Raw genomic sequence first — 226,781 nt, 5'->3', positions numbered from 1 at the left:
AAGGTCAAGGTCTGTTCGTTGATCGACGTCGCTGCCTGCACCATGCCCAGCAAAAGACCGACCAGCAGCGCGGGTATCAGAAACGGTGCCGCTGCCAGAGCGGTGATCCACAGGGCCTGCTGTGCGATGCCAATGAAGAAATCTGGATTATCTGTCATGATCTAGGTCGCAAAAGAGCCGGCGAGAGAACCCATGGTCAGCGCCCATCCGTCAATCATCACGAACAGAAGCAGCTTGAAGGGCATGGAAATAATCACGGGAGACAACATCATCATACCGAGGGACATCAACACAGCGGCCACCACGAGATCGATGATAAGGAACGGAAGGAAAACCAGAAATCCGATCTGGAAGGCCGTTTTCAACTCGCTGGTTACAAAAGCGGGCAGCATGATCGAAAAGGGAATATCTTCAGCTGATTCAAAGCCCTTCTTGTTGGACAGTTCCATGAACAGTTTCAGATCGCTCTGACGGGTCTGTTTGGCCATGAAACCGTGCATGATCGTTCCGGATTTTTCGATAGCTTCGGTGAGCCCGATTTCGTCGGCAGAATAAGGAGCGATTGCCTGTTCGTTGATCTGCTCGATCTGCGGCGCCATTACGAACATCGACAGGAATAATGCGAGACCCAGCAGAACCTGGTTGGGCGGCGATTGCTGCAATCCCAGCGCGTGGCGCAGGATCGACAGGACAATGATGATCCGGGTAAAGCTGGTCATCATCAATATGATAGACGGCAGCACCGTCATCAGACCCATGACGATCAGGATCTGCAATGTGGTGCTCAGCGGCTGGCCATCGCCCGAGATATCATCCAGGGCCCGTTCCAGGGCAACAGATGCTCCTGGCGCCGCTTCCTGTGCGAATGCGGGATCCGCGGCACAAGCAGATGCGCAAAACAGGCCGATAGCCAAAGCTAATTTCAGACTATTCCGCATGATGAGTATCTATCTTCTGGATACCGTTGCGGGTCACGGCGAGCAAAATCTTGCGACCGCCAAAATCGACCACTGCCAGTTTGCTCTGCACACCGAGAGGCAGTGTTTCGACGACGTTCAGGACGTTCGAATTCTGACCCACCATCATCTGCGGCTGATATTTTCGATAGAGCCAAAGGCATCCGTAGATGAGCAAGCCCATCAGCGGGAGCATGATGAACAATTTGATGATGTAGAAGGTCATCAGTTGCGCCTTTCCACCCGCGCACGCGTCATGCCGTTCGACACGATCTCCGCAATACGCACACCAAATTTATTCTTGACCGGAACAACCTCTCCGCGAGCGACGAGCGTGCCGTTCACATTGATGTCGATCAATTGGTCGACCTGCCTGTCGAGTTCGACAACAGAACCTTCCTGCAAGTCCATGATTTCGGAAATCGTCATCGACACATTGCCGACTTCGACCGAAAGCCTGACCTTTATGTCGGACAGGAAACGGTAATGGTCCTGCGATGAAGCGCCGTCGATATCGGCGCGGGTCGCGGCGTCCAGCAATTCGCTATCATGAGTCATATCATTCATTATCTGGTCCTATAAAAAATTTTTGATTTTGAAGGCGACGCCGCCATTTTGCTCGCCAATGCTGCCGTGCGCAAAAACCCGGTCTCCGACGATAAGCGGGACATTGTCGGTTGGTGCGACCGGCAAAATATCTCCGACTGCAAGCCGGGACAATTCCGATAACTGCATGGTTGGACGGGCGAGAACGGAACGGACAGGCAAGTAGATCTGTTCGACGGAATCCTTGAGATTGTCCTTCCAGACCGGATCAATCTGGTTCACCTTCTGGAGATGGGGACGGTTTAGCTGCGGTTCGATAGCGATCAGTCCGTCCAGTGTCTGGATGACATCAATCGCTGCGATCCGGTGCCCCGAGAGATGAACGGCCGCCGGGGAGACCAGAACATCTTCGTCTTCCAGCTCCAGTTCGATATCATCTTTGACGTAATGACAGCGATTGTAACGGACGGTCGTTTCAAGAAGCGTTGACCAGGACACAGCGAGGCCATTGGCAATTGCCGCGCCCAGGCGTTCGATCATCGCAATTTCGGATTTTCTCAGCGGCCCTGTGCTTTGCGCCTCGCCATCAAATTGCCCGCCAAAGAAGCAATCAACCGACGCGACCAAGAATGTCCTGGCGATCCGGACCAATATCGGGTTTTCCAAAGCACCCAGCTGAAATTCGAGATAGACACAGGCGCCCTCCTGACCGGAAAGCCAATTCTGGAATTGCAGTTTTTCACTATCGCCAACCTCGACTTTGAGATCACAATCAACAACGTTTGAAAGATGGACTTTCAACGCGGATTCCAGTTTTTTCTCGACCTTTTTATAGGCCAGCAACAAAATGTCGTCCGGACCACCTTTTTTCAGCAGGCTGTGACTGATCGGGGTATCGGTATTTTCGGGCTGGGCGCCACTGGTATCGGCTGCAGATGATTGGGGATTGGTCATGATCTTGCTACTTTCCGAAACGTCTTACTGAACAACAAGATTGGTAAAGTAGACATCCTCAATCCCGCCAAAACCGGTTTTCTCTTCCAGCGTGTCATTGATAGTATCGCGCAATCTTTTCTTCAGCTGGAGCTTGCCTTCGGGCGCCTCAAGTTCGAGCGCATCCTGCTGCCCCAGTTCCATCAGAACCGCCGACCGAATGGCAATTTCGTGATTGGTGACATTCTCGAAAACCCGCTCGTCATAATAGGTGGACACCGCCAGAGACATTTGGGCAAAGCTTTGTGAATTCGAAAGATTCGAGGTAAACGGCTGTTCAATCTGGTGGTAAGTGACCTTGAAATCGCTGCTCGACTGTTTCGGCGTCGCCTTGTTTGCTTCCTTGTCGCTAACGGCCGTGCCGTCCTTCATGATGATCTTTGGCTTGTTAGGATCTTCGGGCTCTTCATGAGCGCCACCGACCATTCCTGCCGCATAGAAACCGCCGGCCGCGCCGCCTCCGCCAAGGACCAAGATCAATACAGTGCCGAGGATTATAGGTTTGAGCTTGCCCTTTTTCTTGGCTTTTGGATTTTCGTCATCTGATTTCGACTCTGACATTTTGACCTCTGGTTTGGTTTGATTTGGGAATGGGAAAATCGGGCTTAGGCGTAACGGCTATTGTCGGATGCAGGATCATCATCGGCGCTGTTGTCGAAGGACGAAGCGACTGGACGACGCGGTGTCGGCCTTGCTTGTTCCCGCGCGTCGCGGTTTTCCTGCTGGCCAAGTTGGCCGCCATCGCTTCTTGCCGACGCGGGCATATTTTCTTTTACATCAACGCGGAGCGTCAGGTCATCGCGTCCCTGGGATTTCAGAATATCCTGAAGCAGCTGACTATGCTGGACAATCATGTCTTTTGCCGCCCGATGTTCGGTCTGGATTTCGATGATTTCCGCGCCGTCGCGAGTGGTGAAAGTAATTTCCATCCGGCCTAGATTGCGCGGATTGAGTTCGAACTTCTTTGGCCCACCGCTCACCGAAATATCCGCGATTTCAGTGGCAAGGCGCTCAGCAATTTGTGGCGAGGACATGTCAAAAGGAACTGGTTTCTGAAGCGTTTCCCGGACCGCCAGTTGGGCGGAAGAATTCGTGACCGGTTGCTGCTCGACCAATTTGTCGAGGCCTTTGTTCGCTGGTTGCGTTTCCAATTTGGCCGCTTCGACTGATTCAGTATCATCGACAACAGATGCCTTTAAATCGATCGGCGCGGCAGGTGCCGCATCACTTGGAGATAAACGGACCCCGAGTTGGTTCGTCCTGGAAAGCGCATTCCTTTGTTCTGCGCTATCGGCAACGAGCGAAAGCACGGCGGACGCTTGTTTACCCGGCTCATGCTGGTTCGACCGATCGCTAAACTGCAGATCTGATCCTTGCGGTTCGATCGATTTTTCTGTTTTTGCGATTAGTGTCGCTTGCTGAGCGATTTCGCTACGCATTGCCCCTTGTTGTCCTTGCAGCTTCAACAGACCTTTTTCGCTGCTTGGGAAAATCTCGGAGGAGACGGATTTTTCATCGATCTGTGTTCCCAACTGGATGCCTTCAATTTTCTGCGCCTGCAGATTGCGAAGTTCTTTTCCGACGGTCACTTCTGCCGATTGCGCGCCGAGAATTTTGTGACCGGCCAATTGGCGATCAGCGACATCCTGCCCCGCAAGACCGGGAGCCATGTTGATTTGCGGACCATCGCCAAGAATGGCTTTTGCTTGCGACGGCAAGAAAGAGTGATCGGTATCTACAGTAGAACCATCCTTTCGGACTTCTTGAGAAACGATCTCCTGACCGATAATTTTGCAGCCAAAGCTCTGGTTGATAAACGGGAGAATATTATTTGTATCCCAATGAGCGGCAACAGTATCGGCTTCCGCGACACCAAGATTTTCGTCATCAAACCGCTCGATTGCCTCGGCACCGCCACCAAATTGAGGCTGTTCCTCCGGTGACCGCAGAAATGATCCAAAATCAGAATGTGAAACCTTGTTTTCCATGCCTAAGGGCTTTGCAGAAAACATGCCAATTATGGAGTGAGCCGCTTCAGACATGATTTTACCAATCATCAGAACGTTCCTTTTTTCTATGATTATCTATGTTATACAGTATGTTGCTAGAAACATCCTGCTGCCGGGCATCTGCTTTGCGGAGGAGAGAAATTTTTGCGTTCAACAGTTTTTCGGTGCCGTCATGGATTGCCTGAGCGGCAAAATTTTGCCGCTCTGCCGCGGCAAGACTTTGCATTGCCGCCTGAACGGAGGCATCGACGAGGTGCGAGGCATCCAATAACCGGTCCGACAATTCCATTTTGGCCGCGAGGAGGCCGGCTGTTACCGCTACCTCGCTCTGGTGAGTTTCAGAATGAAGGTTCCTGATTCTCTGCGCATTATTCTCCACAAGCGCATAATGGCTCCCCGCCTGCATCAAGGCCCGTTCCTTCAAACGCTTTTGCGTGTCGCGGACTTTCAATACGCGTCGCAATCCCTGGACGCGCCTCCTCATGGTGAGAACATATCTGTAAGTTGGGCCACGCTCGTCTGCATATCGACAAGTTCACGCGGCTTTTGTTTGATATATTCGATCAGTCGTGGCCAGTTGGCCAACGCCTCGTCGATATTGGGATCATTGCCGGCCTGATAGGCTCCCATCAGGACCAGATCCCGGTTTTCCTCGTAAACGGACCATAGCCGCCGAAAGTGCAGCTGGACCTCCAGATGTTCGGGTTCGATAATGTCGACCGCAACACGGCTGATTGATTTCCCGATGTCAATCGCCGGAAAAATACCCTGCTCTGCCAACGACCTTGATAAAATGACATGACCGTCAGCAATTGCGCGAGCGCTATCAACCACTGGATCGTCGAGGTCATCGCCATCGGCCAAGACGGTATAAATCGCGGTTATCGATCCACCACTTTCACTGTCATTACCGGCTCGCTCGACCAGTCGCGGGATAAGGGACAGAGCGGAGGGAGGATAACCTTTCATTGTAGGCGGTTCACCTGCAGCCAAACCGATCTCTCTCTGGGCATGCGCCACGCGGGTCAGGCTGTCGAGAACCAGGACCACCGACAGTCCCTTTGATCTGAAATGTTCCGCTATAGCTGTCGCCCGGTACGCCGCTTTCAATCGGGACGATGGTGAATGATCGGCAGGCACGGCAATGGTCACCGTTGGCACGGCATCCTTTTTCTCCCGACGGCGGGTGACGAAATCGTTCACTTCCCGACCACGCTCGCCGATCAAGCCAACAACCACGACGTCGGCAACAACGCCATCCAGTATCTGGTTTATCAACATCGACTTGCCGACGCCCGAGCCCGCAATAATCGCGATGCGTTGCCCCTGCCCGATCGTCAGCAGACCGTTTAGTGCACGAATCCCGATATCAAGCCGCTTGGAAACGCTAGCTCTGCGAAGAACATTGCCTTCTTGCCCGGCCAGGGGAACCGATTCCGTGGTTAAAATGGGGCCCTTGCCGTCAATCGGTTCGCCCATTGGCCCGATCACCCGGCCAAAAAGCGCTTCTCCGACCGCAGCCTGATTGGACTTTACATATGGCAATACGCGGCTGCCGCTGCGCAATGGTGCATCTTGCACCATTGGAATCATCAGCGTTCTCGCACCCTTGAAGCCGACAACTTCGGCGCTGATTTCCCGGCCATCGGTCGCGATGACCCGGCCCGAATAGCCGAGTGGATATGCAAATCCCGTAACCTCCAGCATGCCATTGTCATGGGCGGACAGTTTGCCGACATATCTTGGCTCATTTCCAATATCATCCAGCCGGGCCAGTACGTCACAGACAGCCGACGGAGATTCGGATGGATGTTTGGCGGGCGCAGCATCATCAATCATGGTCAACCTCCGATGATTTGTCGCCAAACTCGTCGATAAGAGTCCGGAGTTCGTCCAGCACGACTTCGGAGCCCTTTTCGATCCAGCCGCCAGAATGACTGAGCTTCACATTTCCGCGCAGCATGGACGGGTCGCCGCGGAGAGCCAATTTGCAAATATCGCCATCGATCAGACCGACATCATCGGGATGCAGAACGAGCGTCACCCCTTTCTGATCCTGGTCGACCGACTCTGCCAGTTGCAGCGCCCAGGCCTTTAGCAGGTCCGGATCCGGGATCGCCAATTCAGCACAACGCCTGAAAAGGGATTCGACAGCCGAGAGGATGAACTTGTAGCTGCCCCGTGACGACAGATCGTTCAACTGGCTTAATGCTTCTGCCAACGCGTCGGTTTGCTGGTTCGCCTTGGCATGTTCGTCTCCGAATGCGGCCTGACCGTCTTCCCATCCCTTTTTATAGGCGACGCTGAATATATCAGCATCCTGATCGTCAGAAGCTCCCGCATTTTCAGACAGGTTTCGACCGGTAAGCCCCGAAAAACTATCATTGTCGGCCGCGGCTCCATCAGTTCCCAGTCCACTTGCCCAGGAAGAAAATTGTCTCTGCGCGCTGGTCGTTCGCCACAACGGGACCACTTCGCCATGACCAGAGCTGTCGACTGAATTATACTCAGACATAATCAGCTCCTGCACCGGCCATGTTTATTTCACCACTGTCGAGCATGGCCTTGGCCACTGCGATAACGGCTTTCTGTGCGGCGACGACTGCATCCATCGGTTGCGGCGGTGCCTCGGCCATATCGTCCTGTATGGTTTCGGCAGCCCGCTTGGACATTGCGCCAAAGATTTTGGCCTTGAGCTCGCTAGAGGCCCCTCTCAATGCAGGGACCAGGATGCTGGAGTCGACTTTCCGGACCACCGAACCGATGTCTTTCTTGGACAGGTTCATGAGATCGCCGAAGACAAATAATTCATCCTCGATCAGCTTCGCGGTGATCTTGTCACGCTTCATCAATTCTTTCAGCAGCGACCGTCCGCGTTCCTTGGGAAGGTTGTTGATAATCGTCGCACTGTCGAGGACACCGCCAACCTGCATCGGCGGAGCGACCTCTTCTTCCAACGGCGTCGTATTTTCCAGGAGCCCGTTGATGTGAGCAAGCGCCTTCGCGCTGACCGGACCGAGCGTAGCCACTCGATAAATCAGATCGGACTGCATCTCTGGCGGTAACAGCTCCAATATTACCGCAGCAATTTCTGGAGTCAGAAACGACATAAGCACGGCAGAAACCTGTGGCGGCTCTTCCGTCATCAGCAAGGCAAGGTCCTTTGCCGGCATCCATTTCAGCTTTTCAGCGATGTTGCTGGGCCGTTTCGGCGCAAAACGATTCATGATCGTCTCTGCACGGGACGTGCCGAGGGCACGGCGGAATACGCGGCTCACTTTTTCATCGGACTTATAGGAAAGCATCGACTGATTCATCGTCAACACAAGAAACCGGTCGAGAGAGCCGTCGATTTGGGTTTCATCGACGTTGGCGACGCTGAACATTGCTTCACCAAGCGCTTCAACTTCGTCGGGTTCGAGCCGTTCCAGTATCTGGGCGGCTTCCTCGTCGTTGAACAAAAGCATCAATATGGCCGCAGTCTGACGGCCGGTGATAAGCTCCAACTGTCCGCTTTGCTCGTTGGAATCCGTATCATCTTTTTCTTTAACATCAGCCATCTGCTTCCTCCAATGCGTCTGATTCCTTGAGCAATTCTTTCACGACCAGAGCCGCGTGATCCGGGTTTTGCTTGACGAAATTCTGGGTAAGAATTGCACGTTCCTGATAGCTTTTTGCCGCGGTTATCATGTCGATGGTCACCGGTGGGCCTAGCGCTCCAGCAGTCTGGTTTTCCAGTGAACCACCGTCTACCGCGCCAGTTTGACTGAAGGTGGCACCGGCATCGATATTTTCCAAAGCGGCTGACTGATCTGGGCTGGGCAGTCGGGCTTTTTCGGACGTCTGCCACCGTTTCAATACCGGGCGACCGATGCCGAAAATGATCAGCAGGGCGACGACGAGCGCAGACAGATTCCGCATCAGCATGCTGAACCAGGATGTTTCGTACCAGTTTTCAGATATTGGATCGTCAGCGACCGCGTTAAACCGGCGCGCGGTGACCGCAATCTGATCCCCTCGGTCGAGACTATAGCCAACAGTACCCTTGATGAGCTTCTCAATCTCCTGGATTTCCTTTGGAGATTTTTTGTTTTTCAACGCCCGGTCGTCAATCGCTACCGCGACAGAAAGCCGTGACACTTGACCTGTCGCCAGGTTGGTAACGGCAACTTCACGGGCCAGTTCGAAATTCCGGCGATATTCTTCACTGGTGCTTCTTGGTTCGGTAGCTTCGGCAGCTTGCTCGACACCGCCTTCAGGCTGATCACCAAACTCTGCAGCTTCGGCTGGTCGATTGGAGAGCGCGCCGGGAATGCCGCCGGCACGTCCGCCAGCTCCGCCAAATTCGTTCGACTTCTGGCCCTGTTCAGAACGCAATACCGAGCCATCGATCGGATAAGTTTCACTCGTCGCCTGCTTTTCGTCAAAATTTACGTCTGCGGTGACTTCGGCAACAAAATTCCCTGGTCCCACGAGCGGCGTAAGCAAGCTGGCCAATGACTGGCGATAACGATCTTCGATTGCCGCCTTCACTTTGAGCTGCGCATCACTTCCGGGGGAAGCTTCGTCGCCACTGCTCGACAAGAGCCTGCCGTTCTGATCAATCACAGATACATTGGACGCTGAAAGCCCCGGTACCGAGCTGGCAACCAGATTGAGGATCGCTTGTGTTTCTTTTTCGTCCAGTCGCGCTGAGCTGGCGAGATGCAATATCACCGATGCGGAAGGTTCATTGCGGTCGCGCAAGAATATGCTGGGCTGTTCGACGGCCAGATGGACCCGTGCCGACAATACGCTGTCGATCGCCTCGATCGAGCGGGCCAAATCCATTTCCCGGGCATTGCGCAGTTTCTCGGACTCGACGGCGCGGCTTGCTCCCATCGGCATGCTCGACATAATAGTGTCACCGCTTGGAGCGGCTCTTGGCAAGCCCTGCCCCGCCAATTCGATCTTGGCTGAATGATAATCTTCCCTGCTAACGGTGAGCGTCCCGGTATCATCATCAACACCATAGGCAATATTGGCGACCTGCAGGGCCTGCATCACCGCCGATTTGTCATTGTCCGGCAAACCGCGGAAAAGATCGCGTTGTGCAGGCTCGCGAAGAACCAGCCACACAGATATCGCGGCCAATACGACTGCCGACAATATTATCAGCGGCATCGCTCGTGCGATAGCGGGTTGCTTGAAAATGGCCAGCAACCCGCCAAACGGCCCACCGGAATTGTCAATGCTGGCAGCAGGCGTTAGCGCCTGGCCGGAAGATGATTGCTCGACCATCTATTATACCGACATATTCATAATGTCTTTGTAAGCCGACAATAGTTTATTGCGGACCTGCAAAGTGGATTCAAAGCCCAAGGAAGCCTTGTGTTTCGCCATCATTACGGCTGCGACGTCATTGCTTTCGCCCATCTGATAGGCCTTGGTTTCCTCTTCAGCGGTTGCTTGAAGCTTATTCACTTCCTGAAGCGCGCTTGTCAGTTGCGTCGAGAAACTGTTCGGCCCCGTGGTTTCTTTGGGCGCAGAAGCTTGTCCTGGCCCGGCGACACCCGCGTTTTTTGCAATGTCTTGCAGCGCGTTATTCTGGTTGAGGATGGCATTGCGAGCCGCCATCAGGCTGTTCATATTGACTGAAGACACTTTCTATCTCCCCTTAAGCGGCTAGCGCGCGCATGTCGGCCATCCGGTAACGCAATGTGCGTTCCGAGATACCGAGCTCTTTTGCAGCGTCACGGCGATTGCCGTTGGTTTTTTCTAATGTCTGGTTGATCGCTTCATATTCGACATTTTTCGAAATCGAGTGCAAATCGCGACCGCGGATGAAACGCGAGGAAGGTTTGCTTGAAATGTCATCCTGCTTTGGTGTCGCGGTCAGCCGCGCTCCGGAAAAGATCAGATCATCGGCTTCAATCCGTTCTCCATCACACATCACGAGCGCGCGCTGGAGGACATTGGACAGTTCCCGTACATTGCCCGGCCATTTATGTTCTTTGAGACGTTGAATGCAGCCACGGGAAAGCGAAATGAATTTTTTGCTCCGCTTTTGGAAACCGATCATCATGAACGCGGCGATGGCGACGATATCGGCGGGCCGGCTGGCAAGAGGGGTAAGCTCGACCGGCATAACATTCAGCCGCCAGTAGAGATCTTCGCGAAACCGCCCTGCTCCGACCTCCAGGGCAAAATCGCGGTTGGCCGCGCAAAATACGCGAACGTCGATTTTCTCGTGGCGTGATGCACCGACCGGAAGAATCTCTCCTTCCTGGAGAACGCGGAGCAGCTTGGATTGGCTTTCTAGTGGCATCTCGGTGATCTCGTCGAGGAAGATCGTGCCACCGTCGGCTTCTTTGAACAAGCCTACTGCAGCGTTATATGCACCGGTGAAGGCTCCCTTCTTATGTCCGAATAATATGGACTCGATCATGGACTCGGTAATTGCTGCACAGTTTACGGTGACAAACGGCTTGTTCGCCCGTTCGCTGTTTTCATGAATGAATCTAGCCATGCCTTCTTTGCCGGTACCGGTTTCGCCGGTGATCATGACATTGGCATCGCTGCGCGCCACACGGGCGGCATATCTATATAGGGCTATTGAATTAGGGTCGGCAAACGCGGGGCCCTTGCCACCACGCATCGATTCAACAATGCAGGACAGACCAAATTCTCTGTCTGCACTACCGAATTCGATACGCAGCGGTTGGCTGAGGGTAGCCGGAACGAAGTGGAATGGCCCGTCGCGGTAAACCACGACCGGATCTTTTGCTCCTCGATGTTCACCTTTGGATGCTTCGCGGGTTGTGTGGGGTAGTTGCGCGGCAGATGGTGAATTGTCGGAGGCCGAGTGAATCGTATCAGCACTCGCTAGCAAATTGACAAGTTCTGGGAACCTAGAGACCAGGCTAGGCTTCAGTTTATCGTTGATCATGGCCATTCCCTCACGTTAGTAAATCGAGCATTCGATCTATTTCCAAGTGCTCGCCAACTACTTTGCAATGGCCGTGCCAGTTTCCTAAACGGCAAAAATCTGCCGATCAGCCGCTCTCGAACCGTCGGAAATCCGTCATTAGTGTCGAAAAGTGGACACTCTCGAAGCGACTTGTCGGAAACCCGACACTTTTGTCGCTTAATTAAAATTATGGTCCGCCGTTAACTCCCTCGAGGCCGCTTCATCTATCGAGGTGACCCGCTAGATGAACCGTATATTTGAACTGTGAAAAGGATAACACCATGACTGTAATCGGAACCAACGTAACCGCGATGCGCGCCAGCTATGCTTCTAACCAGGCTGAAATGGGTCTCGCAAAATCTATCGAACGCCTTTCAACCGGCAGCCGAGTAAACTCTGCGGCTGATGACGCCGCGGGTAATTCGATTGCCACACGTATGACCTCAGAAATCCGTGGACTGAACATGGCTGTCCGCAACTCCAACGACGGTATTTCGCTCGCACAGACCGCTGAAGGCGGCATGAACGAAATCACCAATATGCTGCAACGTATGCGTGAACTGTCTGTACAATCTGCCAACGGCACGCTTGCTGCTGGTGACCGTACCAACCTGCAGACCGAAGTTACCGCCTTGATTGCCCAGATCGGTGATGTTGCATCCCGGACGAGCTTCAACGACGTGGCATTGCTTGACGGCACGAACGCGACCATCAACATTCAGACCGGCAGCGACGCCAGTCAGACCGTTGCAATCACGTTGACCGATGTCGATGCGACCGCTCTGGCCGTTAACGCGCTCGACATCAGCACCGAAGCTGGCGCAACCGCTGCGTTGACCGCTCTCGACACGGCTTTGGATACGGTCACGACCGCACAGGCTTCATTGGGTGCTGACCAGAACCGTCTGCAGACCACTGTTTCCAACCTGTCTGATCGTATTGCCAACATCTCGGAATCGCGTTCACGGATCATGGACGTGGACTTCTCCGCCGAAACGACCGAGCTGGCCAAAAACCAGATCCTGAGCCAGGCTTCGACGGCGATGTTGTCGCAGGCCAATCAGTCGCAGCAGTCGGTACTCAGCCTGCTCCGGTAAAATCGGACTTCACCAAAATACGAAAGCCTTCTCCCCGTCGGGAGGAGGCTTTTTTTTTTGCAATACATGCGGCGATGTGCGGCAAAAAATCTTACGCGCTTCGTTTAGTTGCTGGTCATCGCAGCTTGCAACTTCTCCAATGCTCGCTTCTTGATCTGGCAAATTCGCACAGAAGATACGTCGAGGATCGCTCCAATCTCATCAAGCTGCATTTCCTCGACAAAATAGCAATTGAGCACAAGTTGTTCACGCTCGTTCAATTGCTTCAGATGGGAAGACAGCATTTCTGCCATCTGCGACTTTTCCAATATTTCATGCTGATCGTCTTCCTGATCCGTGAACCAGCTGCTGGAATCGCAATAGACTTCGTCCAGTGAGCCCAGATTAACATCGATCGCCCGGTCTGTATTCTTCCGAAAATCAGCAGGATCCATGTCCATCGCAACCGCCAGTTCAGATTCATTCGGTTCCCGGCCCAGCTCCTGAACCAGTTTGTCCCGATATCGACGCACTTTCTTGTGCCAATCGACCGACGTTCGGCGCAGGTTACAGGTTGACCTCAAATCATCGATCATCGCACCGCGCACACGGACGTAAAGATAGGTGCTGAAACTATGTCCCTGATCGACATATTTCTTGGCAGCCTCGACCATTGCAACCAGCCCGACCTGGATGAGGTCTTCGATTTCCATTTGATCAGGTGCAAAGGATTTTACCTGCCATGCAATTTTCGTGACGAGTGACTGATTTTCCTCGATCAACCTATTCTCGTTTATCTTCATCGCGCTATAGGCTTGTGATGCGCGGTTCTGGGTTTTCAACATATCCTATTCCCGATCATTATCAGTTTTGGTTTGCATCTGTGACAGCCATAGTCTGGCTGGATTGGGGGACGCCGATCTTGGTCAGCACTTCGATGGATTTATCATCCGGTAGTTCCTGGTAAGAAAGTACAGTCAGGTCCGGGAACCGCTGCTTCAGCAGAGCTCCAAGTGGCCTTCGCACGATTGGCGAAGTGATCAACGCCACGTTGCGCGCTTCGAGGGGCAAGACGCGCGCAGCCTCATCGACTGCTTCGATTATTTTCTGTGCCAACTGCGGTTCGATCGGATAATTGGCGTCTTCGCCGACCTTCAGCGCCTTGACCAACAGGTTTTCAAGTTCGGCGTCCAGAGTCACGACCGGCAGCGGGAGGCTGATCGGGACCATGGTTTGCACGATCAGATTGCCAATTTTTTGCCGGATCGCATCGACCATTTGCGGCGTTTCACTGTGCAGGCTGGATGCTTCCAGCATAGCGAGGCAAATTTGCTGGAAGTCTTTTACCGGCACCTTGTCCGCAAGAAGGTCACGACATATCGCAGTGATTGCATATAGCGACAGGGGTTGCGGCGTAAGGCTGTCGACCAGTTGCGGCGAAGATTCCTTGAGGAAGTCGAGCAGCTTCTGTGCCTCGTCCATTCCGAATAGCTGCGCCGCATTGCGCCGAACAACATCGTTAAGATGGGTCGCGATCACGGTCGCGGCGTCTACGACGGTATAGCCTTCAGCAATCGCCTGGGATTTTTTGTCTGCGCTGATCCAGATTGCATCCATTCCGAACGTCGGATCCTTGCAAGGTCGTCCTTCGATCACCGAATCCACATGGCCGTCATCGAGCGCGATAAAATCATTGGGCCAGACACTGTCTTCTCCAAGAACCATGCCGCCCATCATTATCCGGTAGCTATTGGGTTCCAGTGACAGATCGTCCTTGATCCGGACAAGCGGGATAACAAATCCCAGCTCCTTGGAAATCTGGCGGCGAATACCGGTAATCCGCTTCATCAACGGTGCGCCCTTGCGGTCTTCAACCAGCGGAACAAGGCCATATCCGATTTCGATACCAAGGCGCGCCTTTTCGGACACATCCTCCCAGTCAATCTGCTCCGGGTTTTTCTCTTTGACGGGTTCGACAACCGTTTCCACAGGCTTGGGTTTGCGGATCAGATAAAATGCCAGTCCGCCGGCAACCGCCGCTGCGGAAAGCACGATAAAATGCGGCATGCCGGGGAGAACGCCAAGAATAGTCAAAATGACGGCAACCGGAACCCACGCCTGCCCCGAACTGAATTGGCCCGTAACCTGATCGGCCAGATTTTGAGCCGATGAGACCCGCGTCACGATCGCTGCCGCAGCAATCGACAGGACCAAAGCCGGGACCTGTGCAACCAGAGCGTCACCAATCGCGAGCATTGAATAAGTGCTCGCCGCTTCACCAAAAGAAAGTCCGTGGGTTGTCAGGCCCAATATGATACCACCGATGATGTTGACCGCGAGGATAAGGACGCCGGCAACAGCATCGCCTTTCACGAATTTGGAGGCACCATCCATCGAACCGTAAAAGTCCGCTTCCGTTGCGACTTCAGACCGACGGGTCTTCGCTTCTTCGGGAGCAATAAGACCCGCGTTCAAGTCAGCATCAATCGCCATCTGTTTGCCAGGCAAGGCATCCAGCGTAAAACGCGCGGAGACTTCGGAAACCCTACCGGCACCTTTGGTAATCACGATCAGGTTGATGATCATCACGATGCAGAACACGAAGATACCGACCACATAATTGCCGCCGAGTAACAATCCGCCAAAAGCTTCGATAATCTGCCCAGCGGAATCGCCGCCGGCATGCCCCTCCATAAGCACCACCCGGGTAGAGGCGACGTTTAGTCCCAAACGCAGAAGTGTCGCGAAAAGCAAAACCGTCGGAAAGCTTGAAAAATCGAGCGGCTTGGTCGCATTGAGCGCGACCATCAGGATCGCTAGCGAAAGCATGATGTTGGTGATGAAGCCGATATCGAGCAATATTGTCGGCAGTGGCAGCACCATGAAGATGACCAGCAAAAGCGTGGCCATCGGCAGCAGTCCCGCTTTCAGATTGCCGGCAATTTTGTCCAGAGCGAAAATATTCTGTATCATGTTCATTTATAATCCCAGTGAGGCGAGCATCAGATAAGCAACCCGAGCCTGATCATCGAACGGCTTGGACTTTCCCGAATTGCTCTGATCATTGATGTGGTTTTTTGCGATGCGGAGATAATCCGCCGGTTGAACCATTGGTGCCGGCTTTTGCGACTGCGGCAAATTGTTTCCGGCCGTCGGAAAACTATTGCCGTTCCCTGCCGACATGGATGCATCCTCCAGCTTTTGCGCGAAGAGGTTCCGGATATCCTGAAAACTTCTGGCACCGCCCGATTTGTTGTAGAATATCGTACGATTGGATTGCGCGGCATTCGCAAATGAAGGCGCAGCTGGTGCGTGGGGATCAGCGTCCAACGCGTTCAGAAATTTCCCGGCGCCTGCTGGCCCGAGGAAATGCGCGAGATACAAGTCGACCGAAGCCGGTTCCCGTCCGATCCGCTTGGCAAGATAGGCGCCATTATCCTTCGCAAATTCTCCGGCTAGACTGGCCGAAAGCGCGGGGTCGTTTCTTAGTGCAAGAATGCTTGATTTCTGGGCCTGGTCAGCAATGACATATTTACCATCGCGGTTGCGGGTAATCGCATCTTGCGCCCACCCCAGACCATATTCATCGCCTTTTTCGTCAACCAGGCCAAGCCATGTTTGTTCGACAAACTGATAGAGACCGGTAGCAGAAGATGTGCTTGCTTTCGCATCGGGGCGCATTCCGCTTTCGAGCTGCGCCTGCGCCATCAAATATTGAAAATCCACACCCGTCCGCTGCGCGGATTGCGCAATCACGCCCGGCAAACTGCGCCGGTCCTGGCTTTGAGTGATGGATAGATTTGACATGTCTTGCTCGAATTCTCCTTCCAAGGAGAGAAGCAATGATCATGCCAATAGTCAGATTCTCTGAGTATTCACTGGAATATTATCCGGTTCGGGCGCCATTAGCGACCCCGTGCGGCATTGGAATAGGTCGCAGCCTGATTGGCTTGCCATCCGGACAATGCCTGCAGCCGGGACGAACTATGGTCACGCAAGAAGCGAAGGCGGTAAATTGATGCTTGCATCAATTCGTCCACATCAGCCATCAGCGGACGCAAATATCGATCCACGTCGCTCGGTGCCAATGTGCCCAGCGCCGACACAGCCATGCCGAGTTCTTTACTGGCTTTAAAGATCGCTTCGCTGTCATGTCCATCCAATGCGGACACCAAACTATTTTGCGAATTTCGAAACGCTTCTACTTTCTGATTCATTTTTTTGATTCCACGCCAAGCACGCCCGCATCAATCATCTTCGCTGCCAGGTTGTCAGTGTCGACCTGATAGCTGCCTGCAGAGATTTGCTGTTTGATATCCGAAACCTTCTGTGCATCAAATGGCGGCTTTTCCGCAGCCAGCTTTGAAGCCGTCGTCGAGATCGCACTCGGGATCGTAGCTTTCGGGGGCTCCGAGTCCGCCAGAGACTTTACGGCAGCTTCGTTTGGAGTCGGACGATCCAACCGCGTATTAATCGCTGAATAGCTATCAACAGGTTTCATATCACTACATCCTTACAGCGCCACATTGGCAAATTCGAAGTTTCCGTCTCATGTCCGGAAGCACTTCATAACTTCTTTCATATTGATTTACGGCCTGTTGGGGGAAAATTAAGTTCTTCAGCAATTATTTTTTTTAAGGTGTCATTTCCACTTCGCCTGCACCAGATACCCTGGCCATTAATTCCTTGGATTTGCGGTCGGACCGGACCGGAATATAGTCTCCCATTGCACCGCTTTCTTGCGCGATAACGCCATAGCTGATGCTAAAATTGGAACGCCGGATGACAAGAGTAACCGGCTGGTTGCGTTGAACCAACGGTTCTGCGGAACTTCCGCTATCCTGACTATTCCGATTATTGCCAAGCCGGATGGGAACAAATATCCGCCATCCAAGAGTGCGGCAGCTAACCTGCAGCGCGTTCCGGTTTGTCTCGGATATCTCTGCTGCATTTGGACAACGCTTGAGTTTAAGTCTCGGATCTATGGGTGCATGGGCACCACCGGCATCGCCCACACCCGCTCCCAGATAGGCTGCAACCTGTCGGTCCAATAGACTAGTGTCTTCAAACGGTGCCGCAGCACCCATCGAAAATACGGATACTATCGGCAGTAGAAAATGATAATGGGGCATCTCACGGGTTCCTGTTCTGTAATCGAACCAACCATGCATAGATCATACCAGTTTCAAGCTTTATTCCCAACCTCCGCAATCATTCGGTTTCGAGTGAGAGAAAAGTCAAATTCACGCCTTGTTTATCGGCTGGCTTGGAAACCAGTTTGTCGGGAACCTTCAAAACTATCTGCGTTCCGTCCTGTCCCGCCTTTTCAAACGCATCTGCGATAGCCGCTGATCGTGCAGAAACGGTCTCCCATTGGCGCAACCGCGCACCATCTTGTAATTCGGATGCGGCTGCGACTTCAATGATCAGCAATTGCTGCGGCTGATCGACCAGCATTTGCCGGATTTCTGTTTTGGCAAAATCCGTAAGCATAGCATTGCTATCACCAAAAAAATCCTGGGCCGCGTAATCGTAGGAACCGAGCATTGCGGCACCCGGTCCGCTTGCTTCGGACAGTTCTTTCTGTGTCTCGGAATCGGCGATATTTACAAAATGCGTATAGGCAAAGGCACTGAGCAGCATAAGCGCCAGATCAAGAAAGGACAAAGTGGTGCGACCGGCATTCATAAGTCAGGCAACCTTCTTTGCCGGGTTTGCCGGAACAAAATGGACAGGCGCAACTGCAGAGAGTTCATGATTTGCAATTTCGATCGCATGCTCAACAACCTTTGCTCGATAGGCGCTCAGTATTTCAGCCCGCGTATTCAGACGGACATGAATGGGGAATGCCACGATATGGGAAATGAAGAGACCATATAGGCTGGTAAGCAATGTGAAGCTCATCGCCGGCCCCATTTTCAAAGGATCTATACCGGTGGCGAACAGCTGGATAAGACCCGTTATCGTTCCAATGAGGCCGATCGCGGGCGCAATTTCAGCCGCCGAGAACCAAAAGCGGGCAGACATATTCTCTTTGGTTGCTACAGAATGTTCTTCGAGACGGACCCATTCCTCGAAATCTTTCGAATCCTTCGCATTGACCAGATAACCGAGGATACGGAGGACAAACGGATCCTGGCTCCGGACGTTCTCCAGACCAACAAGACCCTGCTCCCGTAATGTGAAATCTATTCTCCGGCACATGTAAGTGGCGTTTTCACCGCTTTCTTCAAAGGGATTTCTGCCGCAATTTGCGAGCGCCGCGAAGGCTCTGACTATGGAGTGACGACCACTCTGAACCCAGGCCATCGCCAAAACGCAGCCAAGGACGACACCAAATAATATCGGATCGAAAAACCGCCAGATGTTCGTCAACAGAATGTCCATAATTCCCAATCCTGAATTGACCGGCAAAAACTTGCCGGTCAGCGGCAGGATTTTGCCGGTCTGGCAAAACCCAAAACAAACCGCATGCAAATATTTGGGGCAACTCCTGAAAAACCGGGACAGTCCAAGCCATTCTTACAAGTTGGCACACCCTTTGCATCGTAGTCCTCGAGTACGCCAATAGCGGTGTATCTCATGAACAAGAACGGTCGTCGGACCGGATTCTTAATACGGGATTAGACAAGATGCCTAGTTTGGATCAGATATTTGCATTGAATGGCGACGCGCTTCAGCTCCGCTCTCAGCGCCTCAATATGCTGGCGTCAAATATCGCAAATGCCTCGACGCCTGGATATAAAGCGAAAGACCTCGATTTTGACCTGGCTATGAAACAGGCGCAAAATGGCGGCTCGCTCAATCAGGCGATGAATGATCACTCCGGTTATCGGGTTCCGCTGCAACCATCGGCGGACGGAAACACGGTGGAACTATCCGTAGAACAAACGCTCTTTGCTGAAAATGCCATTCAGTATCGCACGACCCTGTCCTTCCTGCAGGGGCAAGTGTCTTCAATTCGGCGCGCCTTGAAAGGAGAATGAACATGGGTAGCATGAACGTTTTTGATGTAGCCGGCCGAGCAATGTCTGCTCAGATGGTCCGGCTGAACACCACCGCATCCAATCTCGCCAACGCCCGGACTGACTACGCCAGCGAAGACGAGGCCTTTCGCGCCATGCGTCCGGTTTTCCGCTCGGTGGTCGAAGACAATCTCGCAACGGTCGACGTCGAGCGCATCGTCAAAACCGATGCCGCGCCGCAGAGGCGGCACGATCCGACCAATCCTATCGCGGATGAAGAAGGTTATGTCTGGGAGGCCGCGGTCGACGAGACAGCCGAACTCATCGACATGCTCGAAACCGCCAGAAACTACCAGAATAACGTGCAGGTCCTGCAAACCGCAAAATCTTTAATTCTTGAAACAGTGAGGAACCAATAATGAACATTGCGCCAGAGATTTTCCAGACATCGGCATCAAATATTGCCGGTCTGTCTCAAGCACAGCCGGAAAACGCAACAGGTGACAATAGCCTCGACCAGGATTCCTTTCTGCGCCTCATGACAACCCAGTTGAAATTCCAGGACCCGTTCGATCCGCTCGATAACCAAGCGATGGTGGCCCAGCTGGCTCAGTTCTCCAGCGTGGCCGGCATTTCGGAGATGAAACAGTCACTATCGGATATTGCCTCCATATTGGGAAACAATCGCCTCACCGAAGCCAAAGAATGGATCGGGCATTCGGTTCTGGTGCCCGGCAATATTTCAGTCGCAGGCAAAAATGGTGAGTATGCGGGCGAATTCGAACTGGATCAGGCAACCGATAATCTCTCTATCGATCTGCTCAACGAAGCCGGCGAAATCGTGATGTTTGTTGAACTTGGTCAGCAGGAAGCCGGCCCGGTCGAGTTCAATTTCGACAGCAAGGATGAAGCCGGAAACCCACTTGATCAGGGACGCTTGCGCGTTCGTGTCAATGGTGGGTCGGTGACCAATCTGGCGACGTGGGTGCCGGTAGCCTCGGTGAAAACAACCGACGGCAACGGTCCTCCGATTCTCGTCACCCCTATCGGCAATGTGTTCCCCGCCGAAGCCCTCAAAATCGGATAATTCCAACCATCCGTAATTTATTTCAACACAGGAGAAGATAATATGTCATTCTTTACCTCGCTTAGTGGCCTGAAAGCCGCCCAGACTGATCTGAATGTTATTTCCAATAACGTTGCCAACACAAATTCTACCGGTTTCAAGAAAAGCCGGGCACAATTTGGCGACCTTTTTGCAGCCGCGCCGACCCAACAGACAAAGTCCGTTGCGGGCCAAGGCACGCGACTGAATGGAATAACACAGCAATTTACGCAGGGCACTTTGCAGTCAACCGACAAAACACTGGATTTGGCAATCGCCGGCGACGGTTTTTTCGCCGTGAAAGGCCAGCCCCCACGTCAGGATACGACCTTTACCCGTAACGGCGCGTTTTCGGTGAACAACAATCGCGAGGTCGTTGATACTATTGGCTCGAAAGTGCAATTGCTGCCCGTCGATGCCAATGGTGTTGCCACTAGCACAAACGCCGCCGACATGTTCGACTTTGTCCTGCCGGCTTCCGACCCCGCCGATCCGGCAGCACTTCTGGCTAACATATCGATCAATAACGAAGGCGTTGTTTCAGCGACATTTTCCAATGGCAACCAGATGAATGTTGGCGCCCTTGCCATGGCAAGCTTCTCAGCGATGGAAGGTCTTCGTCCGGTGGGCGACGCCCATTGGCAGTCGACCGGCGATTCCGGTCCGGCACAGATCAACCAGGCAGCCAACGGTCCACTCGGGCAGGTTCGCTCGGGATCTCTGGAACTTGCAAACGTTGATATCACCGAAGAACTGGTTTCGCTGATTTCTGCCCAGCGCAATTTCCAGGCCAATGCCCAGGCTATCGAAACATCCAACACCCTTACCCAGACGATCATAAATCTTCAGATCTAATTTCTGATCAACTGAAGGAATGAACCATGGATAAGCTTGCATATACAACGGTCAACGCGATGAAATCGCTTATGAACCGTCAAACCGCCATCGCGAATAATATGGCCAACTCCGAGACGGTCGGTTTCAAAGCCGATATGGTCTCGGCAAAGGCGCAATATTTGAACGGTCCGGGCCACAATAGCCGGGCGATGTCTGTCGACCGGGATATGCAGGCAAATATGAACGGGGGGGTGATCACCAAGACCGATCGTCCCCTCGACATCGCCCTCGAAGGCGACGCAATGCTCGCGGTCCAAGCCGTCGACGGTAAAGAGGCATATACGAAGCGGGGAGATTTGCAGATCAGTCCCTCGGGCGCGATGCTTACCGGCGATGGCTTCCCCGTCTTGGGCGAAAGCGGGCCGGTCACCCTCCCCCCTTCCGAGCGTGTCGACATCGGCTCCGATGGGACAATTTCCTATGTTCCGGTCGGTGGAGATCCGACCCAGCCACAACAACTGGGCAAGCTGAAACTGGTCAGCGTCACGGGCAGTCAAATATCCAAGGGCGCAGATACTCTATTCCACGTCGCGGATGATGGAACCTTGCCGGTTGACGAGAATGCACGAGTGATTTCGGGAGCTCTGGAAAGTTCGAACGTAAACATGACCAGCGCCCTGGTCGACATGATCGAGACAAGCCGCGCCTGGGAAACCCAGGCCCGGTTGCTCAAAACGGCTGAAGAGCTTGATGATGGCGGCGCAGGAATAATGTCATTGCCGCAATGATAACCGCATGCAGGAGAAGATTAGATGACTAATGCAGCCCTACAAGTTGCGCGCACCGGACTGGATGCGCAGAACACCAAGATGCGTGTGATCGCCAACAACCTGGCGAACGTGAACACGACCGGATTCAAACGCGATCGGGCAGATTTTGCAACGCTCGCATATCAGAATGTCGTAACACCCGGCGCGCCTTCAGACGCACAGAACCGCTATGCCAGCGGCATCCAGTTGGGGACCGGCGTCCGCCTGTCAGGCATCGGCAAAATCGACACCCAGGGTACGTTGCAGAATACCGAGAATGCCATGGATCTGGCGATCGAAGGCCCGGGATATTTCCAGGTTGAAAGACCCGATGGTACAACCGGCTACACCAGAGCGGGCAACTTCAGCCTGACCGCCGAAGGCAATATGGTCACCAGCGACGGCTTGCCGCTGGTTCCCGCCATCCAGGTCCCGCAAGGCGCCACGGCCATAACTATCGGTACCAACGGAACCGTTTCCGCAACCATACCGGGGCAAAGTGAAGCCAGCGAACTTGGACAAATCGAGCTTGCCAATTTCACCAATCCGGCGGGTCTCCTGTCGGTTGGTAACAACATCCTGACCGAAACGGCTGCAAGCGGCGCTCCACAAGTTGGGCAAGGCGGGCAGGAAGGCCTGGGCAATATCCGCCAAGGCGCTCTGGAAGGGTCCAACGTCAATATTGTCGAAGAACTGGTGAACATGATCGAGACGCAGCGCGCTTATGAGGTCAATTCCAAAATGATCTCGGCGACAGACGACATGCTGCAATTCGTGAACCAGCAACTCTAATTTCAACGCAAGAAAGAAACCCATCCATCATGACATATAGAGCGTTTTCGAACCGAAGCCTGCTGATCGGCATGGCACCATTTCTGCTCGTCAGTTGCATGGGGTCCAATTCCAGCATCTCGGCACAGGAGTTTGCGCCGGTTACCGCCGCACCTCCGCCTGAACCAGCCGCCGCCAACGGGGCGATATTTCAGGTGACCTCTGGCTATTCCGCCCTGACAAACGGATCAAGGGCAAGCAGGAAGGGTGATATCATCAGCATATTGCTCGTCGAAAGGACCAGCGCGTCAAAATCCAACAGCGCATCCAAGGACCGCGACGGCGGATTTTCTCTGTCACCGCCGACAACCGGTCTTTTCTCGCTATTTTCACCAAGCGACGTAGCGACAAGCGGATCGCAGAATTTTTCAGGTAGCGGCAGCGCTGGCCAATCCAACAGTCTGCAAGGACAAATTAGCGTAACCGTGGCCGAAAGCTATCCCAACGGGACGATGCTGGTACGGGGTCAGAAACTGACATCGTTGAACCGAGGCGATGAACATACCCAGTTTAGCGGCTTGATCCGCGCCATCGATGTTTCCGCCGACAATACGATCCCGTCGACCAAAGTGGCCGACGCACGAATCATTTATGGCGGAACCGGTGAGATCGCATCGGCGAGCAAACAGGGCTGGTTGCAGAAATTCTTTTCCTTCATCTCGCCATTTTAGCCCCAGGGAATAATCACATGACCCAATCATCAAGAATTTTCCGGTCGATAAGATGGCTAGCGACTTTTTTCGCACTGGTCTCGGCGGCTGTGGTTGTCACCCAGCCGGTGCAGGCTGAACGTATCAAGGATATCGGCACCTTTGCCGGCCTGCGTTCCAACCAGCTCGTTGGCTATGGCGTTGTCGTAGGTCTTGCCGGAACCGGCGACGATAGTCTGGAATATGCAACGGTAGGCCTCAAAGGTGTCGCAAACCGGTTTGGACTGACCTTGCCTCCCGGCGTAAATCCGGCATCGAAAAATGCCGCCGCCGTATTGGTTACGGCAGAAATGCCGGCCTTTGCGAAGCCCGGTCAGCGCCTGGACATAACCGTCTCGGCCATCGGCAAAGCAAAATCGCTGCGGGGTGGCACGTTGATATTGATGCCGCTTTATGGTGCCGACCAGCAGATTTATGCCATGGCTCAAGGCAATCTGGCGGTTGGAGGTTTGGGTGTATCTGCTGCAGATGGCTCGAAGCTCACCGTCAATGTTCCTTCGGTCGGTCGTATTCCCGGCGGCGCTTCAATAGAAAGAACCGTTGCAACCGGTTTTGAAAGCGACCCATTTCTCAGCTTCAACCTGACCGATGCCGACCTGACCACTTCCTTGCGGGTCGCGGATGCCATTAACGAAGCCTTGCAGTCACAGCAGGCGATTGCCGCAGATGCCGTAACCGTCCGGATAGCCGCGCCGCCTGGAGCGCAGGAGCGCGTGATGCTGATGGGCAAGATAGAAAACCTGATCGTCAAGCCGGCCGACGCACCGGCGCGGATAATCGTCAATGCGCGTACCGGGACGGTAGTTATCAACGGCGCGGTTCGCATCGGGCCTGCAGCGGTAAGCCATGGAAAACTCACCGTCCGTGTTGAGGAGAATCCCACGGTAGTGCAACCGGCTCCATTGAGCCGCGGACGGACCGCCGTTGAACAGAATAGTGATATCGCTGTGGACCAACCTACCAACCTTGCTTTTGAAATAGGACGACGTGCATCGCTCGCGGAAATTGTGGAGACTATTAATTCTCTGGGAGTTCCACCGTCTGATTTAACAGCAATATTGGAAGGTTTGAAACAAGCCGGCGCGCTGTCAGCAGAATTGATCATAATATGACCGTAATTACATCCCCATCTCAGACCATATCCCACTCTCTGGGCTCGACTAGTTCTGCCGCTGCCAAACGACAGGATGAAATCCAGTCCATGGCCGCAGATTTTGAGGCGATATTTGTCCGACAAATGTTGAAAACAATGCGGACCTCTTCTCTGGGTGAAGGGCTGTTCGATGGCCAGGGAACCGAGCAGTTCCGAGATATGCAGGATGCGAAAGTCGCCGAATCGATGGCCCAACAGGGCGTATTCGGGATAGCCCAACTGCTCTCTCGCCATGTGGAGAACAAGGATGTCTGACCTACTGAATATCGGACGTGCCGCCCTGAAAGTGAATGCTCGTGCATTGGAAGTCGTTGGGGCAAACGTCGCAAACGCGGAGAATCCCGATTATGTGCGCAAGACGCTCAATATCGGCGACACAGCGGGCTACAGTGCGATCAATCCGCTGTATAGCAACCAAACCGGTCTCGGCGGGGTTCAGGTCAACAGCATGAGCCGGTCCAGCGACCAGTTCCTCGAAGCGGCAACGCGGCAAACCGGGGCGAGCCGTGTCAGCGCCGAGGTTCTTGAACAGTGGCTCAACCAGGGCGAAATTGCGCTTTCCAATAATGATCTCGACGTTGGTGCGCAGCTGACTCAACTATTTGGTACGGCAGAAGAGCTCTCCGCCATTCCGTTTGAACCTGCCCTACGCAATCAGTTCATCGGCGATGTCGAAGCTACTGTTCAAAGATTCAACCAGACGTCACTCAATCTGACTTCGACAATCACACTGATCAACGGCGCTGCTTCCCAGGAAGCCGCGGAGCTGAACAACGCATTGGCCGAACTCGCAGAGGTGAACCAAAAACTGCGTCCGACACAAACGGGCACGGGTCAGCACGCGGCCTTGCTCGATCGCCGCGATGCTGCCTTGACCGTTATAACCGAAAAGCTCGATGTCGAGATCAACTTTGGCAATAACGGTACAGCCGATATTTCCCGCAACGGAACCAGTCTGTTGACGTTCAACGCCGTAAGCCCAGTGAATTTTGTCGCCAATGCGGGTGGAAGTTTCGATATCGATGTCGGCGGAACAATTCAGGCCGCCCCAAATAACGGAACCCTCGGCGGACTGCATCGCGCGCAATCAAAACTGGTCAATGTCAGCAATGATCTGGACAGCCTGGCCGTGCAATTCGCAAATGAAATCAACGGCTGGCAAGCCAATGGTCGGACCGATGCAGGAGCAGCCGGCGCGGCGATCGTAGCGCACGGCGGCACTGCTGCAAGCCTTTCAACGACCGGGTTGTCAGCAGATGCTCTTGCGCTGGCCTCGCCTGCAGGAGTGGCAAACGGCAATATCCTGGCGTTCGTGGACTTGCGCACAGCTACAGGAACCGAACAAGGCTATGAAAAACTAGCCCTCGGTCAAGCGCAATCCCTGCTGACCGCTCGCAGTGAAAGCAAGGCTGCAACGGCGTTTGACGTCGCCACCCGCGAAGCGCGTGACAATATTTCAGTCGTAGATCTCGACCGCGAAGCAGCGGACCTTATCCGCTTGCAACAATCATATGAAGCGGCCGCGCGCGTCATTCAAGTCGCTCGGGAAACGATGCAATCCGTACTGGCGATCTTCTAATTGATCGCCGCAAAGGAACAGACATGGAATCGATCAACCGGAACAGGCCCAATGATGGCATTCAACAGCAATCGCAACTGTCGACGCTTATCGGCAAGCTGCAGGAATCCATCGCGAGTGGCAAAAGCTTCACACGGCCATCAGAGGCGCCTTCCAGTTGGCTGGAGATATCCAGCCTCGGCCGCAAAACCGCCATTGAAGATTCCTGGCTCACCAATATTGGCCGCGCCGGCATCATGGCCCAGCAAGCAGAGTCTTCGCTCGACACGATTGCCAGTGGCGCCATTCGCGCCAAGGAATTGGTCATTCTCGCCAATAACGATACGCTGTCACCAGCCGATCGAGGCGTCATAGCGCTCGAACTGGAAAGCCTTCGCGATCAGTTCAAGCAGATGGTACAAGCCAAGGATAGCTATGGCGGTGACCTGTTCCATTCCGGTGATCCTATCAAAATGAGGATCGATACGAATGTTCTGGTGACGCCGTCACCCAATCTCCAATCCGTTGCACTGTCTATCGAAGTCGATGGCAGCACCAATGATCTTGATACAATCATGGACGATATGATCAACGCCGTCCGGTCGGGCACTAGCGTGGACCGAGCGGCCCAGCTCGACCGAGCTGATTCAGTGATCAAGCACTTTTCCGACCTGCTCGCCAATCAGGGGCTGGTAGTCAATCGACTTGATCAGCAGGAAGACCAATTGCAAAAGTCACAGTTGACATCGACCGAGCGACGGTCGGTGCTCGAAAACACCGACGTTACAGAGGCAATTTCGCGCTTTCAATCCCTGTTGATCAATCTGGAAGCGGCGCAAAGGCTTTATGCCCAGTCCAACAGCACGTCGCTGATCCGACTGATCGGCTAAAGCGGAAGATTCAGAGTTATTAGGCCCTTAACCACTGACCGTTTTTTCCGTTCATCATAACAATGTTTGCTCCTTTCACCGGCTGAAAAGAGCGCAGAGCTCGGAGGCCGGGCACGATGATGGGGAATTGATTTATGTTTGCCGCAATTGGTATAGTTGTTCTGCTCGTCATGGTTTTTGGCGTATTCATGTTGTCGGGCGGGGACATGGGCGTGGTTTTGCATGCTCTGCCAATCGAGATGGGCATCATCGGCGGATCCGCCGTCGGGGCCCTGATTATCGGTAATTCGGGCGCCCAGTTGAAAGCGCTCCTCGGTGGCTTCGGCAAAGTATTCAAAGGCCCTACCTACGTAAAGCAGGACTTCCTTGATTGCATCCTGCTCACTTCCAAACTGACCAAGATTCTCAAGAGCGAAGGCCCGGTAGCGCTGGAGCCACATATCGAGGACCCTCAGTCTTCGCCAATATTCAGTGAATATCCAAAGCTGCTCAAGGACCAGACGCTGGTGCACCTGATCGCGGACAGCCTGCGCCTCGTCGTGGTATCTTCCGGAACGCTCGATCCATATGCTGTCGAAGATGTGATGGATCAAAGTATCAAGACGCATCATCATGAGGCCATTGGTCCTGCTGACAACCTGCAAAACCTAGCCGATGCGTTGCCGGCTCTGGGGATCGTTGCAGCCGTTCTCGGCGTGGTCAAAACCATGGGTGCGATTGACCAGCCTCCAGCCATTCTTGGCGGGATGATCGGTTCCGCCCTGGTCGGAACCTTTCTGGGCGTTCTGCTGGCATATGGTTTTGTCGGACCGATGGCGCTGCGCGCGCGTTCGGTAATCGAAAGCGATGGCACCATCTATCAAGTGGCAAAGCAGATCATCATAGCCAGTCTACACGGTCATCCACAACCGCTGATCATCGAAGCAGCGCGCACCAGTTTGCAACATGCAAACCAGCCCAGCTTTGCTGATGTATTCGATGCGATCAGGGCGCGTTGATCGATGGCAAAGAAAGCTGATGCCGGTTCGAACCAGCCACCAATTATCGTCAAAAAGATCATCATGGAGGAACATGCCGGCCATCATGGCGGTGCCTGGAAAGTGGCCTATGCCGATTTCGTGACTGCGATGATGGCGTTTTTCCTCCTTATGTGGCTTCTAGGGGCCACCGACGAGAAACAGCGCAAGGGACTTGCGGACTATTTTGCCCCGACACTTGTCCAGATGCGCCAGGAAAGCGCGGGATCCGACGGCATATTTGGCGGAGATTCATTGACGGCCGTAGACAATTATCCTCACGGAGCATCGCAAACCGGTACTCAATCGATGACTATTCCCCGCGATGCGACCGGGACCGCGAATGACGAAGGTAAGAACAGTACCAGTGTCAAGAAAATGGACGCCAAGGAATTCGAAAAGAAACTCCGCGAACAGCTGAAGAAAGACCCCGAAAAACTGGCGCTGCTGAAAAACATACGGTTTACAGATACCGCGGAAGGTCTGCGGATCGATCTGATTGACGAGGCCAATTTCAGCATGTTCGCGCTGGCCACCGACAGTCTTAACCCGAAAGCCAAGACGTTGATCGGCGAGGTATCCAAAATTATCGATACTGTCGACAATCTGCTCGTGATCCGCGGCCATACCGACAGCCTGCCATATGCCAGTGGGAAGAACATGAACAACTGGCTACTATCGTCCGCGAGAGCGGAAGCCACACGCCAAGAGATGGTCAGTCAGGGCATCGGCAAGACCCGGATGGCGCGTATCGAAGGTGTCGCGGACACCGAGCCTTATAATCCGGCGGATCGCATGGATGACCGCAATCGGCGCATTTCGATCACAATGAAACGCAATTGACCGGTTACACTACGCGATGCGACTAACCCTAGGAGTCTAGCACTCTATCCATTATGGATGATCGTCACGGCACAGCAAAGCCATGGTTGATGCCAGGCCAGACAAGCAAGAGACCCGGATCAATCCACGCAATCGGCCTGTTTCCATAACGATCGGATGTAATTGACCGGCTGCAAGTCTTCTGACCTCCCACCCGCGTCATCCCCATTATGGATATAATATCGACCTATCTCGCCAAATCGGTTTTGATATGAATTGATCTAGGCGACTTTGGTTTGGATATGTGGCGCAAGAAAGGTTGAAAACTTTCTACCGAGCTGCCCAGCCCCCGCAGGCCGCAGTTTTGGTGAATGCAGTGCACCTGGTATGCGCTCTTCAGGATTGGGTAGGACGATTCATCGTCCTACCCAATTGCATTTGGGGGACAGGCGATTCAAATCGCGGCAGGTTCCATCACCTTATTAAGGGTTGCTACAACGACAATGCGGCCATCCGTGGCAGAGGCCACTTGCGGACTACGAAGTGTGGATCTCCTGCAGGCGATGCCCGACCAAAGGAAATTACCGCGCTCGTCGGTCGACGGATATCGCCTTTATACCGCAGCAACCGATACTCAAACGGATGTGCATGGGGTGGTGATCAGAGTTTGAAGCTCCACAGAGAGCATCACAGAATGAATATTAGCCGTCCGAAGCCCTGCGGTTCTCGAAGTCGTTCGAATATTTACGCACCATGTTCCGGCCTTCTGATTTCGCGTTGTACAGCGCACCATCAGCCTTTCTCAAAAGCGTCTGTTTTGTGTCACCTGGTAAACACTGGGCCATGCCCACGGAGAATGTCACTCTGCCGATAGGTCTCCCGGACCCCACATCCACCAGCGACTTTTTCGACAGTCCAAGCCGACAACTATCGATCGCCTCAAAGACATCGTCAATCGAATCATCCTCAAATAATATGGCAAATTCTTCACCGCCGTAGCGGGAGATATTGCAGCGATTGGTCGACAGTAGAGACAATTGATCAGCGATCATGCGCAATACGCGATCTCCGCAGTCATGCCCGAACGTGTCATTTATGCGCTTGAAATGATCAACATCAACAAATGCCAACCCAAACGGTTGTTGTTCATCCTGTAGCCGTTGAAAGGCAAGGTCGAGATCGCGGTCAAATTTTCTGCGGTTGGGAAGCCGCGTCAACTTGTCATGATCGGCTTCGCTTCGTGCAACTTCAAGTTCCTGTTGAAGTGCTTCAAGCCGTTCATTGGTATGCGAAATCTGCTTCTGGTTTTCACGAGTAGACTCGACCATCAGTGTCGAAAGATCCAGCATCTTTTGAATCGCGCTATCGAGGCTACCTTTTCCACCCCGAATGTTGTCAGCTTGCTCAATCAACTGGTTTTCGTGCCGGATCGCATTCTCGCTGCCGGTGTTGAGCACTTTTGTCGTGTTGCGAATTTGCTCGATCGCTTGCAAGAATATTCTTTCAATCTGCTCATCGATAGATGGATTGAAATATTTTTCATGCAGATCATATGCCGATTGATCATTCATTCGGGAAGCCGAGGCGGTCTCATCCAGCTCGGCTTTAAGCTCGTTCTTGTTTCCGCAGACATATTCCCATGCCAGCTCGAAATTCTTCGCGTTCAATGACAGCTTATATCGTGCCAGAAAATTTGTAATCTCGGCCAGCGGCGAATATTCGCTTTGCTGGTCGGTGCAGACCGGACAGGTTTCCACGTCACGCTTTTCGCGCAAATATGTCTCAAAAAGATTCTTTATATCGAGTTTCACGTCATGCCCTCAGTCTGGGTTTTGGAAGCCGATTGTAGGCATCCAAGGCAGCCACTTTATACGCTTCGGCAAGCGTCGGAAAATTGAAGACATTATCCGACAGATAGTCAATCCCGCCGTGCAGGTTGATGACCGCCTGTCCGATATGGATCAGTTCGGTCGCACCTTCTCCAACGATGTGGACGCCAAGCAGTTTCCGGTCATTGAGATCGAAGATACATTTGAGCATGCCTTTGCAATTGCCAAGAATATGCCCGCGTGACGTCTCCTGAAAGCGCGCAACGCCGATTTCCACCTGATATCCCTGCGCCCGGGCATCGTCCTCTGACAGGCCGATACTGGCAATTTCAGGAATTGAATATATGCCCAATGGGAAGCTATTGGCTCCGTTGGACAGAGGTACACCAAAAGCATGGCAGGCGGCCTGACGCCCCTGCTCCATGGATGTGGATGCCAAGGCCGGAAAGCCGATGATATCGCCGGCCGCATAAATATTCGGTTGGCTCGTTTGCAATGTATCTTTGTCGACCACCAGCCGACCACGATTATCGCATTCTATTCCCACTTTTTCCAGCCCAAGGCCGTCCACCGAACCTAGTCGACCTGCTGTAAACAACAACATTTCAGACCGCAGTTGCCGACCATCATCCAATATGATGGTGGGGTGGTTTTTATCATCCAGCGTGATCTTGTCTATTGTCCGGCCCAATCTGAGACTGATACCTCGTTCCGTCAGTTGATGAACGAAATTCGCGACGATATCGCGATCAATAAATTCCAGTATCTGGTGCCGGGCTTCCACCACCGTGACGGGAATATCCAGTGTCGAGAAAATCGTGGCATATTCGAGACCGATCACACCACCACCAACAACCGTTATGCTTCTGGGCATCGGCAAGTTTGCAGCGACGCTATCGCTGTCGATCACGGTGGTTCCGTTGAACGGGATGCTTTTCGGCCGAAAGGGCTTTGTGCCTACAGCGATCAGGAATTTGTCGGCGGTAACCGAGAAACTTGTCTTCTTGCCTTGTGAATTTTGCTGAATGACCAGCTTGTGCGTGTCGACAAACTTCGCCCTGCCCTTGAGAATTTCCACATTATTTCGGGCGAGCTGATTGTCGATGACCTCGACTTCATCTCCCAATGTGGTCGAAAGTCGGGAGTTGATTGAATCCTGCATCATCTGGACGCCGTTGCGGGGCTGCCGGGACTTGAAATGTTGATCTCGCCACCCGGTAACCGACAGGACCGATTCCCGGATCGTTTTTGATGGCAAGGTACCTGTGTGAACCGAGACACCACCAATTAGTTTTTGATCGTCAACCACGGCCACTGATTTTCCGAGCTTTGAAGCCTGGATTGCGGCCCGGCGTCCCGCCGGCCCTCCTCCAATTATCACAAAGTCATAATCATAATCAGCCATGCTGTGTTCCCTTCACCTTGTGGTTAACGGCGAAGCAAAAAAATCTTAAAGCAAAGGAACATTGTATTTCCAATCTGACGGTTGCGGCAAAAGTGACTCTGCTTGGCAAAACCCGGTTCAGGATCTCGACTTCGGCGGATAATATGACTGTGTCACTTTGGAACAACGTGACACAGCTTGAGAGAAAATCGCATAATGAAATAGTTTAAGTTGAGTTTGTAACCACTTGACAGTAATGCGTGACCGTCAATTATCCGCTCAGCCAAATCTTAGCTTTTACAATCGAGACTCTATACATGATGTCGCTCAATGTTGTTCCAAACGCGCAATGTCGGCTGACATGACAGGTGGGGATATTGTTGTGCATGTGCTGATTGAAAAACTGGAGGGCGCCTTGGATTATCTCGATGAGAATGATTTGGCGGTTCCTGCCATAAAAGTAGAAGAGGCGATCAACGCCCTGAGGCATATTCCGGCGGATGATTCACCGGAAACGGACCACGACTGACAGAATCGCAATACCACCTGGCGTCTGATGCTGCTTCTTTGCCAAAGACTGATGGCTCTCAACATTATTGAATTTCATAAATCAGAAAAACGCAACTCGCATCCATAATACGGATCTCGGGATCACACTTATGCGCATTGACCTGCATCTGCTGATCGCCATCCAGAAAGTCAGATTTCACCGATCCATCCTGCCGGAGCTCGACCCGTTGATGGATTACAGCTTTGGCCTCGGCACTGGCAGATACGTCGCTTTTCGCTCCGGCGGCGTTGCTTCGACCGCCTGGACCGTACAGGCAAATCCCCAGCGAAAGAATAGAAACCATCGACAATCTAAGCGCGGAAACTAGCGCATGTGAACCCAAATATCGTTCGATGGCAACCAACTCCTCTGGGTTTGAAAAAATTCAAAAACTCAGAGTCATTGACGGTCGGAACAAGGCGTTCCTAACCCGCTAATTCAAATTTAATTTGGTCACGCGTCCACCGGTTGCAAGCAATGATGATTGCAAAGAAGCAAGCATTCTATAAGGCGACGGCCAATTGTCTCGATGCCCAAGCTTTTATATCAGTCGCGATTATCTGATTATTCAAGCCGCAGACATTAAGCACACTGGTGAAAATCCCACCCAAAAATTGCCTCAAATCGATTATCGCATAAGGGGAACGATATGCATCATCCCCCTCGGAAGACAAAATCTGCTTGATGTCTCCGAATGACAATATCTTGCATTGCTGGTGCCAACTGTCTTCGGCCTTGAGGGTCAGCAGGGCCGACAATTCCACGAAAAGGAAATGCTTGCTTTGCTCGGACCCGTCGTTGTTTTCGGCCGCCAGAATCACCCTGGACACCCCGGCCAACAGCATTTCTTCAATCTTGATGATTTCCGCGATCGTTCGATCAGGGGTTGATCCTATTTCCAGATATTCGAAAGCCAGTGCCAGAAGCAACAGCTCCCGCCAGGTATAGGAGACACGCTTCCCCTTGCCGGTATTAACGCCGGTCGGAAAACCCAGCCGCTGCATATGCTGAATTCTACCGCGGAAAGCAGTACGGCTGGCATCGGCAATATCATGCTTCTGCGTTAGAATTTCCTGAATTTCTTTATACGTAAATTCCATCGTCATTCCCAAAGCTGAGCAAGATATTCAGACCTGAACATCAAAACTCCATATTGGGTCAGCAAAAGGGCTGTGACAATCAGTTATTCTGAAATTCGCCATCATCGGATCTCAAGTCCAAACATTGTTCGCACCATGAAAATGCGTCCACGGTCAGCTGTAGACACCGAAGTCCCCCGTTGTCATGCGAACGGCACCGTTCCACATATCCTTCCGATTCCAGGATCAACGCCAATCGGGTGACGATTGCAACAGGCTTGCCCAGGTCGCGACCGAGGTCCGTCAGGCGAACACACCGGCTTTCGGTTGCCGCGACATAGGCTTCGAGCATCACTTCCCAAGCAGGGTCGCCAAAGATATCAGATTTCGACAAATACTGATCCCGTTGCCGTTGCTTCCGGAGCTCGAGTTTCGCCAGCTCAGCATATTCTGCTTCCACCTCCAGAGTCATATTATCTTTAACTTTCTAAAGCTGGTCCAGCGATCGTTGGTGATAATAAGATGATCATGCAACCGGATTTCGAGTTCCAAGCACAATGTTTTGATGGAACGGGTAAAGTCTATATCCGATTTGCTCGGTGTGACGTTTCCGCCAGGATGGTTGTGGGCTAAAATAATGCCGCTAGCATCAAGCTCCAACGCGCGCTTCAATATGCTTCGGGGTTGAACAAATATGCGCTGGGGAGAGCCTGCGCCGAACTCCTGCTCGCTCAACAAACGGTTCGAGCTGTCCAGGAACATCACACGCATTATCTCTGTGGTTCTTGAACCCATGCGAGCCTGAAGGTATTCTATAAGACCACGATCGGTTCCCGAAATCAATTTTCGGGGCAATTGATCATGCAAATTGGCAAGCATGAATTTTCCGGTTGCCTTGAGCAGACATGCCACCGCTCCATGCGTGCCCAGAACTCTGAGAAGCGCGGCCTCCGATTCACCCAGCATGCGACCGATAGAACCGAATTCATCGAGCAGTTCGTTCGAAAGTCGGAGGGCTTCGTCCGGTGCAACGACGGCTATGAGCTGCGCCAGGACATATCCGTCCCGATGCTCTTCAGCCTTTTCTGGTGGTAAAATGTGCCTGCCAGAAGCACGATCAACAACGGATAGGAAGAACCTATTTGCATGATCATATAGGCTTTTGGATGGATCGTTACGTCGAGCAGCTTTGCGGTATGAGCCACCAGCGCTATCGTTTGGAGCGAAACTACGCATAGCGGCCACAATCTATTCGCCCGGAGCGCGATCGCGAGGAAAGCGATCCACGCGGCCAAATCAATGACAAGATGTCCAGGATCCAGTTTGGCATATTCGAGCGGGGTAACAATATGAACCGCGGGGTCCAAAACCACCATGCCGATAATGATGCAGGCAACCCAACGTTCTGGCCCCCCTCCCCGATACAGCGCATATGCGCAAATCGCACCGAGGAAGAGGAGGAAAACGAGAGTTCGCATTGTCCGGCTGGAACACCCTGAAGCATTTCAGTCAACCTTTGATCGCTCAGGCGGCCACTGAAACCAATTTACCGTCGCCTGCAGTCGCTTGAGCAGGAGGACAGTTTTCGTGCACGTCCATGCCCGCATATTCCTGGCCGACTTTCAGCAGTTCGCCATGCACGCGCAAGACGTCACTGCTGACATCGACGAGAGCCATCTGCGCTTTTGCCAACCTGCGAACGGCACCTTGCCCTGTCGCCGCAGGAACACCCGTATCCAATCGAGCCCGGATCAACGTAGACATCAGATTGGACACCGAAATCAGCGCTTCGTCAATGGAGGCTTCTGTCAGGGGAACATCCTGCTTGATCTGATCGGACGCAATCTTGATTTGATAAGACATAGTTTTTCCTTCCCGCAAATCGCGGACTCTTGATGTTAAAAAAACGAGAGCCTGAGGGCTGCTTAAGCGGCCAACAAACTAGAAAGAGACTGAGAGACTGACAAACCGATCAACACAATTGCCAAAATTCCGATAGTCAAAACAACTATGATGGCAATCCTTTGACCGGTTCCCAGTGCGCGCCCCGGTTCCTTCTGGATTTGCGACCAAAAGTCCGTCTCATCCGAAATATCAACGTCATAGGTGGTTGGTATTTCTTCGAGCATGACAGAGGTTGATCGCTCGTCCCGGTTCCCTTGTGAACCGAAAACATCATCGGATGGAACACCCACCGGATCGTATAGTATCCGATCATAGGTCCCGGATGCCCGGGCGTAGATCAAAGCAGCTTCATCCCGTGTAGCCGCTCCCAAAACCCTGCGCGCGCCAACCAGACGCTGATCGACCGCCGGCTTGGAGATATCCAGTATCCGGGCGATTTCCTTCGAGGATTTTCGTAGAACAACGAGATGCAGGCATTCCCGCTGCTTCGCCGTAAGTTTTGCCACACGCAATGTTTCTAGCGCGATATCTTCCAAAGTTAATGCCCCATAAATATCCTGTTTACCATAGCTTTGCGATACCACGAACGCAACCGACACCGTGAGTTCGGACGCGATCCGGCTCGGAAGAGCAGACTTAAGTTTGAGCTCAATTTTCCGTTAAGTAAGAATTGCCTATCTCATCAGGGCAATCGTCGAAATAATGATGAGGTGGAACCATCAAGGAATTTCAACTTGACCGACAAAAGCAAAGATCACCAGAGAAGCGCGGTCATTGCCACGCTGGAAGAGGTGTTGGCGGAGCTTGACGAAAAGCGGCATTTCCTCCCCGCCTTAAAAATAGTCGAAGCTTTGGAAGCGCTTGGTACCGAGAAGACGCCGGACTGATCCGAAAACGCGCCGATTGTCAAAGTCGCTGCCGAAACGCTCTGGATTGGCTCGGTCGCGTGGCGATAAATTACAGACATTTATCTGCCCGCGCAAATGGCAGGAATTGCTACAGTTCACGGCGTCAGTTGATTTTATCTCTCAAGATCAGGACGAAACTTGAAGTCGTCTTCGGCATTGAAAAGCCTGTTTTGGGTCCACAATAATATGCTTCATCGCAGCATTACCGCGGTGGACAATGAAAGCAGCAAGGCCGCAGATTTCCATGCAATTGGAAGACATGGAAGCATCTATGAGCCGACCTGGTTGTCTCCGGCAGCAGATGACGAACAATAATCGCTCTCGGTTTCTGCTGGAATACCGCCAACCACAAATCGAAGGACGGTCTCCGAGCAATCCGGCGCAGATTCGCTCTCGGAAACTTCGGTCTGATCGCTCCAGCCGCTTCCGCTGTCGCCAAGGGCTATCGCTGAACTGGCCAGATAGATCGGGAGTAGAATGGCTGCGGTGATGCTCATAGAATGTCTCCTTTGCCGCTGGTGCCGGAGGACATCCTGTCCCCCATGCTTCACGACGTCCGAACGCTCGGCCAACGTCACGCTGGCCAGTGATTTTCCTATGAACGGACAAATTGTGATCAGATTTAGCCCTATTCCGGAAAAAAAGATCCTGAATGCTCCCAAATGCGGCAGATCATGCCAAATTCATGACGGCCATAACAAAATCGCGGCTCCAAATAGCGCAACGCAATTGCGATGCCCTCAGGCTGCCCACTTCAGCACCGCGGTGCGCAAATCGTCGATTGCCAGTGGCTTGGACAAATGCGCTTGCATTCCGGCCTTGATGCAGCGGTCAACATCCTGATCAAACGCATTCGCGGTCAGCGCGACAATGGGTAAAGTGCTTGCGTCGATTCCATGGCCTCGAACCATATATGTTGCCTTGATGCCGTCGACAAAAGGCATCTGCAAATCCATCAGGACCAGATCATATTGCTTCTCCGCAACGTCCGCCCTCCGGATCATCGTGACCGCCTCGGCACCATCGACGGCGAGCTCGTAGTCATAACCGAGCTTTGCAAGCATTTCCCCGATCAGGACCTGATTAACATCATGGTCTTCCGCGACCAGGATGCGTTTCACGTCCTTGGCGTGCTCCGGCCCTGCCGTCAGATTGGTCGGAAGGCGGATGAGGTTGTCGAGTGTTTCTTCCTCGAACCTCTCCACCGGGATCGTTGCCGTGAATTCCGAACCGCGGCCCAGATGGCTTGTCATCCGGATTGACCCGCCCATCAATTCGATAAGCTGTTTGCTGATCGTCAAGCCCAATCCGCTGCCACCATATTTTCGTGCGGTTGAATCATCCTCCTGAATGAACGGTTCGAAAATTGCCTCCTGACGATCTGGAGCAATTCCTCTTCCGGTATCCGCGACCGAAATATGCATGTCAGCACGTCGGCCATCTCCCTGGGCGCGGTCAGTAATTTTCGCCGATATCGTTATATTTCCGGAATCGGTAAATTTGATCGCATTTGCCAAGAGATTCATCACAACCTGACGCAGCCGGAACCCGTCGATCTTCACCAAATGAGGCAGGCTTTCGTCCAGATCGGCCAAAAGTGTGAGATGTTTTTCTTCCGCATTGGGAGAAAACAGCTTCACACAGCTGTTTAGCAAATGACGGACATCCGACGGTTCCGGTGTGATTGCCATCGCCCCGGAATCCACTTTGGAAATATCCAGAATGTCATTGAGCAGAGTCATCATCGAGGACCCGGAATCTGCTATCAGCCGGACATATTTCTGTTGGGTGTCGTTGAGGGTGCCGTCGTCCAGCAATTGGGTGAAGCCGATAACACCGTTCATCGGCGTCCGGATCTCGTGGCTCATATTCGCCAGAAATTTTGACTTGGCGCCAGTCGCCGCTTCGGCAACATTGAGCGCATTGACTATCTCTTTTTCCTTATCCACGAGAATCTGGGTTTTGCTTTTGACTTCGTCTTTTACATAGGCCTCCCGGCGGGCATAAAATATCACGAGCGTCGAAAAAGCCAGCATGAGAGCCAATCCGCCAATCAGGACGAACATAGGCTCTTGCGTTCCCACGCTGCTCTCGAATTCGGCTGTGCTATTCCAGGTCACCGTCCATTGCTGTCCCATGATCGGCAAAGTTTCGGTGACCGAATATTGAGCCGAGCGGAATTCTCCGGACATGGCGCCACTTTCAAAAATCGACCGGGATGGATCTGCAGAATTGCCATCATGGACTGTGATATTGAAATTCTTGCCCTGACTCGCGGTCAGATCCTTCATGAAGCGGGCAGCTACAAACGGCGCGTATATCCATCCGCGAAACGCAGCCCGTCGCTGGGATACGGACGTCAAAGATCGCCCTGGCTGGTAGATTGGTCGTAGTAGCAGGAAGCCGGCACGTTTGGTTTTTTCCTGAACCAGAAATATCCGCTTTGTAATGGTCGCGTTGCCGGTATCTCTTGAATGATATGCAGCCGATCGGCGATTGGTTTCGAAGGCGATATCAAGGCCTACGGCTTCCAGATTGGTCGATACCGGCTCGATGTAGGAGATTGACAGAATTTCGTCCCACTCGGTTCGTGGATGGACCTCGATACCGTCGACACCGCGGGCTGCCATATCTGCCAGATATTCTCGTTCCTGCGATCTCAGGACCGGCTCGATATAGCCGATCCCATTGATACCGGGCAGCGTTTCGTCGATGTTCAAAATGCTGACAAAGGTCCTCCAGTCCTGGATTGTAACCTGATCGGACGCCGCGAATAATGCAGCTCCGCTGTCCAGCGACTGTTTGTAGGAATCAATCCTGTGCGTGAGTGCCTGCTTGCTGTCCTTGGACAGGGTCTTGAAGGCCGCCAGGTTCCTCTCGTAAGTCGCGGTTCTCGTCGAGTTCCATGAAAATAATGTCAGGCCCAGCAGCACAATGGTCCCAAGAAACAGAGTGATGGCCGCTGTCCGGTCGAGAGCGAATAGCCCGCGTCGATCCTCTCCCGGTTCGCTATATTTGGAGATAGCCTTCAAGATCAGAGACCGGCTTGCTGCAAGAATTGTTGGGCGCCCAACAGCGAGGATATCCGGTTGGCCAGATCATGCGGAGAAAACGGTTTCTCCATAAAGTCTGCTGCGCCCGATCGATAAGCGTCGATCATGTCGTTTTTGCCGATCTGGCTGGTTAGAACCAGAACCGGTATTTCCGCTGTTCTGGGATCCCTTTTCAGATTGTGCATAACCTCCGGTCCGGTCAGGCCGGGCATGAGGTTATCGAGAATGACAATTTCCGGAAAAACGCGAAGCGCTGCGGACAATACGCTATATCCGTTGTCCACTACTGTAACCTGATGCCCGCAGGACTCTAGCTTGTGAAAGACCAGGTCCCCGAGCAAGGCATCGTCATCCGCAAACAAGATTTTCGCCACTTCCAGTTCCTTCACATTCAAGTTTCTCGCCAAGCCGGCATGACAGAACAGATACGTCCATTCTGGCCACACCGATGATCACTTGGCCCCGATGATTTAACGGCTCGAGCAGCAACAGATTAACCAATTTATTCGAGAAGCCGTTGGCAATCGCAACGACCTGGCTCGAAAATCCGGAAAATTCAGGATCTTGTTCATATTGATCGACCGCGCAGGCAATCGGATCCCTCATGGCAAAACCGAGCAGGATTCCGGTTCGGGAATGTCAAGCCCGGCGGATTACTCAGCTCACGGCCTGCGATCGCATTGATATTTTATCCTTAACCGGCCGCCAAAATCACCGTCATTCCTATCGGCTCAATTGAAATGTGGTTTTTAAACGAGAACCCAGACAGCGAGAGCCAGAGATGGGGAAGAAGCATGAGCCAGATTAGAGACTTTGATCAGATGCCAGCGCGCCACGAGCTTGGCGGCAAGACCGTAAACGAAGATGCATCCGAGACCAGGGCGCGCCTGCTGTTGGTCGAAGACCACGATGTAAACCAAATTCTAGTCCAGGCCATGACCAGGCGACTGGGATATGAATCCGAACTGGCGGCAGACGGCATCGAGGCAGTCGAGCGAATAGACCAGTCCATTGCCGACAACAATTCGTTCGATCTTGTGCTCATGGATATCCAGATGCCCTTGATGGACGGCTACGAAGCAACGCGAATGATCCGGGCAAGCGGCATATCCGGTGAAATGCTTCCGATAATTGCGCTTACTGCAAACGCATTCGGCGATGATATCAGAAACTGCCTGGCAGCGGGTATGCAGGCTCATATTGCGAAACCGATCGACATCGCCAATCTCGATTCCATTTTGCAGCAGTGGCTGAAGCCGAAATTTGTCGAAGAGAATATTCCGCCGCGGAACGAAGTGCCAAATTGCATGTCCCCCGATCTGATCCGGCGCTATCGCTTGCGCAAGGAAGAAGCCCTCAACAGCGTCGCCAGCCTCTTGAGAAAGGGTGCTTTCACCGGGATGGAAATTCGGGAAGTGTCCGATCAAATGCACAAACTGGCCGGAACTGCTGCGATGTTTGGCGAAGCCAATCTGGGCAAAGAAGCGAGATTGATCGAAGAAGGGCTGAAGCATTGGAAAATTGTCGACCGGCCCCAGAAAATGCAACTCGCTGCCAAGCGTTTTCTCGACGCCGCGTGAAGGGATAGGCAAGCCAAAGGACCGCCCCATCGTGAGCGTCGCGTCTGATGATATATTCGTCTTGCGAGCGATCGCCTTCAATAAGCCGCACACAAGTGCCTGGGGAAACAGTCTTGTGATCCCGAATATCTGAGCTCTTTCACAGGCTCGCTGCTGGAAGAAGGATGCCGGCCGGCAACATGTGGTGATCGTTCATTCAGCTCTATAGCAATTCAAAAACCTCGCCCGCCCATTCCGGTCTGCAGATCAACAGGTCGGGCATATAGGTGTCTTCCTGATTATAGACGAGCGGCGAACCGTCGATGCGCGAGCAATGCAGGCCATAAGCCAGCGCAACCGCCACCGGCGCGCAGCTGTCCCATTCGAACTGGCCGCCCGAATGAAGATATATTTCGGCTTCTCCCCTTACAACAGCCATGGCTTTTGCTCCCGCCGAACCCATCGGCACCAATTGTCCGCCCAACCGACCGGCCACGGACACCGCCTCCGCTGCAGGCCGCGTGCGACTGACAACCAGACGCGGAGGTCCGTCATGAACGGGGAATTTGTCGATCTTGTCGGTACGGAGAACAAGCCCGCCATCCAGCCCCGGCAACGCGACGGCGCCGGTGGTTGCAACGCCATCGATCGCCAGAGCGACATGGACAGCCCAGTCCGGCCGCCCTTCCCCATATTCTCTTGTGCCATCGACCGGATCGACGATCCAGACACGGGATTTTTCCAGCCGTTCTGCGGTGTCCTTGCTTTCTTCGGAAAGCAGGCCGTCCTCGGGCCTTTGCTCGCGCAAGGCGCGGACCAGAAACGCGTTCGCCGCTTCGTCCCCCGCCTTGCCAAGTTCTTTGCCCTCGAACTTGCCGCTTTCGCGTAATTCCAGCAAAATCCGTCCGGCTGATAGCGCGAGTTCGGAGGCGAGATCGGCGTCGGTCATAATATCGCTCATTTCAACGGCATGATCTGGCGGATGATATAATCGGCGGCTTCCGCCGGTGTCATCTCGACGGTATTCACGCGGATTTCCGGGTTTTCCGGGGGCTCGTAGGGGCTGTCGATACCGGTGAAGTTTTTCAGCTGACCGCTGCGGGCTTTCTTGTAAAGCCCCTTCACGTCACGCTCTTCGGCCACAGCGAGTGGCGTATCGACGAAAATCTCGATAAATTCATCCTCGGGCAGCATTTCACGCACCATTTTCCGCTCGGCGCGGAACGGACTGATGAAGGCGGTCAACACGATCAATCCCGCGTCGGTCATCAGCTTTGCCACTTCGCCGACGCGCCGGATATTCTCGATCCGGTCCGCTTCGGTAAAGCCGAGATCCTTGTTGAGACCGTGCCGGACATTGTCGCCGTCGAGCAGGAACGTGTGGCGGTTCATCAGATTGAGGCTTTTTTCCACCTCATTGGCGATGGTCGACTTGCCCGAGCCCGAGAGGCCGGTGAACCACAGGACCCGCGGGGTCTGGTTTTTGAGCAGCCCGTGCTCTTCGCGGGTTATTGTCGTTGCCTGCCAGTGAACGTTGGCGGCGCGGCGCAGGCTGAAATGCAGCATACCGGCGGCAACCGTAGCATTGGTGATCTTGTCGACCAGAATGAAGCCGCCGAGTGCGCGGCTGTCAGCATAAGATTCGAACACGATCGGCTTGTCGGTATGGACTTCGGCAACACCGATGGCGTTGAGCTCCAGCGTCTTGGCAGCAAGCCGCTCCATCGTGTTGATGTTGATCTCATATTTCGGTTCCTGCACCGAGACGCTGACCGTCTGGGTGGCCAGCTTGAGCCAATAGCCGCGGCCCGGTTTGAGCGCTTCACCGCTCATCCAGACGATGGTGGATTCGAACTGGTCGGAAATCTCAGGCGGATCGTCCGCACAAGCAATGACGTCTCCGCGCGAGCAGTCGATTTCGTCATCAAGGAGAATGGTAACCGACTGGCCAGCTACCGCTTCATCGAGTTCGCCATCGAGGGTGACGATACTCTTGACGGTGCTGTTCTTGCCGGACGGGACGATCCGGACCGGATCGCCCTTCTTCACAATACCGGTGGAAATCAGTCCGGAGAAGCCGCGGAAATCGAGATTGGGGCGGTTGACCCATTGCACCGGCATGCGGAACGGTTTCTCCTGCGCAGCATTGGTCGCGATCTCGATATTCTCGAGATGGGCGATCAGCGCACGCCCGCCGTACCAAGGCATATTGGCCGATGGCGCGTCGGTGATATTGTCGCCCCGGAAGCCCGAAATCGGGATCGCGGTGAAGCTTTCTATGCCGATTTCCGCAGCAAATTCGCCATATTCTCTGACGATATTGTCAAATATGTCCTGATCATAATCAACCAGATCCATCTTATTCACGGCCAGAACCAGATTCTTGATGCCGAGCAAATGGGCGAGATAGGAATGACGGCGGGTCTGGACCAGCACGCCTTTGCGCGCATCGATCAGGATGACCGCGGCGTCTGCGGTCGAGGCGCCGGTGACCATATTGCGGGTATATTGTTCGTGGCCCGGGGTATCGGCGACGATGAACTTGCGTTTCTCGGTCGCGAAAAACCGGTAGGCGACGTCAATGGTGATGCCCTGCTCGCGCTCGGCGGCAAGACCGTCCACCAGCAGCGCAAAATCTATCTCCTGCCCCTGCGTGCCCGATTTCCTGCTATCCGCTTCCAGCGCAGCCAGCTGGTCCTCAAAGATCATCTTGCTGTCGTAGAGCAGCCGGCCGATCAGCGTGCTCTTGCCATCGTCGACGCTGCCGCAAGTGATGAACCGGAGCAATTCCTTGTTCTGGTGCTGGGCGAGATAGGCGTCAATATCCTCCCCGATCAGCGCGTCGGTTCTGTAGATCGGGTCTTTTCCGCTGCTATCGGTCATCAGAAATAGCCCTCCTGCTTCTTCTTCTCCATGCCGGCGCCACCTTCGTCCTTGTCGATCACGCGCCCCTGCCTTTCGCTGGTGGTGGTCAGCAGCATTTCCTGCACCACTTCGGCAAGAGTCGAGGCGGTGCTCTCGACCGCTCCGGTCAACGGGAAACATCCCAATGTGCGAAAGCGTACGGACCGGTTGGTGATTTCCGGCTTGTGGCCCATCACCTGTTCCAGCCGTCCGATATCATCGGCCATGAACAGGCTGCCTTCGTGCATGTATGTCGGGCGCATGGCGGCGAAATAAAGCGGCACGATCTCAATATTTTCCGCCATGATATATTGCCAGATGTCCAGCTCGGTCCAGTTGCTGATCGGAAAAACACGGATGCTTTCGCCCTTGGCTTTCCTGGCGTTATAGAGGTTCCACAATTCCGGCCGCTGGTTTTTTGGGTCCCAGCCGTGGCTGGCGGTGCGGAATGAAAAGACACGCTCTTTCGCGCGGCTTTTCTCTTCGTCGCGCCGCGCGCCACCGAAGGCCACATCAAAGCCATGGAGGTCGAGCGCCTGTTTCAGGCCCTCTGTCTTCCACATGTCGGTATGGAGCGGACCGTGATCAAACGGGTTGATGCCGCGTTCTTTCGCTTCCGCATTGTGATGGACGATCAATTCCATACCCGCATCCTCCGCCGCCTTTTCGCGCAGCGCGTACATGTCCTTGAATTTCCAGGTCGTATCGACGTGGAGCAACGGAAATGGGGGAGGAGATGGATAAAAGGCCTTTTTCGCGAGATGCAGCAGAACCGCGCTATCCTTGCCGACGCTGTACATCATCACCGGCTTTTGCGCCTCGGCAACGACTTCGCGCATGATATGAATGGCTTCGGCTTCGAGCCGCTCTAAATGGGTCAGGATACGGGTCACTAGGGGGTCCAGTTCTGTTCGTTCGAATGTGTCATAGGCGCTTTTGAGTCGCATGCAGTTCCCATATGGGATATGCGTGACGAATGTCGGTGATATTGAGCGAAGAACATGACCTGATCGCGGCCCTGCACCGCGGCACGCTCGGCGCGCCGCCATGGGAGAATTTTCTCGCGCAATTGAAACGCAGAACCGCAGCTGACTACGCCAATCTGTTTTTTCAGGGTGACCATGACTGGTTGCAATCCGTCCAGATTCCGGCCGCCAGACCGGGTTCCGATGATATCAACGAAATTTACCAGAAAGACTTCGGAAAGGTCGCGGCGTTGCCGCATTATGCGATGCGGCTCAACCGGGTCTATTCTCTCGACGAATTTCTCGACCCCGATGATCCGCGCCAGAGCCGGTTCAAAGCGCTGTTCCTGCGGGACCCGAATGTGCGCTTCGCCCGCATCATGCGGGTTGCAGAACCCAATGGCGGGCAAATCTGGATTTCGCTGGGCCGCAAGGATAGCAATTTCTCTGCCAGCGACGGCGCATTGCTGGGCGCCCTCGCCAACCATCTGGCGATCGCCGCCGGCACCCATTCAGAGCTGGAGCGGCAGAGGCTGAAAGCGGGCATTTCTGCCGACGCGATCATGCGGCTCAATTTCGGCTGGTTCATGCTCGACGGCTCCGGCCGGATCATCGACATGAGCGAACAGGCGGAAGCGCTCGTGCAGGAGGCACAGACATTGCGCAAATCTCCCGATGGACGGCTGGTAGCCGAACGCGCCGATGCCCAGGGTGTCTTGCGCCAATTTCTGAAAATGCGTCAGGCTGGGGAAAGCGTGGTGCGGACCGTGCATCTGTCGGACGAGCCATGGCTGGATATGCTGCTCACCAATCCACCAGCAGACCTGCCCGGCGCGATTCAGCCCGTGGCCATCGCCTTTGTCCATGGCGAGCGATCCAGCAGCGCCGAGCGCAGCGACCATCTGGCCAATCTTTTCGGCCTCACGATCCAGGAAGCGCGGCTTGCGCTGCATATAAGCCATGGCGTCACGATCAGGGAAGCCGCGACCTTGCTCGGCCTGACCCACGAAACCGCCAGGCTCTATTCAAAACGGATATATGCCAAGACCGGGACGCGCGGTCAGGCCGATCTGGTGCGCCTGATTCTGGCGAGCATCGTCGCGCTGACCTAGGGCGGAGATCAGTTGCGCGTCAAATATGTCAGTTGGCTTGCGAAACGGCCCTGGCATTCGCCGCTATCAAATCGCTATCGATCGGCCCGGCTGGCACGACCCAGCTTCCTCCAACGCACAGGACCTGCGGCAATGCCAGCCAGCCAGCCATCAAATCCTCCGTAATGCCGCCGGTCGGACAGAATTTGCACCCACCAAAGGGACCCGCGAGCGCCTTCAGCGACGCAATGCCCCCCGAAGCCACTGCCGGGAAAAATTTGAAATGCTCGAGCCCGAGATCCAATCCGCGCATGATGTCTCCGGCAGTGGCGATCCCAGGAAGAAATGGTATTCCCCCTGCAATTGCGGCTCGACCCAGTTTATTGGTCAGGCCCGGCGATACGATGAATTCGGCACCCGCAGACATCGCAGCGTCGAGCTGGGTTTCATTCGTCACTGTCCCAGCACCGACGATCGCGCCGTCTACTTGTGCCATTTCTTCAATTGCTTCCAGGGCGGCATCCGTCCGCAAGGTAACTTCCAAAACATTGAGACCGCCAGCGACCAGTGCCCGCGCAATCGGAATGGCGCCCGCAACATTATCGATGACCAGCACCGGTATGACAGGCGCCGTTCGCATGATCCGCTCGATCGGTTTCATCGGTGTTCCTTGATAAAGGCCCCGGCCGCGCCGAACAGGCCGGGTTGGTCATGGAGCAGTTGCCTGACCGGAATTTGCTCCATCAACGATTGGAAGCGCCCCTTCGCTTTGAATCTTTCGCGAAAGCCTGATGATGGCAGGCGATGTCCGATCCGGCTTCCCACGCCGCCAGCAATCACCACAGAACCGGCGCCTTGCGCCAGCGTGATGTCACCGGCAAATGCGCCAAAACACAAACAGAACCGGTCGAATGCGGCGGAAGCGAGACTGTCTTCACCGGACAGAGCCAGCTGCCAGAGAGCCTTGTCATCCATGCGTCTGGTCGCCTGCCCCTCAACCTCGGCGAGCACGTGGTAAATGGTCTGGAGAGCCGGCCCCGAGACCACCCGTTCAACCGAGACACGACCATGTTCGCTGCGCAAATGCTTGAGCAATCGGTCTTCGACATCGTCATGCGGTGCAAAATCGATATGCCCGCCTTCGGTTTCGGTTACCTGATAATCGCCCCCCTGCCGCATCACATGCGCAACACCCATGCCGGTTCCGGGACCCAGAACCGTAATCAATCCTTTTTCATTGAGCGGAATATCGGGTCCGCAAATATGCTTGAAATGCTCATTCTCCAGCAACGCCACGGCATGGCCGACCGCACCGAAATCATTGACCAGACTATAGCGTTCCAGCCTCAGTTTTTCCCTGATCAAGTGGGGACGGATCATCCAGCTGTTGTTGGTCAGGTGCAGCACATCGCCGCCAACCGGTCCAGCCACCGCTATGGCGCCATCGGATGGAAGCTTGCGTCCTACTTCCTCTCCATAAGCCTCCCACGCGATCTGGAGGCTCGCATGATCCGCGCTGTTCATGGTGATCTGGTGATCGAGGCGCGCGATATGACCATCCTCTACGACGGCTATGGCAAATCTGGCGTGTGTACCGCCAATGTCGGCAACCATGATTTCCTGGATCATTAGAGGCCCGCCTCGCTCAACATTGCAGAACCGCCCATTTCAGCCTCGTCACAATGGTGGCGCAGCATTGCAAAAAGCTCGCGCCCTGTGCCGAGCGGTCGCGGCGGTGGCGGAGCCGCAGAGCGACTTTCCCACTCCAGCTCATCCGCCAATATCTCGAGGACTCCCTCTTGCGCGCAAACCCTTATCAAATCGCCGTCCCGTAATTTACCCAGTGGTCCGCCCTTGTACGCTTCGGGAGAGACATGAATGGCCGACGGAATTTTACCGCTGGCGCCCGACATTCTGCCATCCGTGACGAAGGCAACCTTGAAACCCCGGTCCTGCAAAACACCCAGCGGCGAACTCAATTTGTGAAGTTCCGGCATCCCGTTGGCCGCCGGGCCCTGGAACCGGACAACGACCACCACGTCTCTTTCCAGCTCGCCTGCCTTGAAAGCGGCCATAACATCATTTTGATCGTCAAAGACCAGGGCCGGCGCTTCGATGGTCCAACGGGATTGATCAACCGCACTGGTTTTCATCGTTGCCCTGCCGAGATTGCCCTTCAGGAGACGCAGGCCGCCGTCGGGTTTGAACGGGTCGCTAACGGGCTTTAATATGCTCTCGTCCAGGCTGGTTGCAGGGGCAGCCTTGAACGCGAGCCTGTCTTGGGCGATATAGGGCTCCTGCGCGCCGTCCCTGAGCGATGCACCATAGACGGTTTTGATATCGCCGTGCGCGAGTCCGGCATCGACCAGCTCGCGAATGACAAAGGGCATGCCGCCTGCCGCCGCAAAATAGTTCACGTCACCGGCACCATTGGGATAAATGGCGGCGATCAGCGGCACCGCTTTTGAAAGCTCGTCCATATCATCCCAGTCCAGGATGATCCCAGCCGCTCTTGCAATCGCGGGGAGATGCAGGACATGGTTGGTCGAACCGCCGGTCGCGAGCAGACCCACGACCGCGTTGACGATCGCCTTCTCATCAATGCAATGACCCAGTGGTCGATAATCCGTGGCGGAATCTTCGCCGACACCCCATCCGATCTCGGTCACCCGATGCACTGCGGCCCGGGTCAGTTCCTGACGGAGCTTGTTGCCGGGATTGACAAAACTGCTGCCCGGAACATGGAGGCCCATCATCTCCATCATCATCTGGTTGGAGTTGGCGGTGCCGAAAAAGGTGCAGGTCCCGGCGCCGTGATAGCTGGCGCTCTCGGCGTCGAGCAATTCCTGCTTTCCGATCTTGCCTTCCGCAAACAGCTGACGAACGCGTATCTTTTCCTTGTTGGCGAGACCCGAAGGCATCGGCCCCGCCGGAACCAAGATCGTTGGCAGGTGACCGAAACGCAAAGCGCCGATCAGCAGCCCGGGGACAATCTTGTCGCAGATTCCGAGCAGCAGCGCTCCCTCGAACATTCCGTGGCTGAGCGCAATCGCAGTGCTCATCGCGATCACGTCGCGGCTGAACAGCGAAAGCTCCATACTGTCCTGGCCCTGGGTGACGCCGTCGCACATCGCCGGCACGCCACCGGCGATCTGGGCCGTCGCGCCTTTTTCACGCGCGAAAATCTTTATCTGTTCCGGATAGCGCCCATAAGGCTGGTGGGCCGACAGCATGTCATTATAAGCGGTGACCACGCCAATATTCATCGTCTTGCCACCACGAATGGCGGCCTTGTCGTCGCCACTGGCAGCGAAACCATGGGCCAGATTTCCGCAGGACAATGTCGGCCTGTGAACCCCGGCTTCACGCTGCCTGTCGATCAGGTCGAGATAGGCGCTACGCGACGGGCGCGATCGCTCGATGATCCTGCCGGTGACTTTTTCGACTGTCGGGTGCAATGTCATGAGCGGCTCCAAAAGATCGTGATCGGACAGTTCGCTCGCCGGAACAGCCGCGCAACCGGTACGTCCGTATCGCCAGCTATGGCCGCTTCGAGAATGTTTTTCTTGTCGCAGCCGCGCACCACCAGGATGATTTCCCGGGTCGCAGTCAGCGCGGCCATGTTCAGACTGAGCCTCTCAAATGGCGCCTCGACCGGCAACGGATCAGGAACCGTGTGGATGACCGCCGGACTGTCCTGATCATCGCAGGTCATGTTCGGAAAAAGCGAGGCTATATGACCGTCTGCACCCATGCCCAGCCAGACCAGATCAAACGGCGCAACCTGATTTCCGCGAACCAGTGGTTCTATATGCGCAGCTGTAGCGTCAAAGGCCCTGGCGAGCTTGGCCTGGTTGCTGGCGGGGTGCCTGATGGGCACGATCCTGTCGTCGGTCAAACTGATTGTCACCGTTCCCCAGGGCAAGGTCTGACGGGAGAGAATATCGAAAATTGCGATCGGCGTGTTGCCGCCGGGAACCGCGATGCGATGCGGGCCGGGCTGTTCGACAATCTTGGCGACATGGTCCGCCACGCCTAGCGCATCGGTCTTGACCGCCCAGCTGATCGGGGCCGATGCAGATATTTCAGATTGCATATCAGTCATTCCAGCTCACCCCGTCCCGTTCGGTCAGCGCGATCGCGGCAGACGGCCCCCAGCTTCCGGAACCATATGATTTTACGGCCACGTCATTTGCTTCCCAGACCTTGCGGATGGCGTCGATCCAATGCCATTGCGCCTCGACCTCGTCCCTGCGGACGAACAATGTCGGGTCACCCTCAATCAGGTCGATCAACAGCCTTTCGTAAGCGATCCGCTTGCGGGTTTTTGAAAATGCCTGGGTCAGCGAGAGATCAAGCGGGACTTCGCGCAACACGATGCCGTCGCGGTCCAGCCCTGGCTCTTTCGCCATGACCTGAAGCCGGACATATTCTTCGGGTTGCAGACGGATGACCAACCGGTTCGCGTTCAGCCTGGTCCCGCCGCGCGCAAAAATATTGTGCGGCACGCTTTTGAACTGGACAACGATTTCGCTCCGTCGTTCGGCGAGCCGCTTGCCGGTCCGGATGTAGAACGGCACGCCCTGCCAGCGCCAGTTATCGACAAAGACTTTCAGCGCGACAAAGGTTTCCGTCTCCGAACTGTCGCCAAGATTATCCTGATAGGACGAAACCGCCTCGCCCTTGACCGCGCCATTGCCATATTGCCCGCGAACAACATGTTCGGCAATCACCGGGCGCAAGGAACGCAGCACCTTGACCTTCTCGTCGCGAACCGAGGTGGCGTCGAGATTTGCAGGCGGCTCCATTGCGATAAGCCCGACAAGCTGCAGAATATGATTCTGCACCATGTCGCGCAACGCGCCGGTTTTCTCATAAAAGCTGTGACGCCCTTCCAGTCCGACGGTTTCGGCAACCGTAATCTCGATATGGTCGATACCATTTGAATTCCACAATGGCTCGAACATCATGTTGGCGAAACGCAATGCCATCAGATTCTGGACGGTTTCCTTGCCGAGATAATGGTCGATCCTGAAGATCCGTCCCTCGGGAAATGCCTCGGCCACTGCATCGTTGATCGCATTAGAGGATTGCAGATCGTTGCCCAGCGGTTTTTCAAGACCGATGCGGACATTTTCGCCGGTCAGTCCAGCGGACTTCAATCCCGCGATAGTCGCTTCGAACAAGGTTGGTGCGGTCGAGAGGAAGATGGCGAGACCGCCCGAAATGTCACCAATCTTGCTCGCCAGATCGCCGAAACCCTTGGTCGATGACGCATCCAGTTGCTGATAGGAAAGGCGTTTCAGAAAACCGGATATCTGGTCCTTTGTCTGACGATCATCGGGCAGATATTGTTCCAGAGCCGATTCCGCCATGTCGCGGAATTCCCGATCGTCCAGTTCGCTGCGCGCCGTGCCGACGATCTTCACATCGGCGTCGATCAGCTCATCTTCGTGCAGCGCATAGAGCGACGGCAAAAGCATGCGCTTGGACAGATCCCCGGTTGCGCCGAAAAGCAATAATGTCGCCGAACTGTTCATATTCTTTCAACCGGCCCCTGTTTTGACAACAAGACGGACCGTTGCCGCCTTGCTCGAGAAGCCTTCATGACAGCGTTGTCAGGAAAAGGCAATCGCGCAGGTGTAAATTCACGACATGGCAAGGCACATAAAGGGTGAGCATGATCGCTGACAACAACTATTGACAAGGTTGTCATTGATGATTGATGATGGCACAAGGGAGAGAAGATGATGATCAAGCACATGCTTGCCCTCGCGAGTCTGTTGCTGGGCTGCCTGGCTGTTACTGGCGCAGAAGCGAGCGCCGATGAGGAAATCCGACAGCCTGCAGCCCGAGGCGACCATATCGAATCATTGCTGCGCCAGATGACGCTGGAAGAAAAGGTCGGACAGCTGACCCAGGCCGCTGGCGGTCGTTCCAAGAATCTCAATTCCAAACTGACAGCGGAAGAACTGGACCGGGTCCGCGCCGGTCGGGTTGGCTCTTATCTGCATGTTGCCGGAGCGGAGCCTTTGCGCGAATTACAACGCGTTGCGGTGGAGGAAAGCCGGCTGAAAATTCCTTTGCTGTTCGCGATGGATGTGGTCCACGGTTACCGCACGATTTTTCCGGTTCCGCTGGCCATCACCGCCAGCTGGGACCCCGAACAATGGGAAACCACTGCCCGAATTTCGGCCCGGGAGGCTGCGTCGAGCGGCCTTCACTGGACCTTTGCCCCCATGGTGGATATCACCCGCGATCCACGGTGGGGGCGGGTTGTCGAAGGATCCGGCGAAGACCCCTATCTCGGCAGCATCATGGCAGCGGCGCAGGTCCGCGGCTATCAGGGCGAGGATCTGGCCGCAGCTGATACTGTAATGGCAGCAACCAAGCATTTCGGCGCTTATGGCGCGCCAACCGGCGGTCGCGATTATGGCAGCGCGGACATTTCCGAACGCAGCCTGCACGAAACATATCTACCGCCATTCCACGCCGCAATGACCGCCGGAACCGGCAGCTATATGACGGCATTCAACGATATTGCCGGACGACCGACCACCGCCAATGCCGATCTGGTCAATGGCACGCTGAGATCGAAATGGGGTTTTGACGGCATGATCGTCAGCGACTGGAACGCGATCGCGGAACTGATGAATCACGGCATAGCGACCACTCGGAGCGAAGCCGGAGCGCTCGCGATTTCCGCAGGCGTCGACATGGACATGATGAGTCTGGTCTATGCCGACGATCTGCCGGCTGCTGTTGCCAGCAACCCTGTTCTGTTGCAGCATCTCGACAATGCCGTTCGCAACGTGCTCAAAGCCAAGCAGAAGCTGGGACTGTTCGACGATCCTTTCATCTATCACGATACCGCCAAAGAAGCGGCGATGTTGCGCGCGCAAGATCATATCGATGCCGCCCGCCGGGTAGCGGTCCGCTCGATCGTGATGCTGAAAAACGACAATGCCATTCTGCCGCTTGCCGGCACGAAGAAACGGATTGCGGTTATCGGGTCGCTCGCGACGGACAGGCAAAGCCAGCTGGGCTCTTGGCGTGCACGGGGGGATAAAGCCGAAGTCATCAGCTTGCTGGACGGGATCAAGGCAGGCGCCGGTAAAGGCGCCGTCGTCAACCATGCAGCCGGCATCGACGCCGACAATCCCGATGCCCTGAAAGGTGCGGTCGCACTTGCGAATGACAGCGACATCGTCATTCTGGTGACCGGTGAAGATTATGACTTGAGCGGCGAAGCGCGTAGCAGGTCGGATATTTCATTGCCCCGGGATCAGCAAAGACTGGCTGACGCCATATTGGCGGTGGACAAGCCGGTTATCGTCGCACTGGCCGGCGGCCGTCCCCTGGCAGTTCCGGGTCTCGCGGAGAAGGCGGACGCTATCCTTATGACCTGGTTTCTGGGCAACCAGGCCGGTCCGGCGCTGGCCGACGTGATTTTCGGCAAGGCCGCTCCGGGCGGCAAGCTGCCGATCAGCTTTCCGCGCGCGACTGGACAAGTTCCATATTCCTACGGCGAATATCCCTCCGGTCGTCCGGCCGATCCCGACCCGGCAAAGGACACCAACCGATATAGCGACCTGCCGATCACGCCGCTCTATCCCTTCGGCCATGGCCTGAGCTACGGCGATATCGAGCTCAGCAATCTTGAACTGGGTTCGCCGACAATGGATGGCTCGACCCCGATCGAGATATCCGCGACACTGACCAACAACGGCAAGCTTGCAGGCGACGAAACGGTGCAGCTATATTTGCGTGATCGTCACTCCACCATCGCCCAGCCGCAGAAAATTTTGCGCGGGTTCAGGCGGCTGAGCCTCAAGCCTCAGGAGAAAAAGACGGTCAGCTTCACGCCGACCAGCGATCAGCTTGCCTTTTTCGGGCCGGACGGCAAATGGCGCAGCGAAGCGGGAATGTTCGATGTCATGGTGGGAAGCTCTGCCGAAACCATCGTGCTGACCGGTGCGTTCGAGCTGACCGAGACTGTCGAAAGCAAGGTTCCGGCATCGGCAATCGCAACCGGCGTGACGGTTCAATGAGCTTGCGGCGGCGGGAAGTTGTCGGTGGTATCGCCGCCGTCACGATCGCCAGCTGCGTGCCCCGTGATCGCGCGGCCGAAACCAAATCCACTTCATCGCCCGCGGTTGAATCCTTCTCGCCCGATCTCGCCGCTATTGTTGATCCGGCGGCACAGTTGGAGATGCTCGCCACCGGCTTCTCCTGGTCCGAAGGTCCGGTGTGGGATCAAAAGCGCAGCCGCCTCTATTTCTCCGACGTCCCCCAGAATATTGTCTTCATGTGGAGCGAGGAAACGGGTCTGGCGATCTATCTCAAGCCATCGGGCCTGCCGGATGGCGAGGACCCTGCCCCGTTTGACAGCGCCGGCATCAACGGCATGTGGATTGGCAGGGACGGACGGCTGATCGCCGCCAGCCATGGCAAGCGCGCGGTCACCAGGATTGACATTGACAGCAAGGTCGAAACAATTCTCGCGGACAAATATCGGGGCAAACTGCTGAACAGCCCGAACGACCTGATAGAAGACCGGCACGGAAATATCTATTTCACCGACCCGCCCTATGGTCTGAAAGATGGCGACCAGTCGCCGCTGAAGCAGCAAGCGCATAATGGCGTCTATCGACTGGACAAGAAGGGGTCGGTCCGCCTGATCAACGCCAGCCTGACCCGGCCCAATGGCATTGCCCTGTCACCGGACCAGAGCATATTATATGTTGCGCAGTCTGATCCCGGGCATCAAATCATCAAATCCTATGCCATTGGACGAGATGGAAGCATCAACGACGAACGGGTCTTCTTCGACGCGCAAAGCCTGGCTGACGACGCGTCGCCGGGATTGCCGGACGGGATGTGCATAGCGGAGACCGGTCATATATTCGCAACCGGGCCAGGCGGCGTGCTGATCCTTTCGCCCCGCGGTCAGCTTCTCGGACGAATTCTTACAGGAAAGGCTTGCGCCAATTGCGCCTTTGGAGACGATGGGCGAACGCTTTACATGACGGCTAGCGACACTCTGCTGCGCATCCCGCTCAAGATTCGCGGCATCGGATTTCGCTAGATGAAGCCAGTCGCCTGTTCGTGATCCAGGCAGGGTCTGATTCACCCCAAGCCTAAGACATTATCGAAAATGGACCTATTGCGCCGGCAGCGCCGCGGCAGATTCCCGTACGATAACAGAATGATCGAGGAAAATATTATTCTCGGTCTTGTCACCGTTCAACCGACGCGAACTATTGTCGGACAGAAGACTGATCGCTCGCGCGGCGAGGTCGGCCATCGGCTGACGCACGGTGGTCAGCTGCGGACTGATGATCGCGGCGATTGATGTATCGTCAAAGCCGACAATTGACAGTTCGCCGGGCACATCGATATGCCGGCGATAGGCCGCCGCGATCGTGGCTGCCGCCATATCGTCGTTGCTGGCGAAAATGGCGGTCGGCGGCGTTTCCATATCCAGCAGCGACTCTGCACACTGCAGTCCGCTGGCATAATCAAAAAAGCCCTGTCGGATCAAGTTCTCGTCGGGTTCGAGCCCGAATTTGGCCAGCGCCTCGCAATATCCCTGATAGCGTTTGCTGGACGCCCCGTGATCGGGGTGACCGCGAATATAGCCGATCCGGCGATGACCGAGGTTCAAAAGATATTCGGTAATGTCCCGCGCGGCCGCGATATCATCGATATTCACCGACAGACGAGCCGCATCAGGGTCATTCGGGCCGATCAGCACATAGCTGACATTCTGCGATTCCAGCAGAGCGATGACGTCGGGATCATCGCACAGCGGCGGCGTGATGATCAAACCCACCGGCGTCAGATTCTGCAAGATCCGCTTTACGCCCTCGATGCCGTCGGGACATTCGTCAAGCACCAGCTGCATCGAGAGCTCGTGGCATTGCTTGAGCGCCCCGAGGTGAACATTCTCGAGATAGCCGGGACTCGGATTGTTCACGAGAAGACCGACTATCTGTGCAGAGCCGGCCCGCAAGGTACGGGCCGCCTGATTGAGCTTGTAATTGAGCTTTTCGGAGGCCTCGAGGACCGCAACCCGGGTTTCCTCGCGTACGTAAATCTCTTCGTTCAGGACCCGGGAAACGGTTTTCAGCGAAACCCCGGCTTCGCGCGCAACATCAACCATCGTCGATCGGCGTGATGTTTGCGTCATATGTTTCCCTCCAATTTGGTCCGTAGCCCATAGCCCAGTTATCATGCAGCATGTCAACCGCTAGGCCGTGCAGGACAACCTTGTCATAACATAATTTGAGAACAACCTCCCCTGCAATGATTTTCGGTCATTTTGCTGATGAGGATATTGCAGCAGAACGCATCCAGCGGTCGCCGTGAACGCTCGAACGTCGCGCCGGCCGGGATGATCCCGGATGGCCAAACCCGGATGCCGGTTCCGTGACGTTCGTTTCGACCGGGATGACGATCTTTCGAGAAACTCGACGCGAATAATATTGCAATGACAACCTTGTCAGGATATGTTTTCAAAAAACATAATCGGGAGAGAGACATTGGCAACACCAATTCCAAACGCATCGGACAGTCCTGCGTCCGGCAATCATATCAGCGCCGGCGGCAAGACCACTCTGGTGCTGTTGCTCGTTTTCGCGGTCTTCTTCCTGCTGGCGGGTGTAACCAATATCAACGACGCGCTGGTCGCGAAGTTCAAGGCGATGTTCCAGCTTTCCAATTTTGAAGCCAATCTGGTGCAATTCGCCTTCTTCATGAGCTATGCACTATTCTCCATTCCTTCCGGCATGCTCTTGCGAAAAATAGGTTTTATACGAGGGTTCATCCTCGGATTCCTGATTATCGCGGCGGCATCGCTGCTGTTCATTCCGGCGGCCAACAGCGGCGTTTATCTGAATTTTCTGGGAGCATTGTTCCTCATCGGGGGCGGGATTACCTTGCTGCAGGTGGCGATGAACCCGCTGGTGACCACGCTCGGCCCGCCGGAGACCTCGCACAGCCGGCTGACCTTTGCCCAGATGTTCAACTCGCTCGGAGCATTCCTGATCGTGAGCTTTGGCGCACGCTATATATTGGGCGAGAAATCCGACGTTGATCCGACCACCCTGTCGGCACCGGCGCTCGAAGCATTTCGCGTTTCGGAAGCCAGCGTCATTACCGATGTCTATATCGCGGTTGCGGTGGCGATGATCGCGATTGCCGCATTTTTCTTCCTGTTTCGCAATGTCATGGACAAGACCGAAGCGGAAAAAGTCAAAGTCGAAGGCACCTGGAGCCTGCTCGTCAACGACAAGCGCCTGCAATTCGGTGCGCTCTGCATCTTTTTATACGTTGGCGCAGAAGTCACCATCGGCAGCAATCTGGTCACCTATCTCGGCCAGGAGCGGGTGATGAACCTCAGCCATGAATCGGCGGCGGCCCTGCTCGGCTATTATTGGGGCGGCGCGCTGGTTGGCCGTTTTGTCGGCGCCTTTCTCCTGCGTATATTCAAACCCGGCAAGGTGCTGATGACCTTCGCCGCGACCGCTATCGCGCTGATCGCGATATCGTCCTTCAGCAGCGGATCGATTTCGGGATGGACATTGACGCTGGTCGGCTTGTTCAATTCCATCATGTTCCCGACGATTTTCAGCCTCGCAACCGAAGGCATGAAATCGGACAAGGCAGCGCAGGCGTCGGGCATATTGGCCACCGCGATTGTCGGCGGTGCGATACTCCCCGCTGTCTACGGGCTTGTCGCCGATATCACGAGCCTGACGGCGGCCCTGCTCGTTCCGGTGACTTGTTATGTGATCATCGCATCCTACGGCCTTTACGCAGAACGGCAGCGGCAAAAGGCCGGCTGAGCAGCGACAACCGATCGGGAGCAGCCTTGGCTTTGCCAGGACGGAGGCGGTGACCGGTGATCTCGATGCTGATCTTGCCTGCATTCAAGAAGTGCCATTGGGTGGCAATAACGAAATACCAGCCCGTATTTCGACTAGGCTCGGCTCATCACAATCGGACGAGGCCCGGACGGATGCGCATGCTCTGAATGTGTGCTATTTTTACCCGATTTATCCGCAATAGCTGTTTTTGCGCCTAATATCGCGTGACCGCGTCGTACCGAGACAATAAATTATACTACCTGTGATATTTCTGCAAAAAATAAAGATAATCAGTCACTTAAGAACATCTAAATTCCGTATTCGGGAATTTCATCAGCTGAAAATTGAACACCACGGTTCACAAAACACAAATAATCATTATAGAAAGCTTCCATATTGAAGGCCAAACTCGCCGGGGGCATTTTTTTTGGCTTTGCAATGGGTTCGATAGGTTTCACCAGTCGGACGTGTTTTTCCCCAATAGTTGTAACGAAAAAACACCAGAGGTTTATTTGATTTATTTGAAAACGGGCGCATCGCTCGCGGTTATCGCGGCGCTGGGCTGTGCTACGGCACAAGCTCAGGAAACAGACAATCAAACGCAGAAACGGGGCGTGCAGGAAATAGTCGTTACGGCTACCAAACGCACTGCGGATTTGCAGGATGTTCCGGTCGCGGTTCAGGCCCTGGGCTCTGAAACGCTCGACCAATTGGGCGTCGCGGTTTTTGACGATTATCTGCAGCAATTGCCCGGCGTTACCGCTGGCGGCGGCGGACCTGGGCAAAGCACCATCTATATTCGCGGTCTTGCATCGACCACTCCCAATCTGACAACCGCCGGGGTTGCCGGTCTTGCGCCCAATGTCGCACTTTATCTTGACGAGCAGCCGGTATCGCAGCCGGGCCGCAATCTGGACGTTTACGCAGCCGATCTTGAGCGCGTGGAAGTATTGTCCGGGCCGCAAGGCACATTGTTCGGCGCCAGCTCGCAAGCGGGTACAGTACGCCTGATCACGAACAAGCCGGTTCTCGGGCAGTTGCAGGCGAAAGTTAAGTCTGGCCTCGCTTTCACGAAAAGCGGTGATCCGAGCTACAATGTCGAAGCCATGATCAACATTCCGGTTACCGATCGCTTCGCCGTTCGTGCCGTTGGCTATTACGACAACAAGGGCGGCTATATCGACAATGTCGCCGGAACACGTAGCACCATCGAAAGTGCACGCTTCCGTCCCGCTGGAACGGTGCGCGACAATGGCGTCCCCGTGAGTGGATCTCGCGCAGGCTTTCAGGCCGGCGCTGATCTGAGCGGTGTCAATTTCCTATTGGCTGATAACTCGGCGCTGGCGGAAAAGAACTTCAACGATACGCAATATCTCGGGTTCCGGGTAAGCGGTAAATACGAGTTCTCAAACGACTGGAGCCTGACCGTGGCCCATGCCCGTCAGGGGCTGGATTCCGACGGCGTCTTCTTTGAAGATCCGACGCTTGATGACTTGCAGATCGAACGTTTTGAACAGGATGAAATCAAGGATGATTTCAGCAACACCAGCTGGACCCTTGAAGGGCGGATCGGCGCACTGGAACTGGTTTATACCGGCGCATATACCAAGCGTGAAACCAGCCAGCGGGTAGATTATTCGGACTATCTGTTTGTAGGGCAATATCTGCCTTATTATATCTGTGACGGGTCGGTCTCCTATCCGGGCGGCGCTCCATCAGGAACATGTCAGGCACCAAATCTGCTCGTCAATTCCCGCACCGAAACCGAAGTGATGACGCATGAGTTGCGTTTCAATACTCCGGAATATCAACCGTTGCGCCTGACCGCCGGCGGTTTTTACAGCGATCTGGAATTGTCGGAACGTAACGACTTCACCTATCCCGGTAGCACCGCGATCGATCTTTTTGGCGGCTCTTTCCCCGATAATTTTTCGCAACCCGGCGTCTTTAACACCGACAGCGGTGCTTATCCGGCAGGCGTGATCTTCCGCAACGATGTGCGTCGTACCGACAAGCAGTTCGGGATATTCGGTGAGGCCACCTATGACATCTCGGATCAATTCGCGATCACTCTGGGCGCGCGATATTATGATGTGGAAGTCGATCTCGAAGGTAGCGCGAACTCTTCTTTCTGTAATTCAAGCGGCGTTGACGAAAATGCCTTTGGCACGAACATCAGCGACCTTTATGATGGCGACGGCAGCTTTACTTTCATAGGCAGCTGCAACGACGCCTTGCGGCAGACGTTCACCGAGGGCCAAACCGTAGCGGAGATTCAAGCCGCGGGATTGAGTCCGGCGCAAGCGCAGCAAGTGTTCAACTCGCTGAGCGCACCGGACAAGGCAAAGACCGACGGCTTTATCTTCAAGGCCAACCTGACGTGGACACCGACCGAAGACCTGCTGTTTTATGCGACTTATTCGGAAGGCTTCCGTCCTGGTCTGTTGAACCGGCCAGGCGGAGCGCAAAGTCCCGGTGGATTTACCGTTCCCTTCGCGCTGGAAACCGATGACGTCACCAATTACGAGTTCGGTTGGAAAACTTCGCTCTTTGACAACCAGTTGCGGTTCAATGGTAATGCCTTTTTCGTGGATGTGCAGAATTTGCAGACGACGATCTTTGATACGAGCATCACCAATCTGTTTTTCTCGGACAATGCAGCCAATGCAGAAATAAGGGGTATCGAGGCAGACCTTACGGTTGCTCCTTATTCGCTGAGTGGCTTAACGGTAAGCGCGGCTTTCTCCATATTGGATACGGAGATTACCGAGGTACTCACACCGACTGACGATGTTGTAGCCGGACGCAGCCTCGCTTATGCGCCGAGCTTCCAGGGCAATATCCGGGCCCGCTACGAATGGGGTGTCTTCGGGGACTGGACAGCCCATGTTCAGCCGCAGGTTAACTATTCTGCGTCTTCGGCCACCGATATTATCGAGATCAACCGGATAACATTGGATAGCTGGACAACATACGGCTTGTCCGCGGGTCTCAGCGATGACACATGGTCATTGGAGATATTCGGTGACAATTTGACGGATGAACGCGCTGAAATCAGCGGCAATTTTGTCTATGATCGTGCGCGTATCACGGTCAATCGTCCGCTTACTGTCGGCGCACGGGTTTCGTTCTCATATTGAGAATAATCAAATCGAGGGAAAGCCTGCCGACCGGTTGGCTTTCCCTTGCATTGAAGGATAGCAAGACGCGCGCGAATGACTGAACCCGGTCTTGATACAGAAGAACAGCTAAAACAGGCGCGCGCTCATATGTATGAGGGGCGTTTTGATGCTGCGATGCAATCTGCTGCGACTGTCTTGCGGCATGACGCAAAGAATATCGACGCGCTTTATATAAAGGCCGTTTGCGAGCGGTATCTCGGACATGCTGATCAAGCGCTCGAAAGCGTCGAGTTGCTGAAAAGCCTGTCACCGGATTTTGGCCGTGCGTATCAAGAAGAAGGCCATATCTTCAAAGCCATGGGCGACGATGAAAGCGCGCTGGCTGCCTATCGCCGGGCGTGTCAGTGCAATCCGATGCTTGAAGCGAGCTGGAAAGCACAAGGCGACATATTTGATCGCCAAGGTCGCGGCGATGCGGCAAGGGAAGCGCGGGGCCAAGCGCAACGCATAGCCGGCACCCCGAAGCCATTGGTCGCGGTGTCCCATCTCCTCTACGAGGGCAAACTGGTCAAAGCGGAGCATGCCTGCCGCCATTTCCTGCAAACCAATCCCCATAATATCGAAGCGATGCGATTGCTGGCGGATATCGGATCGCGTCTGGGCATATTGGAAGATGCGGATTTCCTGCTCGAAAGCGCGCTGGAATTTGAGCCGGACAATATCCAGGTCCGGATTGATTATATCCAGATACTTCGCAAGCGTCAGAAATTCTCCGAAGCCCTGAAGCAAAGCGAAATATTATATCAGCGTGACCCGGAAAACGCGATTTTCCAATCGCTTTTTGCAATCGAATCCATGCAGACAGGCGACTATGATCGCGCCCTGGACCTGTTTGAGAAGGTCTTGATACAGCTTCCCGACGATCCGGTCACATTGACCTCCAAGGGACACGCGCTGAAGACTTGTGGCCGTCATGACGAGGCCGTCCGGTCCTATCAGAAAGCGTTTGAATCGGATCCCGGCTATGGCGATGCCTATTACGGACTTGCAAATCTCAAGACCTATCGCTTCAGCGATGAAGAGCTCGCCCTGATGGAATTACAGGCACAGGGCAATCGTCTCAGCTATCAGAACCGGATCCATATCTGCTTTGCGCTCGGCAAGGCTTATGAAGACCGCAAGGAATATGACACGTCCTTTGGCTATTATGATCGCGGAAATGAACTGAAGCGCGTGCAGTCGCGCTACGATGCGGATCAGATGACCGCGGAGCTGCAAGCGCAGATCAAGGTCTGCACGCCGGCCCTGTTCGAAAAGCAAGCGGGCAAGGGCCATGAGGCGCCCGATCCGATTTTCATATTGGGCCTGCCGCGTGCCGGATCGACCCTGCTGGAACAGATACTCGCATCGCATAGCCAGATCGACGGGACGCTCGAGCTGCCCAACATATTGTCATTGGCACACCGGCTGCGAAGAGGGAAACAGGCGAGCAATGACTCGCTATATCCCGAAGTTCTGCATGATCTGGATGCCAGCCAGTTGCGCGATATGGGGCGTGACTTTATCGAGAGCACCCGCATCCACCGGCAGGGCGCTCCGTATTTCATTGATAAAATGCCGAATAATTTCCGGCATATCGGCCTGATCAAACTCATATTACCCAATGCGAAAATCATTGATGCACGGCGGGAACCGATGGCGTGCTGTTTTTCCGGTTTCAAGCAGCTGTTCGCCGAAGGGCAGGAATTCACTTACGGCCTGGACGATATAGGCCGCTATTACCGCGACTATGTGCAGTTGATGGCACATTGGGACACGGTATTGCCTGGCGCAGTGTTGCGGGTACAGCATGAAGATGTGCTCGACGACCTCGAAGGGCAAGTCCACCGGATGCTGGAGTATCTGGGCCTTCCGTTCGAGCAGGGCTGCATCGATTTCCACCAGACAGAACGGGCCGTTCGCACGGCCAGTTCGGAACAGGTGCGCCAACCAATCACCAAAACGAGCGTCGATCTTTGGCGCCATTATCAATCGCATTTACAGCCGCTGAAAGATGCGTTGGAAAATACAGCAATGGAGCGTCAAGCGTGAGCGGAACCGAGACAGCAATTACGGACGAAATCGACAGTGGTTACGAGACCGATTATGAAGCGGGTCAGGACAATGTAAATACGTTCGGGCTGGAGATGCACAATCCGGTCTTCTTCGTCAGTGCCTTCCTGATTATCACATTCGTACTCCTGTCCTTGATATACCCGCATATCTCTCAAAAGGGGCTCGAAGCCACCAAAGCCTGGACGCTGCAATATTTCGACTGGTTCTTTGTCATAGCGACCAACTTCGTTTTGCTTTTCTGTGTTGCCCTCGCGGTCTCGCCGTTGGGTAAAATTCGTTTGGGCGGGGCAGATGCCAAGCCGGAGTTCGGGATAGCTTCCTGGATTGCGATGTTGTTTTCGGCCGGTGTCGGAATTGGCATGCTGTTCTACGGTGCCGCCGAGCCGATGGCCTATTATACCGATTGGGGCGGAACACCGCTGAACGTCGAGGCACTGACACCTGAGGCAGAACGTCTGGCGCTGGCTGCCACCGTCTTTCACTGGGGCCTGACCCCTTGGGCGGTCTATGCCGTGATCGGCCTCGCGCTTGCCTTTTTCTTCTTCAACAAAGGGCTGCCGCTAACCATTCGCTCTGCTTTCTATCCGATATTGGGTGAAAGAATATGGGGATGGCCCGGACATTTCATCGACATTCTTGCCGTGATTGCCACCCTGTTCGGTTTGGCGACATCATTGGGTTTCGGCGCGCAGCAAGCAGCGACGGGCATCTCCTTTCTATTCGGCGTCGAGGCGAGCCTGACGTCTCAGCTGTTGCTGATCGTCGTCATTTCCGGCCTTGCGATCATTTCGGTGATGCGCGGCATGGACGGCGGCATAAAATTGCTGAGCAATATAAATATGGTCCTCGCCGCATCGCTGCTCGCCTTTGTTTTTATCGCAGGACCGACGATGGCAATATTCAGCGGCTTTGGGACGGCGATCACAAGCTATGTCGAATATGCCATTCCGTTGAGCAACTGGAACGACCGGGCGGACAGGATCTGGTATCACGGCTGGACCATTTTCTACTGGGCCTGGTGGGTAAGCTGGTCACCCTTTGTCGGCATGTTCATCGCCCGTATTTCCAAAGGCCGCACTATTCGACAGTTTTTGACCGTGGTACTCATAGTGCCGGTGATCGTCGCCATCATATGGTTTACGACATTCGGCGTTACGGCAATCGAGCAAGTCAAGGAAGGCGTCGGCCAATTGCCTGACGGTATAAACGAAGTACCGCTTGTGCTTTTCCAGATGCTCGAGAATATGCCCTTTCCCTTTTTCGCCTCCTGCCTCGCGATTGTCCTGTTGATCATATTTTTTGTGACCTCCTCGGATTCCGGTTCGCTGGTCATTGATGCGATAACCGCCGGCGGCAGAACCGATGCGCCCGTGGCACAGCGTATTTTCTGGGCGGTATTGCAAGGCCTGGTAGCCGCGGCATTATTGGTCGGTGGCGGAGCGGCAGCCCTGGGCACGCTGCAGGCCGGAGCGATCGCAAGCGGCCTGCCGTTCACAGTCGTATTGCTTGTCTGCTGTTACAGTCTGTTCAAGGGCTTGATGTCAGAATATCAACTGTTGAAGGCTGGCAAGGTCGCCGATTGACGACAGATTTGGTCAACCTGGTCCCGTCTCTATCCTCGTTCATGGAGGACATTGGCGCTATGGTCCAAATGCATCGACGAGGGCGCCGCGCTCAGAAAAGCCGGCTGCCGACCGGAACCTCTATATCGGGTTTGAACAGGACCACATGACCGGACGCATCCGGGAATCCCAGCGTGAGAACCTCGGACATGAATTTGCCGATCTGCCGGGGAGCAAAATTGACGACCGCAGCAACTTGCCGATCCAGCAGTTCCTCAAGCCGATAATTTTCGGTGATCTGCGCCGACGACCGCTTTGTTCCGATAGCAGGGCCGAAATCGATCAATAATTTATAAGCCGGCTTTCGCGCTTCCGGAAATGGTTTCACCTCGATAATCCGTCCTACCCGGACATCCACAGAAAGGAATTGTTCGAAGTTGATCAACTCACAGGCGGGCGCGTCAGGGTCGTGATTTACATGCATAACGCATTTTCTAGCATCATGGCTTCGCTACGCCAGCAGTTATTATGGCATTTCAATGATAAATACTGGTGCGCCTAGAAGGAGACTCTTCGAACGCGCTGTTTGACACTCTATCAGAGTGGAATGACCATCTCAAACACATAGACCTGAAAGGAATTGATGGACCGACCCCATGAAGGAGTCGGTAAGAAAGTCCTTTTTGGACGCATCAAGCGCCTCTCCCCCAAAAGAAAAAAAGGAATATCCTAAGCCCCTATCTGTGAGGTTTACCGATGAAGAGCGTGCCGAACTTGAGAGGAAGGCAGGCAATCTCACCCTGAGTGCCTATGTCCGTTCGCAATGCGTCGGCGATGTCGCGCCTCCTCATCGGACAAAAGGTAAGCGGCCTGTAAAAGACGAAGAGGCGCTTGGGCGCGTATTAGGAGCATTGGGTCGTTCGCAGCTTTCCAATAATCTAAATCAGCTCGCGAAAGCTGCTCATAGCGGGACGCTTGGCCTTCAGGAGGATTCGGAAGCAGCAATCCTGAAGGCGGCTTGTGATATAGCTTGTATCCGCCTGACGCTCATCGAAGCCCTGGGCTTACAGGATATTGAGCCATGATATTTGTAGGTAATGAGCGTGGAAACGGACAGAATCTGGCTCGTCATTTGATGAGTTCGGAAAATGAGCATGTCACCCTGCATGAAATATCTGGATTTGCGAGCAATGACCTTGCTGGTGCGTTCAAGGAAGCAGAGGCCATATCCAGAGGTACGAAGTGCCAAAAATTCCTCTATTCTCTCAGTCTCAACCCGCCTTGCAAAGAATCCGTTTCAACAGAAGTCTTTCTCGACACAATTTCGCGCGTCGAGGCAAAGCTTGGACTGGAAGGACAACCCAAAGCCGTGGTTTTTCATGAAAAGGAAAACCGTCGCCATTGCCATGTTGTCTGGAGCCGCATCGATGCAGACGCCATGAAAGCCATCACATTATCGTTTCCAAAACGAAAACTGATGGAATTGTCAAAAGAACTCTATCTTGAACATGGCTGGGACATGCCAAAGGGCTTTCTCCAACCTCTATTCCGCGATCCGAAAAATTTCACGCTGGCTGAATGGCAACAAGCCAAACGTATCGGAGAAAACCCTCGTGAACTGAAAGCAATATTCCAGTCATGCTGGAAGCAGTCGGATAACCTCAAATCTCTTGCGAACTCCCTCCAGGAACATGGGCTGATACTCGCTCAAGGTGACAGACGCGGGTTTGTTGCGACAGATATAAATGGCGAGATCTATGCGCTTGCCAAATGGGTTGGCGTCAAAACCAAGGAAGTGCGGGCAAGGCTTGGCGATCACGAGGCATTACCTTCAATAGGCGATGCCCAGACTCAAATTGCCAAAACGGTAATGCCCGCACTTGAGAAACTTGAACGAAGGCAGGCTGACAAACATACGTCAATGAGCAAACAGCATGAGAAACTGCTGTGGAAGATGGCCGATAGCCATACCAAAGAACGCAAGGCTCTGGTCGCAAGACAGGAAAAGCGGACACTCAAGGAAACTCAGGCGCGTCAAGAACGCTTCAATAAGGGCTTGCGAGGACTTTTTGACCGCATAACCGGAGCATACAGCAAGGTAAAAAGACAGAACGAGATGGAAGCCTTTGACGCTGCCGAGCGTGATCAGAAACAGCGGGATGCCTTGATATTCCGGCAGATGGGCGAAAAACGACAATTGGCGTTACACAGTGCCGAGCTTTTGGAGAAATCACGGAGAGTTCCCTCACGGCTTCAAGCTGATTTGGAAAGGTTGAGAGCGTCCCGAACGAGTAAATCAAATGCTCCAAAAGGCCTAGGGCGCTAAAAATAGCCAGCAACAGATTATGACGTTGTTGTTTTTTGGTCTATTTCTTGATTTTGCTGTTCGCATTTTTGTTATGAGTTGCGGCGGCTATTCTTGGGCCAAACCCATCTTCAAAACCATCCCACAGGAAATCGTAGAGTTGATCGAGTTGGCTCTTCAAACGGAGAACTGATTGGTTGAATTCACGTTGGAGGACTACAAGTCCCTCACGAAATGATAGATCTACATCAATCGTGCGTCCATATCGGTCAGTGCCGGTCATTCTATACATCTTATCATTAAACAGCGAGGCCGTTTTAAACGGCTGGTCATCGTCCGTAAATCCCCCTTCGTTGCCATATGAACAGGCAGCCCGTGTTTCATAAGATTGGACAACAGGTATTGTTGCTCTTTCAAACCTAATAAAAAAACCGTGTTGAATAGGATTAGAGCACAATCCACCACAGATATATGCCTCAATAAGAAAACATCAGTAGCAACCGTCAGCCAGTCATATCTTGATATGGGCATTTCCTTAAATAATAGATACACTCGGACGATAGAAATAGATAAAAGGAGATACTGGAAGCCATTTTGAAAACCGAGATCACTTTCGTCAGATTACCCGAGATCAACCTAAACGAGATCATAGTTCACATGTCCGATTCCCGTGTCGCAGAACACATGCCTCTGCTAACAGGCATTTGGGATAAGGCCTTCTGGCCTGCCCCATTAGGGTGGTCCACCGGCTAAGTTAGAGTTCCGGCGGTTAAGGTCGCCCTGCTGGGCGGCCCGGAGCGTAGCGTAGGGCAGACCAGCAGGGCGAGGCAAGATAGTTTCTGGAGCTGGCGGCTTGTAGCCCAGCGAGCTGTGCGGGCGGAGTGTGTTGTAATGCTGGCGCCAGCATCCAATCAGGATTTCGGCCTCCCTCAGCGTGTAAAATATTTCGCCATTGAGAAGTTCGTCCCTGAGCTTGCCGTTGAAGCTCTCGTTGTAGCCATTTTCCCAAGGGCTGCCCGGTTCGATGTAGAGCGTCTTCACGCCAATCCTGCCGAGCCAGTCGCGCACGGTATGGGAGGTAAACTCCGCGCCATTATCCGATCTTATATGTGCTGGCGGACCATGACGCTGGAACAGATCGGTCAGTACCGCCAGCACATCGTCGCTCTTGAGCTGTCGCTGGACATGGATCGCCAGGCACTCCCGGCTGTGTTCATCGATCACCGTCAGCATCCGGAACGCCTTGCCGTCATGGGTGCGGTCGGCGACGAAGTCGTAGCTCCAGACATGGCCACGATATTGGGGTCGGAGCCGCATGCACGAGCCATCGTTCAGCCATAACCGACCACGTTTCGGTTGCTTCTTCGGAACTTTGAGCCCCTCGCGGCGCCAGATGCGCTCGACCCGCTTCGCGTTAACCGTCCAGCCGTCATTACGCAGCAGGCCGGTAATACGGCGGTAGCCATATCGGCCGTATTGCGAGGCCAGCCGGATGATCTCGGCTGTCAGCGACTTCTCATCAGGCCGCGGTCTCGCCGGCTTCCTCTGGGTCGAACGGTGCTGGCCCGTCACCTTGCAGGCACGACGCTCGGATACTCCGAGCGCCTTACACACATGGTCGACCGCCGAACGGCGCCGCGAGGGGCTCAGTACTTTCCCTCGACAATCTCCTTCAGGATCAAAGCGTCGAGCGTCAGGTTCGACACCGCCTTTCGGAGCCGCTGGTTCTCCTTCTCAAGGTCCTTCAAACGCCGAGCCTGGCTCACCTTCAACCCGCCATATTCACGCCGCCAGCGATAGTAACTCTGCTCCGATATGCTCAACGACCGGCATATCGCACCAACCCTCTCGCCGTGTGCCAGCCGAACCTCGGCTTCTCGCAGCATCCCGATGATCTGCTCCGGTGTATATCTCTTCCGCGCCATTCAAAGCTCCTTTCAAGCCATAAATAGCCGAAATCCTAACTTTCAATATGGACCATTTTTCGGGGGGCAGGCCACTTCACCGCAAAATTTGTTTCCACAAAAGAAGAGCGGTGGAAGCAAGATGGGCTGGGGCATTGGGCCATACTGTCAAATAATCGATATATCGGGTGGGGTGGCTTCCAAAAAGAGGGCAACGAGTGGGATTACGGCTTGGTTCTAAAGCCAGACTCATTTGGACTTGGCATACGTATTTCAAGACTTATGATCGACTTCGCAGTTGCGGATGAACGCATTTTCTCAGTGACTCTTCTTTTACCGCCGTCGCGCAAAAATCTAGGCGCGCTAAAAAGGTTCGGGGTCCAGCTTGCCGGGGAAGTAGAGCATGCAGGAGCCCGGTTTCTCAAATATCGACTTGAGACCGATTGAACTCCTATTACCTAGAACTGCATATTTTACACCTTTATCAGCTTCGCTGAAGGCAAGCAGAACCTCGCAGTCGAACCTTTCAAGGTCAAGCTAATCATGAGGTTCGTGAATTTCAACATTGCCGATCATATAATGTGAGAGATAGCTAAGCCACAGTTTTAAAAACTTTATGGGAGTAAAATGGCAAGACTTGTCACTATCTGCATCGGGCTAAAAAGCAATTGACATTATAATTGACCGGTCTATTATTAATTCAACAGATGCAAGGGAACACATCATGGCTCGGGTGCGAAATCAGGAAAATTATGATGCGGCGCGTACGCGGCTGCTTGATGTTGGTGAAAAGCTTATTCGTCAAAAGAGCTTTGCGGACACAGGTGTAATGGATGTTCTAAAATATGCGGAAATCGCAAAAGGGTCATTCTATCATTATTTTCAGAGTAAAGAGGATTTCGGTATCGAAATTGCGCGCCGATATTCCAAACAGCAAGTTGAATTCGCCCGCCAAGTGTTAAACGATGATGGTAAGCTGCCGATATTGCGACTCAGGGCTTTTTTTGAAGCTGCGGCAGTGGATATGGAAAATCGTAGTTTCTCCCAAGGCTGCCTGATGTGCAACCTTACAAGTGAACTTGCGGATGAGAGTCCGACGTTTCAAGCAGAGCTGAATCAAAATTGGCAGGAGCTTTCCGACGAAATAGCTCAGTGCCTTAAAGATTCAGATCTCACGACGATCAACCTATCTCACCTAAGCACCGCAGAAGCAGCGGATTGGTTGCTCAACGCCTGGAGCGGGGCACTGACACGGATGAAGGCCGCCGGAAATTCGGACCCGCTCGAATTATTTATGAAATCAGTCTTCAAAAACCAAGGAAAAACGAATGAACGCAAATTCCCCAAAAACGATTCTTGTAACCGGCGCGAGCCGGGGTATCGGTTACCTTACGGCAAAAACACTCGCCGCCGGGGGGCATCACGTTTACGCGGCTATGAGAGATAGGGATGGGCCCAACGCCAAAGCTGCTAGCGCTCTCACTGACTACGCCATGCAATCAGGGCTTTCACTTTTGATCATCGACCTCGATGTGACATCTGAAGAAGACTGTCAGCGCGCAATTGCCAAAATTGAGGCGGAGCGCCCTCTCGATGTGCTCGTTAACAATGCCGGTGTCATGCCCGTTGGCGTCACTGAGGCTTATTCCCCACAGGCGACGCAAGCCTGTTTCGATGTGAACATGTTCGGGCTAGCCAAGATGAGCCAAGCGGCCTTGCCTGCCATGCGTCAGCGTCACAGCGGCCTGCTCATTCACTTAAGTTCTGCGGCTGGGCGCTTGGCGATTCCATATTTTGGCATTTATTGCGCGTCGAAATGGGCGATGGAAGCCTATGCCGAGAGTTTGAATTATGAACTGGCGCCCTTTAATATTCAGTCAGTGATTATTGAGCCCAGCGGTCATGCAACGGACTTGGTCAAAACCGCCCCGGCGCCAGATCTTCCAGCCGTTCTACAAGAATATGGTCCCCACAATGAAGGGCGCGAAAAGCTTTTAGGAATGTTTCGCGATCTGTTTGCCCAAGACCAGACAGGCAACGACGCGCAGAATGTGGCTGATAGCATAATGGCCCTCGTCGAGATGGAAGGGCTGCGCCCTATCCGCACGCAAATTGGCGATGATATGGGCGTCTCCGCCATTAACATGGCGACAGCGCCAATCCAGACGAGGCTCATCGAGCAATTGTCACAAGTTTATGCGTTCGAGGAGCAATAAATCATGTCCGACACTCGTCTCTATCTATTTGCGACGATCCGTCCGAAGCCTGAGTTTTTTGAAGTTGCCCGAGCAGCACTGGACGAACTGGTTCCTTTAACTCTGCTCGAACCAGCGTGTCACGTCTTCAGCGTGTTTGTCAGCCGTGACGAGCCTGACACGTTACACCTGTTTGAATGCTTCGAGGACGAATCCGCATTAGCAAGGCACTATGAGGCACCGTATACAGAGGCGGTATTCCAGAATTACGAAAGCTGGCTTACCACTCCCGTCGACGTGCGCAAGTTGAGTGCGTCGTCCGCTACTTCAGCGGGGCAGTTCCGATGATCAAGAATGCACTGATTGTCGGTGCCGGGCATGGCCTCAGCGCCTCGCTCGCCCGTGTGTTCGCAGCGAACGGTATAAGGGTCGCCTTAGCGGCCCGAGATGCAACCAAGCTCGGGCCGCTCTGTGACGAGGTGAATGCCAGCGCATTCGCTTGCGATGTCACTCACGAAGAGAGTGTCAACGCTCTGTTTGCCGCCCTTGATGAGCGGGAAGAGGTCGCAGATCTTGTTGTGTTCAATACCGGTTACTACGCCAGAGGTCCGATCGAGGAGCTTGCGTCCGACACGGTGCGCCAGAGCTTGGAAACCAACGCCTTTGGCGCATTCCTCGTTGCTCAGGCCGCAGCTGTTCGCATGCAGGGCTCTGGCGGCGTTATCCAATTCACAGGTGCGACAGCAGGTGTAAAGGGTTTTGCCAACTCCTCACCGTTCGCTATGGGTAAGTTCGCTTTGCGGGGACTATGTCAAAGCCTCGCGCGCGAATTGGCGCCCCGGAACATTCATATCGTACATTTCGTACTCGACGGCGTCATTTACGAACCGGCCCGCGGCGCGCCCTATGACAACGTTGAAAGATCACTTCACCCAGACAGGATTGCGGAGACCTATCTGGCCGCTGCACGGCAGCACAGGAGCGCTTGGAGCTGGGAAATCGAACTGCGTCCGAGCACCGAGGTTTTCTAAGGTTTCACCCTGTCGGCAAAATAATGAGTCACACTTTTCGTCCGGGCTTCCTCTTTATAAATAGCCCCTCGTCATGAGCGGCACGTAAAAAAGGAGATTAGAAGATGAAAACCCATGACGTTCAATCAGTCGCCATCGCCAGGCCGCATGAAGCCGTGTTCGATTATGTTGCCGACCCGAAAAACCTACCAAAATGGACAAACGCTTTCAAGCGGGCCGACCGAGAGACGGCAGAGCTGGTCACCCCGAATGGCGCTGTTCCCATCCGCCTTGAAACGATTGCGCACAGCGATCAGGGAACCGTTGACTGGAAGATGACCTTCCCGGATGGTTCGGTCGGCGCCGCCTATTCCCGCATAACACCGGACGGCATGGACGCTTCAATATATTCCTTCGTTCTAATGGCGCCACCGGTGCCGCTTGAAGCCCTTGAAGGGGCGCTTGCCGAGCAGATGGGCATCCTTGCTGGAGAGTTGGCTGAGTTGAAGGCGCACTTGGAAGCATGATCAGGTTCGATCCGATCGAAGTTGAAGCGGCGCGGCAGGGAGACCGCGCCGCTTTGGAGGCTGTCATACGTGCAGCCGAGAGGCCCGTATACAACCTTGCCATGCGCATGCTCGCCCATCCCGCAGATGCCGAGGACGCAACCCAGGAGATTCTGATAAAGATCATCACCAATCTTGGGGCACTTCGTGAAATCAATGCGGCCGGTGGATGGGCTATGCGTATTGCTTGCAGGCATCTGGTCAATAGCCGCAAGCGCAGCCGCGTTGAAGCTATGCGTATGAATTTCCAGGGGTTCGCCGAAGATCTCGATAATGGGATGAGTGATTATGCGGAAAGCGAACCAAAGGATGTCGAAACGATACTTGCCATTGAGGAGATTAAGGTCGGCTGCACGCTCGCCATGCTTACCTGCCTGAACCGCACTCTCAGGATCGCATATCTATTAGGAGATGTCTTTGAGCTGACGGATACCGAAGCGGCATCCGTTCTGGAGATCACGCCAGCAACCTATCGCCAGCGTCTGCGACGTGGTCGTGGTGCGGTAAAGAATTTCGTTCTCTCAACCTGCGGAAACGTTTCGGAGAAAGCGGCCTGCCGCTGCGAAAAGCGCGTGGCATCGGCCGAGGCGTTGGGGCGTATCGTTAGGGGACAATCCTTATATGGGCTTGCCAAGGACTCTCAGGGAAAGCTGCTCGAGTTACGTGCCAAAGTGCGGCAGTTGGAAGAAGGACGTCGCGTAGTGGCACTGTTGCGCACCAACCCCGAATTTACATCCAATGTATCTGACTTGGTCCTTTCGACGATCGACTCTGAACGCGGCAGTCCCGAAGTCCAGAGAGGCACTCTTGACTGACGGCAATAGTCCAAAACCAGGTCGACACCGCTTGCCTGCTAAACAGGCGCGTCGGTAATTCACGTGCTTGCCCTCTCTGGATTAGTGGCTCGAACCAAACAAGCATCGCAAAACGACCTCCGCGCTGCAGTCAATTTGAGGCGAGGATCCGATCGCCGTGATGCGCGCCAATTGCATTGACCAACAAAACAAATCTTTATTGGGAGGAAACGATCTCTAATCTTCCGTTTGGAGCTTGCAAGGCAGTGGGTATCATTTAGTCTTCTTCTCGAATGCTGCCCTTGCTTTCAAAAAAGCGGCCTCAATCATCGGTTTGAGCTCCAGCAAAGTCTCTGGTGAAGGATTGAGTACGGATATCCAGCTCATCCAGCCATAGACAGGATGAGGAGATATAACGTCTAGCTCGGTAAAATCCCAAGGGCTAGCTACGGCCTTGCCTTTTGCGGGGCGTGCAGGAGGTGGTCCAAAGCGTTCGAGGAATAGTGGCTTCGCCGTGCCAGTATTGAAGCGGAACACCCCTCCACGAATGAGATCAGAAGCACGGTCATTCTCACCATCCTTCTGCTTTACTGTGGCAAAATAAAACCCGCGCGGCAGCAATCCCTCTGGATTATAGAACAGCGAGGTTTTTCCCCAGGCGTCAATAGCAACCGTTCCTGGAGACCGTTCGGAAAGTGTCTGAATAATGTTTTCAGGTGTGATGCCGTCTTCTTCATAAGGCAATTGTAACTTATAAGCTTGGAATCGCGAGAGTTTTTCTTAGATTTATCTGATCTGCGTTTAGGCAAGTGATCTCGCAAAGTCGGAAAAGCGCTATTTCGGAACGATCTTCTGACGGAAAAAATCGATCGCGACACGAGTCTTTCTAGGAAGGTAGGATCGGCTCGGATAGAGGAGCCAGGCCGCAGATTCGAAGCTTGTCGCAGCCCATTGCTGATCTGGAAAAACGTCAATCAATTCGCCAGAAGCAATTTCGTCCCTCACCAGCCAATCAGCCATAATTCCGATCCCCAGTCCGCAAATAACCGCCTCCTTCAGAGCGAGAGCATTCGAGATCAAAAGCGACGGGCTAATCGGTATCTCCAGCACCTCACCGCCTTTATCTCGGCTCATCCATTGCGATCGAAAACCAGGCAGATCAAAGCTGATAAGCCTATGCCCTTCTAGCTCTGATGGGCCTTTAAGAACTCCACTCTTGTCAACATAATTTGGGCTAGCACAGAGCCGATAGCGCGTATCCATCAGCTTTGTGGCTATCACAGCAATATCGAGAGAAGGTGCTAGCCGGATAGCCAGATCGACCCTCTCTTCGACGAGGTCTACATTTCGGTCATCAAATTTTAGGATCAGGTCAATTTCGGGAAACTGTTCTGAGAATGCCGAAAGATGGGGCACGATGCATGCGTGGCCGAAGGCAACCGACGCACTAATACAAAGCCTGCCCCCAATCGCGCGATCACTATCCCTCATTTTGCCATGGATCGCCTCAAGCTCATCCAACAACGGTGAAATTTTGCCCAGATAGGCTTCACCCGCTTCAGTCAGTGAAATCGTGCGTGTGGTGCGTTGGAGAAGCCTGACGCCGAGTGAGGCCTCTAAAGTGCTGACTGAGCGTGAAATTACAGACGGATCGATATCCAGATGGCGAGCGGCGGCGGCGAAACTCCTTACCCGTGCGACTTCCAAAAAGTGATGAATGTATCTTGTATCCATTAATGTAAATTTTGCATCAATATAATGAAAAAGTCCATGATTATCTGCTTCAATATATAGAATAAAATTGAGGCTTGAAATCAAGAAAGGATCAAGAAATGAAAAACTTACTGCGCGTGGACTCAAGTGCCAGGACCGAAGCTTCACATTCGCGAGCACTCGGCGACTATCTTCTTGAATGCGCACAAGCATACTCGAAAGGCTTGACCGTTCGCACCCGAGACTTGGTCGCAGAGCCAGTCGAGCAAATCCATCAATCGACCATTGCTGGCTTTTACACGCCAGAGGACCAGATGACAGACGAACTGCGGGCAGCCACAGCCCTGTCCGACAAGCTCATCGCTGAAGTTCAATGGGCCGATACGATTCTAATTACGGCACCTATGTACAATTTTTCAGCGCCGTCGGCGCTGAAGGCGTGGATCGATCAGGTTGTGCGGATCAACCGCACTTTCAGCTACGAAGATGGTAAGTTTTCCGGTCTTGTCGGGGTAAATAAGGCGTACGTGTGCTGTGCCTATGGCGCCGGACGGTATGGCGAAGGCGGCGACTTCGCCGCTGCGAATTTTTTAGAACCTTACTTGCGCTTCGTTCTCGAATTTCTTGGGATTGAGCAGGTCAAATTCTTCAGCGCTGAGTTATTAACCGCAGACGAGGCAACCGTTCAAGCTGCCATCGATCGAACCAAGGCGCAGATCGCCGCGGAGTTCAATCCAACCAACTGAAGGGAAACAAATCATGAATGCGATAGAAAACAAATCAATAATCATAACTGGCGCAAGTCAGGGAATCGGCGCAGCAACTGCTCGATATTTGGCAGCATTTGGTGCAACGGTCATTCTTGTCGCGCGCAGCGCGTCAAAGCTTGAGCGTGTCGCCAATGCGATTGCGATTCAGGGAGGCTACGCGGTCACCATCGCAGGCAGTGTCGCTGATTATCAAACGCTCGAGAGCGCAGTGCGTCTGGCTGTTGATCGCACCGGACGTTTGGATGTCCTTGTGAACAACGCAGGGATCATCGATCCCGTCTCGCGTATTGCCGACAGTGATCCCGAAGCGTGGTCACAGGTCGTCGATGTCAATCTTAAAGGAGTCTACAATGGGCTTAGGGCCGCATTGCCTGAGATGATTGCCGCAAAATCGGGCACGATCATCAATATCAGCTCTGGTGCAGCAACTGGCGCCATGGAAGGTTGGAGCCACTATTGTTCGACCAAGGCGGCTGTTCTTTCCCTCACTCGCTGCACACATAAAGAATACGCAGAGCATGGTATTCATTGCGTTGGATTAAGTCCGGGAACGGTCGCCACAGAGATGCAAGGTGTGATCCGTGACAGCGGTATCAATCCTGTAAGCAAACTCGATTGGTCACACCATATTCCGCCTGAATGGGTCGCTCAGGCAATCGCATTTTTAATGAGCCGCGAAGGCGAAGAGTTCGCCGGCGGTGACTTCTCTCTGAAGACAAATGAGGGACGCGCGATAGTCGGCCTGCCGGCTTTGTAGGTCGATGCGTTCAAAAGAGCGCTATCTGTGCGTCTGTAGGACCGAGGATTTGACAGTTTCCGCGCGCCATTCTCACTGTAGAATAACCCTGCCATATTTGCGTGACGATATCTATTAGGAGATGTCTTTGAGCTGACGGATACCGAAGCGGCATCCGTTCTGGAGATCACGCCAGCAACCTATCGCCAGCGTCTGCGACGTGGTCGTGGTGCGGTAAAGAATTTCGTTCTCTCAACCTGCGGAAACGTTTCGGAGAAAGCGGCCTGCCGCTGCGAAAAGCGCGTGGCATCGGCCGAGGCGTTGGGGCGTATCGTTAGGGGACAATCCTTATATGGGCTTGCCAAGGACTCTCAGGGAAAGCTGCTCGAGTTACGTGCCAAAGTGCGGCAGTTGGAAGAAGGACGTCGCGTAGTGGCACTGTTGCGCACCAACCCCGAATTTACATCCAATGTATCTGACTTGGTCCTTTCGATGATCGACTCTGAACGCGGCAGTCCCGAAGTCCAGAGAGGCACTCTTGACTGACGGCAATAGTCCAAAACCAGGTCGACACCGCTTGCCTGATCTCAGGCGGCGAATCTTCTTGAACAAAGTAAAGGCCTTTTACCGTAACCTCAGATACGGCCTTCCATAACCGAACAATATCCCGCCTCGAGTCATTGGTCATGGCTCCCTGCTCGAGGTTCACAAAAGCTTCCGAAAGTCGGTTTGTCGCAGCCATTTGCTGTAGTTGGAAACGATCTGTGAACACTTTCAGGCGCGCCTCCGATGGGAATTTGCCGTGGCCACATCAGTGTTGGGCGTCCGCTTTCTCCTGCTGTTTCAAAGGGCGCCGATATTCCAGCATCTCCTCGTCGGTCAGTCCCCTGATTACCGACCCGGGCAGCACCTACTCAACGAAGGCGTTGTGCTTGAGGATCATGGCTTCACCTTCGGAAGTACGGAATTTTTGGAATGTTTCCCGCGCCCGTTTGGGAAACATGTCCCAGCCTATCAAGGGAGGCGATCGCTTCCATGAACACGATTCCCCTCATGGCACCCGGGAAGGAGAATGCCCAGTCAAACCCCAGAGATGATATCCAATCGTTCGCGATCATTTCAACCGTAACTGCGACACGTCCGCTCTCGTTCCTTCGGCGGACAATTTTGACGCTGTAGGTTGTATCTTTCATAGGTCTAGCTCCGTCCATGGGTCAATGGGTTTCCAAAGGGCAGAGTGACATCTCCCTTTGGTCACAATGATATTGTCTCCATGAAATGGTCTTGGGGTTTTAGGGGAGACAGGAACGCTCACCTGATGATGGTGCAGCTTTCACAAGATGCGAGTGGGTTTCAAGGGTGGCGCGATAGCCCCCTGATCTTCCTGAAAGGATCGATGGGTGCAGGGAGAGCGAAGTCTCCTTGCGAGTGATTGACCGGCGATACGGTCTAATTGGCGTGGGATGGCTCCAACATCTGATATTTCATATCCTTGGATGCCTAAGTCCCGCGCCAACCGCGAGAGGGATGCAACGGGAGAGCGCAGCGTCTCCCTTGCCAAGGTAGTTTTGTAATACAAAACACACCTTGCATTCCTTCATTTAGACAAAACACCGGACTATTTCGGGAGCACATTTTTCCGTCATACCAGCGTGGACTCTATGTACTATATCCACAAACATATCCAGAAAGACCCATTAATCAGCTTCGCGCAAATTCGATCAAATCAGATATGTCGTGAGCATCTGCCTTTTGTAGCGCCGCAACATATGCCTTTCGTGTGGCACTTGGCTCGACCATATTTTTCCTGCCCCAGGTGAAGCGATCACCACCAAGCTGCTTTATCAGAACGTCGGCGGCAAGACGTGCATGTCGTCCGTTGCCATTGGGGAAAGGATGGATTGCGACTAGCCGATGATGAAAACGCACCGCGATTTCATCTGCTGGGTAGGTTTCGTTCGCAATCCAGTAGCGCACATCATCAAGCAAGGTTTTCAGCTCAACGCCAATGCGTACCGGATCAATTCCGATGGTTTTTTCGGTTTGGCGGATATCCCCTGCCCACTTCCACACTTTCCCAAACATTTGTCTGTGAAGCGCCTTTAACGTGCCCTCATCCAGAACATCGCGTTTTCGGGAAAAAGCCCAACGCTCGGCCTCGGCAATATTGATAGCCTCGGCTTCATTGAGTTCACGGCGCAGCGTGATGTAGTTGGGAATCAGTCCCTCCCGCTCGTCGGGGTCGAGCGGTGTGGCTGCGTCATCGTCTCCATCAAATAGCGGGTCGCTCATGTTTCGTTCCACAAACGCCGTGCCTCTTTTTCGATAATCTCATCTATGATGCGGTCCGCTTGTTGCTTGCGGTCGCCCTCATCCATCGCCTGATCTTCAAGGCGCATGGTATGGTCGATAAATTGCAGACGTTCCTTGGCGACAATTTTTGCACGGTCACGCAAGATTTCATCCATCGGTTTGACAGGCACAATCGCATAGACAAACCTGCAATTCATGGCTTCGGCAGCTTCGCGCATAGTTTTGATGGTGACGTTGCCTGTCACCTCAGATTTTTCCAATGCGTTTATGCGCGAGCGAACGACGCCAAGGCGCTTTGCCATTTGCACAGCGCTCATGTTCAAGGCTTCGCGGATGGCTTTTATCCATCCGCGTGGCGGCGTAGCGAGTTCGCTTTCGATTTTACGAAGCGGCGAAAGTCGTCTTTCAAGCTGTTTTCTTGCGTTTTCCATGTTCATAATGTCACCTATGAGTGAACTTAATAAACATAGTATGTCACATATAGATGAACAAATGCAATATATAATGTCACATATCAGTGAACATTATTGGATATGATGCAAGCTACCCCTCAAAAGCTTCGTGTTTTTGATCGGGCGTTAAAGGCGTGGAGCCGCTCATTGAGCAGCTCCAGCATCTTGACCTTCGGATTTTTCTTCAATTGGGAAGAGATAGAAACCGCCACTGATAACCTGTTTCCCAGTCAGCTTGACATAGAGACCTTCGGTCGGGCGAGTGAAGGCAACACCCAATCTTTCGAAGCGGACATTTTCTCCATAACCAACGCGGCTTTTCACAACGTGTGTAGGGCGGTTTTTGGTTTGTGTATTTTCATTAGTGTTAGACATGATCGTCTCCTTTTCAGTTTTGATGTTCGACTGGACCTTCCAGCCGATGAGGAGTCGATGAGCCTGTGCCGTCTTTTGATTTGCCAACATGCAACCCGGTCTGCGTAAGCAGATGGTGCGGGCAGCTTGTTGCAAACCCGAAGGGGTTCTCAGAAGCAGTCAGCTAGAGACAGAAACGAGTGGCAGGAAGGAACAGATGAATATTGCGAAATGGGAGACAGGCAATCTCATGATCACGAATGCCAGACAAAATAAAAGCCCCGCTCGAAACTCGAAGCGGGGCTAGTCAATGTTTGGAACCTTATGCAGCCTTTTTGTTGGGCCGTTCCTCGTCAATAAGTGTCAAATAAGCGACCAGAACATAGAGTTTATCCAAGGTGGTTTTGCGTCCATCCTTAAAGTTTTGAAGATCGCGGGGCGTGATGTTATCGGTATTGATCCGCCTTCCGTCAATCAATCGCACCCTGTCCCCAGCGGCACCGACTTTTTGCTGAATCAATCGACACATTAGGGGCATGCCGTAATCGAGTTCATCTTTGCGCGCTAAAAAGGCGGCAAGGATTTGCCCACGTTCGACGGTGGTAACTTCGTTATTTATCGTTATCGGGTTCATCTGTGTGCTCCTTTCCAGCGTCAATGAATATGAAAGTCGGGTTTTCTAATCTTCTTGCGATGGCTAGTCCGACTTCGGACCTAGCCGATGTAAGTGGTCTTTCCATCGGAACCTCCATTGTATGAGGCGGGCAGGATCACCTGCCCGCTCTCAGATCAGTAACCAGCGTAAAAATTTCCGCTATTGACCATGTTGATCCAGCTAAACAGCTGCCTATCGTAGTACCGATAATTCTCGCTCAATTGTGCGTTTGTCAGGACACTGGAATTATGAGGTGCGCTCATTAGTCTTCTCCGTACTCACAGCGGTTCTGCAAATTTGCCAAACCTCAACTGTCAGTCAGAAAATGACTCATTTTATATTAACCAAACATGAACCATTAATACTTTGTGGTTTATGAATGTCTTCGAGTTTGGAGGGCGCCGGAGGCGCGTGTGACTTCATCAGCAGTAAAAAGGCCGTGTTCAAGCCAACGATCAGTTTCATCTTTCGTCGTCCAGACATTCAAACCTTCGGGCAATGTATCTGTCCGCAAATAATTTATCAGTGCGCCATGAGCACGACGATCATGGATTTGTAATACACGACGCGAAAGGAGATCGCGATCATTCCACTCTCCCCAAACCTCTTGCAAAAACTCTACGATGTTGTCTTTGCGTGGATGATATTTCCGTTCAGGTATGGGCGGTGGGTTCGCTTCATTCTCGAGGAACTGTGCTTTGGAAATAAGCATACGAGCCTGTCGTTCAAACTCTGCTTGAACGTTAGTGTCTGTGCTAATGCTCTTGGCTAACGCAGACAAAGGATCGTCAATGTCACCTTTATCATCTTCCATCCCAGCTTCATCTGGTTGGGGATTGTTTTCATAAGTATCTGTTTTTTCAACTTTTATGTCAAGAATTTGTTTAATTTCAGCTGTTATTGCTTCTGCGGAAAGCATTCGCTTTTTGCTTCGCATCCTGGCGAGGAGACTATCTGGTACACTGGAGGTCAGAGCAGTTTCAAAGTGATGCTCACGAGCGCCAACAATTTCGTTTCCTTGAGCTAGTGATTTCAAACAGGACTTAAGTAGCTGAAAAACTATTGGCTGAAATTCAGATTGATCAATAATTTCACTCGCACATCGCTGAAAATACTCCTCACATAATGTGTAAACCTCTCTATTCTCCTTAGCATTCGAAGAATCCAATTTAGCTTTAAACAAATCTCGGAAGCCTTCAAACTCCTGCATCAGATCGGAAATTTGCTTGAGCGAGAGGCAAAAATTAGGGTGCGCATTTTGGAACTCAAAAATGCTGGCTCTCTCTAGAATCGAAGACAAAGCTTTTTCTAAATAACTATGATTAACTACACCAGACTTGGCCAGTGAATGATGAAGCAAGAACATATTGTTCTTATGAAGTTTGGCCTTCTCTCGTGAGAATGCTTCACGAGCACGAATTACAGAATCATCACCTTTTTTTAAAGTCCGACCTTCATCGATTGATCGTTCAGTCAATCCTTGGGCCACAGCGATCTTATCTAATTCTTCCTCCTTGGTTCCAGTCACAGCGAAGCTTTCATATCAAATATCCGATTTTCCTATATCGTCTTTTACGCTCCACTCACCACTCACGTCAAACACACTCACAGCCAATGGATCGCATCTTACTAGTGCATTGGACAGAAAATTCCTACGGCAACGTGAGACATCCCCTGATGGTTAAACAGGAGATGTCACATGCAAAACCAAACCAAAAAAATTGAACCGATGGCACGGTCTGGCAATTTTAGCCCACCTGCAACGCGTCCACAAATTCAACCCATGCAACCCGTATTCCAGCCTCGGGGCTGGATGCGAACGCTACTGACACTTAGTGCTCCAGGGTTTGTGATCGTAGCTTGCCTAGGCGCCGCGCAGATCGTTGCACCCTATGATTGGAAACCCACTGTCTTAGTGGGTAAGGCAATAGCACAATATGAAGTCACGGTTATTCAGGAAACCCTGATGGATAAGGCTGAGGCAGAAAAACAAATCGCCGAGGCACGCGCCGAAGGCGAACGTGTTGCCGAACTTGCTTTCCAGACAGACCTCAAGGAACTGGAATTTACCTATCAGGAAAAGCTTGTCACCGTACAAACGCAATTGCAAAGCGGTCTTGCAGCCTATCAATCGCTCTATGAACGAGCGAACCTGATCCAGCAGGCAGTGTACCAGATGGAAGGCACCATCCTTCAGCACAAACAGCAGGCCATTCGTAGTTCGCAGGGCGGTAAAGAGCTTGTGGCGAATGTCGCTGATGTTGGCTGCTTCTTTGTACCTGACCTTTGCAAGGTTGGTGATGGCATTCGCGACAAGATGTCGGATGAGCTGGTAGATGCGGGTCGTAGGGGCGCGGGTCAGGTCTCCCGAGACTATCTGCAAGGCATGCCTGATCCTGCTCAATTGCAGTCAGGTATTATGCTCCCGCCCCGCGCAACCTTCCAATAATTCCAACTTCACTCGCCCCGCCTTATGGCGGGGCTTTTTTATCAGGAGAAAGCCTCATGTCATCGCGCAATGGCTCGTATGCTTCCAAAGTTGACAAGATGCCACGAGCCAAGCTCACCACGCCGATTGAACGCGCCAAGGCAGGAAATTCAACACCGAAATCTATATCTGTGAAGGCCGCGCCTTCCCCGACATCGGCAAGGCCCGCATTTGAGGGAAATAAGGCAAAGTCGCTGGCCCAAAAGGCACGCAACGCCAAACAGCAATTTCAGCCATCCCCTGCACGAGCGCCGCAGCCTCGCGGTATGGGTGAAAATAGCGTCAACTGGCAGGCTCATATCAGCCGCGCCAATGCCATGCGCGAACAAGTAGAGGGTCCAAAAAGGCAAGCGGTGAAACCTCCCAAAGACCTAGCCTCAAAAGCAAAAAAGGCAGCGCGGGAATACCGCGCCGCCTCTCCTGATTTGGACAAAGGCCAGTCGCCTAGTCGCTAATCTTTGTCCAAAAGATCTGCGAACATTTCATCATCAAAATAGGGTGTCCGCTTGATCGCGTATGGCCCTTTCCCGCTTACAAAACCCAGCATCAGACCACTTTCTCGCGCAAAGTAGGTCGCGATCTCATCGGGTGTCATCAAGGCCGTTTTCATGATCTGCTCTGATTTTGAGCGCCCTGTGGTAGTGGAATTATTCTCGGTTGTGGATTGCGAGTGCGATTCTTGCTGCGAACCGCCATCTGTTCTGCTGCTTGATTGGCTTTGCGCAGTGGATTGCTGAAACCTGCGGGTAAAGACATCAAAGATGGATTGCCCGCCTTGTATTGTTGCCGTCTGGCTGAGCGGTGCCATGTCCTGAAACGACTGAGAAGAACTATCCGAATAGCTCTGCCCCTCCTGCTGGCTCATTCCATTGGTCTCGCTTGAGCCTTGGGTCACTGATTCAGAACTACCCTTGCTTTCACGAATGACCTCAGTTTCGCCCATACGTTTTGAAAGCCAATCGAGCGTGGTCAGGTCGCTGTTGGCAAAAAACATCATCGTGCCTGCGTTTGCAAGAAAGGTTTCCCAGCTTTCACGGTAATGCTTTTTCATTTGGGTCACGTCCTGGACAATCGGGAAAAGCTTCACGCCATATCCTGCCATCAAGCCCGCTGCCTTCTCCAACATTTCCATGTGACCTAGCGAAGAAAACTCATCGAGGATGAAGAGCACAGGATGACCGTTGGCAGGCTTTTCAAGGCCGATTTCTTCCATGCGGTAGAGCAACATCGAAATGATGAGGCGCAAGAATCGCGCATGGGTTGGAAACATACGTGCAGGCAGGCAAATGTATATCGACATGCCACCTTCAGATGTCTTGATTGCATCTATATCGAAGCTTGTTGCCGAAAATACTTCCCTGATCTTGGGTGTCGAGAGGAAGCGCGTATTGCGCCTTGCTGTGCTGAGAACACCGCCCCTCTCATTATTGCCCATCGCAATCATGCTTTCGGCAGCCCCGATAATAAATTCCCGCACATTGTCATTGATTGCCTCACTGGCGCTCATATGACCCCAAAGTCCGTCAAAGGCGTTCATACCTCATCTTCGATGATCATCGCGTCACGGAAAATGGAGTCACCTTGCGTCAAAAGCTGGCGCACACGCCCGAGATGGCGCGCTTCTTCCTCGGTATCGCAGACATGAAGGATAAGCGCGGTAATCAAATCGCGGGCGCTTTCATCCCAGTGCATATCCTTAGCATTTGCTTTCACGATCATTGCATCTGCAATCATGCCGGCAATATCGATGGCATCGTCGCTTTCGATATCAATCATATCGAGCGGATTGAAACGACCAACAAGCTCGGGGGGCAGACCAGCTTCATCAAAGGGATCAAGTGCGATAACCTGATGCCCAGCCATTTTGGCACGGTGCTGGGCTGTGATGGCAGCGTTTTCGCCTTTGGGATCGATGATAACGGTGCTTCCAGGCCAGAGGCATAGATTGGGAATAATCAGCCCTGTGCCCTTACCACTGCGGTTTGAGGCTGCTGCAAAGAGATGGCGATCATCTTGAACACCAACAGGGTTGCCGTTCAAATCACGTCCAAGCCAGATCATACCAGATTGGTATGGCTGGAGATTGCCTTGCCAGCTTGAAGTTGCGAGCAACTGGTTTTTGCCTCCCAAGTCAATGCCTCGGGGAAAACCAAAGAGTTTTGAATTATCTGTCATGTCTTGTCCTTTCCAAAAAATATGGAGGGACTGGTTGGGAGCTATCTTATGGAAGCTTCAATGCAATGGGCGGGGCAACAGTGGGCTTGGCACTGGAAACAGACGATAAATGCTGATTTCAGCGTTCACGCTCGGGATTTTTGTCAGGCTCTGCCTGCTTCCTGTAATTCTTTGCTGCGCGCCCTGCTTTTCGTTGCAGGGACGTTTTTTTCTGTGACTGGTTTTTTCCGCGTTCGCGCAGGTTGGCGGCGATCAAATCAGCCATAGGCTTGTTCGTGCTGTTGAAGCCGATCATCGAGGCCTTGTTCCATGCCTCGCGATCCTTCGAACCAAGCCGAAACTCAAGACCGTTGCGGTCAGCAAGAACACGCAGCCACATACGTTGAGCACGGCCATTGCCGTCGACAAACGGATGTACAGCATTCATCTCGTTCACATAGTGCGCCGCACGCTTGGCGAACTCTCCCTTGGGCAGCCCTTGAAGGAAGCCCTCTTGCCTGAGCGCTGTGAATTGCTTCTCCATCCATGACGATATTTGCTCAGGCGGAGCAAAAGGGGAAGGCCCTCTTCCGGTCGTGTATTTGCGCTCCTGTCCCGCCCAGGCATAGATGTCGCCAAACAGATGCGCATGAATGGCTTTGAAGCCATCGTAGGTCATTGCCTGACCGGTTGAAGGCAAAGGCGATTGTGCAGCCCTGCGTGTGACCTGGCGTTCGACTTGTTCAAGCGTTTTAGGATTGGAAATGCCTAGCTTGTTGCGCAGTGTCTGTGTGCTGGTATCGAAGATACGTTCAAACTCACGCTGCTCGATTGCGCTGCGCGTGTAGTTCATTCGCTTGAAATTGGGTCATCAGCAGCACCATATTTCTCTCTGAAATAGTTTATGAGCCGTTCCATCTTTTCCTCATCGGAAATATCAAGCTGATCGAGCGCATCATTGAAGGCAATGTCCTCTGGTGCGCTTTGCGCCAGCCCTTCGATATCTGCGTCCACATTTGCCTGCTCACTTCGCCATGCGCGTGCTTCCGGCGTATCGTCGGTTATCATTGAGGGCAGATGTGCAAAAGGGTCGTTTTTTCCGTCTTTGATCATGACAGAATTATAGCTGAAGTCATGGATTTTCGCCACGAAATTTAGCTACATCGGTAGACATATCTTGTGCCTGATATCTCGGTTTCCGAATAATCAAAGCCCAGATCGCGTGCAATGGCATCGATGTCGAGATAGCGTCGAATGCGCTCAGGAATTGAGCCAAACAGACCTTCTTCAACGAAGTGCTCAGCCAGTTCATTCAGCGAGTCCATCTCGTAAATATCGATATCGACTTCACTGATATTGCACGAAGCATCATATCCGCATTCGTCCACAGCGATGATGAACGCCACTTTCTCATGGGCATCAGCCACATCCATAAATGCGATGACCTCGGACAAATTTGCCTGATTAATTCCGTGCGCCTCAGCAAGTTTTGCATCGATAGACTCACCGTCAATAAACTGAATTTCATATTCCTCGACCAATTGGCCGTAGCGGTCACGATTGGTGCTTGAGCGTTCCAGATATTCGTCCACGTCGGTGAAATAAAATCCGGTTGCATCGATGTTATAGGGTTGAGCAAAAAATGTAGTCATGTGCCTCGCCTCCTTTCATGTTTTATTGAGGACGCGAAAAACAAAGGCGGAGGAATGAGGGGGCAAAGTCAGCGTAAGCGAAATGGGCAACACGGTCTGTGAAACAGATGGTGCGGGCAGCCTATTGACTTGCCCCCGCCTCCGCCAAAGTCGCGGACAACACATCAATGAGACAGGAAAAGGCCAGGTCACCGACGAACAACGCTAACCCTGCAAGTGGATAAACCCGCATGAATCCGTCGCTTGGTTTCTTGGAATCACGTATGATTTACAACAATGGCAAAAGACAGGATTGAAATTACGGAAGAGATACGAGCGCATCTGAAAGCCGAGCAAGAGCGCACAGGCGCGGGTATTCAGCGATTGTTTCGTGGCACCAATGACGTTCGCCCTGAAGGTTTAAAATCTTCCTCAATCGTCCATAACTGGCTGAATGGAACACATAAGTCCGCAAGAAAAGAGCACGTTGATTGGGTTGTTGCGGCATATCGGAATTTCGGAACACCAAAAGCGCAATCCTCGCGCATCACCATCACCGATGAATTGAGGGAGCAATTGGTGGCAGAATCCCAACGCACTGGGTTAGGAGCGGTGTCGCTCATGCGTCATGCACGACTTAGCGCTCCTGCAAGCCTCAACCCTACCAAGATTCACACATGGCTGGCCGGAACTACAAAAACCGCAAATCGTGAGGAATGGGAATTCGTGCTCACACTCTACACGCGACTTGCATCGCCACCCTCCATCAAATAGTTAATGATGGGAACAACAGCAAACTGAGGGGCTACACATGAAATATCTTGTTGGAGATGGGAAAACAACAATCGAATTGGTGGATAATTCGGGTGGCCTTCATGGTAGCGCTTACGGAGACAGTGCCGAAATCAAGATGCCGGCAAAGGAAGCGCTCGAGCCTATGGCGCGCTTTGCTGAAGACGCGATTGAAAAGTTCAAGTCAGTCGGCGACCCCGACCAGGTGGAACTGGAGTTTGGCCTTGAGGGAGGAGCGGAAGGGGGATTCTTTGGCTTGGCCAAGGTACATACTAAGGCAACAATCAAGTTGAAGGCGACTTGGAAAAGGAAACCCGCTTAGGTCATAGTCATTTCAAGACCACCAGGTGTGCCAATTTGTACACCGCCTTGAAATTCGCGCTCAATATAATCTGGTAGCCCTTCAAGATCTCCGTCTTGTGCCTCTATGTAGACAATAGGCATAGTCTGATAGCGGCACACCACTTGAAAATGGAAATGATCCGAGATTCCTTTTAGAACAGAATCTGGAAAGGGGTCATGCTCACTACCTCCAACACTTCTAGCAAAAGCATTGGAGCAGATAATTATCAACATATTCTCTTTTAAGGCCCCCATCTTATTTCCTATTTAAACCCTAAATATGTATTAGGGTTTGAGATAATTCAGAGGCCGGAAAAAATTCTTTCAATCAATTCTCCGCACTAATAATTGGCAATACGCCATTTTCATCATTGAGAATTCTAATATAATTTAGCATTCTCGTCCAGCGAGACCGCGAATTCCGTTTTTTCTGTGCTAGGGCGGTGAATATTCCCGCTACAGATGCCGCCGCCATAGAAGTCCCTGTTCTCAATATGATGCGGCCATCCAAGTCCTCACAAGGCATATTGCATCCGCAAATGTGAGCTGTGGGTAAGTCTGAGCCTGTGCCGCCCTTTCCGAAACCAGATTTCGACCACCTGAGGCCTTCTTCGGTCAGAGCGCCAACAGAAAACACTTGCGGCTGATCTGCGGGGAAAGAGGTTTTGCCGGACTGATTGCCAATGGCCGCAACGATCACAACGTCATGTAGCTCGAACATGACAGGCAATTTTGCCATTATACCCGACATGAAAACTGCCGAGTTATCTCTTGGCGACCGACAGATGCCATTCGGCAATAACAGGGTATCAATTTGTTCCATGATCCCCCTACCATTCACAATCTGAGAACGAGGAGACAAAAGAACGTCGAACGCCTCAAGCAAATCGCGAAAATCATATTTCAGCTCATTGCCGTGCCGTGTCATTTCAATACGGATTGAGATGACCTGAGCATCGCAGGCGACGCCGACGGATTTGCCCGCAGCGATAGTTGCAGTCGAGGTCCCATGTCCGATCGTGTCATCGCCATTCATGTAGTCGGGATGCAATTGGCCATCGTGACCCAATTGGATCGACCATTGCTGAATAACACGCCCTTCTAGTTCTCTAGTTGCGGGACTAATCCCGCTGTCGATGATGCAAAGGGTTGCACCCTTACCTGTGCCGAACGTTTTCCGGAGTTTTTCTAGGGCCAGTTGCCATTCGCTATCGCTTGCTTCGGGCGCGGCAATGGTTCCGACATGCTCCGAGGCAGGTGCACCAACCATGGTCCAATTCCATGCTGTGGCCACTCCATCAGGGTCCAACCGCTTTCGGAGCTCTCCCGATGCACCGTAAAACCCGACGATCCCAATCGAAGGCATCACCATAATGCGATGCTCGCCCTCTACATGATGGTGATAGATTCCACGCTCGTCCTGAAACCCATTGGAAAATGGCTCAGTGATGATGTCAGAGGCTGCAAGTTTGTACCCACCTTCGGGCAGCAGGTGGAACACTTTGAGGAAAAGAGCCGAGAGCCACTCCTCGAAGTCCTCACTGCCGTCGTACGCGAACGCGTCAACCGACCACAGTAGCCAGTCTCTCTGCCCCTTATTTCCCCGACGCGCTTTGTTTATTCGCGAAAGGACCTGTCGATTTTGAACGGTTAGGAGGTGGTCCGGCACCTCGAATTCAGCAACGTCTTTACCTTTGCCTCCATCCTCATCGAACCTCCTCCCTGCCAACTGATTGCCTTTTCCCCCAGCCCCTTTTCCCATTCCTTTAACAAGCCCCTCAGAACGCAAACAAATATTGGTAAGCCGAATTCTCTACACAGGCGAAATTGTGACTAGCAAGCTCTAGTTTCATCACCAACATGCCCATACTCATAATAAATTGGTCAAACCAGGCGCACGAGATTGATTTTTATATCAAATTTTATGTAATATTAAGATTCTGTAAAATCAGCTCTGCCATAATTACCTCATCCACGAGAACAAAAGATAAGGGTTGGGATAAGATAATGGTTACAGCAGATTCAGTTAGAGATGCAGGGATTGCAGCGCACTTGGCGGTTGATCCTGCCGTTCTTCCCGAACCCTCCATCTATTTTCAGGATTTCAACTTTGGCGGAACAATGTTTGATGCGTTGTTCGGAAATGCCGAAGCACTTGGCGGTGTTGGAGCTGGAATTTCCGATGTAGCACTTGAAGAGCGCATGGCACTCGAAGCTGAAGACCGCAAAAAAGATGATCCGATGGATGCGAGCCTTATTGCTGAATTAGGCGCTCTACAACGTGAAGAGCTACTAGCAATGACAACGGCAACTTACACAAACGGTCAATTTACAATGTTCGGCATTACGGTGGAAGAGGAAGATTTGAGCACTGCGATCGATGATGCACTCGAAGATTTTGACGCTTATTGTGATCGCCACAACATTCCTGAAGCAGAGCGAGCATCTCACTATACATTCCTGATGGCATTGAGAGCTGCTCCGCCCGAAGAACAAGCAAAAATGATGACAGAGCGCGCACAAAGCAGTCCCGAAGGTGCATCAGAAATGAAAGGCCTAATGGAAGATGCAGAAGAAATTGGTCTAAATCGCACACGCACAGCTGAGGTTACAGTTGGCGAGGTGGCTCAGGCGCGTGAACTCGCAATGGATGCACCCGAGCAAGTGGTCGAAGCCGCAATTAGCGGCACTAGAGTACAACAGGATGCAGTAGCTGTTCAGATTGATAGCAATGAAGTTTGGATCAATGCTCGTGCAGCACAAGGTTACGCAGACAGAGAAATTGATGATCTTGCAGATAGGAGAACTGTTGAAAGCGGTGACGAACTCGCTTCTATTTTTGGCGATGTTGCAAGTGAAGGACAATTTGCTGACGCCAGAGACACGACGCCTGCCACACCGAGAAATGAATTTAATTCTGTCCCAGGTCTAGGCTAGCAACTCTCTGCGGGAAATGGCGGTCATATGCAATTCTTGCCATTCTAACCGTTTCCGGTTGAACCATATCGGCGTTGTTTGAACCGATAATCGCGCCTGTGCCATCAAACACGGGTACCCCCTCAGCATAAACCTGTATGCTCGCAGATGAATTGGTTGGATCAAGGCTTGGTCCAAGAATTAGCGCCAAAGGCACACGCTCGTCACGCAATTGCAGGGCGGCTTGATATGCTTCTCGTTGCAAATCACGATTTCCACTGAATACGACGATAGCAATTTTATCGCGCGATGCTTCCGCAGCACCAGACTGTACAAATCGTATTGAACGATCCGTGTCATTGAATGTTACAAAAGGCGTCTCAACCTCAACAGCAGTTCCCGCTGATGTATTTACATTCGCAGGTATGGGAGCTTCTTGTGCAAAAGTAGCTGTTGGCGTTAAAGCGAAAGCTCCTGCTGCCACTGCTCCGAATATTTTATTCGCTACGTTTCTCATTGGCTTCATGCCCTTTCACGCCACCGACAATAACGACCGTTTTTGTCAAGGCGGATGGACAACGAAACGCAGTGAATCGTATAATTGTTGAAATTATCCAAATATTGTAATAAGATGCGCTACGCGCAGTGCAGGAATGACCTGCCAAGGCGAGAGACAACCAGCCTCGAATATTGACTGTGACAAAAACGGTCGTTTTTGACATTTCAAACCTCTCGCAAACCATCAGAAAACCTGCGCTTTATGATATGGCTCGTATAGGATACGCGCGGGTTTCCACCTGTGAACAAACGCTCGATTTGCAAACTGACGCTTTGAAGGCAGCAAACTGCGATAGGATATTCACTGACAAAGGGATTTCAGCGATTGCCAAATCGCGCCCAGGCTTTGAAAAAGCGTTATCCAGTCTGAGACATGGCGACAGTCTTGTTCTCTGGAAAATGGACAGGGCGTTTCGATCCCTGCGCCATGCGCTTGATGTGCTCGATCATTTCGAGCGCGATGGAATTGATTTTCTGGTTCTGACAGAGGGGATCGACACAACAACGCCTATGGGGCGTTGCTTCTTTCAAATCCGCAACGCGTTCGGCGAACTAGAGCGCAATCTCATTTCGGAACGTACCGTTGCAGGGCTAGCGGCTGCGCGGAAGCGCGGGGTAAAACTTGGTCGTCCCTGCGCTTTGTCAGCCAAGCAGATCCTCGACGCTCGGCGTCGTAAATCTGCGGGAGAGGATATGGCGGTGATTGCTCACCGGCACCATGTAAACGTTCGGACGCTCTATCGGGCAGTGAATGGCCGTTGATCCGCCGAATGAAAACTTCCGATCACATGACTATTTTGGCTTCTGCAAGAAAAATCTGCTAATAATCAGATGAATATTGAAAATTAGTGCGGGGAAAATGTGAAAGAAAACGAATTAAGGGACAGGCTCTTTGAAAAACACAAGGACAACCTTAGCTCTCTATTTGAGGCTTCCAAAACGGTTGCACAAATTGATAATAGTAAATTTCCTCATATATCTGCTCTGTTGAAGCGAAGGACTGAAGCTAAAATCAATAAAATGCTCGAAAACCTTGGTTCTCTTCACCTAGATGGCAAAGAGGTCAGGTTGGTTCGGGACGCGGATTCGACCACTAGAATTGACCTACTTGGCCACATTGCCGACTCTGGCGACCTCACGATAATTGAACTTAAAAAGTCAGACCAAACTGAGCGCCAAGCATTCACAGAGCTTCTCGCCTATGCCAATCATTTTTGCACCTTGTTTCCACCTTTATCGGAATCAAGCCTGCATTCGATACTAGTTGCTCCTATGGAAGGGAGAGGCGTTAGAGATGCCTTCGCTCAAGAGATAACAATCAATGACAAAAATATTGTCGCGCTAATTCCGCACATCGATGGAGAAACTATCTCGCTCCAACCATTTTATCCCAGCGATCTTTATTATCGTTGGATCGAGAACAACATCTTAGATGATAGCTCAATAACGGTCGTGACTGCCTCCTTCCCGCTGATTGAAGGATGGATCGATGCGGGGGCGCCGGGAGGCTCGCCCCCCGCATATACCCAACAAGCATTCAAAACGATGACGGGCCTGATTTCGCAACGGCTTGAAGCCGAAGGATTACACGGCTTCGTCTATGCACGCCAGTATTGGCACGAGGTTTGTCCAGCATTTCCGAACCCAAACACCATCGTACTTTGTTTGGTCAACCCGTTTAGCCCACATCGCACCTCCTCAGACGAAGGGGTTGTATTCGGCGATTCCGATGAAAATCGATTGAACGCAGTACAAGCTATTATTGACCAGATTGAAGACAGCGAGTTCTGGCTAGATAGCCTCCATTCAGCCTTCATGGGTCAGGCAATTCGAATAATACAGGAATCGTTTGATGAGTTTTTCATGAGCACCAATGGTATAGCCGTGCGTCCTGATATAGGCTTGCCTGACTGGGGCTCGTTTAAAACCAGCATGGTTGAAGCTGTAGTGTGCCACAATATGCAAATCAAACTCTCAGGTCTGCTACGAACGATATTTACCGAATATATGACGTATTGCTATGCCAACGGAATAGACGACATTTACTTTTCAGATGATCTTCCTAAATTCGGCTACATCGCGCATGATCATTTCCTCGCAGTCTGGGAAATTCTTCGCGGATTATCACTGGCTGATTCCGACGAATAAGCCCTAGCGGAGTCGTTGCCCCGCGCTTCAAAAGGCGAACAAATCCCCCTGTTTGCTTAATAGCTCATCGATAACCAAAATATGGGCTAATTCATTGTAGATGTGGTTATGTTTGAGGCTGATATTGGTATGAATATCGGCGCATCCGTCCTCCTCTGAATCCTCAAATCCTGCATCTCTTCGCCTAGCCAATTGCTTTGCCAATTCACGGTAGCGGACAACATCTTGCCCGAGTTCCTGTTTCGCAATCTCGCGCAATGACCTCAAAGATTCAGAACGCCTTGGCTCATTCATCTGGTCAGCTTTTTCAATCTCGTCAGCCCTATATCCGCGATACCCGCTTGCCTTTGCTGATAGCTGGATTTCCTTAAGGGACAGTCGTTTTCCTCCCAGAACATAATACCAAGGATGACCTGCACCATATCCTTCATGAGTAAATTCCATATCACTTCTCCTTCCCACCTTGAAACTGGTTTGCTCATGCAAACCTGGTGCTTCGCCGAGAAGTGGGGCTAGCAACTGCAAGGAGGCTCTGAACGAGGCTCCGCGAAAACGAGAGTTGAAGTGGATACGTTTGGATGCCTTGCAGGCGCGAGGGGCAAGGCCCCTTAGAAAATCCGTTAGTGATCGTTACCCGAATGGGCCGAGACTATTGGCTCGGTGTGTGGAACACGCATAGAGCGCGGGTCGGGACGACAACGGTAAAAAATCTAAAGTGCTATTTACTCGTAAAAAACGTGCTATAAATTATCAAATAAATCACGAACATATAGGGGTAACATGACAGATCAATTGACGCTTAGATACGATCCAATGACAATAAAACATTTGGGGGTATCGCTATATTCCCAGCTTCCAAGCGTCCTGTCAGAACTTATCTCTAACGCTTACGATGCTGATGCGGACTCAATTTACATTGATTTGATTGAAAAAAACAGCGGCAAGGAAATCTATGTCCGTGATGATGGGCACGGAATGAGCTTTGACGAAATTAATGAAAAATATCTCATGGTAGGCCGAAACAGACGAAACGAAGGCTCCTCGGGAATAACTCCCAAAAAGAAGCGCAAGGTTATTGGAAAAAAGGGACTGGGTAAACTCTCAGTGTTCGGAGTCTGTACAGAAATTGTGGTCAAGACAGTCAAGAACGGATTGGAAAACCAGTTCTCAATGGACCTTCATGAGATCGAAAAACTAAAGGGTGAATACCACCCTTCAATTTCTTCACTTAACAAGAAAACAGATGCGAAAGACGGAACAGAGCTCTGGTTGAAAAAAGTTAAACGTAAAAGCCCATTCAATCTAGAATCGATCGTAACCAGTCTATCGAAAAAGTTTACTATTTTCGATGAACTTGAAACATCTATTTCCTTAAATGGAAAAGACAGCGTCATCCTGACCAATGAAATGAAGTTCTCTGATCTGGACGTTAAATACGAATGGGATTTTCCAAGCAAGGAGTTTGGAACAGATTATGAGCATTGGGGGAAAATAAGAGGTAAAATTCTTACACCTGATACCCCGCTTAAGGACACCTCGATGAAGGGCATTTATCTCGTTTCAAGAGGGAAGAATGTTAACGAAGCCGAGTTTTACGGCGCTCGCGACAATGATCTTGTTCATAATTATATGACGGGATATCTGTGTATAGATTTCATCGATGAATTTCCTGAAGACATTATTAGTACGGATAGACATTCACTTATCTGGGAAGATGACCATGCTGCTGAACTGAAGGAATATCTTCAAGCAGTTGTTCGCAAAATTGGTACTGAATGGAGAAAAAAGCGAAATGCTGAAAAGGAAAAAAGCGTTTCTGAGCATGGGGGGAAAAGTATAGGAAAATGGAAAGATGACCTCGTTCCCTACGAAAGAGATTTGGCTTCAAAAATAATTGACCCTGTCTTGGATGATCCGAGTATCGACATAGATAAATCAGTCAGGCTTATACATGGCGTAATGGACCAATTTGATAATCAGTCATTCAAGGAATACGCTTCCCAATTAGCAGATACTGTTACAGCGACAGAGCTTCCAAAGATAATCGACTTGATGAATCAATGGAAGGTGACCGAGCTAAGGGAAATAAGCGCACTGGCTACCGCACGGATAGAGGTGATCACAAAATTTGAAGAATTGTTGGAAGGCGACACGAAGGAAATGCCAACTCTACATAATTTCCTCAAAAAATTTTCGTGGTTACTGGACCCCCGCGTGCTGGAATTTCAGGATGAAGTAACCTATTCGAAACTTCTCAAGGAAACCTACCCCGAAGACGAGCTTGACGAGAAAGATAAACGTATCGATTTTCTTTGCAGTAACGTGCTTGGCGGCATTCTGTATGTCATTGAAATTAAGCGAAGCCAGTACGTAATAGACAAAAAATCTCTTGAGCAGGCATACGAGTACGGAGTTTTTCTCAAGGATAAATATGCAAGTGAATCCGGGTTTTCGAATGTAGTTTGCTACGTCGTCGGCGGAAAGAAATCCGGCGAAGGCGTTTTTAGAGCGAAGGAAAAAACATATATGCGATCTGGAGAGGTTTTTGTGAAAACCTATCGGGAATTGCTGGAACAATCCAAGATTTTCCACCGAGAGTTTATTGAAGCGCACAGTGCATTCAAAGCCAGTTAGCTAGAGATTCTCAATCTGACGCTGTCTGGTTTCGATTTCACTAAGAAAATCTTGAAGGCACCAAAGAGAATTGATCTGTTTCTCTGTGTAGCTTGAATGGATTCTTTTAGGGATTACCAATTGGACATTCGAATCCATCATCATTTGCGTTTGAGGTTCGGAAATTCCCAGTTCAAGCGTCAAAAGATGCTTTTTCGAAATTCTTTCGGCTTCCGGTAAAATTTGAGGCCATCTATCCTTGCACGTGGATTTGGCTGCAAGCATCGTAAGCAAGCTTGTGGAGAATGATGGATTGAAATATTCTACCTTTCCTGGAAATATGAAGTCTGGTTTTTTCCCTTTTTCAGTTATGACCTGAGCATCATAATTGATTTCAAACTCATCGAAAATTACGCGTAAGTGATTTTCAAGTGACCTCCCCATTCTCGATTTTCGCCTGTTTTGGACGGAGAGCGAATATTTGATAAATCCATCAACATCTACTTGGTCGCCATCAAGGAAACCCTCAGATACTCGCTTTGCTACAATTTTGTTTTCCAGCCTCCTGAACATAGCCTCTTCGTGATCAAGCCATGCCATCAAAGCAATATCCGGATCGTCCCTAGAGTTTACTTCCGGCAAGGTCAGTCTCGCCAGATCGGAAAAATCCGCAGTCGAGGGGAATGCCATACCAAATCGCTCGATGATTGTGTCTAGGGAGTTTGCGTTCGGATCTTCAAATTCTATGCCTAGTTCATCAAGAATGAAGCGGGATATAAAATCCAGTTCAGTATCTTGTGATCCCGAAATCGTTTGAACAGAGAACCCCTCAAAGGATTGCTGGATGTCCAGTCCAAAAAGCCATGCCAGTTGATTGGTTATCGAACTGCTTTCGGGAACAACGATAAAAAGAAGATAATCATCTTTCTGTCGCGCAACGAAGAGACGATCCCTTTCTTTCATCAACTCGGTAACTGCGTTGGTTTGATAGTAAAGTCGCCATTCTGAGCTTCGCTTTGGCTGGTTAGCGCGCGTATCATACCAAGACAGATAGCCTTCCTCGCAAATGGATTCCTGTTCATCAGCGAGCCAGATATATCGGGCACGGAATCGATTTGCGCCCTTTCTTGGTGTACTGCCGAGAATGCGCATTAACGCCTTACCTTGGTCGACATCCCCGACTTCATGCTGATTTGATTTGCTAGTGGCATCAACACGCGTCAGTATTTTCGAACCAATTCCTTCGAAATAACCAGAAAGATAGCCTTTATTCATTACCAGATATATCCAGTCTTTGGGTGGTTCCTTTTAGCCATTTTGCACACCGGGCGATTGTTTGATCAAGCGGTTTTCTTGTTTTCCCTTTAAAAGCGCATTCCCAAACGACTGCTATTCGCCAATCCTTTTCAATTAACTCTTTTTGATTTCGGATATCTCTTGCGACATTCGTCATGATTTTTTCCCTCCAGAAATTCTCACGAGTTCGGGGCCATTGGAACAGATGACAACCATGCCTATGCCAGAAGCAGCCATTCACGAATATAACGGCGTTATATCGCGGAAGCACCAGATCGGGCTTTCCAGGAAGCTTCCTGTAATTGACGCGGAATCTGAAACCCTTTCTGTGCAGGGCACTCCGAAGGAGCAATTCGGGCTTGGTGTTTGCGCCTTTAATGGCAGACATCATGCGGCTACGAGTGTGCTGGTCGACTATATCCGACATGGCAAATAGAGGCTTTTAACCGTTTGCTTTTCTGGATGTTTCAAGAGATGCGACAGCCTCGTGTATATGTGGCTCCATAATTTCTGCAACAGCTCGAACCACAGGAACGACTACTGCATTTCCAAATTGCCGGTAAGCTTGTGTATCAGACACAGGGATTATCCAGTTTGATGAATTAAACTCATCAAACCCCATAAGCCTAGCACACTCGGAAGGTGTTAGCCTTCTGGGACGGTTACTTTCCTGGTGAATTAGAATTTCCGAGCCATCCTTGTAATATCTGGCAGAAAGTGTTCTGGCGGTATCTTCTGGCCCAAAAAGGGAATAACCAAATCCGTTGCCTGCCTTGCGATGCTTTTCCTTGTAACCCTTCAGATATTTCCAAAGATTTTCGGTAAGGGTATATTTTTCGTCAACCTGATTTTCCAGAATATCGCCCAAAACAGGTTTCCGCTCCGGAATGACAAGATCATCGAAATTGAAAGTCGAGCCTTTCCTGAAACCAACAATGAAAATGCGCTCGCGCTTTTGGGGAACCCAATGCTCTGAGCTTATGACCCGCTTGTGGACTTCATATCCTAACTCTTTCTCTAGAATATGCATGATCGTCGCAAAGGTCTTGCCTCCGTCATGACGCTCCAAGTTTTTGACATTCTCAAGAAGAAATACAGACGGCTCGTGAAACTTTATTATTTTGGCAAGGTCATAAAAGAGAGTTCCTTGTGTATCACACAAAAATCCGTGCGGTCTTCCAAGCGAGTTCTTTTTTGAAACACCAGCAATGGAAAATGGCTGGCATGGAAATCCAGCTAAAAGGACATCATGGCGGGGTACCAGTCCGGGGTTATCTGCATATGGGCGAATATCTCCTGCAAAAATATGCTCCTCATCTTCAGCAAAATTGGCAGAATAAGTTTGGTGTGAAAACCTGTCCCATTCGGCAGTAAAAACACATTGTCCGCCAATTTCCTGAAATGGAATGCGTAGGCCTCCGATCCCGGCAAACAGATCGACAAACCGGAATGACCGGTCGCGCTCATAAATTTTTCTGGAGCGAGCGGCCGCGATATCTCTCAATGCATTTACAGCTAGTTGGGGCGCGTAGGTGCTATTCTTTGTTTCATAACGCCTGACCGTGCGGTCTGATTTGCCAATAATTTTGGCCGCTTCGTCTATAGTGAGTCCAGCTCTTTCACGTAGCATTGCGAAATCGGAAATAGTTGATAGGTCTTGCATGTTACCTCGCTGGGAATATTTTTGACACAATGTCACAATTTTTCCCAGAATAACATACTTAAATTAGAACACAAGGTGAACATTTGAGTTTTTATGAAATAAATTCATGAGGTGATCTGAGGCACCAAATCTGACGATATGTTCGCTTCTAGTAGATCATCGCCCCTTGGCGGCTCTTTTCGTAGTCTTTTTGCGGAAATCTAAAAAGGCAGGTTCAACCCTATCGGGTTCTTCACATTCGTTGCGACCGGAACAATCGGTGCATCGCATTTCCAGTTTCCTGAAGTCGGTCTTACAAAAGGCCGCGATAGGAGCGGTCTCCATAGGAGGTCGATATGTACGAACATTTCAACGATGCATCATTAGCAAATTTATCAAAATCTGACTTGGCAGCTCTGCTTGCAAACTATCTCGCAAGGCTGAACGCTACCGAGAATGAAGCTGAAAAGGCGCACGTAAGATCGGACATCGCGATCATTCAGAAATATCTCTTCAATCTTTCTTAGATGCTTCCATGCCTATAGATTGCGGATGCACTCCATGCTCTCAATAATTGAGAAAATGCAATCCTTTAAGATTTCCTTAACCTTAAGGTGTTTTACTAAAGTAATACACGGCTTTGTAAAAACAGCCTGTTTCGCTCAATTAGCGTGGAACAGAATGTGGGGAAAAACGGACAAGGTTGGACATTGAAGCCAGCCTCCGTGCTCAATTGCGAAGGATGTCAGATGCCTAATTGTGGCGGCCATTTATATGGCTGGTTGCCACTATGAAGGACATCCGTTTCTTACTTGTTCCCTCGAAAATGCGCTGCTGTGCGTCGTACCAGATATTAGTGACGCGGAACCTGCATGACCGAAAGTCGGTTCAAGCTACCGCGTTTGCCTGGGAGTGCGAGCATGGGAGCGATTGGCATGGAAAGAGACGATCTGGGGATTTCAGCAGGCAAAGAGCCGTTGCCCTCCGACTATTTGAGCGAAATTGACGATGAAGGTCTGACGGAATCGCAAAAACAAGAGCTCGTCGAGATATTGTTCCAAATCATGAAATCATTTGTTCTGCTGGGCTACGGCATGGAGCCTGTGAATAAGCTCATCGAAGAGTTTCAAAATTGTGCAAATGCTCCTGCTGATCTGCTAGAGTTGGAAGATGACAACGAAAGCTATGACTATGAGTGAAGGGCAACCCAAAGTTGCGATTATCTATGCGCGTGTTTCTTCCCGAAAGCAGGTGAAGGAAGGCGGCGGTATTGAATCGCAGGCGGTACGCTGCCGAGCCTATGCAACTTCTCGCGGCTATGAAGTGGTCGCGATGTTCACCGATGACATGACAGGTAGCAAGGCGCGCCGTCCAGGCATGGACGCGATGCTGTCTTTCCTGAAGCAACATAAAACCAATCCGCATATTGTCCTGATTGATGATATCTCTCGACTAGCGCGCGGTTTGAAGGCTCATATTGAGCTTCGTGACGAACTCGCGCAAGCTGGCGGGATATTGGAAAGCCCCTCGGTTGTCTTTGGCGATGATTCCGATTCCCAGTTTCTGGAAAATGTGCTGGCAAGCTCCGCGCAACATTTTGCCCAAAAGAACAGAGAGCAAACCATCAACCGTATGAAAGCGCGTCTGACAAACGGCTACTATGTGAATGCGAGGCCGCCCCTTGGCTATAAATACATCAAGGGTCACGGCAAAGAGTTGGTAAGAGACGAGCCTATGGCCTCGATTGTTCAAGAAGCGCTGGAGGGATTTGCCTCTGGCCGCTTTGCCACACAAGGCGAGGTCAGACAATTTTTGGAAGCACAGCCAGAGTTCCCAAAGAACGGTAAAGGCGGCGTCACCCATGAGCGCGCAAGCATCCTTTTGAAGCAACCCATCTATGCAGGCATGATTGAAGCCCCTGCGTGGGGTATATCGATGCGTGAAGGCAAACATCAGGGATTAATTTCTTGGGAAACCTTTCTCCAAATACAGAATCGCCTAGGCGGAGGCGATCGCGTTCAAAATAGAATCGATCTGCATGAAGATTTTGTATTGCGCGGTGCAGTCGATTGTGGCGACTGCGATAAACCGCTAACTGCCTGCTGGAGCAAAGGTAAGAACAAGCGCTACCCCTATTACCTCTGTTTCAACAAAGACTGTGACAGCTATCGTAAATCGATAGCTCGCGATCAGCTAGAAGGTGAATTTGAAGGACTGCTGGCTCAGCTACAGCCAACCCAGAACCTGTTCACCATCGCCTCAAAGATGTTTCGTGATTTGTGGGAGCATATGGCCGTTGGCAATCAAGAACGTGCAATACGTCTCAAGGGCGATCTGACGCGACTGGAGGGCAATATGACCAAATTGGTCGATAAGATGCTCGACACCGACAACGCCATTGTCAGTGAGCAAATAGAAAAGCGTATCACTGCATTGGAAAGTGAAAAGCTTCTGCTAGCCGAAAAGATCGAAAAACTCGGCAAGCCCGTAAGGGGCTTTGACGAAATGTTCGAACACGCCCTCACATTCCTCGCAAACCCTTATAAAATATGGACTAATGGTACATTTTCCGACCAGAGGAATGTCCTTAAACTAGCCTTTTCTGGTAGGCTTAAATACAGTAGAAATGGAGGACTTCGAACACCCCAAACTTCTATACCTTTCAAGGTCTTAGGTAGCTTTTGGGATGGTGAAAAAGGAATGGTGCGCCCGACAGGATTCGAACCTGTGGCCCCCAGATTAGGAATCTGATGCTCTATCCGACTGAGCTACGGGCGCGTTGTGGTTGCGGGTCTAGCCACATTGGCAGGAGCATGCCAGAATCAATTTTTGGAATCGGGAGGTAAAACCGGCAACGGCAGAGGCAGTGCCGCGATTCCTTCTTCGACCAATTCGGCGACCTCTTCCTTTGACGCGGTCCCGTGGATGGCTTTTTCGTCCGCTTCGCCATAATGGATATCGCGTGCGCGATCGGCGAACTTGTCACCCACCCACTCGGAACTGGCGAGAAGCTTTTCCTGCGCCTTGGCCAGTTCGCCAATGATTTGCCGATATTCGGCGGGAACGGGCGCCTTGTTGCTCACCGGCGTCGGAGCCTTGGTCCCAGACTGGTCTTCGGCCGGTTTCGCAAAGGCCGGCAGCTGGTTGCCTTTTCGACCCACATTCGGCGCCATTGCGGCCTTGCCGACATTTGCGCTCCCGCAGACAGGACAATCCAGCAACCCGCGATTCTGCTGGTCTTCATAATCCCTGGAGGATCCGAACCAGCCCTCGAAGCGATGCCCCTGGTCGGCGCACATCAGATCGAAGACGATCATGCCGGATGCACCGGCAGAGCGAATTTCTTCCGATTGGCGACAGCAGGGATGCGGGAGCGCACCTCCTGCACCTGCTTCAAATCCAGCTCACAGAAACCAAGCCCGGTCCCCTCGCCCATATAGAGCAAGACCTTGCCCCAGGGATCGATGACCATCGAATGCCCATGAGTCGTGCGACCGTCTTCATGCCGCCCGGATTGCGCCGCCGCGACGACGAAGGCCCCAGCCTCTATCGCACGTGCGCGCAGCAATATTTCCCAGTGGGCTTTTCCGGTCGGCACAGTGAACGCTGCGGGAATGGACAGCAGGTCGGCACCGGCATTGGTCAAGGCTTCGTACAGCCCCGAAAACCGGACATCATAGCAAATCGACATCCCCAGCGTCGCGCCGGGGATCGCTGCCACGACAGCTTGCCGCCCGCCCGCATAGGCCGAAGATTCTCGCGCAGAGTCATCGGGACCGAGGTCCACATCGAACAGATGAATTTTGTCATATCGGGCGGCGATTTCGCCATCGGGAGCAATCAGATAGGAGCGATTGACCCATTTATCCCCTGACCGTTCGAGATCCTTCACAGCAAGCGAGCCCAGCTGCACCCATATCCGCGCGTCCCTTGCTTCGGAGCGGGCAGCGGACAGAACCAGGTCATCCGCTTCACCCCGGATCGCTGCAGCCGCGCGGGACCGGTCCCTGTCCAGCAATCCGGTCATCTCTGGCGTAAAGATGATCTCTGCGCCTCCGGCGGCAGCTTCTGCGATCAGCGAAGCGAGCTGCCTGGCATTTTGATCCGGGTCAATCCCGCTGCACATCTGGGCTACCGCGACTTTCAAGATCGGTCAGCCTGCCAGAAGTGCATCAAGTTCACCGGAGCGGTCCAGTGCGGCAAGATCATCCGATCCGCCGATATGACGGTCGTTGATGAATATCTGGGGAACCGTTGTCCGACCACCGGATCGCTGGATCATTTCCTCACGCTTCGCACCACCCATGGTGATGTCGGTTTCCTCGAAACTGACGTCCTTGCCCTCAAGCAGCGCCTTGGCCCGAAAGCAGAAGCCGCAGGTGAATTTTGTATATATTTCAATCTTCGACATATTAAGCTCTTTCTACCCTCAGTCTGCAAATGGGCTCCCGGCGTACGGAATTCAAGCAATCCCGGGCGGTACTGGAAGCCTGCCACTTTCAGCATCGCTTATAACCCGGGCCCAGCAGAAAACGAGAACTTGTTTCGCCCCGGCCTTTTTGAGCAGCCGGGCGCAAGCACCGCTCGTCGATCCACTCGTATAGACGTCATCGACCAACAGGACCGACTTGCCGGCCAGAACTGATTCTGCAGCGGCGCCAAGCGCAAAGGCGGCTGCGACGGTTCGTCCCCGCTGCTTGCCAGTCATCCCTCGCAGCGGAGGGGTGGCCTTGCAGCGGCGAATGACATCATGGTCCATCTTGATGCCGGAGCGTCGAGAGAGCTCCCTCCCGATCAGCACCGACTGGTTGAACCCGCGACTCCATAAGCGTGACCGGTGAAGCGGTACCGGGACGATGATCGCGTCGCCGGAATATTCTCCGGTAAATTTCTGCAGATGTTCGGCAATCAGTCTGGCGAGCCCCAGACGGGTGCCATATTTCAATCGCATTGCAATCAGCGAACTCCGGTCATCATAGCGCACCACCGCCCTCACCCCGTCGTGAACCGGCGGATTGGTCAGGCAGGCAACGCAAAGGCTGTCTTCCGGGCCATCGAAGGCAAGCGGGACGCCGCAAGCCGCGCACCACGGCTCAGCCAGAAAATCCAGTCGCTGCCAGCAGGACAGGCAGAAGCGGTTGTCCGCCTCAACCGTCACTCCGCAGACAGGACATCTTGGCGGCAAGGCGAAATCGATCAGGGGCCGGAATATGGTTGGCAACGGCATTTGATCTTTTTGTCGAGCGCTCCTAAAGCCGCAAGGCCCATGACCGATACAGTCAATATCGCGGAAGTTTTTGACCGCAGCAAAAGACGCATTGTCCGTGATCGCGCTTATACACGGGCGGGTGGCGATGATTTCCTTTCACAGATCATGTTTGAGGAAATTCTGGAGCGCCTTGATGTCGTCAAACGCACATTCCGGCGAGCGCTGATAATCGGAATCGCTGCCGGCAGGCTGGGACAAGAACTGCAAAGACGCGGGATGAAAGTTTTTTTTGCGGACTCCAGCGCGCGGGCTGCCACGGCACTGGGCGGTGTAATATGCGATGATGATCGTTTGCCTTTCGCTGATCACAGCTTCGACCTGATCATCAATATTGGCTCGCTGGACACGGTCAACGACTTGCCCGGTGCGCTAGTGCTGTGCCGGCGGATATTGGTTCCGGATGGATTGTTGTTGGCGGCGATGATCGGTGCGGAGAGTTTTCCATCCCTCAAATCCCTGATCATGGAAGCCGAGGGTGACAAGGTATCCGCACATATTCATCCCCAGGTCGATGTGCGGACAGCGGGTGATCTGCTGTCGCGTGTCGGGCTTACCATCCCGGTAGCGGACAGCGACAACTTGCAGTTGAACTATTCCAGTCTCGGGCGGCTGCTCTCGGATATCAGGGATGTCGGGGGCAGCAATATCATGGCCAGCAACCATTCGGCCATCGGACGGAAAGTCTATAATCGCATGCAGAACCTGTTTTCAGCACAAGCCGAAGCGAGCGGAAAATTCTCTGAGACGGTCACTTTAATATATCTTTGCGCCTGGGCCCCTCATCCCGACCAACCGAAGCCAGCGCGACGCGGTAGTGGTCAGGTCTCTCTGAAGACGACGCTTTCCGGAGACCCGGGGAAGAAGACGGAGAATTAAGCCGGAGCAAGAAGGTGGTTTGACAGCATCTGAACCAGCGGGCCGTCCGCTGGAGGCATCGGAAGCCCATCGATCTCGGTCACGGGCAGCCATTGCAAATCGAGCGCTTCGGGGCTTTCTACCTGCCCTGTCCACCTGCGGCATATATATAGAAGAAGGATCAGATGCTTCTCTGCCAATGGCTCGCTGGCAAAGGCCAGCGGCTCGATATCCTGCGGTTCGACACTGATATTCAATTCTTCGCGCAACTCGCGAATCAGAGCAATTTCCGGCGTTTCCCCCGATTCGACCTTGCCCCCAGGAAATTCCCAGAGACCGGCCATCGGCTTGCCTTCCGGCCGTTTCTGGACCAGAATTCTGCCCTTTTCGTCAACGAGTGCAGCAGCCGCGACAAACAGATATGTCGGGTTTTTTTCCATTTTTTTATGCGATGTAAGGATTTTGTTAATCCATTTCTGTGAAACCGGTCTTGTTCACGACTTAGCAGAACTTTATCCGTGGAGAGAGACATGATTGCTTATATCAAAAAATTATGCCTCTCTGAATCAGGTGCGACGGCTGTTGAATATGGTTTGGTATTGGCTCTCATCGCGATATCCGCACTGGTTGCGATTAACGGTGTTTCCGAGGTTACCATAGGTATGTGGAACGATGTTGCCGATGAGGTAACTAACGTTTCATAAAAAAGCGACGCACTTAAGTATTTGGTAAGGTTTCTACTCTAGGCTCTTGAATATTGGATATAAAAATATTCAATTGGGTAAGTGAAGTTTGTCAAATCTAGGAGACCAGACATGAAAATCGTACGTAAAATGTTCAAGAACGAAGAAGGCGCTACCGCCATTGAATATGGCCTGATCGCTGCTCTGATCGCTGTTGCAGCCATCGTTGCAATGGGTTCGCTGGGCAACACGCTCGCTGACACGTTCAACGAAGTTGAAGGCGAAATGGCTGGTTAATCGCAACAGCGGTTAGCTAGAAACGAGACGGCAGCCTAACGGCTGCCGTCTTTTTTTGTGCCCGTAACAATCAATAGGTAACGACTTTCACCTTCTGACCCGCCTGCAACCGATCCGTCGCGCTCAAACGGTTGAGCACCAGAAAGCGATCTTGCTGATAGGCTGTGTAGGCCATTCGCGACGACAGGCTCGAAATCGTGTCGCCGCTTTTCACGGTTACGACGTCGACCTTGCGCGGTTTGATCGCAGCCGCTTCTGCCGACGAAAGCCTGGTGATACTCTGGTACATTGGCGAAAACACGGACGCGCTGCCTGCCGGCGTTATCGTTGCGAAATGAAAAGCGCTGCTTTTCGAAAATTCATAGGCAAAGACGGTCACGTCAACCTGGCCATTGTTGCTTTCCACCCGCGCCGTCGCATAAGATGCCGGTATTCCGTTGACCGTCGTCCGTTCAACAGCGCCACGAGTGATCGACTTTCCGGTTCCCGCCAGGCTCTGGAAAGCCGCATCGATATAGGAAGTCATGTTGCCGTTATAGGCTGCGGTCGTGAACTGCCCCTGCCCGCTGGAACCGCTGATCGCGACGGCGCGCGCGCCGTTCTGCATGGCGAAACCATTGGGAACGCTGAATTTGAGTTTCAGATCAGGATGCAGGAAGCTATTTCCTTCGATCACGCCTTGCTTGGGATCATCACCATATAGGATTCCATCCAGCCTCTGCAGGAACCGGTCCCGATTACGCACCCCGTCCGGCTGGGCGAGCTTGCGAGCATTGGTCGCGGCCCGCGACACCCTGCGTGCGGGATCTGGATGGGTGCTCGCCCACTCCGGAGTGCTGCGGGCGTCACGGCCTGCTGCTCGCACGTCGATTGCCGACTGCGCGGCCAAGGAAGATAACATCGATGAAAGCGCCTGGGGATCGTAGCCCGCAGAAGCGAGATAGCGGATGCCCAGATCATCGGCTTCATATTCCTGCTTTCGAGAATATTTGAGCGTCAGCAGCTGGCTGCCGGTCCCGAAAACCTCCTGTCCGATCCGTCCGAACGCAGAATCACCGAGCAGAACCTGAGACCCGATTTGACCCAGCAGGCCGATAATACTGTTGCGTGTCGCTGTCTTTTGCCGTTTTTCGCTATGCCTTGCCGCAACGTGACCGACTTCATGGCCCAAAACACCGGCCATCTCCGCCTCGTCATTCATCAACGCCATTAATTGCCGCGTGAGATAGACATAGCCGCCGGGGATGGCAAAAGCGTTATTCGCCGGACTGTTCAGGAGCGTGACGGTAAAGTCGCTACGGGCGTTTCCCAGTCCCGATTGGACCGCAATATTCTGGCCCACTTCCACGACATAACCGACTTGAGGACCGGTATAAGCACCGCCAAACTCCTCGAGCAATTGCGGATGGGCCTCCGCCCCTTTCTGCTTTTCCGCTGCCGATATGGAACGGGCTTCGCCCGACTGGCTTCCGGCCGAATCAACGGCACCGGCCCCCGCGCCGGTTCCGGTGCATGCCACCAAGGCGATAACGCCAGCAGCACTCATGAATCGTGTCGTCAGTCGTGTCGAAAATTGTCTCATATCAAGCTCCTCTTTGTCGCAATGTATAAGAACGGTTCAATCGGTAAAGGGTTCCACCTGTAAAATGACGTTTCGACCGCTTCAGCCCGCGGTTCAGCCAATACAAAATCCAGCTTTTCCGGTTTAAAGCGACCCGATTTGCAGAAACTTTTCACGGCGCAATCTTCTCAACGCCTCGCGATCCAACTTTTCGAGCGCCGCAAATTCTTCCTGAATCGCCACACCGAGGGTCGCGATAGCCAGACTCTGGTCGCGGTGTGCGCCGCCAACGGGCTCAGTTACTATCCGGTCGATCACGCCCAGTTTTTCGAGGTTTTGAGCGGTTATCTGCATGGCATCCGCGGCAACGTCGGCCTTGTCGCCCGTGCGCCAAAGAATCGAAGCGCATCCTTCCGGTGAGATGACCGAATATACCGCATGTTCGAACATCAAAACACGTTCTGCCGCAGCCAAAGCGACAGCGCCGCCCGAACCGCCTTCCCCGACTATTATGGCGACCATCGGAACGCCAAGCGAAAGACATTTTTCTGTCGACCGGGCGATTGCTTCGGCCTGTCCCCGTTCTTCCGCGGACACGCCGGGAAAAGCTCCCGATGTATCGACCAAGGTCAATACAGGAAGCGAAAACCGGTCGGCCATATCCATCAGGCGAATTGCCTTGCGGTAGCCCTCAGGCTTTCCCATGCCGAAATTGTGCCGCAAACGGCTTTGTGTATCGTCACCCTTCTCGTGACCGATAACCACCATCCGGCGGTCGCCCATTCGGGCAAAGCCGCCAATAATGGCCTGGTCATCGCCAAAATTGCGGTCGCCACCTAGCGGTATAAACTCGTCGAACAGGCCGGCGATGAAATCCTTGAAGTGCGGGCGTTCGGGATGCCGGGCGACTTGCGTTTTTTGCCAGGGAGTCAATTTCCCGTAGGTATCAGCCAACATTTTTGCCGACTTGGCCTGCAGCTTTTCAATTTCCGCTGCAATATCCAGCGAGCCTTCGTCAGCAGTGTCTCTAAGCTCGAGAATACGAGATTCCAGCGCCGCGATCGGTTTTTCAAAATCGAGATAAGATGTCATGAAAAAGAGTTAGAACCGGACAGGCGAAACGTCAACGCGCGAGATTGCGTTGGCTCAGGGGATGGCGATTATTTACCAGCTCAACCAGACGGGCGCTGTCGATATGCGTATAGATCTGGGTCGTGCTTATGTCGCTATGCCCCAGCAGGGTTTGCAGCGCTCTCAGATCAGCCCCTCCCTCCAGAAGATGGGTGGCAAAAGCATGACGCAAGACATGGGGGCTGATATGCTCCGGATGAATACCGGCCGTGACCGCAAGTTCCTTGACGATCTGATATAGCCTGATCCGGCTTATGTGGCTCTTTCGCGAGGGAAACAGCCATGTTTCCCTGGGATCGACATGATCCATCCAGCGGCGGACAGCGTCACGCGCCTGTTGTGAAATCGGGACCAGCCGTTCCCTTTCACCTTTTCCCCTGATGATCAAGAACGGCTTGTCGCCGGACAGTGCCGAACGTTGCAAGCTCACCAGTTCGCTCGCCCGGAGACCCGATCCGTAGAGCAGCTCCATGATGGCGGAAAGCCGGAGGATCGCAGGTTTGACCGGTTCGGAGTCCAAGCCTTCGGCAATGACCCGGAACAGATTTTCAATTTGGCCGTGCGACAGGGTCTTTGGCAGCGAACGGACCATGCCCGGACGGGGCAGTGCATTCGAAGGATCATTCTCCCGAAAGCCTTCTTCAATGAGAAATCCAAAGAAACGCCTCAGACTGGAGGACTTGCGAGCAACTGTACTATTCTGCAAATTACGCCAAGCAGCAGGTAGTTTTTTGACCATCTCCTGATCCGCGACGGACAATCTACCGCCCAAGATTGCGGACGCCTGTTCCAGATCGGTCCGATAAGCCGATAGCGTGTTCCGGGAAGCGCCGGTCTCGGCGACGAGCATTTCAAGGAAACGCTCGATCAGATTGGCATCATCACTCATATCGCGCACGAATAGCCCTCACAGCCTGCGATGCAAAGCCTATGTCCGCGACAAGGCTTCCGCTGCAATCATCCGTGCTTCCGGCTCCAGCCCAACGCGCTTGAGGCTTTGCGTGATATGAAAGAGGTGCAATGGTGACATTGCGCGCCAGTCGCGACCTTGCATGCCGACAGCGACGAGCAACGCCACCGTACCAGACTGGCCACGCTGCGCGGCCGACTGGATTGCTCTGGTCCATCTGGTGGAGCGGCCGAGGTCAACCTCCAGGTCACTGGCAAAATCATCAATAGTCTGTTGATCGGCCCGCCCCAAGCCGGCGATCGCTGCCAGTAGAAACTTGCTGCGCAACTGCTCTTTGCTGGCGTCATCGCCGCCAAAATCACTGAGCGCACCGGACGACACCCGCATATTCTTGCTCGGCGAGGCCACAGCCAACAGAGCCCAGCCGTCACTGCCCTCATCGACAATATCCGTCCATCGCATCGCACTGCGGTCAAGACCGGCGGTCAGCATAGAAGCGATAAGGTCCGCGCTCTGTTCGCCAAGCGCAGCCGAGGGTGGAATTTTAGCGGCCGCGCGAGCGGTCAATATCTTGGCCGAATATCGCGTCAGAGCGACCCTGGAACGACCCCATAAATCGCGCATTGCCGCCAAGCGGGTTTCCGCAGTGTCGTTCGTATAGGCTTGACGCAAGGTCGATGCCAGGGCCTTGCGGTCAGCGCTCGCTTCGGGATCATCATAGGCTGCCGAATAGAGATCGACCATCGCCTGACTTGAGAATACACCCATGGCAGCCGCGGTATCTGCCGCTTTCATCCGCGAGTCCATCGAAAGCATCGGCGCACGCGCGCGCCACCCCTGCACATGTCGTCCCGCTTGAGCGTATAGACGATCCGGGGGTTCAACGCCGGTAGCCGCACCCAAACCAAAGCGCCAGTTATTGAAAAATTCGATATCGTCCCAAAGGATAGACACCGCACGGCGACCTTCAAAACCGGCGCCAATCGTTTTTTCCGCCAGCAAATAGTCTATTCCGGTGGCCGCTTTGTCGCGTCTCGCCTGTCGGAGCAGACTGCTCGCACGGCTTTGCTCACCTGAAAGAGAGGCACAAATGGGTCTAAACATGATCCATGTCGGGGCCTCGCTGACGCGCGCGCCGCCATCGACGAACGGGCAGATACCGGCCGGATCAGCGGTTGCCAAATGCGCCTGCATCGCGACTTCGTAGAGGCGTGGTGTGAAATTATCACCGTCGACTTTCAGAACCAGCAAACGGGCGGCATCGGCCTCGCCCATCAACAGCAAGCGCCAGGCACGTTCGGCGGTCCAGTCCGCCGGATTGATATTTTCGGGGCTCGTTACCTTGCTGAGCAACGCGCGCCGGAGGAGTATCGAACCCCAGCGCGAGATGATCGGACCATTGAGATTGCTGATCAGATTGGTCAGATATTGACCACCTTCTTCGCCGAAAGCATCAACCGCCAGGCCATTATGTTCCGGCGTCAACACCCCGATTTCCAACATCGACCGCCGCTCTCCGGCAGTCAGACGATATTGCGGCTGGAGTGCATCATCCAGCGCATCAAGATCCAGTTCCCCATTTTCGTCGAGCGTCAGCGACGGCAAATCCGGGTCGATTGCCGCAACAGGGCGATCTTCGACGGTCCTGCCAGACGAATCGCCTGACTGAGACGGCGCGGGCCGAGCGGAAACCGGTCCCGGGGCCGGCGTTGGCGCGGCTACCGGTGCGGGACTGGGAGCAGGAGCAGGATCGCCAAACCCGGGAGGCAAGAGAGACTCCGGCGAATTTTGCCCGAGGACCGGCAGCGCTACGAAAAGCGCGCCCAGACTCACAGCGGCAAAGGAAATATGCTTGATACGCATTCGCATCTTATTGCAGATCATCACCAATTACAGGTTTTTCAACCGGTTGCAGCGGCTGTTCGACATCCATCGAAGCCAGATAGAAAGCCGCACCGATCAAGATCACGACAAACAAAATTATATAGACTAGCTGACGCGGCATTGATGTGGTTCAATCTTTCGAACGGTTAAAAATCTAGCATAATCAGCATTGGAAATTGCACCCGTAGCCAACCGCTGTATAGCCTTTGCCCCAATGGACAAAAACATTAAAGCCTCTTTCGACAATTCAGCAGGAAATTCCGGTGAAAGACCGGATTCCGTGACGGACCAGTCGATTGTGCTCGTCGGATTGATGGGCGTGGGCAAAACCACCGTGGGGCGGCGCCTGGCCAAACAGCTTGGGCTAGGCTTTGTGGACGCCGACGAGGAAATCGAACAGGCGGCGGGCCTAACGGTCGAAGAAATATTCGACCGCTTCGGCGAAGACTATTTCCGGGACGGGGAACGGCGCGTCATCGCCCGCCTGATTGAAGGCAAACGGCAGGTTATCGCCACGGGTGGCGGCGCGTTCATGAACGAGGAAACCCGCGCGCTGATCCTGCAAAAAGCGGTCGCGATCTGGCTGGACGCTGATATCGATACTTTGGTAAAACGTGTTTCCCGGCGCAACACCCGGCCATTGCTCAAATCCGGAGACCCGGCGACAATTCTGGCCGATCTGGCGGCCAAGCGGAATCCGGTTTACGCCACCGCCCATATTCACATCATGGGCAATGATTCGCCCCATGAGATAACCGTAGACAAGATCATTAAGGCACTGCAGCGTTGACCCAAATTACCGTTGAACTAGACGATCATAGCTACCCGATCTTGGTCCAGCCCGATGCACTGGAGCAGGCAGCAACATATCTCGAAAAATTCGCCAACAACCGGCGGCTATTCATCCTGACGGATGAAAATGTCGGTCCGCAAATATTGCCCAAATTACAGCAAGCCCTTGCCGGAAGCGGGATTGAACCCGTCGTAAAAATCCTCCCTGCGGGTGAGACGAGCAAGAGCTGGCGCCAGCTGGAAGACGTTACCGACTGGTTGCTCGCGCAAGGCGTCGAGCGATCCGATACACTGGTAGCGCTCGGTGGCGGCGTCACCGGCGATCTGACCGGATTTGCCGCATCGATCGTCAAGCGGGGTTGCGGATTTGTCCAGATACCCACCAGTCTGCTTGCCCAGGTCGACAGCAGCGTCGGCGGCAAGACCGCGATCAACAGCACCGCCGGAAAGAACCTGATCGGACAATTTTATCAGCCGCGATTTGTGCTGATCGACCCCCTGGTCCTGAACAGCCTGCCCGACCGGGAATTGCGGGCCGGCTATGCCGAGGTGGTCAAATATGGATTGATCAATGACGCGAACTTCTTCACCTGGTGTGAAGCCAATAGCGGCAAACTGCTGAACCGCGATCCAGAGGCGCTCAGCGAAGCGATCATCCACAGCGTGCGTGCCAAGGCGCTGATCGTCGCGGAGGACGAGAAAGAGCTCAGCGGGCGCCGTGCCCTGCTCAATCTCGGGCATACTTTTGGTCACGCGCTCGAAGCCGAAACAGGCTTTTCGGACAAGCTCGTGCACGGTGAAGCTGTGGCGGCCGGGATGGCGCTTGCCTTTGCCTATTCTGTAAGACGCGGCCATTGCGACGCTGCCGATGCCGAACGCGTCGCTGCGCATCTGAAATCAGTCGGCCTGCCCTATAGCCTGGAGACCGCATCGGTACGGGCACCGGGACAAAGACTGGTCGACCACATGATGCACGACAAGAAAATGAGCGGCGGCACCCTGCCCTTCCTGCTTGCCAAGGGAATCGGCCAATCATATCTCGCTAACGACGTTGATTTGCAGGATGTTGCGGCGTTCTTGGAAGATTCAGACTGACCAAGCCCTGCAAAGGGAAGGTCAGAATTTCTTGGCAGGGTTGTTTTCAAATCTGAGTTCGGCACCGGCGAGCATGTCGCCTCCGGATTTCAATTGCGCTTCCAGCCGGTCACAATCGCGCTGACGAAATTCCTCGTCCACCTCTTCGATCAGACTGCTGTCCAAATCGATCGCAAACATGGTCTGCCGCGCAAGATGGACCGCTGATTCAAACATTTCCCGTTTCATCCCGGCAATCCCGAGCCCCTTGAGCGCAATCAACTGACGGCGGTCATAGACCCGGACGAAAATCTTGGTCTCGGGGAAAGACTGGATGATCGCGCGCACCTGTTCTGAACCGAATTCCTTGTCGTCCATACAGAAAACAATAGCGTCCGCTTCATGGGCTCCTGCCCGGCGCAACAGATCCACCCGCGTGCCGTCGCCGTAGAAAACCTTGGCCCCGAATTGCTGGTGAACGTCAATTTGTTCCGGCTTGATGTCGATTAGCGTCAGCGGGATTTTGGCAGCCATGAGTACCTGCGAGACTGTCTGGCCAAAGCGCCCCTGCCCGACGACAATCACCGATGCGCGGTCTGCATTGCCCGGATCATCAAGATCCGCTGACGATGCGCTCGCAGTGTTGCTAAACCTTCGCGCCAACAGCATCAAAAACGGCGTGGTCGCCATCGAGATTGTAATGATCGCACCGAACAGACTGCTCGCTTCGGGTTCGATCAAGAGCGCTTTTTCGGCTTCGGAGAATAGCACAAAACCGAATTCTCCGCCTTGGCTCAGCAACATCCCCATCGCCAGGGCCGGGTTGGTATCCATCCCGAAAAGTTTGCCAAGCCCGAAAATGATCGCGATTTTGACCGTCACCAGGGCAATAGCCGCGCCTATTATGAACAGCGGATTCTCCATCACGACGTCGAGGTCCAGCATCATGCCGACCGCTAGAAAGAAGAAACCGAGCAACAACGACCGGAACGGATCGATATCCGCTTCCAGCTCGTGCCGATAAGGAGAGTTGGCCAGCATGACACCGGCAAGAAAGGCGCCCAGAGCTGGCGACAGTCCGATAAACTCCATCAACGCGGCGCTGCCGAATACGGCCACAAGCCCCGCAACGATGAACAGCTCTCGTTCGGCAATTCTGCCGATCACTTTCAGCAGGGGCTGGAGCAGATATTTGCCGGCCAGGATGAGACCGCCGATGGCCAAAACGGCATAAACCGCGGTCAGCCACCCCGATTGCCCCCCATCCTCCTGTGGCGCCCGCGATAGCGCAGCGATTATCGTCAGCAGAGGGATGATGGATAAATCCTGGAACAACAGGATTGAGAAGCTCTTCTCCCCTGTAGGTGTATTCAGCCGGCCGGAGGATTGCAGCATCGGAAGAACCTGCGCCGTCGACGAAAGCGCCAATGGCAAGCCAATCGCAATTGAAGCGGCAAGCGTGAAGTTGGTTGTTGCCATGATCAGCAGGAACAGCGCGATCCCGCACAATACGACCTGGCTCATTCCAAGTCCGAATATCGCCTGGCGCAAGCGCATCAGCCGCGCCGGTGCCAGTTCCAGTCCGACGATGAAAAGCAGAAGGATGATCCCGATTTCAGAAAATTCAAGGATCGTTTCGGCGTTGCTGATCAACTCGAACCCTTGCGGGCCGATCAATATGCCGGCGATCAGATAACCGAGTACCGCACCGATGCCGAAGCGGCGAAAAACAAGCACCATGACCAGCGCCGCACCGAGCATGACGAAACCGCCCAGCAGCAAATCGGCCATGTGGGTTTCTGTTTCCATGATTCAGGCAGCCTTTCGTTTGGCGGCATCTGCAAAGGCCGCGATCAGCGCGTCATAAGGAAGCAGGATGGCGCCATGGCGGCCCCGATGGTCTTTGGCAACGGCCAGTTTATCCATATTTTGCCAATCTCCCGGGAAATCGGCTTTTCCCTCGAAGAAATCTGCGAGTCCGGAACGAGCGCGAACAATGTCGCCTACCGTCCGGCCGATTGCTTCAGCGCCCAATATGGCTGCCGAGGCCTGACCCAGCGCGCAGGCATTTATCGTCAGACCCAAAAGTTCGAGCGTCTCGTCGTCTGCGATAACCACATCGGCTGTGACCACGCTGCCGCAAGTCCTGGACCGCTGCTCGGCGCTGCCGTCCGGATGCTCAAGTCGTTGCTGATGCGGAATCGAGACCGCGAGACGCAATATGTCACGCGTATAGAGAGGCTCGCTCATTCTCCGGCCTCCGCAGCCTCGTCGATTGCCAGCCCCGGATCCTTGACGAAGTCGATCATTGCATTTCCACTGGCGTTGAGCAGCGGATAGGTACGCGATTCTTCAAGCCATTCCGGTCTCGCGGTTTCAGCACCATAGAGGCTGTCATAAACCAGAACCACCATCAGATAGAGCAAGGTCGCGCCAATCAGCCCCTTGACCATCCCGAAACCGAAACCGAGCACCCGGTCGATCGGACCAAGCATGGATTTGCGCGATCTGGCGCCGATTGATCTGGCGATCCAACGTCCCAGCGCATAGGTCACTATGGCTATCGATGCGAAAGCGAGCACCGATGCGCCGCTTTCGCTCCCGACCGGCTCGATCAGGCGGTCACTGATCGGAGCGTGCAGCGTCCGAACACCGATAACGACCAATATCCAGGCGCCCAGCGAAAGCGCTTCCTGAACAAAGCCTCTGAGAAAGCCAAGGACCGCAGCACCGCCCATTAAAATGAGCACAAAAATATCTAAACCCGTCATGGGCTCTAGCTAGTCACGAGCAAGCATATGGTCAACGAGATTGGCGAGTTTGGCAAATTGCAGTTTCTTCATCGTGTCGCTGCTTTTTTCGCCGGACGCCGGTATCAGCGCGCGGTCGAAGCCCAGCTTGGAGGCTTCCTTCAGGCGCAGCGGTGTGCGCGAGACCGGCCGGATTTCCCCGGACAGCGCAATTTCCCCGAATATCACGGCGTCGCTGGGCATCGGCCGTTCGGCATGGGCGGAGATCAGCGCCGCTGCTACGGCCAGATCGGCGGCGGGGTCGGTAAGACGATAGCCGCCGGCGACATTGAGATAGACCTCCGCGCCAGAGAAGCTGAGCCCGCAGCGCGCTTCCAGCACCGCCAGGATCATTGCCAGCCGTGAACTGTCCCATCCGACCACGGACCGCCGCGGGGTGGCGCCACTTGCCAGCCGCACGGTGAGCGCCTGAATTTCGACCAGAACCGGCCTTGTGCCTTCCATCGCCGGGAAGACCGTTGCTCCGGTGACTTCCTCGCTGCGGTCGGTCAGGAACAGGGCGGAGGGATTGGCCACTTCGGTGAGACCTTTTTCTTCCATCGCGAAAACGCCGATTTCGTCGGTGCCGCCAAAGCGGTTCTTGATCGAGCGAAGGATGCGATATTGATGGCTGCGCTCGCCCTCGAAGCTCATCACCGTGTCGACCATATGTTCGAGCACGCGCGGGCCGGCGATATTGCCGTCCTTGGTGACATGACCGACGAGCATCACCATCGTGCCATGTTCCTTGGCGAATTTTATGATTTCCTGCGCCGAGGCCCGGACCTGGCTAACCGTTCCCGGCGCGCCCTCGATCAGATCGCTGTGCATCGTCTGGATCGAATCGATCACGACGAAATCCGGCGCATCGCGTCCCAGCGTGGTCAGGATATCGCGCACCGAAGTCGCGGATGCCAGCTTGACTGGGGCCTTGCCCAATCCCAGCCGTCGCGCCCGCAATCGCACCTGATCAGCCGCTTCCTCGCCCGAGATATAGGCTACCGAAAGTCCTGCCTCGGCCAGTCGCGCAGAAACCTGCAGGAGCAGCGTCGACTTGCCGATCCCCGGATCGCCGCCCATCAACGTGGCAGAACCAGCCACCAGTCCACCGCCGACGGCGCGGTCAAATTCGTCGATACCGGTCTTTTTGCGGTCCGGCAGCGCGATCTCGCTGTCCAGCCCGACCAGCCGCACCTCGCGCCCGCCGCTCTGCAGATTATGCTTGGACGCAAATACCGTTTCGCCCGCTTCCTCGACCAGCGTGTTCCACTCGCTGCAATCGCCGCATTGCCCTTCCCAGCGATGCGCGATCGAGCCGCAATTCTGACAGACATATTTTTTCTTCGGTTTGGCCATGGGGCTTGTCTATCAGAACAAAGAAAGAACGCCAGTGCTTTTGAATCAAAAATTCCAGACGGGCCACCCGGCTCACGTCCCCTTGGGCCGAGAATGGATTGCGCCAGAGGAGACCGCTTCGAAACATGATCATTATCCATTGTGCGGATGGGACAAGACCGCGCTCGGTTCTTGGCAGGGACTTGGCTGTGCGAGGCTGATGCAGCAAAGGGGATTTTCAGCAGCACTGCGACAAAGTGGAAGCAACATCTGTACCCCGGAATCCCCAGCCAGTGCATTGACGCTTGCACCCTCCCCGCCATCCTGTAGTTAAAAACCATGCGGCAGAAAGAACTCAGACTTGCCTTGATCTGCTATGGCGGCGTGAGTCTGGCCATTTATATGCACGGCATCACCAAGGAAATCTGGAAACTGGCGCAGGCGAGCCGGGATTTTCATGATGGTGCGCGGGTCGACCAGTGCAGCCGCGGTATCTATTATGACATATTGGAATGGCTCGAACAGGAAACGGGCACGCGACTGCGCATCCTGCCGGATATTATTTCCGGTGCCAGTGCTGGCGGGATCAACGGCATTTTCCTGTCGCAGGCGATATTGTCCGGCCAGTCGCTCGATCCGCTGACCGACTTGTGGCTCGACACCGCCGATGTCGACAGATTGCTTGACCCCGATGCACGGCCGCTGTCGCGTTTTTCCAAATTCTGGGCCGAACCGATTGCGTGGATGGCGCTGGGCCGCAAAGGCGGCGCGGTCGAACAGACGGTGTCGAAGGAAGCGCGCGAAGAGGTCAAGATGAAGCTTTCGCGCTTCGTCCGCGCGCGCTGGTTCGCACCGCCCTTTGGCGGCAAGGTGTTCAGCGGACTGATCTGGGATGCGCTGGCGGCGGTGCGGGCGACCGAGCGCGGGCCGCGCCTGCTGCCTCCGGGCCAGCCGCTTGATCTGTTTGTGACCGTCACAGATTTTGTCGGCCATCCCGAAAAGCTGCAACTCCACAGCCCGCCGGACGCGCTCGAGATGGAACATCGCATCACGATCGGCTTTTCTACGAGAGGTAAGCGAGACGATGCGATTGCCGACCCCGCAGCGCTGACCTTTGCCGGTCGCGCCACCGCCAGTTTTCCCGGTGCTTTTCCTCCGTTCACGGTGCGGGAGCTGGACGGACTTCTGGCAGAGCACGGCTATGTCTGGGAAGGACGTTCGGCCTTCCTGAAGCGTATCTTGCCCAGCCAGTTTCTCGCCGGAACCGCAGAGGATACAGTATTGATCGACGGCTCCGTCCTCGCCAATGCGCCGTTCGCGCAGGCGATCGAAGCCTTGAAGAACCGTCCTGCGAAGCGGGAGGTCGATCGCCGCTTTGTCTATATTGATCCACGGCCCGATCTCGATGTGGCGAAAAGCGATCGCGCGATGCAGCGCCTGCAAGCCGTGCAGGAGGCAGAGAACGAAGCACTGCCCGGCTTCTTCTCGACGATCTTCGGCGCCATCTCGAACATTCCGCGGGAACAGCCGATCCGCGACAATCTCAACGCCATTGCCGGACGATCCAACCGGATCACGCAGATGCGTCTGATTACCGAGAATTTGCGGGGCGAGGTCGAGCAGCATGTCGAAAGCCTGTTCGGCCGGACCTTTTTCCTCGACCGTCCGACAGCCGCGCGGGTGGCCGCCTGGCGTCGCAAGTCGCGGGACAAGGCTGCCAAGCTCTCCGGTTTTTCCTACAGCGCCTATGGCCACCTCAAGCTGGCGACGGTGATCGAGGATATTGCTCATACCGTGCGCCGGGCGAAATCCGATCCCAATGCTCATAACCACCCCGGTCTGCGCGATGCGCTCTGGGCCGAGATACGCCGTATCGGGCTCGACAATGTCGGACAGAAGAGCGGCGGACCGACCAAGCTGGCAGCGGAGTTTTTCCGTCAGCATGACCTGGGTTTCCGGGTGCGGCGACTTCGCTTCATGGCGCGGCAGCTTGCAGAAGATCTCGACCGTGCCAATCTCGCCGATTCCGAGGCCATGGAAGGCATGCATGATGTCATCTATGACTGCCTTTCGCTTTATCTCGAGCGCGAGACCATCGATTATCTCGGCGACGATTTTATCGTTCTGGCCGAACAGGCGGAGATCCGGCCCGGGGCGATGCTGACAGCACTGGCCAAGGCCCGGGACCTCACCGCTGCCGACGCGATTGTCGATGCCAGACTGGCGGCGGCACTGGCGATGATCCCGAAGGCGGAAAAGCGGTCAATGCTGCTCGCCTTCCTCGGTTTTCCTTTCTACGATATCGCAACCCTGCCGCTGCTTCAGGGCGAAGGGCTCGACGAATTCGATCCGATCAAGGTTGACCGTATCTCGCCGGAAGATGCCAGGACGATCCGCAAGGGTGGCGTAGCGGCGACGCTAAAGGGCATCGAGTTCAACAATTTCGGTGCCTTTTTCAGCCGCAGCTACCGCGAAAATGACTATCTCTGGGGTCGCCTCCATGGCGCCGACCGGATGATCGACATCATGCTGTCCACCCTGCCCATTGCCAAAAGGCCTGGTGAGGAGACCATTCTGGGCTTCAAGAAAACCATCTTCCACCAGATCGTCGACGAAGAGGAACCCCGTCTCACAAAAGTTGCCCCGTTGATCGCCTCCTTGCGCGACGAAATCGACAACGCGACACTCTAGCTAGTGAGGCTGCTCTTCGGCGTGCACCGGCTTTTGCAGGCTTTTGTAAACCGCTTCGACAAAGGCATCTCCCCCGACAAACGCATCCGGATTATTGTCCCATTGCGCAGCCGGTTTCATCGCCTGCACTTTTTCGAGTGACTTGCCTTCACCCTGCGCCTTTTCCACCGCGCCGATAACCGTCTTCAACATGTCGCGATAGGCTGTCAGATCCGCCCTGGTCGCCATTGGCCCGTGACCTGGAATGATCCTGGTCTCGTCATCGACCATCGCGAGTGCCTGTTCGGCCGCTGCGAGCACACCGCGAACATTACCACCGCTGCCCAGGTCAATGAAGGGAAGACTCATCTTGTTGAAGAACAAGTCGCCCATGTGCAGCACATTGGCCTTTTTCCAGAAAATGATGCTGTCGCCGTCGGTGTGGCCATGCTTCATGTGCCTGACCTGCACTTCGTCGCCATTGAGGTGAAGCTTCAGGCCATCGTGATAGGTCACGGTGGGCAGTGCTTCGGCAGGCGAAGCGGGATCATTGCCGCGTCCCGACTTCTGGATACCGAGCATCCGTTCGCGGACATGGTCATGGGCCATGATCAGAGCGCCGGCCTTGCCGAAATTCTCGTTTCCGCCGCTGTGATCACCATGCCAGTGAGTGTTGATCAGATATTTGACCGGCTCCGCGCCCAACTCCGCGATTGCCGCTTCTATCTTGGGGGTCAGCGGCGCGAATTGATCGTCGATCAGCACCGTGCCGTCCGGACCATAGGAAACCCCGATATTTCCCCCTGCCCCGAATAGCACCGCGATACCCTCGCCCAATGGCTCCGCCTTGATTTCCACCGCGGCGAAGCGGTCAGTTTCTTGCGCTATGCTTTCGGAGCAAGCGGACATGGCGAGCGATGTGGTCGCCAGCAAAGCGAGACTGAATGAGGTTTTGAGAGTGCGGTACATGGGAAATTCTCCTTGGGGCGAAATTGCTTTTAACCGATCATGTATCTTTGGCAAAAAACATCAGATTTACCAACCGGCCATCTTGCGGCGTCTTGCCAAACGCAGGCCCGCTGTTGTGAAACATCCACGGGCTGAACAGGATCAGCCGATTGAAGCGCATCGGCACGGTCATCACCTTTGTCCATTTTGCCGGATGATTGGTGTCCTTGTTGACCACATCCTCGATCAGCGCATTTATGTCGGAATAACCGGCTTTCATTATTCCCTGCATATCCGTCGGAACACGCTCCAGACCGGTCCGCTTGTGACGGAAAAAGTCGGTCCCGCCCTTGCAATGTTCGGGCAGCGACAAATAGAGTATTCCGGAATAGAAAGCCGGATCGATATGCACGCCGCTGCGCCCCTTGTCGCCTTTCAGCGTCACCCGACAATGCAGATGGCTGGTGTTGGGCGCGGCCTTGACCGATGCGTTGATGATGGATGATATCCGGTCATTCAACCCCTGGATATCCAGCGGCTTGGTCGAGATATGGCCGGGGTAATTGCCCTGTTTGTTTTCGGGATCATAATCCAGAGCCAGAGCGGCGTTGCGCGCCGCTACGGGGTCGGAAATAAAATCGTCAAGAATGAGCAGCGACGGCAGCATCACGAAGCTCTCCGACAGGATTGACCCGAATCAGCCGTTGGATGAAGCAGGCGGTCTGCGTTCATTTTACGAGCCGATGATCTGACGAACTTTACATAGTTTACAGGGTTAAGAAATTCAGTCCGCTCTTTCCCTTTCACCCCCAAATAGCGACTCAAACCACTGGTAAAGTGAGAGAAATCGAAAAAGGCCGGAATGCGGTACATTTGCTACCACTATCACAGATAGCGAGCGGTAGGACATTAATTTTTCGTCCGTGTTCGCCCGTTCACGACCAGAATTATAGCGATTTTCGGCAATATGTCAGCGCGTCGGCTACGCTTTGCCCAATGCGATAAAAATCAACGCAATGCTGACGCAATCGTCGACAATCCGCGCATCTCTGGCCTGATCCGCCAGCCAAAATAAAAGTTCCGTGCTAACGGTTAATCGGCCCGACTTCTGGCCGTTACTAGTTCTGATTGATGATTTCTCAGAAATATTCACATTCGCATTGGCACCGTCCCCACACTGTCCCATGCGATGTGATCAAGACCAAAATTTCTGAGCTTCGATCTAGCGGGTCGGGTTGGCTGGTCCCTTCCTGACCCGCTTATCATTCACCATCAAGCTCTTGCGAACTCACCCTGATTACATTGGGGAAATGGGGGTCCCGGCAGGGGAACCAAGATCGAGCGCGTCACTTGCTGTCGGCACGCGCCGGTCAGCGCAGCTTGATCAGAGAACTGCTCAGCCCGACGATGACAGCAGATATCCGGTCATGGACATTCAGCTTCTTGAACAGGCGCCGGATATAGGTGTCGATCGTAGCTTCGGAAATGGCTAATATTGTCGCCATATCCCCGTTCGATTTACCGCGGGAGATCCAGTATAGCACCTCCCCTTCCCGCTCCGAAAGAACGGGCAAGCTCTCACCCGCCTGATTGATAATCGCACAAATTCGCCGGTGGCAAGACTGGGCAAGCCCGATCAACGGCCTTACGACTGCCTCATCTTCCGACGAAATGGCCTTGCCGAAATTCATCGAAAAATAGGAATTTCTGCTCTGTGGACCGAAAAGCGGAACCGCCACACCATCAATAAAGCCCTTCTCGATCGAGACTTTCAAAAAGTTCTGGTGCTTTTCAGTCAGTTTCTGATCGGCGATTACCTGCTTCCAGGTCATTACATGGCCTATGGACATGACATGATCGGGAATGGGATCGGATTCCATGAAATCCGGGTCGAGATAGGTCGAGATGATATCTTGCGGATATCCGGCATGAAATACCGATGAACGCTTCGATACCTGGGAATAGAAAGGAGGAGTAAGGTGATAGGATATGGCAGTGACGCCCTCGGCCATCAACTGGTCGGACAAGTTATTCAGCTCCAGATAAACTGAATTGCCTTCCTTGACCGGATTCCATTTAAACACCATGCTTGGGACACACATTTCTAGCCATGGCATTCCTCAAGGGCAGCGAGTTTCGTCGCGCGTAATCCCTAGAAAAGAATATCACCATGCTAAAGCTTATAGCCGAAGCCGAGACAGGGGATAGGATAAAAAGGACAAATGCCGGGGGCTACCGTCCTCACTCGGAAATCGGACAATGGAGAGGCTGACCGAACCTGCCCCGTGGCAGCGTGACGTGTCTAATGGCCAGCGTTGTCATAGTAGTGGACGAAACTTCCATTTAAAAGATTAGAGACTATAAAAATTATGTTATCTGAAATCGAGCGCATATTTCCAAATAATTGCAAGAACATGAAGATCGACATTGATGATGTAATTGGCGTGCGGAAAAACCGCTCACAATTGTTCAATGAACAGTATTTTGCCAATAAATTCTGGGACATAATATTGGTATTATATAGCCAAGAGGTGAATGATCGCCCGATAAATGCGCAAGGAATTTCTTCGAAGCTCGACATCGATCAGGGAAAGGTTCTGCGATATCTGAAGGTCCTTTCAGCGGACAATCTCGTCTGTGCTTATGACCAGATGGCAGAAGATCAGTTCAATATTGCGGATGACAATTTGTCACTGACCCGCGCCGGGTTTGAAAATACGGCTACTGTCATCCAGCAGATGCGGCGTGTTTTTGGTCAAAGCGAAAATCAACACAGCTGATCTGGACAGGAATGCGCCTGCTCGGCTCCGACAGCCGCACAATTTCGCCCGATTGACGGATTGATTTCAGAATGCCGCCAGCGATGACGCTGACGGCACTCAGTCACTCGGTCAAATCTTCCCAGGCATCTTTCAGCTTGCCGAAGAAACCTGTCGAATTGGGCGTTTCGTCGCCCGTTTCGGTCTCCTGGAAATCACGCAGAATCTGCCGCTGCTGCTTGGACAGCTTGGTCGGCGTTTCGACTTCAATCTGGATCACCATGTCACCATTGCCGCGACCGCGCAGAACCGGCATGCCGGCACCGCGCTGGTGGATCTGCTTGCCGCTCTGGATACCGGCGGGGATACGGATATCATGTTTCTCGCCATCAAGGCCGGGAATGGTGATTTCACCGCCGAGCGCTGCCAATGTGAAGCTGATCGGAGCGCGGGTGAACAAAGTTGTCCCTTCGCGTTCAAAAATATCATGCCGTATCAGGTGTATGAAAATATAGAGATCGCCAGCTGGCGCGCCGCGCGCGCCGGCCTCGCCCTTTCCGGTCAGACGAATACGCGTGCCGGTATCGACACCCGCAGGGATATCGACTTCCAGCGTTTGTGGCTTGTCGACCTTGCCCTCGCCGTAACAGACATGACACGGGCTTTCGATTACCTCGCCACGCCCCTGACAACTGGCGCAAGTGCGCTCGACGACGAAGAAGCCCTGCTGGGCCCTTACTTTTCCGTGCCCCTGGCAGGTTCCGCACCGCTGGACACCGGTGCCCGGCTCTGCGCCGGAACCATCGCACTCGTCACAACCGACCGAAACATCGATTTCAATTTCGGTGTGCTTGCCGTGGAACGCGTCTTCCAGCGTAATTTCCATATCATAGCGCAGGTCGGCGCCGCGGGCCGGACCGCGTTGCTGCTGCTGGCCGCCGAAGCCACCGCCACCACCGCCAAATATGGTTTCGAATATATCGCCAATGTCATTGAAAGCAGCGCCCGCAAAACCGCCGCCGCCGGCATTGTTGCCGCCGCCGTTGGTGAATGCCGCGTGGCCGTAACGATCATATGCCGCGCGCTTCTGCGGGTCCTTCAGGACGTCATAGGCTTCGCTGATCGACTTGAATTTGGATTCTGCTGCTGCATCGCCCGGATTCTTGTCCGGGTGCCACTGCATCGCCAGCTTGCGATAGGAGGATTTCAGCGTCGCGCCATCGCAGTCACGCGAGACGTTCAACTGTTCGTAATAGTCAACTTCGGATGCCATATTCATGCTTCCCAATAAGCGAGAAGATCGTCGCCCCGGCAAAAGCCGGGGCCGCTGACATCAATCGCCAGCGGCTCCCGCCAGAGCGGGAGCGACGGTCTCATCTTTATTCAGCCGCCTTGGCATCATCTTTCTTGTCACCGTCTTCCGAGTCATCGACTTCGGAGAACTCGGCATCGACAACATCATCGTCAGCCGCCTTGGCCGCGGCATCTGCTGCTGCAGCGTCACCGGCGTCACCGCCTGCTGCCTGCTCGGCTTCGTAGATTTTCTGACCCATTTGCATGGAAACCTGTGCCAGCGCTTCGGACTTGGTCGTCATCGCTTCGGGATCGCCACCTTCGATGGCTTCCTTGGTTTCCTTCACCGCCGCTTCGATCTGGCCTTTGAGGTCGGCGTCAATCTTGTCGCCATGCTCTTCAAGCTGCTTCTCGGTGGTGTGGACAAGACTTTCGGCATTATTCTTGGCTTCCGCCTCGGCACGCCGTTTCTTGTCTTCTTCGGCAAATTTCTCGGCATCCTGAACCATCTGGTCGATATCGCTATCGCTCAGACCACCGGAAGCCTGGATCTTGATCTGCTGTTCCTTGCCCGTGCCCTTGTCTTTCGCGGACACGTTGACGATGCCGTTGGCATCAATGTCGAAGGTCACGTCAATCTGCGGCACGCCACGCGGTGCGGGCGGGATACCGACCAGATCGAACTGGCCGAGCATCTTGTTGTCCGCTGCCATTTCGCGTTCGCCCTGGAAGACACGGATCGTCACCGCGCCCTGATTGTCATCAGCGGTCGAGTAGACTTGCGATTTCTTCGTCGGGATCGTGGTGTTGCGGTCGATCATGCGCGTAAACACGCCGCCGAGGGTTTCGATACCCAGCGACAATGGTGTCACGTCGAGCAGCAATACGTCCTTGACGTCGCCCTGCAGAACGCCTGCCTGAATGGCGGCGCCCATGGCTACAACTTCGTCAGGGTTCACGCCAACATGCGGTTCCTTGCCGAAGAATTTCTGTACCGTTTCGCGGACCAGCGGCATGCGGGTCATACCGCCGACCATGACGACATCGTCGATCTCGCTGGCTTCGACGCCGGCATCCTTGAGAGCCTTCTTGCAAGGGTCGAGCGTGCGCTTGACGAGATCGCCAACCAGCTTTTCCAGATCGGAGCGGCTGATCGATTTGACCAGATGCTTTGGTCCGTTCTGGTCTGCGGTGATGAACGGCAGGTTGATTTCGGTAGTCTGCGCGCTCGACAGTTCGATCTTCGCTTTTTCGGCAGCTTCCTTGAGACGCTGCAGCGCGAGCTTGTCCTTGGTCAGGTCGATGCTCTCGGCCTTCTTGAAGTCAGCGGCGAGAAATTCGACCAGCTTGGCATCAAAATCTTCACCACCGAGGAAGGTGTCGCCGTTGGTCGATTTCACCTCGAAAACGCCATCGCCGATTTCCAGGATGGAAATATCGAATGTACCACCGCCAAGGTCATAGACGGCAATCGTCTTGCCTTCGCTCTTGTCGAGGCCGTAGGCCAAGGCAGCTGCGGTTGGCTCGTTGATGATGCGCAGCACTTCGAGACCGGCGATCTTGCCGGCGTCCTTGGTCGCCTGACGCTGGGCGTCGTTAAAATAGGCAGGTGTGGTGATCACGGCCTGCGTCACGGTCTCGCCCAGATAGGCTTCGGCCGTTTCTTTCATCTTCTGCAACGTATAGGCAGATATCTGCGACGGGCTGTAATCTTCGCCGCCGGCTTTCACCCATGCGTCGCCGTTGCTGCCCTTTACAATCTCGTAAGGAACCAGCTCCATATCTTTTTTCGTCATCGGATCATCGAACCGGCGACCGATCAGACGCTTCACGGCAAAAATAGTGCTTTCCGGGTTGGTCACTGCCTGGCGCTTGGCCGGCTGACCAATCAGGCGCTCGCCATCCTTGGTAAATGCGACGACAGACGGGGTCGTCCGTGCGCCTTCCGAATTTTCAATTACCTTTGGCTTTCCGCCATCCATAACGGCAACACAGCTGTTGGTGGTGCCCAGATCGATTCCAATAACTTTACCCATAATTCCCTCAATCAATTTTCTAACATTAGCAAAATTGCCGCCCGGCCCTAGTTAAATGGCACCGTTACGGCTTCGCAATGCGATATAGGTGGCATTTTTCTTGGCACAAGGCATCGGACATCCTACATTTGAAAAATCAACGCAAAACACCCATATCGGGATGGATTTATTAGGTTTAACTGAGGTGTCAGAATGAATAAGATTTCCATCATGCTCGCCGCATCGGCATCGTTATTGCTGGGTTCCTGCGGTCAGGGAGACATATTGTTCGCCGATAACGCTGTGGTCAATCTGTCCCCGGTCGAGGGCAATCCTTCTGCTGGCTATATGGATCTGCATGGCGGGCGCGTCGATGTTGAACTGGTCGGCGTCACTTCCGACGACGTTCTCCGCCTGGAAATGCACGAGACGATCGAGAAAGACGGAATGATGAGCATGGAACCGCTCAAGTCAATTCCGGTACCGGCAGGGAAGACCGTGAAGCTCGAGCCCGGCGGAAAGCACCTGATGATCTGGGGCGTGGGCGACTATTCGAAGCAGCGTGGGTTGTTGAAGATGATATTGATCTATTCCAACAATGACCGCATCGAAATTGACGCGGTGATCAAGAAGGCCGGTGACCCCGCACCCGTTGCCGAATAATCGGGAATCCGAATGACCGGCCGTGCGCTGACCGAGGCGGAAATTGGATTATGCATGTCCATTTTCGGCGAGGCGATCGACTATGACCGGGTCATGGTGTTCAACCGCAAATGGTGGCTGTTCCAGCATCCACGCGTCACCATGGCGCCGGATGGCAATCTCTGGTTTCACCCGAAGAGCAATCTCTTCTGCGACGATTTCTGTGGGTCACCGCGCAATATCCAGGCGCTGTTCATTCACGAAATGGTCCATGTCTGGCAACATCAGCAGGGGATATTCCTACCCTTGGCGCGCTATCCCTTCGCCCGATATGATTATGAACTGCTGCCGGGGAAGATTTTCTCCGAATATGGTGTTGAACAGCAGGCAGAGATCGTCAGCCACTATTTTCTGCTGAAACAGGGCGCCCAATTGAAAAATGGCTACCACATTGCAGATTATGGTGGACTACTGCCATTCTGAACAACGATACGGCGAGAAACGGAGATGGCCGGGAAGCATTGCCGCCCGACCACCATCGTCTGATTAATTACCGATTGCCTAGAAGCGATAGGCCAGTCCGGCGCTGACCACCCATGGGTCGATTCTGTGGCGCGTTCGCAAGACTTCGGTGTTGCCGGCAAACCAGCGTGCGGTCGTGTTGACGAAGTAGCGCTTTGCATCGACGCTCAGGCCCAGCCCATTGTCATTGATCGGCAGATCAAAGCCGGCCTGCAGCGCGAAGCCGACCTTGTCGTTCATTTTCTGCCGCGTGGCGCCCAGCGCCTGAGCCGTATCGCCAGCCTTTTCGTCGATGAAAATGAAATAGGTCGGTCCGGCTCCGATATAGGGTTTGAACCCGCTGCCATCACCGAAATGATATTTCGCGGTCAGCGTCGCGGGGATGATATTTGCGTTGGACACCAGCCCTGCTCCATCCAGAGGTCCGGTACCGGTCACGTCATGCTGGGTGACGCAGCAAATGGTTTCCAGCGAGATATTCGGTGTGAAAAAATATTCAGCGGCAATCGTCGGCACGAAATTGTCATCGGCCTCGGTCTGTGTGCCAGCCGGCAATCCGATATTGTCGAGTTCGACCGAGGTAATCTTGCCATCGGGTGCCACCAGCGTGGCGAGAGCCTTGACTTGAATCTTGCCGTCGGGTGCTCCGGCGATTGCCGTTCCGCTCATCGCCAATGCCGCGACAGCTGCCGCGAACTTCAGTTTTTTCTTCATATGATCCGGTCCTTGTGCACTTGCTATCTGGTTGGTGACCGGAGCCACTAGCTGGGTGGCAAAATAGCGGACATACGCAATTTCCCTGAGCAGGAACCGAGATTCTGTGCCGTCCGGATCAGAGCGCAGCAGAGCAGGCCTATGCAGACCTCTTGGCGTACCAGTGTGCGCTGTGTTGCAGAAGTGCCGTTCCGTCCATCGGCGAGTTGATTACGGCAGCAGCCCCAGCTTTGACCGCATCATCCAGCGCGCCAGCATCAGCACGGAGACCACGCCCAGTCCCCCGGCCAGCCCCGTCCAGATGCCGACGCCTTCCCATCCCTGCCAGAAGGCAAGGCTGGCACCAAGACCGATTCCGATGAACCAATATCCCATCAGCGCGAACAGCATCGGCATGGTCGTGTCATGCAGGCCGCGCAACATGCCGGCGCCGACCACCTGGGCGCCGTCGACGATCTGGAAAATGGCAGCTATCGCCAGAAAGCTGACGGCCAGTGCAGCGACCTCGGCATTGCCGGGCGCGCTGGCATCGATGAACATCGAGATCAGAAAATCGGGAGCCAGAACGAACACCAGCGCCATCGCTGCCATGAACGATGTACCAAGAATGAAGCTGACCCAGCCCGCACGCTTGATTGCGGCATGGTCTTTCCGGCCATATTGAATTCCCACGCGCACTGTCGCTGCCTGGCCCAGGCCCATTGGCACCATGAATGTAAGCGCAGCCAGCTGCAAGGCTATGGCGTGGGCCGCTACCGAAGCGGTACTGATCAGCCCCATCAGCAGGGCTGCAAAACCGAATACAGAGCCTTCCAGTCCCATGGTCACGGCTATCGGCAGGCCCAGCTTCCACATCGCGCGAAAGCGCTGCCAGTCGCTGCGCCAGAAGCGACCGAACAGATGATAGCGGCGAAAGCGCTTGTGGCGCATCACGACGATCGCCATGCCGGCGAACATCAGCACATTGGTCATCACGCTGCCGATACCGGCTCCGACTACGCCAAATTCCGGTACCCCGAACTTGCCGAAAATCAGGGCATAGTTGAACAGGGCATTGGACAGCACGGCAATGACGCTGATGATCAGCGCCCAGACCGGTTGTTCCAGCGCCGAGATAAAATTGCGCAGGATTATGAAGAACAGGAACGGCAGGATCGACCACATATAGGCGCTGATATAGGTGCCGGCGATCGCAGCGAGATCCGGTTGCTGGCCGAATGTCACCAACAGGGCTTCGGTATTCCAGAGCAAAATCCAGAAGGGCAGGATCACCGCTACCGCTGCCCACAACGCTTGCCGAAACGTGCGGCGCACGTCGCGGACGCTGTGTTGCATCCGGCCGATTTCGCTGGCCATCATCGGGGCGGAAGCGGTTATCAACCCCATGCAGAAAATTGCGGCGGTCATCGCCAAGTTAAAGCCCAGCGTTGCCGCCGCCAGTTCGCGCGCGCCGAGCCAGCCGAGCATCAGCACATCGGTCGCCCCGATCAGCGCCATTGTCAGATTCGACAGGATCAGGGGCCAGGCGAGCGAGATGGTGGCGCGCAGTTCGTGCCGCCAGGGGTGTTGCTCTCGCAGGCTGAGGGGCGCACTTGTCATCGGCGCGCGTTAGCCCATGCCGCAAAGCTAAGCTAGTGAAACTCCGCCCTGATCAGAGAATGAATATCTATCTGGGATCGCGCGGGTAGCCGCGTGTTCCGTAGCAATCATCGTCAAGCCGTCCGTCGCGGTCATAGCCGTCGCAGCCGTCATTCTTGTCGATGAAATAGCCGCCCGCTGCCCCGGCTGCAGCGCCGATGGCCGCACCCTCGAGCACATTGCCACCGGTTATCGCACCGATTGCCGCGCCTGCTGCTGCCCCAGCGCCGGCACCTTCGGCCGCATAATTCTGGGCACAAGCCGATAGACTGATTGCTGCGGTTCCGGCCAGTGCCAGTTTACTTGCGTATTTGATCATCTTCCTACTCCTCAACATTGTCCGATAATATATGAACACGCACGCCCGCCGATGGTTCCTGAACGAGCAATTTTTGCCGGACGGGACGCATCATAAGCGCGGCGGATTGCTGCCGGCACCAGGCAGCGAATTTCGATTTGCCCGATCTGCTTTCATTTGATACCATCTCCCCGTTGTGCAAGCGGCCCAACCCGCGCTTGCCCAAATGGTGACCCTATGAAATTGTCAGATTATGATATGTCCGCTTCCCGCGGATTTCTTTCGCATTTCCAGATTGTCGATATTGACCTTCCCGATATTTTTGTTCCGGTTGTCGAGGCAGCAGAAAATCTCTCCGGCCTGATGACAACCGGCCGGATACGGCACTGGCTGGACCGCCTGCCCGCACTCGACCTGACCGAATGGGCGGCCAACGCGCCGGAAGAGCAGGTTCGCGTGGCGATGGTCCGCTATTCCTTTCTGGTGCAGGCCTATGTCTGGGGCGAAAGCGACGCTCCGACCGCCCTGCCCGCCAATCTCGCACGACCCATCGTAGCGCTGGCTGACCGGCTCGATCAGGCCCCGTTGCTGCCCTATAGCGGCTATGTGCTCGACAATTGGGCGCAGCTAGATTCTTCAGGCCCGATCGCGCTCGACAATGTCTATATGGTCCAGAATTTCTACGGTGGAGCGGACGAAAACTGGTTTGTCCTGATCCATGTGGCGATCGAGGCGGCAGCAGCTCCTCTGCTGGATCTAGCCTGCCATCTGGTTGAGGCAGTCAAAGCGGAAGATACCGCCCGGACGACTGCTTTACTGGAAGACATGGAAGGACATTGGGACAAGGTGAACGCGATATTCGACCGGATGCCCGACCGCTGTGATCCCTATATCTACTATCAGCGGGTGCGACCCTATATCCACGGCTGGGCCAATAATCCGGCGCTGCCCGATGGGCTGATCTACGAGGGCGTCGAGAAATATGCGGGCAAGGGCCAGTCGTTTCGCGGCCAGACCGGATCGCAAAGCTCGATCGTTCCGAGCATGGATGCACTGTTTCAGGTCCAGCACGGCCATGACCCGTTGCGCAATTTTCTCGACGAGCTGCACGCCTATCGCCCGGCCCAGCACCGGCGCTTTATCGAGGATTTGCGCGAACAGAGCAAATTGCGCGAATTTGCCATAGCCAGCGGCGATCCGGCGCTCAGGGCGGCATTCAACGCCAGCGTCGAGCAGGTGGCACGCTTTCGCACCCGGCATCTCGAATATGCCGCCAGCTATATCAACAAGCAGGCGTCGAACGGCAAAGGCAATGATACCGAAGTCGGTACCGGCGGCACGCCGTTCATGAAATATCTGAAAAAGCATCGTGACGAGAACCGGGCGCAGTTGATCTGATCGCGCCTTTCCCGCCCCCGGTGGGCTCTCCACGGATTTAGCGGTTGCACCCCGGGCTTGGCCTCTGCCATGAGGCAGTGGTCAAGTTTCGGGGGACATATATGCTATCGGCAATCGGGCTAATTGGCGGACTGGCGCTGCTCATCTGGATGACGGTACGCGGGGTCAATATCCTGATTGCCGGACCGGTTGCCGCGGCGGTGGTTGCCCTGACCAGCGGGATCGCGTGGCTACCGCCACTTGCGGTTGCAGGCGATCCGGACTTTGCGACCGCCTATATGGACGGCTTTGTCGGCTTCTTCAAAAGCTGGTTCTTCATGTTCGTGCTCGGCGCGATTTTCGGCGAGATCATGGGAGCCAGCGGAGCGGCAGCGAGCGTCGCCCACTGGATTGTCGAGAAGATCGGGATCAAGCATGCCGTGCTGGCCGTGGTCGCCGCCTGCGCGGTGCTGACCTATGGCGGGGTCAGCGTGTTCATCGTCGCTTTCTCGGTCTATTCGCTCGCCGTCCACCTGTTCCGCGAGGCCAATTTGCCGCGGCGGTTCATACCCGCCGCCCTGGCCTTCGGTTCGGTCACATTCACCATGACCAGCGCCGGATCGCCGGAAATCCAGAATCTGATCCCGATGGAATTTCTCGGCACCACCGCTTACGCCGGCTGGCAGGTGAGCATCATTGTCGCGCTGTTCATGGCCGTGGCCGGACATTTTTGGCTGAACCACATGGTCCAGCGCGCGGTCGCCAAGGGCGAGCATTTCGTCGGTCGCGAAAGCGACGACCACAACACGGATTATGACAATCTCCCGGCGCCGCTGCTGTGTATCCTGCCTCTGGTCGCGGTGCTGGCGATATTCCTGATCTTTCAATATCCGCAGGACATGGGTCCGCTGTCGGCCATCCTGCCGCAGAGCTCGCTGGACAAATGGGCGCTGGTGGCGGCGCTGGGATCGGGTGCCGTTGTTGCGCTCGCGGTTGGCTATCGAAAGCTCAGATCCATGCCCGAAGCCTTTTCGCGCGGCGCGACCAGCGCGGTGGTGGCGATCACCAATACCTGCGCGGTCGTCGGATTCGGTGCGGTGGCCAAGCTGTCGCCAGCCTTTCAGGAAGCACTGATACTCGTGCAGAATATCCCCGGCAGCCCGCTGATCGGCGCAGCCATTGCGGTCACCGTGATCGCCGGCCTGACCGGTTCAGCAAGCGGTGGCCAGTCGATCGCCCTGCCCTTGATCGCGCCGCATTATCTCGACGTCGGCGCGCAGCCGGACGAACTACACCGCGTCGTCGCCATCTCCTCCGGCGCGCTCGATAGCCTGCCGCACAATGGCTATGTCGTGACCACGATCCGCGCGGTTTGCGGCGAGACCCACAAGGATGCCTATGGCGCGGTCGGGGCGTTGACCGTGGTGATACCGGTAATAGGGACGATCATGGCGGTGGTCCTTTTCACGATGTTCTGATGGCCATCACGACCCGCCTCTATCGCCCCGAAGACCGGCAGGCGTTCATTGATCTCAACCGAGACTGGATCGAGGAATATTTTGAGCTCGAGGACAGCGACCGCGAACAGTTGGAGGAATTGGAAACATCAATCCTGGATAAGGGCGGGCAGATCATCGTCGCCCTACTCCACGACAGGGTGGCTGGAACCGGAGCGATTCTGCCGCCGCACTGTGATCCGGGCGATGGTCGAAAATGGCTGGAAATTGTCAAGATGGCGGCGCGCAAGGGTCTGCGCGGACAGGGCATCGGGCGCGCGGTGATCGATGCGCTGATCCAGCAAGCCCGCGCCATGGATGCCGATGCGGTCTGGCTCGAAACCAACGCCGACCTGACAGCCGCGATCCGGCTGTACGAGCGCAGCGGCTTCCGGCATCTGGGCAGCGATGATCTCTGGCCGACGCCTTATGCGCGCTGCAATGTGCAGATGGTGCTCGAGCTTTCTTCTGCCGCCGCAGCGCAGGCCGGGGCCTGAACCACGGGCCGCGAGACTCACATAGGCGGGTTGGATCCCAGCCTTCGCCGGGATGACAATATTCTATTTCAGCCGCTCGATCTTGCTCGCAGCCTCGTCAATGATGGCGGTGACTTCCAGGATCTTTTCCGATCCCTTTTCCTCGTCACCCAGACGGATGCTGATAGCGCTCTTCAGATTGTGCATCGCGCGGCGGACGGATGCGCCATTGCTGGCCTCGCCCATTTTCGACACGCCTTCCAGCCGGGACAGGATCTCGGCGACATGCGCTTCCTCCTCTGCCAGTAGGGCCGAGCCGGCATCGGTGATCGAATAGATTTTCTTGCCGTCGCCATCGACCTTTTCGTCGATCAGGTCCATTTCCGCCATCAGGGTCAGCGTCGGATAGACGATCCCCGGACTCGGCGCATAATGGCCGCCGGTCAGTTCCTCGATCTGACGGATCAGATCATAGCCGTGCCGCGGTTCTTCCGCGATCAGGTGTAACGCCAGAAGCTTCAGTTCGCCACGCCGGAACATCCTTGCGCGCCGCTTGCCCTTGGCGCCTTCAAAGGCGGCCTGAGCGAAGGCCCGGGCGATCTTCTCGCCAGGCGATCCGCCTCTTCCGCGGCCTCTGCCCCGTCCCCGGTCAGGTCCTTCGTGGCCACCGGGTCCAAATCTCATTCCATGTCTCATTTTATCGTCTTTCTGTCTGCATAAGATGTTCTTAAGATATATCTTAGAATATTCTTTGCAATAGGAGAATTGCAGTAAACGGGCAAGTGTCTGAAAATTTGCAAGAATAACTGAGGGTCTGTCGATACAATACCGGCTGCGGTGCGCGTTAAAGATATTGGTTTAATCGCTGCAAGCTGTTAATCGAACAGTTAAAGCCCAGCTGGAGAGATCAATGGAAACCCCTATTCACGGTAAATGCGACCCGCGCTTTGCGGCGGTACAAGCGGCTTTCGAGAAGAATTTCCGCGAACATGGGGACGTTGGCGCATCGGTTGCGGTCACCTTGAATGGCGAATTTGTCGTCGATCTGTGGGGCGGCCATCTCGACGAGGCGAGGACAGAAGAGTGGCGCGAAGACAGTCTGGTCAATGTCTGGTCGAGCACCAAGACGATGGCGGCGATGTCGCTGCTGCTGCTCGCGGATCGTGGCGAGGTCAATCTTCATGCCCCGGCTGCGACCTATTGGCCCGAATTTGCGCAAAATGGCAAGGAAACCGTCGAAGTCCGGCACTTTCTTAGCCATAGCGCGGGACTTTCGGGGATGGATGAAAAAGTCGAGGGCGACGCGCTCTATGACTGGGAATGGATGACCACCGCTCTTGCAAAACAGGAACCGTGGTGGGAGCCGGGAAGCCAGTCAGGCTATCACGCCATCACCCAGGGCCATTTGATCGGGGAGATAGTCCGGCGGGTCTCCGGTCAATCGATTGGCAATTTCTTTCGTCAGGAGATTGCCGAGCCTACCGGCGCGGATTTCCATATCGGCGCTGATGCCAGCCTTGATGCGCGCATCAGCAACCTCATCCCGCCCAAAAGCGGTCCTGCGCCCCAGTCGGCATCCATCGCCGGCCGCACCTTTGCCAATCCCCGCGTCGATGCCACCCAGCCCGGCCAGAGAGCCTGGCGCGCCGCGGAAATTCCTGCGGCTAATGGTCAGGGCAACGCCCGCAGCATAGTCCGCGCCCAGACCGCGATGGCCAATGGCGGCCAGGCGTTCGGCAAGACGATCCTGTCGGAAGCCGGCACGAAAAGGATTTTCGAGCAACAGACCGACGGAACGGACCTCGTGCTCGGCCTGCCGCTGACCTTTGGCCTGGGCTATGGCCTCAACGGCGCGGCAACCCCGATCAGTCCGAACAAGAACACCTGCTTCTGGGGCGGCTATGGGGGGTCGTCGGTGATTGTCGATCAGGACGCTGGCCTGTGCTTTTCCTATGTGATGAACAAGATGGAAACCGGGCTGCTGGGCGATCCGAGGGGATTCGGGCTGGCGGCGGCCATGTATATGGCGGTGGCCTAGTCCAGGACGGCCACCAGTCGCACAACGAGGGTCGTGCAGAGCCGGATCAGGCGATTCTGTTGGCAGTGCCGAGCATATCGCCCAGCACCCCTATTTCGGGCGCACCCGCAAGATCTTGCTGGTCGGGCCGCTTTCGTCTTCGGTCAGCAGATAGAGAAATCCGTCCGGCCCGGTGCGCACATCGCGGAAACGTGTGCCTAGCTCGCCGAACAGTTCCGACTGTTTGCCGAGCGAACCGTCGGCCTTAATATCGACATGGCGCACATGTTTGAGCGCCAGCGCCGAGAGAAACAGATCGCCCTGCCAGTCCGGAAAGGCCTCACCCGCATATTGGGCAAAGCCGGACGGCGCGATTGACGGGGTGAAATGGACCAGCGACTGCTCGGTCCCTGCAAACGCTTCAAAAGGCGAAATCCGGCCACCGGAGTAATCCAGCCCGTAGGAGGCGGTCGGCCAGCCATAATTGACGCCGCGCCTGATATCGTTGATTTCGTCGCCACCCGCCGGGCCATGTTCATTTTCGAGAACGCGGCCATCGGACGCGAGAATGATGCCTTGCTGGTTGCGGTGCCCATAGCTCCAGATTTCCGGCAGCGCGCCGTCCTGTCCGACAAAGGGGTTGTCCGCCGGGACGCTGCCATCATCGTTCAGCCGGATGATCTTGCCGAAATGATTGTCCAGCTCTTGCGCCTGCTCGCGGAAGTGGAAGGCATCGCCGACCGGCATCATCAGCGCGCCGTCGGGCAGGAAGATGATCCGCGCGCCATAATGATTGCCCTGCACCCGGCTCGGCGAGGCGGCAAATATCTGCTTGCCATTGCGAATTTGTGGCGCGCCGTCCGCATTGTCATATTCAAACCGCATCAGGGAAAGCGTGTTGGTGCCATCGCCTTGCTCGGCGGCATAGGAGATATAGATCAGGCCGTTTTCGGCAAAATCGGGGTGCAGCGCCACATCGAACAGACCGGCCTGCGCGCCGGGGGCGGTGTGAACCCGCGGATATGGCTCGCCGCTGGCAAAGTCATGCAGCAGCGTCGCGGTGCCGTCGGGGGCGATCTGCTTGAGCTTGCCCGTCCGCTCGGTCACCAGCATCGCGCCATCGGGCAGGAAGGCGAGCGACCAGGGATGATCGAGACCGTCCGCCACTGTTTCAATCGTGTAATTGACCGGCCCGGCATCGACCCGGCCGACAGCTTCGCTGGTCTTGGTGCCGCTGGAGGACGCCCCCTGGTTCGAACAGGCCGCCAGCGCGCCGATTGCGACAACGGAAAGGAATATCTTTAAGTTTCGCATATCGGCTCCCTGTGTGATGGCGCAGTCTAGCAAATTTCCGCGGCCTGACCAGCCTCTTCAAATCAGCCCTTGATCGTCGGGACAAAGCCTATAGGCTGCGCTGCTGACGGGAGAATTTCATGACGCGCTTCATTCGCTGGATATTGGGTCTGATAGCGGCGGCGCTGGTGACCTATGTCATCGGGACCGCGCTAAATTCCCAATCGGTCATCGCCATGCACGATATTTCCGTGAGCTTCGGCGACCGGCTGAACATGACCCTGTTCGATATTTCCAACATGGTCGCCTATCTGGCGATCATCGCGATTGCACTGCTGATCGGTTTTCTGATCGCCACCCTGTTGAAGCGCTTTCTGCCCAATCTGGCGCGGGTCGCCTATCCCATAGCCGGAGCCGCCGCGATGGCGGTCGTGCTGGGCGCGATGTATATGGTGTTCCAGACCATCCCGGTCAGCGGCGCGCGCTCGACCATGGGTTTTCTCTCGCAGGTCCTCGCTGGCGGCATCGGCGGATGGGTGTTTGCGCGGATTGCGGTGTGGCCGGCGAAGTCTGTCATCCCAGCGAAGGCTGGGGCCTAAACCGAGGTCGGTGTGTCTCACGCAGGCGGGTTGGATGCCAGCCTGCGCTGGCATGACGGGATGGGTCGGTTCTTCTGTGAAAGCCTTAGCTAATCAAACGGAAGCGTCTATTCTTCCGCCTTCTTCGCCACGCCGACAAAGGCCGGCCGCAGCAGGCGGTCCTTGATGACATAGCCGGCCTGCATTTCCTGGACGATGGTGCCGGGTTCATGCTCGTCGGTCGGGATTTCGACCATCGCCTGGTGCTGGTTGGGGTCGAGCGGGAGGCCGACCGAGGCGACGCGCTTGATGCCGTTTTTCTCGAACACGGATTGCAGCTCGCGACCGGTGGCCTCGATGCCGTTGATCAGGCCCTTCCACTTTTCCTCGTCCTTGACCTCGGCGGGAATCGCTTCGAGGGCCCGCTGCATATTGTCCATCACCGAGAGCATGTCGCGGGCAAAGCCGGTCGCGGCATAGGCGCGGGCGTCCTGCGCGTCCTTTTCGAGGCGGCGGCGGACGTTCTGGGTTTCGGCCTGAGCATAGAGAACCGCCTGCTGGGCTTCGGCCAGTTCATTTTCCAGAGCCTCGATACGGTTGTCGGAATTTTCCGGCTGGGAAACATTCGCTTCTCCACCGTCTTTCATGGATTCCGGCACGCCATCCAGTTCGGCGGCTGCGGCTGCGTCGCCATTGTCTTGTCCGGGATTCTGCTTGGTATCGCTCATGTTCTAAATCACTCTAATTTCTATTATTTCGTCAGCAATCGCGACAGGGTTTGCGCGGTAAAGTCTACCATGGGTACCACGCGGGCATAATTCAACCTTGTCGGACCGATTACACCGACCACGCCAACCACCTGTCCGTCGCCGTCCTTGTAGGGCGCCGCTATCACAGATGAGCCGGAAAGGGAGAATAATTTATTCTCGGCGCCGATAAATATTTTTGCTGCTTCCGCGTCGCGGGCATTGTCGAGCAGACGGGCGATTTCCTGCTTGGCTTCGAGTTCGTCGAGCAAGCGCCGCACCCGGTCGAGATCGGCCAGCGCGCTATTGTCCTGCAGCAGGTTCGCCTGTCCGCGAACGATCAATACCGGTCGGTCCGACGGATCGCGGCTCCAGGTGACCATGCCGGCCCTGACCAGCTCTTCCGACGCCTTGTCGATAGCCAGTTCGCCGGCGCTGATTTCTCCGTCGACCGTCGCCAGCGCCTGGCTGAGCGTCTTGCCGCCATAGCGGGCGGTGAGATAGTTGCCGGCTTCGACCAGGGCCGATTCCGACACGCCGGGCGGCAGGTCGAGCACCCGGTTTTCGACGCCGCCATCCTGCGACACGAGGATCGCCAGCCCCTGCCCTTCGGACAATTTCACGAAACTGAATTGTTTGAGCAACGGCTCGCGCTTGGGCACCAGCACGAGACCGGCGCAGGACGACAGACCGGAGAGGATTGAAGTTGTAGCGCGCAGGGCATCCTCGACCGGCCCCCGTTCGGTGATCTGGCTCTCGATCGCGTCGCGCTCTTCCTGGGTCGGGACCGCAGCCTGCATCATGCCGTCGACAAACAGGCGCAGGCCGATTTCGGTCGGCACCCGTCCGGCGCTGGTATGGGGGGCGGCGAGCAGGCCCAGCTCCTCTAGATCCTGCATGACATTGCGGATCGAGGCGGGGGAAAGTTCGAGGCCGGGGGCTTTCGATATGGTCCGCGACCCGACCGGCGCGCCGGTGTCGAGATAGGATTCCACCACGACACGGAAAATGTCCTGCGCGCGGGTGGTCATTTCGGTGATCGGGGTGTTGGTCATGGGTGATAGATAGATTAAATATCAGCTAGTTTCTAGCGCGATACATACATTAGGTTCTGAAAGTGCGTCCCTTAGTTTCTAATTTTCTGAAAAGTGATCAGGAAGTTTTTCAGTTAAAGTTTCCAAACTAATTTCATCATGAACGAATTGAGCCATCCATGAGGTTATGTGTGTGGGATTATGGGATTGTTCTACAGCCGGATCATATTCTCTACAAAATAGTCCGAACTTCATTATAAACTGACGGTACTCATAAGGAAGCCCCGATACAGTTGCATAATTAATCATTTTGACTAATTCTCTATTGACCTTTGCCTTGTCCGTAGCCGCAGTACTGAAAGAAGCAAACTGCAACACATTTAGTCCTTCGATTAACTTTACCCGAGCTCTGGCTTTTTCCTTCGCGAGCCTCTTTGACAACATTCTTTCCGGCTTCTTAAGTTCCAATTCTAGCATCAATTTTTTTTCTACCGCGTCTTTCCATAAAGAGTAGGGTGCCCAGAACAAACGGATAACAACAAATAAGACGGCCACGGCACCAATATAAGCGAAAGCATCATTGCCCGCAGAAACCGGTAATTTAAAACCAAAAAACTTGCCTAAGGCCGGGAGAGCTGATGCTACCAAAACTTGCAATCCATCCGTTATTCTAGGCGCCGGATGAAAGGCTCTTTTTAAAACTTCTTTCAAGAAAATCCAATACATGATTTTAACATGCCTCAGCTTCCAAAGTTTGTGGAGTCAAATCATCGCACCGGCGTTTCTTTCTAACGTTGCTTGAATATCATTAAAAAGATAGAGCCACCGCTTCAAAGCCACAGGAGAATCATCACATGCGACCATCGGGCCGTGCGCCGGACGAAATGCGCGCCATTTCCATCGAAACCGGATTTACCAAACATGCCGAGGGAAGCTGCCTGATCAGCTTTGGCGATACGCGGGTGCTGTGCACCGCCAGCATCGAGACGAGCCTGCCACCGTGGATGCGCGGCAAGGGTACCGGCTGGGTTACCGGCGAATATTCGATGCTGCCCCGCGCGACGCATACCCGTGGATCGCGCGAAGCGGCGCGCGGCAAGCAATCCGGCAGAACGCAGGAAATCCAGCGGCTTATCGGACGCTCCTTGCGCTCGGTCGTCGATCTCAAGAAGCTTGGCGAGCGGCAAATCACGCTCGATTGCGACGTGATCCAGGCCGATGGCGGTACACGGACTGCCTCGATCAGCGGTGCCTGGGTGGCGCTGCGGCTGGCGGTCAACGGCCTGCTCGACCAGAAAGTGCTCAAGGAAGACCCGATTCAGCAGAAGATCGCCGCGATCAGCTGCGGTATCTTTGACGGCACGCCGGTGCTCGATCTCGACTATGACGAGGACAGCAATGCCGGCGCCGACGCCAATTTCGTACTGACCGGCGATGGCAATATCGCCGAAGCGCAGGCGACTGCCGAGGGCCAGACCTTTGACGACGAAGGGCTGATGCGCTTGATGCGACTGGCGAAAATCGGCTGCGGCCAGATTTTCGAGGCGCAGGACAAGGCGGTCGGTTAGGATTTAGAGAGAAAAGAAGAACAGCGTCATGCCAGCGAAGGCTGGCATCCAAGCCAATATTGCGAGACTCACAATCATTGGTTTGGGCCCCAGCCTTCGCTGGGGTGACGAATGAGGGAATAGAATGACCCACCGCAAACTTGCCCCCGGACGCCTCGTGATCGCCAGCCATAATCAGGGCAAGGTGCGGGAAATCCGGGCGTTGCTGGAGCCTTATGGCATCGAGCCGGTGTCGGCAGGCGATCTCGGATTGCCGGAGCCGGAAGAAACCGGGACGAGCTTTGCCGAAAATGCGCTGCTCAAGGCGCGGGCCAGCGCGGAGGGTGCGGATTGCGTGGCGCTGGCCGATGACAGCGGGCTGTGCGTCACGGCGCTGGGCGGCAAGCCGGGTGTATATACCGCCGACTGGGCCGAGCGGCAACGGTTCGAAGGCGCGCCCGGCCGCGACTGGTACATGGCGATGGGCAAGGTCGAAGGGCTGATCGCAGAGCAAGGACCGGATGTCGATCGCAGCGCCTATTTTGTGGCGACGCTGGCGCTGGCCTGGCCGGATGGCCATTCGGAAATTTTCGAGGGGCGCGTCGAGGGCAAGCTCGTCTGGCCGCCGCGGGGCGCATTGGGTTTCGGCTATGATCCGGTGTTTCAGCCTAACGGGTTCGGACAGACATTTGCCGAGCTTGATCCGGCGCAGAAACAGGCGATGAGTCACCGCGCGGATGCGTTTGCGAAACTGGTTGCGGCCTGCCTCTAAACTGTCATTCCAGCGAAGGCTGGAACCTGAACCAAGGCTAGTGACACTCACAAAAGCGGGTTGGATGCCAGCCTGCGCTGGCATGACGCATCACCCGTTCAGCGGATCGCGTCCGACGATATTGCCCGCCGGGCTATAGCGACAGACTAGAAAATCGTCGCGGGCATTGCTGGCTACGGCGCAGCCGACCCGCAGGCTGGTCGGCCAGATGATCTGGGTATAATGGGCGACATCGCCCCAGGTTCCGGTGGTGCTGTTGTCGGGAAACAGGCCGCGCTTGAAATAGCGGTCCTCGTCGACCCAGGCGCCGATCATTTCCCCGTAACTATAGGCATCGCGCGTACCCATCCACAGATTCTCGCCTTGCCGCGGGTTGCGACCGGTCTGCGGATCATGGGCGAATTTCCCGGTACGCGCGAGACTGGCGGCATAGATTGCGGCGTCCTTGGCCAGTTCGCTATTCCACACCAGTTTCGGCGCACCGACCCTGACGCGGGCGTCATTATGCGCCCGCATCATCGCGCTCTGCAGCCGTGCTTCACCGCGCGGCTTGGGCTCCATGCTGGTGCGGGTCTCGACAAATGTCGCGGGTTCCGGGCTTTGCGATGTTCCGGCGGAACAGGCGGCAAAGGCTGGCGTGATCAGGAGGATGGCGCTAAGGGCGCGGAATATATGCATGAACTGGCCTCTACAATGGAAAATCTGAACAGGACCAATATGGGGCCTCTGGCTCTCTATATCCACTGGCCGTTCTGCGTGTCCAAATGTCCCTATTGCGATTTCAACAGCCATGTCCGCGCGCAAGTCGATGTCGCGGCGTGGGAGAGCGCCCTGCTCGCCGACATGGCACATGAAGCGGCGCTGGTACCGGGGCGCAAGCTGTCGAGCATCTTCTTCGGCGGCGGCACGCCCTCGCTGATGCCGCCGGCGCTGGTCGAGCGGCTGATTGCGGAGGCGGAGCGCCGCTGGGGCTTTGCCGAAGATATCGAAATCACGCTGGAGGCAAATCCGTCTTCGGTCGAGGCGGCGAATTTTCATGATCTGGCCCGGACGGGCGTCAACCGGGTGTCGCTGGGCCTGCAATCGCTCGACGACCAGACGCTCGAATTTCTCGGTCGCGCGCATGATGTCGAGGAAGGTCTGGCCGCGCTGGATACCGCGCAGCAGGCGTTCGGCCGGGTCAGCTTTGACCTGATCTATGCCCGTCCCGGGCAATCGCTGGACGACTGGCAGGCGGAACTGGACCGCGCGCTCGGGTTCGGTACCGGCCATATGTCGCTTTATCAGCTGACCATCGAGCCGGGCACGCGGTTCGAGACTTTGGTGCGGACCGGCAAGCTGATCCCCGCCGACGATGACCATTGCGCCGACCTGTTCGAGCTCAATCGCAGCATGATGACCGCCGCCGGCCTGCCCGCTTACGAGATCAGCAATCATGCGAAACCGGGTCAGGAAAGCCGTCATAATCTGACCTACTGGCGCTACGAGGATTATATCGGCATCGGTCCTGGCGCGCACGGACGGCGGCTGGACAGCGCGACCGAGCGGCACAAGAAGCCGGAAAATTTCCTCTCGGCGGTGGAACGCAATGGCAATGGCCTGAAGGTCGAACAGCCTTTGTCAGCAGCAACGCGGGCGATGGAAGCGCTGATGATGGGCCTGCGGCTGGCCGAGGGTGTCGATCTGGCCGCGCTGTCAGACAAGACCGGACTGACGGCGGCGCAGATGGTCGATGGGGCAGCCATCGATCAGCTCGCCGGTCTGGGCCTGCTCGACGCCGCAGGGGGACGCTTGATGATATCGCCCCGGGGCATGCCGCTGCTTGATGCGCTCTTGCCAAAGATCATCGCAGACATCTGAGATCGCACGCATTTTTCTATCGCCGATGGGCGTTGAATATTTTCAGCTTAGCTGTCACACTCGACCAAAATATGGGGAGAGAAGCCGTGGGAATATTCAGCGTCATCAAGCGCGAGATCGATTTCACCCGTTCGCTGAAAAATGTGATGGCGCAGGTCAAGGATATCGATGCCGACGCGCCGATCCTGATCACCGACGATATCGAAGCCACGATCGACCGTTTTCCGGACAAGATCGCCTTTTATTTCGAAGGCGGCAGGGTGACCTATGGCGAATTTGAAGCCCGCGCCAATCGAATCGCGAACTGGGCGCTGGCGCAGGGCTATAAGGCGGGTGACACGGTCGCCCTGTTCATGGAAAATGCACCCGATTTTGTCGCCACCTGGTTCGGCCTGTCGAAGGTCGGGATCATAACGGCGCTGATCAACAGCAATCTGGAGGGCGCCGGCCTCGCCCATTGTCTGAACATTGTCGAGACTAAAGCGGTGATCACTACCGCCGATCTGGCGCCCCGCGTGTCGCATATCGCTGCCCAGCTCGACGGATCACCGGCGCTGTGGGACTGGGATGGCGAAGTCGGACTGGACCTCAACAACGCCCTGGCCGCCCTGCCCTCTGATCGCCCCGATAAAAGCCATCGCGCGCATATGACCGGCAAGGGCCTGTTCCTCTATGTCTATACATCGGGCACCACCGGCCTGCCCAAGGCGGCGCGCATCTCCCACGCCCGGGCCCGGCGCAGTTTTCGCATCGCCATTTCGACCTGCCCGCTGACGCCGGAAGACCGCATCTATATCACCCTGCCGCTCTATCATGTGACCGGCGGTTTCATCGGCATGGGCGGCGCCTTGCTCAGCGGGGCGTCGGCGATCCTGCGGCGCAAATTCTCCGCCTCCCAATATTGGGAGGATGCCGCCGACAATGGCGCCACGGTGATCGTCTATATCGGCGAGCTGTGCCGCTATCTGCTCAACCAGCCGGACCATCCCAAGCAAAGCGCGCACAAGGTTCGGGTCGGCATCGGCAATGGCCTGCGCGCCGATATCTGGCAGCAGTTTGTCGACCGTTTCCAGGTGCCCAAGCTGCTCGAAATCTATGGATCGACCGAGGGCAATATCTTCCTGATGAATTTTGACGGCAAGATCGGCGCTGTCGGCCGGATCCCGAAATATCTGGAGAAACAGTTCGGTGATACCAGGATCGTGAAATTCGACATCGCCGAGGAACAGCCCGTGCGCGGCGAGGACGGTTTCTGCATCAATGCGGACTGGGACGAGCCGGGCGAGCTGATCGGGCGAATTTTCAAGGACAGCCCTTCGGACTTTTCCGGCTATCAGGACAAGGAAGCGACCGAGAAGAAAATCCTGCGCGACGTGTTTGAAAAGGGCGATGCCTGGTTCCGCTCGGGAGATCTGATGAGCCGCGACCGCGCCGGCTATATCTATTTCAAGGACCGGATCGGCGACACGTTCCGCTGGAAGGGCGAGAATGTCGCGACTAACGAAGTCTCCGAAGTGCTCTCGCAATATCCCGGGATAAAGACCGCCAATGTCTATGGCGTTGAAGTCCCCGGCACCGATGGCCGCGCCGGCATGGCGTCGCTGACCGTCGCCGAAGATTTCGACATATCCGGATTGCGCGCCTTTCTGGCCGCGGAACTGCCGCCTTATGCCGTGCCTCTGTTCATCCGGATCGAGCCGGAGGCCCAGACCACCGGTACGTTCAAATATCGCAAGGTCGAGCTGGTTGAGGAAGGCTTTGATGTCAACGCGATCGATGATCCGGTCTGGTTCTGCAAGCCGGATGCGGAGGGCTATGCCGAGCTGACCAGGGCCGAACATGCGAAAATAGTGTCAGGTGAATATCGGTTGTAGGGACCGGTTTCAGCGAACGGGCGGGTTGTTTTTCCTCTCCCACAGGGAGAGGCAACAAGCCTTGGCAATTTATTGCCTTAGGCGCAGTCGGTGAGGGGTTCCTGCTCTCCCGGCTGTTCCAACCCCTCACCGAGTTGCGCAAACAAACAAGTTTGTAAGCTCCACTTGCCTCTCCCTACGGGAGAGGATGTTTGGAGATTGAATCCGGGTCTGCTAAACCATGTCCGTTCACCCTGAGCCTGTCGAAGGGTGACAGCCAGCGTATTTCGACAAGCTCAGCACGAACGGACCGTATGACCGATACCGCAAGCGCCCATATCAAGAGTTTCTCCGCCTATCTCCGCGATGACCGGCGGCGGTCGCAGCATACGGTGCGTGCCTATGTGATAACGGCGGAGCGGTTTACCGATTTTCTGATGGACCATATCGGTGGCGATGTCGGCATCGACGAAATCAAGGCGGTGACCCAGGCGGATATCCGCGCCTATCTCGCCTATCGCAGAGGTGACGGTCTGACCAACAACAGCGCCGCGCGGGAATTGTCGGCGTTGCGCGCCTTCCTCAAACATGTCGGCGGGGACGAAGCGCAGATTCCCAAGATCAAGGGGCCCAAGGTCAAGCGCGGCGTCCCGCGTCCGGTCTCGCCCGACGACATATTGGCGCTGGCCGGCGATGCGCAAGACAATGCCGGCGAAGACTGGATCGGCGCGCGCGACTGGGCGGTATTGCTGTTGCTCTATGGCTCCGGCCTGCGGATCAGCGAGGCGCTCGACCTGACCGGCGATGCCCTGCCCCTGTCCGACACGTTGCGGGTGACCGGAAAGCGCAACAAGACTCGGATCGTGCCGCTGCTGCCGCAGGTGCGTGAGGCAATCGAACATTATATCGACCTTTGCCCCTATCCGATTGCCCAGGATTTCGCCCGCTGCAAGAATGACAGGATCGGCGGCGCGCCGCTGTTCCGCGGCAAGCGCGGCGGTCCGCTTTCACCCAATATGATCCGGCGTGTGGTCCAGCAGGCGCGGACCAGGCTCGGCATCGCCGACAGCACCACGCCGCATGCCCTGCGCCACAGCTTTGCCACGCATCTGCTGGCGGGTGGCGCCGATTTGCGGAGCCTGCAGGAATTGCTGGGCCACGCAAGCCTGAGTTCGACGCAGGTCTATACCGCAGTCGATGCGGCGCATCTGCTTGATGTCTATCAGAATGCGCATCCGAGAGCGGGGTGAGAATATTGCCGACCTCAGCACCCTCGTGGGTGCTGAAGCGGCAATTCTGACGCACGGGCGATAGCAGCAATTGTCGAGATAAGCATCTACGTACACACCCTGATATAATTGCACTGAACGGCGGGCTAAATCTGAAAACTGAAGACCGTTCGCTCGCCCGTTTTGGTCGGGCGGATGCACAGACACATGAACGCAAAAGAGATGTTATTCCCATGGCCATGCAAATCCTAGTCGCCACCGATCTGACAGCCCGGGCAGACCGGCCGTTCGCGCGCGCCAAGCTGCTCGCCGACGTCCGCAACGCGGACCGAACTTTGCTATATGTAGGAAGCCCCAAAACCGAGGTCGATATCGAGAAAGTCGAGACCCTGTTGCGACGGAATTATGGCGCCGATGCCGAAGGCTGCAACCTTGCGATAAATTACGGCAAACCGCCCGAAGTCATAGCCGACACGGCGTCGCAGCTGAAAAGCGACCTGATCATTGTGGGGGCGGCTCGGCACAATAATATTTCCGATTTTTTCCTGGGCACGGCGGTTGACCATCTGGTCCACCATGCCCCCGCTCCCGTACTCATTGTGAAAGAACGACCGCGTGCGGAATATGGTCGAATATTGGTTGCGTCCGACTTTTCGGAATTTTCCGCTCATGCGCTTCGTACCGCGCTGGAGTTCTTCCCCGATGCAAAGATCGACCTCGTGCATGCCTATCACGTCGCCTATGAGGCCTGGCTGAAATCCGACGGGGTCGCAGACGAAATGCGGTCAGATGCGGAAAAGGAACTGCAAGCGTTCATGACCGGCTTGAACCTGTCGGAGAGCGATGCGGCGCGCGTCACCCCGCGCCTTGTCGAAGGCAATCTACACCAGTCGATATTCAATATGCTCGACAGCGGGGATTTTGATCTGCTGGTACTCGGAACACATGGACGGAGCGGCTTTGCCATGGCAACCATCGGCAGCCGGGCGAGCGAAATGATGGGCTGGTCACCGGTGGATGTGTTGATGGTCAGGAAACCACGCTAGATCAAGCTGCAGGCATAGCATGCTCAGCGGTTCGCCGCTGGTGCCCGATCTGATCCGCCATCTGGTCCAGCAGGCACCGACCAGGCTCGGCCTGCCCGACAGCACCACGCAAGTCTATTCGACGGTCAATGCGGTACATTTGCTGAACATATATGACAGCGCGCCTCCGCGGGCGACTTGAAACGCCTTTGCGGGAAACGGCAGCATTTCGCGATGACCGGGCCGCCGGGCCATTTCCATAGTCGCGTTAAGCCTGTTGGTTTTCTGCCGTTAAATGGCTCAACAATATTTCGCAAACCAGAGCCAAATTATGAAAATGACCGCGCCAGCAGAATTCGGGGCACATGCTACGCCGGTGAATTCGGACGAAATTGACCCGGGCAAGATCCAGCGCATCTTGCTGCGCCGGGTGCTTTCAGCCGGCATATCCGCACAGGTCCCGATGCTGTTCGGAGCGGCGCTGATGGGCTTTGCGGTCAACGGCCTTGGCACGGAAAAGCTGATGTGGACCCTGATCGCGGTGCAATTTGTTCTGCAATCTATCACCGCAATGGTCAGTGCCAATTTGCGGCGCAAACTGGATGCAAATCAGCCCGACCGTTTTCTATTCAGAATATTTGTCGGTCTCGAAGCATTGTCAGGAGCCGTCTGGGGGCTGATGATGCTACCGGTCGCCAAGGCTCTGGGAAACGGCCTAGGTCCGCTGTTCGTATGCATCACCTTGATCGTTACCATCACCATTGTCGCATTGATGCCAGCAGCCGTGCGGATTTTAAGCATCGCCGCGGTGACGGGATTTTTCGCGACCTTGTTTCCGCAGACCCTGTATTTCTATGATATTCTCGGCCCGCTGCCGATGGTCGCGACCCTGGTTCTGCCGCCGACATTATTCTGGATGACGGATGTCCATTCAAAACAGGTCAGAGCCGCGCTTGTAAACGAGCTGCAAAACGAGCGGCTTGCCCTTTTTCTAGAAGAATCCCTGCAACATGCTCAATATCTCGCCAGACATGACAGCCTGACCGGCCTGCTCAACCGCCGTGCATTTCAGGCGAAATTGGTGGAGCTGCGCCAAGAGCGGCCGGAAGCAGCCATTTCGATCATCCTGATTGATCTCGATCATTTCAAATCGATAAACGACAAATTTGGCCACGAGGCCGGCGATGCGGTGCTGGTATCCACCGCGGATATTATCAATAGCGTCACCAGACCGGACGACTTTTCCGCTCGCTGCGACGAGGCGACGGCGCGTTGGGGCGGCGAGGAGTTTATCATCGCTCTGGCGGGATGCCGGATCGAGGCCGCGGCGTCGGTATCGGAGCGCCTGCGTGCCCGGATTGCCGCACAAGCCGATCCGCATTGGCCGGACGGGCTTGGCGTGACGGGTTCCTTCGGCGTGGCGATATGGGACCATCAAGATGATCTGGCTGCCGGCATCGCAAAAGCCGACAAGGCTATGTATCGGGCCAAAATCTCCGGCCGCAACCAGGTTGAACTGGCGCTTCCGTAAATATCTCGACGATATCGAAACAAGACGCTGTTCCAATCGGCACGCGCGACCAGTGCGGTTACGGGTCTTTCCAGAAATTTCCTGATTATCCGGACCTGAGCTTGGTACAGCCCGCCACGGCAGTACGGGCCGCTTGTTCGATGGACGTATATGACAGCGCGCATTCACGGGTAGGCCAAAACGCCTATCCGAGAACTGGCAACAAATAGCGCTGACAATATCACCGCAACATTTGCATGTTGCCGTTAAGCTTTTGGGTTTCCAACCGTAAAATATCGTAACGAGAGTTTCCAAACCAGAGCCAAATTATGAAAATGACCGCGCCAGCAGAGTTCCGGGCGAATAGCACGCCACTTAATTTGGAGGAGATTGACGGCAGTGTAATCCATGGCATCATGCTGCGCCGCGTTCTTGCGATCGGCACGTCAAGTCATATAGCTATGTTGATCGCAGGCGCGCTTATGGGCTTCGGGGTGATAGGTATCGGCGATGAAAAGCTGATGTGGACCTTGATCGCGGTCCAGGTTGTCATTCAATGTATCGTGGCAACGGTAAACAAGATGTTGCGGCGCAGGCTGGAAGCACATCAACCCGTCCAGTTTCTATTTCCGATATTTGTCTTCCTTAAGGGGCTGACCGGGGCCCTTTGGGGGCTCATGATGCTGCCGGTCATGGCAAATCTGGGGGCCGGACCCGGGCCACTGCTCATATGTATTACCCTGATCGTCACCATTACGATTTCGGCAATGCTGACGACAGCCGTCTGGAGCATTAGCATTGCCGCGATCGCAGGGTTTTTCGTGACCCTGCTTCCACAGAATATCTATTTCTACGACGTCCTCGGACCGCTTCCGCTGGTTGTCACCCTGGTTCTGTCGCCGACATTAATCTGGATAACGCGAGGGCAATCGAAACAGGTCAAAGCCGCGCTTGTCAACGAGCTGCAAAACGAGCGGCTTGCTCTCTATCTCGAAGATGCCCTGCAGCATTCTGATTATCTCGCCCGACATGACAGTCTCACGGGCCTGCTCAACCGCCGCGCATTTCAATCAAAATTGATGGAGCTTCGCCAAGACCAACCGGATGCGGCAATTTCCATCATCCTGATCGATCTCGATCATTTCAAATCGATCAACGACAAATTCGGTCACGAAACCGGTGATGCAGTGCTGGTTTCCACTGCGGATATCATCGATAGCGTCACCAGACCCGATGACCTGTCCGCACGCTGCGACGAGGCGACGGCGCGCTGGGGCGGCGAGGAGTTTATTATTGCTCTGGTGGGGTGCCCGATCGAGGCCGCAGCGTCGGTATCGGAGCGCCTGCGCGCCCGGATTGCTGCGCAAGCCGATCCGCGTTGGCCGGATGGACTGAGCGTTACCGGTTCCTTTGGTGTCGCGATCTGGAATCATCACGAGGAGCTGGCGGTCGGGATCGCCCAGGCCGACAGAGCCATGTATCAAGCCAAGATCTCCGGTCGCAACCAGGTCGAACTGGCGCTTTGACAAACCGTCCGGACGATAGGGAAGCGTGAAGCTGTGCGATGATATTGGCCCGAGGGCTATGGTTTCAGCCAGCCATTGGCCCGGAGAGAAGCATATTCGCCGTCAATCCTCCTTCGGTCGCCAGAAGATGATCCGCCAGATATAGACCACCACCAGCATGCCGATCACACCCAGCGATACCGGCCCCAGATATTGCCCGATATCGTCGATATTCTGCTGCAGCGTATAGCCGGCATAGACCAGGGCGCTGTTCCAGACCGCGGCACCGGCGCTGGTCGCGAGGATAAAGCGCTTGTGCGACATGCCTAACAGGCCGGCGGGCACGGAGATCATCGTGCGGATATTGGGGATGAAGCGGGCGACGAAGACCACCCACTGGCCGTGATTGTCAAAAATCCGATCGATCCGGTTGACCGTATCCACGTCGAGCGTCAGCCAGCGGCCATGTTTGCGGACAAAGGCGCGCAGATCATCCTCGTTCCAGTGGCGGCCGACCATGAACCAGACATAATTGCCGGCCAGCGAGCCGACCGTACCGACCAGCACCAGCCAGGCCGGGTGAAATGTCCCCTGCCCCACGCCGACGCCGCCGAGGCCCATGATCAGCTCTGACGGGATTGGCGGAAAGATATTTTCCAGCGCCATCAGCAGAGCAATGGCCCAATAGCCCCCGTGCTCGATCAGATCGGTTACCCAGCTGCTCATCGCACGGGGCCTACGGCTCTGTTATTGCCCGGCAAGCCGCCGCTCGATCGCGTCCCAGATCATCCCCGGCGTATCGGTGCCGTTGAACTTGTCGATCGCGACAATGCCGGTGGGAGAGGTCACGTTGATCTCGGTCAGCCATTTGCCGCCGATCACATCGATGCCGACGAAGATCAGGCCGAGCCGTTTGAGGTCGGGGCCCATCGCCGCGCAAATTTCCTTCTCGCGCTCGGTCAGATCGGCCGCTTCGGCATAGCCGCCCTGCGCCAGATTGCTGCGGAATTCGCCTTCGCCGGGCTTGCGATTGATCGCGCCGGCGACTTCGCCGTCGACCAGCACGATGCGCTTGTCGCCCTGATGCACCTCGGGGAGAAAGGGCTGGACCATGTGCGGTTCCGGCCAGGTCTGGTTGAACACCTCGAACAGGGCGCTGAGATTGCTGCCGTCTTCGGGCACCAGGAAGATCGCCTTGCCGCCATTGCCGTGCAGCGGCTTGACCACCACCCCGCCATGTTCGGCCTGGAACGCGCGCACTTCGTCGAGATCGCGGGTGATCAGGGTTGGCGGCATGAACTGGGCGTAATCGAGCACATAGACTTTCTCCGGCGCGTTGCGGACGGAGACGGGATTGTTGACCACCAGCGTCTCGCCCTCGATCCGTTCGAGCAAATGGGTCGCGGTGATATAGCCAACGTGAAACGGCGGGTCCTGGCGCATCAGCACGACATCGACATCGCTGCCGAGATCGAGATTGACGGGGTCGCCAAAGCGGAAATAGTCGCCCTTTACCGGCTGCACCGTCACCGGATGGGCCGGCGTGGTCAGGCGGCCATTGGACTGCAGGGTCAGGCCCTTCACGTCATAATGGAAAATCTGATGACCGCGTTTCTGGGCGGAGAGCATCAGGGCGAAGCTGCTGTCGCCAGCGATATTGACGGTCTCCATCGGGTCCATTTGTACGGCGATTTTCAGGGTCATTTGCATTCCTCAGATATTTTCGAACCCGCTTACCGTTCGTGTCGAGCCTAGTCGAGACACATTGGCATTGCGGCAGTCGTCTCTCGACTTCGCTCGAGACGAACGGGAGAGATGCGTTTCTAACCGTTCGTCCTGAGCTTGTCGAAGGGCGTTTTTGTTTACCGTGGTAAAGGGAAAGTTCGATCGGTTGACCGTTAGTGGTGAGCCTGTCGAACCTAGCTGCTTGACGTCAGATGTCCTTCGACAAGCTCAGAACGAACGGTTTGTTGTTTGGATTCTAGAATCCATGCCACACATTCGTAAGATGTACGGGCAGACGTCTCGGCGCGACTAGGATCACGTCGATCCGCGCGTCTTCGCCCCTGGTGCAATATTGCGGATAGAGAATTTCCACCGCATCGGCGACGCGCCGGAGCCGGTTCAGATCGATCGCCTGTTCCAGATCTTCCAGCCTGGTGCGCGCTTTCACCTCGACAAAGGCAACCAGCCCGCCGCGCTTGGCGACCAGATCAACCTCGCCGCGCGGTGTCCGCACCCGTTCGTCCAATATCCGCCAGCCTTTCAGGCGCAGGAAGCGGGCCGCGGTCTTTTCGGCCTGACGGCCGCGTTTCTCGGCAGCCTCGCGTTTCATTCGGGCGGTGCCGGATGGGCTGTGCTGGTTGCTGCAAACGGTTGCGCTTGGCCATGTCCTTCGACAAGCTCAGGGCGAACGGTGAGAGAGGCACCCACGTTCATTTTTCCGATTTCCAGCGATTGGTCAGTTCATACAAAGCCTTGCGATCGGTATTGAACATGCGGGCAACCTCGCCGGCCGCTTTCGAAGCCGGCAGCCGGACCATGGCTTCGCGCAGCGCGGCCTCTATCTCCTCATCGCTGGCCGCTTCCGGCGCGCCCGGCGGGCCGATGATCACGACGATCTCGCCTTTCGGTTTTTCCGCGCCATAGCGCTGCGAAAGCTCGCTCAGCGAACCGGTTACAGCCTCTTCGAATCTTTTGGTGATCTCGCGTACAACAGCGGCCTTGCGATCCCCGAGCACAGACAGCGAGTCGGCGAGCATAGCGCCGAGACGGGAGCCATTTTCATAAAAGATCAGGCTGGCATTTAGCGTCTTCAGCGCGGCCAGCGATTCGGTCCGCGCCTTGGTTTTGCTGGGCAGAAAGCCTTCGAAAAGAAAGCGATCGCTGGGAAGCCCCGACAGGGTCAGGGCGGCGATTGCAGCGCTCGGGCCGGGTATTGTCGTGACGTAGAGGCCGGCGGCCTGCGCATCACGAACGAGCTTGTAGCCGGGGTCGGAGATCAAAGGCGTCCCCGCGTCGCTGACCAGTGCGACAATTTTACATCGGACCGCGTCCAAAATAGCCTCGCGATCGGACGCCGACTTATGGTCATTATAGACCATCATTCTGGACTTTTTTCCAATATGATTCAACAGCTTGCCGGTTACTCTTGTATCTTCGACCAGGATGATATCAGCAGCAGCGAGAGTTTCCTCGGCGCGGCGCGACAAATCTCCGAGGTTGCCGATCGGGGTGGCAACGATATAGAGACCGGATTGGGCAGGAGCAGACATATGACGGTCATGGCAGACAAGGTGTATCAAGGACAAGATCAAACGAGAAGGCGCCGCTTTTTGAAGTGGGCGGGCGTGTCCGCATTTGTCTTTCTCGCCGGTTGTGAAACCGTGGTTCCACGCGGTGCAGAACCGCCACCGGTCGCGACCCCGACCCCGCCGCCGGTAACCTCCGGCCTGCCCGATGACCAGAAGCATCACCGCATCGCCCTGCTGGTGCCACTGTCCGGCAAAAATGCCGGTGTCGGCCAGTCGCTGGCGAACGCGACAACCATGGCGCTGCTCGATACCCAGGCGGCCAATATCCGCATGACCAGCTATGACACCGCCAAAGGCGTGACCGCAGCAGCCCAAAGCGCGATCCGTGACGGCAACAAGCTGATCATTGGCCCCCTGCTCAGCGACAATGTCGTGGCGACGGCCAATATTGCCCGGCCCGCAGGCGTGCCGATCCTGAGCTTCTCCAACGACACCGGTGCCGCTGGCAACAATGTCTATATTCTGGGGCACATTCCGGCACAGTCGATTACCCGCGTTGTGGATTACGCAAAGTCCAAGGGCGTGAACCGCTTTGCCGCCCTGGTGCCCAACGGCGTCTACGGACAGCGCGCTTCATCAACCCTGCTCCGCCGGGTCAAGGATGTCGGTGGAACGGTCGTGTCGATCCAGACGTTCAATCGCGATTCCAAATCGATCGAGGCAGCGACCAAGAAACTCGCCGACAATGGTGATTTCGAAGCGGTGCTGCTCGCCGACAATGGTGACATGGCGATAAAGGCCGCGCCCTATATCCGCAAGAATGCCAGCGCGACCGCGCGGATTCTTGGTACTGATCTGTGGAACACGAGTAGCAATCTGGCCGGTGCGCCATCTATTCGCGGCGCATGGTTCGCCAGCGTTTCCGATAGCCTGTACAAACAATATGCCGACAAATATCGCGCCCGCTATGGCAGGGCACCGTTCCGGCTGTCGAGCCTCGGCTATGACTCGGTGTTGCTGACGGTCAAGGTTGCGCGCAACTGGAAAGTGGGATCGCCCTTCCCGATCAACCAGCTCACCGATCCGGGCGGGTTCATCGGGCTGGACGGCGTGTTCCGGTTCAAGGCCGACGGCGTTTCGGAACGCGCGCTGGAAGTTCAGGAAATCCGCAGCGGCAGCTTTGCCGTGATCGATCCCGCACCCAAGGGTTTTTGATCGAGCGGGTCGTCATCGGTTTTAGATAAAAGCTTCGTCATCCTGAATTTATTTCAGGACCTCCAAAACTCGCGCGCGATCTCAAGGGGTCCTGAAACGAGTTCAGGATGACGATGATAGGCAGTGTCGGCTCAGCCGATATTCTGGCCGGTTGATTCCCAGTCCTTGAGGAAGCCTTCAAGCCCCTTGTCGGTCAGCACATGTTTGAACAGGTTGCGGATGACGTTGGGCGGCATGGTTCCGACATCGGCGCCGATGCGGGCGGATTCGAGTACGTGGATCGGATGGCGGATCGAGGCGACGAGGATTTCCGTGTCGAATGCGTAATTGTCGTAGATCAGCCGGATGTCTTCGATCAGCGTCATGCCGTCGAGACCATTGTCGTCATGGCGGCCAACGAACGGCGAGATGAAGCTTGCACCGGCTTTCGCAGCGAGCAGCGCCTGATTGGCGGAGAAACAAAGCGTAACGTTGACCATCGTGCCTTCGCCGGTCAGCGCCTTGCAGGTTTTCAGTCCGTCGATCGTCAATGGCACCTTGATGCAGACATTGTCGGCGATCTTGCGCAGCACTTCGGCTTCTTTCATCATCGTTTCATGATCGAGCGCGATGACTTCGGCGGAAACCGGACCGTCGGTCAGACCGCAGATTTCCTTGGTCACTTCCATGATATCGCGCCCCGATTTCTTGATCAGCGACGGGTTGGTGGTGACGCCGTCGACCATGCCGGTTGCGGCAAGGTCGGCGATTTCCGCGGTATCGGCTGTGTCTACGAAGAATTTCATCGGTCTGGCTCCAGGAATAGGAAAAATGCGTCTGTTGCCTTTTGCCTATCCGCTTTCCCCGAGCCATGAAACTGCCGCCCCGCCTTTTGCGGCAGAAAGCTGTGGATAGATTGGGGGAAGAATATGGGACAAAATCACGACAGGACCGGCATTCCCAACAGTCAGAAAGCCTTGCCCGCACCCAGTACCGCTATCAGCAGAGGATCGTTGGTCGCTCTCGGATTGGCGCGTATCGATGCTTCCTGCGCGCCGATCGAGCGATAGATGGCATCGCTGACCTTGTTGGTCACGTCGCGGCTGATGCTGGAGAAATCGACATTGGTGGCTTGCGACAGCACCAGATTGATAATCTCGTTGTCGAACAGTCTCAGTCCGTTACCGATGCCGGGCAACATCCGGTCAACCAGTGTATTGCCGAGTTGCCCCTGAAGCAGACTGGTCGCGGCGCGCGGTCCGCCGTTGATGATCGCCACAGCGTCGGCGATACTCATATTGCGGATGGTCTCGGCCACGATCGGGGCGGCAAGCTCTGCCCCCTCTTCCGCGGCGCGGTTGACCTGACGCAGCAACCGTTCCTGAATCGGCTTGGAGCGCAGCAAGGCCGTTGCGACGCTGGTCACCCGCGATCCACCCAGCGAATCCGGCACAGTGATCCGGGCAATCTGGCTGTCGAAAAAACCGTTCGGCTGGAGCAGTTCGGCAAAGGCGTTCTGCGAGGACAGGGTCAGCAGCCGTTTGACCGCCTCGGTCAGACTGAGGCCCGGCAGGCTCGAACAGCCGGGAAGTGCCAGCAATCCGGCCGCAACGCCCATGCCCAGAACCGATCTGCGATGATAGATCATGATATGTCTCCAAATTTCGCCAAAGCAGGAATGACGGATGATGTTTCGCTGCCTATAGCATGGATATGAATCGCGTTCGTGTACTCCTGCTTAACGCCGCCCTCGGGCCGCTCGATTACCGGGTCCCGGACGGCATGCAGGTGGAGCCCGGTTCGATCGTGATGGCCCCGCTCGGTCCGCGCAAAATGCCAGGGGTCGTGTGGGAGCCGGACAGTTTTCCGGTCGAGGAAATTGACCCGAAGAAACTGCGCCCATTGCTGGAGCTACGCGACGTTCCGCCGTTGCGCGCGCCGCTGCGGCGGCTGATCGAGTGGACCGCGGCTTATTATTTCGCCTCTCCCGCTTCGGTGTTGCGGATGGTCTTGTCGAGCGGAGCGGCCTTTGCCGACAATCGCCCGATCAGCGAATATCGGCTGAACGGTTCGGTTCCGGACAGGATGACCCCGCAACGGGAGCAGGCGCTGGAAAAGCTGATCGGCGTGCAAGGCACGATCAGCGAACTCGCCAACAAGGCCGGTGTTTCGATCGCGGTTATCCGGGGACTGGAAAAGCTTGGCGTGTTTGATCGGGAGGATGTGTCACCCTTTGCGATAACCGCCAACCCGTCACCCGATTTCGACACCGTCGATCTCAGCGTCGACCAGAAAAATGTCAGCAAGATATTGATCGACGCGGTGCGCGCTGCACAGTTCAAGCCATTCCTGCTCGATGGCGTCACCGGATCGGGGAAAACCGAAGTCTATTTCGAAGCGGTTGCGGAAGCCTTGCGCCAGGACAAGCAGGTGCTGGTGCTGCTCCCCGAAATCGCCCTCACCGAACCTTTTCTCGACCGGTTCCACGCGCGCTTTGGCGCCGAACCGCTCGCATGGCACAGCGGCATGAAACAGTCGGAGCGCAAGAAAAACTGGCGCGCCCTCGCCGACGGCAATGCCAAGGTGATCGTCGGCGCACGCTCCGCCTTGTTCCTGCCCTACGCAAATCTGGGCCTGATCATCGTCGACGAGGCGCACGAGACCAGCTTCAAGCAGGAAGACGGGGTCCGCTATCACGCCCGCGATGTCGCGATCATGCGTGGACTGCACGAAAAAATACCGGTCATTCTCGCCTCCGCCACGCCGGCGATCGAGAGCCAGCATCAGGTCGAGCAGGGAAATTACCAGCTGCTCGAACTGCCCGCGCGTTTTGGCGGAGCGACAATGCCGGATATCGAGGCGCTCGACCTGACCGAGGATGTGCCGCCGCGCGGGAGCTGGCTGGCGCCGACGCTGGTCAACGCGCTGGAGGAAAATCTCGAGCGCGGCGAGCAGTCATTGCTGTTCCTCAACCGCCGCGGCTTCGCGCCGCTGACCCTGTGCCGGACCTGCGGCCACCGGATCGACTGTCCCAATTGCACCGCGTGGATGGTCGAACACAGGCTGACCCGCCGCCTCGCCTGCCATCATTGCGGCCATGTCATGCCGATTCCGGAAAAATGCCCGGAATGCGGCGACGAAGACAGTCTGGTGGCCTGCGGACCCGGGGTGGAGCGGATTTGCGACGAGGTCAGAATGCTGTTCCCGCAGGCACGGACGGCGATTGTCACCTCGGACACGATCTGGTCGCCGCAGAAAGCCGCGGATTTCGTCCACCAGATGGAGGCCGGAGCGATTGATATCGTCGTTGGCACCCAGCTGGTGACCAAAGGCTATCATTTCCCCAATCTGACTTTGGTCGGCGTGGTCGATGCGGATATCGGGCTCGAGGGTGGCGACCTGCGCGCCGCCGAACGCAGCTTCCAGCAGATTGCCCAGGTCGCCGGACGCGCGGGGCGAGCAGAAAAACCGGGCCGGGTCTACGTCCAGACCCGGATGCCGAATGCGCCGGTGATCCAGGCGCTGATCAAGAATGACCGCGAAGGCTTTTACGCCGCCGAGATAGAGGCGCGCCGTCAGGCTCTCGCCCCGCCGTTCGCGCGCTGGGCCGCGATTATCGTTTCGTCCGAAGATAACAAGGAAGCGATGGAAACGGCGCGCCTGATTGGCCAGACCGCGCCAAAGGTTGATGGTTTTTCGGTCTTCGGCCCCGCCCCTGCCCCGCTGGCGATGCTGCGCGGGCGGCACCGGCACCGGTTGCTGGTCCATGCCCTGCGCTCGGTCGACCTGCAGCAGATCATGCGCGAATGGCTGGAACAACTGGAGTGGCCGCGCGCCGTCCGGGTCGGGGTTGATATCGATCCCTATAGTTTTGTCTGATTGCCGGAAAGTCTGCCTTATGAATTGAGGGGCGACGGGAAGTTCAAAAGTCCTTTGAATATTGCACGCATTTGAAGCATGAGCCTATCCATGATCAAAAAACTAGCGCTCCTGCTCTCGGTCCTCACCGCCACTCTGCTCACCGGCCCTGCCCAGGCCGATCCCGCAGACATCAGCGCCGCCAGCCGTTCGGTTGTCCGCGTGGTGCTCGCTGCCAAGGATGGCGACAAGGTGGCCTTTGTCGGCCATGGCAGCGGCTTCGCGGTCGCTCCGGACAAGATTGTTACCAATGCCCATGTCGTCGAGATTGCCCGGCAGGAAAGCTCGGTCGTCATCGGGATCATCCCGTCGCAGGGCGGGACCAGCTATGGCGGGAAAATAATCGCCTATTCGCCCGGCAATGATCTTGCCCTCATTCAGGTACTGGACGGCGGACGATTGCCGCCGATGACCGTGTTTGGCGGTCCGGTTGGCGACGGTGCGGATGTGGTCGCTATCGGCTATCCCGGTTCGGTCGACCGGGCGCAGGGCCTTGATCTGGACGACCTGATCAACCCGATGTCGCCGGTCAAGACGACCGGCACGGTGTCCGGCGGGCGCACCACCAAGCAATTTGACACAATCCTCCACACCGCTCCGATTGCCTCCGGCAATAGCGGCGGGCCGCTGATCGACAATTGTGGCAGGGTTCTGGGCGCAAACAGCTTTGGATCGATTAGCAATGGCAATGATGCCGAATTCGGCTTTGCCGTTTCGGCGCGCGAAATCCTCAACTTTCTGCGCAAGGCGGGCGTCAAAGTGGCGACCACCGCGACACCCTGCCGGTCAGCGGCCGAAATCAGTCTGGAAGAGCAACAGCGTGAAATTGCCGCCCGCGCGCAGGTCGACGCCGCGAGGGACGCCGAGGCCGAGAAGCGCGAACGCGCGGAAGCAAAATTGCGGACCACGATATCCCAGGACATTATCGCCGCGCGCGAAAACCGGATGGCGATCGCCGCGCTGATATTGGTGCTGTCACTGCTCGCGGCTGGCGGCGCTGGCGTCCTGATGGTTCAGGGCAAGCGCAATCCGGCGATCGGCGCGGCGGGTGGCGCGGGCATATTGTTGCTCGCCGCCATATTCACCTTTCTGTCGCGTCCCGATTTCAGCGAAATTGACGATCGGGTCGCGGCAAGCTTGAAGGAAAATGAGCCCAAAAGCCTCCCGCAACCAACAAGCATCGCCACTTCCGGCAAATATCAATGCACAATCAACCCGCAGCGCAGCCGGATCACGGTATCGCAGCAAAATGAAATGCCGCTCGAATGGGCCGATAGCGGCTGCGTCAATGGCCGGACGCAATATGGTCGCGATGGTGCAAAATGGTCGCGGATATTTGTTCCCAATCAGGAGCAGACGATCACCATCAGCAGCTTCCAGCCGGATCGCAGCGAATTTACCGAGGAACGTTATCTGGTCGGGCTCGACACGATGACCAAGGCGCGCGCGATCCGTGCTAAATATGGCAACAGGGCCTGCACGACCGATGACAAGGCGCTGGCGGATATCGAGGACATGGTGAAGGCAATCAGAGCGGAACTGCCTGGACAGGCAAACGAGCGACTGGTTTACGAGTGCAAACCGGTCAAAAATTGAACGGATCGGCACACCCAGACCTGCGGAAACGGGGCTGTGCGGATTTGCGCTAAGCGGTCTTTCTTTCGGCAGCATCGGCCGGATTTGCGGCCACCGGAAGGGAAGCGGACCCGACCCGCGGGACCCATTTTTCGACCGGACGCAAATCGGTGCAATTATCCATCGCCTCCGCCTTGCCATAGAGATAGCCCTGGACCTGATCACAGCCCAAAATGCGTAACGCATCGACCTGCTCCTGCCGCTCGACACCTTCGGCGGTGGTCTTCATGCCAAGATTTCGAGCCAGACTGATCACCGATTTGATGATCGCCTTGCAATCGTCACGGGAGTCGATTTCATCGACGAAGCAGCGGTCGATCTTGATCTTGTCGAACGGAAAGCTTCGCAAATAGTTGAGCGAACTGTAACCGGTCCCGAAATCATCCAATGATATGCGAACGCCGAGATCCCGCAAGCTGTGCAATGTACGTATATTGACGTCGCTGTCCTGCATCAGGATGCTTTCGGTGATTTCCAGTTCCAGCCGCTCCGGCGCGATGCCGGTTTGCGCGAGCGCGTTGACGATTGTCGGAACCAGGCTCGTACTGCGCATCTGGGACGGAGACAGGTTGACCGCCACGCTCAGCGATTCATCCCATTGGGTGGCGTCTTCCAAAGCCTGGCGAACAACCCATTCGCCGAGTTGCACGATCAATCCCGTTTCCTCGGCGACAGAGATGAATTCATTGGGCATCACAACCCCGCGCTGGGGATGTTCCCAACGCAAAAGCGCTTCGAACCCCGTCTTCCTGAGTGTTTTCAGGTCGACCAGCGGTTGATAATGCAATCGCATTTCCTGTTCGGCCAGCGATGCCCGCAAATCAAGTTCGAGATTTCGGCGTTCTTCGGCGACGACATCCATTTCCATTTCAAAAATGGCAACGCGATTGCGCCCCGCGCCTTTGGCCGAATAAAGCGCCAGATCGGCATATCTCACCAATATGTCCGGTTCGACAATGTCATTTGTCCATTGCGCCAGACCGACACTGGCGCTGCTGACGACATTATGGTCATCGATCAGAAACGGCTTGCTGACTGCGTCCACAATCATATTCGCGATATCTTCGGCAAATTCTGCCCGCTCACCGCTCAGAAGGAGAGCGAATTCGTCTCCCCCGATCCGGGCCAGCGTATCATCCGACCTGGCGACATTTTCCAGCCGCCGGGAAACCATCGTCAGGAACTTGTCGCCGATGGGATGGCCCAAAGTATCATTGATTGCCTTGAAATGGTCGAGATCGAACAGCAGCAACGCGATCTTGTCGCCGGGCTGCGCCCGATGGATAGTCCGGTTCAGCGCTTCGGAAAAATATCTGCGGTTCGGAAGATCGGTCAAGCCGTCGAAATGGGCCATGTAGCGGACCTTCTCTTCGGCGGACTTCTGCGCGGTAATATCGGAAATCACCCCGCGCATCGCGACACCAAGGTGTTCCGCTCCGTTCTTTGTGGCGCGACCGCTAATCTTCCACCAGTGTTTCTCGCCGTTGACGATGACAGCAACCATGATCGCTGGGAAGGACACGCCTTGAGAGATATTGTTGGCCAGCATCCGCCGGTCCTCTTCGTCGTCCAGGAGCGACACCAGCAAAGCCCCGTTCAGGTCCTCCACGGAGCGATGGGCGGCCTCTGCAAAACGGTCACACACATCCAGCAGAAACCCTTTGCGATCGACCGAAAAAAGCCAGTTCGACGACTGTTCTTCAAAGTCATTCAACAGCAGTTTCACCGTTTCAGCAGCTTCGGCCAGTTCATTCTGCGCAAAGACCTCATCGGCGAAACTCGCAAAATTCTGCCTGCCGCTGAGCAGCAGGATCATTGCAAATGTCGCGAGCAGGCATATTGCCAGATAGCTTTCCTTGCCGCCCATGAACAGGAGACCGGTCGAGAGACAGGTGGCAATGATTATCGTCCACGCTCTGGAGGCCTCTGGCAAATGGCGATAGGACATCACGCCCGCGCTCATTTTCCCGGCACCAATCACGGCCAGCAACATCAGCTGGGCGGGGCTTGAACTTGGCAGCAGGAAGGCAACACCAACGCCCCATACATGTGCATAAATCACGGCGTTGATGGTAATCCGCCGCTTCGTTCGCAGCATTTGTTCGGATGATAATGTCGGGTCGCTCGAAATATTTCTAAGCCGGAGCCGGTCAACCGTCGCAATTGCAAATACTGTGCACCACAGAACAAGCGCCGAGACGGACACGCCCTGGGAAAAGAGCGTCAGGATAATCGCCGCGTTCACCAGATTTGCGATCACCGCAGAGCGCACAATCTTGCTATGTTCGGTGAGCTGCTTTCTGGTTACCAAGTCCCGTTCTGACTGGTCCAGACAGCGGAGATTGTTCCGAGCTTCCATCAAGTTTCCCATTCGCTTCGGGATGGCTAACGGTCAAAAGTTTACAATCCGTTTTTATTTCCGGCCCTCAGCATGTAACCGAATGTAACTATTCGAATAGATCAAGAATAGATCGCGCTGATTTCTCCATGCGCGCGCAAAACCAACCCACAACAAGGGAAAATCGCCGGCAATCTTGAGAAAAGCAACGAAATGGCTGATAATGCGTTAGCTATAATTCCGGCAACCGAGGAAAGAGATATGACCGAAGCCAACGGAAATCAGCAAGCCCCCGACTATAATGGCCTGCAAGCAGCCTTCATCAATTGTACTTTGACACCCTCGCCGGCGTTCAGCCACACAGAATGCCTGATGGCTGTTGTCCAAGCCATCATGGAGGATGCCGGGGTGACGGTGGAGATGTTTCGCAGCGTCGACCATGACATCGCGCCGGGCGTCTATCCGGACATGACCGAACACGGGTTTGACAGCGATGCGTGGCCGGAGATTTCCAAAGCGGTCATGGCCAGCGATATTCTGGTTATCGGTACTCCGATCTGGCTCGGAGAAGTATCATCGGAATGCCGCAAGATCATCGAGCGACTCTACGCCCATTCCGGTGAGACAAATGACAAGGGTCAGTATATTTTCTACGGGAAGGCCGGCGGTGTGGTGGTCACTGGCAACGAGGACGGCGTCAAACATTGTGCGATGAGCACGCTCTATTCTCTGGGCCATATCGGTTATACGATCCCTCCCCAGGCCGACGCCGGGTGGATTGGCCCGATCGGCCCCGGCCCTTCCTACGGCGACGAGCAAGACGATGGCACCCGCGTCGGGTTCGACAGCGATTTCACCCAGCGCAATGCGACATTTCTGGCGTGGAATCTGATGCACACGGCTCATATGCTCAAACAGGCTGGCGGTATTCCCGCCTATGGAAATTCCCGGGAAGCCTGGGATGCCGGCACCCGTTACAACCATCCCAATCCTGAGTATCGCTGATTGCGCTGATTGTGTCAGTGGGAACTCAATAGTCCGGTTCACCGCCCTCGAATGTCTTTCTGGCCTGCGCACTGAGCCACAGCATGGCGGCGGCCCAGGGCTGATGACCGTGGCTGATTCTTGCAACACCCAGGGCAGCCAGTCTGGCATGGGTCGGACCTTCGGGCGAACGCAAGATATTCACCGGCAGCGGGGAAGCGTCACAAATTGCGCCAATATGTTTTTCGTCGTTCAGAAACGGCACAAACAGGCTGGCGGCACCGGCATCGGCATATATATCTGCCCGCTCGAGAACCCGTTCGACCAGGGCATCTCCATCGGTCTCTGCTGATTGGCCACGGAAAACGTCGCATCGCGCATTGACCCAAAGACCAGTGGAAGCAGCAGCGGCCACCCGCTCGGCAAAAATCTCCGGTGCAATCAGTTCATTGTCGCCGGGCATCCGGTCTTCCATGTTGATCCCGCTCGCACCTGCATCAAAGGCCCGTTGAACAGACTGGCGGACTTGACCGGCATTCGCGCCATATCCTGCTTCCATATCGATGCTTACCGGCAAATCCGACGCCGCTACAATATGCTCGAGATTGATAATCGCGTCATCCAGAGAAAATGCCTCGCCGTCTGCAATTCCCTGCGCGCCGGCTACTCCGTAGCTGCCCGTCGCCAGTGCCTTTGCACCTGCAGAAGCAACCGCCCGGGCGCTACCGGCATCCCAGATATTGACCAATATCAACGGATCGCCCGGGATGTGAAGATCGCCAAATTTCTGTATGTTCGGGTTCATTTCGCTTCCTTTTCCAGCAACCGTTCCTTTAGTTCTGTCCCGTAAGCGTAGCCGCCCATCGTCCCGTCGCTACGCACAACGCGGTGGCAGGGGATCAGGACGGCGACATGGTTGGCACCATTGGCGCTGCCGACGGCGCGAACCGCTTTGGGCTTGCCGATAGCAGCCGCGATATCGGCATAGCTTCGGGTTTCGCCTTCGGGGATTTTGCGGAGCTCCTGCCAGACCGATTCCTGAAAGGCCGTGCCCTGGACATCGAGCGGGATATTGTGCGGGCGGCCGGGCGTTTCGACCTGAGCAACCACCTCTGCCAGGAGGCGGGCGAACGCCTCGCCGCCTTGTTTCAGATCCGCATTCGGGAAACGCGCGCGCAGCTCATCCTCTCCCTCGTTGAAAGACAGGCAGCAAACACCCTTGTCGGTCGCAGCGACCATCATATCGCCAAGTGAAGTTTCGACATTGGCCCAGTGCACCGCGACCCCTGCCCCTCCGTTTTTCCAAGCTGCCGGTTTCATTCCCATTTTCTGTTCCTCGTAAAAGCGCGATGCAGAACCATAGCCTGCATCGTAAATGGCTTCGGTGACCGTTGCACCGTCCGCCAAAGCATCCTTGACCCGTTCGGTTCGCAAGGCCCGTCCGTAGGCAGCGGGCGACAGGCCGGTTTCGCGTTTGAAAATCCGCTGGAGATGGGTCGGCGAATAGCCGGTGAGATTGGCCAACGCGTCGAGCCTGGGTGCCGTTTCAGCCATCCGAATCGCGTCGATCACCGCTTTCACGGCCGCTTCGTCGCGTGCGACATCATTGGGGCGACAGCGCAGGCAGGCGCGCAGGCCCGCGGCCTCGGCCTGTTCGGCTTGCGCAAAGAAGCGCACATTTTCCCGTTTTGGATGGCGAGCGGCGCAAGAGGGACGGCAATAGATGCCGGTGCTCAGCACGCCGGTCACGAAACTGCCGTCGAAGCTGCGGTCGCGCGCCTGCATTGCGGCCCACGCCTGACCATCGTCCACTATCTTCTGGTTCACGATTCAAACCTCTCCACCCGCGCGGCGAAACATCCGTGGGCTGCATTACGGACATCTATATAGGCAACCTCGTCCAGTTCAAATAGCTGGCGGATTGACCGGTCCGCGTCTCCAGGCATTGCGAGGCTGGCGGTTTTCAACATCGCATCCTGGTCGAAAGCGCGCATTGCCAATGTCCGCCCATCGAAGACCGGCGGCACGGCATCGATAAATTGCGCGGCCGCGCTCAGCCCCGTTCTCGCAAATATAGCATAGGAACTCCGATAGGGAGAATCGACATCATGGGACGTGTAGTGGAACAGGATCACCTCCTCCCCCACTTCGGCATCCTCCAGCGATATCCGACAGGGAAATCCCGGTTTGCCGGTCGCTGTTATTCGAACCGCGCCAAGCGCAGACAGCTGCTCCTCGGTTGCTTCCTCGAACGGACTGGTCAGTTCCGGGCTCAATCCGGCAATTTTATAAGCCATATGCAATTCCCCATTTCCGGTTGTTGCAACGGATTTAAATCAGCTTCGCCGGTGCGGCTTCCCGTATCTTGCGTTCAAAGCCAAATATTTTTTGCCGAGCAATCGAATGCCCCGAAAACCGCTGGTCTGGCTTTCCTGAAAAATGATTCCCAAACCTATCTTGCGTCGCAGCAAAATGGTTGCTAGACGCCGCGCATCCGTGGCGGAATCGTAGGTTTTTCTGCCGTTAAGCGGACCATTTCATGAACGGTTTTCAGACCACATTAACGGTCAGGGAGAAGCAAACGCGTGGATCATTCCAGCGGCATTAGAGCGAGTTTAGCGGGGCGTTACGCCACTGCTTTGTTCGCGCTTGCAGAAGAAAATAAGAGCATCGACGCGGTGCAGGCCAGTCTTGCGACATTGAGCGCGGCCCTGGCCGAATCGAGTGACCTCAGGGCGCTGACCAGCAGCCCGGTCCTCTCTCGCGACGATGCCGGCAGAGCAATTGCAGCCACGGCCAAGAGCCTTGGTCTCGACAAGCTGACGTCCAACGTGCTCGGCGTGCTTGCGGCCAATCGCCGTCTCGACAAAATTCCGGCAGTGATTCGCGCTTTCACCTCATTGGCTTCCAGCCATCGTGGCGAGATCAGCGCAGAAGTCACATCGGCCCATCCGCTGGATGACAAACAGATTGATGCGCTCAAGGCGCAACTCAAGAAACGCGTGGGAAGCGATGTCAGCGTTTCCACCGCAGTCGATCCCTCCATTTTGGGCGGCCTGGTCGTGAAAATCGGCAGCCAGATGATCGACAGCTCGATTAAAACCCGTTTGAACACCCTATCGCAGGCCATGAAGGGCTAAAGGAAGATACACATGGATATTCGCGCCGCAGAAATTTCAAAGGTCATCAAGGACCAGATCGCCAATTTTGGCAATGAAGCCCAGGTCTCCGAAGTCGGAACCGTGCTTGCAGTGGGTGACGGTATTGCCCGTATCCACGGCCTCGACCAGGTTCAGGCCGGTGAGATGGTTGAATTCTCCAACGGTATTCAGGGCATGGCGCTGAACCTCGAAGCGGACAATGTCGGCGTCGTGATCTTCGGCTCGGATGCTGAGATCAAGGAAGGCGACGTGGTCAAGCGGACCGGCACGATCGTGGACGTTCCGATCGGCAAGGAATTGCTCGGTCGCGTGGTCGACGGTCTCGGCAATCCGATTGACGGCAAGGGCCCGATCAAGACCACCCAGCGTAGCCGGGTGGAAGTCAAGGCGCCGGGCATCATTCCGCGGAAATCGGTTCACGAACCCGTCCAGACCGGCCTGAAAGCGCTCGACGCTCTGGTTCCTGTTGGCCGTGGCCAGCGCGAATTGATCATTGGTGACCGTCAGACCGGCAAGACCGCTGTCGCGATCGATACGTTCATCAACCAGAAGACGGTCAACGCCGGCGATGATGAAAGCAAGAAGCTCTACTGCATCTATGTTGCCATCGGCCAGAAGCGCTCGACGGTTGCCCAGATCGTCAAGAGCCTCGAAGAAAATGGCGCAATGGAATATTCGATCGTGGTTGCTGCAACCGCTTCCGAGCCTGCACCGCTTCAGTATCTCGCGCCTTATACCGGTGTGACGATGGGCGAATATTTCCGCGATAACGGCATGCACGCCTGTATCGTTTATGACGATCTCTCCAAGCAGGCTGTGGCTTACCGCCAGATGTCCCTGCTGCTGCGTCGTCCTCCAGGACGCGAAGCCTATCCTGGTGACGTTTTCTATCTGCACAGCCGTTTGCTCGAACGTGCCGCGAAAATGAACGAAGCCAATGGTTCGGGTTCGCTGACCGCATTGCCGATCATCGAAACCCAGGCTGGTGACGTTTCGGCCTATATTCCGACCAACGTGATTTCGATCACCGACGGCCAGATCTTCCTTGAAACCGATCTGTTCAACCAGGGTATCCGTCCTGCCATTAACGTGGGTCTTTCGGTTTCGCGTGTTGGTTCGGCTGCACAGACCAAAGCGATGAAGAAGGTTTCGGGTTCGATCAAACTCGATCTGGCACAATATCGCGAAATGGCTGCCTTTGCCCAGTTCGGTTCCGATCTCGACGCGTCGACGCAGAAATTGCTCGCACGTGGTGAGCGTCTGACCCAGTTGCTGAAACAGGCGCAGTTCTCGCCTCTTCCATTCGAAGAGCAGACTGCCTCGATCTATGCCGGTACGAACGGGCATCTCGACACGGTCGCTGTGACCGATGTTGTCCGCTATGAGGAAGCCATGCTTGCTCACATGCGTAGCGAACATGCCGATATCTTGAAAACGATCCGTGAAAGCGGTGATCTGGCGGATGACACCAAGGCGGCTCTCGAAGCGGCACTGGCAGCATTCGGCAAGACGTTTGCATAAGGCAATTGGATAAACACCGTTAGCCCCGAGCTTGTCGAAGGGCGCTTCTCTCACCAGAGACGTGGTTCGACAGGCTCACTACTAACGGCACAACGGAGTAAGACAGGAAAACATGGCCAGTCTTAAAGAACTGAAAGATCGGATTGCGTCGGTTAAGTCGACCCAGAAGATCACCAAGGCCAAGAAGATGGTTGCAGCGGCCAAGCTGCGCCGGGCGCAAATGGCTGCAGAAGCTGCGCGGCCATATGCTGCGCAGATGGAAAAGGTGATGTCGAGCCTCGCATCCAAGGTTTCGATCGACGAAAATTCGTCGAAGCTATTGGCGGGCACCGGCAAAAGCGAAACCCACCTGCTGGTCGTCGCTACGTCTGACCGCGGCCTGTGCGGTGCGTTCAACGCCAATATCGTCAAGGAAGCCCGCGCCAAGGCAGAAAAGCTGCTCGGCGAAGGCAAGAAAGTCCTTTTCTATATGGTCGGACGCAAGGGCATTCCGATCATCAAGCGTTTCTACCCCGGCCAGATCCTGAAGCATTTCGACACATCGAACGTCAAGGCACCGGGATTTGAAGAAGCCAAGGCGATTGCCGAGGACCTGACTGCGCTGGTTGAAGAAGGCACGTTTGACGTCGCCCATCTGTTTTACGGCAAGTTCAGATCTGCACTGGTTCAGGAGCCGACGGTTCAGCAGATCATTCCGATCGCAATCGAGGATGGCGCTATCGCCGAATCCACGGGCGCTGTGGAATATGAGCCAGACGAGGAAGAAATCCTCGCAGCACTGCTGCCGCGCAATCTGACCACCCAGATTTTCGGCGCATTGCTGGAAAACAACGCGTCGGAACAAGGCGCGTCGATGACCGCCATGGACAATGCGACCCGCAATGCCGGCGACCTGATCGACAACCTTACCATCATCTATAACCGCAGCCGTCAGGCCGCGATTACCACCGAATTGATTGAAATTATCGCTGGCGCTGAAGCGCTCTAAAGCACGTACGCAAGGAAACGTAAAAATGGCAAAAACCAAAAATGTAGGCCGCATTTCTCAGGTTATCGGCGCTGTCGTCGATGTGACCTTCGATACGGAAGTCCCGGCTATTCTCTCGGCTCTGGAAACCGACAATAACGGCAACCGGCTGGTGCTTGAAGTTGCCCAGCATCTCGGCGAGAACACGGTTCGTACCATCGCAATGGACGCGACCGAAGGTCTGACCCGCGGTCAGGAAGTGACCGACACCGGTTCGCAGATCCAGATGCCTGTTGGTCCTGAAACGCTCGGCCGGATCATGAACGTGATTGGTGAGCCAATCGACGAACGCGGCCCGATCGGCAACAAGACCACTTCTCCTATTCATGCTGAAGCTCCTGCTTTTGTCGACCAGTCAACCGAGAATGAAATTCTGGTTACCGGCATCAAGGTTGTTGATCTGCTCGCACCTTATGCAAAAGGCGGCAAGATCGGCCTGTTCGGCGGTGCCGGCGTGGGCAAGACCGTGCTCATCCAGGAACTGATCAACAACATCGCGAAAGGCCATGGCGGTACTTCCGTTTTCGCCGGTGTTGGCGAGCGTACCCGTGAAGGTAACGATCTCTATCACGAATTCCTCGACGCTGGCGTTATCGCCAAGGACGCCGACGGCAATCCGAAGTCGGAAGGCTCGAAAGTGGCTCTGGTCTTCGGCCAGATGAACGAACCTCCAGGAGCGCGTGCTCGTGTGGCTCTGTCCGGCCTGACCCAGGCGGAATATTTCCGCGACGTCGAAGGCCAGGACGTTCTGTTCTTCATCGACAACATCTTCCGCTTCACCCAGGCCGGTTCGGAAGTGTCCGCGCTTCTCGGCCGTATTCCTTCGGCTGTGGGCTATCAGCCTACCCTGTCGACCGACATGGGCGCGTTGCAGGAACGTATCACATCCACCAACAAGGGTTCGATTACATCGGTTCAGGCCATTTACGTTCCTGCCGACGATTTGACCGACCCGGCACCGGCAACATCCTTTGCCCACCTCGACGCAACCACCGTTCTGAACCGCGCGATTTCGGAGCTGGGCATCTACCCGGCTGTTGACCCGCTCGATTCGACCTCGCGTGTTCTCGAACCGCGCGTTGTTGGCCAGGAACATTATGATACGGCCCGTGCTGTCCAGGAAACCCTGCAGAAGTACAAATCACTGCAGGACATCATCGCAATTCTCGGCATGGACGAGCTTTCGGAAGAAGATAAGCTGGTCGTTCAGCGTGCTCGGAAAATCCAGAAGTTCCTGTCGCAGCCGTTCCACGTTGCTGAAGTCTTCACCGGCATCAAGGGCAAGTTCGTTGATCTGGAAGACACGATCAAATCGTTCAAGGCAGTTGTCGACGGCGAATATGATCACCTTCCCGAAAACGCCTTCTACATGGTCGGCGGAATCGAAGAAGCGATCGAAAAAGGCAAGAAAATGGCTGCTGAAGCGGCCTAAGCGACATCCATTGGCACTGAGCCGTCGAATGCGCGAACGCTAGTTATACGCGCTTCGGCTGGCTCAGGACCAACGGTATAAAGGTACTATAATGGCAAACCTACATTTCGAACTCGTAACCCCCGAAAAGCTCGTCCGGTCGGATGATGTTTTCATGGTGGTGGTGCCCGGTACCGAGGGTGATTTTGGTGTACTCGCCAATCATGCGCCGGTCATGGCGACGATCCGCGATGCCGATCTGGTCATCTACGCGACCGAAGGCGGCGCACCGGAAACAATTTCGGTTCAGGGCGGCTTTGCGGAAGTGAATGACAAGGGCCTGACGGTTCTCGCCGAAGCTGTTAGCTAGGTCCGGATGCAATAATCGGGGGCTTGAATGTATAAGATTTCTGCCCTCTTCCACATAAGCTGACGATGACAAATTCGCCCTTCGAGACGGGCCCGATCGTCCATTTTCTTTATGAACCGGGCGATGGCGGACTTGACCGTGTTGCGATTTTGCTCGCCAATGGCATGGCCAGCCGCGGAATTGAAACCGAGTTGTGGTTGACCAAGGCACATGGTTCGGTCGGCGATATGATCGCCCCGAATGTGACCGTCCGGATAGTGCCCACGCCGATGCTTGGCGGTCGCGGAATTCAGCTGCTGCTGCAAATTCCCGCGGTGGCACGGATGATCCGCAAATATCAGCCCAAGGCCATATTTTCCGCGGGGAATCAGACAAATCTGAGCTTGGCAATTGCCCGAAAACTCTCCGGTTCGAGCCGAACAAATTTCATCCAGAAGATCACAAATCCGGTTCTGCGTCCGGGACTGAGCCGCTGGGCAAGGATGGCGAGGACCTGGCGGTTCGGGTTCACGGCAAGATTTGCCGACATGTGCCTCACGCTCAGCGATGCGGATGCCGAACATTATGCACGGATATATCCGCATGCAGCGGACAAGTTCCAATGCGTTCCCAACTCCTATGTTACGGCAGATATGCTGAAACTGGGCGATAGTCGGCAAGTGCGTGCGCCGGGTACCCCTGCACGACTGCTCGCCGTCGGTCGGATCACGACGCAGAAAGACTATCCGACACTGATTGCCGCTCTGGCCCTGATTACCGAGCGCCCCTGGTCGATGACGATATTGGGCGACGGCAACATGCGGGAAGAAATACAGAAACAGGCCCGATCATCCGGCCTAGCTGACCGTATCACGTTCAAGGGATTTGTTTCAGATCCGACCCCTTATTATGCGCGGTCGGATATTCTCGTCCTGTCGTCCCGGTGGGAGGGACTGCCCGCGGTTCCACTGGAAGCCATGGCCACCGGTTGCGCCATCGTTGCTACAGACTGTTCGGAAGGGTTGACGAGACTATTGCACCGGGCAGGCCTTGAGACTGTGCCCGTCCAGGATGCCCGAGCATTGGCCGGTGCAATCGCATCGGCTATGGATAGGCCCCAGGCCACCGCTCCGCTCAGGGCCTGTGCCGAGGCCTTTTCCATCGAAGCCAGCGTCGATCGCCACATCGAGCGACTGGAACAGACTCTGGCCTGCGGTTAGGCCTCAACAACCGGCGCAAGTCGTCGTTCGCTGCGCCACAGCAGCAAGCCGCTGAAGATTATCAACAAACCGCCCATCATCGCTGTCCGGTCGATCGGATCACCGAAGACAAAAACACTGATCAGCGTTGCGATCAGTAGCTGGATATAGACGATCGGGGCAATCGCTGCCGCCGTCGTCCGCATCGTCGCCATGTAGAGCAGGAAATGACAACCGGTTGCGGTCAATGCCACCAATATGCAACGCAAGACGACATCCCAGTTCGGAACCCCGGGAACCGTCATGACCGGGACGAATGAATGGCCGATCACTGTCGCGATAATCAGAAATATGGCGGCCCATAACGCAATGTAGAATTGAGCGGCGAATATCGAACGCTCGGTCGATACCATCCGGTTGAGAATCAGCATTGTTGCCATGGAAAAGGCGGATATCAGCGGCAGAACCGCGACCCAGCCAAATGCCGCGACATTGGGACGAAGCATGATCAACACCCCGCCAAAGGCGATAATCGTCGCCACCCAGGTACCGGGGCGCATCTTTTCTTTCAGGAACCAGCCGGAAAATAATGCGGTGAGGATCGGGTTGATGAACGAAATCGCCACCGCATCTGCCAACGGCATGATGTAAATGGCGGAAAAGAAGGTGATCGTGCCGACGAACAGGGTGAAACCACGGGCTATGTGCAGCCAGGGCCGATTGACGCGAAAGCCGCTGCTGCCCTCACGAACGAACAGGATGATTGCCAGAGCCACTGCGCCGATCGAAAAACGCAAGGCCGCGACGGCCTGAGCGGGCCAATCACCTGCCATCGACTTGATGACGGCATCTCCGAGCGGAAAACCGGCAAACGCGACCAGAGCCAGCGTGATTCCGCCTGCCGCTGCCTTTGGACTGCGCGAAAGTTCCGCGTTCAAAAAACCTGTCCTCTGTCCATGGGGATGGCTTAGTCGCTGCGACCCCCGGCGCAAGTGGCAAAATATATAATCGCGGTGATCTCGATCCAATTGGTCAGGATTTCCGGTTTATTAACCAATTTCGGGGAAAGAGGTCCCGTATCTTGTGACATTAGATAAATCGGACAGAACAGAATGAGCGCATTTGGCAAGAAAAATGGACTGGGCGGCGGCAAGTCATCCTTTGGTGTCGCCAAGCCTATGACTGGCGGCGGCTCGAAAGCCCCCAAGCCTGAAAGCTCTGAAGAGAATCCCGGCGGTCAGTTTCCTCCGATCGAATCAATCCCTCTGCCTGGCGAAGGAGCAGCTGCTGCAGTACCGTCAGGAGCACCCGATCAGGGCGATGCGATGGCGCGCCTTTCCGAACGCTCCCAGCCCTTGGCTGAAAGTGGCGGCAAGGACGAGGGCTTTGGTGCATCGGTCCACAAGATCAAGGAACAGGTGCTGCCGCGCCTGCTCGAACGCGTCGACCCGGAAGCCGCGGCAACGCTGAACAAGGAAGAATTGACCGAAGAATTCCGCCCGATCATCATGGAAGTGCTGACCGAGCTGAAACTGACGCTCAACCGGCGCGAACAATTTGCGCTTGAAAAAGTGCTCGTTGACGAACTGCTCGGCTTCGGACCGCTCGAGGAGCTGCTCGGGAATCCGGATATCTCGGATATCATGGTCAACGGCCCAGAACAGACCTACATAGAAATCAAGGGTAAGCTTGAAATCGCACCGATCCAGTTCCGCGACGAGGAGCATCTGTTCCAGATCGCCCAGCGGATCGTGAACCAGGTCGGCCGTCGTGTCGATCAGACCACACCGCTTGCCGATGCCCGTCTGAAAGACGGTTCGCGTGTGAACGTAATCGTGCCGCCGCTGAGCCTCAAGGGCACCGCGATCTCGATTCGTAAATTCTCCGAAAAGCCGATCACGCTCGACATGATGAAAAACTTCGGATCGATGTCCGAGGAAATGTGCACCGTTCTCAAGATTGCCGGTGCCTGCCGCTTCAACGTCGTCATCTCCGGCGGTACCGGTTCGGGTAAAACGACCATGCTCAACGCCATGTCGAAGATGATCGATCCGGGCGAACGCGTGCTGACGATCGAGGATGCTGCCGAGCTTCGCTTGCAACAGCCTCACTGGCTGCCGCTCGAAACCCGCCCGCCCAACCTTGAGGGCCAGGGCGCGATCACCATTGGCGATCTCGTCAAGAACGCCCTGCGTATGCGTCCCGACCGTATCATCCTCGGCGAGATTCGTGGCGCGGAATGTTTCGACCTTCTCGCCGCCATGAACACCGGCCATGATGGCTCCATGTGTACGCTGCATGCCAACAGCCCGCGCGAATGTCTCGGCCGTATGGAAAACATGATTTTGATGGGCGACATCAAGATCCCGAAGGAAGCCATTTCCCGACAGATTGCGGAATCCGTCGATCTTATTGTTCAGGTGAAGCGTCTGCGCGACGGTTCCCGTCGCACCACCAACATCACCGAAGTGATCGGGATGGAAGGCGACGTGATCGTCACCCAGGAACTGTTCAAATATCAATATATCGACGAGGATGCCGACGGCAAGATCATCGGCGAATATCAATCCGCCGGTCTGCGCCCTTACACGCTCGACAAAGCGCGGCAATATGGCTTCAACCAGCCGTTGCTGGAAGCCTGCCTCTAGCCTTCCGCCTATTCGGTCGAGATAAAGCCCAGTCCGAAGGCAATTGATATGCCAAAGGTCAAAAGCGACATGGCTGTGATCGTTGACCACGGCATGAAGCCGACATCTTCGATATTATTGCGGTTATTGCGCCGCCGGTTGCCGATTTCCGCGATCACGGCGCATATTCCGGACAGGCCGCAGATCACCATCCACAGTGGAGGCATCGAAGGTCAGCCTTTCGCCAGCATATTGATGATGCCGGAAAAATCCTTGCCGCCCTGCCCCTCTGTTTCGGCATATTGCTCGTAAAGTTTAGCAGCTTCGGCACCCATTGGCACATCGGCACCGGCACTTTGCGCCGCTTCCATCGCCAGACGCAGGTCCTTCAGCATCAGGGCAGCGGCGAAACCGCCTTCATAGCCATTGTCGGCCGGGCTTTGCGGGCCGACGCCGGGTACCGGACAATAGCTGGTCATCGACCAGCTCTGACCAGATGCCTTGGAAGAAATATCGTAGAATGTCTGCAGGTCGAGACCAAGCTTTTCGGCCATCTTGAATGTCTCGCAGGTCGCGATCATCGATGCGCCGAGCAGCATGTTGTTGCAGATTTTCGCCGCCTGTCCCGCACCATTGCCGCCGGCGTGGATCACCGCCTTGCCCATGTCGGACAGGATTGGTTCGGCGCGTTTGAAGCCTTCGTCGCTGCCGCCGACCATGAAGGTCAGCGTGCCGCCATTGGCCGCAGCGATACCGCCGGATACCGGGGCATCAACCGGGACCAGCCCCTTGGCTTCCGCCATGATGGCAACATCCTTGGCGCTGTCGACGTCGATGGTCGAGCAATCGATCACCAAAGTTCCGGGGTCGCCATTGATAATGATCTCATATTCATAGACTTTGCGGACATGGGAACCGGCGGGGAGCATGGTGACAACCGCGTCCATGTTGTTCACTGCCAGCGCGGCATCGCTGACCGGATGGCAACCGGCTTCACCGGCCTTTGCCAGCGCTTCCCCGGACAGGTCAAAGGCATGAACCTCATGCCCCGCTTTTGCGAGATTGGCAGCCATGCCGCCGCCCATATTGCCGAGGCCGATAAATCCGATTTTCATTTTATTCTCCAGTGAATGTCGAAACAGCGATATTTACCGCCCCTTCCAACTGCCTTCCCGCTTTTCGATAAAGGCAGCCATGCCCTCTTTCTTGTCTTCGGTGGCGGTCAGGATCTGGAACAGGCGCCGTTCGTGGACCAGGCCCTGCTCGAGATTGTTTTCGAAGGCCGCGTTGACCATTTCCTTGTTCACCTGAGCGGCCATTGGCGGCATCGAGGCAATGGTTGCAGCAGACTTCAGCCCTTCATCGAGCAATTGATCATGCGGAACCACGCGGGCCACCAAGCCGGAGCGTTCGGCTTCCTCGGCATCCATCATCCGGCCGGTCAGACACATGTCCATAGATTTGGCTTTGCCGACAGCCCGGGTCAGCCGCTGCGATCCGCCCATGCCGGGAGCCACGCCCAGCTTGATTTCCGGCTGGCCGAATTTCGCCTTGTCGCTGGCAATGATGATATCCGCCATCATCGCCAGTTCACAGCCGCCGCCGAGAGCGAAACCGTTCACCGCAGCGATCCATGGCTTGCGGGTCGCCTTGACGATATGACTAGTCCATTTGGCAAAGAAATCCTCGAGATAGAAATCGGCAGCCGACTTGTCGTACATCTCCTTGATATCGGCACCGGCGGCAAAAGCCTTGTCGCCCGAGCCGGTTATGACCGCACAATTTTGCGTTTCATCGGCCTGAAATGCGGAAAATGCGTCGATCAGCTCATCGAGCACCTGGCTGTTCAAGGCATTCAGCGACTTGGGGCGGTTGAGCGTGATCAGCGTTACCTGGTCGCGCTTTTCGGTGAGAATTGTTTCGTAGGTCATAGGGGTTTCCATTCTTCATCTGCCGGTAACGGCGCGAAAATATTGTCGATCCATTCGGCGCTGACTTCTTCGGGCGTCGCCGGATTCCATTTCGGATCATTATCCTTGTCGACGATCAGCGCGCGCACGCCTTCGAGGAAATCGTGCATTACCAGCACATGATAGCCGATGCGATATTCGTTGCGCATTTCGTCGGCAAAGCATTCCATCGCCGCGCCTTCGTTCAGCTGGCGCAGGGCCACCTTGCAGGTCTGCGGGCTCTTGGTGCCCAGCGTGTCGCGTTCCTTGGCAGCCCATTCGCTGTCATCTGCTTCGAGCGCTGCCAATATGTCTTCAAACCGGTCGGAGGCGAAAAACTTGTCGATCTTGTCGAGATTTTTGGCGATGCGGGCTTCGGGAACATTGCCAGAAAGCTGGCCCAATATGCCTTCGATACGGTCGGGTTTCTCGGTAATGCGCTGCTTGGCTTCTTCCAGCACGTCCGATTGCAGGTAATGCGTGGCAATGCCCACTTCCTTGCATTCGGCCCCATCCAGCCGTGCGCCGGTTAGTGCAAGAAACTGTCCCAGCCGGCCTTCAAGGCGGGACAAAAACCAGCCGCCACCGACATCGGGGAACAGTCCGATACCCGTCTCCGGCATGGCAAAACGCGTGTGCTCTGTTGCCACGCGATATTTGGCCGGTTGCGAGATTCCAACGCCACCGCCCATGGTGATTCCGTCCATGAAGGCAACGATAGGTTTGGGATATTCGAACAACAAATGGTTGAGCTGATATTCGTGATAGAAAAATTCGCGGCCCTCTTTGCCATCGGTCATGCCGGATTCGCGGAGCATGGCAATATCGCCACCAGCGCAGAAACCCCTGCCCTCGCTATGGTCGAGGATAACCGCTTCCACACTGTCGTCGTCGCGCCATTCAAGCAGCGCCTCGGTCATTGCCAGACACATGTCGAGGTTGAGCGAATGGATGACCTTTGGCCGGTTCAGGCTGATATGCCCGACCCGTCCGGATTTTCTAATGATGAGATCTTCTGTCATAAAATTCCTATTGCCGAAGCATTTCACGCGACACGATCATTCGCATCACCTGATTTGTGCCTTCCAGAATGCTGTGGACCCGCAAGTCGCGCCAGAAGCGCTCGATCGGATAGTCCTGCAGATAGCCGTAACCGCCAAAGAGTTGCAGCGCGTCGTTGGCAATCTTACTGCCATTGTCGGTCGCCAGCCGTTTGGCCATGGCGGCAAATTTCGTCTTGTCCGGTGCGCCTTCTGTCACTTTCGCCGCAGCGAGATAAAGCAGGGCCCGCGATGCTTCGAGATCGGTTGCCATGTCGGCGAGCATGAACTGGGTGTTCTGGAAATCGCTGATCGGCTTGCCGAATTGCTTGCGTTCCCTGGTGTAGGAAACGGCCTCGTCAAGACAGCGCTGCGCGCCGCCTAGCGAACAGGCACCGATGTTCAGGCGTCCGCCGTCGAGGCCGGCCATCGCGATACGAAAGCCCTCGCCTTCGTCGCCGACCCGGTTTTCGGCCGGCACACGGACATTATCGAAATGCACCTGCGCGGTCGGCGAGGCGTTCCAGCCCAGCTTGCGTTCCGGCGCACCGAAGCTCACTCCGTCCATATCCTTTTCGATGACCAGGCAGGTAACCCCTTTTGCACCGTCATCGCTGGTACGGACCATCGTGACATAGAGGTCGTTGACACCGGCACCGGAGATGAACTGCTTGCCACCATTGACGATATAATAGTCACCGTCCCGTTTGGCGCTGGTCTTCAGCGCCGCCGCGTCCGAACCGCTGCCCGGTTCGGTCAGGCAATAGCTGGAAATCTTTTCCATCGCGATCAGATCGGCGAGAAACTTGTCCTTCACTTGCTGTGATCCGAAACAGTCGATCATCCAGCTCGCCATATTGTGGATCGAAATGAAGCTGCTGGTGGCGGGACATCCATAGGCCATCGCCTCCATGATGATCGCGCTCTCCAGCCGGCCGAGTCCGATTCCACCGGATTCCTCGCTGATATAAATGCCCCCGAAACCGAGATCTGCGCTCTGCTTGATCACTTCGCGCGGGAAGATATGCTTTTCATCCCATTCAGCCGCATGCGGCGTAATCGCATCGGCGGTAAATCTCTGCGCCATTTCCTGAATGGCAAGCTGGTCTTCGGTCAGGGAAAATTGGGTCATATCTATTTCTTGCTTGTTGCCATGGAGGCGGCGGTTGATTCCGTGTCTCGCATTACCCGCAATATGTTGCCGCGGGCGATTTTTGCAAGGTCAGCGGCGCTATATCCCCGCTTTGCCAATTCGGCAAACAGCACGGGATAGGTCGACACATCGAAGAGGTCGTCCGGAGTGAACCTGATACCGTCATAATCGCCGCCGAGGCCGATATGATCGATACCGGCGGCATCGCGAATATGATCGATATGGTCGGCGATATCCCTGGCCGTTACCGGCGGCATTGGATTTGCCTCGTTCCAATCGTCCAGATGGGCTGCGCGTGCGGCCTCGTCGCCGGGATATAGTGCCGCCGCGCGCGCTGTCTCGGCTTTTTGACCTGCGTCCCAGTCGCGGCTGGCCGCACTGACATAAGAGGGCACGAAAGTAACCATCACCAGTCCGCCGTTGGCCGGCAACCGTTTGAGAACCGCATCGGGTACATTGCGGGGATGTCTGGTGACACCATCTGCGGAACTATGGCTGAATATCACCGGCGCCCGGGTTACATCCAGCGCGTCATTCATTGCGGCTTCGGACACGTGGCTGATATCGACCATCATCCCGAGCCGGTTCATTTCCTCGACCACCGAGACACCAAATTCGGACAGGCCGTCGCTTTTTGGCGCATCGGTTGCGCTATCGGCCCAGTCGAGCGTCTTCCAGTGAGTCAGCGTCATGTAGCGGGCGCCGAGCGCGTAGGTCTGCCTGAGCACGGCCAGCGAATTGCCGATCGAATGGCCTCCCTCCATACCGATCAGGGAAGCGATGCGACCCTGTTTCTGCGCTGCCTCGACGTCATCGGCAGTCAGGGCCAGCTGCAGGTCTTCGGGATATTGCGCCACCAGTTGATGGACAATATCGATCTGCTCGATCACCTTGTGGACCGCTTCAAATTGCGGCAGCTCCGGGTCGATCCAGACCGACCAGAACTGGCCGCCGACCTTGCCCTGCCTGAGCCGGGCGATATCGGTATGCATCACCTTCGAACCATGTCCCAGGCTCTGCAAAGTGTTGCGAAAGTCGACTTGCGAGAGATCACCGTCAAACCGCTCGGCAATCTGCTCCGGCGCGTCATTATGGCCATCGATTACCGGGTGCGCGGTCAGCACCTCTTGCGCGACCTGTTCGGGAGACTGTGCCTGCACCGATGATGCGCCGAGCAAGGCGACAGCCAGGGTGAGACTGCGAACAATTGTAATGCTTTTCATGCAATCGGGTCTAGTCGCGCAGGACCCTCTCGGCAAATAGCTTTTTCGCTAGTTTCTGATCGTTGCGCTCGTACCAGCGATTGCCGATCTTGCGCTCGGCGGCGAGCATCTGGGTGCGGGTGCCGTCGGCGAAATCGACGTCCGGCTCCATATGGGCGATCGGATCGCGATAGGCCTCGTCGGCGGAAACGATCGTCCATCCCCGCTTTTTCAGCGCAGCCGCCAGATCGTCAACGAACATTGCGGCGAGATCGGTTTCGTGGAGCAGGATCATCTGCACCGGCGCCCGGCCCAGCGTTCGCCGGGCCAGATCGTCCGAAAATTCTGCCGATTCCACATAGGATTCGACAAACAGGTCGCGCAACGCGTTCCAGTCCATCAGCTTTCCCGCCCTGGCCGCCGTGATCGCCATATCCTCCAGATACCAGTCCGAGGCATCGACGGTTACATAGCCATTCATCAGCCCCCGTTGCTTGAGACCCGCCCGCACCGCGTCACGCTTGGCCCTGTTAGTCCTGCCTTCGTCGAGAAACGGAAAGCGGAACCACGGGCGGTAATTGGGCTTGTCTTTCAGCCATGCTTCTGCCGCATCAATATCGGCGAGAAATGTCGCTGTCGGCACGGAAGACAGCTTGCTGTGACCCGCAGTATGATTGGCGAGCAGATGGCCTGCGTTGGCATAGGCGGCGATATCGGCGGCGTCATTGTCGTGAGCGGTAATTCGCCCCGGATTGATGAAGAAGACCGCTTGTTCGATGCCAGCGGTTTTCAAGGCTTCGATCAACAGTTTCGGGCGTTCGTCAGGTTCCAGAAAGGCGCCAGCGCCGCGCGGGGCATCATCGAAACTGAAGGCTATGCGCTTGTCAGATATCGCAACCGAAACCGGCTCTGCCACGGGCCCGATTGCGCTGTCTGCCGGTCGCCAGAAAGCGAACAACAGAATCGCCAGCAGGACCGACGACAGGAACAGGCGCGGCGACAGCGCTAGCAACGCCGCACCCGGAACATGGTCAACAAGATATTCACAATCGTCATGTCCGCCCGAAATGCCGGAAAATCCAGCACTTCGGGACGCTTGTCCTGATTTGGAACTCTGGCCCGATCAGGTCTTGCCGGGATTATCCCATGGTCGGGATGACGAATGCATCCTTATTGCCGCCGTCCGCCGTGCCATCGGGCCAGCGCTGGGTGATCGTCTTGACCTTGGTCCAGAATTTCACGCCTTCCATGCCGTGCTGGTTGGTGTCGCCAAATGCCGAACGCTTCCAGCCGCCAAAGCTGTGATAGGCGACCGGCACCGGGATCGGAACGTTGATGCCGACCATGCCGACATTGACGCGACTGGCAAATTCGCGGGCCGCGTGACCGTTGCGGGTGAAGATCGCCACGCCATTGCCATATTGGTGCTGGCTCGGCAGCGCGAGCGCTTCCTCGAAATTCTTCGCGCGGACGATCTGCAGCACGGGGCCGAAAATCTCTTCCTTGTAGCTTTCCATGTCGGGAGTGACATGGTCGAACAGGGATGGTCCGATGAAGCAGCCGTCTTCATGGCCCTGCAGCGAGAAGCCGCGGCCGTCGACGACCAGCTCGGCGCCTTCGTCAACGCCCTTCTGAATCCAGCCTTCGACGCGAGCCTTTTGTGCCGGATTGACCATCGGGCCATAGTGCGCCTCCTCGTCGGTCGAGATGCCGACACGAAGCGCATCCATCGCCGGGATCATCTTTTCGCGCAGACGGTCTGCGGTTTCCTCGCCGACCGGAACGACAACCGGCAGCGCCATGCAGCGTTCGCCGGCCGAGCCGAAAGCAGCGCCGGACAGATCGTTCACGACCTGGTCGAGATCCGCATCCGGCAGGACGATACCGTGGTTTTTCGCGCCGCCCATGGCCTGGACCCGCTTGCCGGCCGCAACGCCGCGCTGGTAGACATAATGGGCGATATCGGAGGAACCGACGAAGCTGATTCCGCCGATCGCCGGATGATCAAGGATGGCATCAACCATTTCCTTGTCGCCGTGAAGGCATTGCAAAATACCCTCCGGCAGACCGGCTTCGATCATCAGTTCGCACAGCCGCACGGGCACGGACGGGTCGCGTTCGGACGGCTTGAGAATGAAGGCATTGCCGGTCGCGATCGCCGGGCCGAACATCCACATCGGGATCATCGCCGGGAAGTTGAACGGGGTGATGCCGGCGCCGATGCCGATCGGCTGGCGCATAGAGTAAACGTCGATGCCGGGGCCTGCGCCCTGGGTATATTCGCCCTTCAGGACATGCGGGATGCCGCAGCAGAATTCGATGACTTCGAGACCGCGCTGGATATCGCCCTTGGAATCGGCGATCACCTTGCCATGTTCAATCGACAGCAGATGCGCGAGCTCGTCCATATTGGCCTCGACCAGCTCCTTGAACTTGAACATCACCCGCGCGCGGCGCTGCGGGTTTGTTGCTGCCCAGGCCGGTTGCGCCGCCAGCGCCGCGTCGACCGCCTTGTCGAGCACAGCTGCATCGCCGAGATCCACCTTGCCCTGGATACCGCCATTATTGGGGTCGAAAATATCGCTCTGGCGGGCCGCCGTTGCGGTTCCTCCGGAAGCCAGGACATGGGTTACAGTACGCATTGAAAGACTCCTGATTGCATTTGCGCGCTATATGCTATTTACCGCGGCAATGCACAACAGCTGTTATCCTATCTTTTGTAACCGTATTTCATGAGCCAAGACCGAGCCATGGGGCAGAATCGACCGATGGCGGGCATCGTCACTCGACTGGGCGCGATGCTGTCGCTTGCCGTCATGTTCGCATTCGTCAAACTGGCGGGCGAGCAAGGCGTGCATGTCACCGAAAGCCTGTTCTACCGACAGCTGACCGCCATGCCGCTGATCTGCTTTCTGATCATGCGCAGCCAGCACGGCTGGCCCTCGATCGTCTCGAACAAACACAAGCTCCATATCCTGCGCTCCACTCTCGGCATATTTGCCATGGGCCTCAACTTCTGGGCGATGACACTGCTGCCGCTGGCCGATGCCACGACGATCAGTTTCACCGTGCCGATTTTCGCCACCCTGTTTGCCGCTATCTTCTTGCGCGAGAAAGTGGGTATCCGTCGCTGGACGGCGATCCTGATCGGCTTTGTCGGCGTGCTGATCGTGGTTCAGCCGGGCGGATCGCTGATCCCCGCATTTGGTGCAGCCGTCGCGCTTGGCGGCGCGCTGGTCACGGCGGCGGTAACCATGGTGATCCGCATGCTGGGTCGCACCGAAACCAGTGTCGTCACGATCTTCTGGTTCTCCGTCTACACCCTCCCCGCGCTGACCGTCTGCGCCTTCATCTATGGCGGCGGACATGATGCGAAGACCTGGGCCTATCTGCTCGGCATCGGTATCTTTGGCGCGCTCGGCCAGCTCGGCGTCACCCAGTCGCTGCGCTATGCGCCGGTATCGACGATCGTACCGATGGATTATACATCGCTGATCTGGGCGACTTTTTTCGGCATTGTTATCTTCGGCCAATTTCCCGGCCTTTCGATCTGGCTCGGCGCGCCGATCATCATCGGCTCAGGCCTGTTCATCGCCTGGCGCGAACATGTCCGGGCGAGCAAGCTGACGGTTGCCAAGGCAGAGCCGAGCGCATAGTCACTCCCGCAATAGGGAGAGAGACATGCTGAAATTCATATCGTCCATCGGGGCCGCGCTGACGCTGCTTATTGCAACCGGCGCGCAAGCCGAAGAGGGACCCGCGACGCTCCCCTATCCCGAAGTCACTATCTTCAAAGCCGCAAAAATCATCACGATGGAACCGGGTTTTCCGGAGGCCAGATATGTCGCCACCGCCGACGGAATCATCCTTGGCCTTGGTCAGACATTGGAAGAATTGGAAGCATGGACGAGGGATCGCACTGTCACCGTCGACCGGCAGTTTTCCAGGCAAATCCTGATGCCCGGCTTTGTCGAGCCGCATGTCCATCCGATGCAGACGATCATGATGCTGCCAATCCCGTTTATCAGCCCCGAGCCATGGGACCTGCCCGGCAAGACCTATCCGGCGGCGCGCGGCAAGGCACAATATGAGCAGCGGCTGCGCGAGGAAATGGCGAAGAGCGAAGACGCCCTGTTCATCACATGGGGCCATCACAAGCTGTTCCACGGCGACATGGACCGCGCCGCGCTCGACCGGATCGCGCCCGACCGGCCGGTGGTGATCTGGCAGCGCAGCTTCCACGAGATCATCGCCAACAGCAAGGCGCTGACCCTGCTCGGTATCGGCGAGGAGGCGGCCTTCACCGCCGCGTTCAGCAAGCCCAATATCGATCCCGGCCATGCCGATTATGCCAGCGGCATAATCCACGAAACCGCCTTGTTCAACGGCATCGAGATGCTGCGCCCCTATCTCTTCTCGCCGGCCAAGGTGCAGCAGGGCCTGGCCGACATGCGCCAGATGATGCTCGAAAATGGCGTCACCACGAGCGCCGATCTGGCGTTTGGCGGCTTTGGCGGACCGGAGATGGAGTCGGCTTTGTTCAAGAGCCTCTACGACCAGCCGACGACGCCATCGCGTATCCTCGCCATCCCCGTTGCACCTCTTGTGACCGGCGATCCCAATGTCTGGCTGAAGGACATGAAAGCCAAATATGACAGCCCCAAATTCTTCTTCTCCAACCGGATCAAGCTGTTCGCCGACGGCGCGTTTTTTGCCCAATATATGCAGATGAACCCGCCCGGTTACAGCGACGGTCACGAAGGCAAATGGCTGACCGAGCCGGAAGAACTGCTCAAGCAGACCGAGCGTTTCTGGGACGCCGGCTGGAACCTGCACACCCATGTCAACGGCGACAAGGGGCTTGATGTGGTGCTCGATATTACCCAGCAGCTCGCCGTCCGCAATGGCCAGAACATAATCATTGAGCATCTCGGCTATTCGACCGAGGCGCAGAACCGGCGGATCGGCGAGATGGGCCTCTATGTCTCAGCCCAGCCCAATTATATCCGCATCCTCGGCGATGCCTATGCGAAGACCGGCATGGGCCCCGACCGCGCCGCGCAGATGAGCCGGCTTGGCTCGCTCGAGCGCAAGGGCGTGCCACTCGGCCTGCACAGCGACTTCAACATGGCGCCGATCGATCCGCTCTATCTCGCCTGGGTGGCGAGCAACCGGATCACCCTCGACGGCAATGTCAAGGCGCCGAAGGAGCGGCTCTCGCTCGACAAGGCGCTGCGGGCAATCACTATCGAGGCGGCGCAGGTGATTGGGCTGGATGATATGGTCGGCAGCATCGCCACCGGCAAGAAAGCCGATTTCACCGTGCTGGACCGCGATCCCTATGTCGGCGGCGCGGCCAAGCTGCGCGAGGTCGAGGTCCGCGGCGTGGTGTTTGAAGGTATCTGGTTTCCGGCAGAATGACGCGCCAATAGAAAGAGACTCTTCTTGGCTGGTCGAGCAGCCTATCGCGATTTTGCCCGAAATGAACGAAAATTCGTCCAATTAGACGCCAATTTCGCCGCCTTTGGACGAGCCGGCCTCAAACAGGAATAAAGCGTTCAGACCGGAGTCGACCAGCTCAATTTGTCGGCTTTTTATCCTGCGTTTCTACTTTGCGCATCTGTTCGACGAGACATTGCACCAGCCGTTCCGGGCGCATCGACTTTTCGTAAACCGGTCCGATCTTGTCCAGGCCGATTGCCGAGGCCCGACTGGCATCACCGGTGTAGAACAGGCACGCGATCGACTGTTGCTGGAGATAGACGGCAACCGGCGACACGTCGCCGCCGCCGACATTCAGGTCTAATATGGCACCGTCAAGATCGTGAAACTCGGCGATACGGCTGGCGCTCAGACGATCCAATATGGGCCCGAAAACAATCGCACCGGAACGCTCCAGAGTTTCCTTGATATCCATTCCAAGAAACAATTCATCCTCAACCAGCAATATGCGCTTTTCCTTGAGGTCAGCAGAGGTTTCTAACAATTGTCATCCCGGAACTTTAGACGGCTGGATCACCATTGTGCCTAGAACGCGCGCGCATGATTTTGGTTGCAACCCAAAGACTGGTGCGGGGTGATCCTTGTTTGGCCGGGTAGCGTTGGCCACCGGCATGGGCAGCCCGCCGCAAATGCATGTTCGCGGCGGGCTTGATGATAGCTGGATTGCGTGACGGTCGGATCAAGCCGCCTCGAGAACCGACTGCATGAGCAGAGCCTTGCCGGTCCATTGGTCGTCTTCAATCGCGTTTGCCAGCACTGCGGCAACGTCGCCGCGCGCGGCCTTGGCTTCCGGATCAACCTCCTCGCCGAAGCGCATTTTGCGTTCACCGTCGTCGTCAGTCAGGGCGACCGGACGGACAATGGCGTAACTCAGGCCTGAGGCTTTCAGATGCTCGTCCGCTTCGTGCTTGGCCTGCAGATAATGGGCCAGATCGCTTTCGGGATCGGGATTGTCCGCGCCTGCGCTGCTCAGCATTACGAACCGCGAGACACCGGCGTCGGCGGCAAGGTCGATCAACCGCTTGGCACCATCTCGATCAACCTTGTCGGTCAATTCGGGACCGGTGGATCCGCCCGATCCGGCAGCGAAAACCACCGCCTCACAGCCGTCGCAGACCCCGCTCTGGAGGTCGGTCAGGTCGCCGTGGCGGATGGCGACATCTGCCGGCAGCGATCCGGTGTCCGAGGATTCACGGACCAGTGCGATTGGCGAATGGCCCTTGGCCTTGAGTTGCTCAACAAGCCGTAACCCGGTGTTGCCGGTTGCCCCGGCGATTAGAATATTCATGATAAACTCCGTCTATTTTGAATTAAAGCAGGCCCAGCAATTTGCGTGCGGCTTCAGCCGATGATGCCGGATTCTGGCCGGTGACGAGCTTGCCGTCGACCAGCACGAAAGACCCCCAATCCTCACCCTTGCTGTATTGGCCGCCATTGTTGATCAGCATGTCTTCAACCAGAAACGGCACCACGTCAGTCAGCCCGACGGCTTCCTCTTCCGTATTGGTGAAGCCGGTCACTTTCTTGCCGGACACCAGAGGCTCTCCGTCCGCATTCTTGGGATGCTTGAACACGGCCGGCGCGTGGCAGACTGCACCGATTGGTCGATCATTTGCAGCAAAGCTCTCGATCAAGGCGATACTATGCTCGTCTTCGGCGAGATCCCAGAGCGGGCCGTGACCGCCAGGATAGAATATCGCGTCATAGGCATCTGCCGAAACGGTCGAGAGAACCGCCGTATTGGCGAGTGCCTTCTGGGCGTCCTCGTCCGACTTGAAACGTCTTGTGTCGTCGGTCTGGGCATCGTCTGCATCGCTCGAAGGGTCCAGCGGGGGCTGGCCACCCTTGGGCGAAGCCAGCGTTATTTCAGCATCGGCGTCCTTGAATATATAATAAGGCGCAGCGAATTCCTCGAGCCAGAAACCGGTCTTTTTGCCAGTGTCGCCAAGTTGATCGTGCGATGTCAGTACCATTAGGATCTTCATTTTTCAGCCTCTGTTTGGGGGGATTATCTGTTCGTCCTCCCCTCAACGCACGGCGGCCCTATCGGTTGCCTGGACGGGGCGTTGCCTCAGAGAACCGGAATGAAAACTCGCCTGCGACAGAACCGACCGCCGGTACGGAACATTCTGTCCCGGAGGGGCAGAGACTGGCAGGGCTCAAGAATAGAACAAGTATCCTGTCGAAACGGCAATCAGATATCGCAAACATTAAAATATAGAGTGACGGGTTTTACACAATATTACATCAAGAAACACGTTTCTTTACAGCCCGTTGCTCTTTATTAATTATTCCGGTGTAGGCCCGTATTTTATCGTGCATCGTAAAAAAATCGGGATATGACAATTGCTTCGGCGCCTCATAAATTTTGCAGAATCGTCAGCCGGCTTCGATGCCCGTTCTTCTATCGCGCAAATTTATCGCCCGGTAATCAGAGGCTATTTCGGCGTCGCGGCAATCTACTATATTTTCATGACGCTAACCCACTTCCAGGAGTTTAGCGGGGCCGATCTGCTGAGCATGGTCTCTGCTTCGGTAACGGCCAGCCTGTTTACGCTTTTCGCATGGCACGCACTGCGCAAGCCTCTCCCGATCGGCAAGCTCGAGGCCCTGACCAGCGTCACCAATATGCTGATCATCATCAATGTACTGGTGGCGCTGCAGCTCGAATATGCAGAACCCAAGCTGATCTACTTCATGATGATGGCAATGATTTTCGCCTTTGCCTGCGTCAGCATGCGGCAGGCGCTGCTCTCGATTGCCGCGACGCTCGGCGGCCTGTTTTACCAACTTGCCCAGCATGAGTCGGACCAGCTTACGATCTACGGGTTCATTTCCTTCGCTGCAGCGCTCAGCGCGATTGCGATCACATTCTTTTTGCGGCGGGCGATCGGCCTGGCAGTTGCGGCCAAGCACGAGGCGGAACGCGAACTCAAACAGGCACAGAATCTTGGTGAGACCATGCGGCAAAGGTCGCTTTCGGACAGTCTGACGGGATTGCCCAACCGCCGGGCGTTTTTCGAGACCTATACAGAATATAAGAACGGCGGAGATCCATCCCACGCCGCCTGGTTGATTCTGCTTGATCTCGACGGCTTCAAGACAGTCAACGATGTTTACGGACATATTATGGGCGATGCATTGCTCAAGGAAGTCGCCGAGCGGTTGCGCAATTATTGCGGCACCAACGCCCATGTCAGCCGCATGGGCGGCGATGAGTTCAATATAATTCTTGCCACCAATGCCGGCGTCGATGCGGTCGAGGCCTGGTGTCAGAAACTGCTCCCGCAGATTGCGGAGATTTACCGGATAGATGACCGGCTTATCCAGGTGTCCGGTTCGATCGGCTGCACCGAGATTCTCGCCGACGAAACAGACACCCAGCTAATCCGCAACGCCGATTTCGCCCTGCTGCATGCCAAGCGCACCGGCAAGAACCGGGTGGTTGTCTTCTGCGACGAACATGCGAAAAATGCAGCGGAAAGCTATCGGATCGAGCAGGCACTGCGGGTGGCGGATTTCGACAAGGAAATCGAACTGGTGTTCCAGCCGCAATTTGATCTGGGCGAAAACAAGGTCGTTCGCGCAGAAGTCCTTGCCCGCTGGGACAGTCCCACTCTTGGTTCAACCGGGCCGGACCGGTTTATCAAGGTTGCCGAGGAAAGTGGTCTGATCGCCAATATCACTTTGACCGTGCTGCAAAAGACAATCACCACGCTCAAGAGCTGGGACCAGCGCTTCCCTCTCTCGATCAACCTGTCCGGCCATGATCTCATCGCCGATCAGGTTATCGATCAAATCATTGATTTGGTTCATAATAGCGGCCTCGATCCGACCCTGCTTGAATTCGAAGTCACCGAATCGGCGATGATGCCGGACGCTCAGAAAGCCGCCGACAACCTCGGTCGTCTCGCGGCGCTGGGTCATCCGATTGCGCTCGACGACTTTGGTACCGGCTATTCCAATTTCGGCTATTTGCGCACCCTGCCGATCAGCAAGCTCAAGGTGGATCGCTCCTTCATGGAGAATCTGACCGATCCGATGTCGGAGAAAATTCTCCATTCGCTGGCGGGAATGGCAAGAACACTGGATGTCGAATGCCTTCTCGAAGGGGTCGAGAATGAACTCGAACTGCTGATGGCAAAACGGGTGGGAGCCCAGTCCGTCCAGGGATATTATTTCGGAATACCGATGACCGCAGAAGAGCTGTTCGAATATATCGAAGAACCCGATATGTGGCACGAACAGCCCCAACGTTCGGTAGCATTCGGGCAATGACTCCCGCAGGCCAGAGATATCCGGTCGCAGCCCCCGCGGCGGAGCCAAATCGACGCCCCGCCACTGACCTACGATGTCAGCATTTCTGGCATAAAATACAGCAAATTCCAGAAGTTGCGGCAATTTTTCAGCTATCGTCATATTCATATCAAACCGGTAAATTGGTAAGAAGATTTAAACCCTTGGACGCCACAGTCCGCCGATGAATTTACCCCGTAACATAGCCAATATCGACAGCGCGTCGGTAGAACCGATCGGCTGGTCGGATCTGGGACTTTCCGCCAGACCGCAGCATGACGACATCGCGGATCGGATAACCCTTGATTTGCGCGTCTTGTGTGGCTTCTGGCCGATGGTCCTGATCGTCAAATTGGCAGCATTGCTATTTTACAATCTGGCCGAGACCGATGGGCTGATGACAATGAGCTCGACGGCGGTCGCTCTGGCCTGTGTCACGGTTTTGACGGATCTGAGTGTCTGGATTTTGGCAAAAGTGAAGTGGTTCGGCAGGCTGCCATCGCATTGGCAGTTGAGATTGATGCTGTTTGTGGCCTGCCTATCTGCGATATCCTTCGCCGGCACCCTGATGGCGGCGGCCCATATCGCAAGTTCACCGCTGCTCGCTGCTTATTGCGTCGTCTATCAGTGCCTCACCACCATGATTGTAACGATCATCGCCGGCAAGCAAAGGATCGTCGCGCTCGCATTCAGTTCCGGCGTGGCCATTACGCTCTTTCCATTGCTGCCATTCGCCGCCTTCGCCGTCGCACTGTCGCTGTTCGTGCTTGCCACTTTTTTTGCGACCTTGCAGCATATCCGTCACGACCATGACGAATATTTGCGGGTCGAAAGGAAAAGGGGCGACGAGAAACGGGCCAAATTGCTGCTTTCGGAATATGAAAATGCGTCGCTGGGCTGGTTCTGGGAGACCGACAGACATGGCAGGATCGTCTATATTTCCAACACAATCCGGAAACTTGCCGGCAATACGTTCGAGGATTTGATGGGCCTCCCGATCACGCAGCTGATCGCGCCTTATGAAGAAGATTCCATCTCACCCAGCGGCGAGAGAACGCTGGGTTTCCACCTGTCGAGCCGCTCAGCCTTCAAGGAAATTTCGGTTCGATCCGTGATCTTCCAGGAGGAGCGATGGTGGTCCATTTCCGGCAATCCGATATTTACAGCCAATGGGCAGTTTCTGGGATTTCGCGGAAGCGGTACGGATTTGACGGCGATGCGCCAGTCGCAGGAAAAAGTGCGGCAGCTGGCGCAGTTCGATTCCCTGACCGGGCTGTCGAACCGTCCCCAGATGCTGGGTATATTGGAAAAAACCCTGGTCAGCCCGACCGGGACAACCCGTCCCACGGCGCTGTTCCTGCTCGACCTCGACCGGTTCAAGTCGGTTAATGACACACTCGGTCACCCGGCCGGAGACGCATTGCTCAAACAGGTCAGCAAAAGACTGTTGGGGATCGTTGGTTCTGCGGGTCAGGCCGGACGGCAGGGTGGTGACGAATTCACGGTTCTATTCCCCGGAATCTACGATCGGGAACGGCTTTCGTCGATTGCAGAGAAAGTAATCTCCTCGATTTCGCGCCCCTATATGATCGATGATGTCCAGGTAACCATTGGAGTTTCTATCGGGATCGCGATCGCGCCGGAGCACGGCATCACCAGCGAGTCGCTGATCCGTAACGCCGACCTTGCGCTTTACGCGGCCAAGGAAGCGGGTCGCGGGGTCCACAGTTTCTATGACAAATCGATGCATGCCGATGCCGAAGACCGGCGCAATCTGGAAATGGACCTGAGAAAGGCTCTGGCCGAAAACCAGCTGCATCTGGTTTATCAACCGCAAGTCTCGACCGTAGACGAAGAAATTTCCGGCTATGAGGCATTGGTGCGTTGGGAACATCCCGTTCGCGGCAGCATATCACCAGCGACATTCATTCCGATTGCCGAAGAAGCCGGGCTCATTTCGCACATTGGCGAATGGGTATTGCGGACCGCGTGTTCAGAGGTTTCCAGCTGGCCGCAAAATGTCAAAATCGCGGTCAATGTGTCGCCGACACAATTTGCAAATCCCGGATTTCCTTCGATCGTCGTGAACGCGCTGGCGACTTCGCGGCTCGCCGCAAACCGGCTGGAGCTGGAAATTACCGAGAGCGTTTTCCTGATCGAAGGCGACGAAACCGACAGGATGTTCTCGCGGCTGAAGTCGATCGGCGTGCGCCTGTCGCTGGATGATTTCGGCACGGGATATTCCTCGCTCAGCTATTTGAAGAAGGCACCGTTCGACAAGATCAAAATCGACCAGAGCTTTGTCCGCGGGGCCGCAATGCCGGACACACGAAACGCCGCGATCATCAAATCGATCGTTTCGCTGGCCGAGGCACTGGATATGGAAACCATTGCGGAGGGCGCAGAGACACATGATGAACTGGATCTCATCAAGACGCTCGGCTGCTCCCACGTCCAGGGCTATATTTACAGCAAACCCCTGGTCGCGAAAGAGGCCGTCGCCCTGTTACACAATGAATTCGGAACAATCACTCCTTCGGGCATGAACAAGACCCGTATGCCCCGTCGCAAAATGCTGCGTTCGATTGTCGTGATCCATGACGATCACCGCTATACGGTCCAGATCAGAAATATCGGTGTTCGGGGCGCGATGCTGGTCGGCCTTTGGCACGTACCGGAAGGGACCGAATTGACCATCGAACTATCCCCCGATTATCGATTCAAAGCCGTTGCCCGCTGGTCACATGATGATCGAACCGGTGTCCATTTTGACAGGGATATCGACCTGGACAATCTCGTCCACTCCAAAAACCCGGAAATGCAGCGCAGGGTCGGGTCCACCAGAGCAGCCTGAACGCCATTGCAGCGGAGACAGATCATTCATACGCGCTTGTGATCCGTCGCTTCTGCTGATCGCGGTCAGTTATAGCTGGCAAAGACGCGCTGGCCCTTGGGACCGAATGCGATCACCTGATAGGGCTCTGTCAAATCCTGATGCTCCATTCCCGGCGAACCCACCGGCATCCCCGGAACGGCGAGTCCGATCACGTCGGTCGGTTTATCGCGCAGCAATTTGCGGATGGCTTCGGCCGGGACATGGCCCTCGATGACATAGCCTTCGACGATCATCGTATGGCACCCGCGCAGTTGGCCGGGAACACCGTGCAAATCCTTGACCATCTGCATATCTGCGCTTTCGGCAATCACCTCGGCATCAAGGCCTTCGGCTGCATGATCCGCCCATTTCAGACAGCATCCGCAACCGGCATCACGATACATGGTATAGCTGGCCGCCTGCGCTGCGGCCGAACAGGCTGCCAGTGACACCAGCAACAGCCCTGCGGCGCTGGTTTCCTTCATCGATTTGGCAATGGCTCCGATCATCACTTTTCCTTTCAAATGGCCGTCCGCTGCAAAAGCAGCAGAACGGATCGATCACCGTTTCACTTTTTCAAAAAGGTCGATCAGTTCTTCAAATTTCTCTTTCTGCTCGTCCGCGCTTCCCGTGGCGATCGCCTCGCTTACGCAACAGGCTGCATGGTCTTTCAATATCTGGCTCTCAACTTTGGCAAAGGCGGACTTAACCGCCTGCATCTGGTGCAATATGTCGATGCAATAGCGGTCTTCCTCGACCATTTTCGCGATACCGCGCACCTGTCCCTCGATGCGCTTCAGCCGGTTCAGTTTCGCGCTGATCGTCTCTTTTGTCATGGTCCATTCCTCTTGCCGGAATCAGGCAGCAAATAGCTTGTAGCTCATCCACAGCGCCATGCCGATCATGAAAATATTCTCGGTGAGCGAGATGAAGCCGAGCGGCACATTGCTGTCGCCGCCGACGCAAGCGCATTTCAGCTCGCGCTTCTGGATATAGACGGCGTAGAAGACCGAGACCGCGCCGATCGTGCCGATGAACAACGCCACCGGAATAGCCAGCCATAGCGCCACGCCGGCGATCATCAGCACGCCGGCCAGAGCCTCGCCGAACGGGTAGAGATAGGAATAGCGCACCCAGCGCATCGCGAGCAGGTCATAGTTGAGGAACATGGTCGAGAAACTCTCGATATCCCGCAATTTCAGATAGGCGAGACCGCACATCGAGAAAGCGACAAACCATTCAACGGTCAGGATCGAGAACCAGGCGCCGGTCGCTACAAATGCTGCGGCGAGTGCCATCAGGAAGGTCATCGTGAACAGGGCTATGACCGGCTGGTAGCTGGTGTCGCTGCGCTCTTCCTTCGGCTTGTACTTGCCGAGGGCGACCCGCAGCTGATCATAGCCGCCGATACGCTCGCCATCGATGAAGGTCTGCGGCGTGGTGGCCACATCATGTTCGGCCTTGAACGCGTCGGTTTCCGCGCGCGTGGTCAGATGATGATCCTCGACGGTGAAGCCCTGCCGTTCCAGCAGATATTTCGATTTCAGCCCATAAGGACAGATATGCTGCTCCATCACCATGCGATATAATTTTGCTGTCTTGTTCATATTTCACCCTCAAAATCCGGCACCGGCCGCGCGATCGCTTCGGCCTCGGTCGTCGCCTTGCCATTTGCCTCGATATCGCGGATCAGCCATTGCATTTCCCTGATTTCGCGGCGCTGGGCCCTGATGATATTGTCGGCCAGATCGCGCACGCGCCTGTCTTCAATATGGGCGCGCTCGCTAGTCAGGATGGCGATACTGTGATGCGGGATCATCGCATTCTGCCACGCCAGGTCGGAGATCGTGTCCTGCGAGCGGACGAGATAGAGCGAGCCGGCAAAGAGAGCCGCGGCACCGCCCAGGATCAGCGCATTTTTGCGCTTGTCGTCATACATGCCGAGCATGAACAGCAGCATGACGATGGCCATCGCGCCGCCCATATAGAGCGCCATCCAGCTCCGCGTTTCGCTGAACCGGACATGATCCAGCGCGTAGGTGTTGAGATACATGAGTCCAAACATCACCAGCGTCGAGGTGGCGATCATCACGATAAATCTGGTATATTTCGACATCGTCCGCGCACTCCTTTCCTTCTTGCACAAGCCGCTATTGCAATGACGCATGAACCGCCGCGTTGTTCCGCAAGGGCTTGTGCTTCACCCTGTTGCGAGGCCGCACTCCGCCCCGATATTTCCGCTGCCATCAACACTTGTCATATACCTATAGGGGGTATATAGAATTTCCCATGACAAAAAGCAATCTCCCCCTTACCCGCCGCCGGATGATCAGCAGTCTGGCCGCGCTCTCCGGCGCTGCCGCCCTTCCCATGCCCGCCTGGGCCACGGGCAATATGGGCCGCCATGGCGGGGCTGCCGTGGGCAAGGGCATACACGAGCTTTCCGGCGCGAAAATCGATCTGCATATTGCCGATGGCAGTTTTGCCACCGGCGGACGGTCGGGCCATGCGATTGCGGTCAACGGCACGGTGCCGGGGCCGCTGATCCGGCTGAATGAGGGCGAGGATGTGACCTTGTCGGTGCACAATATGCTGGATGTCGACAGCTCGGTGCACTGGCATGGCCTGTTGCTGCCGTTCCAGTTTGACGGCGTACCGGGAATCAGCTTTCCCGGAATCAAGCCCGGCGCACGATTTGATGTGCCGCTGACCCCGCGCCAGTCGGGCACCTACTGGTGGCACAGCCATAGCGGGTTGCAGGAACAGGTCGGCCATTACGGGCCGCTGATCATCGATCCTGCGGGTCCCGACCCGGTGAAATATGACCGCGAGCATGTCATATTGCTGAGCGAATTCACGCCGATGCACCCGCATGCGATCATGAAGAAGCTGAAGGTGGCCGAGGGCTATTTCAGCATGCAGAAGACCAGCGCGAGCGACGACTATCCATTGAGTGCGGAACAGCGGCGGATGTGGGGGCGGATGCGGATGATGCCGACAGATATCGCCGATGTTTCTGCGCCGACTTACACTTATCTGATCAACGGTCACGGGCCGGAGGACGGGCTGGAGCTGCCCTATCGCCCGGGCGAGCGGGTCCGGCTGCGGATCATCAATGGCAGCGCGATGACCTTCTTCAACGTGCGTTTGCCGGGTCTGCCAATGACGGTGGTGCAGGCGGATGGCGAGAATGTGCAGCCGGTCGCGGTCGACGAGTTGCAGATCGGGGTGGCCGAAACCTACGACGTGATCGTCACGCCGAACGAAGCGGGTGCCTTTGCCATCGCAGCGGAAAGCATGGACCGCAGTGGCATGGCGCAGGCTTCGCTGACCTCTCAGCCGGGGCGCAAGGCCGCCTTCCCTGCCCTGCGCGATCCGCCTTTGCTGTCGATGGTTGATATGGGTCATGGGGGCATGGATCATGGTGGCGGTGGTACTGAGCCAGCCGAGCCGATGGACCACAGCAAGATGGATCATGCGGCCATGGGACACGCGATGCCCGCCGACACCCCTGCTGGCGGCCATGACATGACAGCGATGGATATGAGCGGTGGCATGGATATGCGCGATACATCGCTGCTCCCGGCCAGCGTCAAGACTGGCCCCGGCATCGACATGGTGGCAATGAACCCGCAGGACCGTACCGGCTATCCGGGTCTCGGCCTCGATGATGTGCCGCACCGGGTGCTCAACTATCGCCTGCTGAAATCGCTCGAGATGGACCATCACAAGCGCGCGCCGGACCGCGAGATGGAACTGCATCTGACCGGCAATATGGAGCGCTATATGTGGTCGTTCGACGGCAAGAAGTTCAGCGCGGTCGGCGATGAACCGATCCGCTTCGGCCATAACGAGCGGGTTCGGGTGAAGCTGGTCAACGACACGATGATGGCGCATCCGATCCATCTGCACGGCATGTTTTTCGAACTGGTCAACGGCCAGGGCCATCACCAGCCGAAAAAGCATACGGTGATCGTCCAGCCGGGCAGCAGCGCGACCTTTGACGTGACCACCGACGAGCCGGGCGACTGGGCCTTCCACTGCCACCTGCTCTACCATATGCACGCCGGAATGATGCAGACGGTCAGCGTCGCTTTTCCTGAGGGACCGGCGTGATGCGGCTGTTATCCGCGAGTTTTGCGGCGATGATCGTCGCTACACCGGCCTTGGCGCAAGATCACAGCCAGATGGACAACAGCGCGCACCAGATGCCTGCTGCGCCGGAAGCGGAGCCGGAAGTCGACCATAGCAAGATGGACCATGGCGCGATGGGCCATTTCCGGCCTGCGGTCGACCCGGTATCGCTACCGAATAGCACAAGCGGACCGCCCAATGCGGCCGACGCTGTCTGGGGAGCCGAGGCGATGCGCGCGTCACGGGAAGCGCTCTACCGGGACCATGGCAATATGCAGATATTCTGGTTCCAGGGTGACCGGCTGGAATATCGCGCGCGCGCGGGCGACGACGGCTATCTCTGGGATGTGCAGGGCTATTATGGCGGCGACATCAATAAATTCTGGTTCAAGAGCGAGGGCGAAGGCAGCTTCGGCGAGCCAATCGAGCAGGCCGAAATACAGGCGCTTTACAGCCGCGCCATCGCGCCCTTTTTCGACCTGCAGGCCGGTGTTCGGCAGGACCTGACCGGCCCGGAACGCACCCATGCGGTGATCGGCATCCAGGGCCTGATGCCCTATATGTTCGAAGTCGATGCCGCGGCGTTCCTGTCCAGCAAGGGCGACCTGACCGCGCGGGTCGAGGCCGAATATGACCAGCGGATCACCCAGCGCCTGATCCTGCAACCGCGCGCCGAGGTCAACCTCTCGGCTCAGGAGATTCCCGAACTGGATATCGGATCGGGAATCGACAATATCGAACTTGGCCTCCGGCTCCGTTACGAGATCGTGCCGGAATTCGCGCCCTATGTCGGGATCGAGCAGGAATGGAAACTGGGCGGCAGCCGCGACTTTGCGCGACTGGCTGGCGAGGATCCGAGCGTTACCAATTATGTGATCGGGATGCGTTTCTGGTTTTGATCAGGTGGCGGAGCGGATGATTTGGTAGCAAATACATTGCTGCCGGCCACATTTCGACGGAACCCGAGCCAGGTTTCCGTGTAATTTGATCGACGCAAGGAGGAAATATGCTGCTCAGGAAAATCAAGACGCCCGGACTGTCCCATCTCTCCTATCTGGTCGGTTCAGGCGGCAAGGCCGCGGTCATCGATCCGAGACGGGACTGTGACATCTATCTCGAGACCGCGCGCGCCGAAGGTATGGAGATAAGCCATATTTTCGAGACCCATCGCAACGAGGATCTGGTATCTGGCGCGCCCATTCTTGCAAGCATGACGGAGGCCGAGGTCTTTCACGGACCCAATGCAGGGGGAGACGTCGTCTATGCGGCAACCACCCGTGAGGGAGACCGTTTCGAAATCGGGCAGCTCGCTATCGAGGTCATCGAAACCCCAGGCCACACAGATGATCATGTCGCGTTTGCGCTTTATGACACGGAATATCCGGACGGCGCTGTCGGCGTGTTTACGGGCGATGCCCTGTTCGTAGGCGATGTCGGCCGCACCGATTTCTATCCTGATCGCAAACGGGAAGTGGCCGGACTATTGTTCGATTCGTTGCGGAAAATATTGGCGCTTGGCGATCAGACGATCATCTATCCCGCCCATGGTGCTGGATCGGTGTGCGGATCGGGAATGGCGGAACGGGAATTCTCTACGGTCGGGCACGAACGGAAAAACAATCCCCGGCTGCAAATCGAAAGCCGCGAAGAATTTATCGACACCAAGGTCAATGAGAACCATTATCAACCGCCTTATTTCCGGCTGATGGAAAGGCTCAATCTGGAAGGCGGCGATCCCGCACCACGGGTACTGAAGCCCAGAATGTTGAGCCTGTCCGAACTCGACGACTGTTCCGCCACCCACTGGATCGATGTGCGCGAGCCGATGGCTTATGCTTCGGGTCATTTCCCCGGTTCGATGAACCTGCCGGTTGGCATGATACCGGCCTTTGCCGGATGGTTCGTCGGCGAGGAAGACAGCATTTTGCTGATCGCCTCCGACGAAAGCCAGCTTGCCGCGGCTACCGAGCATCTCGTCCGGATCGCGCTAGACAATATCCTTGGGGGCTATAGCGGCGTCGTTCCGGCGGCGGCAGCAGGGAAAAGCATGGAGCAAATCCCGATGATCGAGACCGGAAAGGTCAGGAAGCGCCTAGAAGAGGGTCGCGGCAACTGGACCCTGCTCGATGTGCGCGATGCCGATGAGCGCAGCGAAGTCTCGATCGATGGCTCTCAACATATCTATGTCGGCGAACTGAACGACCGGTGGCAAGAGCTCGACAAGGCGCGTCATTATACATTGATGTGCGCCAGCGGCATGCGCGCGACCGTGGCCGCAGGCTGGCTGGCCAGTCGCGGATTCGGGAAGCTCGATATCTATCTTGGGTCTATGGGCGCCTGGAAGGCCTCTCAGGGAGAGAATTAGGAAATGTTATCGGCAGCCAGGCCCTTTCCGCCAGAGACGGAAAGGGCCTGCTTCACCATTTAGCCGAGCGCAAAAATAATAGCTAAGGTACGCAGCAGTTATTATGGACGGGCGTCAGCCAGTTTCGTGCCAGCATGGGCGCTGAAACTGCTCATCTCAACGCTGTCGATGGCCGCCAGCCACTGTGCTTCGATCGCATCGCTGCACTTGGACAGAGTGTGGTGCGGAATCAATGCCGAGTAGTTGCCGCTGCGGCAGTAAGAGCGCGCTTTTCTCTCAAGGCGCGCCATCATCCGCTCCCGGCTGCTTTCGCTCTGCAGTTCCTGGGTGGCGAATTCAAACGACGCCTTTTCCTCTGCGGACACCGCAGGAGCGGTGACGATGGCTGACGCTGCGAGAGCGATGATGGTGGTTTTTTTGATGATGTTCATAGTGCAATTCCCTTCTGAATTTGTGCGTTGCAGCATTATCGATCCGCATAAAAAGCACCATCGCAGCCTGCACACGGGCCGTTGCATTCTTTGCAGTTCTACAATTTTACTTGTATATTCAGACAGTTGAGGAGATCGCCCAAGATTGAAAAAATCGGACGTCAAGGCTTTTTCAAGAAATTGGTGCATTGCAGCATAAAATCGACTAGTGTCGCGACACAGCGCCGAACTGATCCGGATTCACCCCTTCAAGGGATCGGGTCCCTGATGAAGGATCATGCTGTCGTAACGTGTATCAGGAGTAACAATGCGCAGGCTTCCCCCGACCGGTGCCCTCGAAGCTTTTCTAGCCACAGCACGGAGCGGCACGCTCCGCGCCGCTGCGGCTGATCTGAATCTTTCCCCGTCGGCATTGAGCCGCCGCATCCAGAATCTGGAAACCTATGTCGGCCAGCCGCTTTTCGAACGGCGCCATCATGAGTTTCAGCTCACCCCGACCGGGGAGCGTCTGCTGGTCGGTACCGAGCCTGTGTTCGAGAAGCTCGGGCTGCTTCTGGAAGAATTGCGCGAGGAAAAACAATTCAAGATCACCGTGGGCGTGCCCCCGTCCTTCGCAACCGCCTGGCTGATGCCGCGAATACAGCATTTCAGAACGGAACATCCCGAAGTCGAGCTGACACTCGACAGCTCCGGCTCACCTATGGCGAAACTGGGCATGAGCCTTGATGCCATCATCCTGTTTGCCAACAAGAACGAGCATCAGATTGAAATGCACGAGCTGCGCCCGCAGCGTGCCTTCGCGATCACCGCACCGGGTCTGGTCGACACGCGCTCCGGACTAAAACGCGCCTTGCTGGAACAGCCGCTTCTGATCCACCGGGCCTTGCCGGAGATTTTGCCCAACTGGCTGAAGACGGTCGGTTTCGATACGCTGCCTTCCAGCAAGATCGAATATTATGACAATGGCCCGTTGCTTGTTTCAGCGGCACAAAACGGTCTGGGGATAGCTCTGGTGCTCGAAGACATGGTCAATTTCAAATCCGGAACATCCGGACTGGTTCGCCCCTTCGGCGAAAGCGCCGAGACTCCTTACAGCTATTTTCTCGCGATCAAAAATGCATCGGGCAGCAGGCGTGCGATCCGCTGGTTTGGCGATTGGCTCCTGAACGAAGCCGCCAGCGATCCGCGAAACCTGATGCGGTCAACGGAATTCGTCTGATCCACGGCGATTCCCTCCATGCCGAGATTGCCGTGCCGTAGATTGGATATCTCCAGAATGGCTCAGCCGGCGGGCGCGCGGGATATTTTGCTGACCGTGCTGGCGGTCGCCGTCAAAATACCATCCTCGTTGTAAACATGGCCTTCCATGAAGACGATTTTATAGCCTTGCTTGATCGCCCAGCCTTCAACCCGCAACTTTCCAGCCCGGGTTGGTTCCAGATATGAGGTCTTTATTTCCAGCGAGGACAGGCCGACAATATCGGGATCGTGCAAGAACATCGCGTGGCTCATGGCTGCATCGAGCATGGCGGTAACGAAGCCGCCCTGGACGATGTCTATCGAATGGCAATAGTCTGTCCCGATATCGAATTCGAACGTACAGGCGCATTTCTCAGTATCGACATCGACCAGCTTCCCGCCCATCAAGCGGATGAACTTGGGGCTGTGTTGATTACTCTCTGCTATTATTTGTTCTTTGTTTTTCATAAATATATTCCGCGCCGGTCGTTTCTGACGACGCTCCATTGTCCTGAATAAGATTGAATCATGACGTCGATCGGCCAAGAGCGTTCGCCCGAAGCCGGCATTGGTTGCCGCCCAGCTTGCAGGCGCCTCCTCAGTTCACTCCGCGATCATTGCCTTCCCAATAAGGCGCGCGCAATTCCCGGCGCAATATCTTGCCCGAGGCATTTCTCGGCAAGTCGGCGATCACGTCGACCGTTTTGGGGACCTTGAAGCCCGCGATGCGTTCTTTGGCCCAGGCAATGATGCTGTCGGTGTCGATCTCGGTGACGCCCGGCTTGGGCGAAACGACCGCCTTGACCGCTTCGCCCCATTTGGCATCGGGGATGCCGATGACCGCGACTTCGTTGACCTGCGGGTGGCCGAAAATCGCATTCTCGACTTCCGCCGGATAGACATTCTCGCCGCCCGAGATGATCATGTCCTTGACCCGGTCCTTGATGTAGAAATAGCCGTCCTCGTCCATCACTGCCGCATCGCCGGTATAGAGCCAGCCGTCGGCGTCGACCGTCTCGGCGGTCTTCTCCGGATTATCGTAATAATGCAGCATGTTGAGGCCGGATCGCGTGGCGATTTCGCCGATCGTTCCGGGCGGGACTTCCTGCCGTTTTTCGTCGACGATCTTCAATTCGACGCCGGGCAAGGGAATGCCGATGCCGCGCATCCGTTCATTGCCATTCGGATCGTGATCCTCCGGCGGCAATATGCAGACGGTGCCGGTGGTTTCGGTCATGCCATATTGCTGGCAGAACAAAGCCTGCGGCATGGTCTGGATACATTGGCGCAGCAGCTCCAGCGGGATCGGCGCGGCGCCGTAGGTGACCGCGCGGACGCTGGAAAAGTCGGTATCCTTGGCACGCGGCCAGTTGACGAGCATCTGCAGCGCGGTCGGCACGAGGAAAAACTGGTTCAGCCCCTTGTCGATGCAATCGAGCACATGATCGGGATGGAATTCGGGAATCACCATCATCGTCGCACCGTTGTAAAAGGCAATCGGACCGATACCGGAACCGGCGATATGGGCACAGGGCATGACCGCCAGCGTACTGTCGCCCGGCTTCAGGTTGGTCCAGGCAAATTCCGGCCTGTCCTCGATCAGCGGCCGCAGCTGGAACAGATTGTTGCTGGTCAGCACAGCGCCCTTGGGATTGCCGGTGGTGCCGGAGGTGTAAAGTTGCAGCACGCCTTCGGCAGGATCGCATTCGGGTAGATCACCGGGCGTTGTACTGGCGACAAAATCGGCGAGGTCCGGCAGATCGGTGCCGGTCTTGGTGCAGATAATGGTCCTGGTGTCCGGTGCTTCTTCCACGGCCTTTTTGGCGGTTTCGGCAAATTCCGGTTCGCAGATCAGCAGCGGCGCCCGCGTGTCTTTCAATACATAGGCAACTTCCGGCGCGGCGAGACGCCAGCCGATCGGCGCGATCACCATACCGGCGCGAGTGGCAGCGGCGAACAGAGTGAAATAGAGACCGCTATTCTTGCCCAGCCAGCAGATGCGATCACCCCTGGAAAGGCCTGCGCCGGAAAAGGCCTGGGCATATTCGGTGACCCGCTTGTCCAGTTCGGCATAGCTGACCAAACCGTCCGGATCGTCAATCGCGATATTGTCCGGCGTCTCCGCAGCCCAATGGGCGATGGAAGACCCCATGCAGTGCCGTGTCTCTGTCATTAGCCCGCTCCTATATGTTTATCACGCCCTGTTAATCGCGCGATTAAGGCATGGCAAGGGGGATGGTTCGGAGAAGGATTTTAAGCCCCTCCTCTTTAGAGGAGGGGTTGGGGTGGGGGTGGTGGCGATGCGCAAGCATCGCTCGCTTCAGTGAATGGCGGCCAGCCGGCAATCAGGCAAAAGACCAGAGAGCGTTTCTCCGCGGAGAGAAACCACCCCAACCCCTCCTTTGAAAAGGAGAGGCTTAGGCCTGTTTCCTATAAATCAAAGAAATATTGTTGGCTGGCATCTCGATCAGGCTCTCGCGAACGAAGCCGTTGCGTGCCGCCAGCGCATCCATATCCTCAACATTGCGCAGTCCCCATCGCAGGTCGCGGCTTTTGAGGCTCCGCTCGAAGTCGAGATTGCCTTGTGCGGTTTCCACATCTTTTCGCAAATAGGGACCGTAGAGATATAGCGGGGCGCCCGGTTCAAGCAGCTTGCCGGCCTTGTCCATCAGGCCGATGCTGGATTCCCACGGGCTGATGTGAACCATGTTGATGCACAGAATCGCCGCCGGTTGCGGCACATCCCACTCGGGCGCCTGCGCGTCGAGCTGCTTGGGCGGCAGAATATTGGCCATGGCTTCGCGCTTTGTCCACGCGGCGATCGACTGGCAACATTCGGGATCGGGGTCGCTGGGCTGAAAGATAAGGTCGGCAAATTGCTGGCCGAAATAAACGGCATGTTCCCCGGTCCCGCTGGCGATTTCCAGGATGGTCCCGGTATCCGGCAGGATATCGCGCAATATCTCCACGATTGCATCGCGGTTGCGCATAGTTGCCGGAGCGTGGCGTTGCTCGGCAGATGAAGCCTCGTCGACGAGCCAGGGTTTCGAATCAGCCATCATAATCACCTGTATCTTGTCGTTATTTGCCGAACGGAACCGCGTCGTAATCGGCCTTCACGGCGGCATAGCGCATATCGATTCCGACAGCGAACTCCGGATGGGAGAAAATATACAGCCGCTTGGTTTCGACACAAGTCGCCGCCCATTCGCCAAGATCGGCGGGATCGATACCGCCCTCGATGACCTTGGTCATTTCCTTGAATCGCGGATCTGCTTCGTCGCCTCCCCCGGTCGGCTTGTTGAAGCCGCTGCGATGGATATTGGTCTTGACCCATGCCGGGCAGAGCACACTGACGCCGATATCGGCGGGAGCCAGTTCCTGCTGCATCGCTTCGGAATAGCCAACAACCGCAAATTTCGTCGCGTGATAGGGGGCCATGCCGGGACCGGCAATATGTCCTGCCAGCGATGCGGTATTGATGAAATGGCCACCCTCGCCGTGGCTCTTGATCAGCGGCGTGAATATTTCGACGCCGTGCACCACGCCCATCAGGTTGATGTCGACAATCCAGCGCCAGTCTTTCAAATCGATCTCGCCGGTCATCCCGCCCAGCGCGACGCCTGCATTATTGACGACGATATGGACTTTTCCGAATCGGTCGATAGTCGCCTGTGCCGCTGCGCGCATTTGCGCTTCGTCCGCGACATTGCAGACCACGGTGGCCACGTCGGCGCCTTCGGCACGAAGCGTTTCTGCGGCGACGTCGAGGGCGGACTGGTCGATATCCGCGAGCATCAGCTGCGCTCCGCGCTTGGCAAAAGCCCGGGCGATCCCCAGCCCGATTCCCGCTGCTCCGCCGGTAATGAAGGCTACAGTGCTGCTGTCGATTTTCATATTATCATGCTTTCTGAAGAATAATGGCGAGCGCAAATTTGCTGGCTTATTGCCGACGATGGAACGGGAATGCCAGCATTATGGCCGGAATCTCCGCAATTAAATGGACCGGAAACTCCGGACAGCGCGGTTTACGCCATGTGTCGGGAGCACAGAACAGCCATTACCCGGCGTTTGCCTGCCCGGCGGTTTTGCGATATTGTCATCAACTGATGATGAAACTTTTCCGCCTCGAAGAAGACAGCGCGCAGGTCAGATTTCCACCGCCCTTTGTCTATCTCGGCTTTTTGCTGACCGGATTGCTGCTCGACCGGCTGAGCGGCCGGATACCCGACTTCATTCCGGTATCTCCCACGATCATGGCAGCCGGCGGCATTGCCCTCCTATCCGGTATTTTCGTGATGTTCGCGGGTACCAGCCGCTTCCGACAACTGGGCAATAATCTCGAACCGTGGAAACACAGCAACCAGATCGTCAGCTCGGGCATCTACCGCTATACCCGCAATCCGATGTATCTTGGCATGGCGCTGGCCTATCTCGGCCTTGCCTTGTGGTTGCGCAGCAGCTGGGCGATCATCTTGCTGCCGGTCACGATCCTCGTCATCCGCACCCAGGTAATCGCGCGCGAAGAACGCTATCTGGCAAAGAAATTCGGCGACGAATATCTCGCCTACAAGGCCGATGTCCGACGCTGGTTCTAGGACCTGCCCTCAATCGATGCGTCGCCAGATTGCGGCCAGAAAACTGCCGATAACCACATGATAGACAGCGGATATGGCGGCCGGAACCGGCGCCAGTGCTGACTGCATCGGACTGGCGAACTGGGCAGCAAAGGTTGGCGTCGAGGCCAGGCTGGAGCCAAGCCCGCTGGCCTGCATGCCGACTTCGATGCTGATCGTTCGTTGCTCTGCTACGCCGAGCCCCATCATCCTGGTGATGAGATAGCCCAGCCCGAAACCGAAGACGTGGAGCAGCAAGATCGCCAGCATCAGCACACCGAAATGCGCTTCGATCAGCGCCTTGCTGTTGGCGATAATGCCGCCGACGATCAACACGACGACGATCACCGAAACGAGCGGCGAAATGATCGCGATTTTTTCCGTCACTTTGGGCAAATAGCGGTTGAACAACACTCCGGCGATGACCGGCAAAAGCACGATCGAAACCATGTTGATGAACAGGCTCCACTGGTCGATCTCGACATATTTTCCCGCGAGCCAGCCGGTCAGCAGCGGAGTGGCAATCACCGCGATCAACGTCGAGGCCATGGTCATCGTCACTGACAGCGCGAGATTGGCATTGGCGAGATAGGCGACGACGTTGGACGCCGTGCCGCCTGGGCAACAGGCCACCAGGATCAGGCCGACCGCAAGGCCCGTCTCTAGCCCGAATATCGTGGCGAGGAAAATGCCCGCGAAAGGCATCACGGTGAACTGCAATATGACGCCGGTTGCGACGCAGCGCGGGATTTTGAGAACGCGTCTGAAATCGTCGAACGACAATGTCAGTCCCATGCCGAGCATCACCAGACCAAGCATGACGCTGACCAGCGGTTGGCCGAGCGGCCGGAACCGGCCATCGACGACCCAGAGAAAATGATCGGGCACAAACCATGCCCAGGCTGTCCCCAATATTGTCCACAGGGCAAAGAGATTGGTGAGGCGATGGATCAAAATCTGTGCTCCCTGACTGTGGCGGGCGCCGTTGCCTCATTGCTAATGATGCGACAATAGCCCGCCGCACGGTCTGTCTGGATAACCTCGAAACGCCAGTTCCTCGGTTTCGGATCGATAGCTCATTGGATAAAAACAGGCGCAGACACAACCAAAAGCGGAATTAGAGCAAATCGGCGCCCCCGGAAGTGCAACATGGCCCACTTCCTAACCAACTCGAAAATAGGTCAAAATCACCCCGAGTTACTTCCCGTCGGTGGCAACCTCCTATAGGCTGCACCGATGCCGAATGATTCTCTCGATCCGCTGATCCGCGACGCCTATGCCATCGCGGCCGAGCCCGAACGATTGATGAAATTATTGACGCTGCTGGAGAAGCCGGGCGCCGAGAATGAACAGGATCTCCAGCCCCATTTCGCCAATGTTACCGAGTTGCTGACCGAGATCGATCCCAGCGTCGGCGATGATTTTTCTACTTATGCCCGCGATCTTGAAGGAACAAACGGTCTTCTGGCCCAGCCGCACCTGTCGCTCAGCACATCGATGACAGTACTGAACGTCGACGAGGAGATTTTCAAAAGCGCTGACCTGAATGGCGGAAGATCCGCCCCCGACTGGCTGTTCGGAGTCGATGGCGAAGCTTATGCGCAGGTGAAAAAGCTGCTCAAAGACCGAAGCGTTGGACCCGCGATCGTCCGTCTGTACACGGACCGCGACGATGACCGGGGCGTGCTCTTTGCGGCCCAGCTTTCCGGTGATAGCAATGCCGAACTGGATTTTCGCGTCATGCGCCTGCGATGGAATGATGTGATCGGCAATGCCTTTGCGCGGTCTCTGGAGCTGACAGCAACCGAAGAGCAGCTTGCGGAACATCTGGTCAATGGCCTGTCGGTTATGGAATTTGCGGCGCAGCGCAAGCGGGCCATTGGGACGGCGAGAAACCAGCTCAAAGCCCTTCTCCGCAAACTGGGCATCGGCTCGCAAACCGAGCTTATCTCGCTCTACGCTGGCTTCAGCAGTGCGTTTGCGACCGCGGAGTCACTGGAGCAGCAACTGCCCTCCTCCCGTTCAAGCCATAAGCTGACTTTACCGGACGGTGGCGATCTGCCCTTTGAAGTCTATGGCGATCCGGACGGGAAGCCGGTCCTTTATCTTCACGCGACAATCGATGGCGCCTATCTGACCACTCGCCAGCAGGACGCCGCAGCCCAGCAGGGGTTGCGGGTCATTGCCCCCTGGCTGCCCTTTTACGCGGGAAGCAAAATGGAGAGTAGCGGCCTTGCGGTGGTTGACGAATTTGTCGAACGGCTGGTCTATCTGCTGGACCAGCTGGAGATCGCAAGCTGCTCCGTCGTTTCTGCGCGAGTTGCCGCGCCATATGGGATGGCCGCAATCCGGTCCCATCCGAAGCGTTTTTGCGGACTGGTCATGGCGGGTACGATTTTGCCGGCCGGCGATGACAATGATTTCTCGCATCTCGCCATGGGCTACCGCGCGCCGCTGCGCCTGGCCCGGATCGCGCCATCTTTCGTGCGGCTTTATTTCGCGGCCATCTCGACCATGGTCCGCCGCGGCAAGAGCATGGCCTATTTCCGCAGCATCTATGGCGAAAGCGATGCCGACATGAAAACGCTCAACCGGGCCGATGTCGCGGACCTGATGCAACGGTCGATGAAGCGCACCTTTGAAGACGGCTACGAATCGACTGCGCAGCAGGCAATCCTGACGGCCAGTGACTGGTCGAAATGGTGCCGCGAACTGGAAGTGCCTGTCACCGTGATCAGCGGCGACGAAGACCGGCTGGCTCCGCCCGACATGGTGAGGAAATTTTGTGATCGCTACGGGTTCCGTCTGATCGGTCCGCTGGAGGATGTCGGCAGTCTCGCGATTCAGCAGGTCCCGCATCAGGTCTTTGAAGAAGCCGCCAAAATCCCGCTGGATTGAGCAGGTTCCTGGCGACCATTCTCGGACAACGCCGATCCTGGAGCCGTCATTGATCCCCGTAATCCGCCTCCATGTACCATATGGTATATTCTAATGCCGGTTTTGCTCCCGTATTCGCCGCGTGAATGCAATGGAGATCAATGATGAATTTACTAAAACCGGCTGTAGCTGCCCTGTTCGCCGTTTCTATGCTCAGCAGCGGTGCTGCCCACGCTCAATTCGGTGGCCTTGGCAAAGCGATCAAGAAAGAAGCAAAGCAGACCAAGCGCGACGCAGAAAGAGAAGCGGTAGACGAGGCCAAGAATGCAATTGATAACGCGATACGCGGCAAAGGTGGCACCACGGGCAAACGGGGTAGCAGCGGCGGCTTGGTCGCACTCGGCACGCCATCTTCGGCCCTGACATCGCAAACCCAATGCGCTGGCATCGCCCTGACCAATGTGACCGTCGGCAATCTCGGCAGCTATACATTCCAGCAAGGATTTAGCAAAGAGAAGCGAACCGGTTTCATCAATCGCAAGCCGGGCAAAGTAAGCGGTGCGTGCATCGCGCCGTCGCTGCAACCGCAGGAAATTCTCTACTTTGAAGTCGACGAGAAAAAATACAAGGCGATGGACAAGGGCAATGATTTTACCTGGCAGTGCGTGAAATCGGATGATCCCGGCGCCGGCACGGTCGATTACTGGACCTGGCATAGCGACCAGTATCTCGGCGATTCCCACATGAAATTGCATTGCGGCAATGACCAGGGCGTCAGCGATTGCGCCACCGGTACCAACTCGTCCCGTGCCTCGGCCTACACCGCCGACCGGAAAAAACGCGGCAAATATGGCATCAGTTTTCTCGCTCGTCTCAACGAGCGCAGCAGCGCGAAAACGGAAAAACTCTATTGCCAATATTATAACAAGCGGACCGGCAAGAGCCTGGTTGCCTTCGAATATCTGAGCGCGCCAGCCCGATAGTTTCGGAACTGCCGCAGACCAACCAATTTTCATAAGGAACCACAATATGCGTTACGCAATCGCCCTGTCGTCACTGATCATTTCGAGCCTGGCCGTTCCCGCGGCTTTCGCCCAGTCGAGCGGCACGACCGTGGCCAAGGACGGCAGCTGCCCGACCGGCTTCAAATCGTCGGGAAGCGCGTGCAAATCCGGCTCCGGCAAGGTCGCCATCACCAAAGTCGGCTCCTGCCCGACCGGTTTCAAATCTTCCGCCAATTATTGCGTCGGCGACAAAGGCGACTATGCCGAAATCAAGAGCGGCAGTTGCCCGAGTGGATTGAAAACCTCCGGCAAATATTGCGTAAAATAGACGGGCTTAGGTGATTGCGCTTTCAGGGTGCGCAATCACTCAGCCGCTTCGGCGAAATCCTCTGGCTCGGTCCACACCAATATCGGTTTGCGGGCTGCCTGGGTTTCATCAAGGCGGCGACGCGGGGCAAAGTGGGGAGCGGATTTCAACAATTCGTCACCCGCTTTGGCCCGTTCAGCTACTGAACGGAACGCGCCGATAAACTGGTCAATCGCAGCCTTGCTCTCGGTCTCGGTCGGCTCGACCAGCATCGCGCCGTGCACCACGAGCGGAAAATACATGGTCATCGGGTGATAGCCTTCGTCGATCATGCCCTTGGCGAGATCGAGGGTGGTCAGGTCGTTGGTGAAGCCCTTGTCCGAGAACAAAGCCTCGTGCATGCAGGGACCGCTGTGCGCGAAGGGTGCGTCGAGCACATCTTCGAGGCTGCGCAGGATATAATTGGCGTTGAGCACCGCATCTTCCGCCACCTGTTTCAGGCCGTCAGCGCCGTGACTCAGGATATAGGTCAACGCCCGCGTAAACATGCCCATCTGGCCATGAAAGGCGCTCATCCGGCCGAATGTATGCGGGTGACGGTCCTCGACCGTCTCTTCCTCGACCAAAGTGATATGACCGTCGGCATGGCGTTCGGTAAAGGGCAGCGGGCCATAAGGCGCCAGCGCTTCCGACAATACCACCGGACCGGAACCCGGACCGCCACCGCCATGCGGGGTAGAGAAGGTCTTGTGCAGGTTGATGTGCATCGCATCGATGCCGAGATCGCCGGGACGGACCTTGCCGACGATGGCATTGAAATTCGCGCCGTCGCAATAGACGTAACCGCCAGCGGCATGGACCGCATCGGAAATCGCCTTCATGTCCGGCTCGAACAGGCCGCAGGTATTGGGATTGGTGATCATCACACCGGCGACATCCGGCCCCAGCCGCGCCTTCAGCGCTTCGAGATCAACACGGCCCGCGGCATTGGCGGGAATATCCTCGACCTTGTAACCGGCAAAGGCTGCGGTCGCCGGATTGGTGCCATGGGCGCTTTCCGGCACGAGGATCACTTCGCGAGCATCGCCGCGCGCTTCCAGCGCAGCCCGGATACACAGGATACCGCACAACTCGCCATGCGCGCCAGCCTTGGGCGTCATCGCCACGCCATGCATGCCGGTCAGCTTGATCAGCCAGACCGCCAGTTCGTTGATCACGCCGAGCGCGCCCTGCACGCTGTCGACCGGCTGCAGCGGATGGATGTCGGCAAAGCCCTTCAGCCGCGCGATCTTCTCGTTGAGCCGCGGATTATGTTTCATCGTGCAGCTGCCGAGCGGGAACAGGCCGACGTCGATCGCGTAATTCTGGCGGCTGAGCCTTGTATAGTGACGGACCGTCTCGCCCTCGGACAGACCGGGAATAGCGATCGGCGCCTTGCGCTCGAGCCCGCCGAGGCGGCTTTCGACTTGCGGGGCCTCGGGCAGATCGACGCCGCTGCGATCGGGCGAACCGATTTCAAAGATCAGCGGTTCGTCGACCATCAGGGCGCGGTTGCCGGTGTGGGTGGTGATGGCATTCTGGTCGGGCATGGTCACATTGGTTTCCTGTTTGGTCGGGCGTCCTTCGGCAAGCATGCTCATGACAGGGCTCCTTCAAGGGCAGTGGCCAAGGCCTCTATTTCGCCATCCGTCGAGGTTTCGGTGACCGCGACAAGCAATCCATGAGCGAGCGGCTGCTCTTCCGGATAAAGCCTCCCCAGAGAGACGCCTGCCAGAATGCGCTGATCGGCAAGCTGGCGCACGACAGGGCGTGAATCGGTATCAAGTACCAAAGTGAACTCGTTGAAAAAGCTGTCGTTCAAAAGCTTCACGCCGTTGATCTGCGACAACCGGTCCGCCGCCTGCACCGCCTTCTTGTGATTGAGCATCGCCAGTTCGCGTAGCCCCTTCTCGCCCAGCAAGGTCATGTGCGCGGTGAATGCCAAGGCGCAAAGACCGCTGTTGGTGCAGATATTCGACGTCGCCTTCTCGCGGCGGATATGCTGCTCACGGGTGGAGAGCGTCAGGACGAAGCCGCGCTTGCCTTCGGCGTCGACGGTCTCGCCGCACAGCCGGCCGGGCATCTGCCGGACATATTTCTGCTTGCAGCCGAACAGCCCGACATAGGGACCGCCGAATTGCAGGCCGACACCCAGCGACTGGCCTTCACCAACCACGATATCGGCATCCATTTCGCCCGGCGACTTGATCGCGCCGAGGGCGACGGGTTCGGTGACGACGGCAATCAGCAGGGCTTTATGCTTGTGCGCCTTTTCCGCGATGGCGGAAAGGTCGCCGATGCGGCCCAATATATCGGGATATTGCACAACGACACAGCTGGTTTCGTCATCGATCTGGTCGAGGATATTCTGGCCGTCGGTCGCGGCTTCAAGGCTTGGCGCCTGATAGGACAGATCGTCCTTGGTGAAGCGGGCCATGGTCTTGGCGACCGACACATAATGGGGATGCAGGCCGGACGAGAGGATCGCCTTGCCGCGCTTGGTGATCCGGCGCGCCATGGTAATCGCTTCCCAGCAGGCGGTCGAGCCGTCGTACATCGAGGCATTGGCGACATCGACGCCGAACAGGCGCGCGACCTGCGTCTGGAATTCGAACAGGGTCTGTAGCGTGCCCTGAGCGATTTCCGGCTGATAGGGCGTGTAGGCGGTGAGAAATTCACCGCGCTGGATGATATGGTCTACGCTCGCCGGAACATGGTGGCGATAGGCCCCCGCCCCGAGGAAGAAGGGCATATCGCCGGCGGCGTGGTTCTTGCGCGCCAGCGCCTTCATATGCGCCTCTACCGCCATCTCGCCCGCGTGCATCGGCAGGCCTTCGATCGGTCCGTTCAGCCGGGCCTCTTCCGGCACATCGACGAACAGATCGTCAACCGATTGCGCGCCGATAGTGGCCAGCATCGATTGCCGGTCGTCGGGAGTCAGCGGGAGATAGCGCATGTTTACTTCCTTTGCTTAAGCCCCTCCTTTTCGAAGGAGGAATTGGGGTGGTTTGGTGCCGCCTGTCGCTCACGCGAACGATGTCGACGCATCGCCCCACCCCTTGATCCCCTCCTCGGAAAAGGAGAGGCTTTTACATTCAAAGATTGTCGATAAACGCCTTATAGGCTTTCTCGTCCATCAGATCGTCGAGTTCGTCCTTGTCCGACAGGGTGATCCGGAAAAACCAGCCGTCTTCTTCTGCCGAGGAGTTGACCAGCCCGGGTTCGTCTTCCAGCGCTTCGTTCACTTCGATCACTTCACCGGATACCGCCGCATAAACGTCGGACGCGGCCTTGACCGATTCTACCACCGCAGCATCGTCGCCCTGATCAAGTTCGGTGCCCACGTCCGGTACTTCGACAAACACGATATCGCCCAGCTGTTCCTGCGCATAGTCGGTAATCCCGACGGTGGCGGTGTCGCCCTCGACGTCGACCCACTCATGTTCCTCGGTATAATATCGGCTCATGCTCGTTTCCTCTTCCTGTCAATCTATAGCTTGGGTTTGCGGTGATAATTATGTGGTACAAAGGGCATATCGGCGACGGTGCAAGCAATTTTTTTACCGCGCTGTTCGATTGTGATTGCCGTGCCGGTTTCGGACAACGGCATCGGGACATAGGCCATGGCGATCGGGCGCTGGAGCGTTGGCGAAAAACCGCCGCTCGTGACATTGCCAATAGTCGCGCCGGCCTCGTCAATCACCGCGGCACCTTCTCTTATTGGTTGGCGACCATCGACAAAAAGTCCGACGCGCTTTTTTGCCGCATTGTCCGGATATTGCGCAAGCACCCGCTCGGCACCGGCGAAATTGCCTTCTTCGCGCCGCACCTTGGACAAGGCAAAATTCAGATTGGCTTCGACCGGCAGCAGTTCCGGCCCCATGTCATGGCCGTAGAGCGGCAGTCCGGCTTCGAGCCGCAAACTGTCGCGGGCGCCAAGGCCGATCGGACGCACTTCTTCAAGCTCCGTCAGCGCCGTCGCCAGCGCCACGACATGTTCGGCAGGCACGCTGATCTCGAAACCGTCCTCGCCGGTATAGCCGGAGCGGCTGATCCCGAGAGGTATATCGTTCCACATGAACGGGCCCGCCTCCATGAAGTAGAGATCGGCAGGCACCGGCCATCCCTCTTCGAGAGGCTGAATATCCAGTCTGGCCAGAGCGGCTGAGGCCTTGGGGCCCTGCAGCGCCAGCAAGGCCGCATCTTCGAGATGATTGAGCGTAACATGGTCCGGCAGCTGGTCGCGCATATAGGCGATATCATCATGCTTGGTCGCGCCATTGACCACCAAGTATAGATTGCGACCAGTATTGGTGACCATCAGGTCGTCCAGTATCCCGCCATCCTGGGCGAGCAGCAGGGTATAGCGGATTTTGCCTGCGGCCAATGCAGACAGATTGCCCGGCGTGATCTGTTCCAGCGCATCGGCTGCGCCCTCGCCGGTCAGCTGTAGCTGGCCCATGTGCGAAACATCGAACAGGCCCGCTTCGGTGCGGGTCCAGATATGTTCGGCCATGACGCCTTCATATTGTACCGGCATCTCATAGCCGGCAAAAGGCACCATCCGTGCGCCGAGACCGCGATGCCAGTCGCCGAGGGGAAGTTGTTTCAGATTTTCTTTTATATCACTCATCATATTTCCGCATCAAGAAGACAGCCCGCAGCAAAGCCCTGCAAAACTGCCCCCTCTGTCACGGAACCTGAGAGTTTCATCCTTCTTCGCCAAGGCTTCGGCGGACAGGTCCGCCGTCGCAACTGCGACAAGAATTTACCCCTTCGGTGGCCCGCCATAGCTTTAGCGACGGAGGGCTCTTTCCAGAGTGCTTGTGAAACGTTTGCGGTCCGTTCGCCTGAGAGTTTCCGGGGCGGTTGCTCCTTCGGCGGCCTTTCGGTCTTTTGGGACAGAAAAACACTCTCCCGCAACGTCTCATGACCTTTACCCGAAAGCAGCGATCAAAAAGCAGATTGAGAAGTGAATGACCGGATGCAATGAGTCAACGATTCTATGGATCAGGCCCTATTATTTCGACTCAGACCATCCCCCAGATCGCGTCATTTTCGTGGACAAAGGCGCCCGGCTCGCTTTCCGTCATCAGCGCCACGATCGCGTCGGCGACATCGCTGGCCAGGATCGACCGGTAGCGGCGGAATTTGCCGTGCAACATCAAGTCCATGATCGGACTTGCGGCAATGGCGAGGCTTTCGCCAACGCGTGTTTCGTTGGTCCGTTCCCCGCGCAACAGGCCGGGGCGGATGATGTCGAGACGATCAAATTGCTGGGCGCGCATCACGTCCTCGGCTTCGCCCTTGATTTTCAGATAGAAGCTCGACGCGCTGCTGTCCGCCATGGTTGACGAGACCGCGATAAATTGCTTCGCGCCCGCCGCCTTCGCCGCGGCTGCGACGGCGCCGACCAGATCGCGGTCGACTGCGGCGAATTCCTCCTTCGATCCCGCCTTCTTCATTGTCGAGCCGAGGCAGGATATCACGATAGCGGGTTTGATTTTGGCTATCGTCGCGGGCCAGTTTTCCTGCAGCTGGACGTGGACCTTGGCCTTGCCGACATCCTCGCGATAGGGCCGGCGAAGCAACAGGTGGAGAGTCTGGTCCCTGCCCCGCTCGACCAGTTTGCGGGTCAGCAGTCCGCCGATCAGGCCGGTGGCGCCAAGGATCAGGATTTTATCGGCCATGGTCAGGGTTTCCGTGATCAGTTTGTTGATCAGCCCTCATAGCAGCGAAGGCTGTTATCCAAACCGATTTTTCGGAGACTCACGAACCTGGGTTGGCCCCGGTCTTCGCCAGAGTGGCGGATCAGGCTGTGCCAGTCCGCTCGCCAAAAATCTCTGCGTGACGGTTGCGCGCATAGCGATCGGTCATTCCGGCCAGAAAATCGGCGATATGTCTGGTGCGCTGCGGCTCGCTGGACGGCATGGCCGATACCCAGCTCTCCGGCATCAGCTCGGGCCGTTCGCGATAGGCTTTCACCAGATCACCAACCATCATCTTGCCCTCTTCTGCCGCTGCCATCTGCTTCGGGTGATGATAAAGGTTTTCGTACATGAAGCCCTTCAGCTTCCGTTCTTTTTCCGCCATCAGTTCCGAAAAGCCGCCGATCATCTGGCCTGCCTCTCGCACGTCCTGCGGCGATTTCACGCCAAGGCTATCGATCCGCGCCCGGGTTGTTTCGAGCACATCATTGACCATCAGGCCAATCTGGTCGCGGATCAGTTCGGGCAGCAGTCTGGCTTGCGGAACATCCGAAAAACGGTCGCACAGCACTTGCCAGCGTTCGGCTATGAACGGCAGTTCGAGCAGCTGGTCGAGCATCAGTAGCCCTGCCCGCATCCCGTCGTCGATGTCGTGATTGTCATAGGCAATATCATCGGCGATCGCCGCGATCTGGGCTTCCAGCGACGGCCAGCTTTTGAGCTCGAGGTCCATCGCGTCATTGTCTTCTGCCAGCGCCCAGGTCGGATTGTCGACCGGCCCGTTATGCTTGGCGAGGCCTTCGAGCATTTCCCAGGTGAGGTTAAGCCCGTTCCAGCGCGGATAGGGTGTTTCGAGTTTGGTCAGCGTCCGGATGGTCTGTGCATTATGGTCGAAACCGCCAAAATCCGTGAGGGCCTCCTCGAGAGCATCCTCTCCGGCATGTCCGAACGGAGGATGGCCGATATCATGGGCAAGGCATAGCGCCTCGGTCAGATCTTCGTTGAGACCAAGCGCCCGGGCGAGCGTGCGGCCGATCTGCGCGACTTCGAGGCTGTGGGTCAGCCGGACCCGGTAATGATCACCATCGGGCGCGACAAAGACCTGGGTTTTGTGGCGCAGGCGGCGAAAGGAAATGCTGTGAATGATCCGGTCACGATCGCGCTGGAAATCGTCGCGCGGCCCGCGGGTAACATCGCGCTTTTCATCGTGCAGCCGGCCCCGGCTGTGGGCCGGATCGCTGGCATAGCTTTTCAACTGGATCATTTTCCTAGCTCGTTGACCTCGACACCGTCGGCGCTCGCCCAGGCGAAACCGTCACCGCCATCTTTGCGGAAATCGGCTTCAAAGGCCTTGGCTTCCTTGAAGTCGTCAAAGGGCCCGACAACCATGCGCCGCGTGCTGCCCCATGGCGAGGTCCAAATCCGGTTGCCCTTGAACAGATCGCTATGTTTCTTGGTCATCCGGCGGGAATCATATTTCAGCGCGTTGAGGTCCGAACCCGTCGCTATCTGCACCCAGTAACGCTTTGGATGTTCCGGTTCCTTCGGTTTGACTGGCGCTTTTACGACCGGCTTTGCGACGATCTTGGGCTTTGGCTTGGCCGGCTCGATCTCGTCGAGATCGACCGGTACCACTTCGGTCCTGGTTTCCCGTTCGGGTATGTTGATTGAGCCGATGATGTCGGAAAGCGCCTTGGGAGCTGGGTCTGCTTCGGCGATTTCCATATTTCCGCGGGGCGAATTTCCGAGATCGAAATTGATCAGATTAACCGGCGTGCTGGCGCTGGCCTTGTCGACCGACGGATCGGCCGGAGCGGGCTGAACCGGTGACTCGGGTTGCGGCTGCGAAACGGGCGGGCGACCGGCAATTTCGACCTTGCGTTCGATTGTTTGCGACAACAGCACAGGCGGCTTGCCGACGCCAAGAGCGGTTTGAAAACCGGGAGCAGAAGTCTTGGCTTCCGGTTTGTCGACATCCGGCTTGATTTCGGCAGTCTTGACCGGCTCCGGCAGGATTTTCGCGGGAACGCGTTCGGTTGGGGCGTCAAATCCGGGCTTGGGCGCCGGTTCAGGCGCTGCGTCGGTTACAGGCTTCGCTTCTGCCGATGCGAAGGCAGGCGCTCGACCGGAACCAGCGCTCGCCGGAGCGGGCAAATCCGTCCGGGCCAGCACCTGCACTTCATTCTGCTTTTTCTGGCGCCGGCTCTGTTTCCGCTCGGATAATACCCGCTCGGACGCACCGGGACGCCGGCGTGGAGATTTGTCCGGCATTGCCAGCACGCGGGGACGCGCGGCAGTGGAACCGAGCGCCTCGCCAACCGGAATCAGCCCCGCATCCGCGCCGTCGCCGCCCCGGACCGCCATGTTGGAGGCCATCTGAACCGCAGCCACGTCGACACCGATATTCTCGCTGGCGGGGAAATGGCCGAGGTGAACGGCTGCGGCCTTTTGCGCAGCGGTCAGCTTCGGCATGCGATCGAAAAACGGCTTGATCGCCTTTGCCATCCGCCGCTCCATCGTCTGATCGACGATATTGTTCGCGTCTTTTTTCCTGCCATTCATCGCATAGATAAACGCCCGGTTCCGCCAGGCGTCGCGGTCGCTTTTGTGGAGTAAGGGATTGAGCTGCTCGTCGGCCAGTTCAACATCCCCGCTGATACCCAGCGATATGGCATTGCGAGTCATCAGCTGATCGGTGTTGCCGTATCGCATCGCCAGCGCATAATCCTTCTGTGCATCGCGGTTCCGCCCGATCAGGTCATAGGCAAGCCCCCGATCTGCTGCGATTTCACGCAGAGGAACGCCATTCTCGATCGCCTGGTCAAAATAGCGGATTGCGCCGAACGGATTTTCCTCCGCCAGCAAGGCCCTGCCGAGACCGACTTTGACCCTGCCGCTGGTGGAATAGATCTGGTCGGCTTTGGCAAGAAATCCGATCGCCGCACGCATATCACCCAATTCAAGCGCCGCAAGCCCGGCATCGGCAAGCGCGGAGGAATCGTTTGAATCTCTGGCAATCCGGCGCAAGGCATCCTGCAGGGCATCGGAATTGGACTGGCTGCTGGACTGGGCAGCCGCCGGCAGGTGGGGAATAGTCGTCCCCACCAGTGCCGCGGAGACAACCAGCAAAATTTTGAATCTGTGTTTCACAAGACCTATAAAGGAATGATTGCGCATGAAATCAATCATTCCTTCGACGCAGCGGGGCAAATGGTGGCACGGGAAAGACAAACTCCCTCGTGCCACTTGATCAGTACCAAAATCCGATTGACCCGCGCCGCAGCTTACTGATTATTCTGCCGATTCAAGAAACGGGGAATGTCGAGTGGATCAGAGGATTTGTCATCCTCGCCATCGTCGGCTTCATCGTTTTTCGATCCGCCCCGGGTCAGATTGGACATGCGTTCGAACAATGTCCCGCCACCCGTGGCAACCCGCGGCGCTGGCGGCGGCTGACTGCCCGCAGCGGCTTCCTGACCTTCATCCATCTGGATCGCGTCATCGCCCAGGACCAGTTCATCCTCATCTTCCGGCTCCGGCCGCGACGCAGCCATTCCGGGCGTGAGAGACGCAAAGGATGGCGTTGAACCAGAATAATCGTCTTCTTCCTCGTCCTCGTCATCATCATCACCATAAGTGGCGACGGGTGCGGGAGTTGAGACCACCTCCGGTGCAGGCACTTCTTCGGCCTTATATTCTACTTCCGGTTCGGGTGCTGGCTCCTCCTCCGGTTCATAGGCGGCAGGCGCTTCTTCTTCATCGCTGGTAATCGACGATGCAAAGCTGGGCGCTGGCTGGGCGCTTTCCTTTTTCTGCAACGGACTGCCCATGGCGAAGGATGGCGGCGGCGCGGCCGAGGACATGCTGCCGTCGCTGTCGATACCGGTTGCCACAACCGACACGCGGATGCGGCCGTCGAGATTGGCGTTAAACGCGCTACCCCAGATGATGTTGGCATCGGGATCGACCAGTTCGCGAATATGGTTGGCTGCTTCGTCGACTTCCATCAGGCGCATATCTTCGCCGCCGGTAATCGACACGATGACGCCCTTGGCACCCTTCATCGAGACGCCGTCGAGCAACGGATTGGCAATCGCCTTCTCGGCTGCTTCCAGCGCGCGTCCGTCGCCTTCGGCTTCGCCGGTACCCATCATCGCCTTGCCCATTTCGTGCATCACGCTACGCACGTCGGCAAAGTCGAGGTTGATCAGACCAGGCATGACCATCAGGTCGGTGATGCCGCGAACGCCCTGCTGCAACACTTCGTCCGCAAGCAAGAAGGCTTCCTTGAAAGTGGTGTTCGGGTTTGCAACCAGGAAAAGATTCTGGTTGGGAATGACGATCAATGTATCGACGTTTTTCTGCAGTTCCTCGATGCCCGCTTCCGCCGACTTCATGCGGCGCGTGCCTTCGAAAGTGAACGGTTTGGTCACAACGCCGACGGTCAATATGCCACGATCGCGCGCTGCTTTGGCAATGACCGGAGCGGCACCCGTACCGGTACCGCCGCCCATGCCAGCCGCGATGAAGCACATGTGCGTGCCCTCAAGCGCCTGTTCGACCAGATCGATTGTTTCTTCAGCCGCTGCACGACCGACTTCGGGGCGCGAACCTGCACCCAGACCCTGCGTGATATCGGGACCAAGCTGGATACGCCGTTCGGCGGTCGCGCTGTTGAGCGATTGCGCATCGGTGTTGGTGACGATAAAATCGACGCCTTCAACCTGGGCTGCGATCATGTTGGCGATCGCGTTTCCGCCCGCTCCGCCGACTCCGATAACCGCGATTTTAGGCTTCAGTTCTTCAACTTCCGGTGGCCCAATATTGATACTCATCTCACTGTCTCCCGAGACATTTTGTCTTGCCGTCACATTTAGTTAACGCTTTGCACAAATTTGCTGCCGGAATCACCCGAAAAGTTAATTATTTTTAGAAATTTCTAAAAATTTCCCCGGATCGCCGACATCAGCCGCCCGATCACCGCTGATCCACCATATTTATAGACTTTCTGATGGCTTCGGGACATCGATCGCAAATCAATCGGCTCCTGTGACGCATAGAGCGCCAGTCCCGCAAGACCGGCAAAAGCCGGACCGCTATGGGCCTCCGGAAGCGCGTTCAGTCCGGTCGGGCGACCGATGCGCACCGTCCGTCCCAGGGCGGACTGGGCATAGTCGGCGATGCCCTTGAGTTCGGCTCCGCCGCCGGTGAGCACGACCTGGCGTCCAACCGGTCCGGTAAAGCCAAGATCCTTGAGCGCCCGGCCGATTTCTCCAATCAGATGATCGAGCCGCTGGCGGATAACCGCGATCAGCTGCGCCCGGGTGATCCGCCCGTCTTCATCGCTATGTTCGGCTGTTTTCTCCAGCTCCAGATTGATCACGTCATGATTGTCACGTGGACTGGTGGTGGCGGAACCGTAAAAACATTTGATCCGTTCCGCCTGCGCGCGCCGCAGGCCAAAGGACGAAGCGATATCGTCGGTGATATCGGCGGCTCCGTAAGGCAATGTCGTCAGGCCGACCAGCATCCCGCCGGCAAACAGCGAAACATTGGTCACTTCGGCGCCCATTTCGACCAGCGCCACGCCCAGTTCGCGCTCTTCGCGGGACAGACAGGCGGTACCGGCTGCGATCGGCGATGCGACGATCGATTTGACGTTGAGATGCGCGCCGCGCACGCTCATGTCGATATTGCGAACCGGCGACCCCTCGGCCAGGATCACATGAATATCCACGCCAAGACGATCGGCGTGCAGGCCTTTCGGTTTCTTGACGCCGTTGAGGCCGTCGAGCGTGTACAGCGCCGGCTGGGCGTGCAGAACCATCTTGCCCTTGGGATCGATACTGTTGCGTCCGGCATCGAGCAGCAGATCGATATCTTCCTGTTCGATCCGGTGGCCGCCAAGTTCGGTTTCGACCGACGTCAGCATGCTCTGCAGGCCGCCAGCGGAAAAACTGACCCAGACATCGTCGATATTGGTCCCGGCAATCCGCTCGGCCTGCTCGACCGCGTCGCGGACATCCATTTCGGTTGTCTCGGTGTCGGCGATATAGCCCCGTTTCACGCCCTTGCTGGCGCGCTGGCCGGTGCCGAGAACGGTCAGTTCGCCATTGTCCATGCGCCCGGCAATCATCGCCGAGATTTTCGACGAGCCGATATCCAATGCGGTGAAGATTTTTTCAACCCGTGCTGCCATTTGTCTAGTCCCCAACTTCAGTCTCTGTCGTGCCAATGCAACCCACAATATCGATGATCAGCTCTCCGGGCCGGCCGCAATCTGGTCGGCCGCGGCCGGTTTCGGCGGCATTCTCAGATAGGCCCGTTCGGCGTCGCGCAAGTCAAAATGGACAACGCCGCGACCGAGCAGCCGGTTGACGCCGTCCATGCGCGCAAAATTCAGCAAGGCGGCCGAAGCGGTTTGCTCGCCTTCCGGCAGCGCCAGCGTCTCGCCGCTGTCAAATTCCAGATCCCAGCGGCGGTTACCGATCCAGGTGGCACCAGTGACCATCGGACGGAGCGCGGGCGCGACGTCGAGCAGCGCATCCAGCTGGGTAAATTGCAGATTGGCTTTCTTGCCGACGATTACCGGCAGGTCGGGAATTTCTTCCCTGGTAATTTTTTCCAGCGGATAACCGGTCTTGTCGATCAGCGAAAGCTGGCCCTGGTTCTGCCAGACAGCAACCGGTTCGCGCTCGATAATATCGACGACCAGAGTGTCGGGCAGACGCCGCGAAATCCGGGCGTCCTTGATCCAGCCATCGGCGAGCAGGTCGTCGCGGACCGCATCGATATCGACCAGCATCATCGACCGGTCCTTCTGCGCCAGAGTAATTTCATATACTTTCAGCTCGTCGATCCGGTTGACGCCGCTGACCTCGACCCGCTTGACCTCGAAACCGGCCTTGCCGACCGCAGCCGCAACTTCCGTCTTGATCCGTTCGTTGATGCCCGAATAATGAGCGACGCTATAGGCCCCGAGAATGAACACCGCGACCAGAGCCACGGTCAGCCCCTTCTGCACCTGTTCCTCGGTGACCGGCATGGCGCGCAACATCTTGTCGAAAATCGACACTTCCTTGACCGTACGACGTGCCTGCTTGCGCGGCTTGCCCTTGGGCTTGCGGTTGGTCCGTTTCTGGGTTGCTGTCATAGCGCTTCTCTCACGATCAGTTCGACCAGTTGTTCGTAGCTGATCCCCATCTGCCTGGCCTGTTCGGGAACAAGGCTGAGCGGGGTCATGCCGGGCTGGGTATTGGTTTCGAGCACGAACAGGCCGGCCGCGCCCAGTTCGTCGTCCCAGCGAAAATCGGTCCGCGAAGTGCCCTTGCAGCCCAGCACCTGATGCGCACGCAAGGCATAGTCGAGACATAATTTCTCGATATCTTCGGGAATTTCGGCGGGACAGACGTGCTGGGTCAGGCCTTCGGTATATTTTGCCGCATAGTCGTAGAAACCCTGCGCGGTTTTCAATTCGGTCACGCACAGCGCCTTGCCGCCGACAACGGCAGTGGTCAGTTCGCGCCCCTTGATGAAGGGTTCGGCCAGCAGCTCGTCAAATTCCTGCCACGGACCGGCAACATCGCGACCGATCGGATAGCCGTAATTGCTGTCGTCGGTGACGATCGCGACGCCGACCGAGGAGCCCTCGTTGACCGGTTTCAGGACATAGGGCCGCGGCATCGGATCGGCTTCGTAGAGACTGGCGCTGGAAACCACCTTGCCCTTGGGCATGGGGATGCCGGCCGGGACAAGCTGCTGTTTGGTCAGTTCCTTGTCGATGGCAATGACCGAGGTGACCATGCCGCTGTGGGTATAGGGAATCTGCATCAGATCGAGCATGCCCTGGACGCTGCCATCTTCTCCCGGAACCCCGTGCAGCGCGTTGAAAACCACATCGGGCCGGAGTGCGGTCAGTATCTGGGCAACATTGCGGTCCATATCCACACGAGCCACTTTGTGGCCGTTTTTCTCGAGCGCGTCGGCGACGCCATTGCCGCTGCTCAAGGATACTTCGCGCTCGGCGGACCAGCCACCCATCAGGACAGCGACGTGGAGGCTCTTTTCGGTTTTGGCGGTCATGCTTCTTCTCCCACGCGCTGGATTTCCCAATGCAGTTCGACGCCGGAATTTTCTTTCACCCGCTTGCGCACTTCGTTGCCCAATGCCTCAATTTCGGCAGATGTCGCACCGCCGAGGTTCAGCAGAAAATTACAATGTTTTTCCGACACCTGCGCCTGCCCGATTTGCAGGCCGCGGCAGCCGGCTTCGTCGACCAGTTGCCATGCCTTGTGGCCATCCGGGTTTTTGAAGGTCGAGCCGCCGGTCTTGGAGCGCAGCGGCTGCGAGGCTTCGCGTTCGTCGCCGATGCGCTTCATTTCAGCACCGATAATCGCTGGATCGCCTGCGTCGCCCTTGAACGTCGCGCCGACCACGATCGCACCTTCGGGCAAGGCCGAATGGCGATAGCTATAGCCCATCTCGGCCAGGGGGATTGTCACCAGATCGCCGTTGCGCAGGATCACGTCCGCGCTCTCCAATATGTCGCAGACTTCGCGGCCATAGGCGCCCGCGTTCATGCGGACCGCGCCACCGATGGTGCCAGGTATGCCGCGTAGAAATTCCATCCCCGCTATGCCGTGATCGCGGGCCTTGCTCGCAGCAGATATGCCGGGTGCTCCCGCTCCGCAGCGCAAGGTCATTTCGTCCGCATCGATGCCGGCAAAGGCCTTGCCCAACCGGATTACGACGCCGCGGATGCCGCCGTCGCGGATGATCAGGTTCGACCCCAGCCCGAGCGGCCAGACCGCTATCGCCGGATCGAGGTCGCGAAGAAATTGCTGCAGATCGTCAATATCCCTGGGTTCGAACAGCCATTCGGCCGCGCCGCCGCTCTTGAACCAGACGAGCGGCGCCAGAGCCGCGCCTTCGGTCAGCTTGCCGCGGGTTTCCGGCATGGTGGCGACCGCGGTCATGAAATCAGCCCCAGAGTGAAAAAACCGTTCGCACTGAGCTTGTCGAAGTGCACGTCTCCTCCGGAGGCGTCCTTCGACAGGCTCAGGACGAACGGGAAAAGGGCCACGTTAAGGAAAGTCGGGAACCGCGACAGGTTCATTTGCGCGCCTCCGCGATATTGTCTGCGAGCACGGCGGCCCATTTGGTAATATCGCCTGCCCCGAGGCAGATGATCATGTCCTGCGGTTGCGCCACTTCGGCCAGTCGCGTCGCCAGTGCCTGCTGGTCCGCAACGGTCTCGGCAAGCCGGTGGCCGCGGATCTTGAGCCCGTCGACCAGAGCATCGCTGTCAACGCCTTCGATCGGGTCTTCACCGGCAACATAGACCGGTGTCACCAGCACCATGTCGGCATCGTTGAAGGCACCCTGGAATTCTTCCATATGATCGCGCAAGCGGGTGAAGCGGTGCGGCTGGACCACAGCGATCACGCGTCCCTGCGCACCCTCGCGTGCGGCCGACAGAACCGCCTGAATTTCCACGGGGTGATGACCATAATCATCGATGATGGTGATGCCGTCCACTTCACCGACCTTGGTAAAGCGCCG

The 226,781-nt window shown here is 55.6% G+C and carries 230 protein-coding genes, 1 tRNA gene, 1 pseudogene and 1 riboswitch (2 of these 233 only partly in view); of the genes and pseudogenes, 91 read left to right on the top strand and 141 right to left on the bottom strand.

The genetic code is table 11. The annotated features are described in order from the left end of the window. The 14 genes in view from HUO14_RS03050 to HUO14_RS02985 are tightly spaced (at most 44 nt apart) and all read right to left on the bottom strand, a layout consistent with a single transcriptional unit that may run on beyond the window. On the bottom strand, positions 1–158 hold the 5' portion of the coding sequence (locus HUO14_RS03050; protein WP_176278394.1) for a flagellar biosynthetic protein FliQ. It extends 118 nt beyond the left edge of the window; the window shows 158 of its 276 coding nt (coding positions 1–158); the start codon lies at positions 156–158; its stop codon lies off the left edge, out of view. Positions 159–161: 3 nt separating this feature from the next. Then, positions 162–938, bottom strand: coding sequence for a flagellar type III secretion system pore protein FliP (fliP, locus tag HUO14_RS03045; RefSeq protein WP_176278393.1), 777 nt, complete (start codon positions 936–938; stop codon positions 162–164). Next, complete coding sequence (locus HUO14_RS03040) at positions 928–1,182, bottom strand: FliO/MopB family protein (protein ID WP_176278392.1); 255 nt, start codon at positions 1,180–1,182, stop codon at positions 928–930. The genes fliP and HUO14_RS03040 overlap by 11 nt, the downstream gene beginning before the upstream one ends. Further along, positions 1,182–1,523, bottom strand: coding sequence for a flagellar motor switch protein FliN (fliN, locus tag HUO14_RS03035; protein ID WP_176278391.1), 342 nt, complete (start codon positions 1,521–1,523; stop codon positions 1,182–1,184). Before fliN ends, HUO14_RS03040 begins: the two co-directional genes overlap by 1 nt. 9 nt (positions 1,524–1,532) lie before the next feature. Next, complete coding sequence (locus HUO14_RS03030) at positions 1,533–2,456, bottom strand: FliM/FliN family flagellar motor switch protein (RefSeq protein ID WP_176278390.1); 924 nt, start codon at positions 2,454–2,456, stop codon at positions 1,533–1,535. Between the two features lie 24 nt (positions 2,457–2,480). Continuing rightward, the gene (locus HUO14_RS03025) at positions 2,481–3,056 is read right to left on the bottom strand and encodes a flagellar basal body-associated FliL family protein (protein WP_176278389.1); all 576 of its coding nucleotides are present in this window, start codon (positions 3,054–3,056) and stop codon (positions 2,481–2,483) included. A gap of 44 nt (positions 3,057–3,100) precedes the next feature. Then, on the bottom strand, positions 3,101–4,552 hold the full coding sequence (locus tag HUO14_RS03020) for a flagellar hook-length control protein FliK (protein WP_176278388.1): 1,452 nt from the start codon (positions 4,550–4,552) through the stop codon (positions 3,101–3,103). Next, positions 4,542–4,967: a hypothetical protein gene (locus HUO14_RS03015; protein ID WP_176278387.1), complete on the bottom strand. Its 426-nt coding sequence runs from the start codon at positions 4,965–4,967 to the stop codon at positions 4,542–4,544. Before HUO14_RS03015 ends, HUO14_RS03020 begins: the two co-directional genes overlap by 11 nt. A 17-nt stretch (positions 4,968–4,984) precedes the next feature. Next, the gene (locus tag HUO14_RS03010) at positions 4,985–6,343 is read right to left on the bottom strand and encodes a FliI/YscN family ATPase (RefSeq protein ID WP_176278386.1); all 1,359 of its coding nucleotides are present in this window, start codon (positions 6,341–6,343) and stop codon (positions 4,985–4,987) included. After that, positions 6,336–7,019, bottom strand: a complete 684-nt coding sequence (locus tag HUO14_RS03005) for a FliH/SctL family protein (protein ID WP_176278385.1) — start codon at positions 7,017–7,019, stop codon at positions 6,336–6,338. Before HUO14_RS03005 ends, HUO14_RS03010 begins: the two co-directional genes overlap by 8 nt. Next, the gene (locus HUO14_RS03000; protein ID WP_176278384.1) at positions 7,012–8,064 is read right to left on the bottom strand and encodes a flagellar motor switch protein FliG; all 1,053 of its coding nucleotides are present in this window, start codon (positions 8,062–8,064) and stop codon (positions 7,012–7,014) included. Before HUO14_RS03000 ends, HUO14_RS03005 begins: the two co-directional genes overlap by 8 nt. After that, positions 8,057–9,784 carry a flagellar basal-body MS-ring/collar protein FliF gene (gene fliF, locus HUO14_RS02995; protein ID WP_176278383.1) on the bottom strand — a complete coding sequence of 576 codons (1,728 nt, stop codon included), beginning with the start codon at positions 9,782–9,784 and terminating at the stop codon, positions 8,057–8,059. The genes HUO14_RS03000 and fliF overlap by 8 nt, the downstream gene beginning before the upstream one ends. Before the next feature lie 3 nt (positions 9,785–9,787). Then, a complete protein-coding gene (gene fliE / locus HUO14_RS02990; protein WP_176278382.1) occupies positions 9,788–10,147 on the bottom strand; it encodes a flagellar hook-basal body complex protein FliE in 360 nt (119 codons plus the stop codon). A gap of 13 nt (positions 10,148–10,160) precedes the next feature. Next, entirely contained in the window at positions 10,161–11,432 is a 1,272-nt protein-coding gene (locus tag HUO14_RS02985) for a sigma-54 interaction domain-containing protein (RefSeq protein WP_176278381.1), read from the bottom strand. 302 nt (positions 11,433–11,734) lie between these two features. Here HUO14_RS02985 and HUO14_RS02980 point away from each other — a divergent pair, with 302 nt between their 5' ends. Beyond that, complete coding sequence (locus HUO14_RS02980) at positions 11,735–12,550, top strand: flagellin N-terminal helical domain-containing protein (RefSeq protein WP_176278380.1); 816 nt, start codon at positions 11,735–11,737, stop codon at positions 12,548–12,550. A 104-nt stretch (positions 12,551–12,654) separates the two neighbouring features. Here HUO14_RS02980 and HUO14_RS02975 read toward each other — a convergent pair whose 3' ends face one another. From HUO14_RS02975 to HUO14_RS02940, 8 genes are all read right to left on the bottom strand, one after another. Beyond that, positions 12,655–13,374, bottom strand: coding sequence for a sigma-70 family RNA polymerase sigma factor (locus HUO14_RS02975; protein ID WP_176278379.1), 720 nt, complete (start codon positions 13,372–13,374; stop codon positions 12,655–12,657). A 19-nt stretch (positions 13,375–13,393) separates the two neighbouring features. After that, a complete protein-coding gene (flhA, locus tag HUO14_RS02970) occupies positions 13,394–15,502 on the bottom strand; it encodes a flagellar biosynthesis protein FlhA (RefSeq protein ID WP_176278749.1) in 2,109 nt (702 codons plus the stop codon). 6 nt (positions 15,503–15,508) lie between these two features. Continuing rightward, complete coding sequence (locus tag HUO14_RS02965; protein ID WP_176278378.1) at positions 15,509–16,336, bottom strand: transglycosylase SLT domain-containing protein; 828 nt, start codon at positions 16,334–16,336, stop codon at positions 15,509–15,511. 98 nt (positions 16,337–16,434) lie between these two features. After that, positions 16,435–16,746 (bottom strand): hypothetical protein, encoded by a 312-nt coding sequence (locus tag HUO14_RS02960; protein WP_176278377.1) that lies wholly within the window; start codon positions 16,744–16,746, stop codon positions 16,435–16,437. Continuing rightward, positions 16,743–17,030 (bottom strand): flagellar biosynthesis anti-sigma factor FlgM, encoded by a 288-nt coding sequence (gene flgM / locus HUO14_RS02955; RefSeq protein ID WP_176278376.1) that lies wholly within the window; start codon positions 17,028–17,030, stop codon positions 16,743–16,745. The genes HUO14_RS02960 and flgM overlap by 4 nt, the downstream gene beginning before the upstream one ends. 133 nt (positions 17,031–17,163) lie before the next feature. After that, on the bottom strand, positions 17,164–17,661 hold the full coding sequence (locus tag HUO14_RS02950) for a flagella basal body P-ring formation protein FlgA (protein WP_176278375.1): 498 nt from the start codon (positions 17,659–17,661) through the stop codon (positions 17,164–17,166). A gap of 79 nt (positions 17,662–17,740) precedes the next feature. Continuing rightward, positions 17,741–18,172 (bottom strand): hypothetical protein, encoded by a 432-nt coding sequence (locus HUO14_RS02945; RefSeq protein WP_176278374.1) that lies wholly within the window; start codon positions 18,170–18,172, stop codon positions 17,741–17,743. Positions 18,173–18,220: 48 nt separating this feature from the next. Then, positions 18,221–19,006, bottom strand: a complete 786-nt coding sequence (locus HUO14_RS02940; RefSeq protein WP_176278373.1) for a MotA/TolQ/ExbB proton channel family protein — start codon at positions 19,004–19,006, stop codon at positions 18,221–18,223. Between the two features lie 155 nt (positions 19,007–19,161). Between HUO14_RS02940 and flgB the strand changes: the two genes are divergently transcribed. The 13 genes and pseudogenes from flgB to HUO14_RS02875 form a co-directional block, all read left to right on the top strand. Beyond that, complete coding sequence (flgB, locus tag HUO14_RS02935) at positions 19,162–19,515, top strand: flagellar basal body rod protein FlgB (RefSeq protein ID WP_176278372.1); 354 nt, start codon at positions 19,162–19,164, stop codon at positions 19,513–19,515. 11 nt (positions 19,516–19,526) lie between these two features. After that, complete coding sequence (gene flgC, locus HUO14_RS02930) at positions 19,527–19,913, top strand: flagellar basal body rod protein FlgC (RefSeq protein ID WP_176278748.1); 387 nt, start codon at positions 19,527–19,529, stop codon at positions 19,911–19,913. Beyond that, a complete protein-coding gene (locus HUO14_RS02925) occupies positions 19,913–20,581 on the top strand; it encodes a flagellar hook assembly protein FlgD (protein WP_176278371.1) in 669 nt (222 codons plus the stop codon). Before flgC ends, HUO14_RS02925 begins: the two co-directional genes overlap by 1 nt. A 42-nt stretch (positions 20,582–20,623) precedes the next feature. Then, complete coding sequence (locus tag HUO14_RS02920; protein WP_176278370.1) at positions 20,624–21,454, top strand: flagellar hook-basal body complex protein; 831 nt, start codon at positions 20,624–20,626, stop codon at positions 21,452–21,454. Between the two features lie 26 nt (positions 21,455–21,480). Beyond that, a complete protein-coding gene (locus HUO14_RS02915) occupies positions 21,481–22,224 on the top strand; it encodes a flagellar basal body rod protein FlgF (RefSeq protein WP_176278369.1) in 744 nt (247 codons plus the stop codon). Positions 22,225–22,248: 24 nt separating this feature from the next. Beyond that, positions 22,249–23,037: a flagellar basal-body rod protein FlgG gene (gene flgG / locus HUO14_RS02910; protein ID WP_176278368.1), complete on the top strand. Its 789-nt coding sequence runs from the start codon at positions 22,249–22,251 to the stop codon at positions 23,035–23,037. 29 nt (positions 23,038–23,066) lie between these two features. Continuing rightward, the gene (locus HUO14_RS02905) at positions 23,067–23,747 is read left to right on the top strand and encodes a flagellar basal body L-ring protein FlgH (protein WP_176278367.1); all 681 of its coding nucleotides are present in this window, start codon (positions 23,067–23,069) and stop codon (positions 23,745–23,747) included. 17 nt (positions 23,748–23,764) lie between these two features. Continuing rightward, a complete protein-coding gene (locus HUO14_RS02900; RefSeq protein WP_176278366.1) occupies positions 23,765–24,898 on the top strand; it encodes a flagellar basal body P-ring protein FlgI in 1,134 nt (377 codons plus the stop codon). Positions 24,899–24,987: 89 nt separating this feature from the next. Then, on the top strand, positions 24,988–25,194 hold the full coding sequence (locus HUO14_RS02895; RefSeq protein ID WP_176278365.1) for a rod-binding protein: 207 nt from the start codon (positions 24,988–24,990) through the stop codon (positions 25,192–25,194). Next, positions 25,187–26,518, top strand: coding sequence for a flagellar hook-associated protein FlgK (gene flgK, locus HUO14_RS02890; RefSeq protein WP_176278364.1), 1,332 nt, complete (start codon positions 25,187–25,189; stop codon positions 26,516–26,518). The genes HUO14_RS02895 and flgK overlap by 8 nt, the downstream gene beginning before the upstream one ends. 23 nt (positions 26,519–26,541) lie before the next feature. Further along, on the top strand, positions 26,542–27,387 hold the full coding sequence (locus tag HUO14_RS02885) for a flagellin (protein WP_176278363.1): 846 nt from the start codon (positions 26,542–26,544) through the stop codon (positions 27,385–27,387). A 134-nt stretch (positions 27,388–27,521) separates the two neighbouring features. Continuing rightward, positions 27,522–28,385, top strand: a complete 864-nt coding sequence (gene motA / locus HUO14_RS02880) for a flagellar motor stator protein MotA (protein ID WP_176278362.1) — start codon at positions 27,522–27,524, stop codon at positions 28,383–28,385. A 3-nt stretch (positions 28,386–28,388) separates the two neighbouring features. Continuing rightward, positions 28,389–29,234 (top strand): annotated as a pseudogene (locus HUO14_RS02875) (flagellar motor protein MotB); the annotation flags it as partial. A gap of 692 nt (positions 29,235–29,926) precedes the next feature. Here HUO14_RS02875 and HUO14_RS16460 read toward each other — a convergent pair. Both HUO14_RS16460 and sthA read right to left on the bottom strand, forming a co-directional pair. Then, complete coding sequence (locus tag HUO14_RS16460; RefSeq protein WP_176278360.1) at positions 29,927–31,036, bottom strand: diguanylate cyclase; 1,110 nt, start codon at positions 31,034–31,036, stop codon at positions 29,927–29,929. Position 31,037: 1 nt separating this feature from the next. Then, positions 31,038–32,459, bottom strand: a complete 1,422-nt coding sequence (gene sthA / locus HUO14_RS02865; protein ID WP_176278359.1) for a Si-specific NAD(P)(+) transhydrogenase — start codon at positions 32,457–32,459, stop codon at positions 31,038–31,040. Between the two features lie 235 nt (positions 32,460–32,694). Between sthA and HUO14_RS02860 the strand changes: the two genes are divergently transcribed. Next, on the top strand, positions 32,695–32,967 hold the full coding sequence (locus HUO14_RS02860) for a hypothetical protein (protein WP_176278358.1): 273 nt from the start codon (positions 32,695–32,697) through the stop codon (positions 32,965–32,967). A 64-nt stretch (positions 32,968–33,031) separates the two neighbouring features. On the opposite strand, the gene HUO14_RS02855 is transcribed toward HUO14_RS02860, so the two are convergent. The 6 genes from HUO14_RS02855 to HUO14_RS02830 form a co-directional block, all read right to left on the bottom strand. Further along, on the bottom strand, positions 33,032–33,352 hold the full coding sequence (locus HUO14_RS02855) for a hypothetical protein (protein ID WP_176278357.1): 321 nt from the start codon (positions 33,350–33,352) through the stop codon (positions 33,032–33,034). 139 nt (positions 33,353–33,491) lie between these two features. Then, entirely contained in the window at positions 33,492–34,088 is a 597-nt protein-coding gene (locus tag HUO14_RS02850) for a hypothetical protein (protein WP_176278356.1), read from the bottom strand. A 79-nt stretch (positions 34,089–34,167) separates the two neighbouring features. Beyond that, on the bottom strand, positions 34,168–34,539 hold the full coding sequence (locus HUO14_RS02845) for a helix-turn-helix domain-containing protein (protein WP_176278355.1): 372 nt from the start codon (positions 34,537–34,539) through the stop codon (positions 34,168–34,170). Next, positions 34,536–35,303, bottom strand: coding sequence for a JAB domain-containing protein (locus tag HUO14_RS02840; protein WP_176278354.1), 768 nt, complete (start codon positions 35,301–35,303; stop codon positions 34,536–34,538). Before HUO14_RS02840 ends, HUO14_RS02845 begins: the two co-directional genes overlap by 4 nt. A gap of 288 nt (positions 35,304–35,591) precedes the next feature. Further along, positions 35,592–35,930 carry a hypothetical protein gene (locus HUO14_RS02835; RefSeq protein WP_176278353.1) on the bottom strand — a complete coding sequence of 113 codons (339 nt, stop codon included), beginning with the start codon at positions 35,928–35,930 and terminating at the stop codon, positions 35,592–35,594. A gap of 62 nt (positions 35,931–35,992) precedes the next feature. Further along, positions 35,993–36,571 (bottom strand): sigma factor-like helix-turn-helix DNA-binding protein, encoded by a 579-nt coding sequence (locus HUO14_RS02830; protein ID WP_343046041.1) that lies wholly within the window; start codon positions 36,569–36,571, stop codon positions 35,993–35,995. 135 nt (positions 36,572–36,706) lie between these two features. On the opposite strand from HUO14_RS02830, the gene HUO14_RS02825 reads away from it, so the two are divergent. Continuing rightward, positions 36,707–36,859 (top strand): hypothetical protein, encoded by a 153-nt coding sequence (locus HUO14_RS02825; RefSeq protein ID WP_176278352.1) that lies wholly within the window; start codon positions 36,707–36,709, stop codon positions 36,857–36,859. A gap of 290 nt (positions 36,860–37,149) precedes the next feature. On the opposite strand, the gene HUO14_RS02820 is transcribed toward HUO14_RS02825, so the two are convergent. From HUO14_RS02820 to HUO14_RS02805, 4 genes are all read right to left on the bottom strand, one after another. Continuing rightward, a complete protein-coding gene (locus HUO14_RS02820; RefSeq protein WP_176278351.1) occupies positions 37,150–37,377 on the bottom strand; it encodes a hypothetical protein in 228 nt (75 codons plus the stop codon). A 243-nt stretch (positions 37,378–37,620) separates the two neighbouring features. Further along, complete coding sequence (locus tag HUO14_RS02815; RefSeq protein WP_176278350.1) at positions 37,621–39,912, bottom strand: CHASE domain-containing protein; 2,292 nt, start codon at positions 39,910–39,912, stop codon at positions 37,621–37,623. Between the two features lie 2 nt (positions 39,913–39,914). Then, on the bottom strand, positions 39,915–40,307 hold the full coding sequence (locus HUO14_RS02810) for a response regulator (protein ID WP_176278349.1): 393 nt from the start codon (positions 40,305–40,307) through the stop codon (positions 39,915–39,917). Then, on the bottom strand, positions 40,282–40,539 hold the full coding sequence (locus tag HUO14_RS02805; RefSeq protein WP_176278348.1) for a hypothetical protein: 258 nt from the start codon (positions 40,537–40,539) through the stop codon (positions 40,282–40,284). Before HUO14_RS02805 ends, HUO14_RS02810 begins: the two co-directional genes overlap by 26 nt. A 188-nt stretch (positions 40,540–40,727) precedes the next feature. Here HUO14_RS02805 and HUO14_RS02800 point away from each other — a divergent pair, with 188 nt between their 5' ends. Next, on the top strand, positions 40,728–41,513 hold the full coding sequence (locus tag HUO14_RS02800; RefSeq protein ID WP_176278347.1) for a response regulator: 786 nt from the start codon (positions 40,728–40,730) through the stop codon (positions 41,511–41,513). A gap of 202 nt (positions 41,514–41,715) precedes the next feature. Here the strand turns inward: HUO14_RS02800 and HUO14_RS02795 are convergent, their stop codons facing one another. Genes HUO14_RS02795 through cysD form a run of 3 tightly spaced genes read right to left on the bottom strand, consistent with a single transcriptional unit; the run spans position 41,716 to position 45,235 of the window. Beyond that, positions 41,716–42,441, bottom strand: coding sequence for a 3'(2'),5'-bisphosphate nucleotidase CysQ (locus HUO14_RS02795; protein ID WP_246255183.1), 726 nt, complete (start codon positions 42,439–42,441; stop codon positions 41,716–41,718). Between the two features lie 8 nt (positions 42,442–42,449). Continuing rightward, entirely contained in the window at positions 42,450–44,375 is a 1,926-nt protein-coding gene (cysN, locus tag HUO14_RS02790) for a sulfate adenylyltransferase subunit CysN (protein ID WP_176278345.1), read from the bottom strand. Continuing rightward, positions 44,375–45,235: a sulfate adenylyltransferase subunit CysD gene (gene cysD / locus HUO14_RS02785; RefSeq protein ID WP_246255285.1), complete on the bottom strand. Its 861-nt coding sequence runs from the start codon at positions 45,233–45,235 to the stop codon at positions 44,375–44,377. Before cysD ends, cysN begins: the two co-directional genes overlap by 1 nt. Positions 45,236–45,372: 137 nt before the next feature. On the opposite strand from cysD, the gene HUO14_RS02780 reads away from it, so the two are divergent. Further along, positions 45,373–46,473: a helix-turn-helix transcriptional regulator gene (locus HUO14_RS02780; RefSeq protein WP_176278343.1), complete on the top strand. Its 1,101-nt coding sequence runs from the start codon at positions 45,373–45,375 to the stop codon at positions 46,471–46,473. Between the two features lie 28 nt (positions 46,474–46,501). On the opposite strand, the gene eda is transcribed toward HUO14_RS02780, so the two are convergent. From eda to zwf, 5 genes are read right to left on the bottom strand one after another with little or no spacing between them, the layout of a single operon-like run. Then, on the bottom strand, positions 46,502–47,113 hold the full coding sequence (eda, locus tag HUO14_RS02775) for a bifunctional 4-hydroxy-2-oxoglutarate aldolase/2-dehydro-3-deoxy-phosphogluconate aldolase (RefSeq protein ID WP_176278342.1): 612 nt from the start codon (positions 47,111–47,113) through the stop codon (positions 46,502–46,504). Beyond that, on the bottom strand, positions 47,110–48,081 hold the full coding sequence (glk, locus tag HUO14_RS02770; protein WP_176278341.1) for a glucokinase: 972 nt from the start codon (positions 48,079–48,081) through the stop codon (positions 47,110–47,112). The genes eda and glk overlap by 4 nt, the downstream gene beginning before the upstream one ends. Next, positions 48,081–49,916, bottom strand: a complete 1,836-nt coding sequence (gene edd / locus HUO14_RS02765; protein WP_176278340.1) for a phosphogluconate dehydratase — start codon at positions 49,914–49,916, stop codon at positions 48,081–48,083. Before edd ends, glk begins: the two co-directional genes overlap by 1 nt. Continuing rightward, positions 49,913–50,557: a 6-phosphogluconolactonase gene (locus tag HUO14_RS02760; RefSeq protein WP_246255181.1), complete on the bottom strand. Its 645-nt coding sequence runs from the start codon at positions 50,555–50,557 to the stop codon at positions 49,913–49,915. Before HUO14_RS02760 ends, edd begins: the two co-directional genes overlap by 4 nt. Continuing rightward, a complete protein-coding gene (gene zwf, locus HUO14_RS02755; protein WP_176278339.1) occupies positions 50,550–51,992 on the bottom strand; it encodes a glucose-6-phosphate dehydrogenase in 1,443 nt (480 codons plus the stop codon). The genes HUO14_RS02760 and zwf overlap by 8 nt, the downstream gene beginning before the upstream one ends. Positions 51,993–52,199: 207 nt before the next feature. Here zwf and bglX point away from each other — a divergent pair, with 207 nt between their 5' ends. Next, positions 52,200–54,503 carry a beta-glucosidase BglX gene (gene bglX / locus HUO14_RS02750; RefSeq protein WP_217907890.1) on the top strand — a complete coding sequence of 768 codons (2,304 nt, stop codon included), beginning with the start codon at positions 52,200–52,202 and terminating at the stop codon, positions 54,501–54,503. Beyond that, the gene (locus HUO14_RS02745) at positions 54,500–55,540 is read left to right on the top strand and encodes an SMP-30/gluconolactonase/LRE family protein (RefSeq protein WP_176278338.1); all 1,041 of its coding nucleotides are present in this window, start codon (positions 54,500–54,502) and stop codon (positions 55,538–55,540) included. The genes bglX and HUO14_RS02745 overlap by 4 nt, the downstream gene beginning before the upstream one ends. A gap of 75 nt (positions 55,541–55,615) precedes the next feature. Here the strand turns inward: HUO14_RS02745 and HUO14_RS02740 are convergent, their stop codons facing one another. Further along, positions 55,616–56,644: a LacI family DNA-binding transcriptional regulator gene (locus HUO14_RS02740; protein WP_176278337.1), complete on the bottom strand. Its 1,029-nt coding sequence runs from the start codon at positions 56,642–56,644 to the stop codon at positions 55,616–55,618. A 352-nt stretch (positions 56,645–56,996) separates the two neighbouring features. Here HUO14_RS02740 and HUO14_RS02735 point away from each other — a divergent pair, with 352 nt between their 5' ends. From HUO14_RS02735 to HUO14_RS02720, 4 genes are all read left to right on the top strand, one after another. Further along, complete coding sequence (locus tag HUO14_RS02735) at positions 56,997–58,301, top strand: sugar MFS transporter (RefSeq protein ID WP_176278336.1); 1,305 nt, start codon at positions 56,997–56,999, stop codon at positions 58,299–58,301. A 533-nt stretch (positions 58,302–58,834) separates the two neighbouring features. After that, positions 58,835–61,462, top strand: coding sequence for a TonB-dependent receptor (locus HUO14_RS02730; protein WP_176278335.1), 2,628 nt, complete (start codon positions 58,835–58,837; stop codon positions 61,460–61,462). Between the two features lie 75 nt (positions 61,463–61,537). Continuing rightward, a complete protein-coding gene (locus tag HUO14_RS02725) occupies positions 61,538–63,535 on the top strand; it encodes a tetratricopeptide repeat-containing sulfotransferase family protein (protein WP_176278334.1) in 1,998 nt (665 codons plus the stop codon). Continuing rightward, positions 63,532–65,142 carry a BCCT family transporter gene (locus HUO14_RS02720; protein ID WP_217907889.1) on the top strand — a complete coding sequence of 537 codons (1,611 nt, stop codon included), beginning with the start codon at positions 63,532–63,534 and terminating at the stop codon, positions 65,140–65,142. The genes HUO14_RS02725 and HUO14_RS02720 overlap by 4 nt, the downstream gene beginning before the upstream one ends. Before the next feature lie 91 nt (positions 65,143–65,233). On the opposite strand, the gene HUO14_RS02715 is transcribed toward HUO14_RS02720, so the two are convergent. Continuing rightward, on the bottom strand, positions 65,234–65,605 hold the full coding sequence (locus tag HUO14_RS02715; RefSeq protein ID WP_176278333.1) for a tRNA-binding protein: 372 nt from the start codon (positions 65,603–65,605) through the stop codon (positions 65,234–65,236). 172 nt (positions 65,606–65,777) lie between these two features. Here HUO14_RS02715 and HUO14_RS02710 point away from each other — a divergent pair, with 172 nt between their 5' ends. Both HUO14_RS02710 and HUO14_RS02705 read left to right on the top strand, forming a co-directional pair. Next, positions 65,778–66,206 (top strand): plasmid mobilization protein, encoded by a 429-nt coding sequence (locus HUO14_RS02710; RefSeq protein ID WP_217907888.1) that lies wholly within the window; start codon positions 65,778–65,780, stop codon positions 66,204–66,206. Further along, on the top strand, positions 66,203–67,447 hold the full coding sequence (locus tag HUO14_RS02705; RefSeq protein WP_176278332.1) for a relaxase/mobilization nuclease domain-containing protein: 1,245 nt from the start codon (positions 66,203–66,205) through the stop codon (positions 67,445–67,447). The genes HUO14_RS02710 and HUO14_RS02705 overlap by 4 nt, the downstream gene beginning before the upstream one ends. Before the next feature lie 40 nt (positions 67,448–67,487). Here the strand turns inward: HUO14_RS02705 and HUO14_RS02700 are convergent, their stop codons facing one another. Then, positions 67,488–67,709 carry a hypothetical protein gene (locus HUO14_RS02700; RefSeq protein ID WP_176278331.1) on the bottom strand — a complete coding sequence of 74 codons (222 nt, stop codon included), beginning with the start codon at positions 67,707–67,709 and terminating at the stop codon, positions 67,488–67,490. A 449-nt stretch (positions 67,710–68,158) separates the two neighbouring features. Beyond that, positions 68,159–69,351, bottom strand: a protein-coding gene (locus tag HUO14_RS02690; RefSeq protein ID WP_246255174.1) for an IS3 family transposase whose coding sequence is annotated in 2 segments (ribosomal slippage) — positions 68,159–69,093 and positions 69,093–69,351 — 1,194 coding nt in all. Because the reading frame shifts where the segments join, the coding sequence is not laid out codon by codon here. 703 nt (positions 69,352–70,054) lie between these two features. Between HUO14_RS02690 and HUO14_RS02685 the strand changes: the two genes are divergently transcribed. The 6 genes from HUO14_RS02685 (at position 70,055) to HUO14_RS02660 (ending at position 73,916) form a co-directional block, all read left to right on the top strand. Next, the gene (locus HUO14_RS02685; protein WP_176278329.1) at positions 70,055–70,777 is read left to right on the top strand and encodes a TetR/AcrR family transcriptional regulator; all 723 of its coding nucleotides are present in this window, start codon (positions 70,055–70,057) and stop codon (positions 70,775–70,777) included. Beyond that, positions 70,659–71,546, top strand: a complete 888-nt coding sequence (locus HUO14_RS02680) for an SDR family oxidoreductase (RefSeq protein WP_176278328.1) — start codon at positions 70,659–70,661, stop codon at positions 71,544–71,546. The genes HUO14_RS02685 and HUO14_RS02680 overlap by 119 nt, the downstream gene beginning before the upstream one ends. 3 nt (positions 71,547–71,549) lie before the next feature. Then, positions 71,550–71,873: a putative quinol monooxygenase gene (locus tag HUO14_RS02675; protein WP_176278327.1), complete on the top strand. Its 324-nt coding sequence runs from the start codon at positions 71,550–71,552 to the stop codon at positions 71,871–71,873. Further along, the gene (locus tag HUO14_RS02670; protein WP_176278326.1) at positions 71,870–72,556 is read left to right on the top strand and encodes an SDR family NAD(P)-dependent oxidoreductase; all 687 of its coding nucleotides are present in this window, start codon (positions 71,870–71,872) and stop codon (positions 72,554–72,556) included. The genes HUO14_RS02675 and HUO14_RS02670 overlap by 4 nt, the downstream gene beginning before the upstream one ends. A gap of 104 nt (positions 72,557–72,660) precedes the next feature. After that, entirely contained in the window at positions 72,661–73,062 is a 402-nt protein-coding gene (locus HUO14_RS02665) for an SRPBCC family protein (protein ID WP_176278325.1), read from the top strand. After that, positions 73,059–73,916 carry an RNA polymerase sigma factor gene (locus tag HUO14_RS02660; RefSeq protein WP_176278324.1) on the top strand — a complete coding sequence of 286 codons (858 nt, stop codon included), beginning with the start codon at positions 73,059–73,061 and terminating at the stop codon, positions 73,914–73,916. The genes HUO14_RS02665 and HUO14_RS02660 overlap by 4 nt, the downstream gene beginning before the upstream one ends. A gap of 252 nt (positions 73,917–74,168) precedes the next feature. Here HUO14_RS02660 and HUO14_RS02655 read toward each other — a convergent pair whose 3' ends face one another. Beyond that, complete coding sequence (locus HUO14_RS02655) at positions 74,169–74,639, bottom strand: DUF6194 family protein (RefSeq protein WP_217907887.1); 471 nt, start codon at positions 74,637–74,639, stop codon at positions 74,169–74,171. A gap of 90 nt (positions 74,640–74,729) precedes the next feature. Further along, positions 74,730–75,713: a LysR family transcriptional regulator gene (locus tag HUO14_RS02650; protein WP_217907886.1), complete on the bottom strand. Its 984-nt coding sequence runs from the start codon at positions 75,711–75,713 to the stop codon at positions 74,730–74,732. A gap of 14 nt (positions 75,714–75,727) precedes the next feature. On the opposite strand from HUO14_RS02650, the gene HUO14_RS02645 reads away from it, so the two are divergent. Together HUO14_RS02645 and HUO14_RS02640 are read left to right on the top strand one after the other, a co-directional pair. Then, a complete protein-coding gene (locus HUO14_RS02645) occupies positions 75,728–76,354 on the top strand; it encodes an FMN-dependent NADH-azoreductase (RefSeq protein WP_176278323.1) in 627 nt (208 codons plus the stop codon). A 13-nt stretch (positions 76,355–76,367) separates the two neighbouring features. Then, positions 76,368–77,135: an SDR family oxidoreductase gene (locus HUO14_RS02640; protein WP_176278322.1), complete on the top strand. Its 768-nt coding sequence runs from the start codon at positions 76,368–76,370 to the stop codon at positions 77,133–77,135. 926 nt (positions 77,136–78,061) lie between these two features. Here HUO14_RS02640 and HUO14_RS02635 read toward each other — a convergent pair. The 6 genes from HUO14_RS02635 to HUO14_RS02610 form a co-directional block, all read right to left on the bottom strand. Further along, a complete protein-coding gene (locus HUO14_RS02635; protein ID WP_176278321.1) occupies positions 78,062–78,307 on the bottom strand; it encodes a hypothetical protein in 246 nt (81 codons plus the stop codon). Positions 78,308–78,815: 508 nt separating this feature from the next. Continuing rightward, complete coding sequence (locus HUO14_RS02630) at positions 78,816–79,406, bottom strand: mobile mystery protein B (RefSeq protein ID WP_176278320.1); 591 nt, start codon at positions 79,404–79,406, stop codon at positions 78,816–78,818. Further along, positions 79,403–79,864 (bottom strand): mobile mystery protein A, encoded by a 462-nt coding sequence (locus tag HUO14_RS02625; protein WP_217907885.1) that lies wholly within the window; start codon positions 79,862–79,864, stop codon positions 79,403–79,405. The genes HUO14_RS02630 and HUO14_RS02625 overlap by 4 nt, the downstream gene beginning before the upstream one ends. 159 nt (positions 79,865–80,023) lie before the next feature. After that, complete coding sequence (locus HUO14_RS02620; RefSeq protein ID WP_176278319.1) at positions 80,024–80,254, bottom strand: hypothetical protein; 231 nt, start codon at positions 80,252–80,254, stop codon at positions 80,024–80,026. Between the two features lie 301 nt (positions 80,255–80,555). Further along, positions 80,556–80,867: a hypothetical protein gene (locus HUO14_RS02615; RefSeq protein WP_176278318.1), complete on the bottom strand. Its 312-nt coding sequence runs from the start codon at positions 80,865–80,867 to the stop codon at positions 80,556–80,558. Positions 80,868–81,261: 394 nt separating this feature from the next. Next, positions 81,262–82,416: a hypothetical protein gene (locus HUO14_RS02610; RefSeq protein WP_176278317.1), complete on the bottom strand. Its 1,155-nt coding sequence runs from the start codon at positions 82,414–82,416 to the stop codon at positions 81,262–81,264. A gap of 171 nt (positions 82,417–82,587) precedes the next feature. Here HUO14_RS02610 and HUO14_RS02605 point away from each other — a divergent pair, with 171 nt between their 5' ends. Both HUO14_RS02605 and HUO14_RS02600 read left to right on the top strand, forming a co-directional pair. Further along, positions 82,588–83,337, top strand: a complete 750-nt coding sequence (locus HUO14_RS02605) for a hypothetical protein (protein ID WP_176278316.1) — start codon at positions 82,588–82,590, stop codon at positions 83,335–83,337. A gap of 56 nt (positions 83,338–83,393) precedes the next feature. Beyond that, positions 83,394–83,831 (top strand): hypothetical protein, encoded by a 438-nt coding sequence (locus tag HUO14_RS02600; protein ID WP_176278315.1) that lies wholly within the window; start codon positions 83,394–83,396, stop codon positions 83,829–83,831. Here the strand turns inward: HUO14_RS02600 and HUO14_RS16380 are convergent. The 5 genes from HUO14_RS16380 to HUO14_RS02575 form a co-directional block, all read right to left on the bottom strand. Then, positions 83,828–84,913 carry a type IV secretory system conjugative DNA transfer family protein gene (locus tag HUO14_RS16380; protein WP_176278314.1) on the bottom strand — a complete coding sequence of 362 codons (1,086 nt, stop codon included), beginning with the start codon at positions 84,911–84,913 and terminating at the stop codon, positions 83,828–83,830. The two genes, HUO14_RS02600 and HUO14_RS16380, sit on opposite strands and share 4 nt — an antisense overlap. Next, positions 84,910–85,551: a type IV secretory system conjugative DNA transfer family protein gene (locus HUO14_RS16375; protein WP_176278313.1), complete on the bottom strand. Its 642-nt coding sequence runs from the start codon at positions 85,549–85,551 to the stop codon at positions 84,910–84,912. Before HUO14_RS16375 ends, HUO14_RS16380 begins: the two co-directional genes overlap by 4 nt. Positions 85,552–85,669: 118 nt before the next feature. Continuing rightward, entirely contained in the window at positions 85,670–86,383 is a 714-nt protein-coding gene (locus tag HUO14_RS02585) for a Fic/DOC family protein (protein WP_176278312.1), read from the bottom strand. Then, positions 86,380–86,679, bottom strand: a complete 300-nt coding sequence (locus tag HUO14_RS02580; protein WP_176278311.1) for a hypothetical protein — start codon at positions 86,677–86,679, stop codon at positions 86,380–86,382. The genes HUO14_RS02585 and HUO14_RS02580 overlap by 4 nt, the downstream gene beginning before the upstream one ends. A gap of 5 nt (positions 86,680–86,684) precedes the next feature. Continuing rightward, the gene (locus HUO14_RS02575; protein ID WP_176278310.1) at positions 86,685–87,182 is read right to left on the bottom strand and encodes an antirestriction protein ArdA; all 498 of its coding nucleotides are present in this window, start codon (positions 87,180–87,182) and stop codon (positions 86,685–86,687) included. Positions 87,183–87,458: 276 nt separating this feature from the next. Between HUO14_RS02575 and HUO14_RS02570 the strand changes: the two genes are divergently transcribed. Beyond that, complete coding sequence (locus HUO14_RS02570; protein WP_176278309.1) at positions 87,459–87,935, top strand: hypothetical protein; 477 nt, start codon at positions 87,459–87,461, stop codon at positions 87,933–87,935. Positions 87,936–87,972: 37 nt separating this feature from the next. Next, positions 87,973–88,275 (top strand): CU044_2847 family protein, encoded by a 303-nt coding sequence (locus tag HUO14_RS02565; protein WP_176278308.1) that lies wholly within the window; start codon positions 87,973–87,975, stop codon positions 88,273–88,275. On the opposite strand, the gene HUO14_RS02560 is transcribed toward HUO14_RS02565, so the two are convergent. Together HUO14_RS02560 and HUO14_RS02555 are read right to left on the bottom strand one after the other, a co-directional pair. Next, positions 88,272–88,550 (bottom strand): hypothetical protein, encoded by a 279-nt coding sequence (locus HUO14_RS02560; protein WP_176278307.1) that lies wholly within the window; start codon positions 88,548–88,550, stop codon positions 88,272–88,274. The genes HUO14_RS02565 and HUO14_RS02560 overlap by 4 nt on opposite strands. A gap of 73 nt (positions 88,551–88,623) precedes the next feature. Beyond that, positions 88,624–90,057 (bottom strand): S8 family peptidase, encoded by a 1,434-nt coding sequence (locus HUO14_RS02555; protein ID WP_176278306.1) that lies wholly within the window; start codon positions 90,055–90,057, stop codon positions 88,624–88,626. A gap of 245 nt (positions 90,058–90,302) precedes the next feature. Between HUO14_RS02555 and HUO14_RS02550 the strand changes: the two genes are divergently transcribed. Beyond that, complete coding sequence (locus tag HUO14_RS02550; RefSeq protein ID WP_176278305.1) at positions 90,303–91,232, top strand: hypothetical protein; 930 nt, start codon at positions 90,303–90,305, stop codon at positions 91,230–91,232. Here the strand turns inward: HUO14_RS02550 and HUO14_RS02545 are convergent. Then, on the bottom strand, positions 91,207–91,728 hold the full coding sequence (locus tag HUO14_RS02545; protein ID WP_176278304.1) for a hypothetical protein: 522 nt from the start codon (positions 91,726–91,728) through the stop codon (positions 91,207–91,209). The genes HUO14_RS02550 and HUO14_RS02545 overlap by 26 nt on opposite strands. A gap of 179 nt (positions 91,729–91,907) precedes the next feature. On the opposite strand from HUO14_RS02545, the gene HUO14_RS02540 reads away from it, so the two are divergent. Continuing rightward, positions 91,908–92,531, top strand: coding sequence for a recombinase family protein (locus HUO14_RS02540; RefSeq protein WP_217907884.1), 624 nt, complete (start codon positions 91,908–91,910; stop codon positions 92,529–92,531). A gap of 99 nt (positions 92,532–92,630) precedes the next feature. Further along, the gene (locus tag HUO14_RS02535) at positions 92,631–93,917 is read left to right on the top strand and encodes a hypothetical protein (RefSeq protein ID WP_176278303.1); all 1,287 of its coding nucleotides are present in this window, start codon (positions 92,631–92,633) and stop codon (positions 93,915–93,917) included. Positions 93,918–93,944: 27 nt separating this feature from the next. Here the strand turns inward: HUO14_RS02535 and HUO14_RS02530 are convergent, their stop codons facing one another. Then, positions 93,945–94,361 (bottom strand): hypothetical protein, encoded by a 417-nt coding sequence (locus tag HUO14_RS02530; RefSeq protein ID WP_176278302.1) that lies wholly within the window; start codon positions 94,359–94,361, stop codon positions 93,945–93,947. A gap of 336 nt (positions 94,362–94,697) precedes the next feature. Here HUO14_RS02530 and HUO14_RS02525 point away from each other — a divergent pair, with 336 nt between their 5' ends. Continuing rightward, positions 94,698–96,551 carry an ATP-binding protein gene (locus HUO14_RS02525; protein WP_176278301.1) on the top strand — a complete coding sequence of 618 codons (1,854 nt, stop codon included), beginning with the start codon at positions 94,698–94,700 and terminating at the stop codon, positions 96,549–96,551. On the opposite strand, the gene HUO14_RS02520 is transcribed toward HUO14_RS02525, so the two are convergent. From HUO14_RS02520 to dcm, 3 genes are read right to left on the bottom strand one after another with little or no spacing between them, the layout of a single operon-like run. Next, positions 96,552–97,805, bottom strand: coding sequence for a type II restriction endonuclease (locus HUO14_RS02520; RefSeq protein ID WP_176278300.1), 1,254 nt, complete (start codon positions 97,803–97,805; stop codon positions 96,552–96,554). Then, positions 97,798–98,253, bottom strand: a complete 456-nt coding sequence (locus HUO14_RS02515) for a very short patch repair endonuclease (RefSeq protein WP_176278299.1) — start codon at positions 98,251–98,253, stop codon at positions 97,798–97,800. Before HUO14_RS02515 ends, HUO14_RS02520 begins: the two co-directional genes overlap by 8 nt. A gap of 15 nt (positions 98,254–98,268) precedes the next feature. Next, positions 98,269–99,489, bottom strand: coding sequence for a DNA (cytosine-5-)-methyltransferase (gene dcm / locus HUO14_RS02510; RefSeq protein ID WP_176278298.1), 1,221 nt, complete (start codon positions 99,487–99,489; stop codon positions 98,269–98,271). Positions 99,490–99,824: 335 nt separating this feature from the next. Between dcm and HUO14_RS02505 the strand changes: the two genes are divergently transcribed. From HUO14_RS02505 to HUO14_RS16525, 3 genes are all read left to right on the top strand, one after another. Further along, positions 99,825–99,995, top strand: a complete 171-nt coding sequence (locus HUO14_RS02505; protein WP_176278297.1) for a hypothetical protein — start codon at positions 99,825–99,827, stop codon at positions 99,993–99,995. A gap of 345 nt (positions 99,996–100,340) precedes the next feature. Continuing rightward, positions 100,341–100,667 (top strand): hypothetical protein, encoded by a 327-nt coding sequence (locus HUO14_RS02500; protein ID WP_176278296.1) that lies wholly within the window; start codon positions 100,341–100,343, stop codon positions 100,665–100,667. After that, positions 100,639–102,219, top strand: coding sequence for a recombinase family protein (locus tag HUO14_RS16525; protein WP_217907916.1), 1,581 nt, complete (start codon positions 100,639–100,641; stop codon positions 102,217–102,219). Before HUO14_RS02500 ends, HUO14_RS16525 begins: the two co-directional genes overlap by 29 nt. Here HUO14_RS16525 and HUO14_RS02490 read toward each other — a convergent pair. From HUO14_RS02490 to HUO14_RS02470, 5 genes are all read right to left on the bottom strand, one after another. After that, positions 102,170–102,246 (bottom strand) — tRNA-Arg (locus HUO14_RS02490). The two genes, HUO14_RS16525 and HUO14_RS02490, sit on opposite strands and share 50 nt — an antisense overlap. Positions 102,247–102,290: 44 nt before the next feature. Continuing rightward, on the bottom strand, positions 102,291–102,785 hold the full coding sequence (locus HUO14_RS02485) for a DUF1178 family protein (RefSeq protein WP_176278295.1): 495 nt from the start codon (positions 102,783–102,785) through the stop codon (positions 102,291–102,293). Next, on the bottom strand, positions 102,782–103,615 hold the full coding sequence (locus HUO14_RS02480) for a carbon-nitrogen hydrolase family protein (RefSeq protein ID WP_176278294.1): 834 nt from the start codon (positions 103,613–103,615) through the stop codon (positions 102,782–102,784). Before HUO14_RS02480 ends, HUO14_RS02485 begins: the two co-directional genes overlap by 4 nt. Before the next feature lie 6 nt (positions 103,616–103,621). Next, complete coding sequence (grxC, locus tag HUO14_RS02475) at positions 103,622–103,879, bottom strand: glutaredoxin 3 (protein WP_176278293.1); 258 nt, start codon at positions 103,877–103,879, stop codon at positions 103,622–103,624. Between the two features lie 51 nt (positions 103,880–103,930). Continuing rightward, complete coding sequence (locus HUO14_RS02470; protein WP_176278292.1) at positions 103,931–104,695, bottom strand: ComF family protein; 765 nt, start codon at positions 104,693–104,695, stop codon at positions 103,931–103,933. Positions 104,696–104,734: 39 nt separating this feature from the next. Here HUO14_RS02470 and HUO14_RS02465 point away from each other — a divergent pair, with 39 nt between their 5' ends. Further along, a complete protein-coding gene (locus HUO14_RS02465; RefSeq protein ID WP_176278291.1) occupies positions 104,735–105,613 on the top strand; it encodes a class I SAM-dependent methyltransferase in 879 nt (292 codons plus the stop codon). Here HUO14_RS02465 and HUO14_RS02460 read toward each other — a convergent pair. Continuing rightward, complete coding sequence (locus tag HUO14_RS02460; RefSeq protein ID WP_176278290.1) at positions 105,610–106,032, bottom strand: (deoxy)nucleoside triphosphate pyrophosphohydrolase; 423 nt, start codon at positions 106,030–106,032, stop codon at positions 105,610–105,612. The two genes, HUO14_RS02465 and HUO14_RS02460, sit on opposite strands and share 4 nt — an antisense overlap. Before the next feature lie 90 nt (positions 106,033–106,122). On the opposite strand from HUO14_RS02460, the gene HUO14_RS02455 reads away from it, so the two are divergent. Next, positions 106,123–106,296: a Flp family type IVb pilin gene (locus HUO14_RS02455; RefSeq protein WP_176278289.1), complete on the top strand. Its 174-nt coding sequence runs from the start codon at positions 106,123–106,125 to the stop codon at positions 106,294–106,296. A 111-nt stretch (positions 106,297–106,407) separates the two neighbouring features. Next, on the top strand, positions 106,408–106,572 hold the full coding sequence (locus tag HUO14_RS02450) for a Flp family type IVb pilin (protein ID WP_176278288.1): 165 nt from the start codon (positions 106,408–106,410) through the stop codon (positions 106,570–106,572). A 70-nt stretch (positions 106,573–106,642) separates the two neighbouring features. Here HUO14_RS02450 and HUO14_RS02445 read toward each other — a convergent pair whose 3' ends face one another. The 5 genes from HUO14_RS02445 to HUO14_RS16370 form a co-directional block, all read right to left on the bottom strand. Further along, positions 106,643–108,118, bottom strand: a complete 1,476-nt coding sequence (locus HUO14_RS02445; protein ID WP_425500474.1) for a M48 family metalloprotease — start codon at positions 108,116–108,118, stop codon at positions 106,643–106,645. A gap of 159 nt (positions 108,119–108,277) precedes the next feature. Then, positions 108,278–109,225, bottom strand: coding sequence for an acetyl-CoA carboxylase carboxyltransferase subunit alpha (locus tag HUO14_RS02440; protein WP_176278286.1), 948 nt, complete (start codon positions 109,223–109,225; stop codon positions 108,278–108,280). Between the two features lie 31 nt (positions 109,226–109,256). Continuing rightward, positions 109,257–110,153 carry a tyrosine recombinase gene (locus tag HUO14_RS02435; protein WP_176278285.1) on the bottom strand — a complete coding sequence of 299 codons (897 nt, stop codon included), beginning with the start codon at positions 110,151–110,153 and terminating at the stop codon, positions 109,257–109,259. A 39-nt stretch (positions 110,154–110,192) separates the two neighbouring features. Then, positions 110,193–112,037, bottom strand: coding sequence for a hypothetical protein (locus HUO14_RS02430; protein ID WP_246255169.1), 1,845 nt, complete (start codon positions 112,035–112,037; stop codon positions 110,193–110,195). Between the two features lie 7 nt (positions 112,038–112,044). Then, entirely contained in the window at positions 112,045–112,179 is a 135-nt protein-coding gene (locus HUO14_RS16370; protein WP_281365372.1) for a hypothetical protein, read from the bottom strand. 159 nt (positions 112,180–112,338) lie between these two features. Between HUO14_RS16370 and HUO14_RS02425 the strand changes: the two genes are divergently transcribed. Both HUO14_RS02425 and aroB read left to right on the top strand, forming a co-directional pair. Further along, the gene (locus tag HUO14_RS02425) at positions 112,339–112,848 is read left to right on the top strand and encodes a shikimate kinase (protein WP_343046040.1); all 510 of its coding nucleotides are present in this window, start codon (positions 112,339–112,341) and stop codon (positions 112,846–112,848) included. Next, the gene (gene aroB / locus HUO14_RS02420) at positions 112,845–113,945 is read left to right on the top strand and encodes a 3-dehydroquinate synthase (protein WP_176278282.1); all 1,101 of its coding nucleotides are present in this window, start codon (positions 112,845–112,847) and stop codon (positions 113,943–113,945) included. The genes HUO14_RS02425 and aroB overlap by 4 nt, the downstream gene beginning before the upstream one ends. A 21-nt stretch (positions 113,946–113,966) precedes the next feature. Here the strand turns inward: aroB and HUO14_RS02415 are convergent, their stop codons facing one another. From HUO14_RS02415 to radA, 4 genes are read right to left on the bottom strand one after another with little or no spacing between them, the layout of a single operon-like run. Then, entirely contained in the window at positions 113,967–115,733 is a 1,767-nt protein-coding gene (locus HUO14_RS02415; protein WP_176278281.1) for a monovalent cation:proton antiporter-2 (CPA2) family protein, read from the bottom strand. Positions 115,734–115,736: 3 nt separating this feature from the next. Then, on the bottom strand, positions 115,737–116,174 hold the full coding sequence (locus HUO14_RS02410) for an iron-sulfur cluster assembly scaffold protein (RefSeq protein WP_176278280.1): 438 nt from the start codon (positions 116,172–116,174) through the stop codon (positions 115,737–115,739). Further along, positions 116,171–116,695 carry a CvpA family protein gene (locus HUO14_RS02405; protein WP_176278279.1) on the bottom strand — a complete coding sequence of 175 codons (525 nt, stop codon included), beginning with the start codon at positions 116,693–116,695 and terminating at the stop codon, positions 116,171–116,173. The genes HUO14_RS02410 and HUO14_RS02405 overlap by 4 nt, the downstream gene beginning before the upstream one ends. 9 nt (positions 116,696–116,704) lie before the next feature. Next, on the bottom strand, positions 116,705–118,069 hold the full coding sequence (radA, locus tag HUO14_RS02400) for a DNA repair protein RadA (RefSeq protein WP_176278278.1): 1,365 nt from the start codon (positions 118,067–118,069) through the stop codon (positions 116,705–116,707). Between the two features lie 318 nt (positions 118,070–118,387). Between radA and HUO14_RS02395 the strand changes: the two genes are divergently transcribed. After that, on the top strand, positions 118,388–120,739 hold the full coding sequence (locus HUO14_RS02395) for a patatin-like protein (protein WP_176278277.1): 2,352 nt from the start codon (positions 118,388–118,390) through the stop codon (positions 120,737–120,739). Here HUO14_RS02395 and HUO14_RS02390 read toward each other — a convergent pair whose 3' ends face one another. The 3 genes from HUO14_RS02390 to HUO14_RS02380 form a co-directional block, all read right to left on the bottom strand. Further along, on the bottom strand, positions 120,740–121,687 hold the full coding sequence (locus tag HUO14_RS02390) for an MBL fold metallo-hydrolase (protein WP_176278276.1): 948 nt from the start codon (positions 121,685–121,687) through the stop codon (positions 120,740–120,742). It lies immediately after the preceding gene. A 37-nt stretch (positions 121,688–121,724) separates the two neighbouring features. Then, positions 121,725–122,333, bottom strand: a complete 609-nt coding sequence (locus HUO14_RS02385; protein ID WP_176278737.1) for a DUF6445 family protein — start codon at positions 122,331–122,333, stop codon at positions 121,725–121,727. Positions 122,334–123,036: 703 nt separating this feature from the next. Then, the gene (locus HUO14_RS02380) at positions 123,037–123,753 is read right to left on the bottom strand and encodes a helix-turn-helix transcriptional regulator (RefSeq protein WP_176278275.1); all 717 of its coding nucleotides are present in this window, start codon (positions 123,751–123,753) and stop codon (positions 123,037–123,039) included. 327 nt (positions 123,754–124,080) lie between these two features. Here HUO14_RS02380 and HUO14_RS02375 point away from each other — a divergent pair, with 327 nt between their 5' ends. Beyond that, the gene (locus HUO14_RS02375) at positions 124,081–124,446 is read left to right on the top strand and encodes a hypothetical protein (protein WP_176278274.1); all 366 of its coding nucleotides are present in this window, start codon (positions 124,081–124,083) and stop codon (positions 124,444–124,446) included. Positions 124,447–124,549: 103 nt separating this feature from the next. Here the strand turns inward: HUO14_RS02375 and dnaJ are convergent, their stop codons facing one another. Then, entirely contained in the window at positions 124,550–125,698 is a 1,149-nt protein-coding gene (gene dnaJ / locus HUO14_RS02370) for a molecular chaperone DnaJ (RefSeq protein ID WP_176278273.1), read from the bottom strand. Positions 125,699–125,804: 106 nt separating this feature from the next. Further along, positions 125,805–127,754 (bottom strand): molecular chaperone DnaK, encoded by a 1,950-nt coding sequence (gene dnaK / locus HUO14_RS02365; protein ID WP_176278272.1) that lies wholly within the window; start codon positions 127,752–127,754, stop codon positions 125,805–125,807. Between the two features lie 192 nt (positions 127,755–127,946). Here dnaK and HUO14_RS02360 point away from each other — a divergent pair, with 192 nt between their 5' ends. Both HUO14_RS02360 and HUO14_RS02355 read left to right on the top strand, forming a co-directional pair. Then, on the top strand, positions 127,947–128,396 hold the full coding sequence (locus HUO14_RS02360; protein ID WP_176278271.1) for a copper chaperone PCu(A)C: 450 nt from the start codon (positions 127,947–127,949) through the stop codon (positions 128,394–128,396). A 12-nt stretch (positions 128,397–128,408) separates the two neighbouring features. Continuing rightward, entirely contained in the window at positions 128,409–128,858 is a 450-nt protein-coding gene (locus HUO14_RS02355) for a vgr related protein (protein WP_176278270.1), read from the top strand. Positions 128,859–128,936: 78 nt separating this feature from the next. Here the strand turns inward: HUO14_RS02355 and HUO14_RS02350 are convergent, their stop codons facing one another. The 3 genes from HUO14_RS02350 to HUO14_RS02340 form a co-directional block, all read right to left on the bottom strand. Next, positions 128,937–129,611, bottom strand: a complete 675-nt coding sequence (locus HUO14_RS02350; protein ID WP_176278269.1) for an OmpW/AlkL family protein — start codon at positions 129,609–129,611, stop codon at positions 128,937–128,939. Between the two features lie 210 nt (positions 129,612–129,821). Further along, positions 129,822–131,210: an MATE family efflux transporter gene (locus HUO14_RS02345; protein ID WP_176278268.1), complete on the bottom strand. Its 1,389-nt coding sequence runs from the start codon at positions 131,208–131,210 to the stop codon at positions 129,822–129,824. Between the two features lie 67 nt (positions 131,211–131,277). Further along, positions 131,278–131,568: a YMGG-like glycine zipper-containing protein gene (locus HUO14_RS02340; protein ID WP_246255167.1), complete on the bottom strand. Its 291-nt coding sequence runs from the start codon at positions 131,566–131,568 to the stop codon at positions 131,278–131,280. Between the two features lie 237 nt (positions 131,569–131,805). Between HUO14_RS02340 and HUO14_RS02335 the strand changes: the two genes are divergently transcribed. From HUO14_RS02335 to HUO14_RS02325, 3 genes are all read left to right on the top strand, one after another. Beyond that, complete coding sequence (locus tag HUO14_RS02335) at positions 131,806–132,945, top strand: indoleamine 2,3-dioxygenase (protein ID WP_246255164.1); 1,140 nt, start codon at positions 131,806–131,808, stop codon at positions 132,943–132,945. Between the two features lie 101 nt (positions 132,946–133,046). Next, positions 133,047–134,402, top strand: coding sequence for a GntP family permease (locus HUO14_RS02330; protein WP_176278266.1), 1,356 nt, complete (start codon positions 133,047–133,049; stop codon positions 134,400–134,402). After that, positions 134,402–134,917 (top strand): GNAT family N-acetyltransferase, encoded by a 516-nt coding sequence (locus HUO14_RS02325; protein ID WP_176278265.1) that lies wholly within the window; start codon positions 134,402–134,404, stop codon positions 134,915–134,917. The genes HUO14_RS02330 and HUO14_RS02325 overlap by 1 nt, the downstream gene beginning before the upstream one ends. Positions 134,918–134,980: 63 nt before the next feature. On the opposite strand, the gene HUO14_RS02320 is transcribed toward HUO14_RS02325, so the two are convergent. After that, entirely contained in the window at positions 134,981–135,580 is a 600-nt protein-coding gene (locus HUO14_RS02320) for a PadR family transcriptional regulator (RefSeq protein WP_246255162.1), read from the bottom strand. Between the two features lie 226 nt (positions 135,581–135,806). Here HUO14_RS02320 and HUO14_RS02315 point away from each other — a divergent pair, with 226 nt between their 5' ends. After that, the gene (locus HUO14_RS02315) at positions 135,807–136,934 is read left to right on the top strand and encodes a serine hydrolase domain-containing protein (RefSeq protein ID WP_176278263.1); all 1,128 of its coding nucleotides are present in this window, start codon (positions 135,807–135,809) and stop codon (positions 136,932–136,934) included. Positions 136,935–137,024: 90 nt separating this feature from the next. Here HUO14_RS02315 and HUO14_RS02310 read toward each other — a convergent pair whose 3' ends face one another. Beyond that, positions 137,025–138,227: a PQQ-dependent sugar dehydrogenase gene (locus tag HUO14_RS02310; RefSeq protein WP_176278262.1), complete on the bottom strand. Its 1,203-nt coding sequence runs from the start codon at positions 138,225–138,227 to the stop codon at positions 137,025–137,027. 119 nt (positions 138,228–138,346) lie between these two features. Between HUO14_RS02310 and HUO14_RS02305 the strand changes: the two genes are divergently transcribed. Then, a complete protein-coding gene (locus tag HUO14_RS02305) occupies positions 138,347–138,805 on the top strand; it encodes a hypothetical protein (RefSeq protein WP_176278261.1) in 459 nt (152 codons plus the stop codon). Positions 138,806–138,912: 107 nt separating this feature from the next. Here HUO14_RS02305 and grpE read toward each other — a convergent pair whose 3' ends face one another. The 3 genes from grpE to HUO14_RS02290 all read right to left on the bottom strand — a co-directional run bounded on the left by grpE (position 138,913) and on the right by HUO14_RS02290 (position 141,290). Then, positions 138,913–139,512 carry a nucleotide exchange factor GrpE gene (grpE, locus tag HUO14_RS02300; protein WP_176278260.1) on the bottom strand — a complete coding sequence of 200 codons (600 nt, stop codon included), beginning with the start codon at positions 139,510–139,512 and terminating at the stop codon, positions 138,913–138,915. Between the two features lie 23 nt (positions 139,513–139,535). Continuing rightward, complete coding sequence (hrcA, locus tag HUO14_RS02295; protein ID WP_176278259.1) at positions 139,536–140,585, bottom strand: heat-inducible transcriptional repressor HrcA; 1,050 nt, start codon at positions 140,583–140,585, stop codon at positions 139,536–139,538. Between the two features lie 78 nt (positions 140,586–140,663). Next, positions 140,664–141,290 carry a hypothetical protein gene (locus HUO14_RS02290; protein ID WP_176278258.1) on the bottom strand — a complete coding sequence of 209 codons (627 nt, stop codon included), beginning with the start codon at positions 141,288–141,290 and terminating at the stop codon, positions 140,664–140,666. A 128-nt stretch (positions 141,291–141,418) separates the two neighbouring features. Between HUO14_RS02290 and rph the strand changes: the two genes are divergently transcribed. Further along, a complete protein-coding gene (gene rph, locus HUO14_RS02285) occupies positions 141,419–142,132 on the top strand; it encodes a ribonuclease PH (RefSeq protein ID WP_100094286.1) in 714 nt (237 codons plus the stop codon). 124 nt (positions 142,133–142,256) lie between these two features. Then, positions 142,257–142,883, top strand: coding sequence for an RdgB/HAM1 family non-canonical purine NTP pyrophosphatase (gene rdgB, locus HUO14_RS02280; protein ID WP_176278257.1), 627 nt, complete (start codon positions 142,257–142,259; stop codon positions 142,881–142,883). 90 nt (positions 142,884–142,973) lie between these two features. Here the strand turns inward: rdgB and HUO14_RS02275 are convergent, their stop codons facing one another. Further along, the gene (locus HUO14_RS02275) at positions 142,974–143,561 is read right to left on the bottom strand and encodes a CAP domain-containing protein (RefSeq protein ID WP_176278256.1); all 588 of its coding nucleotides are present in this window, start codon (positions 143,559–143,561) and stop codon (positions 142,974–142,976) included. A gap of 39 nt (positions 143,562–143,600) precedes the next feature. On the opposite strand from HUO14_RS02275, the gene hemW reads away from it, so the two are divergent. From hemW to HUO14_RS02240, 7 genes are all read left to right on the top strand, one after another. Beyond that, positions 143,601–144,743 (top strand): radical SAM family heme chaperone HemW, encoded by a 1,143-nt coding sequence (gene hemW / locus HUO14_RS02270; protein WP_176278735.1) that lies wholly within the window; start codon positions 143,601–143,603, stop codon positions 144,741–144,743. Between the two features lie 86 nt (positions 144,744–144,829). After that, positions 144,830–146,617 (top strand): long-chain-acyl-CoA synthetase, encoded by a 1,788-nt coding sequence (locus tag HUO14_RS02265; RefSeq protein ID WP_217907883.1) that lies wholly within the window; start codon positions 144,830–144,832, stop codon positions 146,615–146,617. 293 nt (positions 146,618–146,910) lie between these two features. Then, complete coding sequence (locus HUO14_RS02260; protein ID WP_176278254.1) at positions 146,911–147,846, top strand: tyrosine recombinase XerC; 936 nt, start codon at positions 146,911–146,913, stop codon at positions 147,844–147,846. Positions 147,847–148,058: 212 nt separating this feature from the next. Continuing rightward, complete coding sequence (locus HUO14_RS02255; protein WP_176278253.1) at positions 148,059–148,871, top strand: universal stress protein; 813 nt, start codon at positions 148,059–148,061, stop codon at positions 148,869–148,871. Positions 148,872–148,890: 19 nt separating this feature from the next. After that, entirely contained in the window at positions 148,891–149,052 is a 162-nt protein-coding gene (locus HUO14_RS02250) for a hypothetical protein (RefSeq protein WP_176278252.1), read from the top strand. A gap of 135 nt (positions 149,053–149,187) precedes the next feature. After that, positions 149,188–150,381, top strand: a complete 1,194-nt coding sequence (locus tag HUO14_RS02245; protein WP_176278251.1) for a GGDEF domain-containing protein — start codon at positions 149,188–149,190, stop codon at positions 150,379–150,381. Positions 150,382–150,821: 440 nt separating this feature from the next. Further along, entirely contained in the window at positions 150,822–151,886 is a 1,065-nt protein-coding gene (locus HUO14_RS02240) for a GGDEF domain-containing protein (protein ID WP_176278250.1), read from the top strand. Between the two features lie 102 nt (positions 151,887–151,988). On the opposite strand, the gene HUO14_RS02235 is transcribed toward HUO14_RS02240, so the two are convergent. From HUO14_RS02235 to rsmI, 4 genes are all read right to left on the bottom strand, one after another. Further along, complete coding sequence (locus HUO14_RS02235) at positions 151,989–152,591, bottom strand: DedA family protein (protein ID WP_176278249.1); 603 nt, start codon at positions 152,589–152,591, stop codon at positions 151,989–151,991. Positions 152,592–152,612: 21 nt separating this feature from the next. Next, positions 152,613–153,569, bottom strand: a complete 957-nt coding sequence (gshB, locus tag HUO14_RS02230) for a glutathione synthase (RefSeq protein ID WP_176278248.1) — start codon at positions 153,567–153,569, stop codon at positions 152,613–152,615. Positions 153,570–153,846: 277 nt separating this feature from the next. Beyond that, entirely contained in the window at positions 153,847–154,200 is a 354-nt protein-coding gene (locus tag HUO14_RS02225) for a YraN family protein (protein WP_176278247.1), read from the bottom strand. Positions 154,201–154,300: 100 nt separating this feature from the next. Beyond that, on the bottom strand, positions 154,301–155,140 hold the full coding sequence (gene rsmI / locus HUO14_RS02220; RefSeq protein WP_176278246.1) for a 16S rRNA (cytidine(1402)-2'-O)-methyltransferase: 840 nt from the start codon (positions 155,138–155,140) through the stop codon (positions 154,301–154,303). 60 nt (positions 155,141–155,200) lie between these two features. Here rsmI and HUO14_RS02215 point away from each other — a divergent pair, with 60 nt between their 5' ends. After that, positions 155,201–156,334 carry a penicillin-binding protein activator gene (locus tag HUO14_RS02215; protein WP_246255158.1) on the top strand — a complete coding sequence of 378 codons (1,134 nt, stop codon included), beginning with the start codon at positions 155,201–155,203 and terminating at the stop codon, positions 156,332–156,334. Positions 156,335–156,465: 131 nt separating this feature from the next. Here HUO14_RS02215 and fsa read toward each other — a convergent pair whose 3' ends face one another. Both fsa and HUO14_RS02205 read right to left on the bottom strand, forming a co-directional pair. Further along, the gene (gene fsa, locus HUO14_RS02210; RefSeq protein ID WP_176278245.1) at positions 156,466–157,119 is read right to left on the bottom strand and encodes a fructose-6-phosphate aldolase; all 654 of its coding nucleotides are present in this window, start codon (positions 157,117–157,119) and stop codon (positions 156,466–156,468) included. A 161-nt stretch (positions 157,120–157,280) separates the two neighbouring features. Continuing rightward, the gene (locus HUO14_RS02205; RefSeq protein WP_176278244.1) at positions 157,281–157,961 is read right to left on the bottom strand and encodes a DUF4197 domain-containing protein; all 681 of its coding nucleotides are present in this window, start codon (positions 157,959–157,961) and stop codon (positions 157,281–157,283) included. A gap of 65 nt (positions 157,962–158,026) precedes the next feature. Here HUO14_RS02205 and HUO14_RS02200 point away from each other — a divergent pair, with 65 nt between their 5' ends. Both HUO14_RS02200 and HUO14_RS02195 read left to right on the top strand, forming a co-directional pair. Beyond that, positions 158,027–160,192 carry a primosomal protein N' gene (locus HUO14_RS02200; protein WP_176278243.1) on the top strand — a complete coding sequence of 722 codons (2,166 nt, stop codon included), beginning with the start codon at positions 158,027–158,029 and terminating at the stop codon, positions 160,190–160,192. A gap of 90 nt (positions 160,193–160,282) precedes the next feature. After that, positions 160,283–161,827 (top strand): trypsin-like peptidase domain-containing protein, encoded by a 1,545-nt coding sequence (locus tag HUO14_RS02195; protein ID WP_246255155.1) that lies wholly within the window; start codon positions 160,283–160,285, stop codon positions 161,825–161,827. Positions 161,828–161,876: 49 nt separating this feature from the next. Here the strand turns inward: HUO14_RS02195 and HUO14_RS02190 are convergent, their stop codons facing one another. Beyond that, positions 161,877–164,225 carry a putative bifunctional diguanylate cyclase/phosphodiesterase gene (locus HUO14_RS02190; protein WP_176278241.1) on the bottom strand — a complete coding sequence of 783 codons (2,349 nt, stop codon included), beginning with the start codon at positions 164,223–164,225 and terminating at the stop codon, positions 161,877–161,879. A 240-nt stretch (positions 164,226–164,465) separates the two neighbouring features. Between HUO14_RS02190 and HUO14_RS02185 the strand changes: the two genes are divergently transcribed. Then, positions 164,466–165,209, top strand: coding sequence for a flavodoxin family protein (locus tag HUO14_RS02185; protein ID WP_176278240.1), 744 nt, complete (start codon positions 164,466–164,468; stop codon positions 165,207–165,209). Between the two features lie 25 nt (positions 165,210–165,234). On the opposite strand, the gene HUO14_RS02180 is transcribed toward HUO14_RS02185, so the two are convergent. Genes HUO14_RS02180 through HUO14_RS02170 form a run of 3 tightly spaced genes read right to left on the bottom strand, consistent with a single transcriptional unit; the run spans position 165,235 to position 167,485 of the window. Continuing rightward, positions 165,235–165,993, bottom strand: a complete 759-nt coding sequence (locus HUO14_RS02180) for an isocitrate lyase/PEP mutase family protein (RefSeq protein WP_176278239.1) — start codon at positions 165,991–165,993, stop codon at positions 165,235–165,237. Continuing rightward, a complete protein-coding gene (gene ada, locus HUO14_RS02175; protein WP_217907915.1) occupies positions 165,990–166,973 on the bottom strand; it encodes a bifunctional DNA-binding transcriptional regulator/O6-methylguanine-DNA methyltransferase Ada in 984 nt (327 codons plus the stop codon). The genes HUO14_RS02180 and ada overlap by 4 nt, the downstream gene beginning before the upstream one ends. 38 nt (positions 166,974–167,011) lie before the next feature. After that, positions 167,012–167,485 carry a DUF1203 domain-containing protein gene (locus HUO14_RS02170; RefSeq protein WP_176278238.1) on the bottom strand — a complete coding sequence of 158 codons (474 nt, stop codon included), beginning with the start codon at positions 167,483–167,485 and terminating at the stop codon, positions 167,012–167,014. Between the two features lie 288 nt (positions 167,486–167,773). Here HUO14_RS02170 and HUO14_RS02165 point away from each other — a divergent pair, with 288 nt between their 5' ends. The 6 genes from HUO14_RS02165 to HUO14_RS02140 all read left to right on the top strand — a co-directional run bounded on the left by HUO14_RS02165 (position 167,774) and on the right by HUO14_RS02140 (position 173,877). Continuing rightward, positions 167,774–168,328, top strand: a complete 555-nt coding sequence (locus HUO14_RS02165) for a F0F1 ATP synthase subunit delta (RefSeq protein ID WP_176278237.1) — start codon at positions 167,774–167,776, stop codon at positions 168,326–168,328. A 12-nt stretch (positions 168,329–168,340) separates the two neighbouring features. Then, positions 168,341–169,870 carry a F0F1 ATP synthase subunit alpha gene (gene atpA / locus HUO14_RS02160; protein ID WP_176278236.1) on the top strand — a complete coding sequence of 510 codons (1,530 nt, stop codon included), beginning with the start codon at positions 168,341–168,343 and terminating at the stop codon, positions 169,868–169,870. A gap of 112 nt (positions 169,871–169,982) precedes the next feature. Continuing rightward, positions 169,983–170,858, top strand: coding sequence for a F0F1 ATP synthase subunit gamma (locus tag HUO14_RS02155; RefSeq protein WP_176278235.1), 876 nt, complete (start codon positions 169,983–169,985; stop codon positions 170,856–170,858). 25 nt (positions 170,859–170,883) lie between these two features. Further along, complete coding sequence (gene atpD / locus HUO14_RS02150; protein ID WP_176278234.1) at positions 170,884–172,329, top strand: F0F1 ATP synthase subunit beta; 1,446 nt, start codon at positions 170,884–170,886, stop codon at positions 172,327–172,329. 91 nt (positions 172,330–172,420) lie between these two features. Next, positions 172,421–172,678 (top strand): ATP synthase F1 subunit epsilon, encoded by a 258-nt coding sequence (locus HUO14_RS02145; protein WP_176278233.1) that lies wholly within the window; start codon positions 172,421–172,423, stop codon positions 172,676–172,678. Positions 172,679–172,743: 65 nt separating this feature from the next. Then, a complete protein-coding gene (locus HUO14_RS02140; protein WP_176278232.1) occupies positions 172,744–173,877 on the top strand; it encodes a glycosyltransferase in 1,134 nt (377 codons plus the stop codon). Here the strand turns inward: HUO14_RS02140 and HUO14_RS02135 are convergent. Further along, positions 173,874–174,794, bottom strand: coding sequence for a DMT family transporter (locus tag HUO14_RS02135; protein WP_176278231.1), 921 nt, complete (start codon positions 174,792–174,794; stop codon positions 173,874–173,876). The genes HUO14_RS02140 and HUO14_RS02135 overlap by 4 nt on opposite strands. Positions 174,795–174,968: 174 nt before the next feature. On the opposite strand from HUO14_RS02135, the gene HUO14_RS02130 reads away from it, so the two are divergent. Continuing rightward, positions 174,969–176,504, top strand: coding sequence for a TadA family conjugal transfer-associated ATPase (locus HUO14_RS02130; protein ID WP_176278230.1), 1,536 nt, complete (start codon positions 174,969–174,971; stop codon positions 176,502–176,504). A gap of 8 nt (positions 176,505–176,512) precedes the next feature. On the opposite strand, the gene HUO14_RS02125 is transcribed toward HUO14_RS02130, so the two are convergent. The 8 genes from HUO14_RS02125 to HUO14_RS02090 form a co-directional block, all read right to left on the bottom strand. Further along, a complete protein-coding gene (locus HUO14_RS02125; RefSeq protein WP_176278229.1) occupies positions 176,513–176,710 on the bottom strand; it encodes a hypothetical protein in 198 nt (65 codons plus the stop codon). A gap of 6 nt (positions 176,711–176,716) precedes the next feature. Beyond that, the gene (gene mmsB / locus HUO14_RS02120) at positions 176,717–177,598 is read right to left on the bottom strand and encodes a 3-hydroxyisobutyrate dehydrogenase (RefSeq protein WP_176278228.1); all 882 of its coding nucleotides are present in this window, start codon (positions 177,596–177,598) and stop codon (positions 176,717–176,719) included. 33 nt (positions 177,599–177,631) lie between these two features. Continuing rightward, positions 177,632–178,414: an enoyl-CoA hydratase-related protein gene (locus tag HUO14_RS02115; protein WP_176278227.1), complete on the bottom strand. Its 783-nt coding sequence runs from the start codon at positions 178,412–178,414 to the stop codon at positions 177,632–177,634. Beyond that, positions 178,411–179,454, bottom strand: a complete 1,044-nt coding sequence (locus HUO14_RS02110; protein WP_176278226.1) for an enoyl-CoA hydratase/isomerase family protein — start codon at positions 179,452–179,454, stop codon at positions 178,411–178,413. Before HUO14_RS02110 ends, HUO14_RS02115 begins: the two co-directional genes overlap by 4 nt. Before the next feature lie 7 nt (positions 179,455–179,461). Continuing rightward, positions 179,462–180,604 (bottom strand): acyl-CoA dehydrogenase family protein, encoded by a 1,143-nt coding sequence (locus HUO14_RS02105; protein WP_176278225.1) that lies wholly within the window; start codon positions 180,602–180,604, stop codon positions 179,462–179,464. A gap of 2 nt (positions 180,605–180,606) precedes the next feature. After that, a complete protein-coding gene (locus tag HUO14_RS02100) occupies positions 180,607–181,848 on the bottom strand; it encodes a dipeptidase (protein WP_176278224.1) in 1,242 nt (413 codons plus the stop codon). Between the two features lie 10 nt (positions 181,849–181,858). Further along, positions 181,859–182,839 (bottom strand): polysaccharide deacetylase family protein, encoded by a 981-nt coding sequence (locus tag HUO14_RS02095; protein ID WP_176278223.1) that lies wholly within the window; start codon positions 182,837–182,839, stop codon positions 181,859–181,861. Positions 182,840–182,966: 127 nt separating this feature from the next. After that, complete coding sequence (locus HUO14_RS02090; protein ID WP_176278222.1) at positions 182,967–184,469, bottom strand: CoA-acylating methylmalonate-semialdehyde dehydrogenase; 1,503 nt, start codon at positions 184,467–184,469, stop codon at positions 182,967–182,969. Positions 184,470–184,577: 108 nt separating this feature from the next. On the opposite strand from HUO14_RS02090, the gene HUO14_RS02085 reads away from it, so the two are divergent. Then, positions 184,578–185,483: a DMT family transporter gene (locus HUO14_RS02085; RefSeq protein ID WP_176278221.1), complete on the top strand. Its 906-nt coding sequence runs from the start codon at positions 184,578–184,580 to the stop codon at positions 185,481–185,483. A 25-nt stretch (positions 185,484–185,508) separates the two neighbouring features. After that, the gene (locus HUO14_RS02080) at positions 185,509–187,248 is read left to right on the top strand and encodes an amidohydrolase (protein WP_176278220.1); all 1,740 of its coding nucleotides are present in this window, start codon (positions 185,509–185,511) and stop codon (positions 187,246–187,248) included. Positions 187,249–187,405: 157 nt separating this feature from the next. On the opposite strand, the gene HUO14_RS02075 is transcribed toward HUO14_RS02080, so the two are convergent. The 3 genes from HUO14_RS02075 to HUO14_RS02065 all read right to left on the bottom strand — a co-directional run bounded on the left by HUO14_RS02075 (position 187,406) and on the right by HUO14_RS02065 (position 189,314). Next, positions 187,406–187,813, bottom strand: a complete 408-nt coding sequence (locus tag HUO14_RS02075) for a response regulator (protein ID WP_176278219.1) — start codon at positions 187,811–187,813, stop codon at positions 187,406–187,408. A 195-nt stretch (positions 187,814–188,008) separates the two neighbouring features. Beyond that, a complete protein-coding gene (locus HUO14_RS02070) occupies positions 188,009–188,617 on the bottom strand; it encodes an SDR family oxidoreductase (protein WP_176278218.1) in 609 nt (202 codons plus the stop codon). Between the two features lie 22 nt (positions 188,618–188,639). Continuing rightward, a complete protein-coding gene (locus HUO14_RS02065; protein ID WP_176278217.1) occupies positions 188,640–189,314 on the bottom strand; it encodes a type 1 glutamine amidotransferase domain-containing protein in 675 nt (224 codons plus the stop codon). Between the two features lie 361 nt (positions 189,315–189,675). Between HUO14_RS02065 and HUO14_RS02060 the strand changes: the two genes are divergently transcribed. Together HUO14_RS02060 and HUO14_RS02055 are read left to right on the top strand one after the other, a co-directional pair. Continuing rightward, complete coding sequence (locus HUO14_RS02060) at positions 189,676–191,607, top strand: putative bifunctional diguanylate cyclase/phosphodiesterase (protein WP_176278216.1); 1,932 nt, start codon at positions 189,676–189,678, stop codon at positions 191,605–191,607. A 202-nt stretch (positions 191,608–191,809) separates the two neighbouring features. Further along, positions 191,810–194,479 (top strand): putative bifunctional diguanylate cyclase/phosphodiesterase, encoded by a 2,670-nt coding sequence (locus tag HUO14_RS02055; RefSeq protein WP_246255153.1) that lies wholly within the window; start codon positions 191,810–191,812, stop codon positions 194,477–194,479. A gap of 65 nt (positions 194,480–194,544) precedes the next feature. Here the strand turns inward: HUO14_RS02055 and HUO14_RS02050 are convergent, their stop codons facing one another. The 4 genes from HUO14_RS02050 to HUO14_RS02035 are packed head-to-tail and all read right to left on the bottom strand — an operon-like array spanning position 194,545 to position 196,616. Continuing rightward, the gene (locus HUO14_RS02050) at positions 194,545–195,009 is read right to left on the bottom strand and encodes a DUF411 domain-containing protein (RefSeq protein WP_176278215.1); all 465 of its coding nucleotides are present in this window, start codon (positions 195,007–195,009) and stop codon (positions 194,545–194,547) included. A gap of 51 nt (positions 195,010–195,060) precedes the next feature. Then, on the bottom strand, positions 195,061–195,336 hold the full coding sequence (locus tag HUO14_RS02045) for a metal-sensitive transcriptional regulator (protein ID WP_176278214.1): 276 nt from the start codon (positions 195,334–195,336) through the stop codon (positions 195,061–195,063). A gap of 21 nt (positions 195,337–195,357) precedes the next feature. Then, positions 195,358–196,107: a MauE/DoxX family redox-associated membrane protein gene (locus HUO14_RS02040; protein ID WP_176278213.1), complete on the bottom strand. Its 750-nt coding sequence runs from the start codon at positions 196,105–196,107 to the stop codon at positions 195,358–195,360. Further along, on the bottom strand, positions 196,104–196,616 hold the full coding sequence (locus tag HUO14_RS02035; protein ID WP_176278212.1) for a DUF305 domain-containing protein: 513 nt from the start codon (positions 196,614–196,616) through the stop codon (positions 196,104–196,106). Before HUO14_RS02035 ends, HUO14_RS02040 begins: the two co-directional genes overlap by 4 nt. Positions 196,617–196,789: 173 nt before the next feature. Between HUO14_RS02035 and HUO14_RS02030 the strand changes: the two genes are divergently transcribed. The 3 genes from HUO14_RS02030 to HUO14_RS02020 all read left to right on the top strand — a co-directional run bounded on the left by HUO14_RS02030 (position 196,790) and on the right by HUO14_RS02020 (position 200,999). Further along, a complete protein-coding gene (locus tag HUO14_RS02030) occupies positions 196,790–198,616 on the top strand; it encodes a copper resistance system multicopper oxidase (protein ID WP_176278211.1) in 1,827 nt (608 codons plus the stop codon). Next, complete coding sequence (locus HUO14_RS02025) at positions 198,616–199,533, top strand: copper resistance protein B (RefSeq protein WP_176278210.1); 918 nt, start codon at positions 198,616–198,618, stop codon at positions 199,531–199,533. Before HUO14_RS02030 ends, HUO14_RS02025 begins: the two co-directional genes overlap by 1 nt. Positions 199,534–199,640: 107 nt before the next feature. Beyond that, positions 199,641–200,999 carry an MBL fold metallo-hydrolase gene (locus tag HUO14_RS02020; protein ID WP_176278209.1) on the top strand — a complete coding sequence of 453 codons (1,359 nt, stop codon included), beginning with the start codon at positions 199,641–199,643 and terminating at the stop codon, positions 200,997–200,999. A 101-nt stretch (positions 201,000–201,100) separates the two neighbouring features. On the opposite strand, the gene HUO14_RS02015 is transcribed toward HUO14_RS02020, so the two are convergent. Continuing rightward, positions 201,101–201,430, bottom strand: a complete 330-nt coding sequence (locus HUO14_RS02015) for a UrcA family protein (protein WP_176278208.1) — start codon at positions 201,428–201,430, stop codon at positions 201,101–201,103. Positions 201,431–201,737: 307 nt separating this feature from the next. On the opposite strand from HUO14_RS02015, the gene HUO14_RS02010 reads away from it, so the two are divergent. After that, positions 201,738–202,649 carry a LysR family transcriptional regulator gene (locus tag HUO14_RS02010; RefSeq protein ID WP_176278207.1) on the top strand — a complete coding sequence of 304 codons (912 nt, stop codon included), beginning with the start codon at positions 201,738–201,740 and terminating at the stop codon, positions 202,647–202,649. Between the two features lie 62 nt (positions 202,650–202,711). Here HUO14_RS02010 and HUO14_RS02005 read toward each other — a convergent pair whose 3' ends face one another. The 4 genes from HUO14_RS02005 to HUO14_RS01990 form a co-directional block, all read right to left on the bottom strand. Then, positions 202,712–203,137 (bottom strand): PaaI family thioesterase, encoded by a 426-nt coding sequence (locus HUO14_RS02005; RefSeq protein ID WP_176278206.1) that lies wholly within the window; start codon positions 203,135–203,137, stop codon positions 202,712–202,714. Positions 203,138–203,267: 130 nt separating this feature from the next. Continuing rightward, entirely contained in the window at positions 203,268–204,842 is a 1,575-nt protein-coding gene (locus HUO14_RS02000) for a long-chain-fatty-acid--CoA ligase (RefSeq protein WP_176278205.1), read from the bottom strand. A gap of 244 nt (positions 204,843–205,086) precedes the next feature. Beyond that, on the bottom strand, positions 205,087–205,728 hold the full coding sequence (locus tag HUO14_RS01995) for a DUF938 domain-containing protein (protein WP_176278204.1): 642 nt from the start codon (positions 205,726–205,728) through the stop codon (positions 205,087–205,089). Positions 205,729–205,750: 22 nt separating this feature from the next. After that, complete coding sequence (locus tag HUO14_RS01990) at positions 205,751–206,566, bottom strand: SDR family NAD(P)-dependent oxidoreductase (protein WP_176278203.1); 816 nt, start codon at positions 206,564–206,566, stop codon at positions 205,751–205,753. 212 nt (positions 206,567–206,778) lie between these two features. On the opposite strand from HUO14_RS01990, the gene HUO14_RS01985 reads away from it, so the two are divergent. Beyond that, the gene (locus tag HUO14_RS01985) at positions 206,779–207,267 is read left to right on the top strand and encodes a methyltransferase family protein (RefSeq protein ID WP_176278202.1); all 489 of its coding nucleotides are present in this window, start codon (positions 206,779–206,781) and stop codon (positions 207,265–207,267) included. Positions 207,268–207,276: 9 nt separating this feature from the next. On the opposite strand, the gene HUO14_RS01980 is transcribed toward HUO14_RS01985, so the two are convergent. Further along, positions 207,277–208,239 (bottom strand): bile acid:sodium symporter family protein, encoded by a 963-nt coding sequence (locus tag HUO14_RS01980; RefSeq protein ID WP_176278201.1) that lies wholly within the window; start codon positions 208,237–208,239, stop codon positions 207,277–207,279. A 282-nt stretch (positions 208,240–208,521) separates the two neighbouring features. On the opposite strand from HUO14_RS01980, the gene HUO14_RS01975 reads away from it, so the two are divergent. The 3 genes from HUO14_RS01975 to HUO14_RS01965 all read left to right on the top strand — a co-directional run bounded on the left by HUO14_RS01975 (position 208,522) and on the right by HUO14_RS01965 (position 211,494). Then, positions 208,522–210,183, top strand: coding sequence for an alpha/beta hydrolase (locus tag HUO14_RS01975; protein ID WP_176278200.1), 1,662 nt, complete (start codon positions 208,522–208,524; stop codon positions 210,181–210,183). A gap of 140 nt (positions 210,184–210,323) precedes the next feature. Next, positions 210,324–211,145, top strand: coding sequence for a hypothetical protein (locus HUO14_RS01970; protein WP_176278199.1), 822 nt, complete (start codon positions 210,324–210,326; stop codon positions 211,143–211,145). 46 nt (positions 211,146–211,191) lie between these two features. After that, positions 211,192–211,494, top strand: coding sequence for a hypothetical protein (locus tag HUO14_RS01965; protein WP_176278198.1), 303 nt, complete (start codon positions 211,192–211,194; stop codon positions 211,492–211,494). A gap of 35 nt (positions 211,495–211,529) precedes the next feature. On the opposite strand, the gene gcvPB is transcribed toward HUO14_RS01965, so the two are convergent. The 14 genes from gcvPB to murC form a co-directional block, all read right to left on the bottom strand. Beyond that, positions 211,530–213,113 (bottom strand): aminomethyl-transferring glycine dehydrogenase subunit GcvPB, encoded by a 1,584-nt coding sequence (gene gcvPB / locus HUO14_RS01960; RefSeq protein ID WP_176278197.1) that lies wholly within the window; start codon positions 213,111–213,113, stop codon positions 211,530–211,532. Further along, positions 213,110–214,468, bottom strand: a complete 1,359-nt coding sequence (gene gcvPA, locus HUO14_RS01955) for an aminomethyl-transferring glycine dehydrogenase subunit GcvPA (protein WP_176278196.1) — start codon at positions 214,466–214,468, stop codon at positions 213,110–213,112. The genes gcvPB and gcvPA overlap by 4 nt, the downstream gene beginning before the upstream one ends. 139 nt (positions 214,469–214,607) lie before the next feature. Continuing rightward, complete coding sequence (gene gcvH, locus HUO14_RS01950; RefSeq protein WP_176278195.1) at positions 214,608–214,979, bottom strand: glycine cleavage system protein GcvH; 372 nt, start codon at positions 214,977–214,979, stop codon at positions 214,608–214,610. Positions 214,980–215,002: 23 nt separating this feature from the next. Continuing rightward, positions 215,003–216,145: a glycine cleavage system aminomethyltransferase GcvT gene (gcvT, locus tag HUO14_RS01945; protein ID WP_176278194.1), complete on the bottom strand. Its 1,143-nt coding sequence runs from the start codon at positions 216,143–216,145 to the stop codon at positions 215,003–215,005. Positions 216,146–216,340: 195 nt separating this feature from the next. After that, a riboswitch (glycine riboswitch) is annotated at positions 216,341–216,442 on the bottom strand. Between the two features lie 100 nt (positions 216,443–216,542). After that, on the bottom strand, positions 216,543–217,202 hold the full coding sequence (locus HUO14_RS01940; protein WP_176278193.1) for an NAD(P)H-binding protein: 660 nt from the start codon (positions 217,200–217,202) through the stop codon (positions 216,543–216,545). 121 nt (positions 217,203–217,323) lie between these two features. Beyond that, positions 217,324–218,484, bottom strand: a complete 1,161-nt coding sequence (locus HUO14_RS01935; protein WP_176278192.1) for a deoxyguanosinetriphosphate triphosphohydrolase — start codon at positions 218,482–218,484, stop codon at positions 217,324–217,326. Then, positions 218,481–220,349 carry an SPOR domain-containing protein gene (locus HUO14_RS01930; RefSeq protein WP_176278191.1) on the bottom strand — a complete coding sequence of 623 codons (1,869 nt, stop codon included), beginning with the start codon at positions 220,347–220,349 and terminating at the stop codon, positions 218,481–218,483. Before HUO14_RS01930 ends, HUO14_RS01935 begins: the two co-directional genes overlap by 4 nt. 155 nt (positions 220,350–220,504) lie before the next feature. Then, positions 220,505–222,055 carry a cell division protein FtsZ gene (ftsZ, locus tag HUO14_RS01925; protein WP_176278190.1) on the bottom strand — a complete coding sequence of 517 codons (1,551 nt, stop codon included), beginning with the start codon at positions 222,053–222,055 and terminating at the stop codon, positions 220,505–220,507. Between the two features lie 104 nt (positions 222,056–222,159). Further along, the gene (gene ftsA, locus HUO14_RS01920; RefSeq protein WP_176278189.1) at positions 222,160–223,419 is read right to left on the bottom strand and encodes a cell division protein FtsA; all 1,260 of its coding nucleotides are present in this window, start codon (positions 223,417–223,419) and stop codon (positions 222,160–222,162) included. A 57-nt stretch (positions 223,420–223,476) separates the two neighbouring features. Beyond that, entirely contained in the window at positions 223,477–224,373 is an 897-nt protein-coding gene (locus HUO14_RS01915) for a cell division protein FtsQ/DivIB (RefSeq protein ID WP_176278188.1), read from the bottom strand. Further along, complete coding sequence (locus HUO14_RS01910; RefSeq protein ID WP_176278187.1) at positions 224,370–225,302, bottom strand: D-alanine--D-alanine ligase; 933 nt, start codon at positions 225,300–225,302, stop codon at positions 224,370–224,372. Before HUO14_RS01910 ends, HUO14_RS01915 begins: the two co-directional genes overlap by 4 nt. Continuing rightward, positions 225,299–226,195 (bottom strand): UDP-N-acetylmuramate dehydrogenase, encoded by an 897-nt coding sequence (murB, locus tag HUO14_RS01905; RefSeq protein WP_176278186.1) that lies wholly within the window; start codon positions 226,193–226,195, stop codon positions 225,299–225,301. The genes HUO14_RS01910 and murB overlap by 4 nt, the downstream gene beginning before the upstream one ends. Then, complete coding sequence (locus HUO14_RS01900; protein WP_176278185.1) at positions 226,192–226,335, bottom strand: hypothetical protein; 144 nt, start codon at positions 226,333–226,335, stop codon at positions 226,192–226,194. The genes murB and HUO14_RS01900 overlap by 4 nt, the downstream gene beginning before the upstream one ends. Further along, positions 226,332–226,781: the end of a UDP-N-acetylmuramate--L-alanine ligase gene (gene murC / locus HUO14_RS01895; RefSeq protein WP_176278184.1), read on the bottom strand. The gene runs 957 nt beyond the window's last position; the window shows 450 of its 1,407 coding nt (coding positions 958–1,407); its start codon lies beyond the right edge, outside the window; it ends in the stop codon at positions 226,332–226,334. The genes HUO14_RS01900 and murC overlap by 4 nt, the downstream gene beginning before the upstream one ends.

Source organism: Parasphingorhabdus flavimaris, assembly GCF_013371215.1.
GTDB lineage: Bacteria > Pseudomonadota > Alphaproteobacteria > Sphingomonadales > Sphingomonadaceae > Parasphingorhabdus > Parasphingorhabdus flavimaris.
Note: the sequence above shows the minus strand (reverse complement) of the source record. Positions and strands in the feature narration are given on the sequence as shown.

What these genes read in the sequence shown, in the direction of transcription:
- HUO14_RS02245 (WP_176278251.1), top strand. Translation starts at nt 149,188, where the DNA reads ATGACCGCGCCAGCAGAATTCGGGGCACATGCTACGCCGGTGAATTCG.
- atpD (WP_176278234.1), top strand. Translation starts at nt 170,884, where the DNA reads ATGGCAAAAACCAAAAATGTAGGCCGCATTTCTCAGGTTATCGGCGCT.
- HUO14_RS02320 (WP_246255162.1), bottom strand. Translation starts at nt 135,580, where the DNA reads ATGAGATTTGGACCCGGTGGCCACGAAGGACCTGACCGGGGACGGGGC.
- HUO14_RS02500 (WP_176278296.1), top strand. Translation starts at nt 100,341, where the DNA reads ATGACCGAAAGTCGGTTCAAGCTACCGCGTTTGCCTGGGAGTGCGAGC.
- HUO14_RS02410 (WP_176278280.1), bottom strand. Translation starts at nt 116,174, where the DNA reads ATGAGCGAGCCTCTCTATACGCGTGACATATTGCGTCTCGCGGTCTCG.
- HUO14_RS01910 (WP_176278187.1), bottom strand. Translation starts at nt 225,302, where the DNA reads ATGACCGCCAAAACCGAAAAGAGCCTCCACGTCGCTGTCCTGATGGGT.
- HUO14_RS02945 (WP_176278374.1), bottom strand. Translation starts at nt 18,172, where the DNA reads ATGCTGCTCAGTGCCTTTGCCTATACGCATTTTGTAAATATCGCCGAT.
- flhA (WP_176278749.1), bottom strand. Translation starts at nt 15,502, where the DNA reads ATGATACAGAATATTTTCGCTCTGGACAAAATTGCCGGCAATCTGAAA.
- radA (WP_176278278.1), bottom strand. Translation starts at nt 118,069, where the DNA reads ATGGCCAAACCGAAGAAAAAATATGTCTGTCAGAATTGCGGCTCGATC.
- HUO14_RS02555 (WP_176278306.1), bottom strand. Translation starts at nt 90,057, where the DNA reads ATGGGAAAAGGGGCTGGGGGAAAAGGCAATCAGTTGGCAGGGAGGAGG.
- HUO14_RS02645 (WP_176278323.1), top strand. Translation starts at nt 75,728, where the DNA reads ATGAAAAACTTACTGCGCGTGGACTCAAGTGCCAGGACCGAAGCTTCA.
- HUO14_RS02560 (WP_176278307.1), bottom strand. Translation starts at nt 88,550, where the DNA reads ATGGGGGCCTTAAAAGAGAATATGTTGATAATTATCTGCTCCAATGCT.
- eda (WP_176278342.1), bottom strand. Translation starts at nt 47,113, where the DNA reads ATGAAACCGATCGAGCGGATCATGCGAACGGCGCCTGTCATACCGGTG.
- dnaK (WP_176278272.1), bottom strand. Translation starts at nt 127,754, where the DNA reads ATGGGTAAAGTTATTGGAATCGATCTGGGCACCACCAACAGCTGTGTT.
- HUO14_RS02985 (WP_176278381.1), bottom strand. Translation starts at nt 11,432, where the DNA reads ATGATCAACGATAAACTGAAGCCTAGCCTGGTCTCTAGGTTCCCAGAA.
- HUO14_RS02745 (WP_176278338.1), top strand. Translation starts at nt 54,500, where the DNA reads ATGAGCTTGCGGCGGCGGGAAGTTGTCGGTGGTATCGCCGCCGTCACG.
- HUO14_RS02000 (WP_176278205.1), bottom strand. Translation starts at nt 204,842, where the DNA reads ATGACAGAGACACGGCACTGCATGGGGTCTTCCATCGCCCATTGGGCT.
- HUO14_RS02020 (WP_176278209.1), top strand. Translation starts at nt 199,641, where the DNA reads ATGCTGCTCAGGAAAATCAAGACGCCCGGACTGTCCCATCTCTCCTAT.
- rph (WP_100094286.1), top strand. Translation starts at nt 141,419, where the DNA reads ATGCGACCATCGGGCCGTGCGCCGGACGAAATGCGCGCCATTTCCATC.
- HUO14_RS02795 (WP_246255183.1), bottom strand. Translation starts at nt 42,441, where the DNA reads ATGACCGACGCCGATCTCGCCTCCGAACTCGCGCTATCAGCCGGACGG.
- HUO14_RS02070 (WP_176278218.1), bottom strand. Translation starts at nt 188,617, where the DNA reads ATGAATATTCTAATCGCCGGGGCAACCGGCAACACCGGGTTACGGCTT.
- grpE (WP_176278260.1), bottom strand. Translation starts at nt 139,512, where the DNA reads ATGAGCGATACCAAGCAGAATCCCGGACAAGACAATGGCGACGCAGCC.
- HUO14_RS02055 (WP_246255153.1), top strand. Translation starts at nt 191,810, where the DNA reads ATGAATTTACCCCGTAACATAGCCAATATCGACAGCGCGTCGGTAGAA.
- glk (WP_176278341.1), bottom strand. Translation starts at nt 48,081, where the DNA reads ATGATCCAGGAAATCATGGTTGCCGACATTGGCGGTACACACGCCAGA.
- HUO14_RS02395 (WP_176278277.1), top strand. Translation starts at nt 118,388, where the DNA reads ATGCGGCAGAAAGAACTCAGACTTGCCTTGATCTGCTATGGCGGCGTG.
- HUO14_RS02015 (WP_176278208.1), bottom strand. Translation starts at nt 201,430, where the DNA reads ATGAACATCATCAAAAAAACCACCATCATCGCTCTCGCAGCGTCAGCC.
- HUO14_RS02125 (WP_176278229.1), bottom strand. Translation starts at nt 176,710, where the DNA reads ATGCCTCCACTGTGGATGGTGATCTGCGGCCTGTCCGGAATATGCGCC.
- HUO14_RS02575 (WP_176278310.1), bottom strand. Translation starts at nt 87,182, where the DNA reads ATGACTACATTTTTTGCTCAACCCTATAACATCGATGCAACCGGATTT.
- HUO14_RS02205 (WP_176278244.1), bottom strand. Translation starts at nt 157,961, where the DNA reads ATGATCTATCATCGCAGATCGGTTCTGGGCATGGGCGTTGCGGCCGGA.
- dnaJ (WP_176278273.1), bottom strand. Translation starts at nt 125,698, where the DNA reads ATGGCATCCGAAGTTGACTATTACGAACAGTTGAACGTCTCGCGTGAC.
- HUO14_RS02155 (WP_176278235.1), top strand. Translation starts at nt 169,983, where the DNA reads ATGGCCAGTCTTAAAGAACTGAAAGATCGGATTGCGTCGGTTAAGTCG.
- gcvT (WP_176278194.1), bottom strand. Translation starts at nt 216,145, where the DNA reads ATGAGTGATATAAAAGAAAATCTGAAACAACTTCCCCTCGGCGACTGG.
- HUO14_RS02625 (WP_217907885.1), bottom strand. Translation starts at nt 79,864, where the DNA reads ATGAACATGGAAAACGCAAGAAAACAGCTTGAAAGACGACTTTCGCCG.
- ada (WP_217907915.1), bottom strand. Translation starts at nt 166,973, where the DNA reads ATGCAGGCGCGCGACCGCAGCTTCGACGGCAGTTTCGTGACCGGCGTG.
- flgB (WP_176278372.1), top strand. Translation starts at nt 19,162, where the DNA reads ATGCCTAGTTTGGATCAGATATTTGCATTGAATGGCGACGCGCTTCAG.
- HUO14_RS02920 (WP_176278370.1), top strand. Translation starts at nt 20,624, where the DNA reads ATGTCATTCTTTACCTCGCTTAGTGGCCTGAAAGCCGCCCAGACTGAT.
- edd (WP_176278340.1), bottom strand. Translation starts at nt 49,916, where the DNA reads ATGACATTGCACCCGACAGTCGAAAAAGTCACCGGCAGGATCATCGAG.
- HUO14_RS02900 (WP_176278366.1), top strand. Translation starts at nt 23,765, where the DNA reads ATGACCCAATCATCAAGAATTTTCCGGTCGATAAGATGGCTAGCGACT.
- HUO14_RS02665 (WP_176278325.1), top strand. Translation starts at nt 72,661, where the DNA reads ATGAAAACCCATGACGTTCAATCAGTCGCCATCGCCAGGCCGCATGAA.
- HUO14_RS02190 (WP_176278241.1), bottom strand. Translation starts at nt 164,225, where the DNA reads ATGGAAGCTCGGAACAATCTCCGCTGTCTGGACCAGTCAGAACGGGAC.
- hemW (WP_176278735.1), top strand. Translation starts at nt 143,601, where the DNA reads ATGGGGCCTCTGGCTCTCTATATCCACTGGCCGTTCTGCGTGTCCAAA.
- HUO14_RS02440 (WP_176278286.1), bottom strand. Translation starts at nt 109,225, where the DNA reads ATGACATCTTATCTCGATTTTGAAAAACCGATCGCGGCGCTGGAATCT.
- HUO14_RS02925 (WP_176278371.1), top strand. Translation starts at nt 19,913, where the DNA reads ATGAACATTGCGCCAGAGATTTTCCAGACATCGGCATCAAATATTGCC.
- HUO14_RS03020 (WP_176278388.1), bottom strand. Translation starts at nt 4,552, where the DNA reads ATGATTGGTAAAATCATGTCTGAAGCGGCTCACTCCATAATTGGCATG.
- HUO14_RS02760 (WP_246255181.1), bottom strand. Translation starts at nt 50,557, where the DNA reads ATGACTGATATGCAATCTGAAATATCTGCATCGGCCCCGATCAGCTGG.
- HUO14_RS02485 (WP_176278295.1), bottom strand. Translation starts at nt 102,785, where the DNA reads ATGATCGTCTTCGATCTGATGTGCGCCGACCAGGGGCATCGCTTCGAG.
- HUO14_RS02085 (WP_176278221.1), top strand. Translation starts at nt 184,578, where the DNA reads ATGGGGCAGAATCGACCGATGGCGGGCATCGTCACTCGACTGGGCGCG.
- HUO14_RS02525 (WP_176278301.1), top strand. Translation starts at nt 94,698, where the DNA reads ATGACAGATCAATTGACGCTTAGATACGATCCAATGACAATAAAACAT.
- HUO14_RS02505 (WP_176278297.1), top strand. Translation starts at nt 99,825, where the DNA reads ATGTACGAACATTTCAACGATGCATCATTAGCAAATTTATCAAAATCT.
- gcvPB (WP_176278197.1), bottom strand. Translation starts at nt 213,113, where the DNA reads ATGAGCATGCTTGCCGAAGGACGCCCGACCAAACAGGAAACCAATGTG.
- HUO14_RS02850 (WP_176278356.1), bottom strand. Translation starts at nt 34,088, where the DNA reads ATGGAATTTACGTATAAAGAAATTCAGGAAATTCTAACGCAGAAGCAT.
- HUO14_RS03005 (WP_176278385.1), bottom strand. Translation starts at nt 7,019, where the DNA reads ATGTCTGAGTATAATTCAGTCGACAGCTCTGGTCATGGCGAAGTGGTC.
- HUO14_RS02065 (WP_176278217.1), bottom strand. Translation starts at nt 189,314, where the DNA reads ATGAAGATCCTAATGGTACTGACATCGCACGATCAACTTGGCGACACT.
- fliP (WP_176278393.1), bottom strand. Translation starts at nt 938, where the DNA reads ATGCGGAATAGTCTGAAATTAGCTTTGGCTATCGGCCTGTTTTGCGCA.
- bglX (WP_217907890.1), top strand. Translation starts at nt 52,200, where the DNA reads ATGATGATCAAGCACATGCTTGCCCTCGCGAGTCTGTTGCTGGGCTGC.
- HUO14_RS02605 (WP_176278316.1), top strand. Translation starts at nt 82,588, where the DNA reads ATGCAAAACCAAACCAAAAAAATTGAACCGATGGCACGGTCTGGCAAT.
- HUO14_RS02140 (WP_176278232.1), top strand. Translation starts at nt 172,744, where the DNA reads ATGACAAATTCGCCCTTCGAGACGGGCCCGATCGTCCATTTTCTTTAT.
- HUO14_RS01915 (WP_176278188.1), bottom strand. Translation starts at nt 224,373, where the DNA reads ATGACAGCAACCCAGAAACGGACCAACCGCAAGCCCAAGGGCAAGCCG.
- HUO14_RS02550 (WP_176278305.1), top strand. Translation starts at nt 90,303, where the DNA reads ATGGTTACAGCAGATTCAGTTAGAGATGCAGGGATTGCAGCGCACTTG.
- rdgB (WP_176278257.1), top strand. Translation starts at nt 142,257, where the DNA reads ATGACCCACCGCAAACTTGCCCCCGGACGCCTCGTGATCGCCAGCCAT.
- HUO14_RS02465 (WP_176278291.1), top strand. Translation starts at nt 104,735, where the DNA reads ATGACCGATACAGTCAATATCGCGGAAGTTTTTGACCGCAGCAAAAGA.
- HUO14_RS02570 (WP_176278309.1), top strand. Translation starts at nt 87,459, where the DNA reads ATGGCAAAAGACAGGATTGAAATTACGGAAGAGATACGAGCGCATCTG.
- HUO14_RS02170 (WP_176278238.1), bottom strand. Translation starts at nt 167,485, where the DNA reads ATGGCTTATAAAATTGCCGGATTGAGCCCGGAACTGACCAGTCCGTTC.
- gcvPA (WP_176278196.1), bottom strand. Translation starts at nt 214,468, where the DNA reads ATGCGCTATCTCCCGCTGACTCCCGACGACCGGCAATCGATGCTGGCC.
- HUO14_RS02885 (WP_176278363.1), top strand. Translation starts at nt 26,542, where the DNA reads ATGGAATCGATCAACCGGAACAGGCCCAATGATGGCATTCAACAGCAA.
- mmsB (WP_176278228.1), bottom strand. Translation starts at nt 177,598, where the DNA reads ATGAAAATCGGATTTATCGGCCTCGGCAATATGGGCGGCGGCATGGCT.
- HUO14_RS02670 (WP_176278326.1), top strand. Translation starts at nt 71,870, where the DNA reads ATGATCAAGAATGCACTGATTGTCGGTGCCGGGCATGGCCTCAGCGCC.
- HUO14_RS02600 (WP_176278315.1), top strand. Translation starts at nt 83,394, where the DNA reads ATGTCATCGCGCAATGGCTCGTATGCTTCCAAAGTTGACAAGATGCCA.
- HUO14_RS02470 (WP_176278292.1), bottom strand. Translation starts at nt 104,695, where the DNA reads ATGCCGTTGCCAACCATATTCCGGCCCCTGATCGATTTCGCCTTGCCG.
- HUO14_RS02455 (WP_176278289.1), top strand. Translation starts at nt 106,123, where the DNA reads ATGATTGCTTATATCAAAAAATTATGCCTCTCTGAATCAGGTGCGACG.
- HUO14_RS01900 (WP_176278185.1), bottom strand. Translation starts at nt 226,335, where the DNA reads ATGAACCTGTCGCGGTTCCCGACTTTCCTTAACGTGGCCCTTTTCCCG.
- HUO14_RS02905 (WP_176278367.1), top strand. Translation starts at nt 23,067, where the DNA reads ATGACATATAGAGCGTTTTCGAACCGAAGCCTGCTGATCGGCATGGCA.
- HUO14_RS02660 (WP_176278324.1), top strand. Translation starts at nt 73,059, where the DNA reads ATGATCAGGTTCGATCCGATCGAAGTTGAAGCGGCGCGGCAGGGAGAC.
- fliF (WP_176278383.1), bottom strand. Translation starts at nt 9,784, where the DNA reads ATGGTCGAGCAATCATCTTCCGGCCAGGCGCTAACGCCTGCTGCCAGC.
- HUO14_RS02130 (WP_176278230.1), top strand. Translation starts at nt 174,969, where the DNA reads ATGAGCGCATTTGGCAAGAAAAATGGACTGGGCGGCGGCAAGTCATCC.
- HUO14_RS02445 (WP_425500474.1), bottom strand. Translation starts at nt 108,118, where the DNA reads ATGAGTGCTGCTGGCGTTATCGCCTTGGTGGCATGCACCGGAACCGGC.
- HUO14_RS02700 (WP_176278331.1), bottom strand. Translation starts at nt 67,709, where the DNA reads ATGACCGGCACTGACCGATATGGACGCACGATTGATGTAGATCTATCA.
- HUO14_RS02380 (WP_176278275.1), bottom strand. Translation starts at nt 123,753, where the DNA reads ATGGTGTTTAAATGGAATCCGGTCAAGGAAGGCAATTCAGTTTATCTG.
- HUO14_RS03025 (WP_176278389.1), bottom strand. Translation starts at nt 3,056, where the DNA reads ATGTCAGAGTCGAAATCAGATGACGAAAATCCAAAAGCCAAGAAAAAG.
- HUO14_RS02725 (WP_176278334.1), top strand. Translation starts at nt 61,538, where the DNA reads ATGACTGAACCCGGTCTTGATACAGAAGAACAGCTAAAACAGGCGCGC.
- HUO14_RS02800 (WP_176278347.1), top strand. Translation starts at nt 40,728, where the DNA reads ATGAGCCAGATTAGAGACTTTGATCAGATGCCAGCGCGCCACGAGCTT.
- flgC (WP_176278748.1), top strand. Translation starts at nt 19,527, where the DNA reads ATGAACGTTTTTGATGTAGCCGGCCGAGCAATGTCTGCTCAGATGGTC.
- HUO14_RS16375 (WP_176278313.1), bottom strand. Translation starts at nt 85,551, where the DNA reads ATGACAGATAATTCAAAACTCTTTGGTTTTCCCCGAGGCATTGACTTG.
- HUO14_RS02040 (WP_176278213.1), bottom strand. Translation starts at nt 196,107, where the DNA reads ATGAACAAGACAGCAAAATTATATCGCATGGTGATGGAGCAGCATATC.
- HUO14_RS01965 (WP_176278198.1), top strand. Translation starts at nt 211,192, where the DNA reads ATGCGTTACGCAATCGCCCTGTCGTCACTGATCATTTCGAGCCTGGCC.
- flgG (WP_176278368.1), top strand. Translation starts at nt 22,249, where the DNA reads ATGACTAATGCAGCCCTACAAGTTGCGCGCACCGGACTGGATGCGCAG.
- HUO14_RS02275 (WP_176278256.1), bottom strand. Translation starts at nt 143,561, where the DNA reads ATGCATATATTCCGCGCCCTTAGCGCCATCCTCCTGATCACGCCAGCC.
- HUO14_RS02030 (WP_176278211.1), top strand. Translation starts at nt 196,790, where the DNA reads ATGACAAAAAGCAATCTCCCCCTTACCCGCCGCCGGATGATCAGCAGT.
- HUO14_RS02145 (WP_176278233.1), top strand. Translation starts at nt 172,421, where the DNA reads ATGGCAAACCTACATTTCGAACTCGTAACCCCCGAAAAGCTCGTCCGG.
- HUO14_RS02260 (WP_176278254.1), top strand. Translation starts at nt 146,911, where the DNA reads ATGACCGATACCGCAAGCGCCCATATCAAGAGTTTCTCCGCCTATCTC.
- HUO14_RS02460 (WP_176278290.1), bottom strand. Translation starts at nt 106,032, where the DNA reads ATGGAAAAAAACCCGACATATCTGTTTGTCGCGGCTGCTGCACTCGTT.
- HUO14_RS02615 (WP_176278318.1), bottom strand. Translation starts at nt 80,867, where the DNA reads ATGAACCCGATAACGATAAATAACGAAGTTACCACCGTCGAACGTGGG.
- HUO14_RS02375 (WP_176278274.1), top strand. Translation starts at nt 124,081, where the DNA reads ATGAAGATCGACATTGATGATGTAATTGGCGTGCGGAAAAACCGCTCA.
- HUO14_RS16380 (WP_176278314.1), bottom strand. Translation starts at nt 84,913, where the DNA reads ATGAACGCCTTTGACGGACTTTGGGGTCATATGAGCGCCAGTGAGGCA.
- HUO14_RS02415 (WP_176278281.1), bottom strand. Translation starts at nt 115,733, where the DNA reads ATGGAAACAGAAACCCACATGGCCGATTTGCTGCTGGGCGGTTTCGTC.
- HUO14_RS02845 (WP_176278355.1), bottom strand. Translation starts at nt 34,539, where the DNA reads ATGACTCTGGAGGTGGAAGCAGAATATGCTGAGCTGGCGAAACTCGAG.
- HUO14_RS01970 (WP_176278199.1), top strand. Translation starts at nt 210,324, where the DNA reads ATGATGAATTTACTAAAACCGGCTGTAGCTGCCCTGTTCGCCGTTTCT.
- HUO14_RS02050 (WP_176278215.1), bottom strand. Translation starts at nt 195,009, where the DNA reads ATGATCGGAGCCATTGCCAAATCGATGAAGGAAACCAGCGCCGCAGGG.
- HUO14_RS02565 (WP_176278308.1), top strand. Translation starts at nt 87,973, where the DNA reads ATGAAATATCTTGTTGGAGATGGGAAAACAACAATCGAATTGGTGGAT.
- HUO14_RS01940 (WP_176278193.1), bottom strand. Translation starts at nt 217,202, where the DNA reads ATGGCCGATAAAATCCTGATCCTTGGCGCCACCGGCCTGATCGGCGGA.
- HUO14_RS02840 (WP_176278354.1), bottom strand. Translation starts at nt 35,303, where the DNA reads ATGCGTAGTTTCGCTCCAAACGATAGCGCTGGTGGCTCATACCGCAAA.
- HUO14_RS02390 (WP_176278276.1), bottom strand. Translation starts at nt 121,687, where the DNA reads ATGTACCGCACTCTCAAAACCTCATTCAGTCTCGCTTTGCTGGCGACC.
- HUO14_RS02225 (WP_176278247.1), bottom strand. Translation starts at nt 154,200, where the DNA reads ATGAAACGCGAGGCTGCCGAGAAACGCGGCCGTCAGGCCGAAAAGACC.
- HUO14_RS02325 (WP_176278265.1), top strand. Translation starts at nt 134,402, where the DNA reads ATGGCCATCACGACCCGCCTCTATCGCCCCGAAGACCGGCAGGCGTTC.
- gshB (WP_176278248.1), bottom strand. Translation starts at nt 153,569, where the DNA reads ATGACCCTGAAAATCGCCGTACAAATGGACCCGATGGAGACCGTCAAT.
- HUO14_RS02350 (WP_176278269.1), bottom strand. Translation starts at nt 129,611, where the DNA reads ATGAAGAAAAAACTGAAGTTCGCGGCAGCTGTCGCGGCATTGGCGATG.
- HUO14_RS02895 (WP_176278365.1), top strand. Translation starts at nt 24,988, where the DNA reads ATGGCCGCAGATTTTGAGGCGATATTTGTCCGACAAATGTTGAAAACA.
- HUO14_RS02355 (WP_176278270.1), top strand. Translation starts at nt 128,409, where the DNA reads ATGACCGGCCGTGCGCTGACCGAGGCGGAAATTGGATTATGCATGTCC.
- HUO14_RS02975 (WP_176278379.1), bottom strand. Translation starts at nt 13,374, where the DNA reads ATGTTGAAAACCCAGAACCGCGCATCACAAGCCTATAGCGCGATGAAG.
- fsa (WP_176278245.1), bottom strand. Translation starts at nt 157,119, where the DNA reads ATGAAATTCTTCGTAGACACAGCCGATACCGCGGAAATCGCCGACCTT.
- HUO14_RS02335 (WP_246255164.1), top strand. Translation starts at nt 131,806, where the DNA reads ATGTCCGCTTCCCGCGGATTTCTTTCGCATTTCCAGATTGTCGATATT.
- rsmI (WP_176278246.1), bottom strand. Translation starts at nt 155,140, where the DNA reads ATGTCTGCTCCTGCCCAATCCGGTCTCTATATCGTTGCCACCCCGATC.
- HUO14_RS02450 (WP_176278288.1), top strand. Translation starts at nt 106,408, where the DNA reads ATGAAAATCGTACGTAAAATGTTCAAGAACGAAGAAGGCGCTACCGCC.
- HUO14_RS02860 (WP_176278358.1), top strand. Translation starts at nt 32,695, where the DNA reads ATGCGTGACCGTCAATTATCCGCTCAGCCAAATCTTAGCTTTTACAAT.
- HUO14_RS03040 (WP_176278392.1), bottom strand. Translation starts at nt 1,182, where the DNA reads ATGACCTTCTACATCATCAAATTGTTCATCATGCTCCCGCTGATGGGC.
- HUO14_RS02200 (WP_176278243.1), top strand. Translation starts at nt 158,027, where the DNA reads ATGAATCGCGTTCGTGTACTCCTGCTTAACGCCGCCCTCGGGCCGCTC.
- flgM (WP_176278376.1), bottom strand. Translation starts at nt 17,030, where the DNA reads ATGAAACCTGTTGATAGCTATTCAGCGATTAATACGCGGTTGGATCGT.
- HUO14_RS02805 (WP_176278348.1), bottom strand. Translation starts at nt 40,539, where the DNA reads ATGAGGGATCCGATTGCCTGCGCGGTCGATCAATATGAACAAGATCCT.
- HUO14_RS02310 (WP_176278262.1), bottom strand. Translation starts at nt 138,227, where the DNA reads ATGCGAAACTTAAAGATATTCCTTTCCGTTGTCGCAATCGGCGCGCTG.
- HUO14_RS02960 (WP_176278377.1), bottom strand. Translation starts at nt 16,746, where the DNA reads ATGAATCAGAAAGTAGAAGCGTTTCGAAATTCGCAAAATAGTTTGGTG.
- HUO14_RS02965 (WP_176278378.1), bottom strand. Translation starts at nt 16,336, where the DNA reads ATGTCAAATCTATCCATCACTCAAAGCCAGGACCGGCGCAGTTTGCCG.
- HUO14_RS02005 (WP_176278206.1), bottom strand. Translation starts at nt 203,137, where the DNA reads ATGAAAAACAAAGAACAAATAATAGCAGAGAGTAATCAACACAGCCCC.
- HUO14_RS02360 (WP_176278271.1), top strand. Translation starts at nt 127,947, where the DNA reads ATGAATAAGATTTCCATCATGCTCGCCGCATCGGCATCGTTATTGCTG.
- HUO14_RS02240 (WP_176278250.1), top strand. Translation starts at nt 150,822, where the DNA reads ATGTTGATCGCAGGCGCGCTTATGGGCTTCGGGGTGATAGGTATCGGC.
- HUO14_RS03030 (WP_176278390.1), bottom strand. Translation starts at nt 2,456, where the DNA reads ATGACCAATCCCCAATCATCTGCAGCCGATACCAGTGGCGCCCAGCCC.
- HUO14_RS02710 (WP_217907888.1), top strand. Translation starts at nt 65,778, where the DNA reads ATGAAGGAGTCGGTAAGAAAGTCCTTTTTGGACGCATCAAGCGCCTCT.
- HUO14_RS02105 (WP_176278225.1), bottom strand. Translation starts at nt 180,604, where the DNA reads ATGACCCAATTTTCCCTGACCGAAGACCAGCTTGCCATTCAGGAAATG.
- HUO14_RS02045 (WP_176278214.1), bottom strand. Translation starts at nt 195,336, where the DNA reads ATGACAAAAGAGACGATCAGCGCGAAACTGAACCGGCTGAAGCGCATC.
- HUO14_RS02740 (WP_176278337.1), bottom strand. Translation starts at nt 56,644, where the DNA reads ATGACGCAAACATCACGCCGATCGACGATGGTTGATGTTGCGCGCGAA.
- hrcA (WP_176278259.1), bottom strand. Translation starts at nt 140,585, where the DNA reads ATGACCAACACCCCGATCACCGAAATGACCACCCGCGCGCAGGACATT.
- ftsA (WP_176278189.1), bottom strand. Translation starts at nt 223,419, where the DNA reads ATGGCAGCACGGGTTGAAAAAATCTTCACCGCATTGGATATCGGCTCG.
- HUO14_RS02195 (WP_246255155.1), top strand. Translation starts at nt 160,283, where the DNA reads ATGATCAAAAAACTAGCGCTCCTGCTCTCGGTCCTCACCGCCACTCTG.
- HUO14_RS02685 (WP_176278329.1), top strand. Translation starts at nt 70,055, where the DNA reads ATGGCTCGGGTGCGAAATCAGGAAAATTATGATGCGGCGCGTACGCGG.
- HUO14_RS02915 (WP_176278369.1), top strand. Translation starts at nt 21,481, where the DNA reads ATGGATAAGCTTGCATATACAACGGTCAACGCGATGAAATCGCTTATG.
- HUO14_RS02330 (WP_176278266.1), top strand. Translation starts at nt 133,047, where the DNA reads ATGCTATCGGCAATCGGGCTAATTGGCGGACTGGCGCTGCTCATCTGG.
- HUO14_RS02110 (WP_176278226.1), bottom strand. Translation starts at nt 179,454, where the DNA reads ATGACAGAAGATCTCATCATTAGAAAATCCGGACGGGTCGGGCATATC.
- HUO14_RS02250 (WP_176278252.1), top strand. Translation starts at nt 148,891, where the DNA reads ATGCTCAGCGGTTCGCCGCTGGTGCCCGATCTGATCCGCCATCTGGTC.
- HUO14_RS02290 (WP_176278258.1), bottom strand. Translation starts at nt 141,290, where the DNA reads ATGTATTGGATTTTCTTGAAAGAAGTTTTAAAAAGAGCCTTTCATCCG.
- HUO14_RS02705 (WP_176278332.1), top strand. Translation starts at nt 66,203, where the DNA reads ATGATATTTGTAGGTAATGAGCGTGGAAACGGACAGAATCTGGCTCGT.
- HUO14_RS02675 (WP_176278327.1), top strand. Translation starts at nt 71,550, where the DNA reads ATGTCCGACACTCGTCTCTATCTATTTGCGACGATCCGTCCGAAGCCT.
- HUO14_RS01990 (WP_176278203.1), bottom strand. Translation starts at nt 206,566, where the DNA reads ATGAAAATCGACAGCAGCACTGTAGCCTTCATTACCGGCGGAGCAGCG.
- HUO14_RS02315 (WP_176278263.1), top strand. Translation starts at nt 135,807, where the DNA reads ATGGAAACCCCTATTCACGGTAAATGCGACCCGCGCTTTGCGGCGGTA.
- HUO14_RS02520 (WP_176278300.1), bottom strand. Translation starts at nt 97,805, where the DNA reads ATGAATAAAGGCTATCTTTCTGGTTATTTCGAAGGAATTGGTTCGAAA.
- HUO14_RS02630 (WP_176278320.1), bottom strand. Translation starts at nt 79,406, where the DNA reads ATGAGCGACCCGCTATTTGATGGAGACGATGACGCAGCCACACCGCTC.
- HUO14_RS02715 (WP_176278333.1), bottom strand. Translation starts at nt 65,605, where the DNA reads ATGCATGTAAATCACGACCCTGACGCGCCCGCCTGTGAGTTGATCAAC.
- HUO14_RS01985 (WP_176278202.1), top strand. Translation starts at nt 206,779, where the DNA reads ATGATGAAACTTTTCCGCCTCGAAGAAGACAGCGCGCAGGTCAGATTT.
- HUO14_RS02405 (WP_176278279.1), bottom strand. Translation starts at nt 116,695, where the DNA reads ATGACGGGTTTAGATATTTTTGTGCTCATTTTAATGGGCGGTGCTGCG.
- HUO14_RS02100 (WP_176278224.1), bottom strand. Translation starts at nt 181,848, where the DNA reads ATGAAAAGCATTACAATTGTTCGCAGTCTCACCCTGGCTGTCGCCTTG.
- HUO14_RS02950 (WP_176278375.1), bottom strand. Translation starts at nt 17,661, where the DNA reads ATGCCCCATTATCATTTTCTACTGCCGATAGTATCCGTATTTTCGATG.
- HUO14_RS02180 (WP_176278239.1), bottom strand. Translation starts at nt 165,993, where the DNA reads ATGAACCCGAACATACAGAAATTTGGCGATCTTCACATCCCGGGCGAT.
- HUO14_RS16370 (WP_281365372.1), bottom strand. Translation starts at nt 112,179, where the DNA reads ATGCCGCGTCAGCTAGTCTATATAATTTTGTTTGTCGTGATCTTGATC.
- cysD (WP_246255285.1), bottom strand. Translation starts at nt 45,235, where the DNA reads ATGCGCGAAGTCGTTGCCGAGGCGCAAAAGCCGGTGATGATGTACAGC.
- cysN (WP_176278345.1), bottom strand. Translation starts at nt 44,375, where the DNA reads ATGACCGATAGCAGCGGAAAAGACCCGATCTACAGAACCGACGCGCTG.
- HUO14_RS01935 (WP_176278192.1), bottom strand. Translation starts at nt 218,484, where the DNA reads ATGATCCAGTTGAAAAGCTATGCCAGCGATCCGGCCCACAGCCGGGGC.
- fliN (WP_176278391.1), bottom strand. Translation starts at nt 1,523, where the DNA reads ATGAATGATATGACTCATGATAGCGAATTGCTGGACGCCGCGACCCGC.
- HUO14_RS02545 (WP_176278304.1), bottom strand. Translation starts at nt 91,728, where the DNA reads ATGAGAAACGTAGCGAATAAAATATTCGGAGCAGTGGCAGCAGGAGCT.
- ftsZ (WP_176278190.1), bottom strand. Translation starts at nt 222,055, where the DNA reads ATGAGTATCAATATTGGGCCACCGGAAGTTGAAGAACTGAAGCCTAAA.
- HUO14_RS02385 (WP_176278737.1), bottom strand. Translation starts at nt 122,333, where the DNA reads ATGCTGCCGTCGCTGCTCATTCTTGACGATTTTATTTCCGACCCCGTA.
- HUO14_RS02430 (WP_246255169.1), bottom strand. Translation starts at nt 112,037, where the DNA reads ATGCGTATCAAGCATATTTCCTTTGCCGCTGTGAGTCTGGGCGCGCTT.
- HUO14_RS02025 (WP_176278210.1), top strand. Translation starts at nt 198,616, where the DNA reads ATGCGGCTGTTATCCGCGAGTTTTGCGGCGATGATCGTCGCTACACCG.
- HUO14_RS01995 (WP_176278204.1), bottom strand. Translation starts at nt 205,728, where the DNA reads ATGGCTGATTCGAAACCCTGGCTCGTCGACGAGGCTTCATCTGCCGAG.
- sthA (WP_176278359.1), bottom strand. Translation starts at nt 32,459, where the DNA reads ATGGCTGATTATGATTATGACTTTGTGATAATTGGAGGAGGGCCGGCG.
- atpA (WP_176278236.1), top strand. Translation starts at nt 168,341, where the DNA reads ATGGATATTCGCGCCGCAGAAATTTCAAAGGTCATCAAGGACCAGATC.
- murB (WP_176278186.1), bottom strand. Translation starts at nt 226,195, where the DNA reads ATGACCGCGGTCGCCACCATGCCGGAAACCCGCGGCAAGCTGACCGAA.
- HUO14_RS16525 (WP_217907916.1), top strand. Translation starts at nt 100,639, where the DNA reads ATGACAACGAAAGCTATGACTATGAGTGAAGGGCAACCCAAAGTTGCG.
- HUO14_RS02820 (WP_176278351.1), bottom strand. Translation starts at nt 37,377, where the DNA reads ATGAGCATCACCGCAGCCATTCTACTCCCGATCTATCTGGCCAGTTCA.
- zwf (WP_176278339.1), bottom strand. Translation starts at nt 51,992, where the DNA reads ATGAACAGTTCGGCGACATTATTGCTTTTCGGCGCAACCGGGGATCTG.
- HUO14_RS03000 (WP_176278384.1), bottom strand. Translation starts at nt 8,064, where the DNA reads ATGGCTGATGTTAAAGAAAAAGATGATACGGATTCCAACGAGCAAAGC.
- HUO14_RS02010 (WP_176278207.1), top strand. Translation starts at nt 201,738, where the DNA reads ATGCGCAGGCTTCCCCCGACCGGTGCCCTCGAAGCTTTTCTAGCCACA.
- HUO14_RS02090 (WP_176278222.1), bottom strand. Translation starts at nt 184,469, where the DNA reads ATGCGTACTGTAACCCATGTCCTGGCTTCCGGAGGAACCGCAACGGCG.
- dcm (WP_176278298.1), bottom strand. Translation starts at nt 99,489, where the DNA reads ATGCAAGACCTATCAACTATTTCCGATTTCGCAATGCTACGTGAAAGA.
- HUO14_RS02530 (WP_176278302.1), bottom strand. Translation starts at nt 94,361, where the DNA reads ATGGAATTTACTCATGAAGGATATGGTGCAGGTCATCCTTGGTATTAT.
- HUO14_RS01975 (WP_176278200.1), top strand. Translation starts at nt 208,522, where the DNA reads ATGCCGAATGATTCTCTCGATCCGCTGATCCGCGACGCCTATGCCATC.
- motA (WP_176278362.1), top strand. Translation starts at nt 27,522, where the DNA reads ATGTTTGCCGCAATTGGTATAGTTGTTCTGCTCGTCATGGTTTTTGGC.
- HUO14_RS02035 (WP_176278212.1), bottom strand. Translation starts at nt 196,616, where the DNA reads ATGTCGAAATATACCAGATTTATCGTGATGATCGCCACCTCGACGCTG.
- HUO14_RS02340 (WP_246255167.1), bottom strand. Translation starts at nt 131,568, where the DNA reads ATGATCAAATACGCAAGTAAACTGGCACTGGCCGGAACCGCAGCAATC.
- HUO14_RS02640 (WP_176278322.1), top strand. Translation starts at nt 76,368, where the DNA reads ATGAATGCGATAGAAAACAAATCAATAATCATAACTGGCGCAAGTCAG.
- HUO14_RS02680 (WP_176278328.1), top strand. Translation starts at nt 70,659, where the DNA reads ATGAACGCAAATTCCCCAAAAACGATTCTTGTAACCGGCGCGAGCCGG.
- HUO14_RS02185 (WP_176278240.1), top strand. Translation starts at nt 164,466, where the DNA reads ATGACCGAAGCCAACGGAAATCAGCAAGCCCCCGACTATAATGGCCTG.
- HUO14_RS03010 (WP_176278386.1), bottom strand. Translation starts at nt 6,343, where the DNA reads ATGATTGATGATGCTGCGCCCGCCAAACATCCATCCGAATCTCCGTCG.
- HUO14_RS02080 (WP_176278220.1), top strand. Translation starts at nt 185,509, where the DNA reads ATGCTGAAATTCATATCGTCCATCGGGGCCGCGCTGACGCTGCTTATT.
- HUO14_RS02255 (WP_176278253.1), top strand. Translation starts at nt 148,059, where the DNA reads ATGGCCATGCAAATCCTAGTCGCCACCGATCTGACAGCCCGGGCAGAC.
- HUO14_RS02980 (WP_176278380.1), top strand. Translation starts at nt 11,735, where the DNA reads ATGACTGTAATCGGAACCAACGTAACCGCGATGCGCGCCAGCTATGCT.
- grxC (WP_176278293.1), bottom strand. Translation starts at nt 103,879, where the DNA reads ATGTCGAAGATTGAAATATATACAAAATTCACCTGCGGCTTCTGCTTT.
- HUO14_RS02835 (WP_176278353.1), bottom strand. Translation starts at nt 35,930, where the DNA reads ATGTCTTATCAAATCAAGATTGCGTCCGATCAGATCAAGCAGGATGTT.
- HUO14_RS02585 (WP_176278312.1), bottom strand. Translation starts at nt 86,383, where the DNA reads ATGAACTACACGCGCAGCGCAATCGAGCAGCGTGAGTTTGAACGTATC.
- HUO14_RS02345 (WP_176278268.1), bottom strand. Translation starts at nt 131,210, where the DNA reads ATGACAAGTGCGCCCCTCAGCCTGCGAGAGCAACACCCCTGGCGGCAC.
- gcvH (WP_176278195.1), bottom strand. Translation starts at nt 214,979, where the DNA reads ATGAGCCGATATTATACCGAGGAACATGAGTGGGTCGACGTCGAGGGC.
- HUO14_RS02780 (WP_176278343.1), top strand. Translation starts at nt 45,373, where the DNA reads ATGTCGGTGATATTGAGCGAAGAACATGACCTGATCGCGGCCCTGCAC.
- HUO14_RS02620 (WP_176278319.1), bottom strand. Translation starts at nt 80,254, where the DNA reads ATGTCTAACACTAATGAAAATACACAAACCAAAAACCGCCCTACACAC.
- HUO14_RS02515 (WP_176278299.1), bottom strand. Translation starts at nt 98,253, where the DNA reads ATGTCGGATATAGTCGACCAGCACACTCGTAGCCGCATGATGTCTGCC.
- HUO14_RS02235 (WP_176278249.1), bottom strand. Translation starts at nt 152,591, where the DNA reads ATGAGCAGCTGGGTAACCGATCTGATCGAGCACGGGGGCTATTGGGCC.
- HUO14_RS02635 (WP_176278321.1), bottom strand. Translation starts at nt 78,307, where the DNA reads ATGAAAGATACAACCTACAGCGTCAAAATTGTCCGCCGAAGGAACGAG.
- HUO14_RS02115 (WP_176278227.1), bottom strand. Translation starts at nt 178,414, where the DNA reads ATGACCTACGAAACAATTCTCACCGAAAAGCGCGACCAGGTAACGCTG.
- HUO14_RS02435 (WP_176278285.1), bottom strand. Translation starts at nt 110,153, where the DNA reads ATGAGTGATGATGCCAATCTGATCGAGCGTTTCCTTGAAATGCTCGTC.
- flgK (WP_176278364.1), top strand. Translation starts at nt 25,187, where the DNA reads ATGTCTGACCTACTGAATATCGGACGTGCCGCCCTGAAAGTGAATGCT.
- HUO14_RS02305 (WP_176278261.1), top strand. Translation starts at nt 138,347, where the DNA reads ATGACGCGCTTCATTCGCTGGATATTGGGTCTGATAGCGGCGGCGCTG.